The organism is Belliella buryatensis, assembly GCF_900188245.1.
GTDB lineage: Bacteria > Bacteroidota > Bacteroidia > Cytophagales > Cyclobacteriaceae > Belliella > Belliella buryatensis.
Genome location: NZ_FZOK01000004.1, coordinates 1 through 230686 on the forward strand (window position 1 = coordinate 1; position 230686 = coordinate 230686).

Genomic DNA, 230686 nt, shown 5'->3' on the forward strand with positions numbered 1-230686 from the left:
AGATTGATTAAAGAGGTTATTGAAGTGAATTAGGCATTATTAAAGTGACGATAAACTAAACTGATTCTTTTCCCTTTTAAACACAAAGATAGTTTCATAGAATTCAAATTTGATGGCGATAAAGTTAAAGTCTTTTTCCAATTGGAAAGTCCTTCACACAAAGTTGAGCTAAGGAGAATGATGCGGTTGCTTTTTTTTCATGACAGAATTGATCTCTCTTCTACCTACTTAGGATTAAACTTGGAATATGAAGAGATTCAAGAACTCAAAAAAGCCAAAATTAAGTATCTTGAAGGCCAGCAATCAAAGTTTAGCTCATGAAGCAAACAGGAGAAATAGTAATTTATCAGTCGGGTCAAGGCGCTCCTTCTATTCAAGTGCTTCTTGAAAATGACACCATTTGGTTGGATCAATATCAGATTTCTGAATTGTTTGACACTGACAGGACATCAATAGTCAGGCATATCCGAAATATTTACAAAACCTCTGAATTGGATGAAAAGGCAACTTGTGCAAAAATTACACAAGTTCAACAGGAAGGTGAAAGAGCAGTAAAGAGACAGGTTAAAATCTATAATTTGGATCTGATTATTTCTGTGGGTTATAGGGTTAATTCCAAAAAGGGTACAGCCTTTAGAATTTGGGCTAATAAGATCATTAAAGATCATCTGGTAAAAGGTTATACGTTTAACGAAAAGAGGTTACTCGAACTTCAAAAAACAATAAAACTTGTTAATAGAACAATCCAAAGTCTTGGTTCAGACGATCAGACTAAAGGTATATTTGAAGTTTTAGCTGAATTTTCGACTGCTTTGGATATTCTGGATGATTATGACCATCAAAGATTAAGTTTATCCGATACCCCAATCCAAGCTACTTTTAGAATATCCTACGAGGAAGCAAATCATGCAGTAGAAGAATTAAAGAAAAGATTCGGTGGATCAAGTCTTTTTGGAAATGAAAAAGACCAATCTTTTAAGGGTTCAATTTCAGCCATAGACCAAACTTTCGATGGCATAGAATTGTATCGAAGTTTAGAAGAAAAAGCTGCTCACCTTTTATATTTTGTTGTGAAAAACCATTCATTTTCAGATGGAAACAAAAGAATTGCTGCCTGGCTATTCATTTGGTATTTGGAAAAGAACAAAAGTTTGTATTTTCCAGATGGTACTAAAAGAATCAGTGAAAGCGCATTGGTCGCTTTGACTTTGTTAATTGCTGAAAGCAAACCTGAAGAAAAGGAAATGATGATCAATGTAGTCGTAAATCTTATAAACAGAACATAGAAAGAAGGAAAGCCCACAACATCACCTTGGATACAGCGGGCGGTTCAGAGTAAAGAAAGTTCAGTATATTTAAGAAGTTAGGAGTAGACTTGAAGAGAACGGCTCCGAATGCCCGCCGTCTCCAAGCTGAATCCCGTTAGCGAAAATTGAAAAACCATGGAAAGCAATAATCTATATCACTACTTTCTGAAATACCTATTTCTTGGTTTGGGAGTAATATTGTCAATTACGTCCATTTTGTCTTGGTTCTTTCCGGATTTATTCTGGATAAATGGTGAGAAAATGGAACAAAATATCGTTACCACATTATTTTTTGGAATGATAGGAATAATTTGCTTCCCACTATTTATTGCTATTAAGGATAAATTTGTGATAGTAAAATTAGAAGGCCAAAATGTAACCATTAAAAATAGTGAGAACGAAAGAAAAATAAATTGGATGGAGGTGGAATCCCTTTCTCTCATACAATTTGTTTACCCTCCTTTGTATAAATTGAAAATTAAAGGAGATAGTAAAGTTTATTGGTTTAATACGGAAAATGAATTTATAAAAGCATCTGGTTTTGTAAAAGATTTGAGTGACATGGGAGACTTGATTCAGAAAAAGAAAAGAGAATTGGGAATTTAATTATCCAAATCTTTTGACCACCAAACCATTTTCATATTTTATAGGGTGTAAAGTAGCTAAAAACTCAGTAATTCATGAAAACCTGAAATCATTAGAAATCCCTTCTCAAAGATATGTAAAAGTGACAGCGAAAGGTGTAATGACAGGTTGTATTACTGAAGCCTGGGAGAAAATCTGGAATTCTGATCTACAGCGAAAATTTGGTTTTGACTTTGAAATCTATGATGAAAGAAGCCTAGATTGGAATGACTCAGAACTGGATATTTACGTTTCAATATGTAGTTGAAACCTATTTGACAGTCAATAGTAGGAGTCCTAATGAATAAAAACATATAGAAATGGAAAGTATTGAGCAAATCAACTATCTAAAAGTACCTGTTGAATCAGTATATAAAACACTCACTTCAGAAGAAGGTTATGGACAAGTGTGGACAAAGAAATTAAAAGTAAAACCTGAAGTTGGATTTATTAATGAGTTTGACTTTGACGAAGAGTATATTACTAAATATGTATATCCGCTTTCGCACCAGTAACCATATTTTATTACGCACACACCTTTTAATTCAGCTGTTGTCGACCGTCTTCCGGCGACGATTATCCGCTTGATCCCTTCGTTTTATTGAATTACTAGTGTCATTGCGGATAATCATATTACTAAATTTAAAACTGTGGAATTGAAAGAAAATAGCAAAATTGTTTGGGAATGTTTAGCTTCCGATGAAGAGTGGATAAGAACCAAAGTGTCTTTTGAATTAACTAGGAAAGACAAAACACAAACATAGACTTTTCCCATTTACTTCTTCATTAGGGCAAAGTTTATGGAGCAATGAATTCATGTACTTTTTTTTGTACTATTTATGATTTCCAAGAATTCTTTTACCGCTAAGAACCTTGTACTCTATTTTCAATATTTCTAATCAGATTTTCAAACACAATCTCGTAACACTGCTGCCGCTTTTTCGGCAGTAAGGTCTCTTTGTGGATTAGCTAGCATTTCATAACCCACCATGAATTTTTTCACAGTAGCAGAGCGAAGCAAAGGTGGATAAAAGACCATATGGATATCCCATTCTGCATGTTCTAGCCCATCAGTAGGAGCTTGATGGAGACCCGCGGAATAAGGGAAAGAAACATCAAAAAGCCTATCGTATCGCTTGGTTAGCTTGCTGTACGCATCTGCCAAATCTTTGAGCTGATTGTCCGACATAGCTGAAAGGCTTGGTAAATGAACCTTAGGTGCGATCATAGCTTCAAATGGCCAAACAGCCCAAAAGGGTACCAATATCACAAAAGTGTCATTTTGATCAATGATTCTCTCCTGCTTATTTAATTCTGCATGGACATAGTCCACGACCATGCTTGTTTGATGATGGTTTTGATAGTTTTTGAAGTTCAATTGCTTTTTAAATGGTTCATCAGGGATGCTTTCCTGTGCCCAAATCTGCCCATGAGGATGGGGGTTTGAACATCCCATCACTTCTCCTTTATTTTCAAAAATCTGTACATAATTGATAAAATCCTTTGAACCCAATTCCTCATATTCTCTCTTCCAAGTCTTAACTACAGCAGTAACTTGCTCTAAAGATAGATTGGGAATGGTTTTGGAGTGATCAGGTGAAAAACATATCACCTTACAGATGCCACGTTCACTTTTAGCCTTGAAAAACTCACCATCTTCATACGATCCGGTAGGAAAATCGGCTGTTAGCGCTCCAAAATCATTGGTGAAGACGAATGTGTCTTGATAATCTGGATTGAGCTCTCCTCCTACCCTTTTATTGCCAGCACAAAGAAAACATGCTGGATCATAGGAAATCTGTTCTGCGACTATGATATTTTCCTGTTGACCTTGCCAAGGTCTTTTGGATCTATGAGGTGAAACTTGCACAAAAGATCCTGAAAATGGATTATATCTTCTGTGACTATGATCTTCGAAATTGAAAACTTGGGACATGATTTTGGTATTAATAGGATTTGATAGGTGTTTTAAGAACTTATTGAATCGAAAAATCATAAATGATTTCATTGATATAAGTCTCACGAGGCTGCAAGATAACATTTTGAAATTTACTCTGATTGACAGCATTTGGAAAAGCCTGTGGCTCAAAGCAAAAAGATGACCGCTTTTGAAAACTCACTCCATTTTTGCCTTTAAAATTTCCATTGAGAAAATTTCCAGTATAAAATTGAATTCCGGGTTGATTTGTCCATACTTCCATTCGGATTCCTGTTTCTGGAGAATATGCTGATGCTGCTCTAGAGATTCTTTCAAGATCATCATCCTTATCCAGTACCCAATTGTGATCAAAACCTTGAGCATATCTCAACTGCAGATCAGGATTATTAATAGCTGGAAGAATAGATTTTGGCGACCGGAAGTCAAAAACAGTTCCTTCTACCGATTGGATTTCACCAGATGGAATCATCATGCTGTCCACAGGAGTAAAATTTGATGCATAGATAACAAATTCATGATTTTCAATTTGATTAGATTCAAAGCCATTTAGATTGAAAAATGAATGATGGCTCAAATTCACTGGTGTTGCTTGATCTGTGTCAGCTGTATAGGTGATTTTAAATTCATCTTTTTCAGTAATTTCATAAGTCATGATTATAGTAAGATTTCCGGGAAAACTCTCTTCACCATCCTTTGAGATATGCTTTAAAATTATCCGACTTTGTTCTTTTTCCACAACTTCCCAAATCACATTATGAAATCCCTTTTCACCCCCATGAAGGAAGTTAAGGCCATTATTTGGTTTGAGTTGATAGGTAAAATCTCCAATCGAAAAACTTGCTTGAGCGATCCTATTGGCATATCTCCCGATAGCCGCTCCGAAATAGCTGTTTCCAAATATGAAATAATCTTCTGGTTGATTGAATCCCTGTACAACATCAGTCAAGTTACCCTCCTTGTTTTTGACTTTCAACTCCATCACCCTTCCTCCAAAGTTAGTGACTTTTATTTCCATCCCATTTTCATTGATTAATAGGAAAGTTTTGATCTCTTTTTCTGAGGAAACGGAAGTTTTGCAACTCGTAAGAAAAAGTATTAGAACAAATGGAAAATGGATCTTCATGGATTTTTTCAAGTTATTTTAGAACCTTATTAAAATATAAAAGAGGGGGATTCCCCCCTCTTTTATATTTTACTCCACTTTAAGTTTCTTAGTAAACCACTGATTTCCATGTTGAATCAGGACTACATAGATTCCTTTTTGAAGTGAGTTATTGATTGTCACAGTTTGAGACTCTGTATTACTCATTGCATTTGAATAGATTGTCCTTCCAGTCATATCAGTCAAACTCACATATACTGGCACTGCTTCACTACTTGCTCCAGGAACCTGAATAGTCAAAGACTGACCTGCTTTTACAGGGTTTGGAAATACTTTGAACTCACTGTATTCTAGAAGGCTAGATGTATTTACTTCTACTTCTTGTTCGATCAGAGTTCGCATCATTTCTTGACCACCATCGTTACTAGTGATCACTATTTTATCGATTACAGGAGCGGCATTTTCAATAGGTGTAAGTTGAATAACATTTTCTCCAGCCTGCAATTCTAACTCTACGGTTTGAGTACCAGGCGATCCCCCCTCAAAGCAGAAGGCACCTGTTGGCAAAAAGTCAACAGTCTGAGCGGTACCATTGGTAATGATTCTCATTTTTCTTAGAACAGGCGTGAAATAATGAAATTCAACACTATAAATACCAGAATTATTAATATTAATATTTCTGAAATTAATCTGATTACTAATGTTTGAGCCCAAGTTAACAACCTGCCCATTTGAAGCAGTGGCGCAAGTTGGTGTTTGCATAGAACCTATAAGTTCAGCTTCTTCTGCTTCAAGTGAGATCATGGTAGGTGCAATTCTTTTTGATTTTTCAAGTTTAATTTTGTCAATAATCGGACTTGCACCGCTAAAAGGGTTGATATCTATCACATTTAGGCCTTCCTTAAGGATAACTTCAATTTTATGAATAGCAGAATTCCCGCCTTCAAAACACCAAAGTCCAGATGGAGCAGCAGATTGTGGAATAGGATTTTCTCCATTAACTCTCACTGAGAAAGCTCTAGCTACTTTACTGTAATAAACTATATATAATTCATATAGTCCTGATTCAGGTGCAATAACTTCCTCAAATCTAACTCCATTTGAATTATTATTTCCCATATTAACATATTGACCTTCTGATGCTAATTCACAACCTTGAATAACTGCATTACCTAAAATTGTAGCAAACTCAGCTTCAAATTCAAGGCTTTCTTGGATAAGAAGTACATTAGGATCAATTTGCTCTGGTAGTTTACCTTTACTAGCAACTGCTATCCTATCAATAGATACATTTCCACTAGCATAGCCTATCCTTACTTCATGGTTTCCGGCAGTTAGGAAATAGCTAAACTTTCGATCTTCTTCGTTGTAACTATGGTGAAACTTCTTCCAATACCATTCAAAAAGAGGATTTCCTAAATTTTGCCACTTTCTGAAAGGTTCACCATCTACTGAAATCCAAAGACTATACTCTTCCTCATCAAAGGCTTGAATTTTTGCCCAAAATTCATATTCGTCAGCTTCTTCTACAGTTATTTGATAAGTTAGGAAACCATCACTTCCTGGAGGGACAATACTGCTTTGTTGTGCTGAAGTAGAAGTGACATACTTTCCATTAATGGCCCTATCAGCGCTTTTTATTTTCCATGCAGCACCGATATTTCCATTTTCTGCTTCAAAAAAATCAGCGAAATCTGTCTTTACCAATCCCCAAGTAAAAGAATCTGGAATGCAGAAACCTGGTTCATTTAAAAACAAATCAAAATCTGCCGGACCTGAAGTGAATGCAACCTGATCCAACAAAATATTAGAATTAGGGAATTCAATAGTTAACCTGTGCCTTCCTTCTCCCAAATCATAAAACCTTGGAATTTGAAACCAAGTAAATGAAGAGGCTACAAATGGAATTACTTGACTGAGTTCATTTCCATTGACCGCAATTCTGATGGATCCATTTCCACCCATATTTCTAGCTCTTATCCAAACTCGATATTGATCAGCACTTTCAGAGTCTAAATCAAATTCAAAATGAATCTGTTGGGCAATAGGACTTTCACCTTCTTTATTTACATTTCCTCTGATATAATATCCATTGGATGCATTCTCATCTTGGATTACATTCCACTTGCTTCCTAAATAATCTCCACATTCAGCTTCAAAAGCGAACGAATTGACAGGTTTCGGGACAAATGGTAAATCCAAACCCTCCAGATTATTTGGTGAAGCGTAGGTATCCATTGGTATAGATGGATTTGATTCAAGAGCAAGAAATAATTCTCCAATTGAAGTTAAATTTCCATTTTCATCTGTATACTCTGAAGTTTCTGGATTATTTGCAGGATCGGCAAGATCGGGATTAGGTGGGAAATACGCGTATCGCTCAACATAATCGAGACTTTCTAGATAAGGTAAAGCCAACTTCAGGAATTCTTCTTGAATCGCTGTACTTCTATTTTCGTTAGCATTAAACTCAGTAATCCAAATAGGAAGTTGATAAATGTTATAGACATTTGTCAGGTAGTTTTTGAACCTATTAAAAATTGCTTCTGGATTCGCATTAGGTGTGTTATTTGGATTACTACCATAATCATACCAGTGCACAGCCAAGAAATCGAATCTTACATCCCGTTCTTTTGCTATGCGATTAAATTCGAGTAGCCATGTTGTCGGTCCATTTTCCCTTGGTGCTGGTGAACCTAATCGAACCCCTGTACCCATAAGATTTTCAAAATAAGCAACAGCTACCTCAGGATCACACAAATTATTGAATTGCCCTGATTGTCCAAAGCAATTATCTGATTCGTTAAACCCTAAAATATGAGTTGTAGTTTTTAACCCTATCATTTGGTCAATATTTGCAGGAAAGGTACCACTTGCTCCCCAAGCCATCGGAACATAATCATAATTGGGCTTTGCTTTTTCATTCAAATTCCAATTGTAAAACCAACCTGCATCTATTTGTTCATGGATTTTTCCTGTTCCTTTTTTGGTTACCCAATTCCAAGGGACTACTCGAATAAAGCTGACATTCCCTTGTAAAGCAATTGGAAGAGCATCAATCTCCATATCTTTCTCTGAGGCTATATAAACTTTACTTTTGCCTGTTCCATTTGTGTTAATTGCAAAAGTTACCATAAACCCACGTTTGAGAATAAAAGAGTTTACCGAATTATCGCCAAGTGGAATTGCTGATCCACGATAAATTAAATCTTCAGATATTTTAGCAGAAACTCCTTCAAAACTTAAAGAACTAAATACTTCAAGAGGGAAGTAAGACTGATCAATGGGCCTGATCAAAGAACCTTTTTGATAATATTGATTAATTCTATAGCCAGCACCCAACGATGTTTCTAGTCCATTGATTGTTATTTTATTGTCTAACGCATTTCCAAGTTTATCAGGTGTGATCCCATCCCAATAGATCCAGGATGCAGCATCCAAAAAGTCGAACTGAGTCAAGGAAGAAATAGAAGTAGTAGTAATTTTTAAGGTACTTTCATTATCCAAGGTCACTACTCCTCGAGTGATTGCCGAAGAAGATTCCAGTTTGGAAGCATTCAGAGTTAACCCAAAATCCAAACATCCAAAAACGATATCTCCGGAAGCCATTACTTCGGCACCTTCTATATAGAGGTTGAAAGGGATAGGTTGACCCGGATTTAATGTACCTGTTGCTGGTGTTTTATCTTTATCGGGGTCATGATCACTGAGGCAGATAACATTTGGATTTTTATTAGCTCCTGGCAAGCATTCAGGCTTGGCAGACTGTCCGAGTTCTCCAATTTGACCTGGAGGAATAGGTGTCGATGGAGTTTGTACTGCCTCTCTCCAATTCAATTCATTAAAGAAATCATTGTCCACATCCCCTACCCAATAGAGGTATTTGTTGGATGGGCAGGGATTAGAGTTTCCTTGTAATGCGAGTACTTCTGATGGCATCATTAGGGAAAATCCCAAAACCAAAAGGAAGGCTGACATTACCTTTTTGTAAATTTGTTTCATGATATTTTTTGGTTTACTATTAATTGTTTTGATAAAAATCAAGCTCTAAATTACCTTATAAGAGCTTGTTTTAGGGGGCTATATCATTCAAAACAGAGGGGTAAAAAGTCTATTTTTCCGAACCTAAAGAACTCACTACCAAGCTGTCCAATTCTGGGGATTAACTTAGCCATGTACAAGATTTTGACCTTAGCTAAAAATAAACCTTCATCATATACCCTAGGCTATAATGATTGAACTATAAAAAAACACCTGAAGCGAAAGCCTCAGGTGTTAAAAATTAATACTCCCAATTATTTACTTTAATTCCAATTGTTGGATTTTTTCATACTCGCTTCCTCTCAATTCCTCAAACCTTGCAATCAACTTCTTCAAAACCTCAGGCTGAGATTTTGCAAGGTTATTATTTTGACCAGGATCTGATTTAAGATTGTACAGCTGATATTCTGAATCATTTCCCAATTCTATATTAACAAGTTCATTTACTTTAGGCCCATCGTATGGCGGAATCATCATATAATCTCCACTTCTCAAGGCTGTTCTAGACGTTGCTTCCAATATAATTTCAGCTCTACCCTCATTTGATGTTCCTAATAGCACATCCAATAGATCCACGCCATCTTCTGTTTTGATATCACTCCCCACCAAAGTTGATAATGAATTCAACAAATCAAGCTGTGAAACCAAGGCTTCGGACACTCCAGGCTGAATGGTTCCTTTCCAATAGGTCATAAAAGGCATTCTCGTTCCTGCTTCAAATAAGCTATATTTGCCTCCTCTAAAGGGGCCCCATGGTGTATGATTGCCGAGTTTTTCTACTGCATCATCATAATAGCCATCATTCAAAACTGGTCCATTATCAGAAGAAAAAATCACTAAAGTATTTTCCAAAATCCCTTCTTCTTCCAGAATCTTCATAATCTCTCCTACACACCAATCTGCCTCCAAAATCACATCGCCTCTAGGACCCATCCCTGATTTTCCTTCAAATCTTGGATGTGGTGTTCTTGGCACATGAGGTTGCTGCATGGCATAATAAAGAAAAAATGGATTTTCTTCTCGGCTTTTTTCTTTGATAAACTGTTGGGCTTCTAGTAGGAAATGGTCAGCCATATCTTCGTCCACCCATTTGGCACTTTCGCCACCTTTCATGTAACCGATTCTTGGGATTCCATTGACAATGCTGCTGTTATGACCATGATGCCACATCATTTTGAGCAATTCAGGGTTATTTTTTCCTGTTGGTTCACCATCGAAGTTATTATCATAATCAACTAGAATAGGATCTTCTTTATCTAAACCAACAACATTCCCATTCTTGATATACACCGTAGGTACTCTATCTTGAGTAGCAGCCATGATGTAAGCATAATCAAATCCCACTTCATTTGGTCCTGGGCTTATCTTTTTATTCCAATCGACAAAGCCATCTCCAAGACCTAAATGCCACTTACCCACGATTCCAGTATGATAACCTTTGGTTTTGAGCATTTTGGGAATCGTCATTTCATCGGTTTCAATCAATAATGGTGCAGTACCAGGAAGTATTTTGGCATTGTCATTTCTCCAAGGATATGTCCCTGTCAATATTGCGTACCTGCTAGGTGTACATGTAGCAGAGGTGGCATAGGCGTTGGTAAACTTTAGACCTTCATTGGCGAGTCTATCCATGTTTGGCGTATAGATTTCTGTGGCCCCGTAAGCACTCAAGTCTCCATAGCCTAAATCATCTAAATAAATGATCAAGACATTGGGTTTTTTAGCCTCAGTTATTTCTTCACTTTCTTTGGATTGACAAGAGAAAATCATTAATAAACTCAGAAAAAGAAAATTCAATATTTTAGTAAAATGCATAAGTTTATTTTTCTATTAGACTATTACTTATTCTCAGGCTGGCTAATCAGGTAGGTCTTATCATAAAGATCACGTTGTTTGGCTTTCCATTCAGCACCTTCTAGGAATAAAGGATGAGGCAAAGCCAAATCCCAATCGCCTAGTTTACGGAGAAGCCTTTCAGCTACCTCAGGATATTGTAAAACTAAGTTATGCTGTTCTGAAATATCCTTTGAAATATCAAATAATAGAGGTAATCTATCAGGTATTCTTATTAGTTTCCAATTTTCTTCTAGAATACCAGCACTAACAGTAAATTTCCATTTTAAAGTTTGGTGGGGAATTCCTTGTTTTTCTCCATTTAGAAAAGGAATTAGATTTACACCATCCAAACTATCCTGTTCTACTACTTTAATTCCGACCGATTCCAAGAATGTTGGCATCAAGTCTAATGCAGAAACGGCTGGTGTATAAGTAACACCTTGAGGCAAGGTTCCGTCCCATTGGATCATCATCGGAACTCGGATACCACCTTCTAGCAAAATACCTTTCTGACCATTAAAAGGTGCGTTGTTTGAGTGATTTTGATCTACTGGACCACCATTATCACTTAAAAAAACGATCATAGTGTTTTCCATCAACCCTTCTTCTTTCAAAGTTTGGACAATTCTACCCACATTGATATCAAGTCGATGCACCATAGCCAAATAAATCCTTCTATCCTTATCAGAAATGTGAGAAAACAAAGCTAAATCTTCTTCAGTCGCATGCATGGGTGCATGAGGAGCATTGAATGAAGCATACAGAAAAAAAGGACGATCTTTGTGACGTTTGATGAAATTAATACATTCATCACCTTTGTCATCAGTAAGATATGTGATTTCTTGAGGCGTTCTATAATTACTTTCCAAGGGTGCTAAATATCCTTGTCCTTCCTTCTCTGATTTAAAATAATGATGTCCCCCAGCCAAATATCCCCAAAATTCATCAAAGCCTCTATTTATTGGATGAAACTGTGGATTTGAGCCAAGATGCCATTTGCCTATTATCCCAGATACATAACCAGCTTCCTTCAACCGGTCTGCAATGGTTTTTTGTTCAATAGGGAGACCAGCATATTCAGGATCAAATCCCTTTTGATTAATTGCAAGGTTATTATCATAGCCGAAACTAACCTGATTTTTCCCTGTCAACAAGCCTGCTCTAGATGGACTACAAACAGGTGCTGATACATAGGCCTGTGTGAAATTCACACCTCCTTTGGCTATGGCGTCTATATTTGGGGTTTGAATTTGTTTACTGCCATTCAAACTCAGGTCTGCATAACCCAAGTCATCTGCAAGAATCACAATGAAATTAGGCTTGGATGATTGGGCAAAAACCGAAACATCCAAGCAAAAAAATAACCCTATATAAATGAATAATTTGTTCATAAATTTCAATTTTTATCAAAAAAGGTAAGATTCCAATTATCTCTCCACCTCAAAACAGGTTTTTGGTTTTCAAACTCAACGGGAAGAAAAATATAACTTCCGTCGATAGGATTATCAGGTGTCCATCTATCTCCTACGAAAATAAAAGCATCTTTTTTGCCAATAACTGGAATTACGGCTGTACTTTGAGACCAAAAGGTAGTCTTCATTTCATCCTCTGTACCTATACACATATTTCCTAATGCAGTCCATGGGCCCATGGGATGGTCAGCTACCGCAGATTTTCCTGGATTTGGTTTCCAACCTGTTAACCCGGAAGAAAACATATAATACTTTCCGTCCTTTTTAAATATCGCAGGGGCTTCATTTTGCTCTCCATGAAGTACTCGGGTATAATTTCCAGAAAAATCCATATAGTCTTCAGTCAATTCTGCTACATGAAGTGTTTGATTATTTTCTGAAGAATGTACATGATATGCTTTGCCATCCTCGTCTACGAAAAGGGTCATATCTCGTGCCATTTGACCTTTTTCAAAATCTCTTCTCAAATACAACCCTAACCTAACAGCATCTTTCCATTCTGGGGAAGGTCTCACATAACTATCAACATCAGCGGATAATGATTTAAGACTATCTGGGTAATTCGTTGGCCATATTCCAGCATGAGGATTGATACTTTTGATATAAGTATAAGGGCCTGTGATATTGTCGCTTATAGCTAGACCTGTCATAGCAGCTTCATAGCCTCTATCCTTGAGTTCGTGGTGAAACCACATCACAAACTTCTTTGTCTTTTCATTATAAATCACTTTTGGCCTTTCAATGATACAACCCTTTACCAAAAGAGAATTGGGATCATCATGGACTTCCAATGCGATACCTTCATTTTTCCAATTATAAAGGTCTTTAGATGAATAAACTCCCACACCTACTTGGGCTTTATTTCCTTCTTCACCTGCAATCTTATGCTCTCCAAACCAATAATAAGTATCATTATGAATCAAAAAACCTCCGCCATGTGCATTGATATGTGTATTTTGATCATCAAGCCATACTTGACCTGGGGAAAAACTCTGGTATTTCATTTGACAAGCAAGTAGGAAGGTCAATGATAGAATCGTTATTGCAAATATTTTTTTCATTTGTATGCCATTTTTAATTGTTAATAAATTTTATAGCGCCAATACTTGGGTTGGCATCAATTGGGTTTGTTAGAAAATCCTGATTCATTTCTAAGCCAGACATCAAGCCAAAGTCATCGCCTGGGATAAAAGATATCGGAATGCCTTTTGTAACCACATCATCCAAAGGAATATAATCCTGAGGATCCAAACCTCCAGCATTTTTAAATCTAGCGGAGCCAAAAAGAGGCTTTTGATCATTCAACATGCTATTTTTTGGCCAGTTGGTTGAATGGAGAAAAAGGTTATTTTCAAAGAGAACCCTTTGCAAATTCTTATCTCCTTTACTTTCATCCTGTTTGTATTGGTCTCCAGCAACAAACTCAACAGGGCCTTCCAAATGGAAGATATTATTGACAATCAAAAGACCATTAGAACCATTATCAACTGCAATTTTTGAAGTCTGGCCAGGTTTGACATAAATTGTGTTGTTATAGAAATAAGAGTTTATTGGGCCTTTTCTAGGTTTTTGTTCCCCTTGATATCCACTTAGCCAAAATATTTTCCCTTCTTGAAAAGCACCGTTTTCTCCTTTGATTCTGTGGCCATCATTTACACTGATATTGAAGCGGTAGGCGCAATTGTAGTTATTTCCTAAAATCTCACAGAACCCACCTGCATTCTCCGCACTAAAGTTGTATTGAAGAATTACATTATCACAATTGAAATCAATATGAGCACCTGCAGAATCTCCTGGTCCATTGGCATGTGTAAACCTATTATGTTCTATCATGACATAAGAAGCTGACCAAGTCCAAAGTCCTGAGCCCCTACCCCATTTCCTAGAATCGTCTTCACTGCCAGAGTAACTCACATCATTACCTTTCACATGAACAAACTTGACACCTGACATTTGGATTCCCGGACCCCCTGTTCGGGTTACTTCATTATCATAGATCCGAATGTTTCGAATATTCTGCCTTTGCGTTCCTGTTAGTTTGATTCCTGTGTGACTTACATTTTCAATTCGTGTTTTTTTGATTTCAATCTGCTCTATTTCTGAATTATCTTGTGCAACCAATCGGATTCCCCATCCATATTTTTGGGTACCATTAGCAGACCGTACCTCTGTTTGAGACCTACTAACACCCTCTTTTTCATGAAATACATTTTTTATATTCAAGTCTTCCAAATGGATGTTTTGAATCTTATCATTTCCGATTCCTAAAAGCATTACACCTACACGCATTTCTCCATAGCCAATATCATCTAAGGGTCCATTTGCACTAATCTCAAGACTTCTAATGATGATATGACTTGAGTTGGATACAAAGACACCATTCAAAAGACCTCGGGCATTGATGATGGCTTTGCCTATTGAGGTGGTTCCATTATTTTGATAAGAGTCTATGAGGATGGGATGCTCAAAACTTCCATGAACATTGATGATTGATAAAGTTTCGGTAAACTCTTCTCCAGCAGCCAATAGTATCCGATCACCTGGCTCTAGTTTCAATTCGCCTAATTTACCCAAAGATTTAAATGGTGACATTTCAGAAGTACCATTAGCGAGATCGTTACCAGTTTTAGGATGGAAATAATAGTCTATTGCTTCTGCACCGTAGGTGAAGTATAACAGAAGAATTACAATACATACAGAAACTTTTGTCTTCATAGATAATACTGTGATCTGTGGGTTTTTATTCATTGGATTTTTTACCGAAACGATCAGGATTCAATTTTGAGTAGGCCTCATCTTCCATCAAACCCATAAAAAGAGGATCTTTCAAATAGCTTTTCCAACTATTGATTTTTTCTGTCAAATCATTTAGCTGAAATTGATTATCTAAGGCAAGATTTCTTTTTTCAGAAATATCAGACTTGATATCAAATAAGTTTTGTTGTTTTGGATCAGTTATCATTTTAAAGTCAGCAGTTCGGATTGCATAGCGATCAACTTTGTGATTTCTCCAAAATAAAGCTTCATGTGGTGCATTTTTATTTTCACCTCTTAGAAAAGGAATTAAATTCACTCCATCCAAATCATTTTTGGTTCGAGCGCCTAACACACCTGCTATCGTCCCGAAGATATCAAGTGAAATAATGGGATGATCATAGGTGTGACCTGCTGGTATAACACCCTTCCATTGGACAGCAAAAGGCACCCTCACTCCTCCTTCAAAAAAATCTCCCTTTTTACCTCTTAAAGGTTTGTTGTCAGAGGCGTTATCTGCGGTAGGTCCCCCATTGTCTGAAAGAAAAAATACAAGGGTATTTTCTTCTATTCCTAAATCCCTCAACAAATCTAAAATATCACCCACTCCATCATCCACTGCCGAAACCATTGCCGCATAGGTTTTCCTTTTTTCATTTGAAATATTTGGAAATCTTTTCAAATATTTTTCAGTCGCTTGTAAAGGACCGTGTGGAGCATTGTAAGAAAGAAATAAAAAGAATGGATCTTTATGATTCCTTTGAATAAACGAAACAGCTTCTCTGGAAAAAGCGTCTGTCAGATACTCATTTTCTTCTACCCTACTTTGATTTTTTAATAACTTGGTTCTGTATGATCCATATTCAGTTCTAACTTCAAATTCATCAAGTAAAGTCAGATTCTCTGGGAAGTATTGGTGCCCACCACCAAGAAAACCATAAAACTCATTAAATCCTCGATTGTTAGGATGCATTGATTGATGAACTCCTAAATGCCACTTTCCTATAATAGAAGTTTTGTAGTCAGCTGCTTGAAGGTAATCTCCAAGAGTCTGTTCTGTGAGTGGAAGACCCATAGTGGAATCGTTAGGCGCATATAATGGATTATCTCCAAACCCAAATTTATCTTGATATCTGCCAGTAATTAAACCGGCCCTACTTGGCCCACAAACTGCATAAGACACATACCCTGAAGAAAATACAGTTCCATTCGCTGCAATTCTATCAATATTTGGGGTTGGTATTTGGTCACTTCCATTAAAACCCACATCAGCATATCCTTGATCATCGGTTAAGATGATTATCAGATTAGGCTTTTGGATAGATTGACTATTTACCTTCAAGTTGATAGTAAAGAAAATCACCAAAAGCGATATATGGAGTTTAAACAAAGACATCATTAAATTTGGTTAAAATATAAATCAAGTTTATTTAGATTTCTGAAATGCTAGGCAGCTACTTGTTTGATGTAAGAGCGGCTAGAATTTGAAACTTATGCGCATTTTCGTGAGACTTTATTTTTTTTGAAAAACTCGAACATAATCCACTAAATATTCCTTTGGAAATTGAGTAGTAGAGGGATCTCCTCCATTAGAGCCAATGGCTAGGTTTAACAAGATGTAGTGAGGTTGCTGGAAAGGATTAAAGCCATCGGGATTTATAGTGCTTGTAAGATCCACTTCATTGAGCAATTCATCGTCAAGGTATAAGCGAATATAGTCTTGGGTCCAATCCATTTTCCACACATGAAATTTTTCCGTCCATTCTGTATCACGTTCTATAAATTTCCTAATTGGAATCTTAGCTTCATCCCAAGCAGCTCGTTTGTCTGAACTGGCCCAAGCTGCGTTGGCCAAAATGGTACCTTCACCCTTTACTCTATAATATTCCATGACGTCAATCTCACCATTTGCTGGCCACCCCTGGGATTCACCCAAAGTCCAAATTGCTGGCCACATGCCAATAGCCGTATCTATCTTGGCTCTTAGTTCAATAATTCCATACTGAAAGGATTTCTTTCCCTTAGTGTTAATGCTTGCGGAACTATATTTGGCAAACTCTTGGTTTTTTCGCCAGTCATGGCTATTTGGATCATAGGCTTCATTTTTAACTTTTTCCCTTTTACCTTCAAGTATCAAAAGCCCGTCTTTGATATTGGCATTTTCTGGTTGGTAATATTGGAGTTCATTGTTTCTTTTCAGGCCAATTTCGTAAGACCAAAAGTTCTCGTCTGGTTTGCCGTCTAAAGCAAATTCATCATGCCATACAAGTTTGTAGCCTTCAGGTACCACTAATTCGTTTTCAGAAATTGTATCAGATTGATTACATGAAATACCAATAGCAGCCAGTATAGGAAAGATTAAATTCAACTTGTTCATATGGATTTTGATTCAATGCTTAAATTGACTTTCAATGGATTTAGAATTCTAATTTTTAATCAATAGAGTCCAACCGCACAGCCATTCCAAATGGTGGCAGAGCACTCGTGATGCTCTGCCACTTTATGGATCTAATTGCAAAATATTCTGTCAGATCAATTCCATACAGGATTTTGAACTAAATTCCTATTCGCATCTAATTCAGGTTGAGGAATAGGGAATACCTCTGATCTTCTACCTCTATATTGAGGGTTGAAGGGACCTACAGGATCAGCCGCGGCTCTTGCATAAGCTTCTTGCATGGTTCCCCATCTTTTCAGATCAAAGAACCTAAGTGATTCAAAAGCAAGTTCTACTCTTCTTTCATGCCTTACGATATCAATTAAAGCAGCTTGACTCAAACCCGAACCTTCCACATCTTCTACAATAGGCATACCTGCTCGGATTCTTACCTGATTGACTAAGTCATAAACCTCACCTAATTGTCCTAATTCAGCTAAAGCCTCAGCTCGCATCAATAAAACATCAGCATATCTAATAAGATAAAAATCTTGTCCTCCTGGCTCAAAAACTGGTATTCCTTCTGGCGAAGCTTGATTTCTTGTATATTTTCTTCTACCAAATCTAGTTGGAGTATTTCCATTAAAGGGTCTATTCAAATCCACAAGAAAGATATCTCCTTGAAAATATATAGATGCGCTTAATCTCGGGTCTCTATTTGCTCTTCTATTTTGAGGATTATAAAGTGGAGATTCAGATATTGGTAATCCATCTATACAATAATACGCATCTACAAGATTGGGCATTGGAACCTCATCTCCTTTTGGAGCACCTAGAAATGTACCAGAGAAAGTTTCTGAGTTGTTGGATTGATCCTGAATAAATCTAATTGAAAATACAATTTCATTAGACATTTCACCAGCTTCTGTGAACAATTCTCCGTAATTGCTATGTAATCCGTAACCCAATCCCATTGCTTCATTTGTGAAATTCACGACTTTTTGATATTCGCTGTTATACAAAGCCCATCTTGCAGCTAAAGATAGAGCAGCACCCCGAGTAGGATAGCCAAATTGCGAAACTGGATATGAAGGGGGTAGACTAGCTATTGCTTTTGTTAAATCTTCATCAATAGCAAGCTTAATTTCACTGTAGGAATTTTTTGGTACATAAGCAGTTTCAAGTGTTTGAACTTCTAGAATTAATGGTGCTTCTTCAAAATAAATAGCCAGATTCATATAAAATAATGCTCGTAGGAAATATGCTTGACCTAAGAGTGTAGCTTTTGATTCTTCGCTAATGTTATCAGGTGAAATATTACTGATATTAGTAATTGCTGCGTTTGCCCTTCCAATCCCAATATAATTAGCAGTCCAAAAGGTATTGAAGAATGGAGTAGCGGGATCTACATTGGCTTCCATAAATATCCCAGGTCCTTCCCATTTGAAAGCATTGAAAACATTGTCCGACAAGCCATCGTATTGAGGGATTCCAGCATTTCCATTCAAATTTCCACTATATAAGGCTCTACTTTGTAGAGCTGCATAAACGCCATTAATACCTAACTGAGCATCTGCTTCTGTCAGCCAGAAGTTACCTTCTGCTAATTGAGTAAGTGAACCTCTATCAAGGAAATCATCCGAACAAGAAGTAAATGTTAGAATTGCTGAGAGATATATAAATAATTTTTTCATGATAATTAAAATTTAAGGTTAATACCAGCAGTATATACTTTGTACAGAGGAGTAGTTCTTTCAGTATTAAGTCCTCTCTGCCTTTCAGGATCAAAGTTTTTGACTTTGGTAAGGGTCAGTAAGTTCTGACCACCGATAAATACCCTAGCTCTTTGCATTAAAAGCTTCTGCGCTATTGTTTTAGGAAGGTTATAACCTATTTCAATATTTTTCAATCTGAAGAATGACATATCTTCGATGTAGAAAGAAGATATCAATTGGTTATTCACACCTCCTAATCTTGGTAGTTCATCAGAAGGATTCTCTGGTGTCCATCTGTCTTGCCAGTATGATAAAGCATTATTTCTTAGATCAGTCATAGGTAGTTGCCCATTCCCCTGCATCAATCTGTCTACTCTTCCTATTCCTTGGAAGATTGCAGTTATGTCAAAATCTTTATAAGTCAAATTAAGATTAGCACCATAAATCCATCTTGGAAAAGGGTTTCCAATAATTGTCCTATCATTTGCATCAATAATTCCGTCACCATTGATATCGGCATATCTAATATCACCAGGTCTAGTCAGGTTGCTACCAAATTGAACTGGGGCACTATCCACCTCTTCTTGTGATTGAAAAATCCCCACTGCCTGATACCCAAAATACGATTGAAATGGCGCACCTATCCTAATGATGTTATTATTAGTTATTGTTTCCTCACCTCCATCACCTAAGTTAGTCACTCGATTATCAGCCATTCTAGTGACATTCCCTCCGATTTCCATTCTTACAGGTCCAAAGTTTTTTCTGTAATTTACTGCCAATTCGATCCCTTTATTTTCCATACCCGCGGCATTTTGAGCAGCTAGGTTTGTAACACCGATCGAATTTGGAATAGGGAAGTTTGTATAAAGAATGTCGGAGCTAATTCTTCTAAAATAATCAGCGGTAATATTCAATTTGTTTTGGAAAAGTGCCATATCCAAACCGAAGTTATATTGCTCAATTCTTTCCCATCTTATTCCTGGATTAGCCAATGCTGTCAATGCAACTGCTGGAACAATGGTATTTTGCCCAATATGATAATCTAAACCAGTATTGTAAGTTTGCTCAAAGATGTAATTTCCAATTCTATCGTTGCCACTTATCCCCCAGCTACCTCTTACTTTTAAATCTGAAAATACCTGTGAACCAACTAAGAAACTTTCTCTTCCAATATTCCAACCTGCTGAAACAGATGGAAAGGTTCCGTATCTATTTTCTGGACCAAATTTGGATGACCCATCTCTTCTTAAGTTAAATTCAAATAGGTATTTCTCTTGGTAGTTATAATTGACTCTACCAAAAAATGACTGCCATGCTTCTTCAGAAGCACCACCATTTACAGAGGGATTAATAACTCCACCTCCATTAAACTCTTGAATATTATCAGTAGGAAAGCCCTGAAGAGAACCACCAAATCCATCAGTTTTATCATATATCACTGAATGCCCCAACATAAAATTAAAGTTGTGTGCATCATTGAAGGAAGTGTTGTATCTCAGGATATTTTCATTCATTAACCGGTAGTTAAAATTTAAATTGTTATTAAGGGTATTTAATAAGTTTTGATTAACAATATTACCGTCCCAATCTCTTATAACCCTCGTAGGAGCGAAATCAGATATGTTTGCAAAATTCAAAATTAAGCTACCGCTTGTTTCAAAAACTAATCCATCCTTGATTTTAGCTTGTAAGCCTAATCTTTCACTTAAATTGATATTATCGTTTTCATGATCTCCTCTAAAACCTGTTTCCAGAACATGGTTAATCGGAAAGGAGTTATTTGGATTTAAATATGCACCATCAACAAAACCTAACTCACCATTGGGGTAGCGAACTGGAATCGTCGGAGCAGATCTCTGAAATTGGTTGATGATACCAGTTTCTCCAGTAATTGCTCCTGGACCGCCTGTGGGTCCTCTAAATTTCGACCAATAGGCATTGGTTACATTAGATATTGTCAGCCAATCATTTGGGGTAGCAGTAAGATTGATACCCAAAGTATATCTCTCATTTTGAAATTTACCTCGCACCACTGCTTCCTGGTTTAAATAACCAACAGAAACTCTATAGGTTGTTCTTTCTGTTCCTCCTGAAAATCCTAAATAATGATTTTGTATAGGAGCATCTCTCAATGCAACTTGAGCCCAATTCGTATTCGCATACATATTTGGCATAGTTCCATTTCTAATCGCATCAATCGCCTCCTCGGAATATCTAATCTGGGCGCTTGGACCGTCAACATTTAAATCCCTTTCATTTCTCAATTGGGCATATTGTACACCATCGAGGTATTCAGGCACTACTGTTACTCTTTGAAAGCCAATGAAATTGTTATAATCAACTGAAAACTTGCCTTTTTGACCCTTCTTAGTGGTAACTACAATGACACCATTGGCACCTCTGGCACCATAAATAGCAGCAGCCGAGGCATCTTTCAATACCGAAATACTTTCAATATCTGATGGAGCTAAATTGTTGAATTCTCTTAGTCCTTCATACTGAATATTATCAATCACCACAAGAGGGTTTGTCCCTCCAAATGATCCCTGTCCCCTAATAATAATACCAGATTGATCACTGCCAGGAAGACCACTCGCTTGCGTCAGTTGTACTCCAGCAAATCTTCCATACATCAATTGACCAGAATTTGTTACTGGCTGATTGACTGCATCGTCAAATCTAACAGTTTCGACAGAGCCAGTTAGATTAAGCTTCTTTTGCTCTCCATACCCTACCACCACAAACTCTTGCATCAATTCCTCTGATTCAGCAAGAGTGATATTAATAGAAGATTGATTACCTACTGCTTTTTCTTGTGTGGTGTAGCCGATGAAGCTGAACACCAAGATTGATTCCGATGAAGGAACCTCAATAGAAAACCGACCATCGATATCGGTTACGGTACCACGCGCTGTTCCTTTTAATGTTACAGCTACTCCAGGCATTCCATCACTATCTGATTGTGATATTACCTGTCCTGTGACTTGTCTACTTTGTTGAAATGCTTCGGCCTGATAGATCGTAATAAAAAGTACTAGGGTAAGTAAGCTAATGCTTTTACGCCAGCAAGACGAAAGGTACCTATCAAGTCGATTCTTAGTAAATAATGAATCCATAAATAGTGTGTTTTGGTTTATTGTTGTTTTTGAGAAATTAATTATTTCTCTTCCAAAGTTGATTTTAATAATTTATATAATATGGTATCAATCAATCATATCAAGGGGCAAATCAATCAATATAAAAAAAACACCCCAAAGAGGTGTTTTTTCAATCTTTTCAACCCTATAATTTATTTTATGCCTTGTAATATTTTGTTTTTGTATTCAGATGGCAAACAACCAAACTGAGATTCAAATGATTTTTTGAAATACTTATAGTCATTAAAGCCAGATTCATGCGCTACTTGGCTCAACTTCATATCGGTTTGTAAAATCAATTGTGCTGCAGCTTTGAGTTTGATTGAGCGAATGAAACCTGTCAAGGACATTCCAGTCAATGACTTGATTTTTCTAAACAAGGTACTTTGACTCATAAAAAGCTCATTGACCATCATCTCTATTCCAAATGCATTATTTTGAAGATTATCATTGACCAATCGAATTGCTTTTTCTATAAAATCAGTATCGATATTGGATTCATGGACTTCTTGTGTATCTGGCTCAAATCTTACCTTGTTGAAAAAATACTCTCTTAGCTTTTTTCTATTTTCAAGGATATTTGCAATTTTTGTTTTGACAATTCCTGGGTTAAAGGGTTTGGTAATGTAATCCTCGGCACCTGTCTGTAACCCTTCCAATTCATAATCCAAAGAGGTCCTTGCTGTCAAAAGAATTACAGGGATATGAGAAGTACTGATTTGACTTTTTAATTCTTGACATAAAGTAATCCCATCCATATTAGGCATCATTACATCTGAAATCACCAAATCTGGTAACTCTCGGTGAATGAGCTTTAAGGCTTGTGCTCCATCTTCTGATTCCAAGATATGATAGTCCTCTTTAAGAAGTTCTTTAAGGTATGCCCTTATGTCTTCATTGTCATCAGCAACCAAAACAGTGAACAATTTCCCATCTTCCTCTATTGTTTCTTCTTCAAATACTTCAGATGAAAGGTTTTCATGGAGCCCTAGCGATTGTATATTTTTTTCTATCAGATTCATATCCACAAAAAATTCATCCGTTTTATTTAGAGGTAAGCAAATTGTAAAAGTAGTTCCTGAATTGAGTAAGCTATCTACTTTAATTTGTCCCCCATGTAGGTCAACGATATTTTTAGAGAAAGCCAGCCCAATACCACTGCCTGCTATTTTTTCTGAATCTGTTTGATGGACTTGAAAAAATCTATTGAAGATTTTCTCTTTGTTTTCTTCTGACAATCCTATTCCTGTATCCTTGACCATCAATTGAATCTGATTATCAAAAACTTCAATTTCCAATCTCACTATACCCTTGTCTTTGGTATATTTAAAGGCATTAGATAATAAGTTATTGATAACAATCTCCATCTGATCTCGGTCAAAATTCATTTTAAAACTATCGACATTGCTATCAAAATGGTAACTGATTTTCTTTTTGGCTGCAATACTTTTGAAATTCATAAAAACCTCTTTAGAAAATTCTATGAAATCTGAATTTGTGATTTTGAGTTTTAAAAGTCCATGCTCTGATTTTCTGAAATCCAGTAATTGATTGATCAGATTGAGCATTCTCTTAGAGTTATTCTCAACCAATATCAATTTTTCTTTTACAGCTTCATCAAGTTTGTAAGACTCTATTAATTCAATCACCGGGCTTAAAATGAGCGTAAGTGGTGTTCTGAATTCATGAGAAATATTGGTGAAGAAGGTAATTTTAGCTTCATTAAGTTCATGTTCCTTTTCCTTCTCTATTTGAATAATGCGTAATTCAGCTTTAAGTCTAGCTTGTCGACTCGAATAATGTCTCACCAAAATCAAAATACCCACGATAAGAAAAGCATAGATCAAAAAGGCCCACCAAGAATACCAAGGCGGGGTGTCAATAATTATTTCTAATTTTTTTGATTCAGACCAGTCCTGATTGTTTCTACTTGCCCTGACTAACAACTCATATTTACCTGATCTTAAACCTGTGAAGTTGATTTCATTCTTTACGCCCAAATTGATCCAATCATTTTGCAAACCAATCAATTTGTAGGCGTAGGTGATGTTATCCGGGCCAAAAAAATCATTAGCTGTAAAACTCAAAGAAAGGTGGTTTTGCGCATATCCTAGATTGATACGATTTGTTTTTTGAATTACTTGTGAAAGAACTACCTGACCATCTACCTCCTCTCCTACTTCTAGGTGTTTGTTATTAACAATTAGTTTAGTGAATACTATCTCTGGTATATTAAATTCATCTGGTATTTCATATGGGTCGAAAGTGATGATACCATTAGATCCTCCAAAATACATCATCCCATCTGAATCTTGAAGTGAAGAGGAAATATGAAAAGAATTGATCATCACTCCATCTTCTCTGTCATAGTTGATAAAATTCTTTAGGTCTTTTTGATATTTGGTAATTGTAGTGGTCGTACTAAGCCATAGATTTCCATATCTGTCTTCTTCAATGGCACAGATAAAGTCATTGATCAGTCCTTTGTCCTTATCGAAAAAAGCCTCTAACTTCAAGTTATAGTCTTTATAGCTAAGAATACTCAAACCAGTTGGAGTTCCGAGATAAATCTTGTCATCACTTATATGTATATCATTGATTATGATACTAGTTGCTCTTTGACTGATTAGCGATTGTTGATTGTAGAATTTATCATTCTCTTCATCATATAGATTGAGACCTGCATAGGTAGCTAGCCAAATATTTCCTTTGTCATCCTCCTTTACATGGCTAATTCTATTGTTATCTAAAGTTCGTTGATTTTCTGTTTCTGAATAAATTTTCAGATTTTTAAGCTCAGGATCTGCCTGATAATCTGTCATTTTTAAACCCCTCTCTTGAGTTCCGAGCCAAAGTCTGTTTTTAGAATCCAAAAGAATTGATGTCACTTTTTCAATGGGAATATATCTTTTTGCAGAAGAAAAATCATTGTTTTTGATGATATAAAGTCCAAATGCAGTACCAATAAATAATGTGTTTCCATGTTCATAAAATGTATTGATCTTTGCTGAGATGATATTTGAAATTTTTTTGAAATCGCCTGACTTATCTTGAACATATAGACCATCAGTGAGAGAGCCTTTGTACAGTTTCCCTAACCGATCCTTGAACATAGAGACTATATTTTGATCAATTCTATCGTAGTTAGCATTAGCTTTGAGTAACTTAAATCCTTTGTTTGGATATAAAATCAAGACACCTCCATGCGAAGTCCCCATCCAAGCAATACCGTTTTTATCAATATCAATATCCAGAATAATTGAATAATTGATATTATCAAAATTACCTCCTTGAGGATTAGTATTGATTCTATCAAAATGATTTACATCAGAATTACTGATATACAAGCCATCACCCCAGCTCCCAAGCCAAAGTCTGTTTTGATGATCCAAAGCCATTGCTTTTACATAGCGGGCATTGAAGTTGACTGGATGCTGTTCGATTTCCTGGGTTTCATAATCAAAACTTTCTAAAAATACTTGATCACTGCGAGTACCTACCATCCAGATTTTATCCCGCTCTTTGTCCTCAATCAGGTTATACATCAAGTTTTTTGTATTGAAGGTCAAAAGCCGGCCTTCTGATGGATCATATTTATGAAGTCTAGAGTTACCCACATACCACATATTATCATACTGATCTCTAATGATTGAATAGATTGGCAAGGTAGCTGGGTAGTGAGTAATCAATTTCTCTTCAATTGGATCAAAAACGAAGACGCCATTTCCCCAAGTTCCTATCCACATCATACCATCTTTGGCTTGATTGATTGTGATGACGCGTAATCTTTTGTTAGGGATACTTGAAAAAATGTGATTGAGACTTCTGAGTTTATTTGTATTTGCATCTAGCACAGCAACCCCACCTTCTTTGGTTCCAATCCAAATATTATTCTCTGAATCTTTGAAAAGGGTTTCTATATTTTCGTTTTCTAATTCAGGAAAATCATTACCTGGACGAATGCTGGTAAAGTTGTACCCATCATATTTAGAAACTCCCCCTTCAGTTGCAAAATATTTGATATTATCATCATCACTTACTGTCTTGGTAACAAAATTGCTTAACAGCCCTTTTCTTACATCAATAAAGTCAATAGAAAATTCTTCACTTCTAGTTTGTCCGAAAGCAGAAATGCCCCCCAGCAAAACGAGTAACATCAATTGGATAAACTTCTTAATCATTGGTACTTTGGGTCAATTGTATGAAAATATAATAGTTTTTTTCAACAACTAGTCTATTTCCTTGGGCTATCCTTAATTCAACATAAATTAAGAGTATAGCCAATTCAAACTTTACACTGAGCAATTTAATGCTTCTCTAAATGATCCATATGGTGTAATCGGTCAAGCGCAGGGCTTATTCAGGCAATAGGAAAGTATCGAAGGAACATTGGTTGGAATCTACCTTTTTTCAGATTAAACTTGATTAAGAATAATCCTATGTATCATGCTAGCTAAAAAATTATATCTGTCATTAATCACTCTATTTCTTTATAATTCTCATTTCCACCAATGTTTCGCTCAAACAAAAGAAAAGCCTAATGTATTATTCATTTTAGTGGATGATTTGGGCTGGGCTGATCTAGGTGCTTTTGGGAGTGAGTTCTACGAGACCCCAAATATTGATAGACTGGCCAAAAATGGAGTCAAATTCAAAAACGCCTATACAGCTTCTCCAGTCTGCTCACCAACTAGGGCAAGTATCATGACAGGAAAATACCCATCAAAAACTTACCATACCGATTGGTTTGGTGCACCACAACCTTGGAACTACCAAAGGCATTGGACACGAAATAAGCCTCTCGTTCCTGCTGAATACAACCCCAACATGGAGTTAGAAGAATATACCCTAGCAGAAGCCTTTCAAGATGCTGGATATAAAACCTTCTTTGCAGGAAAATGGCATTTGGGTGAAGAGGAAGAATTTTGGCCAGAAGCACAAGGGTTTCACATTAATATTGGAGGCAATAGCAAAGGTGCACCCTCTACCGGGAATAAATATTTTTCACCATATGATAACCCGAAAATGGACAATGGCCCCGAGGGAGAATACCTCCCTCTGAGACTTGCCGAGGAAACAGCTTCATTTATAGATGAAAACAAGGGAGATCCATTTTTCGCCTATTTATCCTTCTATTCAGTACATACTCCATTGATGACTACAGAGGAATTAGAGTTAAAATACCTAAGAAAGCGTGCCAAGATGAACCTCACGGATCAATTTGAGCCTGAGTATGCCAATATGAATAGAACGACACAAGCCCATGCAATCTATGGCGGAATGGTAGAAGCTATGGATTCAGCAGTAGGAATTGTTATTGAGAGTTTGGAGAGGAATAATCTTTTAGATAATACCATTGTAGTTTTTTTCTCTGATAATGGAGGTCTTTCTACGGCTGAGGGAAGTCCAACTTCCAATCTTCCCCTAAGAGCAGGTAAAGGCTGGCTTTATGAAGGTGGAATTAGAGTTCCATTGATTATTTCTTGGAAAGATAAGATTCCTGAAGGAAAAGTAAGTAATACCCCTGTGATCAGCATGGATTTTTACCCAACGTTGATTGAGTTGGCTGGATTGAAACAAAGTTTTAAGGGAAATGGAGAAATTGATGGAGAAAGTCTTATTTCAATTTTGATAGAAAGTAAAAAACAGCTTTCCAGAAACGAACTCTATTGGCATTATCCTCACTACGGAAACCAAGGAGGAAATCCTGGATCTGTGATACAGGAAGACGCCTGGAAGCTGATCTATTTTTACGAGGATGAAAGAATCGAGCTTTATAATTTAGATGCTGACATAGGTGAAAGAAATGATTTGTCCCAAGTAGAATCTGAAAAAGCGAAATACCTCCAAAACAAGCTAAAGAATTGGCTATCTGGTACAAATGCAAGGTTACCAATGAAGAAGGATACAAATTGATATTCAAATCCATCTAACAACCGAACAATCCATTAATACTTAACCACTGAATTAAGAAAAGCGCCAATCAATTGCATTGATTGGCGCTTTTTTTTGTGAATCTTCATGGAACATCGTACTTTGTACTTTTTAAAAAACCTCAAACATCCTTCACACATCTAAAACCTACATTGGAAGTTCCGGAATATACATCTTGTCCTCTTCTGGCGCTTGGACGATAATTGATACAATAATCATCAGCGCAGAGGAAAGAACCACCTTTGATTACTTTTTCTATGGCATAAGGGTTTTCAGGATTGTAGCATTTCGAAATCGTGGTATCTAATGCAGGAGCCATCGCTTTTTCCCGCATAAAAGCAGCAGCATCAAACCAATCCGAGGTCAATTCCCAAACATTGCCAATCATATCGTATAAGCCATAATCATTTGGGGTAAAAGATCGAACAGGGGCTGTTCCATCAAATCCATCAGAGCTTATATTTTGATGAGGGAATGCACCTTGAAATGTATTTGCCTTAAAATTTCCTGCAGGCGTCAATTCATTCCCCCACGGAAACCGACTGTTATTCCCTCCCTTAGCTGCATATTCCCATTCAGCTTCGGTTGGTAGTCTTTTGCCTGCCCATGTTGCATAAGCCTCTGCATCCTCTAAAGCTATATGCACTACGGGGTGATTCTCTTTCCCTCGAATATCTGATCCAGGCCCTTCAGGCTGCTTCCAGTAGGCACCAGGAACCCACTGCCACCATTGACTGATATCATCTAAGCTTACTGCTTGATCAGGAGCCACAAAAACCAATGAACCAGCTACAAGTAAGGATTCATCTGGCTTAGGAGTACCGGGAGGCAAAGTTAGTTTCATATCTTCCCAATCAGGCTTTCTTTCTGCCACCGTCACATATCCAGTGGCTTCCACGAAAGCAGCAAATTGTTTATTTGTCACTTCCGTCTCGTCCATCCAAAAACTTGCTACCTTTCGTAAGACAGCGGGTCTTTCACTTGGATAGGAATTTTGATCATTTGTACCCATGGTAAAATCTCCGCCTTCTATCAACACCATACCTTGGATAGGCTTTTGATCGATACCTGAAGTTTGGTTTGCGCTTATCTGCTCAGGTTTGGAACCACATGCGAAAATGATTAGTAAAGAAATGATGATGGAGAGACAATGATATTTCATTTTATGCTTAATTAATATCCAATATGACGCTCGGAATTGATGAGCGTAATTAAATTTCGGATTTGAGTTGCCAATGGAAATAATACGGTGAATTAGATTTTTTAACAATGGCTAAGTTAGATAATACTCAGAAAAAACAAAGGGTGAAAAAGTTTATAGCGCAGGTCTAATCAAGAATTAATAGACAATGTTACATTCTGCTACCCAATATGAGATAGCAGTAAGGCTTCCATCCCATCAATTTCGCGTTTCGTCACATTTTTTTGCTAGAAGAAATAGCCTACTGTATCCTTGTCTAAGCAAACAGTAAGAAGCCCGTGAAAAAACAGAAAATCGTTTACTACCTTCTGATTATAGCAGGATTGATTTATAATCTAGTGATCAGTATTGGGAAGGTATCTCCCATTATTCTGCAGCAATCACAAAGTAATTCCCCTGAACATATTCAAATTTCAAATACAGCACTTAACTTGAACAGCCATGAAAGAAAAAATTCTACCTTTTAGACAAATTGAATGGTGGGTAGTCACCTTCCTCTTCGTAAGTATCATCCTTTCAAATGTACTTACCTCCCCTACTTTCAATCCAAATTCCCAGCAAAGTGCAATATACTTTGCAAAGATTTTTATTCCCTTGACCTTCTTAGCCTCTTTTTATTTATTTCACATCAAAGTATTTCCAAATTATCTAAAAGATGGTAGAACCGCAAAATTTATAATTTATACCATTTTAATTTTCTTGGGATCATTCATAGGAATTGGAGCTTTTTCAGTGAATGCGAGATTTTCAGATGATTTCTTGATGCCATTTTATTTTAATTCTCTGGCCATATATGCAGGCTATGGAGCTATTATTTACATATTGAATCAGATTATTTTGTCACGTAAACCAATTGATTTTAAAATATATAATGTAACTCGATTTGTTTTGATTTATATTTTTTCAGTGATTTTCCTCTTTCAATTTCAAAGAATTGCAGGAGAGCCGATTGCCATTCTTTTTGTCCTAATTATTCCGTGTATCATTGGCCTGATATTATACAATTACTTTTTAATCTATAGGTTGAATAAACAAGGAAGAAAAAGTGATGCAACCACATTTTATGTATTGATAATAGCACTTATTTCAATTCCATTTATCATTATTAAAATAAATGGTTTTTTTATTCTTCTAGGATTTGTAATAATAATTAGTGTAGTAGTCATCATCTTCCCCATCTCCAACTTCTTCTTCAGAAAGTACGATAAGTACCTAGGCCAATTAGATAGTTTGACTGTCAAAGTAGATCAAGGAACAGCCAACCTGGCATTTCTCCGGTCTCAGATCAATCCACACTTCCTCTTCAATGCACTCAATACCCTCTATGGGACAGCGTTGCAAGAAAAAGGAGAACGTACGGCTGAGGGCATCCAAAAGCTAGGAGATATGATGCGATTCATGCTTCACGAAAATAACCAAGACCGCATTCAAGTTGCACGCGAAAAAGAATACCTAGTGAACTATGTGGACTTGCAAAACCTTCGAATCAAAGACCAAGAAAATATAGAGATCGTTTTCAATAGGTCTGAAGACTCCTGCACGGGTGTAATAGCACCCATGTTGCTGATTCCTTTTGTAGAAAATGCCTTTAAACATGGAATCAGCCTCCAAAAGAAGTCCTGGGTGAAAATCAGTTTGAGATGTTTAGATGGTTCTGTTCACTTAGATGTGAACAACAGCATCCACCGAAGCAATGAAGAGGATCCAGAAAAAAAAGCATCAGGCATAGGATTAGAAAATGTCAAACAAAGACTTCAACTTCTCTACCCCAACAAGCATGAACTGATCATCAGAGAAAATGAATTGGAATACTTTGTACATTTGAGTGTGAAGCTGTGATGGGAGACTCAAGATTTAAGACTTAAGACACAAGAAGAAAGAGATCAGGCAACTATATTCAAGAAACTAATGGGATTAGATAGTGATAAATGCTTTGTAATATTAAAAGATATTAGCCGCCAGCGATATAATTGAGAAGCAAGAGTTGTGACCTTTGAGTGCGCCAATGCGTACTCGAAGGTCTTATCGCAATGATCATAAAGATATAACCAATTTTAAAATCTTATAATTTTGAAATCTTTCAATATCAACCCACTTCAGAGATCTATCGACCTCCCACAATTTTGAAACTTTCTTACATTCAAACCTTAAAACCCTTTCCAAATCCTCCAATTTTACAATCTAAAATCTACCCTCTAAAATCTAAAATCAAATGCTAACAGCAATCGCAATAGACGATGAACCGATGGCCTTGGAGGTAGTGAAGTCACATGCTTCCAAAGTTCCCTTTTTGAAACTTAATGAGACTTTTACCAATGGTATCAAAGCGCTGGAGTTTCTTAAAATGAATCCTGTTAACCTTATCTTTCTGGACATCAAAATGCCAGATATTTCTGGAATGGAGCTGGCTTCTCTGCTACCCAAAGAAACCATGGTTGTATTTACCACGGCTTATTCTGAGCATGCAGTAAGGAGTTTCGAACTGGACGCGATTGACTATTTGCTTAAGCCATTTAACCTAAGTAGATTTTTGAAGTCTTGTCAAAAGGCACAAGAACTCTTTGAATTGAAAAATGGCCAATTGAGTACAGATTCGATCTTTATCAAAACTGGCTATGAACAGGTCAAAATCAATTTCCAAGACTTACTCTTTTGTGAAGCTAATGGCAATTATGTCAACTTTCAGTTATCAGATCAAAAGATACTAAGTAGAATGACCTTGTCAGAAACAGAGAAAATCTTGCCTCATCAATTCATCAAAACGCACCGCTCCTTCATTGTTAATACTCAAAAAATCACTAAAGTTGAAAAACATCAAGTGAGCTTTGATAGGATGAAAGCACCGGTTAGTATGAGTTTTTATGAAACACTTTTAGAAAAAATCAACCCTAAGTAATGCTATTTTGCTTTTCTTTTAAAAAGCATTTTGAAATAGTTTTCATGCTTTTCTATCACAGGATATTCATCTCCAAGTAGGTAACCATAAGGTGCTAAACTTGGAATTCGCTCAAAAATAATTTTCAGTAATCCGGTCATTGGAATAAAAAGAATCATTCCTGAAACACCCCAAATAAACCCTCCTAATAGAATCGCCAAAATCACGGCTAATGCATTAACTCTAACTTTTGCGCCTACTACTACTGGAGTAATGAGGTTATTTTCAATCAATTGGATCAGCCATAATAATAGCAAAGTTGCCAAAGGATAAAAGAGACTATCCGTTGTCAATAACACATATAGCACAAGAAGTAAAGAGCTCAAAATAACGCCTACATAAGGAATCAGATTCATCACAGCAATAAAAACAGCAAAAAGAATAAAGTATTTGATACCTAGGAAATAAAAGACAATTCCAGACATAACACTTACTATTCCAGTCACCATCAACATCCCTAGTAGATATGATTGTATCACAGCGCCTGAATCCTTGATGAAATCTAGGAGTGGTGGCTGGTTATTCCTTGATAGTTTTTTCAAGAACTCCCAAAAAAAATCTTTGTAATAAAGCATCAAGAAGATAAAAAGCGGGATTACTCCTAGTAGTACCAAAGACTTTCCAGTTTCAACCAAAGTAGCCTCAAGATTGCTTTGACTGAAGAAATCAAAATCCGTTGTTAAAGATGCTTCTAGTCCGAAAAGCGCTTCTATTTGTTCAAAATAGCTGCTGACTTTAGCCTCAAATGAAGTTTTGATTTCAGGAATATCTGTAATGAGACCAATCACCTGATCTGTCAATACATATAACACAGAAGCAGCAAGAGAAGTAACCAATGCCAGTGTTAGAGCAATGGCTAAGGCTCTTGGAATTTTCCTTTCTTCGAGCCAATTCGCTAAGGGATAAAGTGCAAAAGCAAAGAAAGCTCCCCAAACTAGTGGAATTAAGATGACCGCACCAGCTTTCATGATCCAGATGATCAGTACCAATGAAGCTAAAGTGAAAAATATCTTTTGTGATTTCGGATATTCTAAGCTGTTCATATTTTCATGTCATAAACAGCTATGAATATACGACCTGATGAGTAATTTAAAAACTACTGATCAATCAATCACATTCTTTCTAGAGCCAAACTTTGAAGTTTTGGGCTGCTCCTGAAATTCTGGACTTTTATCCACTTTGGGATTCTGTCTTGGCTTGAAACCGCTAGGTGTATCAGGGTTTTCAGGATCTCTTACCACAAGAGCTTCCTGTGGGTTTTGACGCGGTTTTCTAGCAGGCTTTTCTGAATGGGTTGACTTGACAAAGTTCCCCTTTGGCTTTTCATTTGACTTACCCCCTTTTTTGGGTGTAGTGCTTTGCTTTTTGTTTGAAGAACTATTAGAATAGCTAGGCCCCTGCGGGTAACCATCTGGAAGGGCTAGCTTTTCAACCTCCATTCCTATCAAGGCTTCAATCCTGTTAAATTTATATCTATCCTTGTCATTGACAAAAGTGATGGCTTCGCCTTTGCTATCTGCTCTTGCTGTCCTACCCACTCTATGCACATAATCTTCAGGGTCATTTGGTGTATCGAAATTGATCACCAACTCAATGCCAACCACATCTATTCCTCTTGAAATGATATCAGTACCAATCAGAATTTTCAAGGATCTATTCTTAAACCTAGACATGATCTGTTCACGCTCAACCTGCTCAAGATCAGAATGAAATGCTTCTACTTCAAAATCCTTTTTCAAGACCTTGTAAAGACTTTTGACTTTATCCTTTGTAGATGCAAAAATGATGACAGCTTCATACTCCTTCTGTCTCAAAATATGTCGAACCAAGTCCTCCTTTTGTGGGTCATGAACTAGATAAGCCCCTTGCGTAACACCTTCAGCAGTCTTTCCAACAGATAAAGTTACTTCTTCAGGATCCTTAAGCAACTTTTTGGAAAATGACCTGATTTTAGGTGGCATGGTAGCCGAAAATAGAATTGTTTGCCTGTCCTTAGGCAGGTAGTTGACTATGGTCAAAAGATCATCAGAAAAACCCATATCTAGCATCCTGTCTGCTTCATCTAGGATCAAGTGTTGTAATGAGTCTAATTTGATTTTACCACCAGCCAATAAAGCAATCAATCTTCCAGGTGTAGCTACCACTATTTCCGCACCTTCTTCAAGAGCTCTTTTTTGTTGTTCCCAAACTAGCCCGTCACCACCACCATAAATTGGGATAGAGCTAATACCTAAGAAATAAGCAAATCCTTGAATCTGTTGATCAATTTGAATGGCCAATTCGCGTGTGGGAGCCAATACCAAAGTATTAAGAGTATTTCCACCTGATTTGGCGATTTTATTCAAAACAGGCAAAATAAATGCGGCTGTTTTTCCTGTACCTGTCTGGGCACATGCGATGATATCTTTACCTTCAAGTATAATCGGAATGGCTTTCTCCTGAACAGGAGTTGGTTTATCAAAACCCATGGCGTCTAAGCCTTCTTGAAGCGATGCTTCAAATTTAAAACTATCGAAATTCAATTTAAATAATGTTTAAGTGTAATAATAGGCCCAAGCGATCAATATAAATTGCAAGGGAAGTCTGAGCAAAAGTGCCCAATTGGGGATTCCTTTGGCTCCTTTTTGATACATATATAGATTAGCAGGAAAAACTGCTATCAAAAGCATAATAATTCCAAAAGCCGCATAGGATCTTAATGACTCAATTAACAAAGCAACACCAAAAATGATTTCAAAAGCACCTGATAACAAATTCATTAATTTGGGATTTGGTATGTATGGTGGAATAATTCTTTCATACATCTTTGGTTTGATAAAATGCATAATGCCAGCAAAAACATAAAAAGCACTCATCAAATAAAGAAAAAATGAATACATATAGAATTGCTAAGGATTTTGGTGATCAATGATTATCTTGACATTAAATGTATTACAATCCCCTCGGATTCACAATAATTACCCAATAAACTCTAATGTTACCTGTATGAAAAAGTCAATTTTACTCTTTTTAACCTTAGTAATCACAATATATACCTCTGCACAGACACAAAAGCCTCCGCTACACGGAAAGCATTGGATGGCCATCACGGGAAAGCCCTTAGGGGCTACTGCTGGCGCAATGACCTTTGCTAAAGGTGGTAATGCAGTGGATGCAGCATGCGCCATGCTTGGTGCCGTATGCACCATGTGGGATGTGCTCAGTTGGGGAGGTGAGACGCAAGCCTTAATTTACAATCCAAATACCGGGAAAGTTATTGCAATCAATGCTTTAGGCTATGCTCCAACGGGTGCTACACCTGAATTTTTCAGAGAAAAAGACATGAACTACCCACCTGAATTCGGCGCATTGGCAGCAACTACTCCAGGTACACCAGGGGGATTGATGACCATGTTGGCAGAGTATGGCACGATGAGCTTAGAAGAAGTTCTTGCTCCTGCGATGCAGATGGCCAAAGGCTATCCAATCGAAGCACAGACAGCCAATAGCATAGAAAGCAGAAAAGATTTGATCAAGGATTGGCCCTATTCCAAAAAAGTATTTTTACCTCACCTAGGTGAAGATCGTGAAGGTCCACATGCAGGAGAAGTGTTTGTGCAAGAAGATCTATATCAGACGCTTTCCAAGCTTGTAGAAGCGGAAAGAAAAGCTTTAGCCGCTGGAAAAAACAGAAAAGAAGCGATTTATGCTGCTTACGAGCGTTTTTACAGGGGAGACATTGCTGAGGAAATCGTCAGGGGAACCCGTGAACAAGGTGGGCTTTTTACACTGCAAGATTTAGCCAATTGGAAAGTGAAAATCGAGGAGCCTTTATCTGTGAATTATAAAGGAATTGATGTTTACAAACTTCAAGAATGGACACAAGGTCCGGCATTACTTCAATCATTAAATATCTTAGAAAACTTTGATTTAAAGTCGATGGGCTATAATTCAGCAAATTATATCAATACAGTTTACCAAGCCATGAGTTTGGCGTTTGCTGACCGAGATTTTTATTATGGTGATCCGGCTTTCGAACCTAAGAGTCCAATGAAAGGACTTTTATCAAAAGCTTATGCAAAAGAAAGGGCTAAATTGATGAAAGAAAAAAATGATCCAAATATAGGCCCTGGTGATCCTTATCCTTTTCAAGGTCAAGTGAACCCTTTCAAAGATTTACTCCATAAGAGAACTGAACTACTTGCTTATGATAGACCTGAGCTTCCTCTAACTGGGACAGATGACCCCTTCTTGGAGCACTTTTTAGCAGGAACTACATCCATTCAAGCGGCAGATGAAGCTGGCTGGGTAGTTTCTATTACCCCATCTGGTGGATGGATACCTGCTGTGATTGCGGGCAATACAGGTGTTGGCCTGAGTCAGCGGATGCAGAGCTTTGTTTTAGATCGCAACATCAACCCTTTCAATGTTCTTGAACCCAATAAACGTCCTAGAGTGACTTTAACTCCAAGTATGGCACTGAAAGATGGCAAGCCATTCCTTTCTTTTGCTGTTCAGGGTGGTGATACGCAAGACCAAGATTTATTGCAGATGTTTCTCAATATCGTAGAGTTTGACATGACCGTACAGCAAGCAGCTGAAGCAGCAAATATCCACAGCTATCAGATGCAATCATCATTCGGAGCACACGAAATCAAGCCTGGTGCAATTACCTTGAATTCAGAAGTACCATCATGGATTAGAGATGACCTCAGAAAAAGAGGCTACAAAATGGATTTCCAATCTAGAACTTCAGGCCCTCTGAATGCGATATGGTTTGACTGGAAACATGGTACCTTCTGGGGTGGATCCAGCAATCACGGGGAGGATTATGGGATTGCCTGGTAGGGAGAGGTATTTAAGATTTAAATGTTTGAAAGTTGAAAAGTTTGGGAGACGCTTGAGGGAAGGCGTTTCCCAATATTTTTTTAAGATTGGTTATTTGGTAATTGTCATATCGAACAGCGTGAGATATCTCCTTTCAGTCGATATGACTTCAAAGTATCAATTATACTCCTCTAAAATCTAAAATCATTCTTAAATCTGCGAAATCCGTGGAATCTGCGTGCCTACCACTTCGGGCTTCCCAAACAATCTTCTATATTTGCAGATTCAAAAATCGAAGAGTAGAAACACATGAATAATTTCATCGAAGAATTGCGCTGGAGAGGAATGCTTCAGGATATGACACCAGAAATCGAAGAGCATTTGAAAAAGGGAATGGCTTCTGCATATCTTGGTTTTGACCCTACCGCGGATTCTTTACATATAGGTCACCTTGTTGGCGTGATGACTTTGCTTCATTTCCAAAGAGCAGGGCACAAACCCTTCGCATTGGTAGGTGGGGCAACTGGAATGATTGGAGACCCTAGCTTCAAATCGGCAGAGAGAAACCTACTTGACAAAGCAACACTTGATCACAATGTAGCCAGCATAAAAAATCAACTTGGTAAATTCCTCAACTTCAATCAAGGGGCAGAGAATAAAGCCGAGCTGGTCAATAATTATGATTGGATGGCTGACTTCTCTTTTCTGGACTTTATCAGAGATGTAGGTAAGCATATCACTGTCAACTATATGATGGCCAAAGATTCTGTCAAAAGAAGACTTGAGGATGGCAACGGGCTTTCCTTTACTGAGTTTACTTATCAGTTGATTCAAGGATATGACTTCTACCATCTTTGGAAAAATGAAAATGTAAGCATCCAACTCGGTGGTTCAGATCAATGGGGAAATATCGTCACTGGAACTGAAATGATCAGAAGAATGGGTGGTGGCTCAGCTTATGCTTTGACTGTACCGCTGATTACAAAGGCGGATGGAACCAAATTCGGAAAGACTGAAGGAGGTTCAGTATGGTTAGATCCTGAAAAGACTTCTCCTTATGCATTCTATCAATTCTGGCTCAATGTATCTGATGAAGATGCTGCAAAGTACATCAGGATATTTACGACACTAGATCAAGTTACAATTGAGACTTTGGAAAAAGAACATCAAGAAGCCCCACACCTGAGAGCTTTACAAAAGGAAATCGCCAAGCAAGTCACCATCATGGTACACAGTGAGGCTGATTATGAAATGGCACTCAAGGCATCTGCTATTCTATTTGGCAAGTCTTCTACAGAAGATCTGGAACTGCTTGACGAGCGTACTTTCTTGCAAGTTTTCGATGGTGTCCCTCAAGTTCAAATCAAAAAGCCAGAATATGAATCTGCATCTTCTGTTTTAGAACTTCTAGCTGACAAATCCGGAACAGCTATATTCCCATCTAAAGGAGAAGCCAGAAAAATGATCCAAGGAGGTGGAGTGAGTATCAACAAAGAAAAACTTGCTGATCCCAACGCAGCGGTGGAAGCCAAATTACTTCAAGACAAATACCTATTGGTTCAAAAAGGAAAGAAGAACTATTATATCATCGAAGTCAAATAATCACTTAGATAATAACAATTTTAAAATGGGATGCCTTCGAAGTGAAGCATCCCATTTTTTGTGCCTCAATGTCATTGCATTATCATTTCATAGATAAAACTTATTGTGTTTATTAACTTTGGTTTAATAACTTTGAACAAGATTCAAAACTTTTCAACACATGGGAGCGCAAGAGAGAACACAGAAAGAAAAACTAATCCTAGATTCAGCTATCAAGCTTTTTATAGAAAAGGGGTATCAAGCTACCAAAATGGATGAGGTAGCTAAGTCAGCTAAAATCTCAAAAGGTTTGACCTACTTCTATTATAAAAACAAAGAAGACCTGTATATGGCTGTTACCCGAAAGGCTTTTGATGGCTTGAAGGATGTGTTCAGAGAGGTCTACCGTACCAAGAATAAAAATGGGATGGAGTTGTTGGTAGATTTGGTTCAGAAGTATGTTGATTTTTCTCATAAAAACCGGATGTTTTACGAAGCCATTTTGAATTTTATGGGAATGCTCAATCTGTACAATGATAAGGAGCTAAGAAAAACCATCGATCCATTGATCTTGGAAAGTGTACATTTCCAGAAACTATTGGACGTACATCATGACTGTGGTAAAATCGGTATCCAAATCGTATCTCAAGGTATCAAGGACGGAAGTATTAGACCTGAGTTGCAACCTGAATTGACTTTTTATACCATTTGGAGCATGTTGATAGGCTACGAAAGGCTATCAGGACCAATTAATTATGAAGGCAAAGAAATTAAAATCCATGTTGACAACTGGAGGCCAGGTTTTATCCGATTGATGCAAGATATGCTCAAAGGAACTATTCAAGCCAGTAGGCCTCAAATCGTCCAAGGAAGTCTATTTTAGAAAACTCATTCATAAATTGGCCTTATTTTAAAGATCAAGGCCAATTTTTTACATCAGCGGTTCAAAGGGGAATTTTTCATTATTTATTTTCACCAATTGAAAATAAATAATTTATGAAGAAACTATACCTCATGTTTGCAATGATCCTTTCAGTAGGATTTTTGCAGGCACAAGACTCCCCTACCAAAGGGAACTATGATCTAGCTTCAAGATTTTCTCCTGAGAAAGTCAGAAAAATGGTCTTCACCACCCGAGTAGATCCACATTGGTTAAAAAATTCAGATAGATTCTGGTATACCTACGAGACTACCAATGGCCGTGAATGGTACATCGTAGATCCAGTAGCTAGAACCAAACGAGCCTTTTTTGACAAAGATAAGCTTGCTGCTGAAATCACAAAAATCGTTCGTGATCCATTTGATGCACAACACTTGCCTATTACAAGTCTAAAATTTTTGGAGGATGAAAACACCATTCAATTTAAAATCCGAAGTACACAAGATGTTGTGAAAAAAGACTGGGTTGAGATCAAAGAGAAAAACAAGAACGCTAAGGATTCATTAGAAAAGAAAACTTTTGTTTTCCGTTACAATCTACAAAATCAGCAGTTAACAGAAATCACTGATCCAGAAGAAGACGCCAAGAGATTAGGTTGGGCGAACATTGCGCCTGATTCTTCTAGGATAGTTTTCGTCAAACACGAAAATCTTTACTGGATGGATAAGGAAAACTTCCTTAAAGCAGTAAAAGATGACAAGGACAGCACTATCGTGGAGCATCAGCTAACTACTGATGGAGTAAAGGATTATGGCTATGGTGGCGGTGGTCGTGGTGAGGACAATGTAGAAGAAGAAAAGAACAAAGACAATAGAAAAAGAGCTGGTGTACTTTGGTCCGAAGATTCAAAGCAGTTTATAATCACAAGATCTGATGTCAGAGAAGTCAAAGACCTTTGGGTTATTCATAATACAAGAAACCCACGACCTACATTGGAGACTTATAAGTATGCCATGCCAGGTGAAAAAGAGCAGCCAATTACGGATTTGATGTATTATTCCTTTGAATCGGGGGAGATGGAAAAATTGAATATTGCTACTTTCAAAGATCAGACAGTAGGTCTTTGGGGAGCTACAAGACCAGTTGTGAATAGAGACGATGACTTCACTCCTTCTGTATGGCATGGAGATAATGACAACTTTTATTTCTCCATCACTTCTAGAGATTTGAAAAAAATCGATATCGTGAGATGGAATATCAAAGAAGGTAAAAAGGAAGTTGTAATCGAAGAGAGAAGCAATACTTATATCGATATCATCAAGCCAGAATTGATCAATAATGGTACTGAGATCGTACATTGGTCTGAGCGTGATGGATGGGGACACTTTTACTTATATGACAGAGCAGGAAATCTAAAAAGGCAATTGACTTCTGGACCATTCCACACAGATAGAATAGGAACAATTGATGAAAGAGGCAGATTCCTTTATTTTATAGCTAATGGAAGAGAAAAAGGAGAAGATCCGTATTACGAGCACATGTATAGAGTGAGTCTCAACGGTGGAGCAATTACATTGCTAAACCCAGGTGACTATAACCATACTTCTTCTATCAATGATAAAGGTACATTCTTTGTCAATAATTACTCAAGGGTAAATACTGTTCCTGCATCTGCATTGCATGATGGTCAAGGTAGAAAAATCATGGATTTGGAAGAGGCTGATTTGTCTTCATTATTTGCAGCTGGATATCAATTCCCAGAGCCATTCAAATTCAAAGCTGATGATGGAATCACCGATCTTTATGGTGTTATGTATAAACCATTTGATTTTGACTCTACCAAAATCTACCCAATTATCGAATATGTCTACCCTGGGCCCCAAACAGAGGCTGTGAACAAGGACTTCTCAGTTGGAATGGATAGAACAGATAGATTGGCTCAATTTGGCTTCGTAGTAGTAACACTTGGTAACAGAGGTGGTCATCCATCTAGATCAAAGTGGTACCACAACTATGGTTATGGAAACCTTAGAGACTATGGATTAGCTGACAAAAAAGCAGCGATTGAGCAACTAGCGGATAGACACGCATTTATCGATAGAAGCAGAGTGGGAATCCATGGTCACTCAGGTGGTGGCTTTATGTCTACTGCTGCCATGTTAGTATATCCCGATATATTCAAAGTAGCCGTATCTTCTGCTGGTAATCATGAAAACAACATTTACAATAGATGGTGGTCAGAAAAACACCATGGCGTAAAAGAGCAAATTTCTCCAAAAGGTGATACGACATTCGTATACAGCATTGAGAAAAATCCAGACTTAGCTAAAAATCTGAAAGGTAGACTCTTGCTCACCACAGGAGATGTAGATAACAATGTACATCCTGCTGGAACCATAAGAATGGCCAATGCATTGATCAAAGCAAATAAAAGATTTGACTTGCTTTTATTACCAGGGCAAAGACATGGCTATGGTGACATGACTGAGTATTTCTTCTGGAAAATGGGAGACTATTTTGTGCAGCATCTTCTAGGTGACAATACACCCCCTCCAGTTGATATGTTGGAGGTCCAACGAGAAAAAGCACTTACTAAATAACAAAAAAATCCCGGCTTGAAGTCGGGATTTTTTTATTTGTGAATGGTGAAAAGAGTTAACTGGTTAAAATTACCTTTCCATTTCTTCCCCCCTTTTCATAGGCTTGTAGTGCTTCTTTGAATTGCTCCAATGGGTAAGTAGCCTGAACATCTACTTTGACTTTCTGGGTTAATAACAGCGTAAAAATCGTTTTGAATGCTTCTTCTCTTTCTTGTTGATTGAGGCTTTCTATCCATGTGGTCAACCAGAAACCTTCTACTTTTAAATTTTTGAATATCAACAAACCAGAATTGAGAGGAATATTTTCCAAACTCAACAAGCCAAACACCATCATCCTACCATTGGTCCTCAAGCAAGACAAAGCCCTAGCTCCTAATACACCACCCACCGCATCAAAAACAACATGAACACCCCCATCAGTTTGCTCCATGATGACTTTTGGAAGTTTTTCCTTTTCCGTGTTGATCACCAAGTCAGCTCCTATATTCGAGAGCATATCTTTCTGTTCATCCCTCCGAACAGTACAAGCCACCTTGATGTCTTTTTGCTTGGCTAGCTGAATCGCGAGTTTCCCAAACGCAGAAGCTCCAGCTGTGATCAATAGCCAATCACCTGCTTCTAAGCCACTCGTCTCCAACATCCCATACGCAGTCAGCGGATTTACAAATGCCTGACAAGCTACCTCGTCAGTCATTTTTGTTGGTACTGGTATCAGAAGGTTAGCTGGTACACTGACATATTCTTTCCAGGTCCCAATTACTGTGAATATTACCTTGGTTCCTTTCTGAACCAATCCTCTTTCATCTGCTTCTTCAACTACCCCTACTGCTTCAAAACCAGCTGAACTTGGTAATTTCGGAGTGATCCCATACATTCCTCTGATAAACATGATATCAGATGGGTTGATATTTCTTGCAGTGACTTTAATAAGGGCTTCATGGGCTTTTTTCATGGGCTTCTCTCCCTCTTCTAATATTAAAACCTCCTCTGGCATACCAGTCTGATGGAAAACTACCTGCTTCATTCTTTGATTATTTATGGTTTAAAGAAAAATTCATTGACCCAAATTACAAAAAATACTCGGTATGCATAACATTTTTCATGGATTGCTTCCTAAAGTAAAGCCAATTCCCTAATTTAATAGGATAATGAAGGCATGGTTATTACATAAACAATAAAAACACATCAATGGACTTATCAAATGTTTTTTCACTAGAGGGTAAAGTGGCCTTAATCACAGGTGCTTCCAAAGGAATTGGTTTGAGCATTGCAGAAGTATTTGCAGCGGCTGGCGCCAAAGTTGTAATTTCAAGCAGAAAGCAGGAGGTTTTGGATGAAGAAGCATCACTTTTAAGCAAACGAGGTTATGAAGTAACGGGCATCGCCTGTAATGTTGGAAAGATAGACGAGCTCAAATACCTAGTTGATGCAACGGTTAGCAAGTATGGGGGTATCGACATCTTGGTCAATAATGCTGCCTCTAATCCTGTTTTTGGACCTGTTCATGAGACAAGTTTAGAAGCTTTTGACAAAATTATGGATGTCAATGTTAAAGCGCCTTTTGAATTGATGAAATTATGTTTTCCTCACCTGAGAAACTCTTCAGGAGCATCAGTGATCAATGTCAGCTCTGTAGGCGGTATTTCCCCAGAACCTGGATTAGGGATTTATTCAGTGAGTAAGGCAGCATTGATTTCTATGTCCAAAGTTTTCGCCAAAGAATGGGGAGACCATCATATTAGAGTCAATATCATCTGTCCTGGATTGATTAAGACAAAGTTTTCAGAAGCCCTATGGTCCAATGAAAAAATCATGGGCATGATGATGAAAGCACTTGCACTCAAGCGTGTGGGTACTTCCGAAGAAATTGCTTCAGTTGCGTTATTTCTAGCTGCTAGCTGCTCCTCTTATACAACGGGAGCTGTAATCACCGCAGATGGTGGCTTTACAATATAAGTAGAGTTTTTAATCTTAAACTTTTGAACCCAAAGTATCCTATGTCATTTATCAATCCAAACCCTGATTTAACATTATCCTACAAAAAATTCATCGACCAGCATATCATTCCAATTGAGTTGGAAGTCTTAAATCATGGTTTTAAAAAATCACTTCCTAAGCTTCAAGCTTTGAGAAACTTGGCAAAGGAACAAGGACTATTTGCACCACACCTTTCGAGAGAAGAAGGAGGTCTAGGCTTGAACTTGTTTGAATTTGCCTTTATTTCAGAAGAGTTAGGTAGAAGCCCTATCGGGCATTATGTATTCAATTGTCAAGCACCTGATATTGGAAACATGGAGTTGATGCATCAATTTGCAAGTGATGAATTAAAATCTACCTACTTGACCCCACTTCAAAAAGGAGAAATCAGAAGTTGCTTTGCGATGACTGAACCAGAAAATCCTGGAAGCAACCCAGTACACCTATCAACTCTTGCCATTAGAAATGGTGACCACTTTGTCATCAATGGACACAAATGGTTCACTTCATCTGCTGATGGGGCACACTTTACTATAGTCATGGCTGTAACTGATCCACACAACTCAAACCCCTATCAAAGAGCCAGTATGATCCTTGTTCCTTTAGATAATCCGGGTTTCGAATTGGTCAGAAATATCCCGATCATGGGTGATGCTGGAGAGGATTATATGTCGCATGGAGAAGTCAAGTTTAATAATTGTATAGTACCTGCGAGCAATCTTATAGGAAATGAAGGTGAAGGATTTGCTTTGGCTCAAGAGCGACTTGGACCAGGTAGAATCCATCACTGTATGCGCTGGATTGGAATTTGTGAAAGGGCACTTCAATTGATGTGTGAGCGAGCTATCTATCGAGAACTGAACCCTGGTAAAGCGCTAGCTGGTCAACAGACGATCCAAAATTGGATAGCAGAAAGCTATGCCTCAATTAAAGCTAGTCGATTGATGGTCTTGGATACTGCGATAAAAATCCAAGAATTCGGAGCCAAATCAGCCAAAGAAGACATCTCTACCATTAAGTTTTTTGTTTCGAATGTATTGATGGAAGTACTGGACAAAGCCATTCAAGTTCATGGTGCCTTAGGCATTACTGATGATACGGTTTTATCATTTTGGTATAGACATGAAAGAGGTGCAAGAATCTATGATGGCCCGGATGAAGTCCACAAGTCCGTTTTAGCCAGAAGAATCCTCAAAATTGTAGGAGAGCAAATGAAATCAAATTGACTTTGAAATTTGACTAAAATATCCATACTAACCCAAATCCATTTTTGAAAATGAATCTTGAAGACCTGAAAATGAAATTATCACCTTATCTCAAGGAGCAATTTGGAAGCGATTTTGAAATAAGAGAAATCATACAATTCAAAGGCGGATATTCTAATCTTACTTATCTCCTCAAAACCAACCAAGGTGAGTTAGTACTCAGAAGGCCACCCTTAGGTAAAAAGATCAGTAAGGCTCATGATATGACGAGAGAGTTTCAAGTTTTAAAATCTCTTGAAAAGGCAGGCTATAAAAAAATCCCTAAAGCCATTCTGAGTAGTGAAGATGAAGCTATCATCGAAGTGCCGTTTTTTATCATGGAGAAAGTTGAAGGCTTAATTCTAAGAAATCGTCTTCCTGATGGTATTGGATTGGATAAAGAATTTTTTAGCCATCTTTCCAAAAACTGCTTAGATTCCTTAATTGAATTACATCAATTAGAGCTAGAGCACTCTGGTCTTTCTGTCCTTGGAAAGCCAGATGGCTATGTAGAAAGGCAGGTTCTCGGGTGGACTGAGCGGTATCAAAGAGCCAAAACAGATGAAATTCTAGCCATGGAAGCAACTTCTGATTGGCTCAAAGAGAATCTTCCAAGTGGATCTTCAGTAGGATTCATTCACAATGATTATAAATATGATAATATCGTTTTGAAAAACACTGATGAACCCAAGATCAAGGCGATTTTAGATTGGGAAATGGCTACAGTGGGTGACCCATTAATGGACTTAGGTACTACCCTAGCCTATTGGACTGAGCCCAATGATCCAGAGATCCTCAAGAATTTCAACCTCACGCATGCTTCTGGTAATTATTCAAGGCAAGATGTGATAAACTATTATAGCAAAGCTACTGGTAGCAATATGGAAGATATACTTTTTTATTATGCCTTTGGGATATTCAAAGTAGGAGTTATCGCTCAGCAAATATATCAACGCTATCAGCAAGGTTTTGGTCAAGATCCAAGATTTGCTGCATTGATTCATGCAGTGAAGGCTTGCGGATTATTAAGTAAAAACGCAATCAAAACTGGAAAAATATGAAAATCCAAAATATATGCATCTTAGGAGCGGGAACATTAGGGAGTAGAGTTGCACTTCAATCAGCCCTATCAGGTTATCAAGTTAGTGTTTATGACATTCATAATAAAGCCCTTGATTCCTCCAAAATAGTGATGCAAGGTATTATCAAACAATTAATTGGAAGTGGTAGCCTAAGTCAGGAAAAAGCAAATGAAGCCATGCACAGGGTGACGTTTACCTCTGATCCATCTATTGCTGTGGCTGATGCAGACCTGATCAATGAAAGCGTAACTGAAGAGGTAGCTATCAAAGAAAAGGTATGGGAACAATTCGGGAAATTGGCGCCTGAAAAAACCTTATTTACAACCAATACCTCCTACCTGCTTCCATCTATGTTTGCTGATATTTCTGGGAGACCAGAAAAGTTTTGTGCCTTGCATTTTCATGATGTATTCTACAGCAAGGTCGTAGATATCATGCCACATCCTGGAACGGACCCTAATTTAATTCCTTTATTAGAAGTTTTTGGAAAAACGTTGAGACAGGTACCTGTGATAGTCAAGAAAGAAAATCATGGCTACCTATTCAATTCCATGTTGATGGCTTTTATCGGTGCTGCTGGGAAACTTCTAACCAAAGAAGTGGCAAGTATTGAGGATATTGATAAGTCATGGATGGTTAATTTTCATATGCCAATGGGGCCATTTGGTATCTTAGATAGCATTGGGCTAGATACAGCTTGGCATGTCACCCACAAAATGCCAGATGCATCATCCCAAGCTTTTGCATCCCTATTGAAAAAATATATCGATTCAGGAAAACTCGGTCAAAAGACCGGTGAGGGCTTTTATACCTATCCAGATCCCGCTTATCAAAAAAATAGTTTTCTTGAATAAATCCAATTAACAAATCTATTCCGTAAGTTGTTGGACTTATCACCACAAGACTAAATAATGAAAAAGAGCCAACTTATTTACATAATAGTACTTCCTATTTACTTTCTTTTGGGAAATATTGAAGTGAAAAGCCAGTTTCTGATCGATCAAGATACTTTTTTGAATCCAAAGTCAATCTACCAAAAGGCACAAATCTCTAATGTTGGCTCTGAGAATTTAAAAATTGAAGATTTTCTAGAAAAACAAGATTCTTTCGATTTCAAAGCTATATCAGGCCCAAATACCAATTTAGGATTTACAAAAGATAATTTTTGGCTAAAATTCAAAATCCAAAATACAGCAAATAAAACTTTGAGTTTGTTCTTTGAAACAGGTAGACCCATCACAGATATCATAGAATTGCATCAGATTGATCAGGCTGGTACAATTATCAGTCAGGTCACAGGTGACTTACTACCCTTCAGTGAAAAGCCATTAAGCCATAGGAAGATGATATTCCCCATAGAACTCGAAGCCAATCAAGAATACGAGTTTTATGTGCAGTATCAAAGTGATGGAGAAGTCATCAACCTTCCGCTTGAACTTCACAGCGCCAATTCATTAATTCTAACCTCTTATAAAGAACAACTAGTCTTTGGTCTTTTCTATGGTATTTTACTGTTAGCAGGTACTATTTATTTGTTTTTTTATTTTGGAATCAAAGAGAAGAGTTTCTTGCTTTATTTCACCTACGTGCTCTCTATAGCACTATTGCATCTATCATTAGACGGCTATTTCTTTCAGTATTTCACTCCAGATGCAGGCTGGATTTCAAGAAATGCTGTACTCTTAGCCGCGGCTTTTTCTACTTTGGCTTTCGGAAGTTATGTACAGGTCTATATGAAAGTTAGCAACTTCAGCCCAGTCCTCAATAAAATTTATAACTCACTACACATATGTGTGATAGCATTGATCACAGCTATTTTTTTTATAAGAAGTGTTGTAGAATTTTATTATCCATTAGTGAATCTGTTTGGTATTCTTTTATTGTTTTTGATCATTGGAACCTTGATCGTATCCATTAGAAAAAACGCTGCCCCAGATATATTCTTTAGTGTAGGTTTATTTTTCTTTTTTGCGGGTTTCTTAGTATTTATCTTGAATAATTTCAGCGTGATTCCCAATTCATTTATAACTGAAAATGCCTCGAAATTCGGTACTGGATTGGAGATTATCTTCCTTTCTTTGTCCATGGCTAATAGAATCAGGATTTTGAAATCAGAAAAGGAAAAAATGCAGGGAATCGCGCTTCAAAGGTCTCAGGAATCAAATGAGATCAAGTCCTTTTTTCTTTCTAATATCAGTCATGAATTGCGGACACCACTAAATGCCGTAATTGGCCTGTCAAAATCCATTCAAGAATCTACAGAAGACCAAAAAATAAAATCTGACTTAGAGGTCATTCAGTACTCTTCTCTAGGCCTTTTATCTGCTATAGATGATATTTTCGACTATTCTAAAATCGAGAAAAAAGAACTCAAACTCGAAGAAAGACAACTTGAAATAAGTAAGGTCATTCAAGAATTGAGAACCATTACAGATAATCAAGTCAAAAATAAAAAGCTCAAATTCATCTATGAGGAAATCAATCAACTTCCAAAATATATCATTGGTGATAAGGCAAGAATAAGACAGATCATCCTCAATGTCCTGAACAACGCCGTGAAATTCACGCAAGATGGAGAAGTGAAGCTTAGCATCAATTCGGTTTTACAAAAAAATGATACAGTCAACCTGAACATCATCGTTCAAGATACTGGTGTTGGAATTGACAAAGAAAAGTTAGATAGGATTTACGAGTCCTTTATCCAAGAGCAGATTGATGATAAAAGAAAGTTTGGAGGTTTTGGACTGGGACTATGCATAGTCAAAGCTCTCGTAGAACTATACGAAGGTAAAATCGAAATATCCAGTGAGCAAGGAAAAGGCACCAAAGTTCAAATAGATTTAAATTTCAAAGTACCTTCTAGGGACCAAAAACTTCCTTCTTCCCCATTAGTGAACGGTGATTATGATTTAGAAGGAAAGCACATCTTAATCGTAGAGGACAATCCTGTCAATCAAATGGTAATGAAATCAATCCTGAGGAAATGGAAAAACACTAGCTTTGATATTGCCAACCATGGGCTTGAAGCTTTAGATAAATTGAAAGCTAGCCATTTTGATCTAATTTTGATGGATTTACAAATGCCTGAAATGGATGGTTACGAAGCGACCGAGGCCATTCGCAAAGGAGAGGCAGGATCCAAATATCAAAATATCCCTATCATCGCTGTGACTGCCGATGCAACAGATAAAGCAAAATCTAAAGTGAAAGCAGTAGGTATGGATGACTACATGACCAAACCTGTAGATAAAGACGAACTTTACACTAAAATCCAACATGCTTTCTATTTAGTAAAAGTAGACCTTTCCGGCGTACTTTGAGGTTTAATCAACCCAGCGTCCAAAAATTTTGATCAGCTCAAGCTTTTAAGCTCTGATCCGTTTATTTTTGATCCAAGAGTTTATAGAAGACCTATACAAACTTAAATTTCAAATACTTGATTTTTTCGCCTTTATCAGAAAAGATTTTCTCGTATCTTGTTTGGATACCATGATGGTCATCTTTATAATCTGATTGATAAAAATCATGGGTATGAGCTAAAATCTCAATATCATTTCGAGATTGAAGCAGTTCAAGCGTGTAATCAAAGAGTCCTGTATTGTCAGTTTTAAAGTGGACTACCCCACTTGACTTCAATAAAGGCTTGTACATCTCCAAAAACTTAGAACTTGTCAATCTTCTCTTTTCATCCCCATCTCGTGGAAATGGATCTGGAAAGGTGATCCAAAGTTCTGATATTTCCTCAACTGAAAAGAAATCACTCAATTGCTGAATTTGGGTCCTTAAAAATGCAACATTTTCTAAACCTTCTTGAATGGCTATAGTGGATCCTTTCCAAATCCTTGAGCCTTTGATATCAACTCCAATGAAATTCTGTTCGGGATACTCTCTTGCTAGTCCTACTGTAAACTCCCCTCTTCCACATGCCAATTCAACAACGAAGGGTTGATTGTTTTCGAATTGTACTTTATTCCAGTTGCCTTTGATGGTTTCAAAAGTTGGCTTTCCAGCCTGTATTACATTTCTATTTACTTCGTTTTCTTTAAATCTCTGGAGTTTATTCCTTCCCATGCTTATAAGTCGTTAATTTCGGCGACCACAAAGGTACTACCCCCAATAAAAATTAAGTCATCTTGAGCAGCATTTTTCTTAGCATATTCCAAGCCCATGTTGACATCAGAGATAACTAAACCTTGCAGCTTATATTTTTTAGCCAGAATAGCCAATTCTTCGGCTGGTAATGCTCTTGGGATTTTAGCTTCAACAAATATGTAATCAGCTTCTTTGGGCAAAATGGCCAAGACTTTATCGAGATCTTTGTCATTTACCATACCAATAACCATCCAAAGTTTATTGAAAGTATATTCATTGATTTGATTCAATATCTGTGAGATGCCATCTTGATTATGGCCAGTATCGCAAATGATCATAGGATTATCTCCCAATTGTTGCCACCTACCCTTTAGCCCAGTATTTTTCACTACTTTATTGAGACCACATTTCAAATGTTCTTGGGTTATTTCATAGCCAAGGTCTCGAAGCACTTGAATTGTCTGAATGATACCAGCAAGATTTTTCTGTTGGTAATTTCCTTTCAAGTCTAATTCTAATTGGAATTGCTTATCAGAAATTCTTATTTGATAACTTCCCGAATTGTGAGTTGCAGCTTTTTCAATTTGAATAAAATCTTCGGCAAAATAAATTGGAGCATTCTTCTCAGCAGCTATTGCCTGAAATACAGGAGTGGTTGCTGCTTGTCTTTGACTAATTACAACTGGGGTATTTTCCTTGATTATACCAGCTTTCTCTCCTGCTATGGCTTCCAAAGTATCACCTAAAAACTGCATGTGATCGTAACCAATATTGGTAATTAAACAAACTTCTGGTTGGATCACATTGGTACTATCCAATCTACCTCCCATTCCGACTTCTATTACAGCGATATCAACTTTTTCTTTAGCAAAATACCAAAAGGCCATGCCGACAGTCATTTCAAAAAAACTAGGCTTTATTTCATCTAAAAATCTCTTATTTTCTGCTACAAAAGCGATCACATCTGCATCAGGAATTTCCTGACCATTGATTTTGATGCGCTCTGTAAAAGTTTTTAAATGCGGGGAAGTATAAAGGCCTACCTTATAGCCAGCCTCTATCAAGACAGAACAAATTGCATGAGAAGAACTTCCCTTCCCATTTGTACCAGCTACATGGATAGATTTAAATTTGTGTTGGGGATTATTTAGGTGATTACAAAGGGCAATGGTATTACTCAGGTCTTTCTTGAATGCTGAAGCCCCCACCCGCTGAAACATAGGAAGCGCATTGAACAAATAGTCCAAAGTATGTTCATAATTCATCATTTGAATCAATCAACTTTGATGATAAAAGTGATTTTGCCAGTGGAATAATCTGCTGTTATATTACCACTTTTTCGTTTGAAGGTAATTTGATTAACCACAGTTCTATAGTACGCGAGCACGTTATTTGGTACATTATACTTATCTGGTGTCGCTTGAACTATTCTTCCCGAATCATCTACAGTAATGTTAAAAGTAATAAAACCATTTCTCGTTGATAATGCATCATTGATATTTGGTCTTGTAGCAAAGTCCCATCCAGCTAAGTCAAGGTTATATCCAGATCCAGGCCCATCTACTCCTTGGCCAGTTCCTGAACCCATTAGTGCTCTTCCGTCCACTGTGCCTGTAGGTTTTCCTTCATCACCTTTTTGCGTAGAAGAGCCTTGAGCACTCCCTGTTGCTGCTTGAGTACCAGTTCCAGTAGTACCACCTGCTCCCATTAGGGCTCTTTGATCCACTTTTGGTTTTTCTTCTACTTTTGGAGTAGTTTTTTCTGCTTCTGCTTTTGCTGGTTCTGTAACTGGAGTAGTGGCTTTCTTTTCAGGCACAGCCTCTTTTACCACAGGCGTAGTTTTCTCTGCTCCTTTCAATGTGCTTTCTGCCTTGGAAACAGCCTCTAAACTAGATTTGGTAGGTGTTGAAGCAGGTCTCGCTTGGGAAGCAGGTTGCGTTGCTGGAGTAGCAGCTTCAGTTGGCTTGGTAGCAATTTCTCCTGGTGCAGCGGGTGTTGTGACCTCAGATTGGATATCATTGGGTGCTGAAAGTGTCTGGGTATTGCCACTTCCAAAATCTGAAAAACCTAGGTTTAATTCCAAACCATACTGTGGTAATGGTGGAATCGGTTGTTTCCAGACTACCATAAAATAGACAAAAAGCAACACCAGCACATTGATGATCAGTGTGATAATTCCTGCTTTTCTTTTGTTAGCAGCTTCTTCTCTATCGCTTTGCCAGATTTCCATTCGCTTATTTGTACGGTTTGGTTGCGATGGATACATTGGCTTCTAAGCCAGCTGCGATTCCACCGATTTCTACCAAATATTCAACAGGTACCTCTTTGTCTATATGTAAAACGACCTGTCCTTTTTTATCTTGTAAAAGAGCTGTTAATTCTCCTTTGATAGCCTCTCTATCTACCACCCTGTCATTTACAGAGAAACGCAGATCCTTAGTCACAGTGACTGTAACTTCTTGCATAACAATATCAGAGGCCTCACTGGAAGGTAAATTCACCGGAAGTCCAGAAGGAGTAATAAAAGAAGAGGTCAACATAAAAAAGATCAACAACAGAAAGATTATATCTGTCATCGATGACATACTGAATGCTGATTCAACTTTATGTTTTGATTGTAATGCCATTCTATTTCTCTTGTAAAATGTCCATAAACTCTATAGAGGTATACTCCATATTGTGTACCAATTTGGATACCTGAGTCACTAAATAGTTGTATCCCAAATAAGCTATGATACCCACCACAAGTCCAGTAGCTGTTGTAATCATGGCTTCATAAATTCCAGTAGATAGCAACTTAGGCGAAACCATACCTTCTTCCTGGGCCACACCAATAAATGCTCTAATCATCCCTGCTACTGTTCCTAAGAAACCAATCATGGGAGCTGCTCCTGATACGGTAGCAAGTAAGTTGAGATTTTTTTCTAGTTTATATATCTCAATTTTACCCACATTTTCTATTGCTACTTCTATATTTTTCAGAGGACTACCTATCCTCTCCAAACCTTTCGAGATCATATTTGCCACCGGTGTAGACTCCTGGGCACATAGGATTTTTGCTTTTTCTACATGTCCACCTTGAACTAGGATTTTTATCTGATCCATAAGATGCTTAGGAGACTTTGAGGCTTTCCTTAGTGTGATGATCCGCTCCACAAAGATAAAAATGGCTAAAACGAATAGCGCATAGAGCGGAATCATCATATAGCCACCTTTGATCATCAAATCGAGAAGACCTATATCTCCTTTGCCTGGCTCCATGATTGCCAAGCTATCTACCATCATATTACCGTCAGTAGAGAGGGTTTGTAATAACATCATATTAATATTTCAAAATCCAAATTTCGTTTCCATAAACTTTTTTGGCTGCCTCCCAATCAGGAGTGGCCGCTTCCAGGCTCTCAAATTGCCCAATGGCTACTCTGAAATTCCTGATATCACCATAAGGAAACACAATCCAAGTATCATAACCATCGTTGAGATACTTTTCTGCTTCTCTTCTGGCAAAATTTTCATTCACAACGCTACCAACGATAATAAAGTATCTAGGATTACCCTCCCTACTCTGAATCAATGTTAATGCTGGAGCTTGATTTTCCACCACCTCTGCTGCTGCTACTTCTGTAGTGCGCTCTTTTAGTATTTCTTCAGAGGCTACAGCGTCGTCGTCAACAGGCTCAATAGCAGAAGGTGTCACAGATTCTTCAATTATGGCTGAGCGAGAACTTTCCTCTGTTAACTGTTCTTTGGGCTCTCCATATTCAGGCAAGTAGTACAAGAAGTAAGCCATAGCCCCAAGTAAGATCAGAACCAAAAGGGTCAATGATAGGAAAATTGGAGTTTTGTTACTGCTCTTTCTTTCTTTAGTTGCAATTGTCCGATCTTGTCTTTTGATTTCAATTGGTTTGGTTGTAGTGATAACTTCCTCAATTTCTTGTGGTTGATCAGATTTACTTGAGTTAGATGCTTTGAATTCTTCTTCAATAGTTGGCTCAACTTCCTCTACAAAGGGAGCTTTTTGCGTCTCTTCTATTTTTTCAGTAATATTTTCATTTACCGCATGCACTTCCAAAGGAACTACGTCCACAAAAGGGAAACCAAAGTCTTTGTCTTGATCTTCTGTCAGCTTTTTATTTTCCTTACTGGCCATTGATATATCTTCTGGATTAACCTACGAAACTAAGACAATTGCATCAAATCGCAAATTATATAGTTTGTGTTGTCGCATTATTATCTTAAAACTTTACTGTCAATCCACCAATCCCTTGAATACCTCTTACAGGGTAGTTTAAGAATCTCTGATTGCGTTGATTGAGCAAGTTATTACCAACAGCAAAGACAGAGAATCGATCAGTGATTTTATAATCCGCTTTGATATGCAAATCTAAGATTGCTGGCAATACCGTAGTCCCTTCAATACCAGGATTAAAAGCTACTATACCTCCCATTAAATTTGCATTTGCATGGATTAGAAGCTTACCTGTTGGTTTAAAAGTATTTCCCAAGGTCAATTCCCATTCAGGTCTATGAAATGCCGCCTGAAGGTCTGAAAGTGTATATTGATAATAGTTGACTGCACCAGTAAGTTTATACCAGTCTTGATATTCCCAATTGACTTTGGCATTGTAATTAATCAATCGAGTATCAGAATCATATACTAAATTAAACTTCAATGTATCTGTAGGATCGCTGGTAAAGAAATGCATATTGGCATACTGTCCGACTGCTACTCCAGCTTCGTAGCTAAACTCCCCATTGATTACACCTTTGATCCCTGCTTTAGCTAGGAAGTTTTGAGTTGTATTGAGCAATTGTTCACTAGGTCCCAAAAATGGATTTTCCATCACAAAATCATAGTACGTTTTCCTCAAAACATCTCCTTCATAGCCTGCATATACACCGAAACCATCTTGAATCATGTAGGAAGCATTGAAAGCTGGATAGACATGAAAATCAGCTTTTTTATTGTCTGTGATATCATTTTCAAATATAATATTAGCACCAGCGCTTAGATTTAAACCTCCTTTTCTATAAACCACATTTGGTTGAATTTTGAAATAATTTCTATTAATGTCTCTATACAATTCATCTGCTGGATTGGTAAGGGAAAGTGTTCCATTAACTTCAGTCTTCATATATTCAGAAAACCAAAAATCAGCTTTCCCATTGATTAAAAATTCATTTTCAACAGCCGAAAAGCTATCATTGAACAACCTTACACCAATATTGGCATCATAATTCAACTCAGACATTTTTTCCAAGTTGCTAATACCTGCCTTGACTTTGATAGTGTTGAAAATATTCTCAGAAGTGATGAAATCGGTTAATAATTCGTTATCAGGATCATATCCGTAAAAATTGAAGGCATCCCGTGCGTAGTCCACTTTTCCATAAAGCTCAAAATAATCTCGAAAGAGCGTTCCATTTAGACCTACACTTGTATGGTTTTCAGCGGAATTAACTCCTCCTATAGGACCTGTATAGAAGCCTTCATGTTTGACTTTAACACCGAAATTATAATCACCTTCTTCCCAATTATTATATCTCAATTCTACAAGTGGTGATTTATAATTCCCAAAACCTAATTTTGCAAAACCGGGATAAAGCTCCTCAAGATTTCTTGGAAAAGATTTTTGAGCAGCCTCAGGTTTGATTTCTAGAGGTGGAAGAGATAGAAAGAAAGGTTCAACTTTATAATTGAAATTCAGATTACTTTTTGGTGTGGGTAGCACTGGAATTCTTTCAAAATTCCTTGGTTGCGTAGGTAGGGTCAGAACCCTATCTTTTCGAATGATAAATTCTTGATCTTGAACCTCTCCCCTCTGCTGCGCCCATGATTGCATGGTCAGCCCTGAGAAGCTTAAAAGCAAGGTGTATTTGATTATCAATTGCTTATTCATATAGGTCTATTCTTCTCAGGTGATTATTTCAATTGACTCAATTTTTGCTGGGCAGTTCTACGAATTTCTTCATCCTTGGATTGTTCTACTACTGATTCCAATGTAGCTTTAGCCTGGAAGGTTTCTCCTAAGGAAAGGAAATTATCAGCGAGTTGGATGAAGCACTTTCCATACCAATATGCATGTGAAGAGAAAGGAGCTGAGAAATCGAAGATAGCATCATTGGACTGATTATAATTACCCCTTTTTGAGTAACTCTCCGCCAAAAGAAATAATCCTTCTGCTCCATGGACAGTTTTGTAATCATTGATTAAGTCTATCAAAGATTCCTCCGCTGCGTTGGAATTTCCTTTTTTGAAGTGAGCTTTGGCTTTTAAAAGCATAGCAGCCGGTATGGCATCAGCCATTACATTACCAAGGTTGATAACCTTATCAGCATAAAATACTGCTGAGTCAAAAGCATTGCTAAAATAGTGTGCATCAATCAACCCCTTGAAAGCTTCATATTCTTCAAGTTTATTCCTAGCATTTTTGCCCGATTCTCTCAAGTATGGCATCGCCTTGGCATAATTTTTATTTTCTAGCTCAATGGAAGCAATTCTCTGTACTGCTCTCAGTCGCTGGGGAGACTCTTTCATCGCATCTATTTGATAGAAGAATTTCAATGCCTCATTTTTATTATTGATTTTATAATGCGACTCGGCCATGAAATTAATTGCCTCTGCCTTATTGCCAGCCTGAGGGTAATTTCTCAAATAATCCTCAAAAGCTTTAATAGCTTGCTGATTAGAGTTTGAAAAGTATAGGCTTTTTGCTGTCTCAAACTCTAGGTTTTGCAGACTTTGATTATCTGGATTAGCATTTCTATACCTCGATAGATATTGTGAAAATTCAGCTGACCTATTTTGCAATGCAAGTGCTTCTTGCAGTCCAACCAAAGCTGCTTCAGCATTAGAGGCATTTGGATGATTTTCTAAAATTCGCTTATAATCCTCAATTGTTTCATTGTATTGCTGTAAAGAATAATTGGCGATAGCTCTTCCTTCTAGCGCAAAAGGAATAAATTGACTATTCGGTCTTGTACTAATTAGTCTTGTAAATCCACTTTTGGCATCAGCATACCTAGTCATTTCCATGTTGATCTCCGCTTTTTTATAGATGGCATCTTCCAAATACAAACTTGAAGTGAAATTATCAATAACTCTATTCAACTGATTGATTGCCTCCGGGTTATTGTTTTGAAAATTATGAACTACACCAGATCTGAAGTGTGCATAATCAGTATAAGCACTACCTTCTCTGACTGCCCTTTGGAAAGTATTCAATGCCTCTGAGAATTTCTTCTGCACATAATACGTATCTCCTAAGCGAACCAAGGCATCGTCATAATATTCCTTGTCCTCAGCGCGCTGAAGTTTTTCTACGTACAGTTTAAATTGTCCTTCTGCTTTTGGATACTGTTGTGTGTTGAAGTAAGCATATCCTAGTCCATAATGAGATTTGATCAAATATGGATCATTGGCTCTTGGTCTAAGGGCTTGTAGCCTTTCATAAGACCTGATGGCCTCATTGATATTGTTATTAGCAGCAAAATTCTCCGCTTTCCAAAAATATGCTTGATTGACCAAGTCCTTATCTACAGGAGTATTGATGGCCTTATCAAAATAAGTGGTGGCCAGATCATATCTTTTATCCCTGTAATAGACAATACCTTGGAAAAAGGATACTTTTTGGTATGCTGCATTGATTCTGGGAGAGCGATTTGGCATCCGCTCAATTTGTTCTATAGCCCTGAGGTAATTGTTGGTATTGATCAAGGCGTCAGCAAGGAGATCTTCAGCTTCTTTTGCATACTTACCTCTTGGATAATTATCCAAATATGTATCCAGACCATTTACGGCATCTTGAAAACTTCCACGCTCCAAACTGACTTTGGCATAGTTGATCAAAGCTTCCTCTTTGATATTAGGATCAGCGTCGCTTTTATACGCTGCATTGAAGCTGGTGGCTGCAAATTGAGGGTTGTTAAGTTTAAGATAAGCGTGTCCCAAATAATAGCTGGAGACTTGTCCAATTTTGTCATTCTCTACAGCTGAGACTTTGAAATAATCTGTAGCTCTTTGATAATTTTGAATTTCATATTGCGCGACGCCCGCTCTGTATATTTGAGGTCTTTCCAATGTCCCCTTTCTGGAATTGATAAACTCATCATAATTCTGAGCAGCTTTTGTAAAATTCCTTTTTTCAAAATATGCTTCTGCTAAGTACAAATGAATTTCTTCTTTCCTGTCAAGGTTTCTTCTTGCACCAATCACAGGCTCAGCATAAGCGATCAATTCATCATAAAGGCCTTGTCTATAATAGATCCCTGCTATCATATAGGGGATTTTACCTGCATAGAAACTGGACTTTTCTGCTTCTTTAAATTCTGTGATGGCCTGATCAAAACGTCGGTTTTCCATATGGATAAAGCCAGCATAATACTGAGCATCTGGTGTATATGCTGTTCTTTCCCTTTTTACTAGATTGAAATTGGCTAAAGCATTGGTAAAATCTTCTAGCTGGAACTGTGCATACCCCATTTTGAACAACACCTCTCCTCGTTGGTCAGGCCAAATCTTATTTACATCTACTTTTTGATAAGCTGGGATAGCCTCTCTATAGTTTCTTCTTTCAAAGAAAAAATTACCCAAAATATGGGCTGCTTCATTGACTTTGGGATGTTCAGGATGATTTCTAATAAACGCATACACTAAGTCAGATGCTGCTGGGTTTTCTATTTTAAGCGCTGATATGGCATGATAAAAGTCTACATAGGCTTCTTCTCCATTGGTGAACTTGATATCTTTCAGGGCTTCAAATTCATACTTTGAAGCACTAAAAAGTTGTTTGTCATAAAGTTCAAAATGATCATCGAGGATTTTTTGAGAACTATTTTGATACAAACTTGACTGCGCATTGGCCAATTGGCTGATAGCCAAAAGCCCAAAAATTGCAAGTGATTTTTTTATCATGTGATATGCTGGATTAATGCATAATTTTAAATATCAACTCTTTAAGAATTTGGGACTCGTCCAATCCATTTGCATTGACGCCTTTAGAACGTAGATCTGCTTCTCTTAGATACGAAAATGAATCAATAACCTTGCCCAAATTATAATTCTTTGCAGCTATACGATACTCTTTTACAAAAAAAAGATTGACGCCGATGGTTCTTGCAAGATCTTGATCGGAAGCTCCTTTAAGTTCATGGGTGATGGCTATTTTTTGAAAGAAACTGAATAGCAGAGCGATCAATGGGATCAAAGGATGTCCCTTGGGGTTTTGTCCAAAATAATGGATGATTTTCTTAGCCTTTATCACATCTTTGACACCAACGGCTTTGGTCAACTCAAAATTATTGTAATCCTTATTAATTCCAATGAATCGGTGAATATGGTTGGCGTCAATTTGAGTCGGCTCGGTGAAGTTGATCAGCATTTTCCCTATTTCATTGGTCATGACCTCCAGATTATTACCAATACTTTCGGCTAAAACAGCAGCTGTTCTATTATCAATTTTATGACCTTTAGCCTGAATATAATGAGTCACCCATTCGGCCATTTTATAGTCAGGGACTTTGTCAGATTTGACCAAGATTGCTTTTTTATCTAGCTCCTTTGCTAAAGCTTTCCTGCCATCTAATACCTTATACTTGTGTGCAAAGACTAGAATTGTACTTGGAAGGGGATTTTGAAGGTAATTGAGTAGTAGCGTATCAACTTCTTCTTTACCAAGACCGGGAATATTTTGAGCCTCCTTAACAATAACCACCTGTCTTTCGGCCATCATCGGGAATCTTCTTGCATTACTCATGATAGCATTCATAGGAGCATCCTTCCCATACATGATAGTTTGATTAAATCCCTTCTCGTGCTCAGGAATGGCATTTTTCTCAACAAAATCGCTAATTACATCGATGAAATAGGGTTCATCCCCTTGTAAAAAATAAACTGGAGCGTACTTCCCAGCATGGAGGTCTTTGATGATGTCTTCCGGTTTACTTGGCATGTTCGAATTTTTCAATTCAAAGATAGAAAGAATTCACTTTTTAAAAAGTGCTTCAATCTTTCAAAACTTAATTTCTTCTAAACTTTATAGGCTTTACTTTTGTATTTATAAGGAACATAAATTAAAAAATTGTGGCAAATTTTGAGCAAAGCGTAGCATACTTTAAAGAAGGTAAATTCGAAGAAGCATTGGTAAGTATTGATACTTGTATCAGTTTAGACAAAAAGAATACGGAATTTTATTTTTTCAGAGCAAGGGTATATACTAGGCTTGGGAAGTTTGATCGTGCTTTAGAAGATTTTGATTACCTCACATCCCTGGAGCCATATAATCCCAGTTATATCAGTGACAGAGCCGTGGTGTTGCATTTGATGAAACGAAACGAGGAAGCAACCGTTGAGTTTGATAGAGCGTTGAACTTAGAACCAAATAACCCTTATAGATATTCAAGTCGAGCCTACTTTAAAGACAGAATTGGTGACTTGAAAGGAGCTATTGAGGACTATACCAAAGCTATAGAATTAGATCCTGAAGACGCTGTAGCATACAATAACAGAGGTTTGGTAGAGGAGAAATTAGGCTACAAAGAAATGGCTCAACGTTCATTCAAAAAAGCTGATGATTTGGTAGGGTATAAACCAAAAGAAAACATAGAACAAAGAGATAATGAACCAACAAAGAAAAAAGCAGCATTCTCAATGCCGAAACAAGAGAATCCTGCCAATTCAATCTCTATTATCTCCTATATGGAGACATTCAAGAAAATATTCACTGATAAATCCACATGGAATGAATTCATAGATTTTATCAGTTCAGGATTGAAATCCAAGAAAGGTTAAACCTTCTTTATCACAAACAAAGGTTTATTTATAAAATAAGACATCTTTCTAGAAAGATTTTGAGCGAAGAGTTGGTCAAACCAGCTCTTCTTTTTACTTAAGGTAACAAGTACGTCCCCTTTTGCTGTAATCAGGTAATTTTCTAGTCCCAAACCAGGTTCGTCTCTATACGATTTCAATACGTAATTAGCTTTCTCGTATTTAATAAATGGTCTTACTTCCTCAACCATCGTCATATGAAGAGATTTATCAATTGATTTGGCTTTGGTACTGACATGAACCAGATCAATTTCAGAATCAAAGAATCCAGCCAATTCCACGATTTTCTGTATTGCAATTTTATCTTCCTCTATATAGTCTGTGGCATAAACAAATTTTCTTGGCGCTTTGAAATATACTTTTCTAGGAATTAAGAGCACATCAGTAGAAGATTTTTCCACAACTTTGGATGATCGTGTTCCAATGAAATTCTTTTTGAAGTCATTGACTCCCTCAGTCCCCATGACAATCAAGTCAGCATTTTGTTCTTGAGCGAAATTCACGATTGTATCTACCGTTTTACCTTCTATGATCTCAGTTGTACATGATTTAAGCCCGTTGCTTAAGCTTTCTTCTTTGACAGCTGTTTGAAGATTGGCTAATTTCTTTTTGATGAATGAATATTGATCACCTGAATGAAAGTCTTTAGCAGATAACTTCTGATAATCATCTTTATCTGGAATGTGGAGCAAACACAAATCAGCACCATACTTCTCTCCTAGTTTGGCTGCGTATTCAATTGCATTCAAAGAACATTCAGAAAAATCAGTTGGGCAAATGATTTTAAAATTCGTCTTCATTTTAGTTTGGGTTTAGTAGCCTCTATTTCTATCAATTACATTGATTAGAGGTTTTTGATTAAGCAAACGATGATAATTGTTGACAATTTGAGGTGCTGCTGCACTTGGATTTGTGACACTTGCAATATGTGGAGTAACCATAATCCTATCATTTCCCCAGAAAGGGTGTTCAATTGGTAATGGTTCTTCAAGAAATACATCAAGCATTGCTCCTGATATTTGATCTTCTTCAATCGCTTCCAATAGGTCAGACTCCACCAAATGCTTTCCTCTCGCTACATTGATGATGTAAGTGCCTGGCTTACATTTATTGAAGAAGTCTTTATTCAAGAAATTCTCAGTTTGTGGAGTTAGTGGCAAAAGACAAATGATCATGTTGACTTGTTTGAGAAAATCATCCAATTGATCCCCATGAAAATATGGATATTTGAGATCCCTTTTTGGTGAATTTCCATAGCCAGCCACATTGAATTTCATCAATCTTAATTTATCTATTACATCACCACCTAATTCTCCAACACCAAGTACTCCTACATTTATTTCAATTTCCGGACTTGACATGTCCCATATTTTTTTGACTTTTTGATTTTGATAGCGAATGAACTGTCTATGATAGTTGAGGACTCCCATGACTACATAATTTGTCATGGAAATAGTCAACTTATCATCAATTATTCTTGTAATTGGCAAATGAGAAGGAATAGAATCATCTGACAAAATATGATCCACACCAGCCCCCATAGAACAGATTAACTTTAGATTTGGAAATTCATTCAATATTCCCTTAGGATGATTCCATAGCATCACAGCTTCCACATCATCTTTTCGATCTATATTGGGATAGACTTGAATATCAATATCAGCATCAAGCATCTTGATATTTTCAATCCAAACCTCTGGATCTCTTCCAGGTGAAATAATCGCTAATCCCATTTTGATTTTATTTTCTAAAATTAAATTTTTCTAAATGCTGATTTTTTAAAAACATTCGTTTGTAGGTATGATAAAGTTTAATCAAATTAGCTACAATCATACATAACTCTATCTTTGTACTGTTTTATTATTATTGTTTTTTTCCTTCTAATAGTAATAATATTCCAATTTAAAGGCACAAAGATGAAGATAAGATGAAGGACAATAGAATGATCACATAAAACCAATATAAAAATGAATTTTACAAGTAAATTATTGATGTTAGCATTAGGTGTGTTTTTAACATTAAACACTCATGCTCAACAAATTGAGATGCCACAAGCAAGTCCCGCAGCGACAATTGCTCAAAAAATTGGATTAACCGATGTTAAAATCGAATATAGCAGACCAAGTACAAAAGGAAGAAAGATATTTGGTGAGTTGGTGCCTTTTGGACAAGTGTGGAGAACAGGTGCAAATGCTGCTACGATCATTACTTTTTCTACAGAAGTAAATATCGAGGGAAATAAAGTACAAGCAGGGAGCTATGCTCTTTACAGTATCCCTGACAGGAATGATTGGACCATCATACTTTCAAACAATACTAAACTTTGGGGAGCAGTCGGCTATAATCAAGAAGATGATGTGATAAGATTCAAAGTCAAGCCTGGAAAACCAGGTCAAAAATATGAAACCATGGAAATTGGTTTTGTAGACATGACTGATACAGGTGCTACAGTGTCAATCAAATGGGAACAAACGCGAGTAAGATTTAGAATAGAAACCGAAGTGGATCCAATTGTAATGGCTCAAATCAAGCAATTAGTGATAGACCAACAGCCAACTAATCCTGGGCTTTATTATCAGGCAGCCAATTACTATTTCACCAACAATAAGGATATGAATCTGGCTCTTGAATGGATCAATAAATCAGTAGAATCAGACCCAAAGTACTGGACAGTACATTTGAAAGCAAAAATTGAACTGGCACTTGGTATGAAGAAAGAAGCCATAGAAAGTGCCAGAGCTTCCATGGAAATGGCTAGAGAAGCAAAAAACCCAGATTATGTAGGTCTAAACGAGCGTCTCATCAAGTCAATTAAATAAAATTGTAGAGCTTGGGATTATTCTCAAGCTCTTTTATTTATCTTCAAGTTCTAATCACCTAATGCTTAACCATGTTAGACACCTATTATCAGCCTCCTGTAACTGAGGGATTCAAAAAAGTAGCTACAATTTGCATCTTGAGAAGTGGGGATTACTTTCTCCTAATCAAAAGAATTAAAGAACCAAACAAAAACTTTTATACTCCTTTAGGTGGCAAGTTGGATCCTTTTGAAACTCCACTCAATGCAGCAATAAGAGAAACTTGGGAAGAGTCTGGTATCAAGGTTCAGCATATGGAGTTCAAAGGAATCCTAACAGAAACTTCACCAAAAAAATATAATTGGATTAGTTATGTTTATTTGGCAGATATAGATAGACACATCACAAAAAAGAGCGAAGAAGGTTTGTTGGAATGGATACATGTAGATAGCTTGCTTGAAATCCCAACATCTCAAACAGATTGGTTTATATACAAGTATATCAAAGAAAACAAGAAATTTATTCTCAATGCCGAGTATAATAATAATATGGAGATACAATGGCTAATCAATGAATTAACAGAAGAAAAATTAATCGGATAATTTTTGCAGCAAAATTCTTGTTCAATTTCAAGTACAATCGATTTCGAAAATTTTGTTTGGGAAATTGAAAAAGTATTTTTTTTAATAAAAGTGTTTCTTTTTTAATAATACCCTAATTTTGAAAGGTGTTCATTAAAAAACCATCATAAAATGCCCGAAAATACAAAATTCATCATTGATTTTGATAGTACTTTTACTCAAGTAGAAGCCTTGGATGTCCTTGGTGAAATTTCCCTAAAAGATGACCCAAAAAAAGTTGAAAAACTCAAAGCGATCAAAGACATCACAGACCTTGGTATGGAAGGTTTGCTCAATTTTCGTGAAAGTCTTGAAAAAAGATTGGAAATCCTAGAAGCCAATCGATCACAAATTGCTTTGTTGATTGAGGCATTGAAACAAAGAGTATCCAAATCTTTTCAAAGAAATAAAGAATTTCTAGAAGAGCATGCAGCAAATATCATTATCATCTCAAATGGCTTCAAAGATTTTATCACACCTATCGTAGGTGAGTATGGAATCAAATCAGAAAATGTTTTTGCCAATGAATTTATCTATGATGAATCAGGTAAGATCATTGATTTCAATAGGGACAATATTCTTTCCAAAAATGGAGGTAAACCAGAAACTATTAAAAATCTCAATTTGGAGGGAGATATTTATGTAATTGGAGATGGATACACTGATTACGAAATCAAAGCATCAGGTATGGCTAACAAATTCTATGCTTTTACAGAAAATGTAACCCGCCCAAAAGTCACTTCGAAAGCAGACCATATTGCACCTAGTTTGGATGAAATCCTTTATGTAAATAAAATGAATAAAAAATTCTCATACCCAAAGAGCCGAATTAATGTACTCTTACTAGAAAATGTCCATCCTATCGGAGTGGAACTGATGCAACAGGAAGGTTACAATATAGAAGTGATCTCTTCTGCCCTATCAGAGGAAGAACTAGCTGAAAAAATCAAAAATGTAAGCATACTAGGCATCAGATCTAAAACTAATGTAACCAAAAAAGTTTTAGAAAATGCGAATAGATTGATCTCAATAGGTGCATTTTGTATAGGAACCAATCAGATTGATCTGGATACCTGTACAAAAAAGGGAATTGCTGTATTCAATGCTCCATTTAGCAATACACGTTCCGTAGTCGAGATGGCAATAGCGGAGATTATTTTTTTGATGAGAAATTTCCATGACAAGTCTCTTGGAATGCATCAAGGCATCTGGGATAAGTCTGCCACAGGAAGTTACGAGATCCGGGGTAAAAAACTTGGGATCATAGGCTATGGAAATATTGGCGCACAGCTTTCAGTTTTAGCTGAAAATATGGGAATGGATGTATACTATTATGATGTCATCGAAAAGCTTGCATTAGGAAATGCCACCAAACTTGATTCATTAGACGAGCTACTTGCACATTGTGACGTAATCTCACTTCATGTAGATGGTAGAAAAGATAATAAAGATATCATAGATCAAGACAAGATCTCAAAAATGAAAAAGGGCTCTTATTTGGTAAACTTGAGCAGAGGTCATGTAGTAGATATCCAAGCTTTGAAAGCCGCCCTTGATGCAGGACATCTTGCTGGAGCTGCTGTTGATGTATTTCCTGAAGAGCCAAAAAACAATGATGAACCATTTACTTCTGAATTGATTGGTTGTAAAAATGTAATTCTAACCCCACATATTGGAGGTTCTACATCTGAAGCTCAAGTAAATATAGCCAGGTTTGTTCCTGGGAAAATTATGGAATACATCAATACTGGGAACACTTATAACTCTGTCAATTTTCCAAATATCCAGCTTCCTTTCCTCAAGGATGCACATAGATTGATTCACATCCATCAAAATGAACCAGGCGTCCTTGCAAAAATCAACAGAGTATTGGCAGATTACGAAATCAATATCGTGGGTCAGTACCTCAAAACTAATGAGAAAATTGGTTATGTGATTACAGATATTGATAAAGCATATTCTCCTGAAGTCATAGATGCCATGAAAGAGATTACTGGAACAATTAGATTTAGAGTATTGTATTAGGATAACAAGATTGAAAAGTAGATTTTAGGTATACGCATTATAATCAAATACGTGTTCAGGTTTATAAAGATAGTGATCGATATTATATACTAAGAGATATTAGTGCAAATCAATATGTAATCCCGAAACATTAGTTTTTGGTATAGAATAGGATGTAATATTAAAAAACATTGTAGAATTTAGTAGGACTTTGACTTCTATGCAATTAATAAAAAAAGGTGGTTCAATAAATTGACCCACCTTTTACATTTAAATCAGATTACACAATTATCTGAGATCAAACCTGTCAAGGTTCATGACTTTGTCCCAAGCTTTGACAAAGTCCTTGACAAATTTTTCTTTTGCATCATCTTGTGCATATACTTCAGAAATAGCTCTAAGTTGTGAATTAGAACCAAAGATTAAATCTACTCTAGATGCAGACCATCTTACTTCTCCAGTCTTTCTATCATGAGCTTTAAAGATATCAACTTCTTCTCTCGATGGTGCCCATCCCACGCTCATATCAGTAATATTGACAAAGAAATCATTGGTGAGTTTTCCAGGAGTTTTGGTTAAAACTCCATGCTTAGATCCTTTGTAGTTTGCATCTAAAACTCTCAAACCTCCAACTAGCACAGTAAGCTCAGGCGCACTCAAAGTCAATAATTGCGCCTTGTCAACCAACATTTCTTCGTCGGATACAGTAAAGGCTGTTCTTCTGTAATTTCTAAAACCATCAGCTTCTGGCTTGAGTGGTTCGAAAGAATCAATATCAGTCAACTCCTGAGTTGTATCTGCTCTACCAGGAGAAAAAGGCACCTTGACATCAAATCCAGCATCTTTGGCTGCTTTTTCTACAGCAGCACAACCGCCAAGTACGATTAAGTCAGCTAATGAAACTTTTTTGCCAAATGAATTTTGGATCCCTTCTAATTTCCCTAAGACTCTTGATAATTGCTCAGGATGATTGACTTCCCAGTCTTTCTGTGGAGCCAATCTAATTCTTGCTCCATTAGCTCCACCTCTGAGATCAGAACCTCTAAAAGTAGAAGCAGATGACCAAGCTGTATAAACTAATTCAGACACAGTTAATCCAGCAGCAAGTATTTGCTCTTTAAGTTTGGCCACATCATCATCATTGATTACCTCATATTCAACAGCTGGAATTGGATCCTGCCAAATTAAATCTTCTGTGGGTACTTCAGGTCCTAAATATCTTGATTTTGGACCCATATCTCTATGAGTCAATTTGAACCAAGCTCTTGCAAAAGCATCTGCAAATTCTTCTGGATTCTTATGGAAGTGTTCAGATATTTTTCTGTAAGCAGGGTCCTCACGCATGGCCATATCTGCGGTAGTCATCATGATGCCAACTTTCATATTGGAATCTTCGGCATCTGGAGCATGATCATTTTCTTTCAAATTTTTAGCTACCCAAATGTAGGCTCCTGCTGGACTTTTACTCAATTCCCAATCATAACCAAACAAAACATCAAAATAAGACATGTCCCATGTCGTAGGCGTAGGAGTCCAAGCACCTTCTAATCCAGACGTAATGGTATCTCTGCCTTTTCCACTTTTGAAGCTACTTTTCCAACCAAAACCCATCTCTTCAATCGGAGCACCTTCTGGTTCAGGGCCTACTAGAGCAGCGTCTCCAGCACCGTGCGCTTTACCAAAAGTATGTCCACCAGCCGTAAGGGCAACGGTTTCATAATCATTCATTGCCATTCTAGCAAAGGTTTCTCTGATATCTTTGGCTGAAGCTAATGGATCAGGGTTACCATCAGGCCCTTCAGGATTTACATAAATCAAACCCATCTGAACTGCTGCCAGAGGATTTTCTAAATCTCTTTCTCCTTTGTATCGCTTATTTCCCAGCCAAGTATCCTCTGCTCCCCAGTAAATATCTTCCTCAGGAGCAAAAATATCTTCTCTACCACCTGCAAATCCAAAAGTCTTAAAGCCCATAGATTCCATGGACACATTGCCAGCTAGGATAAACAAATCAGCCCAAGAAATTTTGTTCCCATATTTCTGCTTGATAGGCCATAATAATCGTCTAGCCTTATCCAAGTTTCCATTATCAGGCCAGCTATTGATTGGGGCAAAACGTTGATTACCTGTAGCCGCCCCCCCTCTTCCGTCACCAGTTCTATAGGTACCAGCACTATGCCAAGCCATTCTGATCATCAATGGACCGTAATGTCCATAATCAGCAGGCCACCAATCAACAGAGGTTGTCAAAACCTCGACTAGATCCTTTTTTACAGCAGCCAAATCAAGTTTGTTAAATTCTTCTGCATAATTAAAATCTTCACCTAGCGGATTAGATTTAGGTGCATGTTGGTGAAGAATACTGAGATTCAGTTGGTTTGGCCACCAATCTTTATTCATAGTTCCCGTGCCACCCATTTTGGTGTTAGCACCATGCATTACTGGACATTTGCCACCACTGCCATTGACATTGTAGCTTACATCACTTTTAATATCTGCCATAGTTAAATATGTTGTTAAGGGTTTATAAAATGATTAAAAGATTACTTTGCTAATATATCCATAATTAATTTTATATAATTATTATTTCGATTGATAAAATCTATCGATCTTATGTATTCCCTATTTGTTTTTAAGATACAAAAAAATGATCAGTCCTATTACAACAAACAATTAAAATTCAATACCAAAAACAAAGAGTTTGAATTATAAAAACTTTCTAACTTTAGATCAATATACATAACAACCAAACCCATGAAGAAAATCCTCTTTGTCTTATTAGCACTATTTTTTTTAATTATTGCTAGCTATCAAATAATTAGACACCAGTATGCTCCTATTTATCATGGAACTGTGAATATATCGGGACTAGAAAGTGAAGTAGAAGTTTATTTTGATGATTTCGGTATTCCTCATATTTATGCTGCAAATCCAACTGATGCCTATCTAGCCTTAGGGTTCGTGCATGCTCAAGATAGACTTTTCCAGATGGAAATGATGCGACGGGTAGGTTCTGGAACCTTAGCAGAGTTGTTAGGAGAGGATTTATTGGATGTAGATAAGTTTTTCAGAACACTTGGCATCCCAAAACATGCTGCTTGGAGTACTGAACTTTGGCTAAACGAAGGAGATTCACCTTGGAAAGACGCTGCCAATGCCTATATCGCAGGTGTGAATCAATTTATCCATGAAGGAAAACTACCGATAGAATATACGCTATTAGGCACTAAACCGAGAGAATTTACAATTCAAGATGTACACAGTATCATTGGCTATATGTCATTTACATTTGCAATGGCGATGAAAACGGACCCATTGATCACAAAAATGCACAGAACGCTAGATCCTGCTTATTTGGAAGTCTTGTCTATTCATACCTTGCCTGAACATCATGTCATTCCAAATCATTATCCTGATAGAAATTCCGAAACTAATGAATTAAATATTAAAGAGACACTTACAGCTCTATTGGAGAAGCTTCCGGTACCATTATTGGAAGGAAGCAACTCTTGGGTAGTTGCGCCAAGTAGAACTGCATCTGGTGAAGTTTTATTTTTAAATGATACGCATATTGGATTTGCACAGCCTTCAGTTTGGTATGAAGCACATATTGAATACCCCGGATTCAGTTTCTATGGAAATCATTTAGCAGGTGTTCCTTTCGGATTGGTTGGACATACTAGGACCCATAGTGTGGGCTTGACCATGTTTGAAAATGACGATCAGGATTTTTTCGAAGAGCATCTGAACCCAACTAATACAAATCAAACTATCTATAATGAAGGGTATGCAGAAATCAATAGCAGAACTGAACAAATACCTGTAAAGGGTTCAGAACCTATCTCCTTCAAAATCAGAGAAAGTATTCATGGACCTATCATGAATGAGGTCATTCCAGAAATAGGAAGGCTAACAAGCAATCCTGTGGCTAGTTGGTGGGTTTATATACTTGAGCCGACAAAAGCTCTTGAAGCTACCTACAAACTGTCTCACTCTAGCTCAATTCAAGAAGTAGAAGAGGCTGTCAAATTGATCCACGCACCAGGCTTAAATGTCATGTATGGAGATAAATCTGGAAATATAGCTTGGTGGGCAGCAGCTAAGCTTCCTATCAGACCCGAACATGTCAATAGTAAAGTGTTTTTGGATGGTAGGTCATCTAGAGATGAGCCAAAAGGTTGGATGCCTTTTGAGGAAAATCCCATGTCCATCAATCCTCCTTCAGGCTTTGTTGCATCTGCCAATAATCAACCCGATACATTAGCTAATGGGGTGTTTTTTCCAGGTTACTATTACCCAGGAGATCGCTGGGATAGAATAGCTAAAACAATCAGCTCCCGAACTGACTGGAATCTAGAGAACATCAAATCACTCCAATTAGAAGCCATCAATGAGAATCATCCTATCAATGCAAAATCCATGATTGATGTAGTAGACCCTTTACTTTTTGAGGGGTTTGAGGCGATATATGGTGCTTTGAAATCTTGGGATGGAAGCCATGATTTGGAAAGCATCGCCCCTACCCTCTATTATAAATGGCTTTACCATACACTCCACGGAATGATGGTTGACGAGATAGGACAAGAGGATTTTGAAAATTTTCTTCGCACATTTTTGTATATCCGAAGTGTACCTAACTTGATCAGGTCAACTGATTCTCCATGGTGGGATAATCAAGGTACTGAAACCATAGAAACTAGAACAGAAATAATTGAAGAAGCGCTCAAAAAGAGTCTGAACGAGTTGAAAGCTCAATTGGGAAGTAATAGTAGTAAGTGGCATTGGGAAAAAGTAGTGATTTTAGAACATCCCCATCCACTTGGAGCCAAAAAACCTTTGGATAAGATATTCAATGTAAAAGCTCCTGCGGTAAAGGCCAATGAAGAATCAGTCAACAAGTTAGCTTTTGACCTTAATGGCTCTGGAGTTTATCACGTGAAATCTGGCCCAGCTATGCGTATCATTATTGATTTTGCCAATGTAGAAGCCTCTGAATCCGTTTTACCTACTGGGCAGAGTGGCAATTTATTCAGTCCTTTTTATTCAGATCAAACAGAAATGTTTGCCCTAGGGCAATATAGGCCTCAATTGATGAATGAAAGTATGATCAGAAATTCTTCAAAAAGAAAGCTTGTTTTGAAACAAATAAATGTCAATTGATCTTTTAATATCATATATGAAAAAGTACTATCCACTACAGAAAAGCGAAGAAGAATGGAAAGCTGAACTCGATGAGATCAGCTACCATGTGCTCCGAGAAAAAGGCACTGAAAGACCCAACTCAGGTCAATACTATCTTAACAAGGATACTGGAATCTATGAATGTAAAGGTTGTGGCAATCCAATCTTCCACTCTAAGGCAAAATACGATTCAGGATGTGGCTGGCCGGCATTCACTGAGCCAGTATCAGCAGATGCCATAGAAGTAAAGATGGACTATTCTCATTTTATGATCAGGGAAGAAATCCTCTGTGCAAAATGCGGAGGTCATCTCGGTCACCGCTTCCCCGATGGCCCAAAAGACAGGGGTGGAATACGATACTGTATCAATTCCGTGTCAATGGATTTCAAAAAAGAGAAATAGCCCTAAATCAATTTGTGATCTTTATACTTCCACTACTAGATTTGCCTCTGATGGTATGAGCACTTCCGTTATCTATCTCTAATTTCTTAGTAGACTTCTCCTCTCCTACGGTTACTGAACCACTATTTGCGGACAATTCATAATTGAATACTGTCAGATCAGTATTTGTCTGAATCTTGATACTACCAGAGTTAGATTGAAGTTTGGTGAATTCACTCAACCCAGATTGATTGGCTGTGATTCCGCCAGAACTTACCGATAGCTCACCTAAGTATTTTACTTGCTCTAGTTTGATAGATCCAGAGTTGACTTTAGCATGTACCGTACCATCTACATCCTCTGCCCTAAAACTCCCTGATGATGCTTTCCCTGTAACATCACCCTTTACTTCTTGCAATCGGATACTACCTGAATTGACCTGAGCATCTACGTTTCCTACCAATCCTTCACCTCGTATACTTCCAGAGGATGCTCTAAGATTAATTTGATTCACATCAATTGCCAATGCTTTGATAGAACCAGAATTGACTTTCAAGTCAATTATATCATGCTTCACGTATTTGACATCGACAGATCCTGAGCTATTACTTAGGTTCAATTTAATATCTTCCGGACCTGTAAGGCTGATGAATCCTGAATTAGATCCTCCAAAATTGAAAAAATTGACAGCTGTAGTCTCCCCTGTCACTTCCACGATCAATTTGGAGCCTGATTTTCGATACTTGATGTCCAAGCTACTTCTTTCAGGAACTTCTAGGTATCCATTGAGAAATACCTCTTTTGTACTATTGTTTCCTTCATAAGAAACTTCCAGAAAGCGACCATTAACTTCTATTTCCTTGATGTCATCAAATTGCTCTTCGTAAGACCTCACTGAAGAAGGTTCTTTTACTTCGCAGGCAAAGAGCAAGATTGCCAATCCTAAGATTGGCAAAGCTTGAATAGTTCGTTTACGAGTTTTCATTTCCATTACCATTTTGAGCAGTAGGAAAATTACCATTTGACATCATAGAAAGAGTCTCGTGAGCTATTTTCATATTATACTCATAAGCAAGACTTTTGTAATTGATCAAATCGACAATAGTACCAATGAAACATAGACCTGCAGTCAATAGGTATAAGATACCAAGTCCAATTTGACCGATAATAAATCTATGTAATCCAGCAAATCCGAAGAATCCAAGTAAACACAGAATCAAAATCATCTGATTATCTTTTCTTCTTGCTCTATAGACTTGGGCAAAAAGGTTTGCTTGCTCGTCATCCATATTTTTGAGAATTCCTTGGATATAACCCAATTCCATTCCTTCTAATTCAGGTAGGTGTTTCAATACATTAGCCATAGTGTTTTGTTGTTTTAAGGTTTCTAATCAGTTCAAAAATGCGAAAGATGATCACAGCGAACGCAAACATAGCTAGTGGATGCATAGACCAAGACTCTTGAAAATCTCCTCTTGTCAATAAGCTCATCGCTCTTCCCAAACCACAACCTGGACACCAAGTAAATCCTAGGTTATCCAATGGGCACAGACTGAAATGATGGGGACTATAAGGATCAATTCTCAAAATCCCGATCAATGCACCAATCCAAAAGATCAGTTCTAGCGGTAACTTTCGAAAATATGTGATTGCCTTTTTCATTTGACCAGAAAAGTACGAAAAGAATGCCAAGAGATAAAAAAGTCCTAAAAGAGCTATTTTAACAGTTTTTAAGATTAGCTGATCACAATAGCGGACAAAAGGTGTTCGTTTATGAACGATTTAGATCAGGAATGGACAGCTTTACTTTTTTTCCAAGATTTGCTTCTGTTTGAGAAAGAAATTGAGAACGCAATTGTGCATAGGAAGGTCTTCTTCCTGATTGCTTTAAGAAACTTAATTCCAACATCAATCCATAGAATGATTTAGGAATAGCGACTCTCTCCCTTATTGCTAGAGCATCTGAGGCTTCTTTTCCAATAAAATATGAAATCAAGGTCTCTGATAATGTTGAAATGTTTTGATCAGGAATCGTGTCTTCATAGAATTGAATTAAAGCCTTGACGAGGTTTTGCCCTGCTTCAGAGGATCTCAAATGTCTTTTTCTAATTAATTTTTCTAGTTCGAAGGCCTCCTTTGAGGTATTTGGCCAATAGTCAATATTGATTCCCATAAAATATCCTACAATCTTCCAATAATGTAAGACTGCCTCTAAGGTGTCTTTTCCTGGAAACTTATTGATCTTCTCTAATCCTCTGATGACCATTAAGCTGAATGCAAGATTCGTCCCAATCATGTCCTCTTGATTGATTGGTAAACCCCAAGCTGTATTCCAGTCTTTTGAATGTAATTTGACAAAACACCTACTAAACGCATGGATCAATCTTACTTTAGCAATAGACAGCTGAGCATCTTGATGCAAGTGAAAATTATCTGGACTGAATAAGTCCATCACAAACAAGGTGGTTTCAGCCAATCTCATTCCAATTTCTTCAGTAATTCTCATGGACCTTATCAAAACTTGTGCACCGTCTGCAAATGCGTAACAATAAGGCAAGGAATAAAATCCAAGCATGCTTAAATAAAAATTACCTTCTTTCGCAAAGAAATCATGTACTTTGAGAACTTCTACTTGATCTATCCAGTCAATAGGAGTTAGGAAAAATTCAAAATAGCTTTTTAAAGGCTTGGGAAAACCTTCTAATTGCTCAATTTTAGGAAAAGATACCCAATTGTTGATTGTAGCAGAAAATCCTGGGTTTTCCAATATAGATATTACAGCAGCATCAGCAAGCTCATCCCCACCTAGTCTAAGTTTACCAAGATTTTCTTCTGTATATAGTTTGATTTTGTCCACATCTTTATAACCTTCGTTTTGTATTTTAGTTTCTGAAACAGTATCTATTATGAATAAACAATTATTTTCTTCTTTCTTAATCTTCTTTATTTCCTCACTACTCTGTTTTGGGCAAGGGAATACGGATCTGATTGCTATTGATGTCAAGAAATCAGGAAAAAAAATTTCACTTGGCCATATCACGAAACTGACCAATAGGGATGGCTATGATAATCAACCAAGCTTCATCAATGATAAGCAACTTGCTTTTTCATCTTCGGATCAAGAAGGAAATTTTGATATTATCATCTATAATTTTGAGACAGAAAAATTCACTAACCTTACCAAAACCAAGGATCAAAATGAATATTCACCGCGATTGACTGACTGCGGACTTTATGTTTCTGCAGTTACGGTTGAGGAAAGCGGTAAGCAAAGACTCTGGCTATACCCAACTAACTTTGGAGAACCTGAGTTGCTCTATGATGATATCGAACCTGTTGGCTATTATGATTGGTATGATAATAAGGCCGCGATGTTTGTTCTTGGAAGGCCTAATTCCTTGATCTATCCTTATAGCAAGGAAGATAAGCTCACCATCAGTCAAAACATCGGAAGAACAGTGCGTCGACAACCCAAAACAAGTATCATTAGCTTCATAGACAAAAATACAGTAATTGAAAATGATGGAGAGCAATCGTATTCTATTAAAGGCTTTGATATTGAAAAAAGAAAAATGATTGATCTGGGTCCAACCAAAGCTACCATAGAAGATTTCATTTGGCTAGACAAAAATCATCTTTTGAGCTCTGATGGTTATAGCCTCTATGTTAGGAAGTATAATGAAAATCAGTGGAGTAAATTAGGTGATTTAAGCATAGATGGCTATAAAAACATCAGTAGGTTAGCCTATTCCAAAAAGCTCAGGAAGATAATCATAGTGATGGATAGAGTCACTGATTAGTTGATTGAATTTTGGTTGATTGGGCTATTCTGTTGACCATCAGTTAGATTGATATCTTTTTCTCTTGAACGCATTATTAAGGTTATATAAAATCACCAACCCAAATTAATATTCATATTATTGACTTGATAAATTCCAATCCCTGTAAGAACCACAGCCCCTACTCCTATTGTGATCAAAGGTCTAAATTTATACTTTTTGACCATAAACATGTTTTCATATGGTATAAAAAAAGGAGGCCGATTGGGGTCCTTTAGACCTGAACCTTGTTGAAACAAATGACCACCAATTCTTGCTTCATCTAATGTTGTTACCTTTAATTTCAGTTCTATATCTCTATCGGTTCGAATAAGGTACTTCTTGTCTATTTCAAACAAATCTGACCGATAGTTTCTTTCTTCTGGCTCTAGTTTACTTTCTGGAATTTTGACATAAGTAAAGCAGGAGTTCAAGAATAGTAAAAGACACAAGGTCAATACATTTTTTAAGTGAAGGCTATCCATAGTTCTATTGATCTGATTCATAGAAATTTACGGATATTTTTCTACATAATTATGCATAGAATTAAAAAAATCCAGCCTATAAATTGACTGGATTTTTTTAATTTAAAAGACTAGATATTTTAATTCTTTTTTTCGGGTCTAAAGTACCTAACTGGAGCTTTTGGCTCAGGTTTGAGCTCTATAGATTCGGTCTCCATCAGCTTCAAAGCTTCTTGAACAGCTCTTTCTAATTGCGGATCACGACCTTCGATTACATCCTTTGGTGTCTGTTCGACTTGGATATCTGGCGCTACACCTACAGCTTCCACCGCCCACTCTCCATCCACGTCGAAGAATCCTCCTCTTGGAGCAACCATACGGCCACCATCAATAAATGGAGGAGTATCCCAAGTTCCTACTAATCCACCCCAAGTTTGAGTACCTATCAGTGGACCAATTTCCATTTTACTAAAAAGATAAGGTAACAAATCGCCACCTGATCCTGCTCTTTCATTGATCAACATGACCTTAGGCCCCCAGATACCTGCCATTGGTGTTGTAAAAGGTTTTCTATCATTGGCTCGGCTATTGAAATAGCCATGAAGCTGTCTGGCCATGATGTCCACCATGTAATCAGCTGCAGATCCACCACCATTATTTCGTTCGTCGATCACAGCACCCTTCTTATCTTGTTGGGCAAAGTAATACCTGTTGAAGGAGGTGTAGCCTGGTTGACCAGTATTTGGAACATAGACATAGGCCAATTGCCCATTGGACAGCTCGTCCACCTTTCTTCTATTACCCTCTACCCAGTCTATATTTCTAAGTCCACTTTCATTCGCAATGGCTACCACGATGATTGATCGAGCACCTTCAGTATTTGGCTTATCATTTACTTTAAGTTTTACTTGCTTATTGGCCAATCCTTCAAAATAGCTGTAGAAGTTAACTTTTGGATCAATAGTAACTCCATTTACTTCAAGAATATAATCTCCTTCCGAAATTTTCAAACCAGGATGTGCCAATGGAGCAGTTAGATTAGGGTTCCAATTTTCACCAGTATAAATCTTTTTGATCCTGACCTTTCCCTGATGAATTTCATAATCAGCTCCTAGCAGACCAATAGAGACACTTTTTACTGAAGGAAAATCACCTCCTGAGGTGTAGCTATGTCCCACTGCAACTTCACCTCCAAGGATATCGATCACATAATTCATATCAGATCTGTGCCTTACATGATCCACCCATGGCTTGTACCATTCGTAGATTTCATCCCAAGGAGCTCCATGCACATTATCAACATAAAGAAAGTCCCTTTGATATCTCCAACCTTCACGATAGATTTGCTCCCATTCTTCTCTTGGGTTGATCTTAACCTGTAAAGGCGCAAGTGCTTTCAGAGCCCCGTCTCCTGGCTTCTTGCCATTACCATTGGTGTCTACAATGCCCCAATTTCCATTGGCCTGATAAAGCATAGACTTTCTATTCAATGAAACCACTGCATTGCTTACACCAGACATAAATACATCAGACTTTTTATCCTTGAAATTGTATTTATGCAAAGTTAGACCTCTTTGATTGGGAATATTTTCCATGTAGAAAACAGTTTGTTCTGGACCCATCACCAGTGCAGGATAATCTCTAATTGGAATATCCACGGCAACGATTCTATCCCAAAGTCCCTCTTCATCTATGATCACTGTTTTTGTTCCGTTCTTTTTCTCTTCAGTTTTAGCTTCAGATTTTGGTTTCTCTTCATCACTCTCTGGTAGAAATGGAGTGAGGCCATTTTTACTTAAGACAGTCACATACAAGCCTCTTGTCGTAGGCCTATCGTAAGAACTCATGTCTAACCAGCCAGTATTCAATCCAAAATTGGTACTGGCCAAATAATATAGATACTCGCCATTAGCATCCCAAATAGGAGAAATTGCATCTGCCATTCCATCTGTAACTTGAATTTTCTTGCCAGTTTCTATATTATAGACAAAAATTGCCTTGAATTGACTGTCAAGTAATCTTGCATAAGCCACCCATTTGCTATCAGGAGACCATACTGGATTCAAAGACCTATTTGGATGTGCAAATCTATCTGTATCCGCAATCTTAGCAACCCCACTTGCTACATTGACAAACCAAAGATTGTAATCTGTATCCGTATATGCGATGTGCTTACCATCTGGGGACCATTCTGGTTTGAAATAAAAGGTCTTGGTAGGTAGTTCGATTTTCTTTGGTTGGGCCAAACCTTCCTGATCACCAATCATCAAATGATACTCTCCTGACTGATCAGAAAACCAAGCGATCTGCTGACCATCTGGTGACCAAACTGGTGAGCGCTCCGCTATTCGAGAACTTTGAGTTAGATTTCTTGCATCTCCTTTTTCTTTTGGTACGGTGATGATTTCACCTCTATACTCAAATAATGCACGCTGACCAGAAGGCGAAATTGCAGGATTACTTAATCTAGCAGCTGAGACAGACTCCCAGCGCTCTCTCGCCCAGTGGAAATCTCCTCTGACATTGACCTCCAACTGTTTGGTTTGACCATTGGATGGAGTGAGAATGTGCAAATATCCACCTTGTTCGTAAACCACCTCTGATCCATTGGAATCTAGGTTTTTAATGTCAAAATCTGCATGATAAGTTTCTTGCTTTAGTTCCTTTGACTTAGGGTCATAAGACCAGATGTTATTGGCATAGTCTAGTTCAGACAAGAAAAAAACTTTATTACCATGCCAAACAGGCATAGTATGCCTTTCATTATCTGTTTGCGGAGTCATCTCCAAGGAATAATCCTCCATGTTGACTATCCAGATGGGCTTAGCTTGGCCTCCACGATAATTTCTCCATTCAGGATCCCAAAATGCTATTTGCTGATAAGCAATATGCTTAGCATCTGAGGAAAGTCTGCCATTGACAGCACGTGGGATAGGCAGTTCCTTCTCCATACCACCTTCAAAAGGTATCGTATAGAATTTAGATTCCATTGTTGGTACATTGGCTCTTGATGAATTGAAGAGCACTTCTTTACCATCTGGAGTCCAACCTGCTGCAATATCAGGGCCTGGATGCCAGGTCAATCTTTTTGGTTCCCCACCTTCAACAGGCATCACATAGACATCGGTATTACCATCATATTGGGCTGTAAACGCAATATATTTTCCATCAGGGGAAAAATGAGGTCTGTTTTCAGCCCCTTCATTGCTCGTCAGCCTGACGGCATCACCACCAGATTTACCAACTCTCCAAAGATCATTGGCATAGACAAAGACGATATAATCTTTGCTGATAGTAGGCTCCCTAAGTAGCCTAGTTCCTTGAGCTATTGCTAACTCTGATAACAGAATAAGCAAGAGCAAGGGCATGTATTTTTTGATCATATGTATTTTGTTTTTAAGTCTATTTTAAAAATAAGGATATGATTTGGTTCAGAAAAACCTTTAATGGAAAAATAGAATATGATTATCCGCAATGACACCAGAAATTCAATAAAACGAAAGAATCAAGCGGATAATCGTCGACTGATGACGGTCGACCGTCGACAACAGCTGAGTTTTAGGTATGAGTCTAATAAAATATGGTTACTGGTGTGAAAGCGGATATACATAAAATAGAATTATTGAACTATCAAAAAAAATCCTCCAGAAACGAGTCACGCTTCTGGAGGACCAATCAATTTTATAATCTTAAATCTATTTTCTAGCTATAGCCTTTTTCGCTGCCTTTACTATATTCTCAGCATTCAAACCATATTTTTCTAGCAATTCAGTAGGAGTACCTGACTCACCAAAGCTATCATTAACACCCACATACTCCAAAGGAGCTGGATTGTTTCTGATCAATGTTTGTGCGATGCTATCACCAAGTCCACCATTCAACTGATGCTCTTCAGCAGACACCGCACAGCCTGTCTTCTTTACGGAGGCGATGATCGCTGCTTCGTCTAGTGGCTTGATAGTATGGATATTGATCACCTCTGCAGAGATGCCTTCAGCTCTTAGCATGGCTTCAGCGACTACAGCTTCCCATACCAAATGCCCAGTGGCGAATATCGTCACGTCTGTTCCATCGATCATGTGCCAAGCCTTACCGATTTCGAATTTCTGATCAGCAGGTGTGAAGATCGGCCAAGAAGGTCGACCAAATCTCAAGTAAACTGGTCCTTCATGCTCCGCTATCGCCATAGTGGCTGCTTTGGTCTGATTATAATCACAAGGGTTGATCACCGTCATGTGTGGGAGCATTTTCATCATTCCTACATCTTCTAGGATCTGATGCGTTGCCCCATCTTCTCCCAAAGTTAAACCTGCGTGAGAAGCACATATCTTAACATTTTTGTCAGAATAAGCTACTGATTGTCTGATTTGGTCATACACACGTCCCGTGGAGAAATTGGCAAAAGTACCCGTAAAAGGAATCTTACCACCAATCGTCATCCCTGCTGCTAAACCAATCATATTGGCTTCTGCTATTCCTACTTGAAAGAATCTATCAGGAAATTCCTTTTGGAATGCACCCATCTTCAGGGAACCAATCAAATCTGCGCAAAGACCTACTACGTTTGGGTTTTTTCTTCCTGCCTCTAGGAGACCATCACCAAAACCTGAACGTGTATCTTTTTTCTCTGTATATGTATATTTTAAATCTAATGTCTTGTCCATTGTATTCCTCGATTAATAGTCCCCTAAAGTTTCTTCTAATTGACCCAAAGCATTGGCTAACTGCTCGTCACTCGGGGCGATACCATGCCACTTGTGCGTACCGACCATAAAGTCCACACCATAGCCCATCTCGGTATGCAATAGATTCAAGACTGGCTTACCTTTTCCGGCAAGCGATTTTGCTTTTTCCAAACCTGCTAACACCGCTTCCATGTCATTGCCTTCGACTGTCTCGATCACTTCCCAGCCAAATGCTTCCCACTTGGCTTTGAGGTCTTTGAGATCCATCACATCTTTGGTAGGTCCATCGATCTGCTGTCTATTGAAGTCAATGGTTGCGATCAAATTGTCTACACCGTAGTGAGCGCCATACATGGCTGCTTCCCATACCTGACCTTCTTGCTGCTCTCCATCCCCCATCAATACATAGACAAAGCTGTCGTCTTGATTGAGTTTTTTGACTTGTGCAGCACCAAGGGCAGCAGATAAGCCTTGTCCTAGTGATCCTGATGCGATTCTGACGCCTGGAAGATGCTCTTCCGTCGCAGGGTGACCTTGAAGACGGCTATTCAGTTTCCTGAAAGTCTTCAATTCTTCAACAGAGAAATAGCCACTTCTCGCCAATACGGAATACCATACTGGTGAAATGTGTCCATTGGAAAGGAAGAATAGATCCTCTCCTATTCCATCCATGTTGAAGCTGCTGTCATGCTTCATCTGATTGAAATAAAGTGCAACAAAGAACTCCGTACAGCCTAAAGAGGCTCCCGGGTGACCTGACTGCACCGCATGCACCATACGGAGGATGTCACGTCTGACTTGGCTTGAGATTTTTGTAAGTTGTGCTAAAGGTTGTTTTTCCATTGGTTTGGAATATTGTTATTTGAGAATTTGATTCGTGTGTTCTTTGGTTTTCACTTTGTCGATGATTTCAGCGATTTTACCTTGTTCGTCAATGATGAAGGTAGTACGTGCTGTTCCCATGTACTTTTTACCATACATGGATTTCTCTACCCAGGTGCCATAGGCTTCATGGACAGATTTGTCTTCATCCGCGATCAGGGAAAATGGCAATTCTTGTTTTTCAATAAATTTCTGGTGAGACTTCGCAGAATCTGAGCTGATGCCCAAAATGACAAAACCTGCTTTTTGTAAGGCTTCGTAATTATCTCTCAAGTTGCAGGCTTGTGCAGTACAGCCTGGCGTATTATCTTTGGGATAAAAATACAGGACAACCTTTTTCCCTTTGAAATCAGAAAGTTTAATAGGGTTGCCATTTTGGTCGATAGATTCAAAATCTGGAGCTACATTTCCTACTTCTAGTGACATAGTTTTTGTTTTTTAAGGTTAAGTTTATTGGATTATACCGGTCCAGGTGGCTTCATTGCCTGCCATGTCCCTTACCCTCAATAAAACCTCTCCTTTGAAAGGTTGTTTATCTAATTTTTCAGACCAGATGACAGCCTGCTTGTGTTCGTAGCGCATCATCACCCAATCTCCATTGATAAATGCCTCAAAATCCCGAATTCCTGACTTTTCATCACTGATTCGAAATCTGATTTCGCTGGCATTCACACGTATGGGGAGGATTCTTGGAGGTATTTCATCGCTATCCAGGACAAAAGTACCAAAATTTCTGGTTTTAAACTGAATATCATCGCCTTCCCAAGTACCACCCACAAAATTTTTCCTTCCATTACCCGCAACAGCATAGACATGAAGTCGACTCTTGTCTGGCTTGGATGCTGCCTGATGGATTTTAATGTCCAAATTTTGCTGAAGATAATCTCCTGAGGGGTTGATACTTAGTGAGAAATCATTTTCCCTTCGCTGCAACTTGTACCTCAAAAACAAGTCATCCAACAGGGTATCGTCCGAAAAACCTAAAGTAACATCGCCATCTGTGAAAATCAACTCCTCGGCAAAGGGAATCTTGCTGATTATCTCAGGATTGACTAGCTCTGTACACAGATCTATTGAATCGGGAATGGCAAAATCCATATTCCAGAGGTATATCCTTCTTCCATTCTCTTCATAAGCTGGGGCGATTTCCATAATGCGCTCACCTGCATATACCTTGGCCAAACTACCCACTTGGGACAATTTGGTATCAATCACCATCACTTCTCTTTGATAAGTAATCTTAGTGGACGCATTGTTTGAAGTAGCTGTATAATACTGATTATCTTTTACTTCACCAACAACATTTAAAGTTAAAATTCGGGTGTTACCAAAGAAATCCTTCATGTTGACTTGCAACTTTTTAGCCTGTCCATCCATAGCGCTGATTAGGCCTTTGCTGACGGTATCTACTTCATAGAGTTGCATTGGATTGTTCGGGTATGGATAAAGTCTGACAAAGCGATTTTGATGCGTATGGGTCAAAAAGAACCTACCTTTATTGAAGTCAATATGATCTACATCGATTCTGAAAATAGGTTTATCCTCTTCTAGCAATTCATAGATTGGTATACCAAAAATATTACTCACACCATCTTGCCTATCTATCGCATAGACCTCTAGACCTACTTTCCCTGTGATTTTAATCTCATTGGGCAGCACATAGCGTCCTCCTTCCAATATGGGCGTAAATTCCTGACGCTCAAATTTGCCATTGACCCGCGATTCAAAATCCATTGGGCGAAGCGCTATACGGTATAAGATAGGAGGTGTATTATCCAGCACCTCTTTGTTAAATCCGAACTTCAAGGGTTCAATGGCTCTATCCAAACTATCGCGAATTTCAAAGTGTAGATGTGGACCTCCCGAACTTCCTGTGTTACCACCATATCCTATAACTTCACCTCTTTTTACACTCAAGGTATTTTCATCAAGATATACCTCAAGCTCATTTTTCTGCACAGCATACATTTCCTGCTTCATGCGCTCCATGATTTTGGGAGAGAATTTTTGCAAATGTGCATAGACAGAAGACTGCCCATTTGGATGCTTCACATACAGCACATTCCCATATCCGAAAGAAGAAATCTTTACTCTGTAAACATAACCGTCTGCAATGGATAAAATAGGTTCTCCATCTACTCCACCAATCTTAATATCTATACCACTGTGAAAATGATTGGGCCTGATTTCGCTAAAATTACCCGAAAGGAAGTTTCTTTGTCCAGGTTTGACCGGAAAGAGATAACCCTGAGCGAATAAAGAACCGCTGAGAAGACAAAAAAGAAGAAGAAATAGCTTATTTAACTTCAAAGTCCAGTAGTTTTTGTCCTTCTATAAATGCTTCTAATCGATCTCCAATATTGACTTTCCCTACTCCTGCGGGTGTACCTGTGAAGATCAGATCTCCTTTTTTCAGTGTAAAAAACTGCGAGACATATTCTATAATTACTGCGAAGTCAAATAGCATCATGGAAGTATTACCTTTTTGACGCAGCTCTCCATTGATCAGCAGGTGGAAATTGAGATCATTGAAGTCTTTGATTTCAGAAGTGGATAAAAATTCTCCAACGGGAGCAGAACCATTAAATGCTTTGGCGATTTCCCAAGGTAGTCCTTTGGCCTTGCATTGATCCTGTAGGTCTCTTGCGGTGAAATCGATACCGATACCGATTTCTTCAAAATACCTATGAGCAAACTCCCTTTTGATGTATTTGCCTTCCTTATTGATTTTCAAAACCAATTCCACTTCATGGTGGATATTTTCCGAAAAGTCAGGGTGGAAAAAAGGCATGTTATTTTTCAATAACGCCGTGTCAGGCTTCAAAAATACGACGGGAGCTGTTGGTCTTTCGTTTTTGAGCTCTTCAATATGCTCTGCATAATTTCTGCCAATTGCAATGATCTTCATGGGTATAGTTTACTTTATTGATGTCTTATTCCCTGAATGAATTCTAAAGATAATCAGAGATTTTTAATATTAAGTGTATTATTTACATTTATTTATTTTATTGATCATAAATACATATCAATGTAAATTATTCCTTACATACATTTCAATCAGATGTTCTGCACATCTTTCTCCATCCATAGCCGCCGATACAATTCCTCCTGCATATCCAGCCCCTTCTGCGCATGGATAGAGCCTTTTGATGATAGGATGCTCAAAAGTCTCCTTGATTCTTGGAATTCTCACTGGAGAAGAAGTTCTACTTTCTACCCCTATCAACTGAGATTCATTGGTGCAATAACCTTTCATTTTTTTTCCAAAAGCCTGAAATGCATCTACTAAGCGATTAGAAATGAAGTCTGGAAGCACTTCATGCATATCCGCTGACAGCAGACCTGGCTGGTAAGAAGTATCCAAAAGCGAACTGCTAGATTTTCTATTGACAAAGTCCAACATGCGTTGTGCTGGAGCTACTTGTGTTTTACCGCCTATTTCCCAAGCCTTCTTTTCCACGTCAGCTTGGAACATCATAGCTGCCAATGGGCCATATTTAACATATTGAGGTAAGTCTTCTAGTTCTACAGCAGCCACAATTCCCGAATTAGCGAATTTACTATCTCTTCTGCTTGGACTCATACCATTGACTACCAATTCACCCGGTGAGGTAGCGGCAGGTACGATAAAACCTCCAGGGCACATGCAAAAAGAGAAAACCCCTCTTTGCTTTCCTTTATAATAAGTTTGCTGTACTAAGGCATAGCTAGAAGCTGGAAGATAAGGTCCTCGATCCAGCTCACAATGATATTGAATCTGATCAATCAGGTTTTGGCTGTGTTCTATCCTTACACCAAGGGCAAAAGGTTTGGCTTCTATCAGTATATTTTTAGCATGCAAAAGGTGAAAAATATCTCTAGCTGAATGACCTGTAGCTAAAATAACACCCAGTCCTTTGATTTGCTCTCCATCCTGCGTAATTACACCAACCATTTCATTGTCCTTCAGGATAAAGTCAACTACTTTGGTATTGAAAAGGACTTCCCCTCCTGCTTGGATGATAGATTCTCGGAGTTCGGTGACAATTTTAGGAAGTTTATTGGTACCAATGTGCGGGTGTGCATCCACCAAGATCTCTTCTGTAGCACCATGAGAGACAAAAATCTCCATGATTCTCCTGATATCTCCTCTTTTCTTGGAGCGGGTATAGAGCTTTCCATCTGAATAGGTTCCCGCACCTCCTTCACCAAAACAATAGTTGGATTCCGGATTGACAATATGGTCTTTATTGATTGCAGCAAGATCTCTTCTCCTTGCTCTAACATCTTTACCTCTTTCTATTAGGATTGGTTTTACGCCAAGTTCAATAGCTCTTAATGCTGCAAATAATCCAGCAGGACCTGCACCTACGATTATGATTTGATCAGCGTTTTTGACATTTTGGTAAGCTTTTGGAGTAGACAAAAGCGGAGTCGAAGGCTCGTCAATAAATGCCTCTGCGGTCACATTTACTTTAACTTGCCTGCCACGTGCATCTATCGATCGCTTGACTTGCCTAGCTTTAAATTGATGTTGCTCGGTTTTAATTCCGAGTCTTTTGGCAACTACCTCCTGAAAGACCTGCTCGTCATAAGCCTCCTTCGGGCTGAGTTGTAAGTTTAATTCTTTTTTCATTGTAAGGTATTTATCCTTAAAAGGTGAATTGGTTATAGGTTGATTGAGTTCTCCGAGGCCTCTCAAGGTGGATTATAAGATTGGAAGATTGTGGGCTTTTTATGGAATTGTTGGGTTAATTGTTAAGGTAAAGGCTGATTCTTCCTCCTTTCCTCTTTTTCCTTTAACCTCTTCCCTCTTCTCCAAAGATCTCTTTCACAACCCAGCCTTTACCCCATTCTTCTTTTTCTTGATCTGTCCAAAGTTCGGGATAGAAGATTACTTTTTGAAATCGTGGGGGTAAATACTTTTGCCAGTTGGTGCCTCCAGTAGCTGCAATATCTACAGGATCTCTTTGCAAATACCTCACTGCAGATTTGTAATGTGCCAATGGCCAGAAGACATTAGCTTTGAGGTCTAGACTTTTCATTAATTCTAACAAAGCCTTATCTTTTCCTTCACATTGCTGATACTTCTGCCAAATATTTTTTTGCTTATAATTATGAATCAATTCCTTCAACTCTTTCCCATATTTGGACTCAAAAGTCTTGAGGGTAAGTGTTTTCTCACCAGTAGCCAACTCAATGGCACCTTGTTGCCAATACAAATGATCAAATAAAACTTCAACATCTGCGTTTGAACTGGTAGTAGCCCTCTTTTCTACATGGAGGAGATTGACCACATCAGCAGACATGATTTCAATAACACGGTATTGCGCACTTTGGAAACCTGATGAAGGCAGTAAAGACATTCTAAATCTGAGAAATTGCTCTCTTTCCATTCCCTTCCACATCACTGCAAAAGAGGAGATCAAATGATCAAAATACATGATCACCCTTTCTAACCTTTCTTTAAAAAATTCGGCTGAGATCTTTTCCTGATCTGCGATTTGTTCAAGTTCCCAGATGATCAATTTGAAATATAATTCTGTGATTTGATGGTAAATGATAAAAATCTTTTCGTCCTTAAATGAAGTCTTGGGTTGTTGCAAAGAGAGTAAGACATCCAAATTGATATAATCCCAATAAGTCAAATAATCTGAGTAAAGTAATCCTTCCAAATAAGAAGACAAATCTTGGCCTGATGCTTTGAATTTCTCTTGAAGTAGCTCTATTTTCTCTAAAATGTCTTTTTGGCTTGAGGCTGGGTTCATGTGCTAAAATTTTATCGAATAAGGTAGTTTTTTAACCTGCTTCTTATTTATTTCAAGGCAGGAATTGATCATCATAGTACAACAAAATTCCACTTTAATTGGCAATAAACCAAAACAGATATGAATCCAAATCAAACGAGTATTAAATCCGGTAAACAAGACATGTTTGAAGGAGTAGATTTTTACGGAGTAGATGACCTTCTGTCAGAGGAGCATCTACTGATTCGCACATCTATTAGAGATTTCGTAAAAAAAGAAATCAGCCCATTCATTGAAGATTGGGCACAAAATGCACATTTTCCATACGAAATAGTTAAGAAATTTGGTGATGTTGGAGCCTTTGGTCCACAGATTCCCTCCGAGTATGGAGGAGGTGGATTGGATTACATTGCTTATGGCTTGATCATGCAAGAGATCGAAAGAGGTGATTCTGGCATGCGAAGCACAGCCTCTGTTCAGGGTTCTTTGGTGATGTACCCAATCTATAAATTTGGCTCAGAAGCGCAGAAACAAAAATACCTACCAAAATTAGCCTCTGGTGAAATGTTGGGTTGCTTTGGGCTAACAGAACCTGACCACGGTTCAAATCCAAGTGGGATGACTACCAACTTCAAGGATATGGGAGATCATTATCTATTGAATGGTGCCAAGATGTGGATTTCCAACTCACCCAAAGCTGATATTGCAGTCGTTTGGGCAAAAAATGAAGAAGGAAGAATTCACGGATTGATCGTAGAAAGAGGTATGGAGGGTTTCTCAACCCCTGAGACACACAACAAATGGTCCCTTAGGGCATCTTGTACCGGAGAACTGGTATTTGACAATGTGAAAGTTCCAAAGGAAAATCTGCTTCCTGGTAAATCTGGCCTGGGTGCACCGATGATGTGTTTAGATTCTGCTAGATATGGCATCGCATGGGGAGCCGTGGGTGCAGCAATGGATTGTTATGATTCAGCTAGAAGATATGCTCTGGAAAGGATACAGTTTGATAAACCAATAGGTTCTTTTCAATTAATACAAAAAAAATTGGCAGAAATGCTTTCTGAAATCACCAAAGCACAATTACTTAATTGGAAATTGGGCAAAATGATGAATGAAGGAAAGGCTACAACTGCCCAGATTTCATTGGCTAAGCGCAACAATGTGGCCATGGCTTTGGACATCGCTCGAGAAGCAAGGCAAATTCATGGTGGCATGGGTATCACTGGAGAGTATCCAATGATGCGTCACATGATGAACTTGGAGTCTGTTGTTACTTATGAAGGCACGCATGATATTCACTTACTGATTCTCGGGCATGCGATTACGGGGATAGCGGCTTTTAAGTAGGAGACAACTTAAGATAAAAGACGTTAGACATAAGACGTAAGATTTAAGACAGAGTCTTTGCAAATAATAAAAAGAATCTTAATAAGAAGAATCTTATTTACCTTTGAGGTTTTTGAAACCTCAAAGGTCTTTATAGTTTAAGAGAAATACATACAAAAAAAGGTGTCTTTTTTAAAAGACACCTCCATAAAAACTTTTTAATTCGATTTTACTTTGTCAATTTCTCAGCTTCGGCTTTCGCCTTCTTAGCCAACTTATCAACTTCCTTACCAGCTTCTGATACTTTGCTATTAAGACTATCGATAAACTCATTGACTTTACCATTCACATCATCAAGATAAGCACTTCCTTTCTTGCCTAATTTTTTTCTTGTATTGACACCCTTATCAGGAGCAATCAAAATACCAACCTGTACACCGACTGCAGCACCAAGTAGTGCTCCTAAAAGAAATTTTGTAGAACTCATATCATTATTTGTTTTGAGTGAAAAGAAAATTAAAAGCGGTCTGCAAGATCTTTTTCCTGCTAAATGACCATATTAAAACAAACGAAAACTATGCCACAAAGTTCCTTGTCTAGCATTTCTTTATTTGATGGTACTTTTCACTACGATAGTTCTCACAGGGTTGACGGGGTCATTGGAAAAAATCGTAATATGCTTATGATCTATCCCTCTCCTACCATTAGGATCGAAAGTAAATTCTAAGTCTGTTGATTCATTGGGTTGAATAAGTAAAGACTCCAAATTGATCAATACACAATCACAATTACCCACTACCTTCCTGATTTGTAATGGTTCGGCTCCTTGATTGGTTAGTTTGATCTTCCTTTTGATGATTTGATTGGCTCGGATATCCTTGAGATCAATGTCTACTTCTTGAATCCCCAATCGCGGAACTACTTGCACCATACTCTTTGGAATGGGTTCAAAATACTCAAAAATATTTGCCAGCAATTTAATTGAAATTGGTTCATCCTTCCCTTCAAAATTCAAAATCAAGTCATCTGATACAAAACCAAAATCAGCCCTAACAGCTCCATCATAAAAAATTTCAATTAAGCCTCTTTGATCTGGGCCTATTACTTCTGGGAATAAGCTCAAATCAGTAAAATCACTGTTTTCAGCATTTGATACCAGTCTGAGACTATCGACTCCGAAATTATAAATCTCCACCAATTTTTTCTTTGGTTCATTGGTGTAAACATTCCCCATATTGATAGCTGGGAGTCTAAAGCCAACATTGTTTACTTGGTGTGCATAAGCAGCTATCAAATCATCTGGAAAGGGAATATTATTCCCTTGAAGGTAAAGCGTATCTCCATAGATGTCTTGGTTAGCTCTGACCACAATCAACTTCGTAAAGGGACCTCCCCTATGGTCAGGCTCATAACTGATCTTTATACTTCCTACTTTACTCTGAAGAATAGTATCCTGAGAAAACTCCACTGTGGCACAACCACAATCTGTGATCACATCAGAAATCAGGATCAGTGAATCTGTTTGATTCAACCCCAAAAACTCCACTTCGATTTTCCCATTTTCCTCGAAAACTGTTCCTATATCTATTGTTCTATTTTCCCAAAACAAAAGCTGACGCTCAATCACCTGTGCTTCAATGGGCAATCCATTGATCAGTAAGAAGAAAGCGAAAAGCAGATAAAACTTATGTGTATTCATGGAGGCAAATAACGGCAAAATTCACACGAATTGTACCCATATTTATTTAATTTGCGCCAAAATTCTTAGAAATGGCTAGAGTATTGACAGGTATACAAAGTTCGGGCAGGCCTCACCTAGGCAATATACTCGGGGCAATCGTCCCTGCTATCGAACTCACAAAAAAAGAAAAAGGAGAGTCTTTTATATTTATTGCTGATTTTCATTCTCTCACTACCATCAAAGATGGAGCGCTGAGAAAGGAAAACACCTTGGCAGTAGCAGCAGCTTGGTTAGCTTTTGGCTTGGATATTTCCAAAACAGTTTTTTATAGACAGTCACAAATTCCCGAAGTTGCTGAGTTGACCTGGTATTTGAGCTGCTTCACTCCTTTTCCTATGTTGGCTAATGCTCATAGCTTCAAAGATAAGTCTGATAGGCTAGCGGATGTAAATGCTGGACTTTTTACTTATCCAGTATTGATGGCTGCGGATATTTTGCTCTACAGTGCCAATTTGGTCCCTGTCGGAAAAGATCAATTGCAACATTTGGAAATTACCAGAGACATTGCGAGCACGGTAAATAGGCAATTAGAAGCAGAAATATTTACCATTCCAGAAGCTAGAATTAGTGAATCTGTGATGATCATTCCTGGGACCGATGGCCAAAAGATGAGCAAGTCTTATAATAATTACATAGATATCTTTCTTCCAGAAAAGCAATTGAAGAAAAATATCAATAGCATCGTCACAGACAGCACACCTCTAGAGGAGCCAAAAGACCCTGATACATGTAATGTCTATAAGTTGTATAGCTTGATAACAGATGAAAAGGCTACTTTGGCATTAAGAGAAAAATACCTTGCTGGTAATTTTGGTTATGGTCATGCTAAGAAGGAGTTTCTAGACCTAATCCTCAGCAAATATCAAAAAGAAAGAGAAGCTTTCGATTATTACATGTCCAATCCAAAAGAATTGGAAGCGAAATTGGCAGCAGGTGAAGCTAAGGCTAGAACTGAAGCCCAAAAAATCTTAAGGCAAATTAGGGAGAAATTAGGTTTCTAATCAATAATGCCTGAAGTAAATCGCTTCAGGCATTATTTATTTGGTGAAGGTTTACAATTGATTAACTATTGAATGACCCTTCACTAATCACAAATTAACTCAATTACTGTTATCCAAATAACCTAATAACTAAACCTATCTAGCTCTCCAAAGATCTTTAAGAGAAACACCATTGATCTGCATAACAAATCTCGTAGGGTTAGGAATGATTACGATTCTTACATCTTGGTTTTCAAATTGATCGGACTCTACGGGAACTCCTTGAGGACCCTTTACCTCGTAAGAGATCACACCATTTGCATCTGGTAACATAGGCACGTAAGCGTTAGCCAAATAAGCAGATGGTAACAACACATCATTGTCAGACTGAAGCAATTTGTATATTTTCTCTAATTCGGCTTCTAATTCATCTCCATACTCTTCATTGAAATCGTCTTCCAAATCATGAAGTTCTTCTTCAATATCATCGTAGCGCTCATCTGCATAAGTGATTTTACTCAACTCAATTCTTTTCTCCACTATGGCGGTGAGGTCTTGGTCTAATTTCTTTAAATCCATTGATAATTCTTGTTTTCCAATTAAAATACGAAGGTATTGATTCTGATTAGCGTTTCCAAAGATTGAGCGGATTAAGGATAATCTTGTGACTGAAACACATTGAAGTTATCAAATTATTTACTTTTTTAAGTAAATCTCCCTAAAAACAAAGGATAATTTGGTGTTTTCACAAAATATTTTGATGAAATATTTTTTGAAATGCATTTTTGTATTATCTTTCATCAGTTTTATTACTATCAAATCCATTTGAATAATGCACAACACCCTAACCAAAAGACTCAGAGCCGGGATGGCTTTGGTCTTTGCCGCTGTGATTGCGGTCACGTTCTCCTGTACATCAGTTGAAGAACAACCTACACTAGATGAAAATGCACTTTTTAAGAAGGCATTTTTGGAAGAACTAGAAAACCTCCAATTCCCAACTGATCCAAATGCCAGGGCCGGAAATGCTATGCCTTCCTTGCAGGTGACATTGGCAGCTCTAAGAGCGACTGATAATTGGGTTCCCGCCGTAAAAGACAGAGCAACGGTATTTATAGCAACTGATGAGGCCTATAAATCTTTAGAGATAACCCCAAGAAATGTAAACCAAAACCTTGATTTGGTAATGGCCGCCATTGGTAATCAAGTGATCTCTGGAAAGAAATTTTCGGGTAATCAATTACTCGAAATTCAAGGTGAAGCAAATTTACTTTCAATGATCCCAATTAATCCAGAAGATCTTAATCCGATTTATTTAGATACAAAACTCTTCGTATTAGAAGGAGGTGAAGGTAAATATATCCTGAAAGATTCTTTTGGTCAAACTGCTAACATCATCAGAACAGATTTCAAAGCAACAAAAAGTGTGACTCACTTCATTGACAAGGTATTATTTCCTTTTCCTGAAAGTTCCGAAGAGTAAACTTGAATAAATTTGCAAAAAGCCCAGTGGATATTTCCAACTGGGCTTTTTTATTTTCAAGAATACGCATATCCGATGTCCAATCGAACAATAATATTAATATGTATAACAACTTTTATACTGATATCCCCTTAAACTTAGTTTAAGTGTTGCTGTTGACCGTTGACCGTTGACTGTTGGCAGCTTACATCAAAGTCTTCTCGTGATTTTCTTTGATCTTTCTTCTTAATATCTTCCCTACATTGGTCTTGGGTAGCTCGTCAGCAAAATAGACTTCACGAGGTACTTTATAATTGGTCAGGTTTTCCTTGGTATAAGTGATGATTTCTTCTTCTGTGATGGATTTATCTTTAGGTACCACATAGGCCACCACTTTTTCTGTAGACTTATCATCTGGCATGCCTATTACTCCTACTTCCAATACTTTTGGATGCGAAGCGATTACATTTTCTACTTCATTCGGATAGACATTGAATCCAGAGACAAGGATCATTTCCTTCTTCCGATCTACGATTTTCACAAATCCATCTTCGTCAATAACTGCAATATCACCAGTCTTGAACCAATCTCCATCCATGACTTTCTCGGTCTCGTCAGGTCTATTCCAATAGCCCTTCATGACTTGAGGTCCTTGAATACACAATTCCCCCTTTTCACCAACTCCCAAGACTTTTCCATCATCATCTATGACCTTGACATTGGTGTGTGGAAGAGGAACACCAATGGTTCCAATTCTCTCTGTACCATCTATCGCATTGCAAGTCGCTACAGGAGAGGTCTCCGTTAACCCATAACCCTCTGCAAGTGGAGTGCCAGTCACTTTTTGCCATTTTTCTGCTGTAGCTTTTTGTACAGCCATTCCTCCTCCTACAGCGATCTTCAGAGAAGAAAAATCAAGCTTAGTGAATGCATCTTGATTTAATAATCCATTGAAAAGTGTATTTACGCCAGTGAATACAGTGAATTTATGCTTGGACAATTCTTTGATGAATCCAGGCATATCTCTTGGATTGGTGATCAATACATTGTGAGCGCCAATCTTCATCATTGCAAGACAATTTACAGTCAAAGCAAAAATATGATACAGTGGCAGAGCTGTGATGACTATTTCCTCTCTTTCTTTTAGCTTAGGTTTCATCCATGCCGAGATCTGTTGCATATTGGCTACGATATTACCGTGAGTCAATTCTGCACCTTTGGATACGCCTGTGGTACCACCTGTATACTGTAAATAAGCTGCATCTCCCAAGGTCATTTCTTCTCTTTTGAAACTTGCAGGATTGGCTGCTGACATGACTTGCTTCCATTTGATTGCTTTTGGCAAGTTAAAGGCAGGCACCATTTTTTTGATGTACTTTACTACAAAATTCACAATACCACCTTTTAAGCCTCCAAGCATATCTCCTAGTTCTGTAACTATGACATGTTTTGCAGAGATGTCCTTTTGAATTTTTTCTAAATTAAAAGCAAAATTGGCCAGTATCACAATTGCATCAGCGCCAGCATCATTGAACTGATGCTTCATTTCGCTGGCTGTATACAGTGGATTGGTATTCACCACCACCATACCCGCTCTCAATATACCAAACATGGCTACAGGATATTGTAGACAATTTGGCATTTGAATGGCCACGCGATCACCTTTTTTCATCTTCAGATTGTTCTGAAGATAAGCTGCAAAGGTTTTTGAAAGTTGGTCAACTTCATTGAATGTAATGGTCTTGCCCATGCATTCATAAGCAATTGAATTACCATATTTTTTGACACTTTCTTCAAAGAGATCTACAACTGAGGAATAGGCTTTGACATCAATATCCTTATCAACTGCTGAAGGATAAAATTTGTACCAAGGAAAATCTTGCATAAGTTATCTTATATTTTGGGTCAATGAATGATTAAAACATTTCAACCTAGATTATGCATCAGGGTTCGAAATAGAAACTCAAATGCATATTTTGGGTTTAACTACTAAATATAAAAGAATTATGCTTCTCAGAAAAAATTAAAGCCACTTTGCAACAAACAAAGTGGCTTTTTCATAGCTAAATCTATATTGATCAACTCAAGATCTTTCTAGCGATTAATTCTTTCATAATTTCATTGGTGCCAGCATAGATACGCTGCACACGAGCATCAGCGTAAGCCCTAGCTACTGGATATTCCCACATATACCCATACCCACCATGCAGTTGTACACATTCGTCCGCTACTTCACATTGTAATTCTGTCATTGTGTATTTGGCAGCAGAGGCCATTGCAGAATCTACTTTTTTATCATTGTGCAAGAGCACCAATTGATCCATGTAGATCCTGGCCATTTCTAATTTGGCAGACATTTCTGCCAATTTGAATCTGGTATTTTGAAAGTCCGCAACCGTCTTACCGAATGCAGGTCTTTGCTTCACATAATCAATCGTCGCTTGATAGGTACTCTCTGCCAATGCCAAGGCTGCAAGGGCTACCACCAACCGTTCTTGCGCAAGTTCTGTCATCAAGTATTTGAAACCCTCTCCAACTTTACCAAGAAGATTTTCCTTAGGGACTTTCACATCTTCGAAAAACAATTCACAGGTATCTTGAGCATGCAAACCAACTTTTTCGAAAGGAACCCCCTTACTGAATCCCTCCATGGTAGTATCTACCAAAAACAAACTGATACCTTTTGCACCTAAGCTCGAGTCTGTCTTGGCTGCAACCACGACCAAATCACAAAGATAGCCGTTGGTGATAAAAGTTTTGGAACCATTGATCAAGTAATGATCTCCCATATCTTGTGCAGTGGCCTTGATATTTTGTAAATCACTTCCGGCACCAGGCTCGGTCATGGCGACAGCCGAGATTATCTCTCCAGAAATCATCTCAGGAATGTATTTGCTTTTAGCAGTCTCTGTTCCATAGTGATGAACGTACGGGAATACAATCTCGCTATGCAAAGGATAACCGATCGCAGGCCCAGAACATCCACTTAATCCAAGTTCTTCAATAAATAAGGCAGCATACCTGAAATCTTCAATACCCATACCTCCAAACTCTTCTGGAGCAGAGAGACATAAAAAACCGTTTTCACCTAATCCTTTCCAAGACTCTTTGGATACCATTTTATTTTTTTCCCACTCTGCATTACGGGGAGTGATTTCTTTGGCTATGTAATCTCTTACAGACTGTCTGAACATTTCATGTTCTTCAGTAAATATCGTTCTTGGCAATCCTTGCATGTTATTATTGGGTTAATTCTGATTCAATTCAAAAGCGAGTTCGAATATACCAATATTCTAAGCTCCTACAAATAGTAATCACTTTTAGAATATTTTGTTTCATCAATAAAAATAACTCCAAACCAAATTTTCAACCATTGCAAAAGATTTCTCCTAATTAACATGAAGTGAAATTTGAATTTGCAATTATGGAATTTGAAAAAAATTGAGTTTTGAAAAACCCTACAAATACAAAAGCGGGAGATTTTTCAACCTCCCGCTTTTGTTTTTTAATTCCAAGGCTTCCTTGGTAATTTTTGGTCTCTTTGTGCTGTATTGTAGACCATTGCTGCTACTATAATTGCAGCCTGAGTCATATCACCTTGTTGCATTCTTTCATATAGATCCATATTGGTATGGTATCCTCTACCATAGTCGATTGGATCTTGTATAAACTGAAAGCCAGGTACCCCCACAGCATCAAATGCTACGTGATCTGTAGAGCCGGTATTTCTTCTAGTAATGGTTTTTGCTCCCATTTCATGAAAGGGCTCAAACCATTTTTCAAATACGGGAACCAATTGATCATTTCCTTCCAAATAAATGCCTCTGATTTTTCCAGAACCATTATCTACATTGTAATAAGCAGAAATTTTATCCCACTCACCTTTTTTATCTTTGGTCTGTCTATCTGCTACGTACTTCTGTACATATCCTCTAGAACCATAAAGCCCTTGCTCTTCCTCACCCCAAAGCGCAATTCTAATAGTTCTTTTTGGCTGCACGCCAAGAGTTTTTAATATTCTGATAGCTTCCATCATCACAGCTACACCAGCAGCGTTATCATTAGCACCAGTCCCTGCGTGCCAGCTATCCAAATGTGCACCAAGCATCACTAATTCAGGCTTAAGCGTTTTATCGGTACCTGGGATTTCGGCCAATACATTATAACCTTTGTAATCATCATCTAGCCATTCCACTTCAATTTCAGCATCGATGGTAACTTTATGACCATTCTTGATCAATCTCTCAATTCTTCCAAAATGCTCCAATGCGATCTCCATTTCTGGCATCGTTTTTCTCTTGTCTGTACTGTAAGAACCTGCTCTAGTATGGAATACAGTTCCGAAGTTACCTCTAGTACCCGTAAGTCTAAGGGCAATTCCTTCTTCCATCAAAAACTCATTTACTTTTGCATCCAAGGCTCTTGCTACTCTCATTTGCTCCAATTGCTGTGGAGTCCATCTTGCTCCACCGCCACCACCAATAGAAATTACTTTTCTAGCTTCAAGTTCTTCATCAGTAAGCCTTCTCGCTTCTGCTTCAAAAGCTGGGGAAGTAGATAATGTAGTTGGTACAATGATCACTTTACCTGCTAGCTTACCTTTGTATTTTTCAAGATCAGCTTCCGACTGAATATCTACCAAAACTACTTCTGAAGATACCAGCCCATTTGTTCCGTCTGTCCAAGCCTTTGGATGGCCAATGATAGATGCATAGTAAGGGTCTTTCATGGCTATGTAAGATTTCTTCACGTCCCATCCTCTACCAAAATCTCCGTAAGAGTCAATGCGTACATTTTCTAATCCCCACTCTTTAAATTTGTCTGCTGTCCACTGACGTGCTCTTCTTAGGTTAGTTGAGCCAGAAAGTCTAGGGCCCATTAAGTCAGTAAGATGAAAAGAAAGGTCTTGAATTTGAGAATTTCTCAAACCTTCATTTTTGATTTTGTACATCATTTCTAGGTCTATTTGCTCCTGTGCTATAGAAGTAGATGACCATACAAATAATGCTAATACAAGTAATGAAAATTGGTGTTTTAGCCTCATTGCTGATTAATTTTTGATTTATACTGGGATTGTTTTTGAATAATTGAATTTCAAAAATGTAAAAAAAATCACCATCAAAATAACCGTCAGTGTAAAAAAATTAAACAAAAAAGGTCTCGGATGACTCCAAGACCTTATTTTGGGTGGCAGTTAAAAATACAGATTCTTTTGTCTTCCCTTGATGTCAGTAACTTCCATTACGATAGCCTTAGGGTTGATGTCTTTGAGGTGATAAACCTTTTGAAAACCTTCGTTTTCATTGATTCTCTCTTGGAATAGCGTCCTTCCAAATTGATTCTTTATTTTCACATCAACTCCTGGCTCTTCTAATCCGAATACGGTCAATTTCACCCTATTTCCTTCTACCATTTTACCTGATGCCATCAATGGTAAGGCAATAGGCTGATCTGCTTCTTTGGTTGCGACTTTGTAGACAGCCTTTCCAACAACACTTTTCTTTTCCAAACTTGCAACTTCAACTGTGTAATTACCAGCAGGCAAGTTAGAAAGGTCGAAGGGAACTCGAGTGGAAGTTTTCAGGAAGAGTGTCTGAGCATGAAGTCTTTTGCCTTTTTCATCTTCAATGACTAAGCGAACTTTCCCAAGAGACTCGTCAAGTGAAACCATAATTGATTTCTCAGTAACTTTTACATGTGAAGCAGCTTTTACATTCATGGTACCTTCTTTTGCAAAGCCACTTGTTACTAAACTAAGGGCTAGTGCGAGTGTGAATAGTGTTTTCATAATAGTTATCATTTATTGGTTTTGTTTGTCGGTAAAGCATAGCCATGTTCTGTACCAATAAATTTTCAAACATTGCAATGAAGGGAGGATTCGAGTAAGCAAGCAATAAAAAATTGGATTCAAAAATAAAATTCCGAGCTATCAAATAACCATAAAACTGTTTCATTTTCTAGTCAATTTGTTGTCCAACTGTACACATTTGATACAAAAAATCACAACCAAGCTTAATTTTTAACTTTTTAAAAGGTTGCATTCAAAAGTTTAAAAATTTGAAAATAATTATTTAAAAAAATTTTATTTGCTATGACCTAAATCTAACATGAAAAAAACCTGTCCATAATTGAACAGGTTTTTTCTCAAAATGATCAATTCCGAATAAACTTTACACACCTTGTAATCTGATTTTCAGTTGCTTTACTCTTTCAGAAATACTCAAATTAGCAATGTCAAAATTCTCGGAGGTAGCTTTGAGGAATTCTAAGACTGCACCACTATGGTCGGTAGATTTCCCTTCTTTGACTGTCACGTAGCGCATGGTAGTCCACAATAAAGTCTTCAACTCCTTTTGAGTATCATCTGTCATGTAATACTCTACCACTACAGTATTGTGATTGTGCCAAAGGATACGGCTTCTAATTCTTACCCATTCACCTACTTTTGCCGGTCTTACATAGGAGATGTTATGATTGTAAACTACCCAAGCTGCTTTGTATTTTTGGATAAAATCTATCATTTCAACTCCATACAATTTTGGAACTTGATCTTCTCTGGCATTGAAGAAATAATCAAAATACTTCGCATTATTCAAATGCTGCAAAGGATCACAATCTTGAAAGCGGATTACTACCCTACTTTCTGTTTCTTTTGGGTAATGCTTTTCTGGATTATACTCAAACATTTCTTTCTAGTTTAATCTATCTATAATCATCTCTACTCTTCTATTTTTGGCTTTACCATCATCTGATGCATTATCAGCTAACGGTCTACTCCCACCCCAGCCAGCTATTCGAATCCGTTCGAAGTCTATTCCTTTTAAAGTAAGGTAGCCTCTAATCTTAGAAGCCCTTTGCATAGAAAGTTCTTTATTCAATTGAGGGTCACCTACATTGTCTGTATGTCCCTCCAGTCTGATTCTGACATTTGCATTTGCTCTCAGAAATTCTACTAATTGATCAAGTTGGTTAATTGAATTAGCGTCAGCAAAATCGGAAGTTCCTCTATTAAATTGAATATTATCTAAAATGATGGTAGCACCTGTAGAAATTGGTTGAAGTGCAATAACGATTTCATTGGCAACTTTTTTAGTCTCTGCTACAAAGACTGGTATATAACTTTCACTACTTATAGTGAAAGATTTGATTTGATCAGCGTCTAAAGCTAACCAAAACTCTTCTTGATTAGCAGCAGTTTTTTTGAATCCTTGTGCATTGGTGTAAACTAGGATGTAAGGTAAAGCATCTTTGGTTTGCTGATCAATTACTCTAAGGCTTCTATTAATTTTTATCCTTTCTTCTTCTACGATCAGAGTTTTGATGCTGTCCTCTACAATTAACGCTTGTGTATTTCCAACTACAACTGTACTTGCCTTTGAGAGTCCTTCTTTATTGGAAACAGTGTCTTGTTTAATTGCCAGTTGATTGATTTTCAAATCCTCTTTTTTATCTACTTGATCTAATACTTCAGCTACAGATTCCCACTGTTCTTGCTGATGGGTAATCATGAGGATATCTCCAAAACCTTCTGAATTTTGAGTACTTGTATAAAAAGCCAGGCTTTTATCTTGGTCAAATAGCACATAACTCAATTCTGCACCTTCGGTATTGATTTGTTCTAAAGGTTCGGGTTCAGACCAAGAAGTCCATGAATCTAAATCCAGTCTTTGTGAAGTGTAAATATCCCTACCCCTACCTGAGACATTCGAGTTAGAAGCAAAATAGATCCTCTTCAAATCTGAGGAAATGGAAGGTGTCAATTCTTGGGAAAATGTATTGACATCCGTACCTAAATTGACCGGAGAAGACCAAACGCCCTCTCTAATTTCTTCGGAAATATAAATGTCTTCATTGCCATATGAACCAAATGAATTCATGGCCATGATGATCACTTTTTTGTCTTGGCTCAGTCTACCACTGAAATGAGTACCTTGATTTCTAAAATTCCCCATTTCTAAAGGTCGTACATAATTCCATTCAGAACCGAATCTAGCATATTGATGGATGCCTTGTCTAATCTTAACCCCATCTCCACTATGGTAAACATAAGCGGTCAATGCATCTGGAAATCCCACAAGCACATCATTACCCGAAGTAGATAAGCTTTTGACGTGCATCGGATTTTCCCACTCTCCCGAAGTGCCTTGCTTAGTCATCCATATATCTCCAAAGTCTGTAGCGCCCCCCAAATTCTCGGGATGGAAGCCAACTGAATAGAACAGTTCTCCATTTGGAGAAATTACTGGGTGTTGCTCGTCATAAGGTGTATTGATTGCTACCAAAGAAGAAATTTCTTGTGCTATCAAGGTAGTACTAAATGAAAAAGCAAGCAGTAAAAAACTGCTTGCTCCAAAAATGTATTTATTCCTCATTATAATCATAATTGATCAACATCAATTATTGATCCAAAACAATAGCAAAAACCAATGGCGCAACGATTGTTGCATCTGATTCTATGATATATTTTGGCGTATCAATCCCTAGCTTACCCCAGGTAATTTTTTCATTAGGAACTGCACCTGAGTAAGATCCATAAGAAGTGGTAGAATCAGAAATCTGGCAAAAATATCCCCACAATGGCACATTATCTTTTTGCAAATCTTGATGAAGCATAGGAACCACACAAATAGGGAAATCACCTGCAATACCACCTCCAATTTGAAAGAAACCTACGGTACTTTGCTCTGTAGCATTTTTTTGATACCAATCAGCCAAGAACATCATGTATTGAATTCCTCCTTTGACTGTATGAACATCTTTGATATCACCTGAGATGACATGACCAGCATACATATTTCCCAAAGTAGAATCTTCCCATCCAGGAACAATGATTGGGAGATTTTTCTTAGCGGCTTCAAGCAGCCAGCTGTTTTTTGGGTCAATTTGGAATGACTTATCCAATTTTCCAGAAAGTAATATTTTATAGAAAAATTCATATGGGAAATAAGCTTCACCTGCTTGGTCTGCTTTCATCCACTCTTCTAAGATCACATTTTCAATCCTTCTCATTGCTTCCATTTCTGGAATACAGGTATCTGTCACCCTATTCATATGGCGCTCAAGCAAGTCATTCTCTTGCTCCGGCGAAAGGTCTCTATAATTGGGAATTCGCTCATAATAATCGTGAGCAACTAAGTTGAAGACATCTTCCTCAAGGTTTGCACCTGTACAAGTAATAATTTGTACTTTATCCTGACGAATCATTTCTGCAAGAGAAATTCCAAGCTCAGCAGTAGACATAGCGCCTGCAAGCGTTACCATCATTTTACCACCTTTGTCAATATGTGCTTTGTAACCTTCTGCTGCATCTATGAGTGCTGCTGCATTGAAATGTCTGTAGTTATGTTTTAAAAATTCAGTAATTTTCATTTATTGCTTGTTTTATATTAAAGGAGTACAAAAGTATCAATTTATATAACATGAAAAAAGCCCAGCATCAACTGGGCTTTTTTAAATCTAGCAAGCTTTCAGCGCTTATTTATTTCCAGCTGATTTTGTAGCAGCATATTTTGCATTCAAGCCGGCAGTTACTTTATCAGTTATATCTAATGATTTTTTAGAATACCAAACAGCACCTCCTCTGGTGTAAGAAAGGATCATTTCTAGATCATTCTCTTCTGCATATTCAGTCAAATACTCTTGAATTCTGTCGATCACATCACTGTAAAGTTGAGATTCGTCAGATTGTAATTCCTGCATCAAATTATCTCTGTAGGTCACCAAGTTTCTTTCTTTCTTCATCAAGTCTTCTTGCTTGGCTCTAGCTTGGTTTGGAGTCATGGTACCTGCGGTTTGTTCAAAATTTTGAACCTCTTGTTCAAAACCTCTTGCTCTGCTACCTAACTCAGACTCAAATTTTCTTCCTTTTTCAGTGATTTCACCTGACTTTTCCTTGAATAGATCAAAATTAGCTATCACACTATCTGTTAGAATATAAGCAATCTTAAGATCTGAAATACTAACTTCTGATGTGGCATCGGCCTCAGAACTACTTGGAGTGGTGGTACCTGAATTGTTACAGGCGGAAAATACAATTGTAGCAAATCCCAATACGCCTAATACTTTTGATAATTTCTTCACGTTGATTATTTGTTGTTTTAGATTGGCGCAAATATAAACAAAGAATTCTTTGTTCAAATCAATCTCCAAATTGAGTTTGTTAATTTCAGTTAAAACTACTTCTTACTTCTTTTGCTTTTCTTTTTACCTTTTAAAGAAAGTTTGCTTTTGTATACTGAAGCTTGACCAAATATTGAAAGGCCTGCAAAAAAACAAATTAGAGCGAATGTACCCATCAAAAACCATGGTAACCAATTATCATTTGCTGCCTTCAAAATTATTGAGTCTCCAAGTAAACTCAGCCCAAAGCCCATCAGTAATATACCAAATACAGCATAATAGATCCATTTTTTTTTAAGTTCTTTTTTCTTTGCCATTTTCTAGAAATATATTTCTTGTGCTAATCGGTAGGTATTGGCATGAGCTTCTATGATATCGGAAATTTTTGGGGAATAGCCCCCTCCCATACAACACATAATGGGTATTTGGTGACGCTTAGCGGATTCTAGTACGATTCGATCTCTTTCTTTGCAACCAAGGATGCTCATTCCCAATCTCCCTAATTTATCTGAATCTAAAACATCCACTCCACACTGATAAATAATAAAATCAGGTTGTTCATTATCAATCAACGGTTCAAGGTTTTTAATCAATATTTGGAGATAGGCTTTATCGCCAATTTTGTCTGGCAACCCAATATCAAGGTCAGATTGCTCTTTATGCATGGGATAGTTTGATGCTCCATGCATACTAAATGTAAATACATTGGATTGATTTTCAAAGATCTGTGCAGTTCCATTTCCTTGATGAACATCCAAATCCACAACCAGAATTCTCTCAGCTAACTTATTATCCAAAAGATAATTTGCAGAAATGGCTATATCATTCAACAAACAAAACCCCTCTCCCCTATCAGTAAAAGCATGGTGTGTACCACCGGCAATATTCATGGCTACACCGAATTTTAAAGCAAAAAGACTTGCTTGAACTGAGCCATGCATGATGTGAATCTCTCGATTTATAAGTTGTTGACTTAGTGGGAAGCCTGTTTTTCTAATTTCGGATCTACTGAGCTCAAGGTTTCGTAGTTTTTCAAAATATTTTGAATCATGGGTATTTACAATCCACTTATCATCCAGAACATTTGGTTCAAAGAAATTTTCAGTATCAACAGTTCCTTCATAAAGCAATTGCTCCGGTAATAGGTCATACTTTTCCATAGGGAATCTATGCCCCTCAGGAAGTGGATGGGTATATATAGGAGAGTAGGCTATTTTTAACATCACAAAAAAACGCTTGTTATTTAACAAGCGAATTTGATTATTTGTTGGTTGATGTTTGGGAATTATTCTTCAAGGTCCTCTTCCTCTTCGGATTGAAAAGCATAAAATGTTTCATCTAACTTAATGGTATCTTCATTGAATTCTTTGATGAATTTTTCAATGACCTTATCGTCAATGAATTCTACATTCAAAGAAGCATCAAGTCCAATTCCATAATCATGATGGGTATCAATATCTATGAACTCTTGAACTTTGACAGTCTCCTCTTCTTCTATTTCCATAATGATCTCGGTGATAAACCAACCAATCTCTTCATCTTCACTACTGAGCGGTTTTAAATTACCATTTTCATCTTCTTCGTACTTAATCCCATTAAAATTAGGAAATTTCTTGGCTGCTTCATGCTCTGCAAGTTCATAGACTTCAGACGAATGATGTAACCTCAAAGTATATAGAGCTGCATCATAAATGACTTCTTTACCTTCATACATGCCAATGAATAGGAAATTTACAAACTCGTCAGAGTTTTCTTCATCTCCTTCGATTACTTTAAACGACTTGCCTGAAGACGCCAATTCTTTTTTTAGTGCTTCGATGATTTCTGGGTCAAATCCTTCATTACGGTATTTCATATTTAAAAATTTTAGGTTTCAGTGGACAACTTAATACGGAACTCGTTAATATAAAAGCAATATTTTCATATCATTGGACTAATATAAAATTAAGTAATTAATATACAATATTTTAGACTGAAAAAAATGTTTCTACCTATAAAAAACGATGACTTTATCAAAGATCTTTTAAAAAAGAAGGAGGGCCAAACACTAGATTTCAAAAAAACTATTTCTGATTCTTACAAAATTGCTAAGACATTAATTGCTTTTGCTAATACTACAGGTGGTACAATAGCTATTGGTATTAGTGATCATAAAAAAATAATAGGTGTAGATCCTGAGGAGGAAATTTTTATGATAGAAAAAGCTTCAAAAGAGTTTTGTCACCCCCAAATACATTTTACGATTGAAGTCTATGAAATTGATTATCTTGAAGAGGAGCAATTGGAGGAAGAAATTTATATCGTTTTAATAAAAATCCCTAAAACTCAGATCAAACATTATTTGAAAGAAAAATCAGGTAAACTTATTGCTTATATCAGAGATAAAGATGAAAGCTTACCTGAAATCGAATTATAATTATCAATTCGAAGGAGAATTTCCACCGAGAGAAACACCGAGAAGTGAATTGATCAAACCTAAGATCAGACCAAATAAAACTGCCCACCAAAAACCATCTACTGAAAAACCATGTACAATGTAAGCTGCTAATAGAATTAAGAGTGCATTGATGACTATCAAAAACAATCCTAATGTCACAACAGTAATAGGAATCGTTAATAAAATCAGGATGGGTTTGATTGTAATATTGAGTAGTGCAATCAAAGCTGCTATTACCACTCCAGTTAAGAAATCTTCAACGCTTACACCCGGAAGTAGGTAACTTGTAATCAATACAGCGATACCACCTAAAATCAATTGGACAATGATGCCCCATGTGTCTTTTGCTTTGCTCATAGTTTTGGGATTAAGTTATTGCTAAAAACATTTTAGTGACAATTTAAGAAAAATTGATTTTTATCATTCATTCATCAAAAAAAAATAAAGTTTAAACCATTTCCGAGGGATAGCTATTATCTTTGTGATATTATCAAATTAAGTAACTAGAGTGATTTTAATTGTATTCTTCCTTTTGCATTGGTACTTCTCTTTATTCTGCCAAAGCTTCTTCTTGCATCGTTATGCAGCTCATCAAATGTTCTACATGTCTAAATTCTGGGAAAGATTTTTCTACATCTTTACATGGATAACTCAAGGTAGTAGTTACTTATCCCCGAGAGCCTACGCTATATTGCACAGAATGCACCATGCATACAGCGATACGCCCAAGGATCCACATAGCCCACATCATACAGAAAATCTATTTACCATGATGTGGAAGACGAAAAACATTTATAATGATTATTTCAGCTTTAAACTTAAGCCAGAAGAACGCTTCTCTAAAGATGTGCCAGATTGGAATAAATTTGATTTGTTTGCAGACTCAATGATGGCTAGACTAGGTTGGGGATTGTTTTATGCAGCTATCTACATCTTGTCAATTTCTGTATTTGAGTTAGCTGGGACACATTGGTGGATGTATTTTTTACTCCCAATTCATTTCTTGATGGGGCCAGTTCACGGCGCTATTGTCAATTGGAGTGGTCATAAGTATGGCTATGCTAATTTTGATAATAATGACAAATCGAAGAATAGCCTTCTTTTAGATGTCTTAATGTTGGGTGAATTGTTCCAAAATAATCATCACAAACTTCCAAATAGACCAAATTTCGCCGTCAAATGGTATGAATTTGACCCAACCTACCCTATTGTGAAATTGCTTCACGCCACAGGAATCATTAAATTAAGAGCTGTATAAGTACTCTTTTGGTTTCAAAACTTTGAGAACTCCGTACTTGGAGTTCTTTTTTTTTAAAAAAAAACTAAATATTTCTTTTAGAACTAAATTTTAATTACTAACTTTATAGACAGCAATAGAAAAGATTCGTTCCGATTATTTGTTTTTTTAAAACTAACTGAATAATTTGAGGCATCATTTAAAACTTAACACAATTATGAGAAATTTAACGAGAGCAGAAGAGCAAGTAATGCAAATCCTATGGGAAGCAGAAAAAGGCTTTGTAAAAGACCTTTTGGAAAAGATGGAAGAGCCAAAGCCGGCTTACAACACAGTTTCTACAATTATCAGAATTCTTGAAAGAAAAGGTTTTGTACAGCACAAAGCTTATGGGAAATCACACGAATACTACCCTATCGTATCCAAAGATGCCTACAGAAGCCATTCTATCAAAAACCTACTATCAGGTTATTTCAATGGATCATTTACAAAACTAGCTTCATTCTTTGCAAAAGATGAAAACCTAGATGTAAAAGAGGTTGAAAAAATCTTGAACGAAGTGAAAGACGAGGTGAAATAATGACCTCCTATGGCTGTTCTAATTGATTATATCTGGCAAAGTACATTCTGCCTGTTTTTCTTCTTTGGTATCTATTGGGTATTCCTTAGAAACGAAAAAGCATTCGTCTTCACAAGAGTTTATATTTTAATCACTCCAATCCTGGCGTTGCTCTTTCCATTGATGCAAATACCGGTAGAGTTTTACAAGCCTGATATATCATTAGAACAATCACAACTATTTCGGGCATTGACTATAGAGTCAATGCCTGAGGAAGTTGCAGGGACTTATGGATTACCTGAATTCACGGTTCAGAGCACCAAACTTCCTGTATTACTTGAATTGAAAGATTACTTTTTAATCGGTTACTTAATCATTATCTCACTTTTAGCAATCAGGCTTTTTTGGCAAATGATTCAATTGAGACTTCTACAAGAAAAAGGTTGGTATCAAACAAGCTTTAAATTGAAAGGCAACTATTTCCTTATCCCTACTTTCGGCCTTGCTCCCATTTTTTCTTATTTCAACAAGCTTTTTTGGGATGAAACACAGAATCTGAGTCACGACGAAAAAGATCAGATTATCAAACACGAAATTGAACACATCAGGCAGCATCACTCTTGGGATGTGCTATATTATCAAGTATTGAGTATTATATTCTGGTTTAATCCAGCTATTCACTTGATGCGATCAGCATTGGTGGATGTGCATGAATACCTTGCTGACGAAAATGTCCTCAAACAAACTGAAAATAAAGAAAGCTATCCGAAGTTAATCGCGAAAATTGCATTTAAGGGAATGGATCTTCCTATTGGTAACTATTTCATCAGATCGACAACCCTTAAAAGAATTCTAATGATTAAGAAAACAGCAAAACCAAATTGGTTTAAATTGACCATGGTAATACCGTTGACTATAATGTTGATGGCATTGATATCCATGAAGACAAAATTAGGTGTGGGATTCCTTCTCAGTAGCAATACTGAAAAGATCGAATTCATCAAAGAGCAATTGATTGCTTCTCAAGATTCTATTGAAATAGCAATCAAGGTTAAAAAAATCAACAATCCAAAACATTACGAGCTGATAGGTTCACTCAAGGGTGATCAACTCACTGCTCAGCTAGGTGAGTTGGTATATGACTTTGCTGATATTTCCTCAGATGAAGAGTATCTAAAAGTCAGAAGTCTCATCAATACCTTGAGAAGGAACTCTTCTATCAGCAAAAGCTACGGTGAAATCCCCTATTCATACGTTGCGAAAAAACGGCCAGCGCCAGAAGATGCTACTTCTTGGTCCAAATTCGTTCTAGATGTCATCAGCAAAGAAATGTCTGAAAAGGATAGGGAACTGAATATTAGGTCATCAATTCAATTGGAATTTATCCTTTCAAAAGATGGTAAAATCACCAATCCTGTCATCAAGCAAAGTTTTGGTGGAGGTGTTGATGAAAAATTACTAGAAGCTATTCAATCTGAAAACGCACCAAAATGGATAGCAGGAGAAATCGACGGTAAAAAAGTAGATCTTGTGCATTCTGCTAGTTTTGCGATTACGTATTCAGCAGATAATCAAATTCAAGAATCGCTTCACTATTTCCCTCAGGTCATAGAAGTTCCAATTGGACAAAGTGCAAGAACTTACAATGGAGATGAAATCTTTGATGTAGTAGAAAATGCACCTGTCCCTCCAGGAGGAATGGAAGGATGGAATGAATACCTGAGAACTAATCTCGAATATCCAGAAGATGCAAAAAGGGCTGGTATAGAAGGTACTGCTTATGTGGTATTTGTTATTACCAAAGATGGGAAAATCGAACAACCAGAGATAATTAGAGGTGTATCTCCTAGTATAGACCAAGAAGCTTTGAGAGTAGTTGCCAACGGCCCTGACTGGACACCGGGTAAACAGAGAGGAAGAGAGGTCAATGTGAGAATGCGCTTGCCAATCAGATTCAAGCAAAATTCCAGTAACGATAACAAACCAAGTACAATCCCTGCCGATATGGTAGATCAACAAGCAGAACCTCAAGGTGGTATGGATGCTTGGAATACCTATATCAAAAATAACCTCAAATATCCCCAAGAGGCAAAAATCAGAGGGGTTGAAGGTGTTGTTTACCTTACATTTATTGTAGACAAGGATGGTGACATCAAAGAGCCGGAAATTCTTAGAGGCATAGGAGCATTTTGTGATGAAGAGGCACTTAGACTCGTAGAAAATTCACCAAAATGGAAGCCTGGTAAAAAAGATGGTGAAGCAGTTGAAAGCAGATTGAGATTGCCGATTCGTTTTGATTTAGAAAAAAGCACCAATGATATTGTCCCAAAGCCAACCGCTCAGTTCAATGAATATTTGAGAAAAAATATCAAATATCCAACTGAAGCTCGAGGAAATAATGAATCGGGTTCGGTGATTGCCAGACTTACTTTGGATAAAGATGGAAATATCATCAAATCAGCCATTTCTAAAGGAATTTCCAAAGAATTGAACGAGGAAGTTCTTAGGGTTCTTGAAAAAGCACCCAATTGGAATGTTTATGTAGCAGGAGAATATGATGTCTTACTTCCAATTACTTTCAGAATAGATAATGTCAAAAACCCTCCTACTCACAACCTTCCACATGAAGTAGTGGTAGTTGGTTACTCTGGAAATGCCAGTAAGGAAAAAACTTTCGAATATACTACTGAACTCACTAAAGCAAAGCTGATCACTCAAACAAATGATAAACCAATCTTAGTTTTAAATGGTGAGATCACCAATTATTCATCCATCAATGAAATAGGTGTAAAAGACATTGATAAATTTGTTGTAGGAAAACCAAGTCCCGAAGAAATATCTAAATCTGGTCGAAGCGCTGACAAAGTTATATACATCTATACCAAAGAAAAAAAATAATCAATAGCCAATAGCTATAAACCAAAAAAGCACCTATCTAATAAGATTGGTGCTTTTTTAATCTATAATAAATTCAATTTTAAAGTATTTATAGGTCTATAATAAGAGACGATTCAAAATTATTTGAGGTTAAGTCTACCTTGCGAGGCGCCATAGAGGTTAGCCATTCTGTAAAGAACTCTAGCTCCTACATTGCCATCCCACTCGTCACCTTCAGCACCTGGGGCTACTTCTACCAAGTCAAAGCCGATCAGCTTTCTTCCTGACTTCACAACCTCTTTCATCAAATACATGATCTGTTCCAATTCAAACCCACCTGCGACAGGTGTGCCAGTATTTGGACATAACTTAGGGTCAAACCCATCTATATCAATAGTCACGTAGACTTCTTGTGGTAATTGGTCTACGATTTCGTCACAGATGATTTTCCATGCCTTCCCTTCGTAGCCTTCTTTTTTGATATCCTTATCATAAAAAGTGGTAATTCTGTTATTTTCTTTTGCCATGATTGCTTCAGCTTCACAGTAATCTCTAATCCCTACCTGAACTAACTTACTGACTTGTGGAAGCTTCAAAGCATTGTAGGCTATAGAGGCATGTGAATAATCAAAGTTTTCATAAGAGACCCTTAAGTCCGCGTGCGCATCTATCTGAAGAATACCAAAGTTGTCATGCTCATCAGCCAATGCTTTGATCAGACCTAGCGGGGTACTGTGGTCACCTCCTAGCAGAGCTACTAATTTTCCTTGCTCTCTGTATTTTTTTGCTTGTTCATAGACCCATTCATTCATTTCTTCACAAGCTTTATTAATAAGTCCAGGAACAGCTGCAAATCGTTCTAACTCTACATTTGGAGACCCTTGACTAAGCCAATCGATATAGTTAGCTGCTAAAATTCTAAAATTATCACTTTTCTCCTTAATTTCTTCTGGAATTGGAAGCATGTGTATTCCCATTTTCCAAGCGTCCTTGATATCATCTTGAAATAAATCTACTTGTAAAGAGGCATTCATAATAGCCTTTGGCCCTATTGCAGTGCCTGGAGAATAAGAAACAGTAACTTCCCATGGTACAGGAATGATAATCAGATCTGCAGTACTTTCATCAAAAGGTAATCCAAAAAGACTCTCATTTGTACTGATCCCATTAGGATCAAATTTTTCAATAATCTGATGTTTTAATGACATGTATTATCAATTTTAGTTTATAAAATAATTTGTGGTGATATGGATTTGTTACGTAAAAAAACAAAATCCTGACGATAGATAAACAGAAAATTAAATAGAATAATTTCCCACCAAAAGCTAACTCTTTAAATAACTGCTATTGAAGCACTTCGCGAACAATACCTGTACCCATTCCTAAATGCTTCCAATCATTTACATGTACTTCAAGTATGACCAACATGCCAGGTTGCATACTGAGATAACCTTGATCAGCAATGGAAGAAACCAGCGCACTCACACCGGGATTATGCCCTACTAAAAGCAAGGTATTCACCAAGGGGTCTGTATCTGCAATGGAGTTTAGTATCACTCCTGGCTCAGCTTCATAAATTGTTCGATCAAACTCAACAGTCACATCATCAAAAATCTCTGCTATAATTTCAGCCGTTTGTGTTGTTCGCACTGCAGCGCTTGAGAGAATTTTTTCAGGTCTAAGGTTAGACCTTTTTAATAGCTCTCTCAATTTTATAAGTTGAGATTTTCCATTGGAGTTAAGTTGCCTTTCAAAGTCATTAGAAAAATTAAAATCTGCCTCCCCATGTCTCAACACCGCCAAAATTTTATTGCTTTGCATTCTTATATTGTATTAATAGGACATTTATAAATCTGAAATAATCATGCCAAAAATAAGATGATATCTTGGATAATTTGGAATACATGATAATCAAATCTATTTTTAGGTTTTAAATGATTCTAGAAATATAGAATCCATTGTTTTAATGCAAAAGAAATTATGTCAAAAAATCTAGTTATTGTAGAGTCACCTGCCAAGGCAAAAACCATTGAGGGGTACTTAGGAAAAGATTTCAAAGTAGCTTCAAGCTATGGTCATGTGCGGGATTTGCCTAAAGGAGACAAAGCAATAGACATTCAAAATAGATTCAAACCTACATACGAAGTCACTCCTGATAAGAAAGAAGTCATCAAGCAACTCAAAAGTCTAGTCAAAAATGCTGAAACAGTATATTTAGCAAGTGATGATGACCGTGAAGGAGAAGCGATCAGCTGGCACTTGAAGGAAGTCTTGAATCTCAAAGATGAAAATACCAAAAGAATAGTCTTTAGAGAAATCACCAAAAACGCCATTACCAAAGCCATAGATAATCCAAGAACTATCGACTATGACCTTGTCAATGCCCAACAGGCAAGACGCATTTTAGATCGTCTGGTTGGATTTGAATTATCACCAATTCTTTGGAAAAAAATAAAGGCAGGACTATCCGCTGGAAGAGTTCAATCCGTAGCCGTCAGATTAATTGTAGAACGCGAGCGTGAAATAGAGAAATTCAAATCTAAGTCTGCTTATAAAATCACAGCAATTTTTGATGTAGAAGGGAAATCTTTATCTGCTGAACTACCTAAAAAATTTGATACTCAGCAGGAAGCTGAAGAATTTCTAAAACAATGCTTAGGCGCTGAGTTCAATATTCAAAACCTGGAAAAAAAACCTGGAAAAAAAACACCAGCAGCTCCATTTACAACTTCCACGCTACAACAAGAGGCAAGTAGGAAGCTCAGCTTTTCAGTAGCACAAACAATGTCTGTAGCCCAGAAATTGTATGAAGCTGGGAAAATCACCTACATGAGAACAGATAGTACAAATCTCTCAGAAGATGCCATGGCTGCTGCAAAAAATGAAATCTCTTCAGCATATGGTCCTGAGTACCATAAAGCGAGAAAATACACTACCAAAAGTGAAGGTGCCCAGGAAGCTCACGAAGCTATCAGACCAACGGACTTTTCAAAGCATGATACCAGCGGTGACAGAAACGAACAAAGACTTTACGAACTCATCTGGAAAAGAGCCATCGCCTCTCAAATGGCCGATGCTGAGCTAGAAAAAACCAATGTAACGATAGGTATTTCCACACTTCCACAGACACTTACAGCCACAGGTGAAGTGATCAAATTTGAGGGTTTTCTTAAAGTTTATCTAGAAAGTACAGACGAGGAACCTGAAGATGAAGAAGCTACCGAAAAAGGTTTGCTTCCTCCTTTGAAAATTGGTCAAGTATTAGACCTAATTGAAATGAAAGGAAGAGAAACCTTTAGCAGACCAGTACCGAGATATACCGAGGCCTCTTTGGTGAAGAAGTTAGAAGAAATGGGTATAGGAAGGCCTTCTACTTACGCACCCACAATATCGACAATTCAAAAGCGAAATTATGTAATCAAAGAGTCTCGCGATGGAACTGAGCGGAAATATACAGAAATGAAAATCTCCCAAGGTGCTTTTAAAAAAGAAAATAAAACAGAAATTGCTGGAGCAGATAAGAACAAGCTTTTCCCTACCAATATCGCAATGGTAGTGAATGACTTTCTAGTAGAACATTTCCCTAATGTCATAGACTTCACCTTTACGGCAAGGGTAGAAAAGGAATTTGATGACATTGCACAGGGAGGCCAAAACTGGGAAGATATGATCCAAAATTTCTATGGAGCTTTCCACACTAGAGTAGAGGAAACAGCAAATGTTGCAAGAGCAGATGTAAATAGTGCACGTGAACTTGGGGTAGACCCAAAAACTGGAAAAAAAGTTATTGTAAGACTAGGTAAATTTGGTCCTCTTGCTCAAATTGGTGAACAAGAAGACGAGGAAAAACAATTTGCTAGCCTTAAGAGAGGTCAGTTTATTGAAAATATTACACTTGAGGATGCTTTGGAGCTTTTCAAACTTCCTAGAGATGTGGGGCAATTTGAGGATAAGAAAATTGTTGCAGCTATTGGCAGATTCGGTCCATATCTACGTCATGACAGTAAGTTTGTATCTTTAGGAAAAGAACATGACCCACTTAGCATTACAGAAGAAGAGGCCATTGAGTTGATTAAAGCAAAGCGTAAAGCAGATGCTGAAAAGCATATCAAAACCTTTGAAGAAAATGAAGATATCCAAATTCTTAATGGAAGATGGGGCCCATATATCAAATTCGGCAAAAACAACTTTAAAATCCCAAAAGAAAAAGAAGCTGCGGATCTGTCCTATGCTGAAACAATAGAAATCATTGAAAATCAACCTGAAAAGAAAAAAGGTAGATTCACCAAGAAAAAGTAATGAAATGGCAGGAAGAAATTCCTGCTTTTTTTATGCATTTAATTAATTTAGCCAGATGCAAAAAAAGAAACTCGTTGTCCTTACAGGAGCTGGTATATCAGCTGAAAGTGGTATTGCTACTTTTAGAGACAGCAATGGCTTATGGGAAGGACATGATGTGATGGAAGTGGCATCCCCTGAGGGTTGGCGTAGAAACAAAGCTTTGGTTCTTGACTTTTACAATCAACGCAGAAGACAAGCAAAAACAGTCAATCCTAACAAGGCGCATCTAACCTTAGCAAAGCTTGAGCAGGATTTTGATGTTACAATCATCACTCAGAATGTAGATAACCTACACGAGCGTGCTGGTTCGTCCAAAATTATTCACCTCCATGGTGAGTTATTTAAGAGTCAAAGTACGCTAGATCCCGCACTTGTTTATGAAATGAAGGGCACTGAAATCAACGTCGGTGATAAGTGTGAAAAAGGAAGTCAACTTAGACCTTTTATTGTATGGTTTGGAGAAATGGTACCCATGATGGAGCCCGCTATAGAGCTCGCATTACAAGCTGATATTTTTGCTGTGATTGGTACTTCCCTACAAGTATATCCAGCGGCAAGTCTCATTCAATATGCTCCTGAAAACGCAGTCAAATATATCATCGATGTAAAAATTCCCATGACCAGCTTTATACCAAACCTTAAATCAATAAGTGCTAGTGCTACAGAAGGCACACAAATCATGGCTAAGGAAATTTTGACTTTAAAATAGTTTATAAGTTCATATAAATTCAAAAAACTGAATCCCCCCTTACCCTATGAAGCTTTCTTTTCCACACCCCATGATCATCATGCTGGCTTTTGTAGCCCTAGCAGCATTACTGACCTATTTGATCCCAGCTGGTTCCTATGATCGAGTTTTAGACGAGCAAACTCAAAGAGAAGTCGTAGTGGAGGGCAGCTATCAACAAAAGGAAAATACACCTGTCAATTTGGGAAAGACATTTTTAAGCGTACCAGAGGGAATCATAGAAGGAGCTGAAGTCGTCGTCTTGATATTAATAATAGGTGGTGCATTTTATGTTGTAGATAAGACAGGTGCTTTTCAGTCAGGTCTTGAGACGTTGATTTTTAAATTCGACAAGGCTAAAGCTTGGCTCTTGACACTGGTAGGGGTTCTTTTTGCAACTGCGGGCGCTCTTAATGGCCTTCAAGAAGAAATTATAGCCATGGTACCGGTTTTGATGATTTTAACACAAAGGATAGGTTATACCAAGATAGCTGGGGTAGCGATTAGTCTTGGAGCCGCCTTAATTGGTGGATCTTTTGGTCCTACAAACCCTTTTTCTGTGATCATCGCTCAAAACATTGCAGAGGTCCCTATGTTCTCAGGAGGTTTATATAGGATGATTTTCTTAGTAATGGCATTAGGATTTTGGATCATTTATGTGATTAAAACTGGCAAGGATCAAGAAAATATGGAGCCTATCAAAGGTGATAAACCTGCCAAAATATCAAATACTCATATTACCATTTTGCTTTTGGTGGCTCTTACATTTGCAGTGATGATTTATGGTCTGACGAATTGGGAATGGGATTATAATGAAATGTCAGCTATTTTCTTTGCCATGGGCTTAGCGGTAGGAATTATTGGGAAGCTTGGCATCAATGGTACAGCAAAAGCATATTCCGAAGGCTTCGCTGAACTTGTTTTCGCTGGAATTATCGTTGGGTTGGCTAGAAGTATTTACCTAGTTCTTCAAGAGGGTCAGATCATTGATACCATTATTTATGCCTTATTCACTCCCCTCGAAGGACTTCCTTTAGGTTTGGCGGCTTTTGGGATGATGCTCGCTCAAGCAATTTTACACATACCAGTTCCTAGCACTTCTGGGCAGGCTGTTTTGACAATGCCGCTACTCACTCCACTTGCAGATTTAATTGGTATGTCGCGACAGGTTGTCGTTTTAGCCTACCAGTACGGCGCTGGCATCATGGACATGGTCACACCAAGCAATGGAGGGCTAATGGCCATATTAGCAGCCGCAAGAATTTCCTATAAAGAATGGATTCAGTATGCTTGGAAGCCAATTTTGATTATTTTTATCATTGCATCCATATCGGTTGTTTTAGGGATCTACTTTTTATAGCAGGACTTATGTTTCGGATTTATCTCTGATTTCCTTAACTTTAGAATGATTTGAGTCCAATTTTCTAATCTTTAAATTTTTAATAAATGAAACAAGTAGCAATACTTTCTATTGATGGTGGTGGGATCAGAGGAGTAATCCCAGGAACAATCCTTCAATTAATTGAGGAAAAAATTCAAGAAAAAACTCAAAATCCTCAAGCTAGACTTGTTGATTATTTTGATTTTGTAGCAGGTACAAGCACTGGAGGCATCTTGGGGTGTGGTATGTTGATGCCTGATCATATAGATCCTACAAGACCAAAATTCCGTATGGAAGAGGTAGTCAATCTCTACATGGAAAATGGAGGCGAGATATTTAAAAAACCATTTGGACATAAATTAAGGACAGTTTTTGGGATTAAGGAAGCTAAATATCCCAATAAGGCTTTAATCCAAGCTTTAGAAAAATATTTTGGCAACATTTATTTAAGTGAATTGATGAAGCCTTGTCTTTTTGCTTCCTATGATATTGAGAGTAGAAGTGCCAAATTTTTCAAACATGGCTATGCTTGCAAAGACGAATCCCATGATTTTTTTGTAAAAGATATAGCACAAGCTACTGCTGCTGCCCCCACCTATTTTGAAGCTGCACTGATCAAGTCTAGGTTTGGCTCCGCTTACCCATTGATAGACGGAGGAGTTTTTGCCAATAACCCTGCCATGTGTGCCTATGCTGAGGCAAGGAAATGTACATTTGAAAATATCGAGAATCCTACTTCTAAGGATATGCTGATGATTTCTTTCGGCACAGGGTCTGTAAAAGAACCATTTCCATACGAAAGAGCGAGAAGATTTGGTCTTGTTCAATGGATCAAGCCCCTGATAGATATTATGATGTCTGGAAATTCTGAAACAGTTTCTCATCAGTTAAAATGGCTCTTTGATGCCGGGAATAATCAGGATGGGTTTATTAGGGTAGAGCCAGACCTCCATGAAGCTAGTCCAGATATGGATGATGCCAGCCCAAAAAACTTAAAAGCTTTAAAAAATGCAGCAATCAAATATGTCAAGGACAATCCAGAACAAATCAATGAAATAGTTACCAAACTAATCAATAATAAAAAAGAAGCTTAAAAAATGGGGTTGCATTTAAAAACAACCCCATTTTTTATTAATATATCATTCCAGATCATCTCACAGTCCCTTCTAGTGTAGCTAAATAAACCCATTTTTGATCTCTTGATTTCAAGCCTTGTTCAATTTTGACTCGTTGATCTGCTGTAGAATCCATATCTTCATATTCTTGAGCATTGAAAAATTGAACATAATCTTTATACATATTCATTGTAAGGTGAGTTGATTTGGCTTCACTTCCAAAAGGTAAGGCTGTTCTAAGCAGGACCCAACTTCCCATCAATCCTTTTTCAATCCTACTTTGGTGAATAGGTAGAAAAACCTCTTTTTCGGCCCTTTCATATTCTTGAAATTGACCTTCCGCAGCTTTCATCAAATCAAAAGATGCTAAAACACCCCGTTTCATTTTAAAACTATCTTTGCTATTGGCTATTTGTTGCATGTAAGACCTTTGCTTAAGATCAAACGCCCGGTTAGCAAGTAAAAACTTATCCTTAACCGCTTTAGCATTTAAATGTGGGTATGCAATCATGGCGTACTTTACCAAATCTTCTTCATTTAAGCCACTCATCATGGCAACTGGGTTATCATAATAAGTAATAGTAATGTATTGAAATTCACCTGAATCTGCTCCTGACTGTAATGACCAAAAGTCCCAGCCAGAGATTTTTTTGTCATTGATTGCAGATTGATATACTTTTTCCATAAAGTCTTTATGTTCTATGAAATCATACATTTCCGAAGATTCTACTTTGAAAAATTCAAAGACTAAATATCTGGTTTCTTGAGCCCATATTGATCCAGACAATAGGGCCAAAAGCAAGAGCATTAAGATTGATCTTTTCATTGCTTAAGGGGTTAGATTTCTAATTCATTGTTCTTTCTTTAAAATTTAGGAATTTTATTTTGCTTTTAATAATTTACACCAACTTTTTTGTCTATTGAACAAGACTATAGTAAAATATTCCTGATCATAAGTTTAATTTACTTTAATATGAAAAGTATAAAAAGTGTATTAGGAATAAGTTTCCGATATTAGTACCTTTTAGCATTGAATTAAAGTCACAACTTATGAATGTATCTAGAAGAGATTGGTTAAAAAAATCCTCCTTGACCGCAGGTCTAGCATTTTTGGGGGGATTTGGCACATACAATTCTTTGACAGCTGAGGAGGAAACCAAGTTCAACCCAAGACCCTTAGAACCTCTCATCCGTCTAGGTTCAAACGAGAACCCTTATGGCCCATCTCAATCGATGCGAGAGGCAATGCAAAAAGGTTTTGATCTTTCATGCAGATATCCTTGGGCATATAATCAACCTTTGATTGATATGATTGCTGCCAAAGAGGGGGTGCCATCTGATCATATCGTACTTACGGCTGGATCTACAGAAGGATTGAAAATCGCCGGACTTACCTATGCTAATAATGGAGGTGAGATCATTTCTGGTCTTCCTACATTTCTATCACTGATGACATATGCGGAGATTTGGGGAGGCAGAGTCAATTGGGTACCTCTGGATCAAGAGATGAACTTTGACCTTCCTGAAATGGAAAATCGAATCAGTAGCAATACCAAATTAGTCTTTCTATGCAATCCCAATAATCCAACTGGCAAACTGCTTCCTGCTCAGCAAGTCATGGATTTTTGCGAATCTGTGAGTAACAAGACCATGGTGTTCAGCGATGAAGCATACTATGACTACATAGAAGACACTAATTATCCTTCAATGGTAGAATTGGTCAAAAAGGGGAAAAATGTCATTGTATCAAAAACCTTATCTAAAATTTATGGTCTTGCTGGAATCAGAATTGGATACCTAATTGCCAAGCCTGAAATTGCTGCGGATTTATCTGGACGAGTTGTAGCCAATCTCAATATAATGGCCATAGAGGCAGCTAAAGCAGCACTAAGTGATGACGAGTTTTATCAGTTCAGCTTGCAAAAAAATATTGAAGCTAGAAAGTCAATTGAAATGACACTTGATCGTTTAGGACTACAGTATTTACATTCGCAAGCAAATTTTGTGTTTTTTGATGCCAAACAAGATGTAGTACAACTTGCAGAGAAAATGCGAGAAAAAGGTGTAATAATTGGCAGACCTTTCCCCCCATTCAATGAATGGTGTAGAATCAGCACAGGAACTATGGAAGAAGTATCTGTTTTTAATCAAGCAATCACGGCACTTTATACCTAATAAAACAACATGCAAATTGACTTTAATTTGAAACTTGAAAGTGAGAAGTTGTTATTAAGGCCACTTTTGGAGAGTGACTTGGCTCAGCTTTTTGAATTTACACAAGAATCAGAAATGTGGAAGTTTTATACTCATGACCTTTCTAATAAAGATGGATTAATTGATTGGGCTAGACCTGCTTTGAAAAAAGACAGGTTGCAATTTGTGATTATAGATAAAGCCGAGAATATCATTTTGGGTTCTACTGCTTTTGGAAACTACGCTCTGAGAGATAGAAGAATTGAGATCGGGTGGACATGGTTGGCTAAACCACATCAGGGAAGTGGAATCAATGCACAAGTCAAACAGATCATGCTAACTTATGCATTTGAAAAACTTTACATGGAAAGGGTAGAATTCAAAACTGACGTGCTCAATACGCAAGCAAGAAAAGCTCTTAGAAACATTGGAGCGATTGAAGAGGGCGTACTCAGAAGTCATACATTGATGACTAAGGAAAGAAGGAGGGACACCATTTACTATAGTATTCTGAAGTCAGAATGGAATCATATCAAAAGAGAAAATGACTGGTAAACCCCAAAAGCTATGATAGATAATATTCTCAGTATTGAAAGAAAAGCTAAATTGATTTTAAGATATGGAATAGCCTTCTATTTCATTTATTTCGGTATTATAAACCTGTGGGGAGCATTAAGTTCAAACGGGAATATACTAACGGGAGGCATTGTCATGCTACTAGGTTTGTGTATTGGTGGACTGATTTTGTCCCACTTCAAACAACCAAAGCTAAGTGCGATTGGAGCTGGTATAGCAGCTGTCTTTTTTTTAATTGTAGTAGCCATATTAGCATTTATGGAAATCAGAGATGGTTTTTCTATGCAAATGATACTCTTAAGAGTAATTAAAGATTTACTGCTTGCTATCGCTTGTGTGGTGCTCTGTGGAGAATCACTAAAGGAAGTGATTAGGGAAAAAATCACAAAGCCATTTCCTGTGAGGTAGGAAATGGCTTTGTATTTATTTTTTATATTCGAATCTGATTATACACTTAACCTCCTGTAAATCAATGCATAGGGCTAATTGGTTACTATTTGTCAATATCAATTAGTCTCTATTATCTATCAGTACCAAGGTTAAGCTAATTGGATTTTTTTATGTAGCTACTGGAAAAATTTTGTGTATCGACATATCCAAATTAGCTAATTATAGCTACTCTGCTCTATTTTTACCTCCAAAACTCCTCAAGTTGTAGGTTACACTCAACATGACGAATCTGGTTAGCACATTAGTTCTCTGATCTTGGATAAATACATCTGTCACGTCTCTTGAGATCGCTGTGTTTTGATTGAGTAGATCAAATATAGTCAATTTGGCTTCAAGTTGCTCTTTTGCTCCAAACCTATAACCGATATCAGCATTCATCAGCATGATTGTTCTATCAAAGCCATCTCCTAGCCCTTGAAACACCATATGATTCATATTTGAACTGATGAATAAGCCTCCTAAAAATTGCCAATACAAATCTAATCTGGTATTTTGTGTATAAAAATTATTATTCAAAGATGTCTGAATACTGCTTCGAATTGTATTGAAGCTACCTTCCGTCGATAGGTTGAAATCTACCCTTTCACTGATGTTACTACTAATTCCAACACCTGGACCTACAGCGAAATTTTTATTAATATTTAACTGATCATTGATCAAACCGGGCCTATTGGAGTAATTTACTCTTGTGCTAATATTAATGTTACTTTTTAATGCAGACAATGGAAAACCAAATGACATGTAAGTTCTTGCATCCCAATATCCATCTAAATTGACGGGTTTATTGAATTGTCCACCTTGCCTCAAAAGTACTTCTCCATCTATTAAAGTATCCCTAGCAGCTACAAGCGTGGAGTTGCCGAGATAATTATTCCTCGTTGAGCCTGATACAAACATAAAGAATGACCTTGAAGACTCAGTGTCTATTTTTCTTAACCTCGCGAATAATCTGTGCTCATACTCTTGAACTAGATCTGCATTTCCTGAAAAGATTTGAATTGGATTTCTATTATCAATTACTTCTTGCAACTGTCTTATGGAAGGGGCATCCGTTCTTGTTCTGTAATCTAGTCTGATATTCGTTTTTTCAGAGGCATTGAAATTGATCACAGCTCTTGGTATGATATTTTTGAAAGTCCTCTGTGTATTTTCAAAACCTGGGAAAATCCTATCACTATCCAAATTTGAAACTTCATAATCTACAGAAGTGAAGATCCTGAACTTTTCATTGTTGAACCTGTATCCAATTCCACTTCGCTGCTGCAAATAGGTGTTTTCAAAGGTGTTTGATAATGTGGAGTCTAGTTGGAAGTTCATAGACTCGGCTTCTCTTTGTCTCACATCTTGTTCTGTTCGACCGATATCATTGCCAATACTGTATTGTAATCTCAACTGAGACTTTTCAGATATTGGTTCATTATAATCAAACCTTACCCTGTAATTGAAATTATTGGAATTAAAAATGGTGTTTTGAATCAAGCTGTCAATCTGATTGGTACTGAAATCTCTATTGACAGAGGTTAGTCTACTTTCTCTGTCACTGCTATTCAGTCTAGTAGTTGCACTGGTGGAAAGCACTCTTCCTGGTTTGGCAAACTTATATCTGTAAGTGAAATCATTGTCAAAACTGAACCAATTGCTAGAACCTGAAGTCGTATTTACAATTTCGTTGATTGGATTTTGTCTATCAAATAAGTTCTGCGCTACAGTAGTATTGATATAATCTCTTTCTTGATAATTAAATCTTGGTCGCCAAATGATCGCATGTCTATCTGTAATGTCATAATCTAACCTCATATCTAATCTATGACGTCTACTATTACTGATATTATTCGTCTCCTGGTCATACAGTTGTAAACTATCGCTAGGTAGTATGTACGTTCTAGAAGATATTCTATTTAATGTATTTCTATTATCATTAAAGAAATAAGAACCAGTAAATTTGGCCTTGCCCTCGTCAAATTTATCAGAGAAATTCACCCCTAAAGCATTGGTAACTGTGATACCTGGCCTCTCCCAAGTTTGAAGAGGATTGCCACCTCTTCCTCCTCCGCCAGCTTGACCACCTTCTTCGCCAAAGGCACCCGAAAGATCGTCAGAAGAGAAGTTTTGCTGATTGATATTATTTGTCAAGCCCAAAACTGTTGTTCGCCTTGTCCCATTGAAGAAATTCAACGCGCCACTGCCAATGTAATTATTATCAGTACCATATCCTCCCGAAAGCCTACCAAACATGCCCGACTTCACTTCCTTTTTGGTGATGATATTGATAGTTTTTATCGTATTCCCATCATCAAAACCAGTCAAAACGGCTTGGTCACTTCTTTGATCCAAAAATTCGATTTTATCGATAATTTCCACAGGTAAGTTAGCCATAGCCATAGCTGGATTATCTCCGAAGAAAGGCTCTCCATCTACCAATACCCTTCCAACTACCTCACCTTGAACCTCAATAGTACCTCCCCGCATCACTACGCCGGGCATTTTTCTAATTAATTCATCAGCATTGGCTTGTGGACGAGTTTTGAATGCATTGGCATTGAAAGCCACCGTATCACCTTTGACTTCACCAGTCAGAATCTGTGCCTTGATTTCAAAAGTTTCTAACAATTCCCCATCTTCAGATATTTCAATATCACCAAGGTTATTATTTTCTAACCTTTCTATCTTTTTTGTGAATTTAGTATAACCAACAAAAGTCACTTCTATGTTGAAAGTATTGATTGTGGGCTTCTTGAAAGAAAATACACCATTTCCATCCGTGAATGTAGATGCGATCGTCTCGTTAAACTCGGATTTGATAAACACATAAGCACCCGGAAGGGTCTCTTTGGTGTTTTTATCCACTACTCTACCACTGATAGATTGAGCAATACTATTTGACGAGAGAATCAGAAGAAATCCAAGAAGAAGAAAAGTATTTTTAAGCATTTTGTTAATTGAATGAATGATAAACTCTAGGTTTTGAATTAGGTTTGAATCAATTACAAAATTAGATTTTCCACCATCCTAACTCAAACCATTAGTCAAATAGAAAGTCCACTTACTTTACCTTTATGTTATTGGTTTAAAACAAATGCTGAAAGGTTTAAAAATCCGATTAATAATAACAAACTGATCAAAAACAGCGAAATTGAGCATTTACATTTTCCAAAGAAAATTGATTAAATTACCGACTATAACAAACAACCTTTTTACGCAGCAAAAAAACTATGAAAAAGCAACTCTTAAATTTCGGTTTTGTCTTGGCAATGGCTTCAATGATGATCTCTTGCCAAAAGTCTAAAGAGACTGAAAATCTAGTGATAGATGACGAAATGTTTGAAACAGGTGAGATTCCTGATGATTTTATCGATCATCATACTGCTATGACTTCATTAGATTATATGGGCATTTACAAAGGCGTGCTCCCATGTGCAGATTGTGAAGGTATTGAAACAATTATCGAATTGGGAAGTGGAAATTCTTATGTTAAAAAAGTTATATATCTCGGAAAAGGAGATCAAAAAGTTATAGAAAGCGGTGGCACCTTTACTTGGAATGATGACGGTAATACTATTACGCTTAATGAAGAGGATGCCCCAAATATGTACTTCGTTGGTGAAAATGTACTCTTTCATCTTGACCTAGATGGTAATAGAATTGAGGGAGAATTGGCTTCTAAATATAGACTTGAGAAAACTTCTTGAGGCACTTCTTTTTCACTTTTAAGAAACAATAAAAAAAGCCTGGTCTAACGATCAGGCTTTTTTTATTGTTAATTTAATTATTGAACAAAGTACACATAATAAATTGATTACAAATACTTTAATTTACATCTTTTAATAGCTCTACAACTGCTTTCTCCAATTGTTGATCAACACCTTTATCTATTTTACCCGGCATATTTTTTACTTGGAATTGAGGAGCAGTTTCATTGTTTTCCATCCACTCCCCAGCTTTGTTTTTTGCTGAAATTGGAACCACACCCCATCTAGTTCCATCGGGCAAAGATTCCCAACCAGCAAAAGAACAAGTACCCGGAGTCGGCATGCCAACCGTTTTCCCAATATTCAAATCAGTATAACCACAAGCAAAACAATGTCCGTCTGAATAGTTAGCCTCATTGAACATAGCCAAAGTTGGTTTGGTCCATCTGAAAGTAGGCTCATAACCTACATCTCTATCTTCTGTAGCATAAGTGATGAATTTTTCTCCTGTAAAAAACATGGCTAAATCAGCAACCAAATCACCACCACCATTGAATCTGGTATCTACGATGACACCTTCTTTGTCATGGAATTTACCCATCATTTCTTCATAAGTATTTCTATAAGGTCCATCAGACATACCAGGAATATGCACATAGCCTAACTTACCTTCTGAAAGCTTCTCTACCTCTTCTTGATTCTTCTTAACCCAGCGGGTGTAGAGCAACCTATTTTCTTCACCCAAAGAAATAGGCTTCACAGTTATTTGCTGGCGACTATTATTACTTGGATCTACTATTTCTAGTAAAGTAAACTTATTAGCCTTTCTATTGAAATATTGGGCTACATCCTTATCAGAAGATATGGTTTCTCCATCAATTTTTTCGATGACCATGCCAGCCTTGATATTTAGGTCTGATTTATCAAGTGGTGAGCCTTTGATGATTTCAGTTATCTTAATTCCGTCACCTTGGTGGGAATAATCCATGAATATCCCCAATGAAGCAGTGGCATCAGATTGAGGAACACTTCTATTGTATCTCGCACCAGCATGGGATACGTTCAACTCTCCTATCAGTTCTGAAAGCATCTCTGCAAACTCATAGCCATTTCCAATGTGAGGAAGGTATTTTTCATATGATGCTGCTAGCGCGTCCCAGTCTACTCCATGCATATCAGGAGTATAGAACACACCTTTGGTTCTGATCTTAATATGTTCAAAAAGATGTGCTCTTTCTGCTTCCGTGTCCATGCTCATTTCACCTGCAATTCTGATCGCCTCTCTTTTGGTACCATTGCTGGTGATTTTAGCTATGGTTCCTCCACTAAGTAAATAAAGGTTTTTCATCTCCTTATCCCATTCCAAACTTCCTCCTCCTGCATCAAGCTTCAATTCCATTTTTGTCTCCTTGGTACGCAGGTCTGTACTCCATAGGTTCATGCCTTTTTCAAACCTCGCCAAATAATATAACTTCTCACCATCTTTATCCAAAACTGCATCTCCTAATGAAGATGAATGTATGGTAAGTCTAGCCTTACGGTCTACGAGGTCTTCCCAATCGAATTTCAGATCCTCAACTTTCTTGTCGTCTTTCTTTTCATCTTTTTTATCATCACCTTTTTTATTGGCTTTCTCCACTTCCTTCATCAGGTCATAATCTTCTTTGCTCAGGCTGAACTTCTCAAATGCATCTTTGGTGAAAAACAAGGTATAAACATCATTTTGTGCACCTCCACTTGTAGCGAAACCTTTCAAACCATCTCTATTGGAAAACCAAAGCATTTGCTTGCCACCATTTACCCATTTGGCACTTCTATCTCCATATCCACTCTTGGTCAGGTTTTCCATTGGTTTCTTACCTGTGGCATCTAACAACACGATCTCTCCATTGGCCATGGTTGGTCTATAAGATGCTAGCAACCACTTACTATCTGGACTCCAATTGAAATACTGATCACCATCTCTCATGTGCATTAAATGCTCAGGTCCCATCAAGGTTACAGTAGATTTATCTCCCAAATCCATTACTTTCAAGCTTCTTCTTCCTTCGATATAAGCCAACTTTTTCCCATCAGGGGATATCTGAGGCTGATAATTATCATATTCATTTGAAACTAGCACTTCTTCTTTTATCAATGTACTAGCAAAGAAAAATGGCTCTTCTTTTTCTCTAACTTTCTTAGCTTGATAAATCGTCCACTTCCCATCACGCTCGCTTGCATAAACCAATGACTTACCATCTGGAGCAAACTGTACAAATTGTTCCTGCTCTGGTGTACTTGTAATTCGCTTGGTCAATGCACCATCTACTGAGGTTACAAAAACTTCACCTCGAGCAATAAAGGCAATTTCCTTTCCATCTGGAGAAATAGACATCTCTCTTACACCCCCATTGATGGAGATAAAGCTGTCTGAATTACTGATTGGTTGTGTTTTGATCGCTACATCAACTTTTTTAGGACTTTCACCCTCCTTCATCGTGTATAATTCTCCATCATAGGAGAATGATAGCAATCCATTGTCTGCAATTGATAAAAATCTCACTGGAAAATCCTTTAATTCAGTCAACGCCTTTTTCTGAGTTGGATTCTCCAAGTTCATTTTGAAAACATTGAAACTTCCTTTTTCCTCAGAGAGGTAATAAATATCCTTATCTCCTGGAGCAAAAACTGGATTTCTGTCTTCACCACCAAAACTTGTCAACATTTTATGGGTATTGCTTTCACTATCATAAACCCAGATATCTCTTGTAATTGCAGACTGATGTTTTTTTCTCCATTCATTTTCTCCACCTTTCTTGTCTTGATAGATCATCTTTTTACCATCAGCACTTACTTTAACATATTCTGCTGGTAGCGTCCAAACTTGATCTACCCGACCACCTTTGGTGGGTACTTGGTACAATTCAGGCTGCGAGCCCGTTGGATATTGTCTATGCTCAGCTAAATCTTGTCTAACTCCCCCAAAAATCACATGATTGCCATCTGCTGAAAAAGTGTAAGGCATCTCGTCATTAGAATGATAAGTCAACCTACTTGCAGCTCCTCCTTCTGCATCCATGATGAAAACATCAAAATTGCCATATCGGTCTGATGCAAATGCAATCTTTTGACTATCCTTACTCCAAACTGGCATAAAGTCATGTGCTTCGTGGAAAGTCAATTGTATGGCTTTCCCCCCAATGGTTGGAACAGTATAAAGATCTCCTTTGTAAGTAAAGGCAATCTTGGAACCATCAGGAGAAATTGCCGAATACCTCAGCCAATTAGGTGCATCTTGTGCAGATGCAATCCCCATGATTCCGCTCAAGAGCAAACTCAAATAAATTTTTATGAATTTCATAGTTAACGTTTAAGATTAGGTTTTAAAAATAAAGAATAAAAGCCCATTCAAAAGGGATTTTTACATTAATGGACAAAAGAAGATAAATTCAGAAAGGAGATTCCACTTGGAAACTCACTCGCTCTTTGGAATTGGGGTGCGTGAACTCTAGGTAAGCTGCATGAAGATGAAGCCTATTGCTTTTTTGCCCATACAAATCATCACCAACGATCGGTGTTCCCAATCCACTTGGATGTGCTGCGTGGACTCGGAGCTGGTGCGTCCGACCTGTGATTGGAAAAAAGGAAATCCTTGTTTGACCGTTTATAATCTCTATTACTTCAAATTTTGTTTTTGCTGGTTTTCCATATTGATAACAAACCATTTGTCTGGGTCTATTGTCTAAATCTACCCTAATTGGTAAATCAATCAATCCCTGCTTAGATGAAACAATGCCATTCAGCAAAGCGATGTAACGTTTTGTGACTGTCCTTTTGATAAATTGTGCTTGGAGTTGTGTATGAGCTACTTTTGTTTTAGCTACCAAAATAATCCCAGAAGTACTCTGATCCAGCCTATGCACCAGTACAGCATCTGGATGAAGCGCAGTAATTCTTTTTTGAACAGAGTCACTGATATGCTTACCTGGTACAGATAGAAATTCCGCCGGCTTATTGATGACCATCAAAGCATCATCTTCATAGATGATGTCCAATTGCTTACCTTCAGCAGGATTTTTAAGCATGGGGTTTTCTTCTACTTGCAAGCCTTGCAGCATATGCCCCAAAATAGGCTCACACTTAGACCTACAAGCAGGGTAAAATTCACCATGTCTTCTAACCTCTGACTTAGGCGGTCTCCCCCACCAAAATTCAGCCAAGGCTATCGGATGCAAACCATATTTGAAAGCATAATGGAGCAACTTAGGTGCAGCACATTCACCTGCCGCGGCAGGTATAGGAAGCTTTAATTCTTCTTTAAATATTTGCTTCAAGCTTTTCCATTTTTGATTCGCATTCAAAAACTTATACTGATCAAAAAGCTGATCTTGTAATTGCTGTGACCTTTCTTTCCTCTCTGATTTCAATCTTGCGATCAATTCTTGACGAGGTTCTAGTTCCTTTTCCTTAACAGTGATCTTGTCCAACCATTCTTTTTCCAAAACCCTTTGAAAATACTGCATACGTAGACTTTCTTCTCGCTGTCCTTCCATCAAGGTTTCGTATTCTTCGGATAATAGAATTTTTGAAGCTTCTGTACGGATGGCCTTTCTTCTCTTTTGTGCCTGCTTCACTTGATCTCTACCAGCGAAGATTTCATCATTTGCCTGCATTTTCAGCTGCTTCAATTCATCCAGAGCATCTAAAAAGTCATTGTCAAGCTCAATTTCCTTAATTTTTGTATTAAGAGCATTCAAGACTGCTTCCTCTTGTTTGAAAAAGCCGTCTTCTGCTAACATATCGAAAACGGGAGGAACAAAATATTGATGGTGATTGCTATCTGCTAACTTTCCTGAAAACGCAGCTAGAAAACCAATTTCCTCATTTGGCTTTTTGACCACCAATACGCCAAACATCTTACCAATTGCTAAGCTTTCGTCATCTGGATCAAATCCAAAATTATGTTTCCAGTCTTGTTGATGCGTCAGATAATCTTGCAGTTGAAACGCTGCTATTTTGGCTATAGGTGAGGGTTCATAATAAAACGGGAAGTTAAAAATCTCCGGAATTTCGTAACTCTCGATGGCATGTTGAAAAGCTATAAATTTATCTGGCACGATGCTGATTAAGTTGATCTTGGCTCAAAATTATAGGTTCTCAGGCAAATGTCAGCTAATTGTTTATAAAAAGAATGACTTAACCCCTAGACAACTTTGAACGTATTTTTCAGTATATTTAATAGAACCAACTACATTCCTATGCTACATTCAGATTTTCTTCAGGAAAACCCAAAACTTTTAATTTTCCTCCCAATATACTACACCTTATGGGCTGATAGTGTACTTACACCGACTGAGATCAAAGAAATGGAAACCTTAGTCAACAAGCAAAATTGGCTAAAGAAAAAAGAGAAGACTTGGTTGCTTCAGCAATTAGATCCACAGAATCCTCCAAAGCCTAAAGAACTGAAAGCATGGAGAAAAGAAATCAAATCTCTTAAGCTCAATTCTGAAACAAGTTTAACAGAAATTGGGGTATCTTTAGCAACAAAATATGCTAGTGATATCTCCTTCATCCCGAAGACAATTCAAAGTTTTGAGAAAACGGAAGAGTTACTAGGTCTCTTGGGTAAAGAAGCCAGGTACAGTTTCCAAGCTGGCCATCAAACTATCACCACTTCACATCATGCAGAGCAAAATTTTGAGGTCAAGGAAATGACCAAGATTTTGGATGGAAGACAGGTAGATTTAATCAAAAGGGTCAAGACTGTCATTTCGGATCCTTCATTTGCTTTCCAAGAATTTGAAAGTTTGACAGCGCAACGAGAGCAAACTTTATTGTGGTGTCAGGAATTGGCGAAACAGGGGTTTGGCGCATGGGCTTTCCCCAAATTTGCTAATGGAAAGGATGATATGGAAGGATATTTCACCATAATGGAAACGCTTTCCTACCACGATTTGAGTATGGTCATCAAATTTGGAGTCCAATTTGGGCTTTGGGGTATGAGTGTTTATTTTTTGGGAACAGACAAGCATCATCAAAAGTACCTGAAGGACATCGGAAGTCTAAAGCTTCCTGGTTGTTTTGCGATGACAGAGACTGGTCATGGTTCAAATGTCAGAGGCTTAGAAACAACTGCAACTTACGATCATCAAAATAAAACCTTTACCATCCATACACCCAATCCAGATGCAAGGAAAGAATACATTGGTAATGCCGCACTTCATGGACAAAAAGCCACTGTATTCGCCAAACTGATCATCAATGGTGAAGATTTTGGTGTTAATGCTTTTATTGTTCCTTTGAGAACAGTTAATGGTGATATGATTGAAGGAGTGAAAATTGAAGATTGTGGCAGAAAGATGGGCTTAAATGGAGTCGATAACGGTGTAATCTATTTCAATCAAGTGGTCATCCCAAAAGAAAACATGCTGGATAAATTCTCCACTGTCAATGAAGCTGGTGAATTTGAAAGTCCAATCAGTTCTGATAATAGGAGGTTTTTTACCATGCTAGGCACTTTGGTTGGTGGTAGAATTGGGATACCAAGATCTGCCCTATCTGCCACTAAGGTTGGTTTAACAATTGCAATCCGTCATGCAGAGAAAAGAAAACAATTTGGGCCAGAAGGTGGTGAGGAAGTTCCAATTTTGAACTACAGGATGCATCAACGTCGATTGATGCCACCTTTGGCCACAAGCTATGCACTTCATTTTGCACTTAGGTATTTAACAAAACGGTTTTTAGATCGAAGTGAAGACGATGCTCAGGAAATCGAAGCATTAGCAGCAGGTCTGAAAGCATACAGCACATGGTTTACGACGGCTACTTTGCAAGAATGCAGGGAAGCTTGTGGTGGTAAAGGGTACTTGTCAGAAAATAGGATTGATGCATTAAAAAATGATACTGATGTGTACACCACTTTTGAAGGTGACAATGTAGTCTTGATGCAACTAGTCGCAAAAAACAGGCTTACAGAATTCAGACAAGAATTTGGGGATATGAATATGTTCACAATTTTCAATTACGTCGCCAATCAAGCAAAAACGACCATTACTGAAAAAAACCCACTGATTGTCAGAAGTACTGATCAAACTCACTTACTGGACATGGATTTCCACTTAAGCGCCTTTAAATACAGGGAAAGAGCCATACTTTCAAGTGCAGCACAGCGAATCAAAAGACATATAGACCAAGGCATGGATTCATTTGATGCCTTCAATGTAGTTCAGCATCATTTGATCAATGTAGGTCAAGCCTATATTGAAAGGGTAATCTTGGAAGAATTTCAAAAAGTAGTCATGGAAACAAAAGATCAAGGCACACAAGAAGCTTTGGAACAACTTTGTCAATTATTTGCTCTTCATACCATAGAGAAAAATAGAGGATGGTATCTCGAGCAAGGTTATATGGAAGGTGTGAAAACAAAAGCAATAAGAAAAGAAGTCAACCAGCTATGTTGGGAAATCAGAAAAAATGCCTTAGCGCTTACCGATGCCTTTGATATCCCAGAAAGCTGTATTGCAGCACCAATTGCGAGAAGATAATCATTCAGAAGAATAATATCTTGCTTTTATAAATTTAGTACCTGATGGGACTTTTTGAACAATAAAAGTTGATTCATTGGATTTTAAGAATACACAAGATCCACAGTCAGAGAGGGTATCCATTTTGTAACTAACAGTGTCAACTTTTATTATTTCTTTTTTATCACCCAGATAATCAATTATAATTGCAATTTTCTCATAATCAATTTCAGTTTCATTTTTAATAATGATTCTAACAATATCATCTTTAATTTCTTCTACCTTTATTTTGATAGGTTGATTACTACATCCTACTAAAAAGAATGTGGAAAATAGGAGGATTAATATTTTTTTCATAGCGTAGAAATTTATATCAAATATTTCAATAATCCACATATGAAAGAAATAAAAATCCTCCTATTCAATTTGTTTTCAACAGCTTACCTAATCTTTTTCAGCCTTTTCACTATCTTTTTTATTGAAATGCCTTTCATAAAACTCAAAAATCCTATTCCAATGATCGTGAAAATCGCTTTCATCTGAAGCAGCACCAGCACCATGACCACCATTGAGATAATTAACCCAAACTACATCTTTACCAAGTCTTCGCATGGCATAGTATAACTCACGAGAATTGGTGCCAGGTACATTCCAATCACCTTCACCAGTCATGATCATGTGAGGGGTTTTGATCCTATCAGCATAAAGCACTGCTGTAGTAGCAAGGTACTTCAAAGGTTCATCCCAGAGGGTACCTCCTATCCTATCTTGTCCATATTCAGCAGCCGTATAGTTTCTCGTTCCGATCTTCGGACTGTCACCTAAAAAGCTGATGATATTGACTTTTCCAGAAATATTGATAGCTGCTGCAAACCTATCCGTCTGTGTGATCAGTAATGATGTTGCATACCCACCATAACTTCCCCCTTGTACACCCACTTTGTCATTATCTACCTTGCCTTCATCCACAAGTTTATTGATCGCAGCCGTGATCCCTTTTACCCAAGCCTCCCCTGGATAACCCATTTCCAAATCCACAGAAGGACGAAGTGCAAAGTATCCTTGGTTTGCGAAAAGATTCATATTTCTATTGTAGCCATTAGCAAAGAACGTTTCATAAACCTCACATACAAGCGGATATTTTATCCCTTCTTCATAATCTACAGGGTAATATAAGATCCCTTTCATTTCTTTACCATCTACATTTCTGTAAGAGATCAATTCTGATCGAGTCATCTTTTTATCAGCAAGCCATGGATTGAGATTGGTCAGGGGTTTCATTTCTTTAAATGTCCAATCTGTCACAACCAAATCACCTGGCATGTCTCCATCGGACAGATTGAGAATGATTTTATCTGATTTTTTAGGCCTTTGGAGTCCGCTATACAGTCTATGGTCAATAATCAAATCCTCCATTTTCTTTTCTCGTAAGTCGTAGCGTACAAACCCTCTTCTCCACACATCCTTTTCGCTATATGAAAAATAGAGATACCTCTCATCATCCGACCAATTGGCTAAACTTAAACTAGGAGCCTTTTCCTTATCCTCAGGAAATTCATAGACCAATTCTAAATTTTCGCCCTGAGCATCTACCAACCAGTATCCTTTATCCGAACTTAGTAGCAATTTCCCTTCAGAAGGTGACCAAGAATTAACCGAAAACTTCACTTCCTTTTTCTTTTCCTCATCTGTATAAGCTTTGCCTTTGGTAAGATTCTTTGCATCATCTTGACCAAGCGTCTGAACATATACATAGCCTGAATCCACCCAAGCAAATTTTGCTTTGCTATCAGACCAGTTGAAATTTCTTCTTTGCTTGTTCTTCTTATATAGGATAAGCGTAGAGTCCAGGTCACTCAATTGCTTATACGCCACCTGATATTCTGTGCCTTCATTTCTTACATAGGAAGTTTTCAAGGGAAAAGTCTCATTAAAAATTAAAAACTGATTATCATCAGAAAGATAAACTCCTCCATAATTGGATTCTGGAAGTAACTCTTGTGGAATTCCCGTTACTAAATCAACACGCAATACTCTAGTTAGGGAATTGGTATTTCTAATTTCATCCCATTTCAGAAAAGGTTTATTGCTATCATAAACTACTACCGGGCCTTTGGTAGCTTCATTGTATAGTTCCATGGCTCTATCTAGCCAATCACTTGCGCGAGCATGGACCATCAAGGCTTTACCGTCGGGAGTCCAAGTCAAATTAGAATTGGCAAGCAATGGATTCCCACCAATTTTCACTTCTTTGATTCGCTTTTTAGCCACTTCATAAATCATCAAATGAAGTTTCTCTCCCTTTTGCTCTAAAAAAGCCAATTCTTTTGAATCAGGAGACCATGCAAAAGATGTTACCTGAGATTGAGCTCGATAAGAATACATCATCGTTCCCGAATTGACATCCATGATGACAAAGTCTCCCGGGAAAACATTGATGTATGATGGGTCTTGAAATCTAAAGTGATCTACACCAAATCTTGATCTTCCATCTGCAATGATGCCAGCGAGATATCTTCCGTCATCCGATAATGTAGTATTACTAATTGATTTAACATTGATTGCATCTGATACTGTGAAGTTGGATTTCTGTGCTAGTGTAATGCTTGCAAAGCATAATAAAATCACAAGAAAAGGTAATTTTAAGTAAGTGTTTTTCATAGGACGATTATTGATTGAACACTTAAATTAAAAATCTTAAGATAAATAATAGCATAAACCTGCATTCAAAACTGTTTTGAGAAAAAATAAAAAACTTCCAATCGATTAATTAGTGATTATAACTAAATGATATTATGTTAGATGCTCCAAATGTTCAAATTTATTCTTCCAATCTTGATATTTTTGAATATTCTTAGTCGTAACTTTAATCAAGCAATCTAACAGTCCTAAGATTTATGAAATCTCTTTTAAGTTTTAAAATTCTTTCTATTTCGCTATTATTTATAATGCTATTCAATAGTCCTGTATCGGCTCAAGGTGTCTACACTGCAAGGGGGTACTGGGAAGAGTCAAATAAAAGTACCTACAAACAAATCAAGCTAAAGCAGGTGGTAGGAGATGCCTTGACAGCAGATGAAGAAACCTATCTCAACGATTTTGAAGTATTTTTAGCTAACTATTATGAAAAAATGTCCTCAGATGAAAGGGCTAAATACGAAAGAATGCGATTTCAGTGGGATAGAGAAATTTCTGAGCAAAAAAAAGAAGTCAAGTCTCAATCAGATGATTTTGAATGGAGAGGTGTAGACAGGGCATTGAATATAGGATATGGACTTTATTACGGGGCAAGTATGGTGTCCCTTTTGGAAATTGATAACGCAGGTGTAGTCGGTATTCCATTGGTTATGGGAGGACTATGGGCCATGGGGCCAATCATCAATCCCAAGAAGTACGAGAACATTGATAGATCGGTAGTTAGAGCAAGTAATGCAGGGAAATTTCTAGGTCTGATATATGGTGGATCATTGGGTCTAATAGCTGCCGGAGGTAGTAATTCTTCAAATGAAGGAAAAGCAGCTTTTATCATGTCATCCGTTGGAAGTATTACGCTAGGAGAAGTTGCCTTCCAAATGCAGAAAAAAAGAAATTATTCCGATGGCCACATTGAAATCATGAGGCATCATGGTGTACTGGGAGCTTATACTGGTATTTCTATCATAGCTGCTGCTCAAGCAGAAACAGGAAGACCTTATGGTATTGGAGCATTATTAGGTAGTGGTGCAGGCTTAGCAATTGGAAACATCGCCTCAAGAAATTATGCATACACAAGAGGTGATGGCAGGTATGCGACGAATATGAGTAGTGTTGGAATTGGAATTGGATTCGCGATTTCTAGCCAAATAGCAATGAACAATGATGCAGAAGCAGGATTATTCCTCATACCTGCTGGACTCGGAATTATAGGTACGATAGTCGGTCAAAGAAATACGCAAGGTGTAAATCTGACCAACAGGCAAGGTAGCACCATTAATTATGCATCGGGGGGTGCTGCTTTATTAGGCTTAGGGATTTCAGCAATTTTCCAAACAGAATCTCCAGCTGTAATTTTTGGTTTAGCATCGGGTTTTGCTTTAGCTACACAAGAAATACTTTTTGCTAAATATAAAAACGAGAACATGAACCTAGAACTATCTAGGACAAACAAAGAAAAAGGTATTAATTATTCACTTAATTTTCGTCCAGAAAACTATATCCTAAATCAAAAACTACAAGCAGGTGCAACAATATTTAGCAATTACGCTTTACTTTCTAATCCAATAGTAAATTTTAATCTAAAGTTTTAAAAAGCTTTTGTAAGCATCTGAATTAATTTATCCCTATCCATCGGAGCTGGATTGGGATAAGTCATAGCCATCAGATAATCTACAGCTTTTGTAATGTCTTCTTGCTTTAATCCAAGACCTTGTAGGTCATATGCTACTCCAAGGTTCTCTTGCAAATCCCTAATTATGGATGGTGGATGTCCGAAACCAAATGCTTCATTATACAGGTTCTGCTGCAAGTCATCTAAGTATTCCCATTGGTATTCAAGCACATAAGGTAATAGCAAGGTGTGAATATGTGAATGTTCTAATCCAAAATTCCCTCCCAATACATGCGCCGCTTTATGATGTAATCCCATACTTACTTCACAAAGCACCTTACCTCCAATGTAAGCTCCAAACAACAATTCTTGATTGATCTCTGGTGTCAGAACTCCTTTCTTTTTCAACTCTTTCAAGCCACTATAAAGTTTGGATAATCCAAGAGACGTCAAGTTGTCAGTAATAGGATTACCTTCTATTGAATATACGGCTTCCACCAAGTGCGCCATGGCATTGAAGGCAGAAGGGATAGCCAATTCCAAAGGCATCCCTAGAGAAAGATATGGATCAAATATGACGAACTTGGGGTGCACCCGATCGTCTCTTTTGACTGTCTTAACACCATCATGACTGATTCCATAGATATTAGTCATCTCTGATCCAGAATATGTACTTGGAGCAGCCCATAGCTCCGTCTCTATTTCTAAAACCAATGCCTTTCCTAATCCAATCGCTGATCCACCACCCAAGCAAAAAATGATATCAGGTTTTTTATCTACGAAAAAGCTTTTTGCCTCATCTACCAAAGACATCGGTACATGCTGAGCAACCTTATCGAAATGAAAAACGGCCTCAACCCTATCCAGTTTGGCTATTTCATTTACCAATTCGGCATTTCTCTTGCTGGCAATTACGCCTAGTTTAATAGACTTCCCCTCTGGAAAATTATCCTGAATTGCTTCCAAGGTGCGCTTACCAAAGACGACTTTAACTGCATGTGTCTTATAACTAAATGGATTCATAGATTTGGTTTTGGTGATTAACTAAATTCATTCTAGAAAATTCTTCATGTAAAAGAATTTTCTAGAATGATGATGAGGAGGACATCAAACCTGTAAATACTTAGGAAGAACAATTTCTTCTAAAGGCTTCACAATCTCCTCTCTTCTGTGTTCAAATACAGGAGGTAGTAGCAATTGGTGTCCAAGCAAGTTCTCTTCTTCATCTATGGCAAATCCAATATCTGAAGTAGCAAACTCAAACAAAGCTCCGGAAGGAGTCCTATTGTAAATTGAGTGGAAATAATTTCTATCCTTAAGCTCAGTCACATCTGTGTAGCCAAATCCCTCAATATAAGCTTTCAACTCAAGGTTGTGCTCGTCTTTGGCTGTAGCGAAAGCAATGTGATGTGGAATTCCAACAGCAAAGGTCCAAGAGCCTTGCTCCATATCAGGCACATGATGCAATTCTATAGTTCTCTGAGCACCACCATCTTTGATGTGGTATCTATGGAAGTCCCCGTCTTGACCTACTTTGCTAAAGTTGAGCACTTTGGTTAGATAAAAGTCCATTTCGATGATATCTCTTGAGCGGATGGTCGCGCCAAATAGCCCTCTAATGCCATTCTCTTTAGAAATCTCCTCAGTTTCCCATGCATTTCTATTGTCATTATCGCAACCTACCACAGCCATCCCAATCCCTGATCTATCTTCAAAAGTGATCATTTTATCTCCGAATCTTTCGATGATTCCAGAGTGAGGGACATTGTGCTTATTGAGGTGCTTTACCCAGAACTCTAGTGAAGCAGTGGGTACAGAGAAGGAAGATGTCTCGATTTGGCCAGAACCTTTTCTGCCGTAGACACCGGCTTTTTTGAACGGAAAAGTAGTCCATACAGAACCAACTTCGGCATCTGCATTGGCATAGTACAAGTGATAAATACTGGCTGCTCCGTCAAACAGTACCGTTTGCTTGATCATGCGCATGCCCAATACTTGGGTCACAAAGTCAATATCTTCTTGGGCAGAGCCCACACTCACAGTCAAGTGGTGCAGCCCTGTAATGTAATCAGCAGGATTATTCATGGATTTATGGGTTTTGTTATTAACTAAAATACTTAACACAGAAACCCTCCAAATTTTTTCAATGTTTCAAATTCCAGATGATTTATTGAGGTTAATCTGCTTTTATTAATCTAGATTAACAATTCATCACTTTCCTGATAGCTTTTTTCTTAGGTTACTCAAAAATACTGGCGTAATTCCAAGATAAGAAGCAATGCATTTTTGAGGAACTATCAATTCTAGCTTTGGATAATTTTTCAGAAAGGTTAGGTACTTTTGTTCAGCTGAAAAAGAAATATTCCTTATGATTCTTTTCTGATGGCTGATCAGAGAGTTTTGAAAAAGGATTCTAAAATACCGCTCAAAATTGGGACTAAATGCACATAGCAGATCAAAATTCTCCTTGTTCCAAGTCAATACTTCCACATCAGTCATTGCTTTAATTGAATATATGGATGGTTCATTATTCATAAAGCTATTCAAATCACCAGTCCACCAATTATCTATGCCAAATTGGATCACATGTCTGAAATCTCCTTCATCAATGTAGGAAGTCATCAAACAACCTTGCTTGATCAAAATAAAAGGGCTGCTCTCTTTTCCTTTATGAACCAACGTTTGATTCTTCTTGAAAGTAGCTAATTCACCCAATTCAAAAAAATTATCCAACTCTTCATCAGAAAAAGTCACATATTTGGTTAGATTGTTGATTATAGAGGTGTTTTGGACGCTGTCTTTATTGATCATATGATTTTGAAGATAGGTTTTTTGAAGGACTAAAAAAACTTCTATTTTGTTTCTGGAATTACCCATAGGAAAAGCTTGTGCACCTTACCATCATCTCCCATAACCTCAAGGTGCTGATCTGGCTTCCAATCTCCCATATCATAATTATGCGTTATGATTTTGGTACCTGGAGAAAGTTTTTGAAGTTTCGGCCTCAATTTTAAATTGATATCTGGAAAAAGATAGATTACTAGCACTGTAGCTTCACTTAGTTCCAACTCAAATAAATCACCTTGAATAAAGGAAACCAAATGCGATACACCAGCCTCTTTGGCAAGTGCTTTTGATTCAGCAACCAGCTCAGCATCTATTTCAATCCCAAAACCTTTTGTTCCAAATCTCCTTGCCGCTTCAATTGGTATCCTTCCATCACCCGAACCTAGGTCATAAACTACATCATTTTGACTTACATCACCAAGTTTCATTATTGCATCCACCACATCTTTAGGAGTTGTTACATAAGGGACCAAATCAAAAAAATCACTCTTAATCTCTTGTCCATATGTGACAGTAGCCAAAATGCCTATCATTAAAACACTTAACAATCGTTTCATATTTATCTGAGAGATTTTACAGAACTACCTTTAAATAGATTTAAATTTATACTTATTTGAATATTTTTGCCTAAACATTGACATTCAGATGACTAATTCTATTTTCGTTTACTTCTCACTACTTCTGATCGCATCATTCAATTTTGAGAGCGCTTATGCTCAAAATTCTAAAACTGAAGATATCCAACTGGCCATATCAAAATTAATTGATAGTGGGAAAACAAACGATTACGAGCTAGCAATTCAATATAAGGATTTAGCTTTTGATTATTATCAAAATAACGAATACAATGACGCACTTTCTAATTATTTAAAAGCGATTGCAATTTTAAAAAATCAAGACCAACCTAAAATGCTATCTGAATGTCTCCATAATGTTGGCAATCTTAGATTTTTTCTTGGGGAGTATTTATCTGCTATAGACTATTACTCCCAAGCCTTGGAAATCAGGAAAGTTCTTAATGATGAAAAAGGTATGGCCTCTGGTTACAATAACATCGCTAATGTTTATAGCAGGTTAGGCAACTATTCTCAAGCAATTGATTATTATAACCAATCCATTGAAATCAAGGAGCAGCTCAATGATCAAAAAGGAATTACCTCAAGTTTGAAAAATATTGCCACCATCTATTACTTTCAATCTAACTATATCAATGCCTTAGAGACAAACCTGAAAGCTCTCAAAATATCAGAAGCTATACAAGATTCCCTAGGAGTTGCTTTTGTATATAACAATATGGCTTTGATCTACGAGAAGCAAGAGAAATATACTGAAGCCTTAGAATTTTATCATAAATCTTTGAGCATCAAAGAAGCCATGAATGACCTCAGAGGAATTGCAGTCACCTTACATAATATTGGTAAAATTTACGAAGTGAGGTCAGCTTTTGACTCCGCATTGTTGGTGTTAGAAAGGTCTTTAGATATTTCAAGAAAAATAGAAGATAAGGAAGGTATATCGTCCACACTTAATAGTTTGGGAATGATATATCAAAGCATAGGTGATTACAAAAATGCAGAAGAAAATTTTCTTGCTTCACTTAAAATTGACGAGGAACTCAATGACAAAAGAGGTATTCTAAGGAGTAAAAACAACCTTGGCCAATTTTATTTCAACCAAGGAAATCTTCAACTAGCTAGAAGTATGAGCGAGGCAGCCATTATACTAGGTAAAGAATTAGGGACCAAAGAAGATTTGAAAGATTCCTATTTTACACTTAGTAAAATCGACGAGAAAGAAGGGAAATTTCAAAGTGCATTACAAAACTATCAAACATTTACTGCATACCGTGACAGCTTAGACCTTTTAAATCTAGAGAACAAAACTGCCCAATTACAAGCAGAATATGAATATGACAAGCAACTTGCCATAATCAAAGCAGAACAAAAGGCAATAGATCTAGAAAATGAAAAAGAACTTCAGGCTCAAAAGTTTCAAAGAAACATTCTTTTAGTGTATACTATGTTCATCCTTTTCGTCGCTTTTATCCTTTACAAAAATTATCAAAAACAAAGAAGAGAAAAAGAGAGGTCTGAAAAACGGTCTTTAGAACTCGAAAAAGCTAACCAAATAAAAGCAAAGATTTTTAGTATCATCGGGCATGATTTAAGAAGTCCTATCAATAGCTTACATCAATTGCTGGAACTTTATCAAAATGATCTAATGGACGAGGATGAGTTTAGAGAAGTTCTCCCTCAACTCTATAAAAATGTAGGAGGAATCATGCTTGTTTTAGATAACCTTTTGAAATGGTCCTTGGTAGAAATGAAAATGATGCAAACCAATCCAAAGAAAATTTCGCTTACCAAAAGCATCAATACTCTAAAAGATTTCTTTTCTACACTTACGGAGCAAAAAGGGATAGTTATCAAAGCTGAGATCGGAAATGACTCAGAAGTATTGGCAGACAACGACCAAGTACAAGTCATTTTGAGAAATCTAATCGGAAATGCGATAAAATACTCTGTAGAAGGAGGTGAAATCTTGATTAAGACAACCTCAACTCAAGAAGAAGTGATTATCAGTGTACGGGATTGTGGTACTGGAATGAAACCCGAGTTAGTAAAAAAGCTATTCCAAAACACATTGGTTGAAAGTAAAACTGGGACGACTGGGGAAAAGGGAACTGGACTTGGTTTGAGTCTATGTAAATATTACACTGAAGTCAATGGAGGTAGCATATGGGTAGAAAGTGAAGATGGTGTTGGAAGTACATTTTATTTTTCACTTCCTAAGGCACAAGTAACAGAAGCTATACTAGAAAAATAAAAAACTCATAAGAAAGTATGTAATTTCATATTGGTGACTGACTTTGATCATAATTTTTAGATTTGGGAATACTTAGCTTAGCTATTGGTAAAACAAATCGCTAAAGAGATGAAAAAGAAGGAGAAAGTATCCACAATTATGACTACCCATGTTCACACTATTCAGCATAATGCACATTTGGGTGAAGTCATCAATATGTTTCGAAAACACAAAATCAGGCATTTACCTGTACTGAATGACAAAAAAGTTATTGGAATGATAAGCAGAACTGATATTAATCGGCTTACTTTTGGTGCTTTATTTGAAAATCAGGATAATGCTGATGAAGCCATCTTAGAAATTCTCAGCATTCCTCAGGTAATGTCTGCTAATCTTAAATCTGTCTCGGACGAAATGTCCATCAGAGAAGTGGCAACCATATTTGCAATTGAGGAATTTCATGCACTGCCAGTAATTAAGGACGAAAAGCTAGTTGGCATAGTGACTACCACTGACATTATAAATTATATCCTAAAACAGTACTGAAGTTGCCATAATATTTATGGTTCCTTTTTAGTACTTGCATATGCACCTATTCGTATTTGGCAACATGACTTACATTTTATGGATTTAGGATTCATAGTAAGTGCCTTTCTTAAAGCTTCATCACCATTGTTAAAAGGGCCTAAATAGTCCCTATCTACCGGATCAGAAATATATTCACAAGCTCTTTCATGAACAAGATAAAAGCCATCGTCATTACTCTTGGTACTGAGGTAAAAGAATTTCATTCCATAAAGTTTAAATTGCTACCAAAAGTATAGATAACTTAACTACTAAAAAATACCTACTAGTAGGTATTTTTTCATAAAATTATTACATAATTCAATTTATTATGTAAATATTAATATTTAAAAGTCATCTATTTTTCTACCTTCTGATCTTCGCATTGGCATAGAGTCGATAGTCTTAAAAATTAAAGTCCAATCTAAAATAGTGTCTTTTCTTATTTTAATACCTCCATCTAACCCTATTAAGACCCAACAATCATTTTTGGACCCCATCTTATACCTTGAATACAATTGACTGATATAGCTATCTGAGAAATTTGTCTCCAAGTTGGATATTACTTTTTGTCCATCAATCAAGAAATACGCAACCTTTCTTTCTTGAATCATACTTTGTAGTGAATCATCTTCTAGTTGATAAACATTCTCGGTATTCTGAAAACCAAGCACGATTCTTTTCTTCCATTTCAACTCTTCTAGAGATTGGATGGAATCTTGTGAAAAATTAAATAGCATAGAAAAAACGAACATAAAAGATATCATAAGTAAAAAACCAAGAATAGTAATAAATGGTTTCTATCTTTATTTCTTCCTTAATTCAATAACCGTAATTTCGGGCCATATCCCTACCCTACCTGAGAATGCATGAAAACCAAAACCTCTATTCACATAAAGGTACTTATCTTCAAATGAAGTCAATCCTGCCCAATTGGGATATCGATACTGCACTGGACTCCACCTAATCAATGGCGTTTCTATTCCGAATTGCATGCCATGCGTATGACCTGAAAGCGTCAGATGGATAGTGTTGGGATTCTTTTTTACTTCTTGATCCCAATGCGATGGATCATGGGAAAGCAATATTTTAAAATCTTCCGATTCAGTATTCTCCAGAGCCTTATCCAAATCTCCTTTAGATTGGAAGCCCACACCCCAATTCTGAACCCCTACCAGAGTGATGGATTGTCCGTCTCTTACAATTTTCACATGCTCGTCTATCAGTAATTGATAACCTAGACGCTCGTGCTGCTCCTTGAACTTCTCGAAATTATCCTGCTTGGCAGTTGCTGATTCCCAGCTCACATAATCTCCATAGTCATGGTTTCCAATGATAGAAAATTGCCCATAAGGAGCCCTAATCTGAGCAAAAATTGGAATCATGGGCTCAATTTCTTCCGCATGGTGATTGACCAAATCACCTGTAAAAACAAATAAATCAGAACCTTGTGCCTTGGCCAAGTCGACACCTTTCTGCACTGCTTTAAAATCCTTGAAACTACCTGCGTGAATATCTGATAGCTGTGTTATCGTAAATCCATCAAAAGCCTCTGGCAAATCTTCAAAATAAATGACTTCACGATGAACAGTAAAATTATATTTGCCTTTAGCAATGCCATAAACAAAACTGCCGAAAGGTATCATCGAAACTGTCAATGACAATACACTTAGCCATTTGACCCTAGTCGGAAATTCAGTGGCAGATTTCCCATTGAAAACCAAGGAAATACCTGCTTGTATATTTCTAATAATATCTTCTCCAAACAGAAATATCGTACATACCAATTGGGTCACGGCTACAGTCAAAAACACATTCAACACTTGCTGATGTTCTGAGGAAATTTCTCCTGCTTGAAAAATTCTTACAAAAGTGAAAATCACCCAAAGTGTAATCCCACCGAAAACTATCCAATATCCTAGAAAGCTAAATTGCCTGATTTTTTCTGACTCCAAACTAGAAAGAATTGTTCTGAATGCTTGATATACATACCAATTTAGAAAAGTGGAAAATAAGAAAACTGCTGCGAGAAAAATGATTCCTCCTAATTGATTCATTTTTAAATTGATTTAAATTCTCCATGATATACTACAAGAAGCTCAAAATAGTTCTCTCAGAACAAAAAAATAAAGCCTGATTTTTTGGTCAGGCTTTATTTTTATAAAGTATTGAATATAGACTAAGTGTCCTTATTCCATCAACTAATTGTACTACCGGCAGCGGTTGAGTTGCCCGGATGTAGCAGTCTTAAGCTTCCATCCATATCTTCAGCCATCAATATCATCCCTTCTGAATCTATTCCCATCATCTTTCTTGGGGCAAGATTAATCAGCATAGTAACCTGCTTGCCAATCAAATCCTCTGGCTTAAAATATTCCGCTACACCGCTGAGAACAGTCTTTTTACCAAGTCCAGTATCGACAGTTAGTTTTAATAGTTTCTTAGATTTGGGCATAGGCTCGGCGGTAAGAACAGTTACCACGCGCATATCTAGCTTGGCAAAATCATCATAAGTAATAATATCCTTCATGGGAGTTGCTACCGCATTAGCCAATTCGTTTTTCTTCTTGGCTTCTAGTAGTTTATTTACCTGTGCTTCTACTACTTGATCTTCAATTTTATCAAAAAGCAAAGCAGCGGCATTGATGGAATCTCCAGCCTTGAGCGTATCAATGTCTCCTGCATCTGACCATTTCAATCCATCCAAATTGAACATTTTGAAAATCTTATCAGCTGTAAAAGGTAAAAATGGCTCAGCCACAACCGCAAGATTTGCAGCAATATTTAATGCAATATTCAAAATAGTACCTGTACGTATCTTATCCTCCTTGATTGTTTTCCAAGGCTCTGTGTCTGCAAGGTATTTATTCCCCAATCGAGCAAAATCCATCACAAAAGAAAGTGCTTCCCTAAACCTATATCGCTCGATAGATGCGGATATTTTCTCTGGGAACTCCTTCAATGCATCCAAGACTTCCTTATCATAAACATTCAACTCAGCTTTACTAGGAACAACCCCATCAAAAAACTTATGAGTCAGTACAACTGCACGATTCACAAAATTACCAAATACGGCAACGAGTTCAGAGTTATTTCTAGATTGAAAATCCTTCCAAGTGAAATCATTGTCTTTGGTCTCAGGAGCATTGGCTGTCAACACATAGCGCAATACATCCTGCTTGCCTGGAAACTCTTCCAGATATTCATGTAACCATACCGCCCAATTTCTTGAAGTAGAAATCTTATCTCCTTCCAAATTCAAGAATTCATTGGCAGGTACATTGTCCGGTAGCACATATCCCCCATGTGTCTTCAGAATAGCAGGGAAAATGATGCAGTGAAATACGATATTATCTTTGCCAATAAAATGAACCAACTTGGTGTCCTCGTCCTTCCAATAAGGCTCCCAATCTTTTCCCTTTTCAGCTGCCCATTCTTTAGTGGATGATATGTACCCAATTGGCGCGTCAAACCATACATAAAGTACCTTGCCCTCTCCACCTTCTACAGGCACTGGAATTCCCCACTCCAAATCTCTAGTCATAGATCTTGCTTGTAATCCATCACCAGCTTCTAGCCATGATCTACATTGACCAAGAACATTATTTTTCCAATCATCCTGATGCTCTTCGAGAATCCATTTTTTTAAAAATTCAGTATATCTAGCCAAATCCAAAAACCAATGCTTAGTTTCTTTTAGCACAGGCGTATTTCCGCTTAATTTAGATTTAGGGTTGATGAGGTCGGTTGGGCTAAGAGAGCTTCCACACTTTTCACACTGATCACCATATGCACCATCATGTCCACATTTAGGACATGTTCCTTCTATATAGCGATCTGCCAAAAACTGCCCCGCTTCTTCGTCAAAATATTGTTCAGTAGATTGTTCTAGAAACTCTCCCTTCTCGTAAAGGTCCTTAAAAAAACCTGAGGCTGTTTCATGGTGAATTTTTGCAGATGTTCTTGAATAATGGTCAAAACTGATTCCGAATTCTTGAAAGCTACTTTTCATCATTTCATGATAGCGATCTACTACCTCTTGCGGGCTGATTCCTTCCTTCTGTGCTTTGATGGTGATAGCTACCCCATGTTCATCCGAACCACATACATAAGCTACATCCCGACCTTTGGAACGCAAGTATCTGACATAAATATCTGATGGGATGTAACAACCCGCCAAATGCCCAATGTGTAATGGACCATTGGCATATGGAAGTGCTGAAGTGACGGTATATCTTTTGAAATCTTTCTTGTTCATAGCGTGCAAAGATAGCATATTTAACGAGCAATAAGGGCTCTGAATGGTGTAATTAAGCTTTTTGGAACTCTACCCTGGCTTCATCTGTCAAGATCCCTTGATAGATAATCTGAATGGCTTGATCAAAAAGCTCTGATGTCTTCAAGTTCATATTTTCATGCATTTCTCTTGGAAACTGAGCTAAAAATTTGGGATCAATCAAGTTCTGAATAGCTGATGCATATACCAATACAATCAGGGTCTTGTTCATCCCTGAAATGACAAATCCTTTATCGATGCCTTCCTGTATCAATTTCTGAAACCTCAGATAAGCTGAATCTCTCACATAATCCTGAAGCTCTCCCCAAATTTCTGGCGCATGTTCTCTTAGATCTTCTAAAAGTTCGGGGTTAATCGGTGCAAGATCGTTGGCTACTACGGTAAGAAATGACTTCAGTTTTGCTGTGAAAGAAATGTACTGATTCTCCAAAAGCGTTTCGACCTTTGTGGTCAATCTATTTTTTAATAACTCAAAAGCAGCAGCGAGTAACTCTAACTTACCGGGGAAATATTTATAAAGTGTCTTCTTGCTCATTCCCAATTCCTGAGCAATATCATCCATGGTTGTATTTTTATAGCCTTGCTTGATAAAAAGCTTGTAGGCTACATCCAAAATCTTCGCTTCTATTTCAGTTTTTTTACTCATTATCTTAGAATTGAAGACAAATATAGGCAATCAAATCAAATTACTTTACCTAAGGATTGCTATTGATACTTTACAAAAGCTTTGTGCTTTCAGGGGCAAAGCTTAATTTTGATTCTCGAGAAAAGTACAGACCCTAAGTATTTGACATATGACGCCAGACCAGGCTAAGGCAAGAATTCAAACTCTCTCCCAAGAGATTAATTATCATAATCAGCTTTATTATCAAGAAGACCGAACCGAAATCTCTGATTTTGAATTTGATCAACTATTAGCAGAACTGATTCAGTTGGAAACGGAGTTCCCTCAATTTTTAAAAGAAGATAGTCCATCTCAGCGTGTTGGCGGTACGATCACCAAAGAATTCGAAACAGCAGTTCACGAATCGCGCATGCTGTCATTGGGGAACACCTATTCTGAGGCAGAACTTTTGGCTTTTGATGAGAGAGTAGCTAAAGGGCTTGGTCATAGGGATTTTGAATATTTCTGTGAATTGAAGTTTGATGGGGTTGCGATCAGCTTAGTCTATGAAAATGGCAAACTCAATCGGGCAGTCACTAGAGGAGATGGTACAAGAGGAGACGTGGTAACTGAGAATATCAAGACGATTAGAAATATTCCTATTGTGATCAAAGGTGATCACGTGCCTGAGAAGTTTGAAGTAAGGGGCGAAATATTTCTTCCAAGAAAGGAATTTGATAAAATCAATGCAGAGCGTGAAGCACAAGGTGAAGCACTACTAGCCAATCCAAGGAATGCTGCTTCGGGTACTGTGAAAATGCAAGATAGCAGCATCGTAGCCAAGAGGAGATTGAACTGCTACTTCTATCAACTGATAACTGATGAAGGAGATATCATGCAACACGATCAGGCCATGCTTTTACTTGAAAATTGGGGATTTAATGTCTCTCCCACCTATCAAAAATGTAAAGGGATCAAGGAAGCCTTGGCCTTTATTGAATCTTGGAGAGATAAAAGACACGAGCTACCCTTGGATACAGATGGGGTGGTACTCAAAGTCAATGACTATGACCAAAGAGAAGAGTTAGGTTTTACTGCAAAAATCCCAAGATGGGCCATTGCATACAAATATCAAGCAGAAAGCGCAGAAAGTGAACTGCTATCTATCACGTATCAAGTTGGAAGAACAGGTGCTATCACACCAGTAGCCAACCTTTCCCCTGTTCAACTAGCTGGCACGACTGTCAAAAGAGCCTCTTTGCATAATGCCAATGAAATAGAAAGACTTGGTCTGTATGAAGGAGATCTTGTACACGTAGAAAAAGGTGGAGAAATCATCCCCAAAATCACGGCGGTAGCAATTGAGAAAAGAAAAACAAATACGAAGCCCATTCAATATATCACCCACTGTCCAGAGTGCGGCACAGCATTGGTGAGAAAAGAATCAGAAGCTAAGCACTATTGTCCCAATACACAAAGCTGCCCACCACAATTACTTGGCAGGATTGAACATTTTGTCCACAAGAGAGCCATGGATATTGATTCAATGGGGACTGAGCGTATCAGGGCATTGATTGATCAGGGCTATATCACTGATTTTGCAGATATCTATGATTTGGAGCAGAAGGCAGAGCAGCTGCTGGGTCTAGAAATGAACCAAGATCAATACCAAAAGACAGACGAGGGGATGCTTTACATCTCTTTGAACAAATGCCTTTTTGCATTAACAGAAGGAATTTCTTTGAGTGCTATCAATCAATTTTTGGATACTGAAATAGAAAATTCCCTAGCACAAACCCTCAAAAATTTCCAGCATTTCATACGAGAGAGCAAAAAGAAAATAGCTCAAAATATAGTCACAATCCAAATGCTTGAAAGCCTTCTTGAAGCCTATCCATTTCCTAAGCTAGAGGACTTTCTCCCTGTACCCATTGTACTCAACTTAATAGTAGGCAAGCAAGTTGGGATAAGCAGACTCAAGGAACTGGCGAGTACAGAGAATACTATCCATGGAATCATTTTGGAATCAGGCATATCACTTAGCCCAGATCAAGATGATCGTATCAAGAAACTCAAAGCCAACACATTCCAAGAAGGCGTCATCAGCAATATGATGGAAGGAATTAAGGCTTCAAAAGCACAGCCATTTGAAAGGGTACTTTTCGCCTTGGGAATCAGAAATATTGGTGAAAACACCGCGCAAATTCTTGCAAGAGCATTCAAAAGCCTCTATGCACTACAAACTGCTAGTGTGGATTCCTTATTAGAAATCAACGGTGTGGGCGAAACCTTGGCCTTGAGTATTCAAGATTATTTCTCAGAAAAACAAAATCTTGAAGTCATTGAACGTCTCAAAGTACAAGGACTAAAATTTGAAATTGAAGAAGCAGAAAAAACCGTATTGGGCAATGCCCTAGCTGGTAAGAAAATACTTGCTTCTGGCAAATTGAACCATTTCAAGAGAGACGAGATTATAGACTTCATAGAAAGTCACGGTGGTCAGTATGTCAAATCTGTGTCCAAATCTCTCGATTTTATCATTGAAGGGGAAGACATGGGGCCAAGTAAAAAGGAAAAAGCAGAAAAGCTAGGAGTCAAGCTTATTTCAGAAGCTGATTTTCTCAATATGGTAGAAAGCTAAAATGTAAATGAATTTTATAAAAAAATATTTTATCCAGAGGCAGAACAAAGCTAAACTGAGGGATACAGTAACCGATAAGCCTTTTCCTAAAAAGGTAGCTTCTATCGGAATCCTTGCGGAAAACTTAGATGATGTAGAAATTATTAAAGAGCAGGTCAAAAATATTTTTGGCAAACAAATAGAAATTTACAGTCTATTTTATAGCAAATCAGAAGTTGAAAACGGAATTTCTGAAAAGGACTTTAGCTTATTTGGAAAGCCAAATGATAAAATCAACGGATTTTTATCCAAAAATCTTGATTTTATTTTGACTCCCTCTTTAAACCTTGACCCTTATTTACTTTATTTGCTCCTTCATGCTTCAGCCAAATTCAAAATCGGCTTTTTTTCACCCGAAAATAAAGATTTGTTGGATTTGATGCTGAGCAAAGATGACAAGAACATAGAAGCCAATAGTCAGAAATTACTAGAATACTTTATTAAAATTAAAGCAGCATGTTAAACCTAGTAGGTACAGGTGTGGCGTTGATTACGCCATTGAATGAAGATAACTCCATCGATTTTGACGGATTAGAAACATTGATCAATCATGTGATCGAAGGTGGAGCAGATTACTTAGTAGTTCAAGGAACTACAGGGGAATCAGCCACCATGACAAAGGATGAAAAAAGAAAAATTCTAGCTTCATCCTTGAAAATCAATGCTGGAAGACTTCCCGTTGTATATGGTTTAGGAGGCAATAATACGGCTGCTGTATTAGAAGAAATTAAGATGACAGATTTTGATGGTATAGATGCTATCTTATCTGTTTGTCCTTATTACAACAAACCCTCTCAAAGAGGTATTATTGCGCATTATCATGCGATTGCAGATGCATGTCCTGTACCAGTGATTCTTTACAATGTACCAGGCAGAACAGTTACAAATATGACTGCTTCCACTACGTTAGAGTTGGCGAAGCATCCCAATATCATTGCCATGAAGGAAGCTAGTGGCAACTTAGAGCAATGTATGACTATTGCATCAGCGAAGCCAAGTGATTTTTTATTGATCTCAGGAGATGATATGTTGACAGTAGCCTTGCGAGCTATTGGAGGTGCTGGAGTGATTTCTGTGCTAGCCAATGCATATCCAGCTACTTTCAAGACCATTTGTCACGGTGATCTTGAGTCCGCAAAAAGAGCTACTTTCAGCTTATTAGATATCAACCCTTTGATGTATGAAGAAAGCAATCCCGTAGGTCTAAAATTTTTGATGAAAGAACTTGGTATTTGTGGAGACAAAGTAAGATTACCCTTGGTAAAAGCTACAGAATCACTCCAATCAAGGATTAAAAAGGCCATGATTTAAATTTAATTAAGAAAAAAAGCAAGGCTAAACCTTTCATAAATGAAGGCAAATTTTAAAGTTAAACTCCATTTCATTGATGGAGTTTTTCTTTTTTTAGCTAATTTAACATCATGCAACAAGCCATTTCACTTTTAGAACTCAATCAAATCATCAAGGATACATTAGAGCAGCAATTAGCTCCTAACTACTGGGTCGTAGCAGAGATTGGTGAGCTCAAAATGGCGGCTCAAGGGCATGCTTACTTGGAATTGGTAGAGAAAAGTGGCAATCAGGTACGTGCAAAAGTAAGGGCAAATATTTGGCAATATTCTTTTAGAACAATTGCAGGAAGATTCCAAACTACAACAGGACAACAGCTCAAAGCTGGCATGAAAATACTCGCTTTGGCGACTGTTACTTTTCACGAGCTTTATGGCTTGAGCCTCAATATTAAAGACATTGACCCTAACTTCACTTTAGGAGAGAGGGCTAGAATAAGGCAAGAGATCATCGAAAGACTGACGCATCAAGGCATGATGGAAATAAATAAGCGCTTTGAATTGCCAATAGTCCCTCAAAAAATAGCGGTCATTAGTAGCCAGACAGCAGCAGGGTATGGAGATTTTATACAGCAGCTACAAACCAACAGGTATGGTTACAGCGTGCATCATCGACTCTTTCAGGCTACACTTCAAGGAGAAGGCGCCGCTAAGACAATCATTTATGCTCTGGATCAAATTGAAGAGATCAGTCAGGAGTACGGCTTCGATTTGGTTGTGATCATACGTGGTGGTGGAGCGCAAATGGACTTAGACTGCTTTGATGATTACGATTTAGCCGTGGCTATTGCCAAATTTCCAATTCCAATCATCACTGGCATAGGACATGAAAGAGATGAAACTATCGCTGATTTGGTTGCGCATACTAAAGTGAAGACACCTACTGCAGCCGCTGAATTCGTTCTATCAGGTTTTTTGGACTTTGAAGAGCAATTAGTTTCCTCAATTAAGCAAATTGAGCGCTATACCAAACAAGCTCTTCAATGGGAAGATAGAAAACTTATTGAATTAGAATCCAAGTTGAAAAATCTCAGTAGGCAGCAGTTACTTAGAACAAGTGAAATGCTATCAGTGAAAATTTCTCAAATCAAAAGTACAGGATCCAATCAACTGAACTTCAATAGCTATCAATTAGAAAAACTTGCATTGAATATAAAAAAAGAAAGCAACAGTGTAATCAATACTCAACTCAAAAACGTAGATAACCTAGAGCGAAGTATCAATAACTTAGACCCTGCAACATATTTCAAAAAGGGCTATACTCGCTCAGAAGTGCGTGGTAGACCTGTTCACCAACAAGAAATTCAAATAGGTGATGAAATGATCACCTATACCCATAAGCAACAAATCAAAAGTACCATTAATCAGATATCATCCCATGGAGAATAAGCAAATAAGCTATGATAAAGCTGTCAAGCGCATCGAAGAGATTGTCGGCATTTTAGAATCTGGCGAAGAAGGTATTGACCAACTTTCAGAACTTGTCAAAGAAGCTGCTAACCTTGTCAAGCAATGTAAAAACAAACTCAGAATGACTGAGGAAGAGATCAATAAGGCTTTTGAAGAATAACAAAGTCTCAATATTGAATTATATGTATAACCGCTATCGCAACAGTAACCATATTTTATTACGTACACACCTTAAATTCAGCTGTTGTCAACTGTAGTCCGTAGACGATTATCCGCTTGATCCTTTCATTTTATTGAATTACTGGTGTCATTGCGGATAATTATATTGAATTAAATTACCTCCAAAAACTTCCTTGGAATATTGACCACGAGGTTTTGATTGATACCTGGAATCCGGATAATAAAATAGTCTTTATTTCCTTTGTTAATACATTCTCCAGACATGCCTTCTAGTGCTCCACCGATGATTTTAACTTTTTCTCCGGGCTCAATCTCAGAATTGTCAGTTTCAACTGCAACACCAGTCTCTAAAATACGCTTGATCATCTTGATCTCTTCCTCTCTCACAGTGGCATGTTCGCCATTAAAATGGACAAATTTCACCGCTCCAGGAGTCTGAAGACATTGCCATAGGTTTGGTTTGGAGGTTTTCACAAAAAGGTATCCATTGAAAAGTGCCTTTTGTACTTTCTTTTTTCGATCACTCCATTGTCTCAACTCCTCAACAATGGGTAAAAAGACTTCTAAACCTTGATCCTGTAATCTTTGAGCTACTTTCTTCTCTGCTCTTGAGGTTGTATAAAGTACAAACCAGTTTAAATCCATTTGTTTCTTTTTAAAAATTTATCAAAAGCAAAATTAAAAACCCTTGAGATAATATCCCAAGGGTTTAATCATTTAAAACCACCAACCTTTATTAAATCATGCTATTTGAATCTACGAATCAACATGTTTAACTTATCTGCCAGTAAGTACATGACAGGTACGATTACTAACGTCAAAAAGGTAGCAAAGGTTAACCCAAAAATCACTGTCCAAGCCATGGGTCCCCAAAAACTCGCATTATCACCACCAATATAAAATTGAGGATCAAATTGAGATAGCATGGTAGCAAAATTGATGTTCATTCCTATAGCTAATGGAATCAAGCCTAAAACTGTAGTAATAGCTGTCAATAATACTGGTCTTAATCTAGTTTTACCCCCTTGAATTATACTATTCAGTAATTCATCATATGGAAGATATTCTCCATCTTTCAGACCTAACTCTTCTCTTCTCCTTGACCTTACCAGGTTTGTATAATCGATCAATACAATGGCATTGTTTACCACAACCCCTGCAAGTGAGATAATTCCAATACCTGTCATGATGACCACAAAATCCATATTGAAGATTACCAAACCTAGAAATACCCCAATAGTACTCAAAATCACAGATGCCATGATAATAAATGGCGTGGTTACGGAATTAAACTGGGCTACAATGATTAAAAAAATCACTGAAACAGCAATAAACAAAGCACGCATTAAGAAAGCTTGAGACTTCGCCTGTTCTTCTTGTTCTCCTGTAAACTTAACTGTAATACCTTCTGGGCGGACATGGCGTGCAGCCAAATCCTTTAATTGATCGTTGATTTCTGTTGGATTATATCCATCAGTCACGTTAGAAAATATAGAAATCACTTTTTCCAAATCCTTCCTTTTAACTGAACCATAAGTTGAGCCATATTCTAAAGTTGCTACGGCGGAAATTGGAACCTCTTTTTGATTTCCAAATTTGTCCCTAAAGGTAATCTTCTTATTGATCAATGAATTCAAGTCATACCTGTATTCATCCTTCAATCTCAATTGAATTGGATAGTCATCTTCTCCATCTTTAAATTTTGATACTTCGAGTCCGAAAAGAGCTGTTCTCAATTCATTGGCAATCGTAGAAGTCGACAAGCCAAATCTTCTAGCATTTTCTCTGTCAATATTTAAGACCACCTCAGGACTTCCAAGCTCTAAATCTGTTTTGAGTTCTTCAATCCCTGGGATATTTGCAGAAACCAAAAATTCCCTAAAATCACCAACATATGCGATTAATTCTTCAAAATTCTCCCCTGCTACTTCTATATTGATTGCTTTCCCAACTGGTGGGCCATCTCTCTGTTTATCCACAGTAAACAAGACACCAGGGTATTTCTCAACCAAATCACGAATATCCTCCATCACTAGGTTGGTATTTACTCCTTTTCTAAATTGAGTTTCTACGAAGCTGATTGTGATTTTTGCTTTATGTGGCGTATTTGCGATACTTGGCCCTTCTGACTGATCTCCAGTACCTTCCCCAACTTGTGTGATCACTGACTCAATGATATCTGAATAAGGAGCAAGCACTTCCATCAACTCATCCTCCATAGAAAGCACAAAATTATTTGTTGCTTCTGTATCCGTACCTATTGGTTTTTCTATGAAAACATTAACGAGTGCAGGTTCATTGTCAGGGAAAAACAAAACCTTTGGAGATCTTACTACTAGCAAAGCAAGAGATAAAACCAAAAGCAAATTGATCCCTGCAAAGAATAAGTAAGGTTTTTTACCTTCAAGTGCAAAAGACAAAGTTGCTTCATAAATGTTCTCTAATTTTACTAAAAACACATTTTGAAACCACCTGATCGCTCTTCTAAGTAGCAATACATTGAAAACTGTAAGCAATGCACCTATCATCGCTAGATTACCCATTGCTATCCAACCAAAGATATAAAATATGATTCCTAATATTGAAAGCACCAATGCAACAACAAGTGGTTTTTTCTTTGGCTTAATCAAATCCACATCTTGTACTTTCATCAGCAATGATGTCAATACAGGGTTAACTACCAAAGCTACGAAGAGAGATGAGGACAAAACTATAATCAAGGTAATTGGGAGGTATTTCATAAACTCCCCAATCAAATCATCCCAAAATGCCAAAGGTAAGAAAGCTGCTAATGTGGTAGCCGTAGATGTAATAATTGGCCAAGCAACTTCACCTACTCCTTCTTTTGCCGCTTGGATGGCTGGCTTACCCTCTTGCATCAAGCGGTAGATATTTTCCACCACTACGATACCATTATCTACCAACATCCCCAAGGCTAGAATCAGTGCAAAAAGCACCATTAGGTTCAGCGTAATTCCAAAAGCATTTAATATCAAGAATGAAATAAACATGGAAAGTGGAATCGCAATCCCTACAAAAAGGGCATTTCTGAAACCTAGAAAAAACATCAAAACCAAAATCACCAAGATCACACCGAAGATGATGCTATTCTCAAGATCATTGACTTGAGAACGTGTCTGCTTGGATTGATCATTAGTAATACTGATTTCCAAATCTTCAGGGAAGCGATTTGTTTGGGCTCGATCAATGATTTCTTTAATCTTATCAGAAGCATCCAGTAAGTTCTCTCCACTTCTTTTGATCACATTGACAGTCACTACTGGAAGCTTATTGCTTCGAGCATAAGAGGTCCTTTCTTTGTATGTATCGCTTACTTCTGCGACATCACGAAGATAGACAATGCTATTATTTTCAGTTTTGACAATGATATCTAGGAGTTCCATAGGATCTTTGAATTCTCCAGCTATCCTCAATGCTCTTCTAAAATCACCAGCAAGTAAGTTGCCCCCAGAGATAGTTAAATTCTCTTGACCCACTGCTTCGGAAATATCAGAGAAAGCAACACCAAGTGCTTCCATTTTGAAAATATCAGCATCAATTCTGATTTCTCTTTCTATAGTACCCCTTAATTCAGCTTTGGATATTTCGGGAAGTTTTTCGATTTCATCTTCTAGGTATTCCCCGAATTTTTTCAATTCCTCTTCTGTATAATTTCCCGAAATATTCACATTCATAATCGGGAAATCTGAGGTATTGATCTCAATCACATCTGGATCTTGATCCAAATCGTTTGGCAATTCACTTTTAGATTTATCAACCGCATCTTTGACATCCTGTATCGCTTTGGAAATCTCTACACCAGGATTGAATTCGATTACAATAGATGAAAAATCCTGCACAGAAGTGGACTTAATGTCTTTGACATTATTCAAACCTTTTAATTCCTTTTCAATTGGCCTAGTGATCAGATTTTCCATATCTACAGGTGAGTTACCAGGATATGCAGTACCCACATAGACAGTGGGAATAACAATCTCAGGGAAACTCTCCTTGGGCATGGTTTTATAAGCCATGATCCCTAATACGGTGATGATAAATACCAATATGACCACAGAGGTCTGATTGTCCACAGAATGTGAACTCAAACCAAACTGTCGTATGACTCCTTTTTTCTTTTCTTCTTGATTAGACATGAGAAAAATTATTGAGTAATGTTTACACTGAAATTATCTCCAACCTCTCTGAAACCTTTATCTACCAAAACTTCCGAACCATCAAGGCCTTCTTTTATTTCGGTAATTTCCTTGTAGGTCATTCCTCTTTTGATGTATCTTTTCTTTGCAGTATCATTTTCAACTACGAATACATAATCACCTTTACTATCTTGAAGAACGAGATAATTAGGAACAGTGATAGCATCTGTGCTTTCATAATCATTGATTTTCACTATCGAAATCATATTAGGCTTCACATGATCCATTTTTGGTAAAAACACTTCTACCTTGAAAGTCCTGTTATTGGGATTGATTATTGCACCTACAGCAGATACCTTAGTCTTCATACTTTGATTGATAGAAGGAAAAGCAATCTCTACCGAATCCCCCTTACTGACGATCCCAACATATCTTTCAGAAATATCAGCTTCTATAAAAAGATCACTCTCTCCCACAAACTGAAACATCGGCGTACCTGGCTGCACTAATTCTCCTAGTCTAACATTCACTGTTTCCACTGTTCCTGTAAATGGAGCTCTTACCTGAGATCTATCTAATTGAGTTTTCAGCCCAGCAAGACTTTTCTCCAATGATTCTTTCCTATTTTTAGCTTCCAGAAACTGAATTTCTGTTCCTATCTCCTGATTCCATAATCGCTCCTGCTTTTCATAAATAGTGGTTGCGAGTTCAAGTTGCTTTTCAAGCTCATCCATATTGCGAACAATTGATTCAGAATCAATAATGGCAAGCACATCACCTTTGTTAACGCGCATTCCTTCGATGGCTTTGACCTCTTGAATTCTACCCGCTACCTCCCCAGAAATACTGACATTCTTTTTGGACAGAACAGCACCTGTTACTTCCAAAAAATGTTTGAAGTTTCCTTTTTCAGGAGCCGTAGTTGTAATCAATACTGACTTTCTTAGCGTCTTACCAAAGTCAGGGTCTATTTGTGATATCTCCTTTTCCAAAGCTTCAATGGCACTGTTCAAGGCTGATAACTCCTTTCGTTTTTTTTCAAGATCGGCTTTTTTATTGGCCAATTCGTCATTGCCTCCGCAAGCCAATACAAGCATGATTAGGGGCAAAATCAAAAGTTTTGATACTAATTTCATATAGTTTTTTCTTCGTAGTATTTCTTAAATATTTATAATATCCCAAGTGCCTTTTCTAAATCCACTTTTGCAATCAAGGCATCATATAATGCAGAGAAGTAATTGGCTTCGGCTTCCTTCAAAGCAGAATCTGCATCTATGACTTCTAAGTTTGAGCCTACCCCTTCTTGGTACTTGATTTTAGTCATCTCAAAGACTTCTAAAGCCAAAATCCTATTCTCTGATTGTACCTCTAGAGCATACAAACTATTTTTTAGATTTTTCTTAGCTTGAAAAATCTCAACATCGATACTTTGATCAAAATAATATGCTTGATTTTCAAGTTGCTTAATTTGAACTCTATTTTTTTGAATTTTTGATCTTTTGGAAAATCCATCAAAAATAGGAATCGCCATATTGACACCGACAAAAGCTGCTGTAAACCAATTGCTACTGTTGAATGTATTAGAAAAATCTAATGCAGCACCTGATCTTTGATAGGTTAGAAACCCATTGATCGTTGGCATATATTGTACTTGATTATTTTTCAAGTCCAAATTAGCCAACTCAATATTGGTTTTAATCTGATCCATTTCTACTCTTCTATAGCCATTGTTAGACAATAGTTCTTCTATAAGTACAGGATTATTATGATCCTTCAATGACTCTGTCAGTCTGACCTCGAATTCAAAAGGTATCCCCATTTGTAACTTCAAAAGCTCTACGCTGATTGCTGTAGCTGTTACTACCTTATCATACTCAGATTGAAGATTATTTCTTTGAACTCTTATTCTAGAAACTTCCAATTTTTCAGCAAAACCTTCCTCGTACAATATTTGAGTTTCTTTCCATAATTGATCAATTCTACTCAAGTTTGCTTCTACAATTTGAAGTCTCTCGTCGTTGACCAATACTGTAAAATATGCTTTTTTGATATTTTCAATGACATCAATCTCCGCTTTCTCAAGATCAAAGTCGGTCAACCTTTTGAGTGTTTTTGCCGCCTTGAGTCCAACGAAATAAGACCCATCAAAAATCATCTGATCCATTCTTACACCTAATGAAGACTGAAAATCAACACCAAACCTGGCTGCAATTACATCTGATTCTGACTCAGGATTTGCAAATGGTCCTTCATTAGGAAGAAAAACTAATGGAATAGCAAAGTTATGTGTAAAATCAAAAGTACCATTGATCTGAGGAAGACCTCTTGCTAAATTTTCGTTAATCGTAGCCTGCGAAGCCATGACTTCTAGTTTTGCATTCTTGGCTTCCACGTTGTTCTCCAATGCGAACTTGATGCTTTCCTCCAAAGTGAGCGGAATCACTTGTTGCTGCGCTTGAGTTAGTGCTGGGATGAATAACATCAATGCCAAGGTATAAAATCCAATATGGATTTTTCTTTTCATCCTTTTCATTGTTAGTTAGTTTTCTTTTTTTGGTAAGCTTCTTTTCCTTTTTCTGTAAAAATCCCATGTAGGAAGTGTTCAAAAACTTCCACATGCAACTCCCCAAGATTGAACTTAGATGGGGGAAACTTGATAGGATCGAATAAACTTGTCATTTGTTCGACTCTCATCGATGCAATAATTTCGGGATTGATTTCAGATCTGAAATACCCTTCTTCAATCCCCTTTTTAATCACATCAATAATCTCTTGATGTACATGCTTTTGCTTAAATTCTTCAAATATCTGCCAGCACTGAGGATAGTAGCGCTGAAGTTCATTCATCACGAAGGGATTCATTTCAGCAAACCTCTTTCTCACATAAGCAGATAAACCTAATAGATGCTCTATCACTCCATCCTTTAAACTCGGAAGTGATTTCATCTTGCATTCATCCTGTTCCAAGGCGGTCTGAAATGTTTCCAACACCAATTGGTTTTTGTCTGCAAACTCTTGGTAAATGGTTTTTTTAGATATCCCAGCTAGCCGCGCGATGTCATCCATGGTCACAGCTCTAATCCCATATTGCATAAATTGCTCTATCGCTGTGACGATAATTTTTTCTTTCGTGTCCAAACTGATTTAATTTTGATGCAAAACTCTAGAAACTTTCGGAAAGTTCAAAGTTTCCAACGTTTTTATTTGAAATTATGTTTGGAAAATTGATTTAAATCAAATCATAAAAGAAGATTATTTTATAAAAATTACATTTTTATTTTTATAAAACAGAATATTTAAAAAGATTAAAAAGGATGTTTTGCAAAAAAAATAAATTATGAACTTAATATAAATCCACTTTTCTATTTTAGAAGCAAAATAGAGCGCAGCATCATGATAGAAAAAGTACTTGAAACCTCCTTTGGTAATCTAGCTTATGAAAAGCATGGAGGTGGACCTGAGGTCTATTTACTTTTCCATGGATTTGGTCAAAATAGAAAAGCCTTCAAGGAATTTTTAAAAATTAGAAAACAAAAACATACCTTTTATTTGATAGATATTTATTACCATGGACAATGTAGCTGGGTAAGTAGTAAGAACACACTTACCAAAGTCAAATGGGAAGAAATCATCAATCAATTTTTAGATCAAGAGCAGGTTGCCACCTTTCATCTTGTTGGCTATAGTATGGGAGGAAAATTTTCTTTAGTGACCTACGAGCTATTTCCTACTCGAATTCTATCCTTATTATTGATGGCTCCTGATGGAATCAAAACTGGATTTTGGTATAATATGGCCACTTTCCCTGGTGGTCTCAACAATATTTTCAAACATGTAGTCTTCCACCCTGAGCGCTTTTTTAAAACAATGGATTTGCTCAACAAATTAGGATTATTAGAAAAAAGCATCATGAAATTTGTAGAGTCCCAAATGAAAACTAGGACAATGCGGGCTCAAGTTTACTTTACTTGGATCGTATTCAAACCAATAAAACCTAACCTTGGTAAAATCATCCAATTTGCTAGGGAACAAAAAACGCCAATCACATTGGTGACTGGCGAATTTGATATGATGGTTACCTCAAATAACCTAAGTAAATTCAGTTCAAAGATTCCTCACTTGATAAGCATTGAGTTACCATGTGGGCACAATACACTCATTGAAGCAACGAGTCATTACTTAAAAAATAAAAAAAACTCTAAAATTGAATAGAAAATCCCTCTGATTTTCTATTCAATTTTAATATTAATACACTGGAAATTCCTTCCACAGTCCATGGAAATCATCAATCATGTTCCATTGGTCTTTTTGAGATGTTATGGCTAATCTCGCACCTACATTTCCTGTTCTGATATATTCCATAGCTGCTCTAAATCTAGCCTCATTGGGATCTCCCCAATTTCTAGCAGGATCATCCTGAACTGTAAAATTAGCAGGGAATCCATCAAAATAATCAGCTCTCCCATTGGCATTATCTATGGCAAATGTAATCGGAACTACCTCGACATTATTCTCTACCAGTGTCCTACTATCGAATGAAAGTGGAAATGAACCTACAGGTTTACCATAGGTATTATCACCAATCAAAACAACCTCCATGTATGGATCTAAACAATTGATCACCAATTCTGAAGCGGAGGCCGATCCTCTAGAAGTAATAAAAATAACTCTAGAGAGCTCCAAATTCCCCGTTTTACTAAAGTTGACTGATCTGTTATTGTTTGATCTTGGTTGGTTATGTCTATTGGTGTACATCACTCTTCCAGACCCAGCAGATGGAACCAAATAATTCAATAATTGAGCTGTCACAGCCACAGAACCTCCGCCATTGTATCTCAGGTCAATAATCAATTCATCAATTCCTTGGTCCATAAAGTAATTGAAGGAATCCTCTACCTCTTGGCTTCTTGTTGGGTTTGAAAGTCCTGGTGTTTGACGAAAACTTTGATACACCCAGTATCCTACTTTTTTACCTTGATCTTCGATGACATTTCTATGCAAAACAGAATTGGATTGAAATGAAGATTTGGTGATGGTAGTAGTTCTTTCAGATCCATCAGGTAATCTGTGTTTGAAAGTGTTATTGATCCCTACTTCATTTGGTCCCAATTGAAAATTATAACCCGTCGCGGTTCGGTATTCAGCAATAGGCCTTCCATTAATTTCAAGTACTTCCCAGCCTCGCTGCCATCCATCCTGCCCTGCTGGTGCGGCATCATATACAAAAGAAATGAACATCCTGTCGTCAACAAGTGAAAAACCGAATCCATGTGCTCCAGTAACTGTTCCCTGAAAAGCAGCAGTGAATGCCTCTTGCGTGGTAATATAAGACCATCTATCTAAATCTTTGTAAAGTAGTGCATTTAGCAATTCCTGATTAGTACTATATCTACTCACGTCCACATTTGTAGGTAATCTATCATTCCAAAAGTACCAGCGATTCATAGTTTCCACGATGGCATTTTTCACTGCATTCTCTACTCTTGCTGGATCTGGATTTTCATCCTCAGGATTACAGGCAAATCCTACAAAGATCACTAAAATTAAGAAGGGGATTTTTAAATATTGGGTAAATCTCATAGGGTAATTATATTATTGTACTTATAAACGAGCTTGTTATGTGTTTTGGTTCATACGTAGAAGTCATAAATCTTGACATCAGTCCATTTAGCACTATGATCTTCTATGAATTGTAAATGAATAGGATCTATTTGATAGCTGTCATGAGCTTCAATAGAATCAAAAATCACCAAACAGGCAACCGAATAGCTATCGTCAATGACTGGTCTCTTTGTAGTATCTGCTGGTGTTCCTACTTTAAAATCTAAAACAGATTTACACTTGGCAAGCATTTTTGACGCTACAATAAACTCCTTAACATCTACTTCTGGCTTAAGCCAGAAAAAGACCTGATGATAAAGTTGCTGATTCATTTTTGATTGAGCCATCAAAGTCCCTGATAGCGTGGCGGTCGCCCCAGCAAAAGCCACCTTCTTTATAAAATTTCTTCTTGATTTCATTTCTGATCTTTTGAGAGTTCTAAATATAAAAATTTAAATTGCTCTTCTAAACGAACCTATTAAATAAAAAATAGAAGAGATGAAATATAGAAAACTAGGGAAAACCAATTTTGAAGTTTCTGAAATTAGCTTAGGAACTTGGCAAGTCGGCGGTGGCTGGGGAGGTACTTTTGATCATGCTACAGCTAGTCAAATTATTCATACAGCACTAGATCAAGGCATCAACTTCATCGATACGGCAGATGTCTATGACAATGGACTCAGCGAAGCTGCTGTAGGTAAAGCCATAAAAAAAAGAAGCGAACGCATCTACGTCGCAACCAAATGCGGCAAACACATCAATCCCCATATAAATGAAAACTACCATCCCGAAGCACTAAGAAAATATGTGGAAGCTTCATTGAAAAATATGGGACTAGAGACCTTAGATTTGATTCAATTGCACTGCCCTCCTACTGAGGTTTATAGGAGAGACGAGATATTTGAATTGTTTGATCGACTCAAGGAAGAGGGGAAAATCCAAAACCTCGGTGTGAGTGTAGAGCAAATCTCGGAAGCTTTAGCAGCTATGGATTATGACAACGTCACTACTGTACAGTTGATATTTAATATGTTCAGGTTAAAGCCTTCTGAGTCGTTTTTCAAAGCAGCTGCTGAAAAGAATATTGGAATTATTGTAAGGGTCCCCCTCGCTAGTGGACTGCTAGCTGGTAAACTCACGAAAGACTCAAGCTTCGATCCAGAAGACCACAGAACTTTTAATCGGGATGGTGCGGCATTTGACAAGGGGGAAACCTTTTCAGGTGTTCCGTTTGAGTTAGGATTGGAAGCAGTGGAATTATTAAAAAAAGTATTTGACGGCTCTGAAAACCTTGCAGCTTGGGCTTTGAGATGGATATTGATGTTTCCAGAAGTTAGTACCATTATTCCAGGAGCATCAAAAGTATCACAAGTACTTGGTAATGTAAATGCTTCAAGCCTGCCAGCAATCACCCCAGAAAAAATGAATGAAGTCAAAAGGATCTATGACCAGTACATTAGACAATACGTCCATCATCAATGGTAATGGCTACCAACATACCCTATGCCTGACAATCCCCTCAAAAAAGTACTGATCATTACTTACTATTGGCCTCCGAGCGCAGGTTCTGGGGTTCAAAGATGGTTGAAATTTGCCAAATACTTACCTGAATTTGGATGGGAACCAGTGATATTCACACCTGAAAATCCAGACTTTGAATTGAAGGACGAGGGTTTGCAGAAGGAAATCAATCCTAGCCTCGAAGTCATAAAGTTTCCCATTTGGGAACCTTATGCCCTATTCAGAAAGCTCAAAAATGAGCCACTAAAGGATACTTCCAAAGTTTTGGAGAAATCAAAAAAATCACTACTTGACAAATTGGGAATTTGGATCAGAGCCAATCTGATTATTCCCGACCCAAGAGTATATTGGGTAAAACCATCTGTTGAATACCTTGAAAGTTTCCTTCATCGCAATCAGATTGATGCCATCATCACGACTGGACCACCACATAGCCTGCATTTGATTGGGAAATCCTTGAAGAAAAAAACAGGAATTGCTTGGTTTGCGGACTTCAGAGACCCTTGGTCACAATGGGAGTTTCTGGATACTTTACCTATGACTGATTTGGTCAGAAGAAGGCATCAAAGGTTAGAGAATGAGGTACTAAACGAGGCTGATGCTGTAGCGACCATCAGCCCAACTTTTCAGCAAGATTTGGAAAAGTTAGCAGGTAAACCCATTCATCTGTTGACCAATGGATTTGACCCTGATGACTTGCCTAAAGAATACAAGAATGTGGGTAGTGATCAGAATCACTTGGAAATACTCTATACAGGAGTGATCGATGCAATCAGAAACCCAATTCCTTTCTTGAGCGCATTTCAAGAAGCTTTTGAACATGATTCAAGAGAGGTGAAATTAAGATTCGTTGGAAAGGTTTCTGAAAATGTCAGATCATACCTTGGCTCCAATACTTGGCTGAAGGAACACGTCATACTAGAAGGTTACGTCAACCATTCAAAAGTATTTTCATTTTATGAAAAAGCTCATTTGCTTCTACTGATCTTGACAGATACCAAAAACGCTCAAGGTAATATACCTGGGAAGTTATTCGAGTATATGGCTACTGGAAGAAGCATCATTGCCCTTGGTGATCCTCGAGGAGATTCTGCCCAAATTATTCAAAAAGCTATGGCGGGATATGTATTCAAACATGAAGATCATAGGAGCATCACATCTTTCTTACAAAACTTTAAAGTAAGCATAGATACTGTTCAGCATCAAAATCTGAATGAATATTCTCGTAAATCACTCACTCAAAAACTCGCTCAAATCTTAGATGAAATTCAAAATCCCCTTTCTTGATTTAGCTAGATTTCCAGAAGAACTCAAAAACTCACTTCGGGAAAAATTCTCAGAAATGCTGGATAAGGGTTTGTTTTCAGGTGGGAATGAAGTATTCAAATTTGAAAATAAGCTTGCTTTATATCAAAAAACACCTTTTGCAGTTGCTTGCGCCAATGGTACTGATGCACTTGAAATTGCATTGAGAGTATTGAAAATCGGACAAGGTGATGAAGTTATTGTTCCAGCTATCAGCTGGGTCTCCACTGCTGAGGCTGTGTGCCTAGTTGGAGCCAAACCTATTTTTATTGATGTAGATCTTTCAGGACTGATGGACATCTCAAAATTAGATTTAGTCATTACTTCTCGAACAAAAGCTATTATCCCTGTTCACTTATATGGTCAAATGGTAGATATGCCAAGCATAATGCAGTTTGTCAAAAATAAACCCATCAAGGTGATTGAAGACGCTGCACAAGCTTTTGGTTCTCATCTTAAAGGAAGACCAGCCGGAACATGGGGGGATATTGGGTGCTTGAGTTTCTACCCCAGTAAAAATCTTGGTGCTTTAGGGGAAGCAGGAGCCCTAATTAGTCAAAATCCTACATTCGAAACAGAATTAAGAGCTTATATCAATCATGGGCAATTGCTTAGAGATGAGCATTTCCTAGTAGGAAAAAATGCTAGAATGGACAGTTTACAGGCAAGTTTTCTGAATGTTCTTTTCGAGTGTTTTGAGGAATGGCAACAAAATAGAAGCTATTTGGCTGAGGTTTACTGGGAAAGTTTAAAAGATATGGCATGGCTTAACTTGCCACGCAAGACTTTGAATGGAACCTATAATTTTCATCTTTTCACTATTCAAACAGCATTTAGAAATCAACTCAAAGATTTTCTTAACAATGCAGGAATTCAATCTATAATCCATTATCCCACTCCTATTCCAAAAATGAAACCTTACTTTGATAGTATAACCTATCCAAATGCAGAAAGGATATGCAATGAAATACTTTCTTTGCCACTGAATCCATGGCTTACAGAAAATGAAGTGAACTATATTTGTGAGGTCATCAAAAAATTCAACCCTAATTTAAGTTCTTAACATTCACACAACCAAATCCTAGGGAGTTTTGAGCGCCAAATCCTGCATAATAACCAAATTCCTGTAAAAGTGGAGAAGCTTTAAGTTTGAAATCATATTTGTAGCCTTTGAGGTGTACCAATTCTAACTGATACATATTGAATACAATTTCTTCTTCCTCAACCTTAGAAATGGGATGGAACTCAATCTCAGGACAAAATTTATCTAAATTTTTCAATTCCTTTAACTCAGGAATAACTTTTGAAAACCTTTTTAACAAATCGTTTTTAAACAATTCACAATACCTAGCATCAGCTGGCTCTATAAATTCCGAGCCTCCTGTGCTAAGATTATCTATCAAAAAAACAGGCGTGACAGCACTATAGGTCATCACCCCTTTGAAAACAGGAGGTGGAACCACTTCTACACCCAGGATCCTATATTCAACAGCTTCTTGAGCATATATAAAATTAATCCTTTGTCCAAGAATCAATTTCTGAAGATAATCAACGTCACTTTGGTCAACCAATATTCTCAAATCAAGCAGAGCTTCATTACCTAAATGCAAAAAAGACCCTGTCTCATCTCGAGATTCTACCAAATCAAATTGAAGTTGAGAAAAAGTAAAAGGGATATACCTAACACCAAGAGATTCATCACCTAAAAAACTATGTAAAATAGAAAAATCAGCTTGCTCAAAAATTCCTTCAATACCAGCAGATAATTCATACTGATAGTTAAGTGCAAACTGATTTGCCTTACTCACTCTTTCTAATTTTATCAAAAATTGCATAAGTTTTTCTTTAAATAATACTGCAAGTTAGGCAATTGACAAGCCTCATGAAATACCATGTTCAGGGTATTTTTGAGTAATAAACACCAATAGACAGTAGTTGTCTCAAAATATCAATTTGATGGGATTGATAGTAAAAGACCTGTCAGGTTTTGAAAACCTGACAGGTCTAATTCAAAACTGAAAATTGCTTCAGATAGATCAAAGGGAGATTTATGATCTCACTGAAAGCCATTAATAAAGAGAAGAAATAAAAATCTTTCTAAAAGTGTCAAAATAGAAGCTTTTCTAAAATAGCGGGAAGACCTACCAGGTTTTTGAAACCAAGTAGGTCTAGTTAATATATATTGTTTCAAATAATCCAAATTGAGGTTCATGAACACCATTGAAAATTAATTATCAGAGTGAATAGATTGACATCTACAAAACAGGTTCAATAGTGATTGTAGTTATCGCCAAGACCTGTCAAATTTCAAAAACCTTGATAATCTGAATAAAAGTTATGAATCACTTCAAATCTACTCATTCGAGATCTATAAACACCATTGAAAATCAAGCAATAAAGTGAATAGATTGATATCTGCAAAATAGGTTCAATAGTGATTGTAGTTATCGCCAAGACCTGTCAGGTTTCAAAAACCTGACAGGTCTCTATTCAAGCTTTGTATTGCTTCAAATCGACGATAGGGAGATTCATGAACTCCATTGAAAAAAACAAATTGTGAATAAATTGATATCTTCCCAAGGGAATCACAGCCCTATATGCTTACTCATAACAGCAATACTCGTTGTGAATTGCTTTCCAAATCGACCATAGGGAGATTCATGAACTCCATTGAAAAAAAACAAATTGTGAATAAATTGATATCTTCCCAAGGGAATCACAGCGTTATTGTTACAGATGCACATGAATTCTTAGTTGTGAATTGCTTTCAAATTGATATCTTCCCAAGGGAATCACAGCTGTCGTCCTAAAGTGAAAGTTGTGTCGTTAGTTGTGAATTGCTTTCAAATTGATATCTTCCCAAGGGAATCACAGCTTCTTCGCGATCTCTGACATCGTCCATTCTGTTGTGAATTGCTTTCAAATTGATATCTTCCCAAGGGAATCACAGCAATCTAGCTTATCAAGGTTGCATACTTTACGTTGTGAATTGCTTTCAAATTGATATCTTCCCAAGGGAATCACAGCCATTTGGTTGGGTAGAGTTTAGAGATACGGTTGTGAATTGCTTTCAAATTGATATCTTCCCAAGGGAATCACAGCTTAGATTGTAATTGTCATTGATTGCTCTTTGTTGTGAATTGCTTTCAAATTGATATCTTCCCAAGGGAATCACAGCTTGTTTTGATACCATTGAATGATCTCTCTGTTGTGAATTGCTTTCAAATTGATATCTTCCCAAGGGAATCACAGCGGTATCTCCAGCAGTCACACACAACGAGCCGTTGTGAATTGCTTTCAAATTGATATCTTCCCAAGGGAATCACAGCCTTTTTTTAGTACATCGACAATAGCAGCCTGTTGTGAATTGCTTTCAAATTGATATCTTCCCAAGGGAATCACAGCCAAAATGAAATGATTATTTCCCAAGCTAGGTTGTGAATTGCTTTCAAATTGATATCTTCCCAAGGGAATCACAGCTATGATAATTTAATAAATAAAGCTCTTACTGTTGTGAATTGCTTTCAAATTGATATCTTCCCAAGGGAATCACAGCGAATATCAAACTACTCGCCTTTATTGGGAGGTTGTGAATTGCTTTCAAATTGATATCTTCCCAAGGGAATCACAGCTTTCTACCTGATAATGGATATATATTATCTGTTGTGAATTGCTTTCAAATTGATATCTTCCCAAGGGAATCACAGCACAGATATTGAAGGCTATTACCTATAACTCGTTGTGAATTGCTTTCAAATTGATATCTTCCCAAGGGAATCACAGCATCACAATTAGAAGCAACAAGAAATAATGCGTTGTGAATTGCTTTCAAATTGATATCTTCCCAAGGGAATCACAGCCTTGGGGGGCGTGGCCGAGTCGGGGCATGTGTTGTGAATTGCTTTCAAATTGATATCTTCCCAAGGGAATCACAGCATACCCCACGTTAAGTGGCTGGTATGCTGTTTTTTATGATTTAAATTAGAAAATAAAAATATTGCTCTTTAAAAGCTCGTGTAGGTTAGACCTGCCAGGTTTTAAAAACCTGGCAGGTCTTCTATCAAAACAACTCCAACTGCTGGGAAGGTGGCTCAGTCTCTTGCTTACTGGTTCCAAAAAACACCTCCATCATCCCAAACTGCTTATCTGTTATCGACATGATTCCAACTTTCCCCTTAGGAGGAAGGTTCTTTTTGGTACGCTTAATATGAACATCTGCGTTTTCCCTGCTAGCACAAAAACGCATATAGATGGAAAACTGAAACATGGCAAAACCATCATCCAGCAGCTTTTTACGGAAAGAAGTGGCTACTTTTCTATCCTTGCGGGTTTCCGTGGGCAGGTCAAAAAAGACTAGCACCCACAAACTCCTATATTGATTAAGTCTTGAAAAATATTTTTCATCCATATTCAGGGTAAATGATTTTTCGACTGATTCCGGCAAAACACTCAAACAAGGAGGAAGTCGTCCGGGAAGCTGCTACCATCAGCGGACTTTTTTGACCATCTATCTTAACATCCAAAGCAGGGATACTTAACAATTCCTTCTTCAATTCAGTAGTCAACTCTGAATAATCATCCTGGGTCTCTACGATATGGGATACCACCAAATCCACATAAGGCCTATATGGCTCCATGATGTCATCTGCCAAGCAGTAAGCATTGTATTTGTTTCGGTGCCAAATCCCCACTCCAGGAAGCATCCCGGAAGAAACCAAGGCCCTTGCAATCACCGCCCTTAAGATGGCATAGCCATAATTCAATAAATTATTGGGGGGAATACCCAGCTGTCCCCTATTAAAATCAGGAATTTCAAACAATTTCTGCCAATAAATTGCCGCCGCCTGAGCTTCATGATTGGCAGTATCTCCAGAACTTACATTTTTGTACAGGTATTCCATTCTTTTGGACTCCTTCCCTTTTTCCTGTAAAAGCGCATATTGGTTTTTGATTTTTGCGGATACGGTCTGTTGCCAAAGGTTCTTTTTCAAAGGTTGAGAAGCCTCTAATTGATAACGAACCCGCTCCGTTTGTTCTGAATGCCCCTGCATTGGTAGCAATAGTCCTTCAGGCAGGTGTTGGGCATTGCAAGAGACAACTGCTACTTTTCTATCGGTCAGTTTGGCCAATAAGCCATTCGTGATTGTAATTTGTTGATTTTCCAAGACGACCATTCCCAAGTCTTCAATAGGAACTGTCCTATCCGCCTTATCCGCTTCAGGAAAACTGATATGCAACTGCTCGTTTTTGGTACTGAGGTAGGCAGGGTTGCCGAAAAAGAGGGTTCTTTTGATCATATTGTCTTTAGTTTAAAGACCTGGCAGGTTTTTGAAACCTGCCAGGTCTTAAGCTTGGTTTTATTCCAATTTTTTATTCATCAACCATTCTTTTTTCACTTCCATCATATTTCTCACATGCTCCCAACCGTCAAAGAAATTGGTAAAATAGTCTCTGTTTAAATCTGAAGGCTTGTTGAGATTTTGATATGCATACCAACTTGACCACTTCCAGACTTGATGATCATTGACAAAGCCATGCTTCACGGGGTTGAGGTGGATATATAGGAAAGTTTCTTGCCATTGGCGTTCGTCTAGGATAGGGGTTCTTTTGAAATGTTCAACAAAGAGGCTTCCTCTTCTTTCAAACCTCTTATTAAAGGACTTAGAATATGAATTAAAGAAATTACTGAAGGCTTTTGTCACCGGATTTTTGGAGGCGTGGCCTAGCTGAGTAGAAGAAAGACCTGTCAGGTTTTGAAAACCTGACAGGTCTGAAGTCTGCTTCACCCCCACCAATAAATGGAAATGATTCGGCATCAGGCAATAGGCATAAGTATCTACCATGCCAGCCAAATACTTCGCATACTGTTGCAAAAAGAACCTATAATTCTCTTCTTCACGAAAGATATTCTCCATTCCGTTGGCGTGGTTGTAGATATGGTAGGATTGGCCTGGTTCCATAAGTTTAATTTTAGAACGACTAGCTAATAGGTTAACTCTTCCAAAGTTTCAGAACTTTGGAAGAGTTGAATAAAGAATCTATAAATCTCCTCTTCCTGAAAACCATTCTCCGTACCAATAGCGTCATTATAGTTGTCTCAGTATTGGGTTGGTTCCATTTATGTTTTTCCTATTTACTTATCTTTCCTAATCTATTTACTTTAATTTTTATGCAGGTATCTTTTATCATTGTTCCATCAATAGCTCTCTCTGACTTATTTAAAGTGGAGAACTCAGCTTTATTTACAATACTAGAGGAAACATCTTGTCGAATAAAAAAACACTGAGTTCCTGATGAACTCACCATTTTATAAATTTTTTCAACCTGATTTTTAGTAAGATTATTAATATCTACGTTATCTATACTTTCTTCAAAATCAGGAACATATACCAATTCATTTGGTGACAAATAAAACAGAAGTCTATCTTCTTTTTGATTCACTGGAGGAACTGGTTCCTCTCCCTGCTTAAGCCTTTCCATTACAATATTGAAAGGAATTGTTTCATAACTTCTTTTCCCTTCATCATTCACATAAATCCCAAAGAAAAGGTTGGTGCCTTTAGCAGCTTCTACAAATTTTGACTTTTTGTTGCCCTTATACCCTACTGGAAATTTATTCCCTTTTGGTTCATAAGTCCGTACTTTATAAATTGGTTTGTGGAATTTTCCACTATTAAGGCTTATTATATTTTTATTCATTTCCTCAATTCCTTCGGGAGTAAATGCCAATGTTTCGGGATCTATTGCCTGTCCTTTATCATTCTTAATCCCTTTATAATTCTCTAAATGATTAAGTAGAATTTTCTGAATCCCTGTATCGGTAACTGAATGAATCTTTTTCTCTGAGAATGAAGTATCTATGCTAACTCTAGATGCCGCTAAATCTTTTTCGAAATAATAAACATTCACCTTTGAAATATCTCTTTCTTCAAACTTAAACCCTCTGTCTTTAAAGTACTTTAAAAGCAATTTATTATCATAGTTTAGATTTTTTAGCTCTACGATTTTCTTCTTGAGCTTTTTGTCTAATAAATCCGAATGAAGATCTAAAGCTAACCTCAATGGGACTGTTTTCACCTTTCTTAATTCTACCAGACCCGAAACAGTATCCTTATGTATTGCCTTTCTAATAGCCCATGCATCACCTTTTATCTGGGCGTTTAGTCCTTTTATCGGATTTCCACTTTTATCTTTTCTAATATTCCCTACCTCGTCATAATAGCTCTGATATTTATTTGTAGCCCTGTTGATAACTCTTAAATTTTGTTTGAAGCTCACAATAATTTTTTCCAAATTTTCTTTTGCTTCGAGCGTAAATGATTCCCAAGGTTTATGAAAAACCCAATCAAAATCCTTGGCATTGTTGGAATTAGTCTTTTTGTAGCAAAGCTTGTGTTTTAGGTCAAATCTTCTTTGTTGTTTTTCCTCCTTCCCTTTATACTTCTTACCTAAAGCATGTTCATTGTTTAAATAATTCACGTGATCTCTAGTAGCACAGGCAATGACTAAAGCATCCAAGGCATGATGCCTGTGGTCTATTCTCTTCTTTTGAAAACCTTTAGAATACTCTATTGGAACAGTAGGTAAAAATTTCTGATGATTCTTATTCCATGATGTAAAACTATTACTCGCTGTGATCTGATTCATTCTTTCAAATCTTGGAAGTATTAATTCGTTCCATATATCATTAAGTCCCCAATCATTTTTTAATTCGTTAGTAATTTTTCCATTACCAGGAATTACATTTTTTGAATTGAATCCAGAATCATCTTGATTTGACCTCACAATATTTGACAAAATGGAGATAACATACTTGCTTATATACTTAGTATCATTCATTTGTCTTTCTACCATTTTCTCTGGTAATTCATCCATCAATAGCTTTCGTTTTTTAGCTGGATTTTTTGAATAATTGTCTTGAACAAATGACTTAAAAGCACTTTCTGAAAAAATCTCAACTACTTCACCCATTCCCAAAGAAACCCGTTGTCCATGAAAATTTTTAATGAATTCTAAACCCATCATTTTGTCTTTCAATTTGTTCACAGCGGCTTCGCAAATTACTTTATTGCTTAGGCTGTCATCAAAAAACCGTGATTGTGGAATCACATGCTCAATTTCATAAGCTGAGGTAAAAAGTTTATTTAAAGGGATTACTTTACCTGTGTAAGGTGACATGTATTTTTGTTCCAGCCATAATTTATATCTCTGCAAATCCGATCTTGATGGTTGGGCAGTTTTACTGATTTTCAAAATTTCATCTGGAACATCAATACTTGATTTTAAAACCCCTTCCTCGTAGATTTTAAGAATTTCCTGCTGCATGGGTGAAAAAGGCCTAACATTGTCAACATCAGGATCTTCTAAAAGCTCAACTAACAATGCTTTTATTCTAAGGTTTGTGCTTTCATTTTCTGAAATGACTTTTGAAAGTCTCTCCCTTTCAGCAGCTGGGTTTTTCATATCCCTACCTAATTCTACATGGATTTCATCAAAAAAGTCTTTATTTCCATTCCCATACTGAACCCATATATCTTTTACCACTCTTAGGGTTTCAACAATTACTTGCTCTACTATAGGATTTCTTAATGAATGTTGTTTGAATTCATTGATAAAAAACTCCATATCCTTACTTGAATTCCATTTGGTGATTTCCGAAGCCTCAGAATGTCTACCATAAACTAAATAATTTACAAGCCAGACAGGTAATCCCTGAAAATCTTCAACAGAAGTGAATTCTTTTGAAAGCTCTCTGACTTTGTCTTTGATTTCTGGATCATACTCTCCACTGAGTATTTTATCAATTCTTTCTAATGTAGATAGCTCAATTTTATCTGCGCTCCAATTAGAACCAAACCTCATCAATGGAATCAACCTTTTAATTGCTTTGAGAGAGTAGGCACCATAATCACTCTTGTAAGGGGGGATTTTTTTAAACGAATCAAGAAAAGATTGAACATCAAGATCCTTCTTTCTGGCAAATGATTTTAATGCTTTCTCAAATTCAACTTTATCAGTTACAGAATAAATTATATGCCATAAAGCTTCTTCAAATTCGTTTGTAAAGTTCTTGAAATCAAAACCTTCAACTTTCTCAAGCCTCTTCAAAATCTCGTACCTTGTCGGGTTACAAGGGTATACTTTTGACTCGCCTTTCTCTACATCATAAACATAGTTCCATTTGTAATTTTGGATTTCTGAATTTAGCTCTTTTCCTTTCAGCCCTTCCTTAGAAAGAAAGAACTTCATTAAATTTTTGCAATCAATTTCTTTCTGATTCATTAAAAAATCAAAGAGTTCCTGAGACTGGTCTATATTTCCAAGAAATTTTTCGGTCACATATTTTTCATCTTTAATTCTAATAATCCTAAGATTATTAACCCATTGTAACAACCTAAACTCTTGGTATAATGGATGGGACTTCGAAACAACTTTTATTGGTGAAACATTTTCTATTCCATCCTCTTTAAAAATTCTTTTCTCCAATGGACAGTTAGAAATCGTAGATTTTTGGCTTCTTAAGGGTCTTTGGTAAAATATAATATCCTCAACTAAGAGATGAATCAAATCCTGGTTTTGAAGAAGGCTTTGATGGGAATAATTGTTTTTATACAATTCCCTGATACAATCTGACAAAATCCCCTCATCATTCAGATCAGAATGAAATCGTTTCTGAGAAATTAATATCGACTTTAATTCTTCTTTGTAAAACTTCCTTTCAATTGTCCTGATTAAGTATCCTTTAATTTTCTGTGAGGGATTTGAAAGAAGGTTATCATAGATAAACTCTCCAACCGTCATGTTTGAGTCTTTTATTTCCCTTTCGGTTTTTTTCTTTCTTAGCCCCCAGTCATCTTCGCTAGGAGCTCTAAAACTCCTTTTTTCATTTCCTTCTTTATCAAGTTTGATGTTTCCTTCTTCATCAATATCCGTAGTTACAATGAAATCTTTTGTTTTACCAAGCCAATCATCCATTGGGACTTTGCTTGACCTTCGATAAACCCATCCATTTTCTAATTTCAAAGAATACCAAGTTTCTCCTTTTTTATTAGGATTTTCGTCTGCTGTAATTTCAATTACTTTCAAAGAATAAAATTCTTCGAGTTTATTTGCCTTCTCATCATCTTCCTCACCTCTCAATTGATAATATCCTCTCTTTTGATTAAAGTTCAGAATTAACCAAGCCAATTCATCTTTTTCAATTTTTTCTGTAAGAGCCTTTTTCCTTAAAAAATATATCGTCCAATCATAAGGAATTTTTCTTCCACCCTCAACTAACTCTGGATGACTTGACTTAAATTCATTAAGCATTTCTTCGAAGGAATTCTTAAAAATAAATCCTTCATTATTATAGGCAATTTTGGGTTCTGCGTCTTCAATAAATTTCCCCAAATTCTTCTCGAAATCAATTTGATCTGAAAAATGTTTAGGCAGAAAGTTTAAAACATTTAAAACCCTTAACAACCTTTCCCTTCTAAGCAAATGTCTTTCTCTTAGCCTTCTGACTCCTCTTAACCGTGTCCTTTCAGCAGTTTGTGAAATAGAATTTCCTTTTTCAAATTCACCTAAAATATCTTGGCTCATCGGGATAATTCTAGATCCCATCCCCAGAATTCTACCTTTCTTTTCTTCAAAACCTTGTTCTACCAAAGCCCAACCTATTGAGTTAGTCCCCAAATCCAATCCCAAAATCTTTTTCATATTTTTATAAAAGTTTAAAGTTTAAAATCTATATTAGCATTATCAATTTGAAGCAATTCACAATAAGGATTATTCCGTTGTGAAAACATTTAAGTAGGGCCCCGATAGATTTGATCTTTCGGGGTCGTCTTTTTTATTGTCGGTTCAAAATACCAATATTCTTTAGGTAATAAAACCCAATCTTAAAAATTTAGATGATTTGACACCACTTGTCTCATTTAATTTTCAAAAAGTTATTTTTCGCCTATTCTCTGACTCTAGGCAGAAATTACAATACGTTTATTATGATTATCCGCAATGACACCAGTAATTCAATAAAACGAAAGAATCAAGCGGATAATCGTCGACTGATGACGGTCGACCGTCGACAACAGCTGAGTTTTAGGTATGAGTCTAATAAAATATGGTTACTGGTGTGAAAGCGGATATACATAACGTTTATTTATCCTAATCACTGATTTTCAATATAAATTTTATTTCTAATGAATATCTACTAGTAACTAGTACCAATGAATATCTGACAGAAAATAGAGATTACTTCAATTAATAATTCTCATAAAGTTCCTTCTTTTACTATATTTATCGCCATGAAATTCAAACTAGCAATCACCCTGGCCTGTTGGATAATTTCGTTTTCTCTTTTGGCTCAGAAAAAAGAACCTATTGGTCTGATCAAAACTTCGGAGGGAGAAATCTATATCCAACTTTTCGAAGAAACTCCCAATTACCGTAAAAGCTTTATTCAGTTGGCAGAAGCTAATTATTGGGATGCTTTCACTTTCAATCGAGTCATTCCTAACTTTGTCGCTCAAGCAGGCTGTCCTGATACAGCTGAAGGCTTCAATGACCCTGAATACCTGCTTGATCCAGAGTTTGTCAAGGGCATCACACATGTATATGGAGCAGTGGGTGCTGGTAGAGATGATAACCCTGAGAAGCGCTCAGCTACATGTCAGTTTTATATTGTTCATAATCAGTCAGGATTGCATAGACTGGACAACAACTACACAGTTTTTGGACAAGTGATCAAGGGTATGGACGTAGTAGATCGTATCGTATTCAAAAAACGAGACGAAAAAGACGAACCACTACAACCTGTCACCATGGATGTAAGTATTGTTTATTTGACTAATTCTGAAATCAAAAAATTAATCGGAGGGTAAATTCGTTTATATTTTATAATTTCATGGCATGATTTGGGCATATCCTGACGGAAAATTAATCTTTTGGCTAGCAATCATTTTTGCATTGCTCTATGCCGTATACTTATACCGATTTTATCTGATCAACAAGAGACTGAAAGTCAAGAAGACACGACTTTTCCTCAAGATGACACTTAGAATCAGCTACTTTATTTTATTTCTGATTGCACTTTCAGGGCCATCTGTGGGTACTTCCTTGAAAGAAGTTAAGGAGGAAGGAAAGGACATTTTTTTTGTAGTAGACCTCAGTCAATCCATGAATGCAACAGACATCGGTCCTACTAGGTTACAGAGGGTTAAGTTTGAATTGAAAAACATGGCCAAGCAATTCGCTGGAGATCGATTAGGCTTGATTATTTTCAGTTCTGAAGCCTTTATTCAATGTCCTTTGACTTTTGACCAAAATGTCATCAACCTGCATATAGACGGCCTCAATACAAGTTTGGTCCCAAATCAAGGAACTGATTTGCTGGCACCATTACAACTCGCTAAAGACAAATTTACTTCAGACGAAAGGCCTGAGATAAATAGTAAATCCATTATTTTGATTTCGGATGGAGAAGATTTCGGGGAAAATTTCAGAAGCATCATAGGAGAACTCAATGACAAAGGGATCAAAATTTTCAGTTTAGGAATCGGCACTACACAGGGCAGTACCATTCCAAGAGGAAACAGTCTGATTATAGACCCTAAAACCAACCAGCCTGCGATTACTAGACTAGAGGCTTCAAATCTCAAATACTTAGCAGCACAGACAGAAGGAGGGTATTTTGAACTCAGTGATGAAAATCAAGAAATCCCAGACTTGATTGCTGCGATCGAAAGACAAGAAGGAGCTGTCACGGGCAGCAGGATGGTAGAAGCTTCAGCCAACAAGTATTTCTACTTCTTACTAGTCGCTCTAGGACTGGCCATGATTGATATGATTTTACCATTGCGAACTATTAATTTGTAAGCTGACGTTAAGATAACAATATGCTCACATCCATCAGAACCATATTTCTTATACTGCTTTTCATTCCAAGCTCTTGGTTGCTTATTTCTAAAAAGAACAAAGCGATCAAAGAAGCAGCAGAAAGTTACGCTACTGCTAACTATGAAAAATCAGTGGCAGACCATTTACTCCTTACATCTGATTTCGATATCAATGACCCGGGTTTAACCTATAATTTGGGGTTGAGCTATCAATACAATGATCAAAAAGAAGAGGCACAGAGAGCTTTTATGTCTTTGATCACCTCAGAGAATAAACAATTGGTCTCTTTTGCCTATAATCATAATGGAATCCTGCTCGCTCAAGATCAGGATTATGAAGAAGCATTGAATGCATTCAAATATGCCTTAATCAATGACTCAAAAAACGAAGCTGCTAGATACAATTATGAACTTTTAGCCCGATGGATGGAAGAAAATCCTGACCAACAGGATCAAAACCAAGAAGGAGAAGATGATGAAAACAAGGATGATCAAGAAGATCAAGACCAAGAGCAGCAAGAACAAGATAAAAAAGACGAAAATAAAAAAGATGGCGAGGGTGACGAGCAGACAGATGACGATGAAGCTTCCAAATCTGAGCAAAAAGAAGACAAGGATGGGCAGAAATCTCAAGAAGAGTCTGAAAACAAAGAAAGTGAACTAGAAAGTGACCTCAGTGATCGGGAAAAGGCAATGGAGCAACTCAAAGAAAGGCTCAAAGAAATGAACTTGACACCTGAACAAGCAGCTCAAATACTAGAGGCCATGAATGCTGCAGAACTCCGCTATATTCAACAAAATCGCAAAAAACCAACCAAAAGACCGGAAAGAGGTTTGCCAGATTGGTAGGCTATTGAGTATTGAGATTGGAGATGTAAGATTTGAGACTTGAGATTTAAGACAAAAGATTTATTAGCATTATTCTATCTTCTGAAACTTCTTAAATACCTCAAAAACAACAAGTATTCACTTGATTTGATAAATCAAAAAATACAATCAACACTCCAACCTTACAAAGTTCAAACCTTCAAACCTTAATTTTATAATTTGGAATCTTCTAATTTTAATACATAAAATATAAACCCAATGAAAGAAGTATTTATCATAGCAGCAGTGAGAACACCGCTGGGGAGTTTTGGAGGTAAGTTATCAGGACTGTCAGCGACGGAATTAGGTAGCATCGCCATCAAAGGCGCTTTAAATAAAGCTGGAGTAGATCCAAAAGAAGTAGAAGAAGTAATGATGGGTAATGTCCTATCAGCAAATCTAGGTCAAGCACCAGCTAGACAGGCAGCTATCGGAGCAGGGATAGGCTACAATGTGCCATGTACTACTATTAACAAAGTTTGTTCATCGGGTATGAAAGCAGTTATGTTTGCAGCCCAATCTATCATGACTGGTCAAAATGATGTAGTCGTAGCAGGAGGAATGGAAAGCATGTCAAATGTACCATATTATGTCCCTAAAGCTAGATTTGGATACAAATATGGGAATGCAGAGTTTGTAGATGGACTTGCTAAAGACGGCCTTTTTGAGGTCTATTACAAGTTCCCGATGGGTAATTGCGCGGATAATACTGCAAAGGAAATGAACATCACCAGAGAAGATCAGGATAATTATGCTATTCAATCTTACACCAGATCAGCAGAAGCATGGAAAAGTGGCGCTTTCAAAGACGAGGTAATCCCTGTGGAATTAACAGGTAGAAAAGGAGAGAAAATCATCATCGACGAGGATGAAGAATTCAAAAACGTCATGTTTGACAAAATCCCTTCTTTGAGACCTGTTTTTGATAAAGAAGGAACAGTCACAGCAGCCAATGCTTCTACCATGAATGATGGCGCATCTGCCTTAATCTTGATGTCTAAGGAAAAAGTACAAGAACTTGGTGTAACTCCAATTGCCAAAATCCGTGGATTCGCTGATGCAGCCCAAGATCCAATTTGGTTTACTACAGCTCCTGCCCTAGCAATTCCTAAAGCCATAAAAAATGCTGGATTAACAGAAAATGATGTGGATTTTTATGAAATCAATGAGGCTTTCTCAGCAGTAGCAATCGCTAACCAAAAGCAACTCAACTTGGATGTTGATAAGCTCAATGTATTCGGTGGAGCGGTATCACTTGGTCACCCGCTTGGTGCATCAGGAGCAAGAATCATCGCTACTTTAAATTCTGTTTTAGGACAGAAAAAAGGCAAAATCGGAGTGGCAGGAATCTGTAATGGTGGCGGTGGAGCTTCTGCCATTGTCATTGAAAAACTCTGATCTGAAAATTTAATTCTATAAAAATGTAAAAAGACAAAGAGCCATAATTTTAAACTCTTTGTCTTTTTTTTTATTATTACAGTCTATTGACAATGAACAAGATGATACGCCTGAATCTATTGATATTAACTCTAATTTTCACCTTAGGTAAAACCCATTTAATAGCTCAAAATCAGGAGATTAAAACTTTTTATGACGATCAAAAATCAAAAGTCAAAGAAGTCTTTCAACAAGCAAATGGAGTTAAAAATGGGGTATATACCTTATATTACGAAAGCGGAAGTTTGGCGGCACTTGGGCAATATATTAACGGAAAACGAGAAGGTGTATTTGTAGATTATTACCCAGAAACAGGTGATACCTTAAGAGTAAGCACTTTCAGGAATGGTAAAAAGGAAGGACCTTCAGTTTCCTATTTTGAAAATGGAAATATTTCGCAAAAGGTCTCTTATGTGGAAAACCAAATTCAAGGTGAATTAATCAGTTTTTTTGAATCGGGTGAAGTCAGGCAGAGAGCTTCATTCAATGCAGACAGACCTAATGGTACTACGTTGATTTATAGGGAATCAGGACAAGTACTGGAAGAAAAAAACTATAGCAATGGAGTATTAGAAGGAGAGCAATTATCTTTTTATGATGATGGAACTGTAAGTGCTAAATCAAATTTTAAGAAAGGACAAATCCACGGAGAACAAATTAGCTTTCATGAAGATGGAAGTATCCGTTCAAAGGCGAATTTCAAAAAAGGTTATCAGCATGGAGAATTTTTACAATTTCACTCTGATGGTAGCTTATCAAAGAAAGGAAAATATAAAAACGGAGATCCTGATGGAGAGTTTAAAAGCTATCATCCAAATGGTCAATTAGATGAAGTGTCAAAGTATAAAAAAGGTTTTCCAGTAGGAACATTCACTTCTTATTATGAAAACGGAGCCAATAGGGAAAAAACCTACCACGACCGATACAACCAGCTATCACAAATCATCAGTTATTATGAAACTGGTCAGGTGATGAAAGTAGTTAATTTTGAAGGAGGAAGACAGCATGGTATGACCATAGTCTATCATGAAAACGGGAATGTACGAGAAGAACTCCCCTATCGAAGAGGAAAAATCCATGGTATTCAAAAAATATATACAGAATCAGGCGAATTGGTAGCAGAACGGTTTTTTGAAGAAGGAAAGTTGACTCGCCAAACAGATCTGCGCAAAAAGGAGCAATAGAGAAATTGACCTAATAACTTGTAATTAATTCTAAAAAACAAGTTTCAATCCGAATAGCTTTTTCTATTTTTGTTCAAAGATTTTCAAGATGACAGGTGCTATAAAAGAAACCCATTTTCAATTCCCAGGACAAGTCGGCTTTTATAAAGGAAAAGTAAGAGACGTCTACATGTTTGACAAAAAAATCGCTGTAGTAGCCACCGATAGGATCTCTGCTTTTGATGTAGTGCTTCCCAAGCCAATTCCTTTCAAAGGGCAAGTTTTAAATCAAATCGCAGCAAAATTTCTTCACGCTACTTCGGACATAGTTCCTAATTGGGTTTCTTCCAATCCCGATCCAAATGTCACAATCGGGAAGAAATGTGACCCCTTCAAAGTGGAAATGGTCATCAGGGGCTATCTGGCAGGCCATGCAGCAAGAGAATATGCCGCTGGAAAAAGGATCATCTGTGGGGTTCCACTTCCAGATGGATTGAAAGAAAATGATAAATTACCAAAACCCATCATTACCCCTACGACCAAAGCAGATGAAGGACATGACGAAGATATTTCAAGGGAAGATATTCTAAGAAAAGGCATCGTTGCAGAGGAAGATTATTTGGTTTTAGAAAAATACACGCACGCACTCTTTGAAAGGGGTTCACAAATGGCTGCTGCAAAGGGCCTTATTCTAGTAGATACCAAGTATGAATTTGGGAAATATGAGGGAGAAATCTATTTGATAGACGAAATCCATACACCGGATTCTTCTAGGTACTTCTATGCAGAAGGATACGAGGCCAATCAAAAAGCAGGATTGCCACAGAAACAACTTTCAAAGGAATTTGTAAGACAATGGTTAATCAGTCATGGTTTCCAAGGAAAAACAGGACAAGAAATTCCAGATATGCCTTTTTCGTTTGTAGAAGAGATTTCGGATAGGTATATTGAACTTTATGAAAAAATCACCGGCGAAAAATTCATCAAAGCAAATACCCAAAACCTAGAACAAAGAATCGAAGAGGCTGTTTTAAAAGAATTAAAGAGATAGAGGGAAAGGATGAAGAAGGAAAAAGGGGAAAGGTCAAAGGGAAAAGGAGGCTCGCTTAGGGCAGCAGAGCTGCAAAGGCCGCTAGGAGAAAGTATGAAGGGGGAATTAGGTAGGAGGAGAAAAGGGAAAGGTCAAAGGAAAAAAGAATAAGGAGCGTTTGATCATAAATTAATAGTCCCAAAAGGGTTAATCCTCAAATAGCCCAGCATAAAATGCGGAGGTTATTGAATAAACAGAAATTTCCATATAACTCCGTAGGAGTTAAATTTATACACTTAACAAGTCAAAACTCCTTCTCATCAACAAGTAATGAAGATAAAAAGTAGCCAAATTTCTTATGACTGATAACCAATAACCAATCCCTGATAACTAACCTCAATCTTTCAATTTCCCAATAACGGATAACCAGTAACTAATATTAAAATAGAAATATGAAATACTCAGTAGATAAAAAAGAACAATACGTGGTTTTTACACCACAAGAGGAAAAATTAGATTCTGCACTTTCTCCAAAATTAAAATCAGAGCTTTTGACTGTTCATGCGGAAGGTTATCATAACCTGATCCTAGACATGAGTCATGTAAAATATGCTGATTCCAGTGGATTGAGTGCCCTTTTAGTAGGGAATAGAGAATTCAATAGAGAAGGTGGGATATTTGTTATATCTGGTCTTCAAGAGCATGTGATGAAATTGATCAAAATATCCATGTTAGACAAAGTCTTCAATATCGTAGAAAATTTGGAAGAAGCTGCTGAGGCAGTTTTCATGCATACCATCAAAACAGGAGATACAGAAGAGGAAGAAGGTTAAATTTTGGAATTCAGCGTCACCATCTTAGGTTCCAACTCTGCGATTCCTGCACATGGCAGAAATCAAACTGCGCAGCTGGTCAATATTGGTCTTTCTTCCATCCTATTGGATTGTGGGGAAGGTACACAGATTCAGCTGCGCAAATTCAAACTCAAATACGGAAGAATCGACTATATTTTTATTTCTCACCTTCACGGAGATCATTACTTTGGATTGATGGGAATGATCGCCACTTTTCATCTTCAAAAAAGAATAAAGGTGCTTACCATCTTTGGACCAAATGGTCTTGATGAAATCATCACAACTCAACTCAAGTACTCCAATACTAGATTAAACTTTCCCATCAGGTTTATTAAAACTAATCCAGATGAAAAAGAATTGATCCTAGAAGAAAAAAAATATAAGGTTTATAGCTTTCCTTTGAAACATAGATTGCCTTGCACTGGTTTTCTGATTCAAGAAAAACAGGGGCTACTCAATATGAATAAAGCCAGGCTTTTGGAAAATAAAATCAGTGTAGAAGCAATCAATGTGCTACGATCAGGCAAAGACTTTCTAGATGAAACAGGCAACTTACTAAAAGTTGAAGATTTCACCTTAGCTCCAAAGCCATTGAGATCCTACGCTTTCTGCTCAGATACGATCTACGATCCTATCGATTTAGTCCCAAATATTCAAGGCACTACCACGATCTATCACGAATCAACATTTGGAGATGACGAAGAAAATAGAGCGACTGAAACTTTCCACAGTACTGCCCGACAAGCGGGAGATATTGCCTCCAAGATTGGAGCAAAAAAATTAATCATCGGGCATTATTCCACAAGATATCTGGATACAACACCACTTTTGGAACAAGCTAAAATTACCTTTGAAAACAGTTATGCCAGCGAAGAAGGCGTCAATTACCTTATAGAATAGCTCTCTTTCCCAAGCGATTATTATATGGAAATCTCCACCAAGGACAAGGCTTTTCAGTCAAAGAAGACCAATTTGTTTATCATCCTCTCTGGAATATTTTTGACCAATGCTATCTTAGCTGAAATCATCGGGGTAAAAATCTTTTCTGGAGAATTGACCTTGGGTTTTGAACCAGTAGGATGGACATTCTTTGGAGATTACGTATTGGATTTCAATTTGACGGCTGGGGCTGTGATCTGGCCCATTGTCTTCATCACTACTGATATTATCAATGAATATTACGGCAAAAAAGGTGTTCGTAAAATCAGCTTCATCACCGCTTTTTTCATTGCCTACATTTTCATCATCATATCTATAGTAACCCAACTGGAACCTGCACCTTTTTGGCTAGATGTAAATACCCCAGACCCAGATGGTAATTCCTTTAATATCCATTATGCTTTCAATACAATATTTAGGCAAGGTCTAGGAATTATCATTGGATCATTGGTGGCTTTTTTATTAGGCCAGTTGATAGATGTATTTGTTTTTCAGAAGCTACGGGCCATCACAGGAGCCAAAATGATCTGGCTTCGGGCCACAGGATCCACTTTGGTTTCTCAGTTTATCGATTCGTTCGTTGTGCTAGGTATTGCCTTCTACATTTTTGGCAATTGGAGTTGGGAACAAGTGGTATCTGTGGGAATCATTAATTATATATACAAATTTTCCGTAGCGATTCTTTTGACACCCCTACTCTATCTGGGACATCATTTGATTGATAATTACCTAGGCAAAGAAGTGGCAGAAAGGATGACAGAGGAAGCTATGGAAGATACTTCCTTTTTGTGATGCAAAACCTATAAATACAAACCTGATGAATCATGTTTGAGTAATTAATGCTTAATCTTTATGAATTAGCCTATTGCCGAGAATTATAATCAGCACTGCTCCAAACATCGTAACCAATAGACCAACCCCTTGCCCCAAATTAGGCATATCAAGCAAGACTCCTGCAAGATGTCCTAATATGGTCAATACACCCATCAAAATAAACATCCAGCTAATATAAACGGGCGCACCATTTTTAACAGCCTTTTCCTTTTCACGCTGAGACAAACTACCGTAGCCCGCTAGCAAATTCGGGAATTTCCTTACCAATGCACCGAGGCCAAGAAATAATAAAGCGATATAAACTCCTTCCATATTTTAATCCTGATCTATAATTTCTTCGTGATCCACATGTTTCTTGATGTATTCAGTTGGACTCATGTTAAACTAAAAATATACAGAAAGTTACCAAAAGACAATAAAAGAAGCCGATCAATTTTTACAATCCTTCGGTTGGTTGTCATAGAAATAGGGTAAAAAAACCAGCTGATAGTTAAAATCAAAAGCCTGATCATTTTGAAGATCAGGCTTTTGATTTTTACGCTTAAGCACCAGGAGGCATTGTCGGTCTAACTTCAATTTTACTTGGAAGTGTACGAGGATGCATTTGCATCAGATCTACCACCATCTGCCCTAGATCTTCGATCTGGATTTTCCAAGCATCCGCATCATTAGGCTGATGGTTGTTGAAATAGGTAGCCACAGACCCAGGCATGACCGTGGTCACTCGAATATTATGCTTTCTCAGATCCAGCATAGCGGCTTGAGAGAAACCTGTCACCCCAAACTTGCTGGCATTATACGCAGATCCGTTAGCAAAGAAGTTGGTACCTGCTAAGCTTGAAATTGTAATAAAGTAACCCTTAGATTGCTTCAACCCATCCAATCCAGCCTTGATACTATAAAACACCCCAGTAAGATTGGTATCAATAGTCTCATGCCACTGCTCCATGGTCATGTCTTCCACAGAAGCAAAGTGGCCAATTCCAGCATTTGCCACCAGTAGATCCAATTGACCCCACTTATCAAGCACTTGGTTTACTGCATTTTGCTGAGAGTCAAAGTTCCTCACGTCTGCTGCAATACCTATAATTTCTCCTTTTCCTATTTTGGCCAGTTCAGAGGCAGCTTCATCCGCCGCTTTTTGAGATCGACTAGTGATTGCCACCTTCATTCCTTCAGCAAGCAAAGCGGCTGCTATCCCATAGCCTATCCCCTTACTTCCCCCTGTGATTAATGCTGTTTTGTTGGTTAAGTTTTGCATGATTTAGATTTAAAATTGAAAAGAATTAAAGGCACCTATCAATTTGCAATAATTACTTCAACATTGTTTCTTTCAAGCATTTTGACATATTCTTGTTCAATATCATTATCGGTAATTACTTTATGAATTTTATTAAAACCAGCTATAAAAGCAAAACCGATTTTTTTGAACTTTGAAGAATCTGCTACTACAATTACCTCTTCTGCAATGTCAATCATCAATTGGTTAAGATAGGCTTCCTCCATGTGGTAGGTATACACTCCCACATCTGACTTAAAACCATCCACTCCTAAAAAAAGTTTGTTGCAATGCAATTGTTTGAAGTTTCTTTCCGCCATAGGACCTACAAGTGACATTGAAAATTCCTTCAAAAACCCACCAGGAACCATGACATCAAGATTATCGAAGTTTGCCAAATTATTAATGATATCTAAGGCATTACTGATAACAGAAAGTCTTTCGAATTTCCCAAGATTATTGGAGATTTCGAAAGTTGTGGTACCAGAATCTAAAATAATAGAATCATTCTCTTGGATCATTTTCGCTGCAGCTTTCCCAATAGCTTTCTTTGCATCCAAATTAATCTTCTTCTTTTCTGTGACTGGAATTGCATGCGTATTTGTTTTGAATGCACCACCATGCGCTCTGATTAGAAGCTTGTTTTTTTCTAAGTTGGCTAGATCATTTCTTATTGTTACTTCACTAACATCAAACTCTTTACTTAATTCACTAACATTAACTTGTCCAAAATTATCAAGAGCTTCCAGTATCCTAGAACGTCTTAAGGCTGTTTTTTTCATATCTGAAGATGAATTTACTTTTGAAGGTACATTTGTGTGATTTTAGGCTTGAATATAAGAATAAATCTTTCAAATCAGTAATAATCGAAAGGAGATATAAATATTATCTTGGCAGTTTTTTATATTTCTATACATTCTTATTTCATTCAATAGCGACATTTAAGAAAAATTTAAAGATTGATATCAATAAAATTATTTCATTTCATTATTTTTCTATTATATAAATATTTCATTAAGTTTGTTTTGCATAAAATTATGCAGCCTCAAATTTTGATTATTGGGTTATTGATTCGAAAAACCGATTGGAATTATTCCTCTCGGTTTTTTTATTGACCGATTACAGTTTTTAAAAATACATTTACTCACATTTAATGTTTCGTATTATTCTTTTTTAAATAGATTAAATTCATGTAAAATATAATTTACAGCAAAATAATATTTTATCTTCAGAAAAATTTCCACAAAACTTTCATATACTTTTTATTTTATTTTTGTTTTGTAATTCTAATTAATATATTTAAAAAATTATTTCCACTTCCTTATATATCTTAGATATATAGAAAAGTCAATTTAAAACCAAAACCTTAATAACTATGAGAAAATGTTTATTATGTTTAATGGCTTTTGTTCTTTCAAGTATTCCTTGGGGAGTAATGGCACAAACACAAGATTTGAAAGGAATTGTAAAAGATTCGAAAACATCTGAAACAATCCCAGGAGTCAATGTTCTTGTAAAGGGAACACGAAATGGTACCATTACAGATTTTGATGGTGAGTTTACAATTCCTGTTGAAAGAGGCAATACATTAGTATTTTCCTTTATTGGATTCACTACACAAGAAATTGTGTATACAGGACAATCTTCACTTGAGGTTTCCTTGAATGCCGATACAAAAGACCTTCAAGAAGTAATTGTTACTGGATATGGAACGCAAAAAAGAGAGAATCTAACAGGATCAATTGCTACAGTTAGTGGAGATAAATTGACTGATATCACTTCACCAAATATCGGAAATATGCTACAAGGTAAAGTAGCTGGTGTGGATGTAATCGCTTCTACGGGTGCACCTGGTGCTATGCCTACCATAAGAATTAGAGGAAGAAGCTCCATTAGATCTTCTGTAACACCAATTTGGGTGGTAGATGGAGTAATATGGCATGATACCCCAATATTGAATCCTAATGATGTAGAGTCAATCTCAGTTCTTAAAGATGCTGCTGCAGCAGCCCTTTATGGATCAAGAGGTGCTAATGGTGTTATTGTCGTGACGACTAAGGGAGCAAAAGCAGGAGTAAATAAGCTTTCGCTAAATGTAAAAACTGGTGTCAGCGTGTTTAATCGAAGGGATTTCCAGGTAATGAATTCAGAAGAATTACATGATCTTTGGACTCAATTTCCAAATGCAAACAGCATTCCTGGGTGGTTTGATGAATCTTTGAAGCAAAGAGACACAGATTGGCTAGATATAGGAACCCAAACAGGACAAGTAAGAGATTACAACTTATCATATACAGGAACTTCAGAAAGAGCTAGGGTATTCACTGCGTTCAACTATTTTAATGAAACAGGAACTGTTAGAGGTGATTCTTTTGAAAGACTTTCTGCTAGAATCAATTATGACTATGACATTAACTCTAAGTTGACTTTCAAACCAAAATTAGCTGCAACATACACATCTAATGAAAATGCAAGACACAGCATATACGATATGTATAGAAACCTTCCTTGGGACAATCCATTTGCTGCTGATGGATCACCAATAAACACCCTTACACCTGGGGCAAATTGGAGAGGTCGTGACAATAGAAACTACTTATACGATTTACAGTGGAATTTTGGTAATTCATCTGTATTCAATGTATTAAGTAATATTGATTTCCAATATGACTTTAACGAGTATTTATCTTTTATATCCACAAATAGCTTAACATTCTATACTGGGGATTCATTTAACTATACTGATCCAAGATCTAATTCTGGCTTAGCCGACAATGGGAGAATCTCTGCAGGACAAAACAAGCGAATTACAAGATTTACTAATCAAATGCTATCTTATACAAGAACATTTGACAAGCATTTTGTCAATATCTTAGCTGGCTATGAATTCAATGATTATGTATTTAGTAATGTATCTGCACAAGGAAAAGGTATCCCTGCAGGAGCTCAAGTCATAAGCAATGCCTCCGAGCCCCAAGCTATTGGTGGTACTAAAAATGACTATGCATTTCAATCTTACTTGTTGAATGCAAACTACAGCTATGAAAACAGATATAGTGCACAAGCTTCTTTTAGAAGAGATGGTGCATCAAGATTCGGTGCAAACAATAAGTATGGAAACTTCTTCTCTCTAAGTGGTGCTTGGAACATTCACAATGAATCTTTCTTTAACGTATCCTCTATTGATTACTTAAGAACAAAAGTGGCCTATGGACAAGTAGGAAATACACCTTCAAGCTTATATCCACATCTTGAATTGTTCTCACTAAATGCACAATACGATGGTAATCCTGCCGCGGTCGCAGCCTCTCTAGGCAACCCTAACCTTACTTGGGAAAAAACAGCTGCAAGCAACTTTGGAATAGAAATCGGCCTTTTCAATAGAATTGACTTAGCCGCTGAGTATTATATAAAAAATACGACAGACTTACTTCATTTTGTTCCATTACCAAATATCTCTGGTTTTGATGGATATTTTGATAATATAGGAAGTGTATTGAACAAAGGGGTAGAAGTAACTTTAGGTTTAGATGTGTTAAAAGCCAATGACTTAAACTGGAGATTGGACTTTAATATTGGATTAAACAGAAATGAAATCACTGAGCTATACGAAAATAGAAGACAAATCTCTGGGAACAGAATTGTTGAAGTAGGTGAAGATATTGATACTTGGTTTATGCGTAAATGGGCTGGTGTAAATCCTGAAGATGGAACTCCCCTCTGGGAAAGAGTAGACCCAAATACAGGTGAAATAACACTAACGGGAAGTTATGCTCAAGCATCTTTACAAAAAGTTGGCACTTCTACACCTCAGTTCTTTGGAGGTCTTACTTCTTCCTTTGATTTCAAAGGGTTTTACTTAAATGCAAATATGGCATTTTCTAAAGGTGCTTTGGTCTACCATAGCGCAAGAGAAACTTTTGATAGTGATGGCGCTTATCCTACTTATAACTACATGAGATTGAGACCTGAATGGTCTAGATGGAGTCCAGAAAACCCTAATGCAACACATCCTCAACCTTTCTTTGGTGGTAATAATGATGCACATAGACCTTCCTCTAGATTCCTTGAAGATGTGAGTTTCTTAAGAGTAAGGAACATTACAGCTGGATACAGGCTACCAGTGAGTTTTATACAAAAACTAAAGCTAACTGGCCTTGACGTTTTCGTATCAGCAGATAATTTGATCACTTTCACTTCATTTTCTGGACTTGATCCTGAAGCTGCTATTTTCGGAGATACCGGATCGCAATATCCACTTCCTAAGAGAATTAGCTTTGGCCTAAATGTGAACTTCTAATCTGACTTTATCATGAAAAAATTATCATTTATAATTACATTATCATTGGGAGTTATGACATTCTTCTCCTGTGATATAGACAGGACTCCTTTTGATTCCATTACATCAGAGGATTTAGCAAATTCCGAAACGAGTGCTTTCAATGTGACACTTGGGACATATAGCAGAATGCGTGCTTGGACTGAAAATTGGCATAGGTTATTTGAATATCCAGGTGATAATGTCGCTTTAAGTGGCACTACTTCTGACCCTTTATTCTTCACTTACAATTTCAATCGAATTCCAAATTCAAGTAGAACAGCAGGGTTCTGGAGAAGTAGTTACCAAATTGTAGTAGCTACCAATCAGGTGATTGGAAATGTTCCAGAAGGAAGTTCTCCTAGTAACAACCAAATCTTAGCGGAAAACTACTACATTAGAGCATTGATGCACTTCAGTCTTGTTAACATTTTTGGCAAGCCTTACAATCAAGGTGTTAATAATCCTGGTATTCCACTCAAACTCGATGCAGAGCCCCTCAACCATCCAATCAGATCTTCTGTAGGAGATGTATACGGTCAAGTTGAAGCAGATTTATTAAAGGCCGTTTCATTGTTTTCTGAAAATAAGACGAATGTATATGCTTCTAAAGAAGCTGCTTGGGCATTGCTTTCGAGACTCTACTTATACAAAGAAGATAATCAAAAATCAGCTGAATATGCTGACCTTGTGATCAATTCAGGAAGATTCTCACTTTTACAGACAAACAGACTTGCTGATTATCCTAAATTGGCTCCTGAAAGTAATTCTGAGACTATTTTTGCTATTAAATTTGTAAAAGATGTAGATTATGAATCAAATGGTTGGTTTACCATTGGATCATTATATGCAAATGTACAAGGCTCAGGTTGGGGAGAAATGTATGCCTCAAGACCGTATCTGGAACTAGTAAGAGAGTTCCCCGAAGATCAGAGAAATAAATTCATTCAACCAGTAGTTGTAGACCAAAATGTGACTTGGGGATTATTTGTAAGAAACAACCTAACTTATGGTTGGACTGTATTGACCCCTCAAGGAGAAGACTTTGCATATACTCACGGTGGAACCACCAAATTGGTGGAAAAGGAATTTAATGAAAGAGGCGGCATAAGCTACCATATTGACACAGATGAGGGTAAAAAGCAAATCTTAATCGACAAGAGACTTGACCTGAGAAATAACTTCCCTAAATACTTCATCTTGAAATGTTCTGGCCAAGAAGATCAAGCTCACTTATGGTCTCCTGTGGTATCGAGACTAGCAGAAATGTACCTCAATAAAGCAGAAGCACTTGCAAAACAAGGACAAAATGCTGAAGCTCTAGAACTTGTTAATGTGATTAGATCTAGAGCAGGTATTCCTCAAAATGGACTTTACAACCTAGGAAATCTAGGTGGGAAAACTGTTCTTGACGTCGTATTGGAAGAAAGACAACTAGAGCTTTCTTGGGAAGGCCATAGAAAAATGGATGTTTTCAGAAATGGTAGAATGATGGATAGACGCTATCCTGGAACCCATTTGGCTGGAAACAACCCAAGACAAACAATTCTTGCGAATGAGAATGCTATCATAGAGTTTATACCAGAAGCTCAACTCCTTGTTCATGAAGGATTGACGCAAAATCCTGAGTAATTTAACAGTTAACAATGCCTGATTATATCAGGCATTGTTTTTTTATCTTTAAATACTTCATCAAATGAAACAAATGATAAAACTATTGATTTTAGGATTACTATCCTTTATTGGGTGCGCTGAACCTGAGACACCTCTTGATAATGATCAAACATCTTATGCTGAAGCTTTCATAATTCCACTGGGCGGAAACACTTATCAAATAGCTGGTGAAGAGAATACAGAAATAACTCAAGATGGAATCAGGTCTTGGACCTCCCCTGCTACTGTATTTGGTGTGTTCTTTAAATCATCTGGTTCCCCTGAAGTAAGGCTCAATATTGACATAGAATCTCAGGAGGGTGAATCGGAAATTGAAATTAAAATCAATGATACTTCAAAAAAAATAACACTACAAAATGGCAAATCAGGTATAGTTAAAGTCGGTGATTTCAAGTTGGAAGCTGGATATACTAAAATTGAGATCCAAGGTATTTCAAAAGGAGGAAGTAACTTCTCCAAAATTAAAGCAATCAAAATTGAGCATAATAACGACCTCTCCCCTTCCTTTGTAAAAGATAATCAAGACAATAATTTTTATTGGGGAAGACGTGGACCATCAGTTCATTTAGGGTATCAGGTTCCTGATGGCATCAATTACAAATGGTTTTATAATGAAATGACTATCCCAGAAGGACAAGATCCAATTGGTTCATATTTCATGGCCAATGGATTTGCAGAAGGTTACTTTGGAATCCAAGTCAACTCACCCAACGAAAGAAGAGTACTCTTTTCGGTGTGGAGTCCGTTTGTTACAGATAATCCTAATGAAATACCCGAAGACGAAAGGATTATAGTGCTCAAAAAAGGTCAAGACGTGTATACAGGTGAATTTGGTAATGAAGGCTCTGGTGGACAAAGTTACCTCAGATTCAATTGGGTAGCTGGAAATACTTACAAATTCATCAACTCCGTAGAGCCTGATGGAAACGGTAATACCATTTATACAGGATATTTCTTTGCTCCTGAAGTTGGAGAATGGCAAATCATTGCAAGCTTCAAGAGACCAAAAACCAATACTTGGTACAAAAGACCACATTCGTTTTTAGAGAATTTCAATCCAAACTATGGTCATCAAGGGAGAAAAGTGCATTATGATAATCAATGGATTAGATCTACTTCTGGAAATTGGACTGAGCTCACCGAAGCTAGATTCACTGGGGACGCCATTGCTACCCTTGGCTTTAGAATGGACTATGCCGGTGGTTTTGATAATGGAAAATTCTACCTTCAAAACTGTGGGTTCTTTGACCAAAATACTACATTGAACAGTATGCACAGCAGGTCTTCAAACAATCAGACACCACAGATTGATTTTGAATTTTTGGAAACATTAGGAGTAGCAATCACTACTCCTGAACAAGTTCAAGAAATGGATAAATCCGAATGGGAAATCATATCTTTCAGTTCAGAAGAGACTTCTGGTGAGGGAGCTACTGGACGTGCAAAAGATGTGATTGACGGTGATGTAAATACCTATTGGCATAGCAGGTGGTCATCTGATGTAGCATCATATCCGCATCATTTTACAGTGGATATGTCAGAAAGCAGGGAAGTTGAAGGATTTTTGATCTCTCAAAGAAATGGATCCAGGAAAATCAAAGATTTCAAAATCTATGTAAGCCAAGACAATGAAGATTGGACTGTTTTAAAAGAGGGAAATCTTCAAAATAATGCTTCCAAACAAAATATAGTACTGACTGAAAAAACAACTTTTAGATACTTCAAATTTGAAGGTTTAAATGCACATGATGGACAGCAATTTGGCGCTCTTGCAGAGATAGGTGTATATTAATTTTACCTAATTGCTATAAAACAAGGCCGTCAAGTTAATTTTGACAGCCTTGTTTATTTTTCAATACCCAAGATCTTAAGGGGACCATTGTTCTGGATAATTAGAAACATTTCGTTTCCATCCTTTCTTTTCAACCTTTTGATATCTCTTACATCACCACGTATATCAAGGTTACAAATAGGTGTAGGCACATGTGACAATTTTCCCTTTTCTTGTCTTAAAAGCAATCCAGTACCACTATTCATCGCGCCCAAATCCACCATAAAAGGATACAAATTCCCTACAAGCAAAAACTCAGGATTATCAGTTCCAATTTGTAGTCCCCCTGTAATTGGCGCAATTTGAGCTTCAAGCGGCAATATTATTTCTTGATAACCTTGGACAGAGCTTATCAAAGAAGTAGACTTCAATGATTCTAGGATTTTAAATTCCGCATGATCTATTTGAGGCCCCAAAATATCGCATATTCCGGCTTCTGCATAATCCACATATTTGACGAATTTTTTCTTTAAATTATTAATTTGACTAAGCATTATATCTCTAGAGTAAATTGGAAATAGCTCTCCTTGAATATTATTTGTCATCAAGGAAAGTATATTGCCTGAATTATTAAAGTCACCAATAAATAACTTTATAGGCTTATCCACGTCAGCTTTTAGTTGACTATTTTCCCCAAGATTCCCCAATAATAAATCAGGCTTACCGTCTTGATTGATATCTGAAATCATCAAACTTTGCCAAAAACCTTTTTTTACGTTTAAACCCAGGTCATTACTGATTTCCCTTGACTGATCAAGACTAATCTTCCATACCTGTACCCCCATAAACTCTCCAGTCAAAACCAGTTCTTTGCGACCATCACCATCCATGTCATGCCACTCCCCTGATGTAATCATTCCTGCATTTCTAAGTTTACTGGGGGTTACATCCCTAAATATTAAATCATTTTGAGTACTCTCGTTTCTCAATAAAAAACTCCAGGGACTTACTCCGTATTGATCTGGAACAGACCTCCCTGCAATGAATAAATCAACTTTCCCATCTCCATCGAAATCATGTGCCAATACCAACCCATTATTCCCTGTCAAATCAGGTAAAACATTTTCAGCTTTTTCAAAATTTCCATTCCCTTTGTTAATATATAGCCTATCCTGAAGGGTAGGAAAATACAAGCTAAACTCTGTTCCTCCACTGCTTACATATAAATCAAGAAGTCCATTCCCATTAGCATCGAAAAATACAGCTCCAGCATCCTTAAAATCAGCATCTAAAGTCCATGGCCCATGCTTGATTTCATCAAATCTCCCATCAGTATTACTTAAATATAAAGCTCCTGATTGTCCTATGGCACCCCCGATAAAAAAATCATCATTCCCATCTCCATTTACATCACCAACAGCAGCTGCAGGGCTGACTTTGGAATGTTGGAAAAATGATAAAGGGTTGACTTTAAAATCTGTAAAACTATTTTCCTGATGATAAAAAGACACACCTAAAGAAGTGGTATAGTCTTTAAAATTAAAATCTTGATTTTGAATCTTACTTTCTATCAAGAAATCTTTATCAGAATCCGACTGATCTAAAACGTGAGTCTGATTAATGTGAATATTGAAAATCTCTGTTGTCTGTCGATCAGGCCAAATGATTTCGGCTTTTATTACTTCTTTATTTTTTCCAATCCCAAAATGAAGTACTGGATCTACTGAAGATTGATAACCTCTTACGGGATACAACTCCTTCACTTGAATAGATTTATCAGATAAAGTTATTTTGATCTTAGTTCCAATTGCTTGGCTATTTAAACCTACTCCTGAAAGTTTAAACATTACAAAGTTATTTCCAGTTTTTTCCTTTGCTTTATTACGGAAAACTGTTGCAGGCTCATTGATGTTATTGATCACTAAATCCATACTCCCATCCCCATCTAAATCGGCATAAACCATCCCATTAGAAATTCTTGGAGTATCGAAACCAAACTTCTTGGACTCGTTTGAAAATGTCAAATCACCTTTATTCATAAAAAGATAATTCCCAACTTTAGTACTAGGAATTCTCTTCACTAACGCTAATAAATCGGGTTCCTGACCTTTTAATCTAGCTTCTTTTGCTGCATCCGCATAGGTATAATTCAAAAAATCCTTGTTGGTAAAGTCTCTTAAAAAGCCATTGGTGATGACCAAATCCTTTAAACCATCATTATCCATATCTACAAACAGTCCAGACCAACTCCAGTCAGTATTGGAAACGCCTGATAGCTGACCTATTTCTTGGAATACCAAATCTCCGTTTTGATCAAGTCCTCTATTCAACTGAAGCATATTCCTCATGTATTGGTGATGGTAACCACTATCAACTAGTGCTTGATAAAAATCAAATTCATCTCCTCCTTTTAGCAATTTTTGCCTTCTGTTATCTTCAGGAAGCATGTCTAGAGTAAATAGGTCTATTAGGCCATCATTATTGAAATCTGCTAGATCTCCACCCATAGAAAACTTGGATTGATGAGTCATAGCTGTTTTTGAAACTTCCTTAAATGTACCATCTGCATTATTGAGGTATAAAAAATCTTGTTCATTGTAATCATTGGTAACAAAAATGTCAGGCCAGCCATCATTATTGATATCAGAAACCAAAACAGCAAGCCCGAAATTTAACCCATTGCCAATAATCCCCGCTTCTTCACTGACATCAACAAACTTTCCATTATCATTTCTGAATAATTGATTCCCATAATATGGGTGTCTAAAAGCTCTGAGTTTTGATGTTTGACTTAATGGATTGTAAAAAGTCTTACCATGATTTAACAAAAACATATCAAGATCCCCGTCTCCGTCATAATCAAAAAATGCAGCCATAGTGCTATATGTTCCTATAGCATCAAGTCCGTATTCCTTAGCGCTCTCGGTAAAAGTCAAGTCTCCATTATTGATATAAAGCTCATTTCTTCTGGAATATTCATCTCCTGGACCTGAATAACACAGATAAATGTCCAAAAACCCATCTCCATTTATATCTACCAAACTCACACCTGTAGCAAAATCTCTTCTGCCTTGAAGTCCAGATTGATTTGTTATGTCCTCAAACTTGAAATCCCCTTTATTAAGGTAAACCTTATTTTCTACCAAGTTCCCTATGAAAATCAAATCTGGTAAACCATTATTATTGAGGTCACCTGCTGCAACTCCACCTCCATTATATAAGTACTCATATGAAAGAATATTCAAACTATCATTTTCTATTATAGTGTTTTGAAAATGAATTCCTGAAAATTTCGGCTCAACAATTTCCAAATATTCATTGGAAACATCATCCTGCAAAGTGCAGGAGTTAAGCAAAAAAAGAAAAATCAATAGAGTGGGTACCTTTTTTGTATTCATTTGTTTTGATCATTATTGTTCAAACACATCATTCAAGTTCTGAGAAATTAATAGATAGTTATCTGAGATATTTAAAAAATGAATAGCAGGAAGGGGAAGCATTTCTAATTGAAAGATTCTTCAAAAGAGAGGCAAAAACTATATAAAAACACCGAAGATACCTTCGGTGCCTTTATCAACTAAACTAATTAACCCTATAAATAAATTTTCTGTTAAATAACAACCTTTGTATTCCCTCCACCATTTAAGGTAATGTCTACTGGCTTATTGGTTTTCCAAGAGCCACCTGTAAAGTCAGGCACATCAATAGAATTAGACCTATGAGCCACCGACCATTCACTCAGTGGTGAAATGGCTGACCAGAGTGCCGCATCATAGACGTCTTGATCCAATGGAAGACCGTTTCTCAAACAATCTACCAATCTCCACTCCATCATAAAATCCATTCCTCCATGACCTCCAATAGTCTTGGCCAACTCACCTACTTTTTTCACGATTTCTGGCGTATATTTTTCCTGAAGAACTTTCATTTCATCATCCTTGATCCATCCATGACCACTAGATACACGCTGCACTGGGTATTTTTGAGCAAATGCTTTGGTACCACTTAGGGCATGTAGCCTAGAATACGGTCTTGGAGATGTCACGTCATGCTGAACCATCATCGACTTGCCACGCTTAGTCCTGATAATCGTTGTGTTCATATTACCTCCATACTGCTTTTCTACAAATGATGCGTAGAAATTATCCTGCTCTGCCAATTCTCTAGCCTTGTTCGCCATATGGAAATCTGCAGAAGATAAAGAGGTCAAGTAATCCATTTGATCTCCTCTATTGATATCCATCAACTGTGCAATAGGCCCTAATCCATGTGTAGCATAGAGGTTGCCATCTCTGTAGTTTTCTTTCAGCCTCCACATATCTTCATAGGCATTTTTGGCAAAGTTCAAATCCAAAAGATCATGAATATAAGCCCCTTCGGCATGTAGAATATCTCCAAAAAACCCATCTCTTGCCATATTGAGGGTCATCAATTCAAAAAAGTCATAACAACAGTTCTCAAGCATCATGCAATGCTTCTGAGTGCGTTCAGAGGTCTCTACCAATTGCCAGCACTCTTCAAGGGTCTTCGCAGCTGGCACCTCTACTGCTGCATGTTTTCCTGCTTCCATGGCATAGACAGCCATTGGGACATGCCAATCCCAAGGTGTTGCAATATAGATCAAGTCTATATCATCTCTATCCACCATCTTCTTCCAAGCATAAGCATTGCCAGAGTATTTTGAAGGTTTATGCTTTGTCTTTTCCAGAGATTTAGTGACTTTATCTACTTTCTCCGATACAAGGTCACAAATTGCCACAATCTCCACCCCTTCTATTTTACTCATTCTACTCACAGCTCCTGGCCCCCTCATACCCAATCCTATAAAACCAACTCTAACCTTATCTAGCTTGGGTGCAGCAAAACCAGACATGTTAAAATGTTGAAGTCTTTTTCTCTTAATCAATTCAGGTATGCGTTCCATCTCTTCAGCAGAACTGAAATTACTCATACCTGTACCAAATAGTCCAAGTCCTGCCAGACCCGAAATCTTTAGAAACTCTCTTCTTTTGTTGCTCATGGTTATTATGTTAATTATTAATTTTTAAATCCGTAAATCTTTGCTGCATTAATCACAAATAGCTTTTCTAATACTTCAGTTGGTAGTCCTAGACCTTGAAACTCTCCTTCAAACTCCTCAGCTTCCATAAAATCTTCTGAAGAAAAATACTGCCAATGATAGGTCCATAATGCATCAAACCTAGCCGCTGCTTGATCCTCATGATCAAAGAATGAATCGATCACATCAGAGCCATATATGATCCGATCTTGATATCTAATAAAAAAGTCTCTAACCAATTCCCTATGCTCAATTCCCTGCAATTGAACATGACAGATTCTCTCTGCCATATCTACATGGAAGTTTGGATAAAGGTCAAGTCGCTTTCCTATTTCTGTAAGATCCCATTCCATACTCCCAAAATGCGCCCCAATAAATACTAAATCCGGATGCTTCTCAAGCACTTTGTCCCTTGCTGCTATTTGAGCCAAATAATCTGGGAACTCCTTATGCAAATACATGTGATATTCTGGATGCTTGGCAAAGTAGTTTCTATCTGAATCTACTGTCATTTGCTCCAATGGAAGCCAACAATTCCTAGGTTCACCAATATGAGCGATCAAAGGAATTTTGTTCATAGAAAGAAAGTCAAATACAGGGTCCAACCTATCGTCACTGACCATTACAAATTGTCCCGACTTATCTCTTAATTCCATTCCGAAGTTTTTCCAAATCTTGATCCCCGATGCACCATTATCTACTGTCTTTTTGATTTGATCAATAGTGTTGGGTAACCAAGAGCTGTTTCCAAAACCTGCTGATGAAAATGTTCCCATATACCTTACCTGTTCTGGGAAATCCCGCTTCAAGTCTAGGACTACAGCCTCTTGTTCTCCAATAGGATCAAAAAATGGAATATCTGTATTGATAGACAAAAATGAAGCACCACGCTCCAAAGCAAGTTTCATCTTTGCTTTGGAACGGGTATTCAAATGGCAATGAGCATCGATCAAATTCATTTTATCTATTGTTTACAATATCTAACTTTCCTTTGACTAGCTCAGTGACTGCATTTGTTGCTTTAGGAAATACTTTTCTCAAATCTATCTCCTCGTTTTGGGTCAATATATCCTGAAGGGTCTTCATAAAGATATTCTTAATCTCCGTAGCCAAATTGACTTTGCAGATTCCATTTTGAATTGCAGCCCGAAGCTGAGATTCAGGCACACCCGAACTGCCATGCAGTACAAATGTGGCATCCTGTACCTCTGCTACAATCGCTTGAAGTAAATCTATCTGTAATTTTGGTTCTTCTTTATAAAACCCATGAGCTGTGCCTATGGATATAGCCAATGCATCTACACCTGTCTCCTCTACAAACTGTCTAGCTTCATGTGGCTGGGTAAATCCACTATGTGCGTGAGATTGACCCAATTTTGCAACAAAACCTAGCTCTGCCTCTACATGCGCTCCATAAGATGCTGCCCTTTTGACTACTTCTTGAGTGAGTTTCATATTCTCTCCAAATGGTAACTCAGAGCCATCTATCATCACAGAATCAAAACCTGCATCTAAACAGCGCTGTGCTAATTCTACCGAACTTCCATGATCTAAATGTATCCATCCTTCCACACCAAATTGCTTGAGACCTTCCCTACCCAATGCCACAGCAGAATCCAACCCCATATAGTCGATTGAGCTTTGTGTCAATTGCAAAATTATTGGATCTCCCGAATGCTGCGCTGCGCCAAGCACACCATGTAGAGTTTCTAAGTTATAGTAGTTCGTAGCCAATAATCCGATTTTCTTATCTGTAAGGCTGCTTAATTTTTCTTTTAACTTCATAAGTTGGCTGTATTTACATTGAATAGCTTTTTTGTTGTTTCCTGAAAAGCCGCTAGACTTTCAAATGCTGTCGTCCCTCCAGCTGCTGTAGTATTGACAGCACCTGTAAGGTTTGCAAATCGTAAACAAGTGCTCCAAGGTTTGCCTGCAAGGAAATGGTGAATAAAACCTGCATTGAAACTATCACCAGCACCAATAGCATCTACAAAATGGTCATGAACAAATCCTTCTTCATGAATTATTGTTCCTTGATGGAATAGCATACTTCCTTTTTGCCCCATCTTTACTGCGACTACATTGGCAAAAGGACTCAATTCCTCTAGCGCATCCTCCACACTGCTCTTTCCTGTAAGCCCTTTAATTTCTGCTTCATTGGGCAAAAAAACATCTACATAAGGCAGGCAGGCTCGATAATCAAAGTCAAAATCACCGTCAGGGTCAGTCTGCAAATCTAAAGAAGTCGTCAAACCTGCAGCTTTGGCCTTTTGAAATAGTTGCTTAATCTCTTTTCTGATTTTTGGTTGAAGAAAAAGGTTTGAAAAATGCAGATGATCAAACTGACTTATATTGCCCCATGGGATATCATCTATTCCGAGATGTTCCATCGCACCGCAATAGGTCACATTTGCTCTGTCTTGATCGTAATTAAGCACAATGGTCAACCCAGTTTGGTAAATTTCATCTTGGATCAAATAATCAGTATGCACACCCTTCTCTTTAAACTTTTCCTTAACGAAATCACCAAAATCATCCTTCCCAATTTTGCCACAGAAACTAGTTGGCACTCCCAATGCAGCTATATTAGAAGCAAAGATCGCAGAACTACTTCCTAAAGTAAGATTCATCTGAGACGCTATGATTTCAGTACCTACTTTGGGGAAACCTTTGATGTCATTAAGAATCAAATCTACATTCAACTCACCAACTACTAGCAATTTTTTATTGTGCATACTTCTTCTCCTTTATTTCAATAATAGGCAACAATCTTTCTACATCCTCCCTGTAAAGCATCCCAAGCTCTGCTCTAAGACAATTTGCTGCTCCAAAAGCAACAGCATATCTTGCATGATCTTGCAATGCTTTATTATGGATTAAACTAAAACCTAACCCTGCTGTCAGACAGTCCCCACTGCCCACTGTACTGATTACTTTGCTTAGCACAACTTTACCCTCAATTATACCTTCATTGGAAATCAAATTCAAGCCATCTTTTCCCTTGGTCAAGGCTAGCATGGACACTGACTTCAGTTCATTAGGCATCATATTATTAGTCTCTTTATATTCAATTTCATTGAGATGCAATGCTGTAATGTTCTCTTGTAAAGCATTCTGAAGCTGAACTCCCGTACAATCCAAGATTACATCAACTTGATTTTGATTACAAAGCTTGACCAACTCTTGGCAAGAAATCTCTGCACTATCCATAGGCCAAGAACCAGAGATGATCACAAGCTGTGCCTGCTTAACCCTTTTAGCAAATAGCTTCTTAAAGGACTCAAAACTTTGAATATCCATCTGTGGACCTGGCTCTAAGAGTTCAGTATGATCCAATCGCTTATCAGCAGATTGAATAGTATAGCATTTCCTAGTATTTCCTGATAAGCTAATTCCTCCAACATCAATCCCATGATCCCTACACTGAGATTTGACCCACTCCCCATTTGGTCCAGCCCAAAAGCCTAATAAGGACACTTTAGAACCCATCTCTTGTAGGGCCAATGCCACATGAACTCCCTTTCCACCAGGAAACTCTTGGATATTGGTAAGTCTATTGGGCTCACCAAATTTCAAGCATTCCAACTGAGCGTAAGTATCAATAGAAGGGTTGGGACAGACTACAAGTATCATTTTTCTTTGCGATAAATATTTACACCTTGTACAACCCTAGATATTGCACCACTTATTGAAGGATTGTCAGGTTTCAATCCCAAATTGAGACACTTATAAAACCCTAACAACTGTCCAATGAGTGTAGCTGATAGAATTCTAAAATCCCCTGCTGTGCAGCTACTACTTCTTGGCGCTAAATTTATGATTGACTTGAAGTCATCTGAATACCAAGCACCATAGGTGATGATTGGTAGGCTTCTTGAGTCTTGAGCTAAACTAGCCGCCAGGTCTCTTTCATATTGATAAACATGTGGATCATTTGAAAAAAGAAAAACAAGCAAGGATTTTTCATTGACAACAGCCCTAGGACCATGTCTAAATCCAAGGAATGAATCATGCTTACAAACTACCTGACCGTCCGTCAATTCTTGAAGTTTCAAATGACACTCTCTTGCCACTCCCAACATGGGGCCAGACCCTAAAAAAACCACTCTATCAAATTGACTACTAGCGATTTCCATAAAATCCCCTAAATGTTCTGCAAATATTTCATCCGCATGCTCTGATACAGCTATCACTTTTTCACCGACATTGCCTAGATTTTTTAATTGTGCAATCACCAAGATTGACAGCAACATAGATGTAAAGCTACCTGTCATCGCTAAACTTTTGTCATTAGCCTCCTCAGGAAGTAATAGACAATAACTATTGCCTTTATGATTTTTGACATACTCAGCCAACTCCCCCTCACGATTGCAGGTGATAACTAGGTGATAGATATGATCTACATATTCATCTGCCAAATGAACCGTTTCAACACTTTCTGGACTATTGCCAGACCGAGCAAAAGAAACCAAAAGTGTCGGTATTTCCTTGTTAAAAGCTAATTCAGGATGCGTAACAATATCTGTAGTCGGTATAGCTTGAGTAATCACTCCTGTATTGGATTGAACCAAACCAGCCGCTGCCTCTCCAATAAAAGCAGAAGAACCGGCACCTGTAAGTATGATTCTTAAATTAGGAAGACTATAAAGTGGGCTCAAAAACGATTCTAATTCGATTTTTTGAGAAGCAATCAGTGCCAACACATCCAGCCACAACTGAGGTTGCTGCATGATTTCTCTTGCGGTATGCTCTGCGCCGATTTTGACAGCAGACTGCTTCTCTAGGTTCAAATAGGTTGTTGATATCATATTTTCTTATTCTTTTTTATCTATCAATCTATATACAAGCGCAAACGCAACAATAGCTAGCATAAATAGCCCTGCGCCAGACGTATAACTTTTCAATACTACTTTCCCAATAGCTATAAGTAATGCATAAATAGCAATCACTCCGATGGCAAAAGAGAACAAGGCTTTTTGAAATCCAAACAAGGTTGGATCTGCATCAGCGGCTTCTTGTGAAGTCATTTGAGACCTAATCTTCGCCCATCCCCTTCCAGGCACTTTAGTGATTTTCAAAAAATTAATCAATACTGATTTACTTGTAGGAGAACTCAAGTAAGCCACCATTACCCATGAAAATGTAGTAATTGCAACCCCAACTATCAACTCAATATGGGTTTCTACAGACTCAAAATAATACTGATGAACAAATGCAAAATATAAAGCTACCATAAATGACACTACCATGGCTGTCAGCTCACTAGCTGCATTGATTCTCCACCAATACCATCTGAGGATATAAAGCAATCCTGTACCTGCTCCGATCTGTAAGAGAATACTGAAGCTTTGAAGTGCATTCTCCAACTGCAGAGCCATATACCCACCGAGTAACATGATCAGAACTGTTGCAATTCTTCCAACATTGACCAATGTCTTTTGAGAACTTTTAGGGTTGATAAATCTTTTATAGAAATCATTTACCACATAGGAAGCTCCCCAGTTCAGATGCGTAGAAAGTGTAGACATATATGCCGCTACCAATGAGGTAACCACCAAGCCCATCAAACCCACAGGTAAAAAAGATAACATAGCTGGATAAGCGATGTCGTCTTTGATGATCTGAGCAGAAGCGTTTGGAAATGCCGTCTGAATATCGTCCAAAGAAGGGAAAACGATGATGGAAGCTAATGCCACAATGATCCATGGCCAAGGTCTAATGGCATAATGAACAATATTGAAAAGCAAAACTGATGAAAAGGCATGCTTTTCATTTTTGGCGGCTAGCATCCTTTGGACAACATACCCCCCTCCTCCCGGCTCTGCACCAGGGTACCATACAGACCACCATTGGACAAAAAGCGGGATAAAAAATATCACAACCGCTATTTCCATATTTCCAAAATCAGGAAGTATATGAAGCTTACTACTTACATCAGGGTGATTGATCAAATTATCCATACCACCTACCGCTGGATGAGAAACTGCAATGTAAGCAGCAGCTATTGCTCCGCCTAAGGAGAGCCCAAACTGTAAGAAATCTGTCAAGACCACACCCCGCAAGCCTCCAAGGGAACTATAAATCACGGTGACGATGCCAGCTATCAACAATGTCTGCAACGGACTAATTCCTAGCAAAATTCCTCCAATTTTGATAGCTGCAAGTGAGACAGAGGCAATAATCACCACATTAAAAAATATCCCCAAATAAATGGCTCTAAATCCTCTCAAAAATGCTGCAAGCTTACCACTATACCTCAATTCATAGAATTCTATATCAGTCAAAACTCCCGATCGCTTCCAAAGCTTAGCAAAGAAAAAGACTGTTAGCATACCAGTAAGTAAAAAACTCCACCATACCCAATTACCAGCCACTCCATTTGTCCTGACTATATCTGTTACTAAGTTGGGGGTATCTGTAGAGAAAGTCGTAGCAACCATGGATATCCCAAGTAACCACCAGGACATGTTACCTCCAGCATTAAAATATTCTTCTTGACTCTTAGATGCCTTTTTAGCTGTATATAACCCTATCCCTAGTGATACTGCAAAAAAGCCAATAAGTATGATCCAGTCAATCCCTTGTAACAGCATGCTATATAGAAAATTTTACTTCAAATACTTTGTTCATAATTTCTCAAACTCAATTGATAAATCATTAAAATCTAATTTTTCGTTTTCTTGACTTCTTAATCACTATCTTAAATCACCTTAATCCCAACCTATAATTAATAAGCTATCGGAATATTTCGAAATATAAAAACTTTCATTATTATATAAAACGAAAATAAATTAATTTTCATTTTATTTTCACATTTCAAATGAAATCAAAATGTTATCTTTCGAGTTACCAGATAAAAAAATACCATGAAAAACATTGGTTTTCCATGGTATTCATAGTCAATACATATTCATGCTATTCAATCTCTACGGTGTATATACCACTTTCTCTGTTAGATGGAGTTACAATGATATATTTCAATTTCAATGGCTCTTGCCCTTCCCCATGAACAGGCATCAAGAAAGGACCTCTATATAGATGAGCTGTTCTATCTGCCTTGTGACCATCAAACGAATAATATATTTTGCTACCGGCTACACTACTTGTCAATATCACTTCCTTTTTACCATCTTTTTGACTAACAGCTACTACCGCTTCAGGTATTCTGAAATTAACTTTTTGATAATCAAGTTCAGCCAAGTGTTTAGGCATTCGAACCTTTGCAAAGGAGTTATAATCCTTTTTATCTTTCGCCATCCAAGCCACTTCTGACAGCGCTAGCAATCTTGGGAAAACCATATATTGCATCTTTTCAAACGACGGAACATATTCCGTCCACATGTTAGCCTGTACTCCTAGGATATGCTTTTGTTGCTCAGAAGTAAGATCTTCTGGCCTTGGATGATAGCTGTAGACCTTCTCCAACGGCAAGTAGCAACAAATAAAGAGTGGCTCATCAGCCTGCTTGCCTTGACCATGATCTATATACATATGACTATTAGGTGTCATGATGACATCATGCCCCATCTTGGCAGCTGCAATTCCCCCGGCCTCACCCCTCCAACTCATCACTGTTGCATTGGGAGCCAAGCCTCCTTCGAGGATTTCATCCCAACCAATCAAGTTTCTACCGTTTTTATTTAGAAACTTTTCAATTCTCTTGATAAAATAACTTTGAAGTTCATGTTCATCTTTGAGCTTATTTTTTTTGATAACCTTTTGAGCAATCTCAGAAGTTTTCCAGTGATCCTTAGGCACCTCATCACCTCCTATATGAATATATTTACTTGGAAAAATAGCCATCACCTCTGTCAAGACATCTTCTAGGAACTTAAAGGTCTCTTCTTTTGGACCGAAAATATTATAATGAATCCCCCAATATCCTGGTACATAGGGTAAAATTTCATTGTTATAAGACTGACCATTCTCTCGCTTAGCAGCAATATTTCCTTTTGAAACTACACCATTGACCACATCAAAACTTCCAAATTCAGGGTAAGCAGCAAGTACAGCAGAACTATGTCCTGGAAGTTCGATCTCAGGAATAACAGTTATTTTTCTTTCAGTAGCATAGCGTACCAATTCTCTTGCTTCATCTTGGGTATAAAAGCCACCATGTCTTACCCCATCATATATAAATGGCTTGAAATTGCCGTATTGCCCAATAATCGTTGAGTCTCTCCAAGCCGCTATTTGTGTTAGCTTGGGGTATTTTTTGATTTCCAACCTCCAGCCTTGATCATCAGTCAAGTGCCAATGCAGCCTATTCAATTTAAAATGGGACATCAAATCCACAATTTGTTTCATCTCATCTAAGGTTCTAAAATGACGACTCACATCGATCATCAATCCCCTATAACCATACTCAGGCTGATCCTTGATCTGGACTAATGGAATATGTAATTCATTGCCTCTTTGTTCAATCAATTGAATGAGCGTTTGAAATGCATAAAAAATACCCGCATCACCTCCTTTAACCTCAATCTCATTAGCTTTAACTAAGAGGCTGTAAGCTTCATTCTCCATGTTTGAATCATGACTCACTTTGATTTTGGTGTGAACCTGTGCTTGAGAAGATATACTCGTACTTACCCCAAACCTTTTATTGATATAAGTGTTGAATAGCATCGCTGAACCTCTCTGAGCATCATTTTCAGCATACAATTGAGTTTTGTCTTTTAATACAAATGTCCCTTCTCCAATTGTCACCTCCGAAGGATAAGGAACTAAAGCCAATTCATGCTTACTTTGAGCATTTATCAATTGACTGAAAATGAGACCAAAGGTAAGGAAGCAAAGTTTTTTAAAATTTATTAGATTCATAGTTTTTTGGGATTATTAATTAAATTTATCTGAGTCCTTATAAGCTTGAATAAGCTTTTTTTCTCCTGCTTCTCCATCTACCGAAAGCCCATGCTCCATACCGATAATTCCACGGTAGCCTTTGCTATATAGATGTTTGAATAAATTTAGGTAATTGATTTCTCCAGTGCCTGGCTCTTTTCTACCCGGGTTATCCCCTACTTGTATATAAGCAATTTCAGTCCAGCATTTGTCTATGTTTGCTAATAAATCACCTTCATTTCTTTGCATGTGGTACGCATCGTACAGGATTTTACAAGCAGGACTTCCCACTGCCTTACATATCGAATAAGTCTGATCCGAATATCTTAAAAATAATTCTGGAGTATCACTCAATGGCTCTAATACCATAGTAAGACCATGGGGTTCAAATATATCAGAAGCCTTTTTGAGAACTTCAATCACATGAGCAGTTTGAATACCGATTGGAAGATTCCTTTCGTAAAACCCAGGAACCACCGTCATCCATTTAGCTCCAGTTCTTTTGGCAACCTCTACAGCTTTTTTACAAGTAGCTAAAAAATTATCCGAAAACTCCTGCTTCCCTGTTGTCAATGATTTCTTCCAATTGTCCCCTCCATCGATCACAAAAACCCCCATCTTCATATCTCGTCGCTCTAAGGCTTTGGCAATTTTGTTTTGATCTTCTATTGATCTTCCCATCATGCCATTATCTTCTAGAGCCCTGAAACCATGCTCAGCCATGAAATCAATCTGAGCTATCAGATCACCGCCCGCAGTATGACGGAACATCCCAAAATGTGGCGCATAAATATGATTAAATTTATGCTCTGAATTAGCTCCATACACATTGCTTCCAAAAGGATATATGGCTGTGAGAGCAGTCGCTAAACTCGCCCTTTCAATAAACTTTCTTCTTTCCATAGTTTATATCACTTTGGTTTTCCCTGGTAAAGCAAATGGATAATATCCTGCATCATCTGGCAGAACTTGAGGATTGGATTTCCAATCAAGCCTTGCTGGCATAAGGCTTATCTCTGACTGCAAAGCCTCATCCCATTGTACTACCTTACCAGAATATGTAGCATTCCTCCCCAATATTGCTGTCATAGTACTCTTAGCTGCATGTTCTGCATCTTGGTATTTAAACTCCCCATCCACAATGGCTTTGAATAACATATCATGCTCTTTTTGGTAAGGATTTTTATTACCTTTCCCGTCATGATTGTAAAGCACATTTCCATTTCTATCCCATAGCTGACCCTTATTTCCAGCATTTAAATAAGCCCTACCATTAGTTCCTTGAAAAGTTTCGTCTACTCTATTGTGGGCACCTGGAAAATGTCTACACTCACCCAAAATAACTGTTCCGTCCTCGTAAGTATAAGTCACTGAATGGTGATCAAATATTTCTCCGTGCTCCTTCCCATTCCTAATAAATCGACCTCCAGTACCTTCAGCTTTAATGGGATAAGCACCTTTTATCCAGTTGACCACATCTAAATTATGGACATGCTGCTCTACAATATGATCTCCACAAAGCCAATTGAAATAGTACCAATTTCTCATTTGGTACTCCATTTCTGTCATCCCAGCTTCTCTTTGCTTGACCCAAACACCCGCATCATTCCAATAAACTTGCCCTGAAACGATATCACCAATGGCTCCATCGTGAATTCGCTTGATGGTTTCTACATAGCTATCTTGATATCTTCTTTGGAGCCCTACGACTACATTTAGCTTTTTCTCACTTGCTTCTTTTGCTGCATCTAGGACTTTCCTGATTCCCACTGCATCCGTGGCTACAGGCTTTTCCATAAATACTTGTTTATTTTGCCGAATAGCTTCCTGAAAATGATCAGGTCTAAAGCCAGGAGGCGCTGCCAAGATGACCACATCTGCTTCTTTAATGGCATCTTTGTAGGCATCGAAGCCTACGAATTTTTTATCCTCAGGAACTTCAACTTTATCCTTCCCATATTTATCAAATATAGGTTTGTAGCTTCCTTCCAACCTGTCACGAAAAGCATCTGCCATTGCTACTAATTTGATATTGTAGCCAGTCTCGAATGCTTGAAAAACAGCTCCTGTTCCCCTGCCCCCGCAACCTATCAATGCTATTTTAATCGCATCATCTCCTGATGCAAAAGCTTTTGGTAAGGAAAAAGGACTAATCATGGCGCCTCCTGCAATCAATGCAGAGGTCTTGATAAAGTTTCTTCTATGGTTCATTATTAGTGTATTATTGGCTTATAAATATTTTTTAATAATCTGCGATTGGCTCTTGGTTGTAATAGGTATGTATTTCTTCTTCAGTGGGAGGTATTAGTGGTCTTACTACTCGCATCCCTACGAATGGAGCTTCTGGAAACCACCATTGACTTTTAGGAATTTGAGGATCTAATTGCTTCCATACAGGATCTGAAGCAAAGCGCTTTCCTGATCTCAGTTCACTGGCATCACTTTCATAATGACCACCCCTCAATACTTGTGGGTATAGTTCCTGCGACCTTTCAACTGGATTTTTTAATATTCTTTGAGATTCCTTATAGGGGGCATAATGATCATATGTCCACTCCATGACATTACCGAGCATGTCATAAAGCCCCCATGGGTTTGGTTTTTTTGAGCCAACTGGCTTTGTTTCTTCTTGGCTATTTGATTCATACACTGCATACTCGGTAAGCTCTTCTGGGTCATTTCCGAAAAAGTAAGCACTCTGCGAGCCAGCACGTGCCGCATATTCCCACTCTGCTTCAGTAGGTAGTCTGTAGAAAATTCCTGTTTTCAGATATAGCCACTTACAAAACTGAATCGCTCCATATTGGGTCATGGCTAAAGCAGGCTTATTTTCTTTTCCCATCCCGAATGTCATGTCCAAATAAGGCATACTTGGTCTACTGAGTCCATCTACTTGTTGGGCTATTGCTTTGGTACTGACAGCTTTTTCATAATCCTTATCTAAAAAAAGCTCAAAAAGATCCCAAGTTACTTCATGCGCACCCATCCAAAAAGCATCTATTGAAACCCTTCTTTGTGGAGATTCATCTTCCACGTGACCAGATTCATCAGCTGATGTCCCCATCAAAAACTCTCCAGCAGGAATTGGTACCATTTCAAAAGACAAGCTTGTATGTGGTATTTCTTGTTGATAAGGTTCAAAGGATTGATTTTGAGTTTTTGAATCAATCTGAACGATCAAAAAAAGAACAAGTATTGTTAATGCAATCTTATATTTATTTAATATTTTCATATTTTCTCTGATTGGAGATTTATAATTTGAGCTTAATTTATAAATCAATTATCCCTTAGCCCAATTTTTTTGTAAACTTCCCCAAATAAACAATGAATAAGGTAGTTTATAGTCCATAAAAAGGGGTAAGATCATCCGTAATAATGAAAACATACTTCTTTTTTCATATATCCACTTTGATACTGATAGCCAATCAAAATACTGTTGTTTGAATCAATAATAGCACGGATAACTACTCGACTAATAACAAATAGTGACTATCCGCAAGAATATATGTGCTAAATATGCATACTGTTTTCACTTCGGATATACATTTTATTTATTACCAAAATTGAATAAGCTACTAGAAGTTCTTACTTTATCCATCAATCTAGTTAAACCTGCCGCTTTTTTTGTGAATTTATCAGCTAGATCAATTTGCTCAGAAGGGTCATTTTTCACATTGTATAATTCGACTTTATTAGTAGGGTTTTTACCAACTTCTAATCTTACGACCTTCCAGTCACCTTTTAATAAAGCTTGTTTGCCACCAAATTCATGAAACTCCCAATACAAATATTTATGTTTCCTTTGCTTACTTTTCCCAAGCAAAGTTGGCAAGAAAGAAATACCATCTCTTGTATCATCTTTATTTCCAACCACATCTCCTAGCGTATTATAAACATCCCAAAATGAAGCTCTATGATCCGTAGTACTATTTTGCTCTATTTTATTAGGCCATCTCATGATTAAGGGGACTTTGATTCCTCCATCATAAAGATCGCGTTTCACCCCCCGATATTGACCACTACTCTGAAAATAATCCACATCCTCCATTCTTCTTCCACCTTCTATATGTGTTCCGTTATCAGAAGTGAATATCAAAATAGTGTTATCAGCTATTCCTTTACTTTCTAGTGCCCCCATAACTTGACCTACATAATCATCTAGACTTTTAACCAAAGCTGCATATGCAGCTTTGGGGTATTCTTGCTGACCATAATGTTTACCATCAGGCCAGGCTATTTCATTTGGGAAAACACTTTGACCATTTTCATTCACAAAATCTTTAAAATAACGATCAGGAACCAAAAGCTCTGCATGCGGAATTGTATAAGACAAATAAATAAAAAATGGCTCTTCATTACTTGATGTTTCAATGTAATTGATTGCTCCTTCTGTAAACCAATCATTTGCATAAATACCTTCAGGAACTTTCACCCTATCCAAAGTATTATTTAAAAAGAGGTCAAGAGAATCGGGCTTTTGAAAATGAGCAGAAATATGATGCAAATGACCTAAAAAATAATCCCAGCCTCTTTTTTCTGGACTACCTTCTGTTCCTTTCAAGCCTAAACCCCACTTCCCAAACATTAAATTCCTATATCCATTTTCTTTAAGCATTTCAGGAAGAATCTTCAAGTCAGATTCTAAAGGAAACTCACCATTTCCTCTAACCCTAGTATTTCCAGTGTGTTGACCTGTCATTAAGCTAGCTCTTGAAGGAGCACAAACTGTACTACCGGCATAAAAATCATTAAATACCATGCCTTGCTTAGCTAGATTAGACAAGTTTGGAGTTTGAATAATGGCCTGACCATACGGCCCTATATCACCAATTCCCAGATCATCAGCCATAATCAGGATAATATTAGGCTTTTCATTCTGTCCATAGACTTTGGGTTCTTGAAATACTAGAACCAAAACAAAAAAGATAAATGTGAAATGAATTGTTATTATTTCTCTCTTCATAATTAATATTCTACTAAAATTAGATAGCAATATAAAAAACCTCATCACTATTATGAAACGAAATGAAATTATTTTTAATATTTTAAAAAGAAATCGAAATTATTAAAACTAAAATTATTGAAAAATCTAATCAACTCTTAATCTCTATAAAAACCACAATCACTCAATCGGCACTGTCTTTGAATAAATCATCTAAAAAACTACCATGCAGAAATTTTTCATTTCAACTCTATTTTCATTAATAATTTTTGTAGTAAGCTGTAGCCCAAAAGTCACCCAGACTGGCAAAGCCTCCTACTACCATGACAAATTTCATGGCAGGACTACAGCAAATGGGGAAATTTACAGAAAAGGCAAACTGACAGCAGCACATAGAACACTACCATTTGGCACCAAAGTAAAAGTGATCAATCAAACTAATGGAAAAAGGGTAAAGGTTAGAATCAATGATCGAGGCCCATTCGCGGGAGGAAGAATCATCGACCTATCTAAGAAGGCCGCAAAGAGGATAAATATGATGGATGCAGGAGTCACAGATGTGAAAATCAAATACAAAAAATAAAGCTGAAAGAATCCTTTAACTTTGTAAAATGAACGATAGCAAAAAAATCATCAAAACTGTTTTAGAGCAATTGGGCTTCGATGCACTCAAGGAAATCCAGACGCAAACCATCAGTACTTTTCAAAATCACAAAGACCTCCTGCTACTCGCACCAACAGGCTCAGGGAAAACACTCGCATTTTTGATCCCTTTTCTTCAAATAATAGACACACAAAAAGAAGGTATACAAGGCCTTATCATTGTCCCGACTAGAGAACTCGCTTTGCAAATCGAGCAGGTGTTCAAATCCCTTAAGAGCCCATTCAAAGTAACTACTTGCTACGGAGGACATGAAATGCGCATAGAACGCAACTCCCTCAAAACTACGCCTAGCTTGGTGATCGGAACACCCGGAAGATTGATAGATCATATCGCACAAGGAAATATGGATTTGAAAGGTTGTGAGTTGGTCATCCTCGACGAGTTTGACAAATCTCTAGAACTAGGTTTTGAAGATCAGATCAGAAAAATCTTCTATGCCTTATCCAAGCATCAAAGACATATCTTGACCTCTGCCACCAACTTGGACAGACTTCCTGACTTCCTCCCTTTTGAGCAGCCAGTATCATTGAATTATATAGGCGAAACTGAAAAGAACCTTCTGAAACAAAAGGTGGTCAAAACAACCACTAAAGAAAAAACAGAGACACTGTTAAGCTTGGTGTCTACATTTGAAGGAGAGCCTTGTATTGTTTTTTGCAATCACCGTGAGGCTGTCAATAGGCTGAGTATCTTTTTCAAGGATTTTGATTTTCCACATGCTATCCTTCATGGTGGCATAGATCAAATCGACAGAGAAATCAATCTGATCAAATTCAGAACAGGTTCTGCTAATATTCTTCTAGCCACAGACCTCGCTTCACGAGGCTTAGACATTCCTGAGATCAAACATGTCATCCATTATCAATTGCCACAGCAAGAGGATGCCTATATTCATCGAAATGGCAGAACTGCTCGAATGAATGCTTCTGGAGTAAGTTACCTCATGATGACAGATGATGAATATCTACCAAAATACATCTCAGAAAAGGTAGAAGAGGTCATTCCACCACTTGAAGCTTTGCCTCCGGTTCAGCCTGTTTATGAATGCCTTTTTATCAGTGCAGGAAAAAGAGAGAAAATCAGCAAGGGGGATATCGTAGGGCTCTTGACCAAAAAAGGAAAAATCAAAGGTGATGATATCGGCCAAATATTCGTGCTAGACAAAGCCTCCTATGTGGCCGTCAAAAGACCATGCATCAAATCATTACTTTCTAAAGTAAGCCAAGAAAAGCTCAAAAAAGTTAAGGTTCGGATAGCAGTGGCAAATTAGTATGCCTCTATGTAACCTTTCTCACAGGCTATTGACTGATGATTATTTAAATTACCACTATTAAAATAAACCATGAAACCATGAAATACTATAATTCAAAATCAGTCAATGCATCCAATATTATAGAAGTTAGAACCCAAGTAGAGTCTGCTTTAAAAGAGGAAGGTTTCGGTATTCTTACTGAAATTGACATTCAAGCCACCATGAAGAAAAAGCTAGATAAAGCTTACCCTCCATATTTGATTCTTGGTGCATGCAATCCAGTTTTTGCAGATAAGGTGCTACAAGCTGAGCCACACATTGGGGTTTTATTACCCTGTAATGTAATCATTCGGGAAGTAGGTGCCCAAAAATTCGAAGTATCAGCCATGGACCCTGCTGCTGCTATGGTAGCTGTTGAAAATGCAGCCATCGAACCATTGGCTTCAGAGGTTAGACAGAGGTTAGAAAATGTCCTGAATAGTCTCTAGGGCAAAGTCTTAATCGTTCAAGTAAAATAATAAAAGCTAGATGATTTTTCATCTAGCTTTTATTATAATATGATTGTTATCCACTTTCATACCAGTGGAACATTCAGTGTGGTTTAAAACCTATGTTTTCAAGCCAATCCCAATAAACCGGGGCAAGTTATTCATTGATATCCTAATATTCACAGGCTAAGATTGAAAATTATCACGTTCAATTTGCTGGCAATACTTTTGCACTGACTTCGCCAAAACCTACACGAATACCATCTTTCTCACTGTAGCCCTTCATGATGACAGTATCTCCATCTTCAATAAACTTCCGCTCCTCTCCTCCTGCAAGCTGAACAGGTTTGGTACCTTTCCAGGCAAGTTCCAACATAGAGCCATAGCTATCTTCTGTAGGACCTGAGATAGTTCCAGAAGCATACATATCCCCTACATTGATATTACATCCATTCACTGTATGATGTGCCAATTGCTGAGCAATATTCCAATACATGTGTTTGTAATTGGAAGTACATACCTTCGTAGCCTCTTTTTCTTCTGGCTGTATATATACTTCCAAGTTGATATCAAAAGCATGTTCCTTTTCACATTTCAAATAAGGAAGTACTTCGGGATCTTGTTTGGGACCAGCCAATCTCACAAAGTCTAATGCCTCTAATGTCACTATCCACGGAGAAATGCTTGAAGCAAAGTTTTTACCCAAAAATGGTCCCAAAGGAACATATTCCCATGCCTGGATATCACGAGCTGACCAATCATTGAATAAAACAAAACCAAAAATATAATCTTCCGCTTCTTCGGTATTGATATTTTCTCCCATCTTGGTTGGCTTTCCTGTGATGAAGGCCAACTCCAATTCAAAGTCTAGTCTTCTTGTGGGGCCAAATGCTGGGCTTTCCATATCTGGATCTTTGAATTGACCTTTAGGTCTTGTAATAGGGATACCTGAGGGAATGATTGAAGATGCCCTTCCATGATAGCCAACTGGCAAATGCTTCCAATTTGGGAGAAGTGCATTGTTAGGATCTCTAAACATGGTTCCCACGTTGGTCGCATGCTCCATGCTACTATAAAAATCTGTATAATCTCCAATTTTCACAGGAAGAAGCATTGTGGCTTCTTTTCTGCTTACCATAGCTTTTCCTCTACATTGATGCTCTCGGAGATCTTCTTTTTCTTCTAGCAACAACTCTTGAACTCTTTCTCTAACCTTTCTTGTGACTGGTTTTCCCAAAGCAATGAAATCATTAAGAGAGTTCCTAAGAAAGATATCATTAGGTAATTGTGTGATGTCAGAGAAAAATCCTTCATCATGTAAAACTGAAAGATCAACGATCTTATCACCAATAGCAATACCTGCTCTAGCTGAGATTCTCTTGGTTTCAAAAACTCCAAAAGGAAGGTTGTAAATTGTAAAATCTGAATTTTTGGGTACTTGAACCCAGGTAGTCATGGGTTTATGATTCTGATTACTCATCTTCAAAAGTTTATTGATGCGCAAAGTTAAGATTTAATACCATAAGTTAAAAAGCTGTTCTCCTTCTTATTCCACTTTGTCAGAAAATGACTAAAAAAAACCTCTATCTGACTTCATCAATAGAACATGTCAACTAATTTTTGATCTGTTTCCTTGACAGCGTTTTGAGCAGTACTTCACCTCATCCCAATTTTTTTCCCACTTTTTCCTCCATGTAAAAGGACGCTGACACACTGGGCAGGTTTTTGTAGGTAAATGACTCTTTTTCATGTAATTTCAACTATGTAAATAAAAAAGAGTTTTATGAATTTATTCTATATGGTTATCTAGTTTCACACAAGTACTATAAAAAATACTATATAAAGTTTATTTTAATCATCTGTGCTGTGATTACTGTTAACGATCATCCGCCTAGTAATACTAAAGATATTCACGTATAAGTATAAATACGGACTATTATATTTACTTAAGCTTCTCGTTATTTTTGTGTCGATCTTTATCTCTAATGTTCTTTTTCTCAAAGTTTTTTTCCAAAGCCTTTGTCAAATCAATTCCTGTTTGATTGGCTAAGCAGATCAAAACCCATAGGACATCAGCCATCTCATCTGCCAAATCCTTCCCTTCATCAGAGTCTTTAAATGATTGTTCCCCATATTTTCTAGCCATGATTCTAGCTAACTCTCCTACCTCTTCCATCAATATGGCCGTATTGGTCAATTCATTAAAATACCTCACACCAACAGTCTTGATCCACTGATCCACTGCTTCTTGTGCCTCTGCAATAGTAATTTGATTTTCCATCATACTCTGTTCTTAGTATCTATTTGTATCGTCACTGGCCCATCATTGATCAGCGATACTTTCATATCCGCTCCAAACTCACCTGTTTGAATGGGTTTGCCAAGCAGAGATGTTAAAGCTGCAATAACCTTTTCATAAAGTGGAATAGCGATATCAGGCTTAGCAGCTTTGATATAAGAAGGTCTATTTCCTTTTTTAGTACTGGCATGGAGGGTAAATTGAGAAATCAATAAAATATCTCCCTCACAATCTAGCAGACTTTTATTCATTACTCCATCTTCATCTGGAAATATTCTGAGATTGACAATCTTATGACTTAACCATTCGATATCTTCTTGGCCATCTGCATCTTCTATACCCAGCAAAACCATAAGGCCTTGTCCAATTTCACTTTTTATCTTACCATTTATCTTAACTGATGATTCTGAAACTCTCTGAATAACTGCAATCATAATATAGCTTTAAAAGTCTTGTATTTCTGAAGATGGGACAACTTGAACTTTAACTTGCTTTGGTTCATTAGCATGATGAATCATTGCTTTTGCTACCTGATAGTCACGTATAGGTCGATACTTCTTGAGTAACTTGAACCAAACCAATGGCTTCATTAGTATTTTAGCAACTTCCTCTCCAAACCTAAATTCCGACCTTGTTCCAAGCAAAATGGAAGGTTGAATAATCCCTAAATAATCAAACGAAAATACCTTTAAATCTTCCTCTGTCTCACCTTTGACTTTGCTATAGAAAACATTTGACATAGGATCTGCTCCCAAAGAACTGACATAAATCAATTTAGTTGCTCCTAGCTTTTTTACCCAGTTAGCAAAACTAATAACTAAATCATGGTCAACTTGATAAAATTTCTCTTTAGAGCCGGCAGCCTTAATAGTTGTGCCTAGGGAGCAAAAAGCATGAATCTCTACGACTCTTTCATTGATTGCTGCTACTAGAGGGAAATAAATACCTCCAATATCCTCCTCCCTTAATTTGTCCTCAATGACCCAGTTTTTCAAACCTGCTAAATCTCCAGAAATCTGAACCAATTTTTCATGTTTCAATGCCAACTTTCGTCTCGCTACTGAAATAATGTAATCGTATTGATCTCCTTTAATCAATTGATGCAGAAGTTGCATCCCGATCAAGCCTGATGTTCCTGAAATAATGGCTATTTTTTTCATTTATCTTGAAATTCAAATTCCTCTCTTTTGCGAGCTCTCCCACTCCAAAAACTCTTCAATTTCTGTCTTTAGTGTATTGAAGATAGCAATCACAACAGAAACATCATCCGCATATCCTATCAATGGAAGAAAATCAGGGATAATATCAAGAGGAGTAACAAAGTAAAGAATTCCTAAGACTAACAAACCAAGTGTTTTCATTGATAATTTATGTGCACCTGACTTATGTGCATAGATCATTCTTTTGAAAATCATAATGGGTTCGACCGCTTGTTTTACTCTAGGATGTGTCTTGAAAGTCTGAATCCTCTGATTTGCTTTTTGAAGTAGATTTTTAATTCTCCCTTTATCACCTGCAATGGCATTGGCCTTTTCAAAGTAAAGCTGTTTGGCTCTCTCATAATAAAACTGTGACCTATCGCGGAGTACTCCCATAGTTTAGAAATAAATTCTGATTTCAGACTTTACTTGAGTTAACGCATTCTGTATACTATCGTTCTTTTGATCTAAAGATTTTTGGAAGATTCGTTTAGCTAGGTCAATTCCTCTAGCTTCTTCATTCATGTCTTGGAGCGCAGAGTTGATCATTGTAACTACCGATTCCACAGCTCTTTTAATAGCCTCCCAAGTTTCATCAGAAAAATAAACTTGCTGAGATAGGTTATGATTGAATTCTTCCCTCACCTCATGTAAAAGTTGAGCATGTAGGTCTTTGGCGGAAAACTCAGGTTGATTGACTCTTCTAACAAGGTTGTTTGGAGTGATTCTCTCTAGAAGAAGACAAAGCCGCTCTCCAGCCTGTAATCTGATTGGTAGAATGGTTTGATTATTTTGTGTTTTAATTTCCACAAGCAATTTTTCCCTTTCCTTATTGAGAAAGGAGACAATTGTCAAGTACATTCCGTAAATGACTAAACCAGCAGGTAGGATGATCTTTAAGATATCAGCTATAAAATCCATAATAGAAAATATGATTGAAGTGTGAAGATGCTAAATATTTGGAGATTAAAAATAAAAAAAGACCATGAATAGAACCATGGTCTTTTGAATTAAAATATGAGGATAGCGCTTAAGCGAAGATTCTATCTGAAGATAAATCTATTTCTGAGAGATACTTATCAAAATCCGCATAATTAATTTCCTTGATAAGCATAATCATGGTGTGTGCAAACTCTTGTTTACACATTTTCACATGATACTCAAACCCATCTGCGCTACTTTTAAGAATTCTCTTTTCATCGAAAATTCGCATGAGTTCTTCTTTTTTCTTTGCCCTAACCAAAAGTTGGTCTTGGTCTTTTTCATTGATCACGATAGAAAAAATACCGTGCAGAGAAGTAATTACCATAAGTGTAAAGTTGTTCCAGTCAGATTCCCTAGTTTTTAATTTTCAATTTCATATGCTTTCAATCACTTGGGAACGACCTATGACAACTGGCAACTCCCATGTGCACCCTATTACCTGCATTACTTCTGGTAAAAGTAGGAACCATATCCTCTATAAAAAATACCCTGTTCAGGGTATTTTTTAGAAACCAAATCCCTAAAAACTACCTATCGTAATGACTCAAAAGGAATCAAATATAAAAACATCTTATTAAAAACCAGCTCATTAAAAAAATATTTCATCAGTAATTAATACTATTTTATGGTTTTTATAGCCCATAATTTTGATAATTGAGAAGGATAAATTTAGAAAATTGTAGCTCATCACAGAGAGAGGCATGTTCATAACAAATTCAGAAAATTAAAAAATGATCAAAATTTTTTTCCTTTGATAAACAGTGAATTACTTCTCAACTATTAAAATTTATATTTTCAAACTGTTTTAATCGCTCTTTGATTTTGCTTATATGGAGATTATTCTTTTATATTTGCATCGCTTTAGGAATAAAGATTTCTATTGCTTTTAGAGAGTTGGGTGAGTGGCTTAAACCAGCAGTTTGCTAAACTGTCGTACGGGTAATTCCGTACCGGGGGTTCGAATCCCCCACTCTCTGCAAAAATTGTTCGGGGTGTAGCGTAGCCCGGTATCGCGCCACATTTGGGATGTGGAGGTCGTAGGTTCGAATCCTGCCACCCCGACTTTTATGCCTATTAAGTATCTGAAAACCAACATTTTATATGTTGGTTTTCTTTTTAGTCCCCATATAAGTCCCCAAATTTAAAGATTCAACCTATCTATTTTTTCAGGTTTTCATTTTATATTGGGGTATGAATCTTTCTTTCAAACTCAAAACACAGGATAAAAATAGTAAAGGGGAATCTCCAATTTATCTCCGTATGAGATATTCGGATTCCAATGGAAGAACTACGGAATCTTCTATCTTTTCCGGAGTTGATGTCCTACCTCAACATTTTAAGAATGGAGATATAATCGTTAAAACTCCAAACTATTCCTCCAAAAGAATAAAACTGGATTCAATCATATCCGATGTTGAGAAAATCATTTCTGAACTTTATAGTGATGGTCTAATCCCTTATCCAAAAGTGGTGAAGGAGAGATATACCGATATGAAAAAGGTGAAGGAAATGAGTTCTCCTAAATCAATCACCTTTTGGGGAGGATATAAAGAGTTTTTTGAAACAAAAAAACATAAATCCAGAGGTTATACCAAAACTTTTATCTCCCTCAAAAACCGTTTGGAGGATTTTGAAAAGTATAAAAGGATAAAGTTGAGTTTTGATTATGTGGTTGGAAATTCATTTCAATTTCAAAATCAATTCCAAAACTTCTTATGGGAAGAAAAGAAACTCTCCAATGGTTATATCAATAAACTTTTTGAGAACCTTTCCAACTACTTATTCTTTTGTTTCAATTCTAATTATATCTCCAAAAAACCTTCCTTTAAGAAGAATGATACGGTAGAGAATTTGGAGAAAATCTATCTGTATGAAGATGAGGTATTGAAACTTTCCCAATCCAAACTATGGGATTATGTGGAGGGTAAGGATTATTCAAAAAATCCACATATCTATTTTATTGAGGATGAGTTGTTGGGGACGAAGGGTGAGAAGTATGGAGAGGTAAGGAAAATAACCAATTGGGAGTTGGTGAAAGATGTTTTCCTCTTTCAGTGTTCCATTGGGTGTAGGTATAGTGATATATTGGAGTTTAAGGTCAATCATTTTGATTTTGGAGGAGATAAGGGAACATTCAGTTGGGTTCAACAAAAAACGGATAAAAGGGTAAGTGTTCCCATCAATCCCATCAGTAGTGAGATATATAAGAAGTATTCTCGGGGTAAATCTCTCTCCCAAAACCTATTTCCAAAACTCTCCAATCAAAAATTCAATAAATCCCTCAAACTCCTTTTGAAGGATTTGAAGTTTAATAGGTTGGTTTCCAAACCCAAAAAAATTGGTTCGAAGGTGGTTGATGAAGATAATAAGTTTCTTTGGGAGATGATTTCCTCCCATAGTGGTAGAAAAACCTTCATCAAAAATATGATAGATTTGGGGAGTATGGATTATATGACGATAATGTCAATGACTGGACACAAAACTATCAGAGAGTTCCAAAAGTATGTTTCCGTTTCTCCTCACGATTTGGATAAAGGAAGGAAACTCTACAAAAAACTTCAATCCGAAGGGGGTGATGAGAATGAAGAACTTATTAAACTCTTTGAATCTTTGGAGGATGATAAAAAAAGTTTGGTCTTTTCTCTGATTCGTTCTTTTGTAAAATAAAACTTCCTGTTGGGGTAAAATTTATCTCCGGTATAAAAACCACCCCCTCTCAAATATCCTAAATTCAGATTCTTTCAATTACAAAAAACCAAAAAAGGGAAGAAGGAAAAATCACCCACTTTTCCTTCTTTCAAAAATCCCGTGAGATAGATAAAATTATCTATATCCAAAAGTCAATTATTTTTGAAATAGTTGAAATAAGAATCGTGTTTATCGTGTATTATCGGAATGATACATATTGACACATATTTTTTGTTATCATTTAATTTACAAATTAAATCATTACAGCTAACCTGAGAATATAGTTGGAAATACCATAGATTTATTCTATTTTTAATCTGAAAGAAAAACAGAAACACTATGGGTATGAAAATAAAGTATAACAGAACCTCCACCATCAACCAAACTGGTGAAAGATATAAGTTGGATAAAGAGGTTTATGATTTAACACTTTTTGATAAAGGGGTGAGTGGTAAAATTCCATTTAAGGAAAGAGAGAAGGGGAAGGTATTGGTGGAACTCATCCAAAAAGGTGAAGTAGAAACTTTGGTAGTGGAAGAATTATCCCGTTTGGGTAGGAATACCGTTGATGTTCTCACCACTCTCCAATGGTTGGAAGAAAAGGGAGTGAATGTGGTTGTGAGAGGTATGGGTAATCTTCAATCCCATATTGATGGAAAAAAGAATCCAATTTGGAATTTGATTACTTCTGTGATGAGTAGTATTTACCAACTCGAACGGGAACAGATTTTGGAACGGACTGAAAGTGGAAGAAGGATGTATGTAATCAATGGGGGTAAATTGGGTAGAAAAGTTGGGAGTAATGAGAACCTCCAAACCTTCCTTCAAAAACCGAAAGTTAAACAAATCCAATCCCTTTTGGAAAAGGGTAAATCGGTGAGGGATATTTGTGGTAGGTTGGAAGTCTCCCCCACCACCGTAATAAAAGTGAAAAAATCCCTCTCCCTTACTGTTTGATTTTTACAGAGGGTAGGGATTTCCAATATCCATTTGATTCTGGGGAAGTGAGACCACCGATGAGGTGGTAATCCCCCAAATGGAGGTTGGGTTCAACCAAACCCTTTTCCTCCAACTCTTTGAGGGTGATTCCCCCCAATGATTTTTTGAGAGTTTTATTTTCCTTATTCATATACTCCTAATTTACGGAGAATTTTGGAATGATGGTGGGATAGCAGAAGTAATTAGTTTATACTATATTGATAGTCAATCTATTCTTCAAACAATGGGTATAAGTATAACCTATCAATATGTGTTCTGAAAAGTATATTTGATATACTTTGGTTTTTTATACCCCTAACTCTCTGAATATTCTTTGATGAATCAATCCTTCCTCCCAATCAATCAAATCACTCTTTCTTACATATTTGGAATGGGTGGATATTTCTATCACGGGTAATCCCCTTTCTTTTACCCATAGTTCAAAAGTTGTTCTATCAATTCCATACATTTTCAGTATTTCTTTTTTTGGTATTCTTTCATCTACTTCTTTCATAAATTATAGTCTTAGTCAATTTCTTATTTTAATCGTTTTTAAGGAGTTCTATTTATTGGGTATGGATTTGTATTCCCAACAAAAGGTCTCTTCTCTATGGGGTTATTTTACCCCTCCTTTTTGATTTTTAATCCTTATCTGGTTCAGTATTTCCATCACCTTTATTATTCTATCTTCTTTGGTGGGTAGTGAATCCAATTCATCTTTTCTTCTATTGATTTGGTAATCCAATTCCAGTAGTTCATCGGTTAAACTTCTAATGAATTTTTCCGGATTATCTTTAATCAATTTATTAAACTCTCTTTTCTTCATTTGGAGTGATTTTCTATTCATCTGATGTAATTGTATGGTTTCTGTATTTTCTCTTTATTATGGGGTTGTTTTCTACCTCCTTTCTGATTTTACATATCTTCAAATCAGTGTAGTGGATTGTTCCTTTTTATTGATGTATCCTCTGTATTTCCATTCATCTTCTATGGGTTCTGTATGAATGAGACCGTATTTACCATTACATTCATCAAATACATTCAATCCCATTTCCCTTTTCTTCCATTCTCCGTTTCCAATGAATCGGGATAGGTGTTGGTATAGGTTCTCTTTATCTGTGTAGTGAAGTAGAAGATGGATGTGGTTTTTGTTTCCGTCTCTGTCTTTTTCAATTGAGTATTCTGTCCATATCTTATCTTTCTTTTTCAGTTTTCTGTGAAGTGTCAGTATCTGTCTTTTCAGATTCTTCTTTGATGGGTTGATGTGTTTTCCATTCTCTGTGTAATCCCATTTTCTAATCATTATTCCAATCTTTTCCATAGGTGTAGATAATAGATAGGTATTATGGGGTGAATCAACCTCTCCCCATTCCTATAATTTTCATAAACTCTCCGATTCATACCCTATAATAGTTCTCACTATACCGAATGAAGGATTTTTCATTTCTTACATCAAATCGGATTCTCTTTGGATATAAGTATGGTGTAATGAGGGAAAACGATAAAAAAATAGGTGAATATTGAGGTGTTAAAATTTATCTCATTGATTATCAGTTTAGAAATTTTCAATACGATTAAAATTTCTAACAACTTTTGTCTGTAAAATAAATTTGACTAAATTTGCACTTCCAAATCATCAAAGGATGTTTGATTAAAGGGTAAAACCTTTGGGGACTAACAGTCCCCAAATTCAGGATTTAGTCCCCAAAAAATCTCAAAAACCCTTTAAAACACGAAATTTGAGGGGTAGTTATAATACTGCCACCCCGACTTTAGAGCTTCTTCTTTACTGAATGAGCTCTTTTTGTTTTGTAGCCCGCGAGATAGAATTAAAAGGTTTTAGACCACTTTTTGAATAGTGCGTTTCACATCATCACACTTCAATTTTAGAGTTTCTTCTTTCTTGAAAGAGCTTTTTTATAAAAAAAAGACCAGCCAAAATTGACTGGTCTTTTCAAAAATTAATCCCAAGAAATATTAGAACCCTAACCCAACTGCCATTGCAGTAGCATTAATATTAAAATCTGCAACTTTGGTGGCAGCACCACTCTCAAGATTGATACTATACACACCAGTCATTCCTGCTACTTCTAGTAGTGCAAATGCCATATTGGATTTTCCTCCAATATCAAAGCCATTATCAGAAGTGAAATCCACTCCTAAACTTCCGATCGATACCAGACCTCCATCATTTGGCGGATCCTGTCTGTAAAGCATGTTTGTTTCGCTATCTATTACAAAAAGCACAGTACTCGTGGCTGTTGCGGTATTGTTAGTATAGGCAGCTCCATTGATGAAAGGAGTACCTGGGTTCAATTCACCATCTACTGCCACTACTGTTCCAAGATCTGGATGAAGCCTTAGATTTTGACCTAAATTACTTACCAGCCTAATTCTATCCACAGTAGGATTAAAATCAAAACCAAAACTACCGCCAAGCAAAAGGGGATTCAAAGGAGAACCTACCACTGTCAATTGACCATTTGCAGTATTTACTGTCATAATTCTACTCAAGTTTGTAATAGCATACAGCTGACCATTAGCAGGTCTAAAATCCAAACCAACTACAGTCTCTGTAGCTAACAAACCTTGGAATGCAACGCCATTCATTTCGGGGTTCATAGGATTGAATCTGTATAGCATATTATCCTCTGATGCAGCATAAGCAACTGCCTCTGTCTTGAAAGAAATGCCAATCACTGGTAAGTTGAAAGTGCCCACCCATTGGGCACGTCCGTTAGAAAGGTTTATCGTGAAAAGTCTAGATTCATTTTCGCTTCTGGTCACCGCCAATGCAATACTATTGTCTGGTGTAATGTCGAAATTACCCATACCCCTAAAATCCACACCTAAGTCACCTATTTCTCTCAATCCTCCATCATTTGGCGGATCTTGCACAAACAGTTTATTTGCTTCAAAATCAATATCAAAAAGCTCTGTAGAACTGGCTCCAGCCCTACTATTGGTATAGGCTACAGCACCAATTCTAGGATTCATACCTCCAGATATATTTCCATCAGTTGCCACCACTGTTCCTAATTCAGGATGTAACCTCAAGTTCTGTCCTGATTCTGTGACCAATCTGATTCTATCCACTGTAGGGTTGAAATCTATAGAAGCATTGGCACCTGAAATTGCTGGCGAGAAAGATGCTTCGCCAAGTGCTGTAGCTTCTCCTGTATTTTCATTGATGATGTAAAGCCTACTGCTAGTACCCAAGGCATACAATTGACCTGTTGCTGGTCTGTAGTCTATACTGATCAAATTATCACCAGAAACAAGCCCCGTAATTTCTTTGATGTCCATTCCCGCGTTCAATTCTCTAGCTTCAAATTGTGCAATCCTATTTCCTTCAATCAAAGCAGTAAAGGAAACCTCAGGGGCAAGGCCTGGTAAATCTACACCTGGCAATTGTTCTTCATCATTACAGCTAAATACAAACAAGGCTGCTGTCAAAATCATCAGGGTACGTAACCCATAGGTAAAACTGTTTTTGTTCATGATACGATATAAGTTGGTTTAATGGCAGCATATACGAAGTAGAAAAAGGGATTGGATTTATGGGGAAAGAAAAAAAATCATCAAACACAATCTCAAAGCTTTAATACATCAAAAGAATCTTTCCTTCTAAAATCCCTTAACTTTGCTGAACCATTCGCAACATGGGTAATGTTGTGCATGCAAATAAATCCTCATGGACCTTGAACCCATGAAAATTTAGAAAAATGAACCAAAGAAAAAGAGTAGTAGTCGGTCTATCCGGCGGAGTAGATAGCTCAGTAGCGGCTTATTTACTTAAAGAACAAGGTTACGAAGTGATCGGCATGTTCATGAAAAACTGGCATGATGAATCTGTAACCATCTCCAACGAGTGCCCCTGGATGGAAGACAGTACCGATGCCATGCTGGTTGCAGAAAAATTGGGCATCCCTTTTCAAGCTATTGACTTAAGTGAAGAATATAGAGAACGAATTGTAGACTACATGTTTGCAGAATATGAAGCTGGAAGAACACCAAATCCAGATATTCTTTGCAATAGAGAAATTAAGTTTGACATATTTCTTAAAGCAGCTCAGAAGCTAAAAGCAGATTATGTAGCAACTGGACATTATTGTCAGAAGGCTGAGGTTGAAATCGATGGCAAGCCAGTTTACCAACTATTAGCAGGGGCTGATCCAAACAAAGATCAAAGTTACTTTCTATGTCAGTTGAATCAGGATCAGTTATCAAAAGCCTTGTTCCCGATCGGGCACCTTCAAAAGCCAGAAGTAAGAAAAATAGCCAAAGAACAGGATCTGATCACCGCAGACAAAAAAGATAGCCAAGGACTTTGTTTCATAGGTAAAGTACGACTGCCTGATTTCCTCCAGCAACAGCTAAAACCCAAAAAAGGAGATATTCTAGTAATTCCTGATGATTTGGCAATTTATGATAAAAAGAAAATTCCAGCAGGAATACCTTTGGAAGATTTAGAAGAAGACGTTTTGGATGGAATTTGTTTACCTGAGCAGTATATTGCTACTCAAGGACAAAAACTAGGCGAGCACAATGGCGCCCATTATTTTACAGTGGGACAAAGAAAAGGTTTACAGGTTGGTGGCACAGGCAAACCGCTTTTTGTCATTGCAACAGACACAAAGGAAAACATTATTTATACCGGATTGGGGGAGACTCATCCAGGATTATTGAGAAATGGGCTTTTCGTTCCTAAAAAGGATATTCATTGGATTCGAGAAGATCTCAGACTGAATATGGGAAAGTCCGCCAGGTATTTAGCTAGAATCAGGTACCGACAAGCGTTGAGTCCTGCTACTTTGATCATGAAAGCACATGGACTCTATGTAATCTTTGATACTCCTCAAAAAGGCATTGCATCAGGTCAATTTGTAGCCTGGTATGATGGAAATGAAAGCATAGGCTCAGGAACAATTTTCTGATATGCTATTAGAAATAATCTTTGAAGATGCTGACTACATAGCTATCAATAAGCCTGCAGGTCTCTTGGTCCATAAAACCAAACTAGCAAAAGATGAAGAACCAATTTTTGCCATGCAGCTTTTGCGTGATCAGATTGGTCAGTGGGTCTATCCATTACATAGAATAGATAGACCCACTTCAGGGGTCTTACTTTTTTCCAAATCACCTGAAGCAGCGGCACTTTTACAACCCAAATTCGCTACAACTGAAATCAGGAAGGCATACCTGACCATAGTACGTGGTATTCCTAAAGAAGATCATTTTCTAATTGATCATCCATTAAAAAAGGAATTGGATGGTGAATTGCAGGAGTGTAAGACTGAGTTTTGGAAATTGTCAGAAACTGAAATCCCATTTGCTTCTACGCCACGCTATCCTACAAGTCGCTATGCTCTGCTCAAAGCCTACCCACATACTGGTCGGATGCATCAGATCAGGCGACACCTAGCACATGCTAGACACTACATCATTGGAGACAGCACGCATGGGGAAAATAAGCAGAACAGATTTTTTAGAGAAACTTTCGGGTCATACAATCTCCTGCTCCATGCAGCGAGTTTAGAGTTTGATCACCCTATAACAAACGAGGTGGTTTCTATCAAAGCAGAATTGCCAGAACATTTTAAGAAAATTATTGAATATCTGAAGTTAGATTATTTTAATTGATATTGATCCCAATCACTAAACCTAGCCAAGGTTTTCTTTGGTAAATCCAAACACTAGAATTTTTATCAAGTAGTCTATCCCATCCTACAGCAAGGCCAAGGTTGAGGTAATCTATGCCCAAACTTACAGCTAAACCATTTGACCAGACCAATCCGTCATACTCCTCGGTAATTTGATCATTTGTAAACCAGGGCGTCACAGGTGAAGATCCAAAACCTGAAAATGCCCCAA

185 protein-coding genes, 2 tRNA genes and 1 CRISPR repeat array (1 of these 188 cut by a window edge) are annotated in these 230686 nt (G+C 37.3%); of the genes, 72 read left to right on the plus strand and 115 right to left on the minus strand.

Going from position 1 to position 230686, the window contains the following annotated elements; genetic code table 11:
- Positions 1-317 precede the first annotated feature (317 nt).
- From rhuM to CHB66_RS04995, 4 genes are all read left to right on the plus strand, one after another.
- A complete protein-coding gene (gene rhuM, locus CHB66_RS04980; RefSeq protein WP_089238626.1) occupies positions 318-1286 on the plus strand; it encodes a virulence protein RhuM/Fic/DOC family protein in 969 nt (322 codons plus the stop codon).
- Between the two features lie 282 nt (positions 1287-1568).
- Positions 1569-1913: a hypothetical protein gene (locus CHB66_RS04985; RefSeq protein WP_141107371.1), complete on the plus strand. Its 345-nt coding sequence runs from the start codon at positions 1569-1571 to the stop codon at positions 1911-1913.
- A gap of 13 nt (positions 1914-1926) precedes the next feature.
- Positions 1927-2199 carry a GyrI-like domain-containing protein gene (locus CHB66_RS04990; protein ID WP_089238630.1) on the plus strand — a complete coding sequence of 91 codons (273 nt, stop codon included), beginning with the start codon at positions 1927-1929 and terminating at the stop codon, positions 2197-2199.
- Between the two features lie 52 nt (positions 2200-2251).
- Positions 2252-2446, plus strand: a complete 195-nt coding sequence (locus CHB66_RS04995) for a hypothetical protein (RefSeq protein ID WP_212668439.1) — start codon at positions 2252-2254, stop codon at positions 2444-2446.
- Between the two features lie 392 nt (positions 2447-2838).
- Here CHB66_RS04995 and CHB66_RS05005 read toward each other — a convergent pair whose 3' ends face one another.
- From CHB66_RS05005 to CHB66_RS05060, 12 genes are all read right to left on the minus strand, one after another.
- Positions 2839-3867 (minus strand): UDP-glucose--hexose-1-phosphate uridylyltransferase, encoded by a 1029-nt coding sequence (locus tag CHB66_RS05005; RefSeq protein WP_089238994.1) that lies wholly within the window; start codon positions 3865-3867, stop codon positions 2839-2841.
- A gap of 40 nt (positions 3868-3907) precedes the next feature.
- A complete protein-coding gene (locus CHB66_RS05010; protein WP_089238632.1) occupies positions 3908-4993 on the minus strand; it encodes an aldose epimerase family protein in 1086 nt (361 codons plus the stop codon).
- Positions 4994-5062: 69 nt separating this feature from the next.
- Positions 5063-8974, minus strand: a complete 3912-nt coding sequence (locus CHB66_RS05015) for a glycosyl hydrolase (protein ID WP_089238634.1) — start codon at positions 8972-8974, stop codon at positions 5063-5065.
- Between the two features lie 297 nt (positions 8975-9271).
- Positions 9272-10828, minus strand: a complete 1557-nt coding sequence (locus CHB66_RS05020) for a sulfatase family protein (protein WP_089238636.1) — start codon at positions 10826-10828, stop codon at positions 9272-9274.
- A 23-nt stretch (positions 10829-10851) separates the two neighbouring features.
- On the minus strand, positions 10852-12240 hold the full coding sequence (locus CHB66_RS05025) for a sulfatase-like hydrolase/transferase (protein ID WP_089238638.1): 1389 nt from the start codon (positions 12238-12240) through the stop codon (positions 10852-10854).
- A 5-nt stretch (positions 12241-12245) separates the two neighbouring features.
- A complete protein-coding gene (locus tag CHB66_RS05030) occupies positions 12246-13382 on the minus strand; it encodes a glycoside hydrolase family 43 protein (protein WP_089238640.1) in 1137 nt (378 codons plus the stop codon).
- Positions 13383-13395: 13 nt separating this feature from the next.
- Positions 13396-15069, minus strand: a complete 1674-nt coding sequence (locus CHB66_RS05035) for a right-handed parallel beta-helix repeat-containing protein (RefSeq protein ID WP_089238642.1) — start codon at positions 15067-15069, stop codon at positions 13396-13398.
- Positions 15062-16474 carry a sulfatase family protein gene (locus CHB66_RS05040; RefSeq protein WP_212668440.1) on the minus strand — a complete coding sequence of 471 codons (1413 nt, stop codon included), beginning with the start codon at positions 16472-16474 and terminating at the stop codon, positions 15062-15064. The genes CHB66_RS05035 and CHB66_RS05040 overlap by 8 nt, the downstream gene beginning before the upstream one ends.
- Before the next feature lie 114 nt (positions 16475-16588).
- On the minus strand, positions 16589-17452 hold the full coding sequence (locus CHB66_RS05045; RefSeq protein ID WP_089238646.1) for a glycoside hydrolase family 16 protein: 864 nt from the start codon (positions 17450-17452) through the stop codon (positions 16589-16591).
- Positions 17453-17607: 155 nt separating this feature from the next.
- Positions 17608-19146, minus strand: coding sequence for a RagB/SusD family nutrient uptake outer membrane protein (locus CHB66_RS05050; RefSeq protein WP_089238648.1), 1539 nt, complete (start codon positions 19144-19146; stop codon positions 17608-17610).
- Between the two features lie 5 nt (positions 19147-19151).
- A complete protein-coding gene (locus CHB66_RS05055) occupies positions 19152-22286 on the minus strand; it encodes a SusC/RagA family TonB-linked outer membrane protein (RefSeq protein WP_089238650.1) in 3135 nt (1044 codons plus the stop codon).
- A gap of 173 nt (positions 22287-22459) precedes the next feature.
- Positions 22460-26488: a hybrid sensor histidine kinase/response regulator transcription factor gene (locus CHB66_RS05060; RefSeq protein WP_089238652.1), complete on the minus strand. Its 4029-nt coding sequence runs from the start codon at positions 26486-26488 to the stop codon at positions 22460-22462.
- A 265-nt stretch (positions 26489-26753) separates the two neighbouring features.
- Here CHB66_RS05060 and CHB66_RS05065 point away from each other — a divergent pair, with 265 nt between their 5' ends.
- Positions 26754-28223, plus strand: a complete 1470-nt coding sequence (locus CHB66_RS05065) for a sulfatase (RefSeq protein WP_089238654.1) — start codon at positions 26754-26756, stop codon at positions 28221-28223.
- 139 nt (positions 28224-28362) lie between these two features.
- Here CHB66_RS05065 and CHB66_RS05070 read toward each other — a convergent pair whose 3' ends face one another.
- A complete protein-coding gene (locus CHB66_RS05070) occupies positions 28363-29403 on the minus strand; it encodes a formylglycine-generating enzyme family protein (protein ID WP_170932434.1) in 1041 nt (346 codons plus the stop codon).
- A 480-nt stretch (positions 29404-29883) separates the two neighbouring features.
- Here CHB66_RS05070 and CHB66_RS05075 point away from each other — a divergent pair, with 480 nt between their 5' ends.
- Positions 29884-31281: a sensor histidine kinase gene (locus tag CHB66_RS05075; protein WP_089238656.1), complete on the plus strand. Its 1398-nt coding sequence runs from the start codon at positions 29884-29886 to the stop codon at positions 31279-31281.
- A 373-nt stretch (positions 31282-31654) separates the two neighbouring features.
- The gene (locus tag CHB66_RS05080; RefSeq protein ID WP_089238658.1) at positions 31655-32338 is read left to right on the plus strand and encodes a LytR/AlgR family response regulator transcription factor; all 684 of its coding nucleotides are present in this window, start codon (positions 31655-31657) and stop codon (positions 32336-32338) included.
- A gap of 2 nt (positions 32339-32340) precedes the next feature.
- Here the strand turns inward: CHB66_RS05080 and CHB66_RS05085 are convergent, their stop codons facing one another.
- The 3 genes from CHB66_RS05085 to CHB66_RS05095 are packed head-to-tail and all read right to left on the minus strand — an operon-like array spanning position 32341 to position 35136.
- Positions 32341-33420: an AI-2E family transporter gene (locus tag CHB66_RS05085; protein WP_089238660.1), complete on the minus strand. Its 1080-nt coding sequence runs from the start codon at positions 33418-33420 to the stop codon at positions 32341-32343.
- A 60-nt stretch (positions 33421-33480) separates the two neighbouring features.
- Positions 33481-34899 carry a DEAD/DEAH box helicase gene (locus tag CHB66_RS05090; protein WP_089238662.1) on the minus strand — a complete coding sequence of 473 codons (1419 nt, stop codon included), beginning with the start codon at positions 34897-34899 and terminating at the stop codon, positions 33481-33483.
- A 12-nt stretch (positions 34900-34911) separates the two neighbouring features.
- Positions 34912-35136: a DoxX family protein gene (locus CHB66_RS05095; RefSeq protein ID WP_317045582.1), complete on the minus strand. Its 225-nt coding sequence runs from the start codon at positions 35134-35136 to the stop codon at positions 34912-34914.
- Positions 35137-35362: 226 nt separating this feature from the next.
- Between CHB66_RS05095 and CHB66_RS05100 the strand changes: the two genes are divergently transcribed.
- From CHB66_RS05100 to CHB66_RS05115, 4 genes are all read left to right on the plus strand, one after another.
- Complete coding sequence (locus CHB66_RS05100) at positions 35363-37204, plus strand: gamma-glutamyltransferase family protein (RefSeq protein WP_089238666.1); 1842 nt, start codon at positions 35363-35365, stop codon at positions 37202-37204.
- Positions 37205-37492: 288 nt separating this feature from the next.
- A complete protein-coding gene (tyrS, locus tag CHB66_RS05105) occupies positions 37493-38785 on the plus strand; it encodes a tyrosine--tRNA ligase (RefSeq protein ID WP_089238668.1) in 1293 nt (430 codons plus the stop codon).
- A gap of 160 nt (positions 38786-38945) precedes the next feature.
- Positions 38946-39647: a TetR/AcrR family transcriptional regulator gene (locus tag CHB66_RS05110; RefSeq protein WP_089238670.1), complete on the plus strand. Its 702-nt coding sequence runs from the start codon at positions 38946-38948 to the stop codon at positions 39645-39647.
- Positions 39648-39760: 113 nt separating this feature from the next.
- On the plus strand, positions 39761-42244 hold the full coding sequence (locus CHB66_RS05115) for a S9 family peptidase (protein ID WP_089238672.1): 2484 nt from the start codon (positions 39761-39763) through the stop codon (positions 42242-42244).
- Positions 42245-42299: 55 nt separating this feature from the next.
- Here the strand turns inward: CHB66_RS05115 and CHB66_RS05120 are convergent, their stop codons facing one another.
- Positions 42300-43268 carry a zinc-dependent alcohol dehydrogenase family protein gene (locus CHB66_RS05120; RefSeq protein WP_089238674.1) on the minus strand — a complete coding sequence of 323 codons (969 nt, stop codon included), beginning with the start codon at positions 43266-43268 and terminating at the stop codon, positions 42300-42302.
- Positions 43269-43432: 164 nt separating this feature from the next.
- Here CHB66_RS05120 and CHB66_RS05125 point away from each other — a divergent pair, with 164 nt between their 5' ends.
- The 5 genes from CHB66_RS05125 to CHB66_RS05145 are packed head-to-tail and all read left to right on the plus strand — an operon-like array spanning position 43433 to position 49867.
- Positions 43433-44200 carry an SDR family NAD(P)-dependent oxidoreductase gene (locus CHB66_RS05125; RefSeq protein ID WP_089238676.1) on the plus strand — a complete coding sequence of 256 codons (768 nt, stop codon included), beginning with the start codon at positions 43433-43435 and terminating at the stop codon, positions 44198-44200.
- A 41-nt stretch (positions 44201-44241) separates the two neighbouring features.
- On the plus strand, positions 44242-45447 hold the full coding sequence (locus CHB66_RS05130) for an acyl-CoA dehydrogenase family protein (protein WP_089238678.1): 1206 nt from the start codon (positions 44242-44244) through the stop codon (positions 45445-45447).
- A gap of 50 nt (positions 45448-45497) precedes the next feature.
- The gene (locus tag CHB66_RS05135; protein ID WP_089238680.1) at positions 45498-46526 is read left to right on the plus strand and encodes a phosphotransferase family protein; all 1029 of its coding nucleotides are present in this window, start codon (positions 45498-45500) and stop codon (positions 46524-46526) included.
- Entirely contained in the window at positions 46523-47401 is an 879-nt protein-coding gene (locus CHB66_RS05140; RefSeq protein WP_089238682.1) for a 3-hydroxyacyl-CoA dehydrogenase, read from the plus strand. The genes CHB66_RS05135 and CHB66_RS05140 overlap by 4 nt, the downstream gene beginning before the upstream one ends.
- Before the next feature lie 57 nt (positions 47402-47458).
- Positions 47459-49867 (plus strand): hybrid sensor histidine kinase/response regulator, encoded by a 2409-nt coding sequence (locus CHB66_RS05145; protein ID WP_089238684.1) that lies wholly within the window; start codon positions 47459-47461, stop codon positions 49865-49867.
- Positions 49868-49958: 91 nt separating this feature from the next.
- Here CHB66_RS05145 and trmB read toward each other — a convergent pair whose 3' ends face one another.
- The 9 genes from trmB to holA form a co-directional block, all read right to left on the minus strand.
- Positions 49959-50618, minus strand: a complete 660-nt coding sequence (gene trmB / locus CHB66_RS05150) for a tRNA (guanosine(46)-N7)-methyltransferase TrmB (RefSeq protein WP_089238686.1) — start codon at positions 50616-50618, stop codon at positions 49959-49961.
- 2 nt (positions 50619-50620) lie between these two features.
- Positions 50621-51904 (minus strand): bifunctional folylpolyglutamate synthase/dihydrofolate synthase, encoded by a 1284-nt coding sequence (locus CHB66_RS05155; protein ID WP_089238998.1) that lies wholly within the window; start codon positions 51902-51904, stop codon positions 50621-50623.
- A gap of 8 nt (positions 51905-51912) precedes the next feature.
- A complete protein-coding gene (locus CHB66_RS05160) occupies positions 51913-52869 on the minus strand; it encodes an energy transducer TonB (protein ID WP_089239000.1) in 957 nt (318 codons plus the stop codon).
- Positions 52870-52873: 4 nt separating this feature from the next.
- Positions 52874-53266, minus strand: a complete 393-nt coding sequence (locus CHB66_RS05165) for an ExbD/TolR family protein (RefSeq protein ID WP_089238688.1) — start codon at positions 53264-53266, stop codon at positions 52874-52876.
- A gap of 1 nt (position 53267) precedes the next feature.
- Positions 53268-53960, minus strand: a complete 693-nt coding sequence (locus CHB66_RS05170; protein WP_089238690.1) for a MotA/TolQ/ExbB proton channel family protein — start codon at positions 53958-53960, stop codon at positions 53268-53270.
- 1 nt (position 53961) lies between these two features.
- Positions 53962-54789, minus strand: coding sequence for an SPOR domain-containing protein (locus CHB66_RS05175; protein ID WP_089238692.1), 828 nt, complete (start codon positions 54787-54789; stop codon positions 53962-53964).
- An 85-nt stretch (positions 54790-54874) separates the two neighbouring features.
- Complete coding sequence (locus tag CHB66_RS05180) at positions 54875-56539, minus strand: TonB-dependent receptor (RefSeq protein WP_089238694.1); 1665 nt, start codon at positions 56537-56539, stop codon at positions 54875-54877.
- A gap of 23 nt (positions 56540-56562) precedes the next feature.
- Positions 56563-59553, minus strand: coding sequence for a tetratricopeptide repeat protein (locus tag CHB66_RS05185; protein WP_089238696.1), 2991 nt, complete (start codon positions 59551-59553; stop codon positions 56563-56565).
- A gap of 13 nt (positions 59554-59566) precedes the next feature.
- Positions 59567-60589: a DNA polymerase III subunit delta gene (holA, locus tag CHB66_RS05190; protein WP_089238698.1), complete on the minus strand. Its 1023-nt coding sequence runs from the start codon at positions 60587-60589 to the stop codon at positions 59567-59569.
- A 131-nt stretch (positions 60590-60720) separates the two neighbouring features.
- Here holA and CHB66_RS05195 point away from each other — a divergent pair, with 131 nt between their 5' ends.
- A complete protein-coding gene (locus CHB66_RS05195) occupies positions 60721-61428 on the plus strand; it encodes a tetratricopeptide repeat protein (protein WP_089238700.1) in 708 nt (235 codons plus the stop codon).
- Here the strand turns inward: CHB66_RS05195 and CHB66_RS05200 are convergent.
- Positions 61425-62267: a universal stress protein gene (locus tag CHB66_RS05200; RefSeq protein ID WP_089238702.1), complete on the minus strand. Its 843-nt coding sequence runs from the start codon at positions 62265-62267 to the stop codon at positions 61425-61427. The genes CHB66_RS05195 and CHB66_RS05200 overlap by 4 nt on opposite strands.
- Before the next feature lie 12 nt (positions 62268-62279).
- Positions 62280-63200 (minus strand): 2-hydroxyacid dehydrogenase, encoded by a 921-nt coding sequence (locus CHB66_RS05205; RefSeq protein ID WP_089238704.1) that lies wholly within the window; start codon positions 63198-63200, stop codon positions 62280-62282.
- Positions 63201-63434: 234 nt separating this feature from the next.
- Here CHB66_RS05205 and CHB66_RS05210 point away from each other — a divergent pair, with 234 nt between their 5' ends.
- The 3 genes from CHB66_RS05210 (at position 63435) to serA (ending at position 66910) form a co-directional block, all read left to right on the plus strand.
- A complete protein-coding gene (locus CHB66_RS05210) occupies positions 63435-64286 on the plus strand; it encodes a DUF2911 domain-containing protein (RefSeq protein ID WP_089238706.1) in 852 nt (283 codons plus the stop codon).
- A gap of 71 nt (positions 64287-64357) precedes the next feature.
- Positions 64358-64867, plus strand: coding sequence for an NUDIX hydrolase (locus tag CHB66_RS05215; protein WP_089238708.1), 510 nt, complete (start codon positions 64358-64360; stop codon positions 64865-64867).
- A gap of 150 nt (positions 64868-65017) precedes the next feature.
- Positions 65018-66910, plus strand: coding sequence for a phosphoglycerate dehydrogenase (gene serA / locus CHB66_RS05220; RefSeq protein ID WP_089238710.1), 1893 nt, complete (start codon positions 65018-65020; stop codon positions 66908-66910).
- Between the two features lie 267 nt (positions 66911-67177).
- Here the strand turns inward: serA and katG are convergent, their stop codons facing one another.
- Entirely contained in the window at positions 67178-69391 is a 2214-nt protein-coding gene (katG, locus tag CHB66_RS05225) for a catalase/peroxidase HPI (RefSeq protein ID WP_262484460.1), read from the minus strand.
- A gap of 252 nt (positions 69392-69643) precedes the next feature.
- On the opposite strand from katG, the gene CHB66_RS05230 reads away from it, so the two are divergent.
- Together CHB66_RS05230 and msrB are read left to right on the plus strand one after the other, a co-directional pair.
- Entirely contained in the window at positions 69644-72049 is a 2406-nt protein-coding gene (locus CHB66_RS05230) for a penicillin acylase family protein (protein WP_089238712.1), read from the plus strand.
- A gap of 16 nt (positions 72050-72065) precedes the next feature.
- Positions 72066-72473: a peptide-methionine (R)-S-oxide reductase MsrB gene (msrB, locus tag CHB66_RS05235; RefSeq protein ID WP_089239004.1), complete on the plus strand. Its 408-nt coding sequence runs from the start codon at positions 72066-72068 to the stop codon at positions 72471-72473.
- A 7-nt stretch (positions 72474-72480) separates the two neighbouring features.
- Here the strand turns inward: msrB and CHB66_RS05240 are convergent, their stop codons facing one another.
- The 4 genes from CHB66_RS05240 to CHB66_RS05255 form a co-directional block, all read right to left on the minus strand.
- Entirely contained in the window at positions 72481-73437 is a 957-nt protein-coding gene (locus CHB66_RS05240; RefSeq protein WP_089239006.1) for a DUF4097 family beta strand repeat-containing protein, read from the minus strand.
- On the minus strand, positions 73424-73816 hold the full coding sequence (locus CHB66_RS05245) for a TM2 domain-containing protein (RefSeq protein ID WP_089238714.1): 393 nt from the start codon (positions 73814-73816) through the stop codon (positions 73424-73426). The genes CHB66_RS05240 and CHB66_RS05245 overlap by 14 nt, the downstream gene beginning before the upstream one ends.
- Positions 73809-74114 (minus strand): DUF2752 domain-containing protein, encoded by a 306-nt coding sequence (locus CHB66_RS05250; protein ID WP_089238716.1) that lies wholly within the window; start codon positions 74112-74114, stop codon positions 73809-73811. Before CHB66_RS05250 ends, CHB66_RS05245 begins: the two co-directional genes overlap by 8 nt.
- A 109-nt stretch (positions 74115-74223) precedes the next feature.
- On the minus strand, positions 74224-75309 hold the full coding sequence (locus CHB66_RS05255; protein ID WP_089238718.1) for an oxygenase MpaB family protein: 1086 nt from the start codon (positions 75307-75309) through the stop codon (positions 74224-74226).
- Between the two features lie 49 nt (positions 75310-75358).
- Between CHB66_RS05255 and CHB66_RS05260 the strand changes: the two genes are divergently transcribed.
- Positions 75359-76252, plus strand: coding sequence for a TolB family protein (locus CHB66_RS05260; RefSeq protein ID WP_089238720.1), 894 nt, complete (start codon positions 75359-75361; stop codon positions 76250-76252).
- Positions 76253-76344: 92 nt separating this feature from the next.
- Here CHB66_RS05260 and CHB66_RS05265 read toward each other — a convergent pair whose 3' ends face one another.
- The 9 genes from CHB66_RS05265 to CHB66_RS05305 all read right to left on the minus strand — a co-directional run bounded on the left by CHB66_RS05265 (position 76345) and on the right by CHB66_RS05305 (position 88048).
- Complete coding sequence (locus CHB66_RS05265; protein ID WP_089238722.1) at positions 76345-76776, minus strand: hypothetical protein; 432 nt, start codon at positions 76774-76776, stop codon at positions 76345-76347.
- A 98-nt stretch (positions 76777-76874) separates the two neighbouring features.
- Complete coding sequence (locus CHB66_RS05270; RefSeq protein ID WP_170932435.1) at positions 76875-80117, minus strand: S41 family peptidase; 3243 nt, start codon at positions 80115-80117, stop codon at positions 76875-76877.
- A 312-nt stretch (positions 80118-80429) separates the two neighbouring features.
- The gene (locus tag CHB66_RS05275; protein ID WP_089238724.1) at positions 80430-81398 is read right to left on the minus strand and encodes a transketolase family protein; all 969 of its coding nucleotides are present in this window, start codon (positions 81396-81398) and stop codon (positions 80430-80432) included.
- Between the two features lie 12 nt (positions 81399-81410).
- Positions 81411-82262 carry a transketolase gene (locus CHB66_RS05280; protein WP_089238726.1) on the minus strand — a complete coding sequence of 284 codons (852 nt, stop codon included), beginning with the start codon at positions 82260-82262 and terminating at the stop codon, positions 81411-81413.
- 15 nt (positions 82263-82277) lie between these two features.
- Positions 82278-82727, minus strand: a complete 450-nt coding sequence (gene bcp, locus CHB66_RS05285) for a thioredoxin-dependent thiol peroxidase (RefSeq protein ID WP_089238728.1) — start codon at positions 82725-82727, stop codon at positions 82278-82280.
- A 24-nt stretch (positions 82728-82751) separates the two neighbouring features.
- Positions 82752-84611 carry a M23 family metallopeptidase gene (locus CHB66_RS05290; RefSeq protein WP_089238730.1) on the minus strand — a complete coding sequence of 620 codons (1860 nt, stop codon included), beginning with the start codon at positions 84609-84611 and terminating at the stop codon, positions 82752-82754.
- Positions 84598-85209 (minus strand): fumarylacetoacetate hydrolase family protein, encoded by a 612-nt coding sequence (locus CHB66_RS05295; RefSeq protein ID WP_089238732.1) that lies wholly within the window; start codon positions 85207-85209, stop codon positions 84598-84600. The genes CHB66_RS05290 and CHB66_RS05295 overlap by 14 nt, the downstream gene beginning before the upstream one ends.
- A 117-nt stretch (positions 85210-85326) precedes the next feature.
- The gene (locus CHB66_RS05300; RefSeq protein ID WP_089238734.1) at positions 85327-86916 is read right to left on the minus strand and encodes an NAD(P)/FAD-dependent oxidoreductase; all 1590 of its coding nucleotides are present in this window, start codon (positions 86914-86916) and stop codon (positions 85327-85329) included.
- A gap of 163 nt (positions 86917-87079) precedes the next feature.
- Entirely contained in the window at positions 87080-88048 is a 969-nt protein-coding gene (locus CHB66_RS05305) for a tryptophan 2,3-dioxygenase family protein (RefSeq protein WP_089238736.1), read from the minus strand.
- 120 nt (positions 88049-88168) lie between these two features.
- On the opposite strand from CHB66_RS05305, the gene CHB66_RS05310 reads away from it, so the two are divergent.
- Positions 88169-89377, plus strand: coding sequence for an acyl-CoA dehydrogenase family protein (locus CHB66_RS05310; protein WP_089238738.1), 1209 nt, complete (start codon positions 88169-88171; stop codon positions 89375-89377).
- 208 nt (positions 89378-89585) lie between these two features.
- Here CHB66_RS05310 and CHB66_RS05315 read toward each other — a convergent pair whose 3' ends face one another.
- Positions 89586-89843 carry a YtxH domain-containing protein gene (locus tag CHB66_RS05315; protein ID WP_089238740.1) on the minus strand — a complete coding sequence of 86 codons (258 nt, stop codon included), beginning with the start codon at positions 89841-89843 and terminating at the stop codon, positions 89586-89588.
- A gap of 120 nt (positions 89844-89963) precedes the next feature.
- Positions 89964-91055, minus strand: a complete 1092-nt coding sequence (locus tag CHB66_RS05320; RefSeq protein WP_089238742.1) for a DUF1573 domain-containing protein — start codon at positions 91053-91055, stop codon at positions 89964-89966.
- A gap of 71 nt (positions 91056-91126) precedes the next feature.
- Here CHB66_RS05320 and trpS point away from each other — a divergent pair, with 71 nt between their 5' ends.
- Entirely contained in the window at positions 91127-92098 is a 972-nt protein-coding gene (gene trpS, locus CHB66_RS05325; protein ID WP_089238744.1) for a tryptophan--tRNA ligase, read from the plus strand.
- Between the two features lie 135 nt (positions 92099-92233).
- Here trpS and CHB66_RS05330 read toward each other — a convergent pair whose 3' ends face one another.
- Positions 92234-92656, minus strand: coding sequence for a hypothetical protein (locus CHB66_RS05330; protein ID WP_089238746.1), 423 nt, complete (start codon positions 92654-92656; stop codon positions 92234-92236).
- A 253-nt stretch (positions 92657-92909) separates the two neighbouring features.
- On the opposite strand from CHB66_RS05330, the gene CHB66_RS05335 reads away from it, so the two are divergent.
- Positions 92910-93560 carry a fasciclin domain-containing protein gene (locus tag CHB66_RS05335; protein WP_089238748.1) on the plus strand — a complete coding sequence of 217 codons (651 nt, stop codon included), beginning with the start codon at positions 92910-92912 and terminating at the stop codon, positions 93558-93560.
- 184 nt (positions 93561-93744) lie between these two features.
- Here the strand turns inward: CHB66_RS05335 and CHB66_RS05340 are convergent, their stop codons facing one another.
- The 11 genes from CHB66_RS05340 to CHB66_RS05390 form a co-directional block, all read right to left on the minus strand.
- Positions 93745-95424, minus strand: coding sequence for an AMP-binding protein (locus CHB66_RS05340; RefSeq protein ID WP_089238750.1), 1680 nt, complete (start codon positions 95422-95424; stop codon positions 93745-93747).
- 193 nt (positions 95425-95617) lie between these two features.
- Positions 95618-96775, minus strand: a complete 1158-nt coding sequence (locus CHB66_RS05345; RefSeq protein WP_089238752.1) for an acyl-CoA dehydrogenase family protein — start codon at positions 96773-96775, stop codon at positions 95618-95620.
- Between the two features lie 269 nt (positions 96776-97044).
- Complete coding sequence (locus CHB66_RS05350) at positions 97045-98583, minus strand: M20/M25/M40 family metallo-hydrolase (RefSeq protein ID WP_089238754.1); 1539 nt, start codon at positions 98581-98583, stop codon at positions 97045-97047.
- Positions 98584-98733: 150 nt separating this feature from the next.
- Entirely contained in the window at positions 98734-99327 is a 594-nt protein-coding gene (locus CHB66_RS05355; protein WP_170932436.1) for a DUF3244 domain-containing protein, read from the minus strand.
- A 382-nt stretch (positions 99328-99709) separates the two neighbouring features.
- Entirely contained in the window at positions 99710-100225 is a 516-nt protein-coding gene (locus CHB66_RS05360) for an acyl-CoA thioesterase (protein WP_089238758.1), read from the minus strand.
- A 6-nt stretch (positions 100226-100231) separates the two neighbouring features.
- Complete coding sequence (locus tag CHB66_RS05365) at positions 100232-101911, minus strand: OmpA family protein (RefSeq protein ID WP_245812671.1); 1680 nt, start codon at positions 101909-101911, stop codon at positions 100232-100234.
- Between the two features lie 25 nt (positions 101912-101936).
- Positions 101937-102908: a deoxyhypusine synthase family protein gene (locus CHB66_RS05370; RefSeq protein WP_089238762.1), complete on the minus strand. Its 972-nt coding sequence runs from the start codon at positions 102906-102908 to the stop codon at positions 101937-101939.
- A gap of 105 nt (positions 102909-103013) precedes the next feature.
- Positions 103014-103619: an OmpH family outer membrane protein gene (locus CHB66_RS05375; protein WP_089239010.1), complete on the minus strand. Its 606-nt coding sequence runs from the start codon at positions 103617-103619 to the stop codon at positions 103014-103016.
- A gap of 95 nt (positions 103620-103714) precedes the next feature.
- A complete protein-coding gene (locus CHB66_RS05380; RefSeq protein WP_089238764.1) occupies positions 103715-103975 on the minus strand; it encodes a hypothetical protein in 261 nt (86 codons plus the stop codon).
- Between the two features lie 3 nt (positions 103976-103978).
- Complete coding sequence (locus tag CHB66_RS05385; protein WP_089238766.1) at positions 103979-104881, minus strand: histone deacetylase family protein; 903 nt, start codon at positions 104879-104881, stop codon at positions 103979-103981.
- Between the two features lie 62 nt (positions 104882-104943).
- Positions 104944-105513, minus strand: coding sequence for a hypothetical protein (locus CHB66_RS05390; protein ID WP_089238768.1), 570 nt, complete (start codon positions 105511-105513; stop codon positions 104944-104946).
- A gap of 126 nt (positions 105514-105639) precedes the next feature.
- Between CHB66_RS05390 and CHB66_RS05395 the strand changes: the two genes are divergently transcribed.
- Positions 105640-106074, plus strand: coding sequence for an AlbA family DNA-binding domain-containing protein (locus CHB66_RS05395; protein WP_089238770.1), 435 nt, complete (start codon positions 105640-105642; stop codon positions 106072-106074).
- Between the two features lie 3 nt (positions 106075-106077).
- Here the strand turns inward: CHB66_RS05395 and CHB66_RS05400 are convergent, their stop codons facing one another.
- The gene (locus CHB66_RS05400) at positions 106078-106452 is read right to left on the minus strand and encodes a phage holin family protein (RefSeq protein ID WP_089238772.1); all 375 of its coding nucleotides are present in this window, start codon (positions 106450-106452) and stop codon (positions 106078-106080) included.
- A 151-nt stretch (positions 106453-106603) separates the two neighbouring features.
- On the opposite strand from CHB66_RS05400, the gene CHB66_RS05405 reads away from it, so the two are divergent.
- From CHB66_RS05405 to CHB66_RS05415, 3 genes are all read left to right on the plus strand, one after another.
- Entirely contained in the window at positions 106604-107353 is a 750-nt protein-coding gene (locus CHB66_RS05405) for an acyl-CoA desaturase (protein WP_089238774.1), read from the plus strand.
- Between the two features lie 196 nt (positions 107354-107549).
- Positions 107550-107912, plus strand: a complete 363-nt coding sequence (locus CHB66_RS05410; protein WP_076503036.1) for a BlaI/MecI/CopY family transcriptional regulator — start codon at positions 107550-107552, stop codon at positions 107910-107912.
- Positions 107913-107921: 9 nt separating this feature from the next.
- On the plus strand, positions 107922-110789 hold the full coding sequence (locus CHB66_RS05415) for a TonB family protein (RefSeq protein WP_089238776.1): 2868 nt from the start codon (positions 107922-107924) through the stop codon (positions 110787-110789).
- A 119-nt stretch (positions 110790-110908) separates the two neighbouring features.
- Here the strand turns inward: CHB66_RS05415 and CHB66_RS05420 are convergent, their stop codons facing one another.
- Together CHB66_RS05420 and CHB66_RS05425 are read right to left on the minus strand one after the other, a co-directional pair.
- Complete coding sequence (locus CHB66_RS05420; RefSeq protein WP_089238778.1) at positions 110909-111976, minus strand: agmatinase family protein; 1068 nt, start codon at positions 111974-111976, stop codon at positions 110909-110911.
- Positions 111977-112112: 136 nt separating this feature from the next.
- Positions 112113-112589, minus strand: coding sequence for a SixA phosphatase family protein (locus CHB66_RS05425; protein WP_089238780.1), 477 nt, complete (start codon positions 112587-112589; stop codon positions 112113-112115).
- A gap of 159 nt (positions 112590-112748) precedes the next feature.
- On the opposite strand from CHB66_RS05425, the gene topA reads away from it, so the two are divergent.
- The 4 genes from topA (at position 112749) to CHB66_RS05445 (ending at position 118311) form a co-directional block, all read left to right on the plus strand.
- A complete protein-coding gene (gene topA, locus CHB66_RS05430) occupies positions 112749-115067 on the plus strand; it encodes a type I DNA topoisomerase (protein WP_089238782.1) in 2319 nt (772 codons plus the stop codon).
- 55 nt (positions 115068-115122) lie between these two features.
- Complete coding sequence (locus CHB66_RS05435; protein ID WP_089238784.1) at positions 115123-115818, plus strand: SIR2 family NAD-dependent protein deacylase; 696 nt, start codon at positions 115123-115125, stop codon at positions 115816-115818.
- A 46-nt stretch (positions 115819-115864) separates the two neighbouring features.
- A complete protein-coding gene (locus tag CHB66_RS05440) occupies positions 115865-117196 on the plus strand; it encodes a YfcC family protein (protein ID WP_089238786.1) in 1332 nt (443 codons plus the stop codon).
- An 86-nt stretch (positions 117197-117282) separates the two neighbouring features.
- Entirely contained in the window at positions 117283-118311 is a 1029-nt protein-coding gene (locus CHB66_RS05445; protein ID WP_089238788.1) for a patatin-like phospholipase family protein, read from the plus strand.
- Positions 118312-118366: 55 nt separating this feature from the next.
- On the opposite strand, the gene CHB66_RS05450 is transcribed toward CHB66_RS05445, so the two are convergent.
- Positions 118367-119158, minus strand: coding sequence for a hypothetical protein (locus CHB66_RS05450; RefSeq protein ID WP_089238790.1), 792 nt, complete (start codon positions 119156-119158; stop codon positions 118367-118369).
- A 224-nt stretch (positions 119159-119382) separates the two neighbouring features.
- Between CHB66_RS05450 and CHB66_RS05455 the strand changes: the two genes are divergently transcribed.
- From CHB66_RS05455 to CHB66_RS05465, 3 genes are read left to right on the plus strand one after another with little or no spacing between them, the layout of a single operon-like run.
- Positions 119383-120507, plus strand: a complete 1125-nt coding sequence (locus CHB66_RS05455; RefSeq protein WP_089238792.1) for a pyridoxal phosphate-dependent aminotransferase — start codon at positions 119383-119385, stop codon at positions 120505-120507.
- Positions 120508-120516: 9 nt separating this feature from the next.
- Positions 120517-121080, plus strand: a complete 564-nt coding sequence (locus tag CHB66_RS05460) for a GNAT family N-acetyltransferase (protein ID WP_089238794.1) — start codon at positions 120517-120519, stop codon at positions 121078-121080.
- A gap of 12 nt (positions 121081-121092) precedes the next feature.
- The gene (locus CHB66_RS05465; RefSeq protein ID WP_089238796.1) at positions 121093-121509 is read left to right on the plus strand and encodes a hypothetical protein; all 417 of its coding nucleotides are present in this window, start codon (positions 121093-121095) and stop codon (positions 121507-121509) included.
- A gap of 207 nt (positions 121510-121716) precedes the next feature.
- On the opposite strand, the gene CHB66_RS05470 is transcribed toward CHB66_RS05465, so the two are convergent.
- A complete protein-coding gene (locus CHB66_RS05470; RefSeq protein WP_089238798.1) occupies positions 121717-124482 on the minus strand; it encodes a TonB-dependent receptor in 2766 nt (921 codons plus the stop codon).
- A gap of 281 nt (positions 124483-124763) precedes the next feature.
- Between CHB66_RS05470 and CHB66_RS05475 the strand changes: the two genes are divergently transcribed.
- On the plus strand, positions 124764-125240 hold the full coding sequence (locus tag CHB66_RS05475; RefSeq protein ID WP_089238800.1) for a copper resistance protein NlpE: 477 nt from the start codon (positions 124764-124766) through the stop codon (positions 125238-125240).
- 118 nt (positions 125241-125358) lie between these two features.
- Here the strand turns inward: CHB66_RS05475 and CHB66_RS05480 are convergent, their stop codons facing one another.
- Positions 125359-128583, minus strand: coding sequence for a S41 family peptidase (locus CHB66_RS05480; protein ID WP_089238802.1), 3225 nt, complete (start codon positions 128581-128583; stop codon positions 125359-125361).
- Positions 128584-128671: 88 nt separating this feature from the next.
- Positions 128672-130339, minus strand: coding sequence for an RluA family pseudouridine synthase (locus tag CHB66_RS05485; RefSeq protein ID WP_089238804.1), 1668 nt, complete (start codon positions 130337-130339; stop codon positions 128672-128674).
- Between the two features lie 141 nt (positions 130340-130480).
- Between CHB66_RS05485 and CHB66_RS05490 the strand changes: the two genes are divergently transcribed.
- Entirely contained in the window at positions 130481-132769 is a 2289-nt protein-coding gene (locus CHB66_RS05490; RefSeq protein ID WP_089238806.1) for an acyl-CoA dehydrogenase family protein, read from the plus strand.
- On the opposite strand, the gene CHB66_RS05495 is transcribed toward CHB66_RS05490, so the two are convergent.
- Positions 132770-133105, minus strand: a complete 336-nt coding sequence (locus CHB66_RS05495; protein WP_141107372.1) for a hypothetical protein — start codon at positions 133103-133105, stop codon at positions 132770-132772.
- 87 nt (positions 133106-133192) lie between these two features.
- Complete coding sequence (locus tag CHB66_RS05500; protein ID WP_089238810.1) at positions 133193-135409, minus strand: alpha/beta hydrolase family protein; 2217 nt, start codon at positions 135407-135409, stop codon at positions 133193-133195.
- A gap of 236 nt (positions 135410-135645) precedes the next feature.
- Between CHB66_RS05500 and CHB66_RS05505 the strand changes: the two genes are divergently transcribed.
- Positions 135646-137034 carry a hypothetical protein gene (locus CHB66_RS05505; protein ID WP_089238812.1) on the plus strand — a complete coding sequence of 463 codons (1389 nt, stop codon included), beginning with the start codon at positions 135646-135648 and terminating at the stop codon, positions 137032-137034.
- Here CHB66_RS05505 and CHB66_RS05510 read toward each other — a convergent pair.
- The 4 genes from CHB66_RS05510 to CHB66_RS05525 all read right to left on the minus strand — a co-directional run bounded on the left by CHB66_RS05510 (position 137031) and on the right by CHB66_RS05525 (position 140458).
- Positions 137031-138077, minus strand: a complete 1047-nt coding sequence (locus CHB66_RS05510; RefSeq protein ID WP_089238814.1) for a maleylacetate reductase — start codon at positions 138075-138077, stop codon at positions 137031-137033. The two genes, CHB66_RS05505 and CHB66_RS05510, sit on opposite strands and share 4 nt — an antisense overlap.
- Positions 138078-138161: 84 nt before the next feature.
- Entirely contained in the window at positions 138162-139139 is a 978-nt protein-coding gene (locus CHB66_RS05515) for a VOC family protein (protein ID WP_089238816.1), read from the minus strand.
- Positions 139140-139265: 126 nt separating this feature from the next.
- Complete coding sequence (locus tag CHB66_RS05520) at positions 139266-139865, minus strand: Crp/Fnr family transcriptional regulator (protein ID WP_170932437.1); 600 nt, start codon at positions 139863-139865, stop codon at positions 139266-139268.
- A 41-nt stretch (positions 139866-139906) separates the two neighbouring features.
- Entirely contained in the window at positions 139907-140458 is a 552-nt protein-coding gene (locus CHB66_RS05525) for a methyltransferase domain-containing protein (protein WP_170932438.1), read from the minus strand.
- An 88-nt stretch (positions 140459-140546) separates the two neighbouring features.
- Here CHB66_RS05525 and CHB66_RS05530 point away from each other — a divergent pair, with 88 nt between their 5' ends.
- Complete coding sequence (locus CHB66_RS05530) at positions 140547-142727, plus strand: ATP-binding protein (protein WP_089238822.1); 2181 nt, start codon at positions 140547-140549, stop codon at positions 142725-142727.
- A gap of 108 nt (positions 142728-142835) precedes the next feature.
- Positions 142836-143252 (plus strand): CBS domain-containing protein, encoded by a 417-nt coding sequence (locus tag CHB66_RS05535; protein ID WP_089239012.1) that lies wholly within the window; start codon positions 142836-142838, stop codon positions 143250-143252.
- 365 nt (positions 143253-143617) lie between these two features.
- Here the strand turns inward: CHB66_RS05535 and CHB66_RS05545 are convergent, their stop codons facing one another.
- The 4 genes from CHB66_RS05545 to CHB66_RS05560 all read right to left on the minus strand — a co-directional run bounded on the left by CHB66_RS05545 (position 143618) and on the right by CHB66_RS05560 (position 148213).
- Positions 143618-144010, minus strand: a complete 393-nt coding sequence (locus tag CHB66_RS05545; RefSeq protein ID WP_170932439.1) for a DUF4174 domain-containing protein — start codon at positions 144008-144010, stop codon at positions 143618-143620.
- A gap of 66 nt (positions 144011-144076) precedes the next feature.
- Positions 144077-145327 (minus strand): metallophosphoesterase, encoded by a 1251-nt coding sequence (locus tag CHB66_RS05550; RefSeq protein WP_089238828.1) that lies wholly within the window; start codon positions 145325-145327, stop codon positions 144077-144079.
- A 140-nt stretch (positions 145328-145467) separates the two neighbouring features.
- Positions 145468-147528, minus strand: coding sequence for a methionine--tRNA ligase (gene metG / locus CHB66_RS05555; RefSeq protein ID WP_089238830.1), 2061 nt, complete (start codon positions 147526-147528; stop codon positions 145468-145470).
- Positions 147529-147580: 52 nt separating this feature from the next.
- On the minus strand, positions 147581-148213 hold the full coding sequence (locus CHB66_RS05560; RefSeq protein ID WP_089238832.1) for a TetR/AcrR family transcriptional regulator: 633 nt from the start codon (positions 148211-148213) through the stop codon (positions 147581-147583).
- Positions 148214-148361: 148 nt separating this feature from the next.
- Here CHB66_RS05560 and ligA point away from each other — a divergent pair, with 148 nt between their 5' ends.
- The 5 genes from ligA (at position 148362) to xseB (ending at position 153770) form a co-directional block, all read left to right on the plus strand.
- On the plus strand, positions 148362-150812 hold the full coding sequence (ligA, locus tag CHB66_RS05565) for an NAD-dependent DNA ligase LigA (RefSeq protein WP_089238834.1): 2451 nt from the start codon (positions 148362-148364) through the stop codon (positions 150810-150812).
- A 7-nt stretch (positions 150813-150819) separates the two neighbouring features.
- A complete protein-coding gene (locus tag CHB66_RS05570; protein ID WP_089238836.1) occupies positions 150820-151314 on the plus strand; it encodes a DUF6913 domain-containing protein in 495 nt (164 codons plus the stop codon).
- Entirely contained in the window at positions 151308-152162 is an 855-nt protein-coding gene (gene dapA, locus CHB66_RS05575; protein WP_089238838.1) for a 4-hydroxy-tetrahydrodipicolinate synthase, read from the plus strand. Before CHB66_RS05570 ends, dapA begins: the two co-directional genes overlap by 7 nt.
- 110 nt (positions 152163-152272) lie before the next feature.
- Positions 152273-153589 (plus strand): exodeoxyribonuclease VII large subunit, encoded by a 1317-nt coding sequence (xseA, locus tag CHB66_RS05580; RefSeq protein WP_089238840.1) that lies wholly within the window; start codon positions 152273-152275, stop codon positions 153587-153589.
- A complete protein-coding gene (gene xseB, locus CHB66_RS05585) occupies positions 153579-153770 on the plus strand; it encodes an exodeoxyribonuclease VII small subunit (RefSeq protein ID WP_089238842.1) in 192 nt (63 codons plus the stop codon). The genes xseA and xseB overlap by 11 nt, the downstream gene beginning before the upstream one ends.
- Positions 153771-153940: 170 nt before the next feature.
- Here the strand turns inward: xseB and CHB66_RS05590 are convergent, their stop codons facing one another.
- The 5 genes from CHB66_RS05590 to CHB66_RS05610 form a co-directional block, all read right to left on the minus strand.
- Positions 153941-154435, minus strand: coding sequence for a UpxY family transcription antiterminator (locus tag CHB66_RS05590; RefSeq protein WP_089238844.1), 495 nt, complete (start codon positions 154433-154435; stop codon positions 153941-153943).
- Between the two features lie 101 nt (positions 154436-154536).
- A complete protein-coding gene (locus tag CHB66_RS05595; protein WP_089238846.1) occupies positions 154537-157944 on the minus strand; it encodes an efflux RND transporter permease subunit in 3408 nt (1135 codons plus the stop codon).
- An 8-nt stretch (positions 157945-157952) separates the two neighbouring features.
- Positions 157953-159080: an efflux RND transporter periplasmic adaptor subunit gene (locus tag CHB66_RS05600; protein WP_089238848.1), complete on the minus strand. Its 1128-nt coding sequence runs from the start codon at positions 159078-159080 to the stop codon at positions 157953-157955.
- Positions 159081-159112: 32 nt separating this feature from the next.
- Entirely contained in the window at positions 159113-160468 is a 1356-nt protein-coding gene (locus CHB66_RS05605) for a TolC family protein (protein ID WP_317045584.1), read from the minus strand.
- Positions 160469-160479: 11 nt separating this feature from the next.
- Positions 160480-161082 (minus strand): TetR/AcrR family transcriptional regulator, encoded by a 603-nt coding sequence (locus CHB66_RS05610; protein ID WP_089238851.1) that lies wholly within the window; start codon positions 161080-161082, stop codon positions 160480-160482.
- Between the two features lie 255 nt (positions 161083-161337).
- Here CHB66_RS05610 and CHB66_RS05615 point away from each other — a divergent pair, with 255 nt between their 5' ends.
- Positions 161338-162156, plus strand: coding sequence for an alpha/beta fold hydrolase (locus CHB66_RS05615; RefSeq protein WP_089238852.1), 819 nt, complete (start codon positions 161338-161340; stop codon positions 162154-162156).
- A gap of 33 nt (positions 162157-162189) precedes the next feature.
- Here CHB66_RS05615 and CHB66_RS05620 read toward each other — a convergent pair whose 3' ends face one another.
- Complete coding sequence (locus tag CHB66_RS05620; RefSeq protein ID WP_089238854.1) at positions 162190-163524, minus strand: S41 family peptidase; 1335 nt, start codon at positions 163522-163524, stop codon at positions 162190-162192.
- A 50-nt stretch (positions 163525-163574) separates the two neighbouring features.
- The gene (locus CHB66_RS05625; protein WP_089238856.1) at positions 163575-163964 is read right to left on the minus strand and encodes a Dabb family protein; all 390 of its coding nucleotides are present in this window, start codon (positions 163962-163964) and stop codon (positions 163575-163577) included.
- A 79-nt stretch (positions 163965-164043) separates the two neighbouring features.
- Between CHB66_RS05625 and CHB66_RS05630 the strand changes: the two genes are divergently transcribed.
- Genes CHB66_RS05630 through CHB66_RS05640 form a run of 3 tightly spaced genes read left to right on the plus strand, consistent with a single transcriptional unit; the run spans position 164044 to position 167434 of the window.
- A complete protein-coding gene (locus CHB66_RS05630) occupies positions 164044-165030 on the plus strand; it encodes an aldo/keto reductase (RefSeq protein WP_089238858.1) in 987 nt (328 codons plus the stop codon).
- A gap of 18 nt (positions 165031-165048) precedes the next feature.
- Positions 165049-166353, plus strand: coding sequence for a glycosyltransferase family 4 protein (locus tag CHB66_RS05635; RefSeq protein WP_089238860.1), 1305 nt, complete (start codon positions 165049-165051; stop codon positions 166351-166353).
- Positions 166328-167434, plus strand: a complete 1107-nt coding sequence (locus CHB66_RS05640) for a DegT/DnrJ/EryC1/StrS family aminotransferase (RefSeq protein ID WP_089238862.1) — start codon at positions 166328-166330, stop codon at positions 167432-167434. The genes CHB66_RS05635 and CHB66_RS05640 overlap by 26 nt, the downstream gene beginning before the upstream one ends.
- On the opposite strand, the gene CHB66_RS05645 is transcribed toward CHB66_RS05640, so the two are convergent.
- The 5 genes from CHB66_RS05645 to cas9 form a co-directional block, all read right to left on the minus strand.
- Positions 167418-168206, minus strand: coding sequence for a CRISPR-associated endoribonuclease Cas6 (locus CHB66_RS05645; protein WP_089238864.1), 789 nt, complete (start codon positions 168204-168206; stop codon positions 167418-167420). The genes CHB66_RS05640 and CHB66_RS05645 overlap by 17 nt on opposite strands.
- Before the next feature lie 918 nt (positions 168207-169124).
- Positions 169125-170307: a CRISPR direct-repeat array (repeat unit 46 nt; unit sequence GTTGTGAATTGCTTTCAAATTGATATCTTCCCAAGGGAATCACAGC).
- A 124-nt stretch (positions 170308-170431) separates the two neighbouring features.
- Positions 170432-170779 carry a CRISPR-associated endonuclease Cas2 gene (cas2, locus tag CHB66_RS05650; protein WP_014773650.1) on the minus strand — a complete coding sequence of 116 codons (348 nt, stop codon included), beginning with the start codon at positions 170777-170779 and terminating at the stop codon, positions 170432-170434.
- Positions 170772-171668 (minus strand): type II CRISPR-associated endonuclease Cas1, encoded by an 897-nt coding sequence (cas1, locus tag CHB66_RS05655; protein WP_089238866.1) that lies wholly within the window; start codon positions 171666-171668, stop codon positions 170772-170774. The genes cas2 and cas1 overlap by 8 nt, the downstream gene beginning before the upstream one ends.
- 60 nt (positions 171669-171728) lie before the next feature.
- A complete protein-coding gene (locus CHB66_RS05660; RefSeq protein ID WP_089238868.1) occupies positions 171729-172331 on the minus strand; it encodes a transposase in 603 nt (200 codons plus the stop codon).
- Positions 172332-172500: 169 nt separating this feature from the next.
- Positions 172501-177072, minus strand: coding sequence for a type II CRISPR RNA-guided endonuclease Cas9 (cas9, locus tag CHB66_RS05665; RefSeq protein ID WP_089238870.1), 4572 nt, complete (start codon positions 177070-177072; stop codon positions 172501-172503).
- A 587-nt stretch (positions 177073-177659) separates the two neighbouring features.
- Here cas9 and CHB66_RS05670 point away from each other — a divergent pair.
- The 9 genes from CHB66_RS05670 (at position 177660) to CHB66_RS05710 (ending at position 186331) form a co-directional block, all read left to right on the plus strand.
- Positions 177660-178235 carry a peptidylprolyl isomerase gene (locus tag CHB66_RS05670; RefSeq protein WP_089238872.1) on the plus strand — a complete coding sequence of 192 codons (576 nt, stop codon included), beginning with the start codon at positions 177660-177662 and terminating at the stop codon, positions 178233-178235.
- 28 nt (positions 178236-178263) lie between these two features.
- On the plus strand, positions 178264-179229 hold the full coding sequence (locus CHB66_RS05675; RefSeq protein ID WP_089238874.1) for a vWA domain-containing protein: 966 nt from the start codon (positions 178264-178266) through the stop codon (positions 179227-179229).
- Positions 179230-179249: 20 nt separating this feature from the next.
- Positions 179250-180098: a hypothetical protein gene (locus CHB66_RS05680; protein ID WP_089238876.1), complete on the plus strand. Its 849-nt coding sequence runs from the start codon at positions 179250-179252 to the stop codon at positions 180096-180098.
- A 237-nt stretch (positions 180099-180335) separates the two neighbouring features.
- The gene (locus CHB66_RS05685) at positions 180336-181514 is read left to right on the plus strand and encodes an acetyl-CoA C-acyltransferase (RefSeq protein ID WP_089238878.1); all 1179 of its coding nucleotides are present in this window, start codon (positions 180336-180338) and stop codon (positions 181512-181514) included.
- Positions 181515-181606: 92 nt separating this feature from the next.
- On the plus strand, positions 181607-182737 hold the full coding sequence (locus CHB66_RS05690; RefSeq protein ID WP_089238880.1) for a toxin-antitoxin system YwqK family antitoxin: 1131 nt from the start codon (positions 181607-181609) through the stop codon (positions 182735-182737).
- Positions 182738-182825: 88 nt separating this feature from the next.
- Positions 182826-183767: a phosphoribosylaminoimidazolesuccinocarboxamide synthase gene (locus CHB66_RS05695; protein ID WP_089238882.1), complete on the plus strand. Its 942-nt coding sequence runs from the start codon at positions 182826-182828 to the stop codon at positions 183765-183767.
- A gap of 431 nt (positions 183768-184198) precedes the next feature.
- Complete coding sequence (locus CHB66_RS05700; RefSeq protein WP_089238884.1) at positions 184199-184579, plus strand: STAS domain-containing protein; 381 nt, start codon at positions 184199-184201, stop codon at positions 184577-184579.
- Positions 184580-184582: 3 nt separating this feature from the next.
- Entirely contained in the window at positions 184583-185500 is a 918-nt protein-coding gene (locus CHB66_RS05705) for a ribonuclease Z (protein ID WP_089238886.1), read from the plus strand.
- A 24-nt stretch (positions 185501-185524) separates the two neighbouring features.
- Positions 185525-186331: a queuosine precursor transporter gene (locus CHB66_RS05710; RefSeq protein ID WP_089238888.1), complete on the plus strand. Its 807-nt coding sequence runs from the start codon at positions 185525-185527 to the stop codon at positions 186329-186331.
- 51 nt (positions 186332-186382) lie between these two features.
- On the opposite strand, the gene CHB66_RS05715 is transcribed toward CHB66_RS05710, so the two are convergent.
- The 3 genes from CHB66_RS05715 to agaR all read right to left on the minus strand — a co-directional run bounded on the left by CHB66_RS05715 (position 186383) and on the right by agaR (position 188434).
- Positions 186383-186685: a DUF3784 domain-containing protein gene (locus tag CHB66_RS05715; RefSeq protein WP_089238890.1), complete on the minus strand. Its 303-nt coding sequence runs from the start codon at positions 186683-186685 to the stop codon at positions 186383-186385.
- A 229-nt stretch (positions 186686-186914) separates the two neighbouring features.
- Positions 186915-187634 (minus strand): SDR family oxidoreductase, encoded by a 720-nt coding sequence (locus CHB66_RS05720; protein WP_089238892.1) that lies wholly within the window; start codon positions 187632-187634, stop codon positions 186915-186917.
- Positions 187635-187672: 38 nt separating this feature from the next.
- On the minus strand, positions 187673-188434 hold the full coding sequence (gene agaR, locus CHB66_RS05725) for a transcriptional repressor AgaR (RefSeq protein ID WP_089238894.1): 762 nt from the start codon (positions 188432-188434) through the stop codon (positions 187673-187675).
- A 593-nt stretch (positions 188435-189027) separates the two neighbouring features.
- Here agaR and CHB66_RS05730 point away from each other — a divergent pair.
- The 3 genes from CHB66_RS05730 to CHB66_RS05740 all read left to right on the plus strand — a co-directional run bounded on the left by CHB66_RS05730 (position 189028) and on the right by CHB66_RS05740 (position 195436).
- Entirely contained in the window at positions 189028-191952 is a 2925-nt protein-coding gene (locus CHB66_RS05730) for a SusC/RagA family TonB-linked outer membrane protein (protein ID WP_089238896.1), read from the plus strand.
- A 12-nt stretch (positions 191953-191964) separates the two neighbouring features.
- Entirely contained in the window at positions 191965-193602 is a 1638-nt protein-coding gene (locus tag CHB66_RS05735) for a RagB/SusD family nutrient uptake outer membrane protein (RefSeq protein ID WP_089238898.1), read from the plus strand.
- Positions 193603-193666: 64 nt separating this feature from the next.
- Positions 193667-195436 (plus strand): DUF3472 domain-containing protein, encoded by a 1770-nt coding sequence (locus tag CHB66_RS05740; RefSeq protein WP_170932440.1) that lies wholly within the window; start codon positions 193667-193669, stop codon positions 195434-195436.
- 53 nt (positions 195437-195489) lie between these two features.
- Here CHB66_RS05740 and CHB66_RS05745 read toward each other — a convergent pair whose 3' ends face one another.
- The 13 genes from CHB66_RS05745 to CHB66_RS05805 all read right to left on the minus strand — a co-directional run bounded on the left by CHB66_RS05745 (position 195490) and on the right by CHB66_RS05805 (position 214281).
- A complete protein-coding gene (locus tag CHB66_RS05745) occupies positions 195490-198813 on the minus strand; it encodes a VCBS repeat-containing protein (RefSeq protein ID WP_089238900.1) in 3324 nt (1107 codons plus the stop codon).
- Positions 198814-199025: 212 nt separating this feature from the next.
- Positions 199026-200435 (minus strand): Gfo/Idh/MocA family protein, encoded by a 1410-nt coding sequence (locus tag CHB66_RS05750; protein WP_089238902.1) that lies wholly within the window; start codon positions 200433-200435, stop codon positions 199026-199028.
- Between the two features lie 17 nt (positions 200436-200452).
- Positions 200453-201433 carry an amidohydrolase family protein gene (locus tag CHB66_RS05755; protein WP_089238904.1) on the minus strand — a complete coding sequence of 327 codons (981 nt, stop codon included), beginning with the start codon at positions 201431-201433 and terminating at the stop codon, positions 200453-200455.
- A 1-nt stretch (position 201434) separates the two neighbouring features.
- Positions 201435-202259, minus strand: a complete 825-nt coding sequence (locus CHB66_RS05760; protein WP_089238906.1) for a class II fructose-bisphosphate aldolase — start codon at positions 202257-202259, stop codon at positions 201435-201437.
- A complete protein-coding gene (locus CHB66_RS05765) occupies positions 202256-203209 on the minus strand; it encodes a carbohydrate kinase family protein (RefSeq protein WP_089238908.1) in 954 nt (317 codons plus the stop codon). Before CHB66_RS05765 ends, CHB66_RS05760 begins: the two co-directional genes overlap by 4 nt.
- On the minus strand, positions 203199-204107 hold the full coding sequence (locus tag CHB66_RS05770; protein WP_089238910.1) for a 1-phosphofructokinase family hexose kinase: 909 nt from the start codon (positions 204105-204107) through the stop codon (positions 203199-203201). The genes CHB66_RS05765 and CHB66_RS05770 overlap by 11 nt, the downstream gene beginning before the upstream one ends.
- Positions 204104-205282, minus strand: coding sequence for an SIS domain-containing protein (locus tag CHB66_RS05775; RefSeq protein WP_089238912.1), 1179 nt, complete (start codon positions 205280-205282; stop codon positions 204104-204106). Before CHB66_RS05775 ends, CHB66_RS05770 begins: the two co-directional genes overlap by 4 nt.
- Before the next feature lie 6 nt (positions 205283-205288).
- On the minus strand, positions 205289-207067 hold the full coding sequence (locus CHB66_RS05780; RefSeq protein WP_089238914.1) for a sodium:solute symporter family protein: 1779 nt from the start codon (positions 207065-207067) through the stop codon (positions 205289-205291).
- A gap of 322 nt (positions 207068-207389) precedes the next feature.
- Complete coding sequence (locus CHB66_RS05785) at positions 207390-209297, minus strand: beta-N-acetylhexosaminidase (RefSeq protein ID WP_089238916.1); 1908 nt, start codon at positions 209295-209297, stop codon at positions 207390-207392.
- Between the two features lie 15 nt (positions 209298-209312).
- Entirely contained in the window at positions 209313-210221 is a 909-nt protein-coding gene (locus CHB66_RS05790) for a hydroxypyruvate isomerase family protein (protein ID WP_089238918.1), read from the minus strand.
- Between the two features lie 3 nt (positions 210222-210224).
- Entirely contained in the window at positions 210225-211529 is a 1305-nt protein-coding gene (locus tag CHB66_RS05795; RefSeq protein ID WP_089238920.1) for a Gfo/Idh/MocA family protein, read from the minus strand.
- Between the two features lie 31 nt (positions 211530-211560).
- A complete protein-coding gene (locus tag CHB66_RS05800) occupies positions 211561-212550 on the minus strand; it encodes a formylglycine-generating enzyme family protein (protein ID WP_089239014.1) in 990 nt (329 codons plus the stop codon).
- A gap of 315 nt (positions 212551-212865) precedes the next feature.
- Positions 212866-214281, minus strand: coding sequence for an arylsulfatase (locus tag CHB66_RS05805; protein WP_089238922.1), 1416 nt, complete (start codon positions 214279-214281; stop codon positions 212866-212868).
- 205 nt (positions 214282-214486) lie between these two features.
- On the opposite strand from CHB66_RS05805, the gene CHB66_RS05810 reads away from it, so the two are divergent.
- From CHB66_RS05810 to CHB66_RS05820, 3 genes are all read left to right on the plus strand, one after another.
- Entirely contained in the window at positions 214487-214843 is a 357-nt protein-coding gene (locus tag CHB66_RS05810) for a septal ring lytic transglycosylase RlpA family protein (protein ID WP_089238924.1), read from the plus strand.
- Positions 214844-214871: 28 nt separating this feature from the next.
- Positions 214872-216194 carry a DEAD/DEAH box helicase gene (locus CHB66_RS05815; RefSeq protein WP_089238926.1) on the plus strand — a complete coding sequence of 441 codons (1323 nt, stop codon included), beginning with the start codon at positions 214872-214874 and terminating at the stop codon, positions 216192-216194.
- 80 nt (positions 216195-216274) lie between these two features.
- A complete protein-coding gene (locus tag CHB66_RS05820) occupies positions 216275-216664 on the plus strand; it encodes a DUF302 domain-containing protein (protein WP_089238928.1) in 390 nt (129 codons plus the stop codon).
- Positions 216665-216872: 208 nt separating this feature from the next.
- Here CHB66_RS05820 and fahA read toward each other — a convergent pair whose 3' ends face one another.
- The 8 genes from fahA to CHB66_RS05860 form a co-directional block, all read right to left on the minus strand.
- Positions 216873-218120, minus strand: a complete 1248-nt coding sequence (gene fahA, locus CHB66_RS05825; protein ID WP_089238930.1) for a fumarylacetoacetase — start codon at positions 218118-218120, stop codon at positions 216873-216875.
- A gap of 153 nt (positions 218121-218273) precedes the next feature.
- Positions 218274-218414 (minus strand): DUF2256 domain-containing protein, encoded by a 141-nt coding sequence (locus tag CHB66_RS05830; RefSeq protein ID WP_089238932.1) that lies wholly within the window; start codon positions 218412-218414, stop codon positions 218274-218276.
- 192 nt (positions 218415-218606) lie between these two features.
- The gene (locus tag CHB66_RS05835) at positions 218607-218945 is read right to left on the minus strand and encodes a nucleotide pyrophosphohydrolase (RefSeq protein ID WP_170932445.1); all 339 of its coding nucleotides are present in this window, start codon (positions 218943-218945) and stop codon (positions 218607-218609) included.
- Positions 218945-219397 (minus strand): D-aminoacyl-tRNA deacylase, encoded by a 453-nt coding sequence (dtd, locus tag CHB66_RS05840; protein WP_089238934.1) that lies wholly within the window; start codon positions 219395-219397, stop codon positions 218945-218947. Before dtd ends, CHB66_RS05835 begins: the two co-directional genes overlap by 1 nt.
- A 9-nt stretch (positions 219398-219406) precedes the next feature.
- The gene (locus tag CHB66_RS05845; RefSeq protein ID WP_089238936.1) at positions 219407-220123 is read right to left on the minus strand and encodes a Rossmann-fold NAD(P)-binding domain-containing protein; all 717 of its coding nucleotides are present in this window, start codon (positions 220121-220123) and stop codon (positions 219407-219409) included.
- Positions 220124-220135: 12 nt separating this feature from the next.
- Entirely contained in the window at positions 220136-220558 is a 423-nt protein-coding gene (locus tag CHB66_RS05850; RefSeq protein ID WP_089238938.1) for a YkvA family protein, read from the minus strand.
- A gap of 3 nt (positions 220559-220561) precedes the next feature.
- Entirely contained in the window at positions 220562-221083 is a 522-nt protein-coding gene (locus CHB66_RS05855) for a DUF7935 family protein (protein WP_089238940.1), read from the minus strand.
- A 109-nt stretch (positions 221084-221192) separates the two neighbouring features.
- Positions 221193-221471 carry a hypothetical protein gene (locus CHB66_RS05860; RefSeq protein WP_089238942.1) on the minus strand — a complete coding sequence of 93 codons (279 nt, stop codon included), beginning with the start codon at positions 221469-221471 and terminating at the stop codon, positions 221193-221195.
- A 563-nt stretch (positions 221472-222034) separates the two neighbouring features.
- Here CHB66_RS05860 and CHB66_RS05865 point away from each other — a divergent pair.
- The 4 genes from CHB66_RS05865 (at position 222035) to CHB66_RS05880 (ending at position 224791) form a co-directional block, all read left to right on the plus strand.
- Positions 222035-222123 (plus strand) — tRNA-Ser (locus tag CHB66_RS05865).
- Between the two features lie 11 nt (positions 222124-222134).
- Positions 222135-222208: transfer RNA gene (locus CHB66_RS05870), tRNA-Pro, on the plus strand.
- Positions 222209-222337: 129 nt separating this feature from the next.
- Positions 222338-223813 carry a tyrosine-type recombinase/integrase gene (locus tag CHB66_RS05875; RefSeq protein ID WP_089238944.1) on the plus strand — a complete coding sequence of 492 codons (1476 nt, stop codon included), beginning with the start codon at positions 222338-222340 and terminating at the stop codon, positions 223811-223813.
- Between the two features lie 366 nt (positions 223814-224179).
- Positions 224180-224791: a recombinase family protein gene (locus CHB66_RS05880; RefSeq protein WP_170932441.1), complete on the plus strand. Its 612-nt coding sequence runs from the start codon at positions 224180-224182 to the stop codon at positions 224789-224791.
- Here the strand turns inward: CHB66_RS05880 and CHB66_RS05885 are convergent.
- The 5 genes from CHB66_RS05885 to CHB66_RS05905 form a co-directional block, all read right to left on the minus strand.
- Positions 224781-224963, minus strand: a complete 183-nt coding sequence (locus CHB66_RS05885) for a hypothetical protein (RefSeq protein ID WP_089238948.1) — start codon at positions 224961-224963, stop codon at positions 224781-224783. The genes CHB66_RS05880 and CHB66_RS05885 overlap by 11 nt on opposite strands.
- A gap of 156 nt (positions 224964-225119) precedes the next feature.
- The gene (locus CHB66_RS05890; protein WP_089238950.1) at positions 225120-225326 is read right to left on the minus strand and encodes a helix-turn-helix transcriptional regulator; all 207 of its coding nucleotides are present in this window, start codon (positions 225324-225326) and stop codon (positions 225120-225122) included.
- A gap of 102 nt (positions 225327-225428) precedes the next feature.
- Positions 225429-225638, minus strand: coding sequence for a hypothetical protein (locus CHB66_RS05895; protein WP_141107374.1), 210 nt, complete (start codon positions 225636-225638; stop codon positions 225429-225431).
- Positions 225639-225737: 99 nt separating this feature from the next.
- Complete coding sequence (locus CHB66_RS05900; RefSeq protein WP_212668441.1) at positions 225738-226115, minus strand: hypothetical protein; 378 nt, start codon at positions 226113-226115, stop codon at positions 225738-225740.
- 674 nt (positions 226116-226789) lie between these two features.
- Entirely contained in the window at positions 226790-228313 is a 1524-nt protein-coding gene (locus CHB66_RS05905; protein ID WP_089238956.1) for a DUF4394 domain-containing protein, read from the minus strand.
- 224 nt (positions 228314-228537) lie between these two features.
- Here CHB66_RS05905 and mnmA point away from each other — a divergent pair, with 224 nt between their 5' ends.
- Complete coding sequence (gene mnmA, locus CHB66_RS05910; RefSeq protein ID WP_089238958.1) at positions 228538-229749, plus strand: tRNA 2-thiouridine(34) synthase MnmA; 1212 nt, start codon at positions 228538-228540, stop codon at positions 229747-229749.
- 1 nt (position 229750) lies between these two features.
- Complete coding sequence (locus CHB66_RS05915) at positions 229751-230455, plus strand: pseudouridine synthase (protein WP_089238960.1); 705 nt, start codon at positions 229751-229753, stop codon at positions 230453-230455.
- Here CHB66_RS05915 and CHB66_RS05920 read toward each other — a convergent pair.
- Positions 230448-230686, minus strand: the 3' portion of a protein-coding gene (locus CHB66_RS05920; protein WP_089238962.1) for a hypothetical protein. Its footprint extends 472 nt past the window's final position; 239 of the gene's 711 nt are visible here — the last part of the coding sequence; its start codon lies off the right edge, out of view; its stop codon occupies positions 230448-230450. The genes CHB66_RS05915 and CHB66_RS05920 overlap by 8 nt on opposite strands.

Coding starts and splice junctions, on each gene's coding strand:
- CHB66_RS05525 (WP_170932438.1), bottom strand. CDS start 140,458: ATGAAACGATTGTTAAGTGTTTTAATGATAGGCATTTTGGCTACTGTC.
- CHB66_RS05770 (WP_089238910.1), bottom strand. CDS start 204,107: ATGATACTTGTAGTCTGTCCCAACCCTTCTATTGATACTTACGCTCAG.
- CHB66_RS05450 (WP_089238790.1), bottom strand. CDS start 119,158: ATGAAAAGATCAATCTTAATGCTCTTGCTTTTGGCCCTATTGTCTGGA.
- CHB66_RS05380 (WP_089238764.1), bottom strand. CDS start 103,975: ATGGCAAAGAAAAAAGAACTTAAAAAAAAATGGATCTATTATGCTGTA.
- CHB66_RS05160 (WP_089239000.1), bottom strand. CDS start 52,869: ATGGAAATCTGGCAAAGCGATAGAGAAGAAGCTGCTAACAAAAGAAAA.
- CHB66_RS05515 (WP_089238816.1), bottom strand. CDS start 139,139: ATGAATAATCCTGCTGATTACATTACAGGGCTGCACCACTTGACTGTG.
- CHB66_RS05265 (WP_089238722.1), bottom strand. CDS start 76,776: ATGAATCAGATCAATAGAACTATGGATAGCCTTCACTTAAAAAATGTA.
- CHB66_RS05500 (WP_089238810.1), bottom strand. CDS start 135,409: ATGAAAAACACTTACTTAAAATTACCTTTTCTTGTGATTTTATTATGC.
- CHB66_RS05040 (WP_212668440.1), bottom strand. CDS start 16,474: ATGATGTCTTTGTTTAAACTCCATATATCGCTTTTGGTGATTTTCTTT.
- CHB66_RS05165 (WP_089238688.1), bottom strand. CDS start 53,266: ATGGCATTACAATCAAAACATAAAGTTGAATCAGCATTCAGTATGTCA.
- CHB66_RS05260 (WP_089238720.1), top strand. CDS start 75,359: ATGAATAAACAATTATTTTCTTCTTTCTTAATCTTCTTTATTTCCTCA.
- CHB66_RS05810 (WP_089238924.1), top strand. CDS start 214,487: ATGCAGAAATTTTTCATTTCAACTCTATTTTCATTAATAATTTTTGTA.
- CHB66_RS05645 (WP_089238864.1), bottom strand. CDS start 168,206: ATGCAATTTTTGATAAAATTAGAAAGAGTGAGTAAGGCAAATCAGTTT.
- CHB66_RS05050 (WP_089238648.1), bottom strand. CDS start 19,146: ATGAAAAAATTATTTATATATCTCTCAGCAATTCTAACATTTACTTCT.
- CHB66_RS05900 (WP_212668441.1), bottom strand. CDS start 226,115: ATGATTAGAAAATGGGATTACACAGAGAATGGAAAACACATCAACCCA.
- CHB66_RS05025 (WP_089238638.1), bottom strand. CDS start 12,240: ATGAACAAATTATTCATTTATATAGGGTTATTTTTTTGCTTGGATGTT.
- CHB66_RS05015 (WP_089238634.1), bottom strand. CDS start 8,974: ATGAAACAAATTTACAAAAAGGTAATGTCAGCCTTCCTTTTGGTTTTG.
- CHB66_RS05640 (WP_089238862.1), top strand. CDS start 166,328: ATGAAATTCAAAATCCCCTTTCTTGATTTAGCTAGATTTCCAGAAGAA.
- CHB66_RS05020 (WP_089238636.1), bottom strand. CDS start 10,828: ATGCATTTTACTAAAATATTGAATTTTCTTTTTCTGAGTTTATTAATG.
- CHB66_RS05470 (WP_089238798.1), bottom strand. CDS start 124,482: ATGCTTAAAAATACTTTTCTTCTTCTTGGATTTCTTCTGATTCTCTCG.
- CHB66_RS05140 (WP_089238682.1), top strand. CDS start 46,523: ATGAAAATCCAAAATATATGCATCTTAGGAGCGGGAACATTAGGGAGT.
- CHB66_RS05495 (WP_141107372.1), bottom strand. CDS start 133,105: ATGAAAAAAATATTAATCCTCCTATTTTCCACATTCTTTTTAGTAGGA.
- CHB66_RS05420 (WP_089238778.1), bottom strand. CDS start 111,976: ATGTCATTAAAACATCAGATTATTGAAAAATTTGATCCTAATGGGATC.
- CHB66_RS05330 (WP_089238746.1), bottom strand. CDS start 92,656: ATGGATTTAAAGAAATTAGACCAAGACCTCACCGCCATAGTGGAGAAA.
- CHB66_RS05400 (WP_089238772.1), bottom strand. CDS start 106,452: ATGAGCAAAGCAAAAGACACATGGGGCATCATTGTCCAATTGATTTTA.
- CHB66_RS05710 (WP_089238888.1), top strand. CDS start 185,525: ATGGAAATCTCCACCAAGGACAAGGCTTTTCAGTCAAAGAAGACCAAT.
- msrB (WP_089239004.1), top strand. CDS start 72,066: ATGAAAAAGTACTATCCACTACAGAAAAGCGAAGAAGAATGGAAAGCT.
- CHB66_RS05595 (WP_089238846.1), bottom strand. CDS start 157,944: ATGTCTAATCAAGAAGAAAAGAAAAAAGGAGTCATACGACAGTTTGGT.
- CHB66_RS05305 (WP_089238736.1), bottom strand. CDS start 88,048: ATGAACCCAGCCTCAAGCCAAAAAGACATTTTAGAGAAAATAGAGCTA.
- xseA (WP_089238840.1), top strand. CDS start 152,273: ATGCAACAAGCCATTTCACTTTTAGAACTCAATCAAATCATCAAGGAT.
- CHB66_RS05425 (WP_089238780.1), bottom strand. CDS start 112,589: ATGCAAAGCAATAAAATTTTGGCGGTGTTGAGACATGGGGAGGCAGAT.
- CHB66_RS05765 (WP_089238908.1), bottom strand. CDS start 203,209: ATGCACAATAAAAAATTGCTAGTAGTTGGTGAGTTGAATGTAGATTTG.
- CHB66_RS05460 (WP_089238794.1), top strand. CDS start 120,517: ATGCAAATTGACTTTAATTTGAAACTTGAAAGTGAGAAGTTGTTATTA.
- holA (WP_089238698.1), bottom strand. CDS start 60,589: ATGCCAAGTAAACCGGAAGACATCATCAAAGACCTCCATGCTGGGAAG.
- CHB66_RS05440 (WP_089238786.1), top strand. CDS start 115,865: ATGAAGCTTTCTTTTCCACACCCCATGATCATCATGCTGGCTTTTGTA.
- CHB66_RS05100 (WP_089238666.1), top strand. CDS start 35,363: ATGAAAAAGTCAATTTTACTCTTTTTAACCTTAGTAATCACAATATAT.
- CHB66_RS05465 (WP_089238796.1), top strand. CDS start 121,093: ATGATAGATAATATTCTCAGTATTGAAAGAAAAGCTAAATTGATTTTA.
- CHB66_RS05080 (WP_089238658.1), top strand. CDS start 31,655: ATGCTAACAGCAATCGCAATAGACGATGAACCGATGGCCTTGGAGGTA.
- CHB66_RS04995 (WP_212668439.1), top strand. CDS start 2,252: ATGGAAAGTATTGAGCAAATCAACTATCTAAAAGTACCTGTTGAATCA.
- CHB66_RS05730 (WP_089238896.1), top strand. CDS start 189,028: ATGAGAAAATGTTTATTATGTTTAATGGCTTTTGTTCTTTCAAGTATT.
- CHB66_RS05490 (WP_089238806.1), top strand. CDS start 130,481: ATGCTACATTCAGATTTTCTTCAGGAAAACCCAAAACTTTTAATTTTC.
- CHB66_RS05545 (WP_170932439.1), bottom strand. CDS start 144,010: ATGCTATTTAATTTTTCACAAGATTCCATCCAATCTCTAGAAGAGTTG.
- CHB66_RS05795 (WP_089238920.1), bottom strand. CDS start 211,529: ATGAACCATAGAAGAAACTTTATCAAGACCTCTGCATTGATTGCAGGA.
- CHB66_RS05880 (WP_170932441.1), top strand. CDS start 224,180: ATGAAAATAAAGTATAACAGAACCTCCACCATCAACCAAACTGGTGAA.
- CHB66_RS05850 (WP_089238938.1), bottom strand. CDS start 220,558: ATGGGAGTACTCCGCGATAGGTCACAGTTTTATTATGAGAGAGCCAAA.
- CHB66_RS05905 (WP_089238956.1), bottom strand. CDS start 228,313: ATGAACAAAAACAGTTTTACCTATGGGTTACGTACCCTGATGATTTTG.
- CHB66_RS05780 (WP_089238914.1), bottom strand. CDS start 207,067: ATGCTGTTACAAGGGATTGACTGGATCATACTTATTGGCTTTTTTGCA.
- cas2 (WP_014773650.1), bottom strand. CDS start 170,779: ATGGATGAAAAATATTTTTCAAGACTTAATCAATATAGGAGTTTGTGG.
- cas1 (WP_089238866.1), bottom strand. CDS start 171,668: ATGATCAAAAGAACCCTCTTTTTCGGCAACCCTGCCTACCTCAGTACC.
- CHB66_RS05005 (WP_089238994.1), bottom strand. CDS start 3,867: ATGTCCCAAGTTTTCAATTTCGAAGATCATAGTCACAGAAGATATAAT.
- CHB66_RS05475 (WP_089238800.1), top strand. CDS start 124,764: ATGAAAAAGCAACTCTTAAATTTCGGTTTTGTCTTGGCAATGGCTTCA.
- CHB66_RS05125 (WP_089238676.1), top strand. CDS start 43,433: ATGGACTTATCAAATGTTTTTTCACTAGAGGGTAAAGTGGCCTTAATC.
- CHB66_RS05885 (WP_089238948.1), bottom strand. CDS start 224,963: ATGAATAAGGAAAATAAAACTCTCAAAAAATCATTGGGGGGAATCACC.
- CHB66_RS05030 (WP_089238640.1), bottom strand. CDS start 13,382: ATGAAAAAAATATTTGCAATAACGATTCTATCATTGACCTTCCTACTT.
- CHB66_RS05720 (WP_089238892.1), bottom strand. CDS start 187,634: ATGCAAAACTTAACCAACAAAACAGCATTAATCACAGGGGGAAGTAAG.
- CHB66_RS05435 (WP_089238784.1), top strand. CDS start 115,123: ATGCAAAAAAAGAAACTCGTTGTCCTTACAGGAGCTGGTATATCAGCT.
- CHB66_RS05510 (WP_089238814.1), bottom strand. CDS start 138,077: ATGAATCCATTTAGTTATAAGACACATGCAGTTAAAGTCGTCTTTGGT.
- CHB66_RS05820 (WP_089238928.1), top strand. CDS start 216,275: ATGAAATACTATAATTCAAAATCAGTCAATGCATCCAATATTATAGAA.
- CHB66_RS04985 (WP_141107371.1), top strand. CDS start 1,569: ATGGAACAAAATATCGTTACCACATTATTTTTTGGAATGATAGGAATA.
- agaR (WP_089238894.1), bottom strand. CDS start 188,434: ATGAAAAAAACAGCCTTAAGACGTTCTAGGATACTGGAAGCTCTTGAT.
- CHB66_RS05530 (WP_089238822.1), top strand. CDS start 140,547: ATGACTAATTCTATTTTCGTTTACTTCTCACTACTTCTGATCGCATCA.
- CHB66_RS05205 (WP_089238704.1), bottom strand. CDS start 63,200: ATGGGATTAGCGATTATTTCACCTGGAAGAGATCCAGAGGTTTGGATT.
- CHB66_RS05060 (WP_089238652.1), bottom strand. CDS start 26,488: ATGATTAAGAAGTTTATCCAATTGATGTTACTCGTTTTGCTGGGGGGC.
- fahA (WP_089238930.1), bottom strand. CDS start 218,120: ATGACTACCTGGGTTCAAGTACCCAAAAATTCAGATTTTACAATTTAC.
- CHB66_RS05835 (WP_170932445.1), bottom strand. CDS start 218,945: ATGGAAAATCAAATTACTATTGCAGAGGCACAAGAAGCAGTGGATCAG.
- CHB66_RS05520 (WP_170932437.1), bottom strand. CDS start 139,865: ATGATCAATAAAGACAGCGTCCAAAACACCTCTATAATCAACAATCTA.
- CHB66_RS05670 (WP_089238872.1), top strand. CDS start 177,660: ATGAAATTCAAACTAGCAATCACCCTGGCCTGTTGGATAATTTCGTTT.
- CHB66_RS05755 (WP_089238904.1), bottom strand. CDS start 201,433: ATGAATTTGATCGATGCTCATTGCCATTTGAATACCCGTTCCAAAGCA.
- rhuM (WP_089238626.1), top strand. CDS start 318: ATGAAGCAAACAGGAGAAATAGTAATTTATCAGTCGGGTCAAGGCGCT.
- CHB66_RS05535 (WP_089239012.1), top strand. CDS start 142,836: ATGAAAAAGAAGGAGAAAGTATCCACAATTATGACTACCCATGTTCAC.
- CHB66_RS05715 (WP_089238890.1), bottom strand. CDS start 186,685: ATGGAAGGAGTTTATATCGCTTTATTATTTCTTGGCCTCGGTGCATTG.
- CHB66_RS05695 (WP_089238882.1), top strand. CDS start 182,826: ATGACAGGTGCTATAAAAGAAACCCATTTTCAATTCCCAGGACAAGTC.
- CHB66_RS05135 (WP_089238680.1), top strand. CDS start 45,498: ATGAATCTTGAAGACCTGAAAATGAAATTATCACCTTATCTCAAGGAG.
- CHB66_RS05830 (WP_089238932.1), bottom strand. CDS start 218,414: ATGAAAAAGAGTCATTTACCTACAAAAACCTGCCCAGTGTGTCAGCGT.
- CHB66_RS05760 (WP_089238906.1), bottom strand. CDS start 202,259: ATGAAGTTAAAAGAAAAATTAAGCAGCCTTACAGATAAGAAAATCGGA.
- CHB66_RS05065 (WP_089238654.1), top strand. CDS start 26,754: ATGCTAGCTAAAAAATTATATCTGTCATTAATCACTCTATTTCTTTAT.
- tyrS (WP_089238668.1), top strand. CDS start 37,493: ATGAATAATTTCATCGAAGAATTGCGCTGGAGAGGAATGCTTCAGGAT.
- CHB66_RS05600 (WP_089238848.1), bottom strand. CDS start 159,080: ATGAAATTAGTATCAAAACTTTTGATTTTGCCCCTAATCATGCTTGTA.
- CHB66_RS05200 (WP_089238702.1), bottom strand. CDS start 62,267: ATGAAGACGAATTTTAAAATCATTTGCCCAACTGATTTTTCTGAATGT.
- CHB66_RS05785 (WP_089238916.1), bottom strand. CDS start 209,297: ATGAATCTAATAAATTTTAAAAAACTTTGCTTCCTTACCTTTGGTCTC.
- CHB66_RS05180 (WP_089238694.1), bottom strand. CDS start 56,539: ATGAATAAGCAATTGATAATCAAATACACCTTGCTTTTAAGCTTCTCA.
- CHB66_RS05175 (WP_089238692.1), bottom strand. CDS start 54,789: ATGGCCAGTAAGGAAAATAAAAAGCTGACAGAAGATCAAGACAAAGAC.
- CHB66_RS05320 (WP_089238742.1), bottom strand. CDS start 91,055: ATGAATACACATAAGTTTTATCTGCTTTTCGCTTTCTTCTTACTGATC.
- CHB66_RS05410 (WP_076503036.1), top strand. CDS start 107,550: ATGAGAAATTTAACGAGAGCAGAAGAGCAAGTAATGCAAATCCTATGG.
- CHB66_RS05115 (WP_089238672.1), top strand. CDS start 39,761: ATGAAGAAACTATACCTCATGTTTGCAATGATCCTTTCAGTAGGATTT.
- CHB66_RS05550 (WP_089238828.1), bottom strand. CDS start 145,327: ATGAATCAATTAGGAGGAATCATTTTTCTCGCAGCAGTTTTCTTATTT.
- CHB66_RS05130 (WP_089238678.1), top strand. CDS start 44,242: ATGTCATTTATCAATCCAAACCCTGATTTAACATTATCCTACAAAAAA.
- CHB66_RS05010 (WP_089238632.1), bottom strand. CDS start 4,993: ATGAAGATCCATTTTCCATTTGTTCTAATACTTTTTCTTACGAGTTGC.
- CHB66_RS05390 (WP_089238768.1), bottom strand. CDS start 105,513: ATGAAATACCGTAATGAAGGATTTGACCCAGAAATCATCGAAGCACTA.
- CHB66_RS05315 (WP_089238740.1), bottom strand. CDS start 89,843: ATGAGTTCTACAAAATTTCTTTTAGGAGCACTACTTGGTGCTGCAGTC.
- CHB66_RS05310 (WP_089238738.1), top strand. CDS start 88,169: ATGAATCCAAATCAAACGAGTATTAAATCCGGTAAACAAGACATGTTT.
- CHB66_RS05895 (WP_141107374.1), bottom strand. CDS start 225,638: ATGAAGAAAAGAGAGTTTAATAAATTGATTAAAGATAATCCGGAAAAA.
- CHB66_RS05085 (WP_089238660.1), bottom strand. CDS start 33,420: ATGAACAGCTTAGAATATCCGAAATCACAAAAGATATTTTTCACTTTA.
- mnmA (WP_089238958.1), top strand. CDS start 228,538: ATGAACCAAAGAAAAAGAGTAGTAGTCGGTCTATCCGGCGGAGTAGAT.
- CHB66_RS05185 (WP_089238696.1), bottom strand. CDS start 59,553: ATGATAAAAAAATCACTTGCAATTTTTGGGCTTTTGGCTATCAGCCAA.
- CHB66_RS05815 (WP_089238926.1), top strand. CDS start 214,872: ATGAACGATAGCAAAAAAATCATCAAAACTGTTTTAGAGCAATTGGGC.
- katG (WP_262484460.1), bottom strand. CDS start 69,391: ATGGCAGATATTAAAAGTGATGTAAGCTACAATGTCAATGGCAGTGGT.
- CHB66_RS05120 (WP_089238674.1), bottom strand. CDS start 43,268: ATGAAGCAGGTAGTTTTCCATCAGACTGGTATGCCAGAGGAGGTTTTA.
- CHB66_RS05070 (WP_170932434.1), bottom strand. CDS start 29,403: ATGAAATATCATTGTCTCTCCATCATCATTTCTTTACTAATCATTTTC.
- CHB66_RS05455 (WP_089238792.1), top strand. CDS start 119,383: ATGAATGTATCTAGAAGAGATTGGTTAAAAAAATCCTCCTTGACCGCA.
- trpS (WP_089238744.1), top strand. CDS start 91,127: ATGGCTAGAGTATTGACAGGTATACAAAGTTCGGGCAGGCCTCACCTA.
- CHB66_RS05845 (WP_089238936.1), bottom strand. CDS start 220,123: ATGAAAAAAATAGCCATTATTTCAGGAACATCAGGCTTGATCGGGATG.
- CHB66_RS05750 (WP_089238902.1), bottom strand. CDS start 200,435: ATGAGCAACAAAAGAAGAGAGTTTCTAAAGATTTCGGGTCTGGCAGGA.
- xseB (WP_089238842.1), top strand. CDS start 153,579: ATGGAGAATAAGCAAATAAGCTATGATAAAGCTGTCAAGCGCATCGAA.
- CHB66_RS05335 (WP_089238748.1), top strand. CDS start 92,910: ATGCACAACACCCTAACCAAAAGACTCAGAGCCGGGATGGCTTTGGTC.
- CHB66_RS05350 (WP_089238754.1), bottom strand. CDS start 98,583: ATGAGGCTAAAACACCAATTTTCATTACTTGTATTAGCATTATTTGTA.
- CHB66_RS05875 (WP_089238944.1), top strand. CDS start 222,338: ATGAATCTTTCTTTCAAACTCAAAACACAGGATAAAAATAGTAAAGGG.
- trmB (WP_089238686.1), bottom strand. CDS start 50,618: ATGGGAAGGAATAAACTCCAGAGATTTAAAGAAAACGAAGTAAATAGA.
- CHB66_RS05280 (WP_089238726.1), bottom strand. CDS start 82,262: ATGGAAAAACAACCTTTAGCACAACTTACAAAAATCTCAAGCCAAGTC.
- cas9 (WP_089238870.1), bottom strand. CDS start 177,072: ATGAAAAAGATTTTGGGATTGGATTTGGGGACTAACTCAATAGGTTGG.
- CHB66_RS05505 (WP_089238812.1), top strand. CDS start 135,646: ATGAAATCTCTTTTAAGTTTTAAAATTCTTTCTATTTCGCTATTATTT.
- CHB66_RS05110 (WP_089238670.1), top strand. CDS start 38,946: ATGGGAGCGCAAGAGAGAACACAGAAAGAAAAACTAATCCTAGATTCA.
- ligA (WP_089238834.1), top strand. CDS start 148,362: ATGACGCCAGACCAGGCTAAGGCAAGAATTCAAACTCTCTCCCAAGAG.
- CHB66_RS05660 (WP_089238868.1), bottom strand. CDS start 172,331: ATGGAACCAGGCCAATCCTACCATATCTACAACCACGCCAACGGAATG.
- CHB66_RS05360 (WP_089238758.1), bottom strand. CDS start 100,225: ATGTTTGAGTATAATCCAGAAAAGCATTACCCAAAAGAAACAGAAAGT.
- CHB66_RS05095 (WP_317045582.1), bottom strand. CDS start 35,136: ATGAATTTGTTATCAGGTGCTTTTGAAATCATTTTTGGTGTTGCTTTG.
- CHB66_RS05270 (WP_170932435.1), bottom strand. CDS start 80,117: ATGATCAAAAAATACATGCCCTTGCTCTTGCTTATTCTGTTATCAGAG.
- CHB66_RS05605 (WP_317045584.1), bottom strand. CDS start 160,468: ATGAAAAGAAAAATCCATATTGGATTTTATACCTTGGCATTGATGTTA.
- CHB66_RS05340 (WP_089238750.1), bottom strand. CDS start 95,424: ATGCAAGATTTTCCTTGGTACAAATTTTATCCTTCAGCAGTTGATAAG.
- CHB66_RS05860 (WP_089238942.1), bottom strand. CDS start 221,471: ATGGTAATTACTTCTCTGCACGGTATTTTTTCTATCGTGATCAATGAA.
- CHB66_RS05370 (WP_089238762.1), bottom strand. CDS start 102,908: ATGAAAATTACTGAATTTTTAAAACATAACTACAGACATTTCAATGCA.
- CHB66_RS05615 (WP_089238852.1), top strand. CDS start 161,338: ATGATAGAAAAAGTACTTGAAACCTCCTTTGGTAATCTAGCTTATGAA.
- CHB66_RS05155 (WP_089238998.1), bottom strand. CDS start 51,904: ATGAATTATGAACATACTTTGGACTATTTGTTCAATGCGCTTCCTATG.
- CHB66_RS05480 (WP_089238802.1), bottom strand. CDS start 128,583: ATGAAATTCATAAAAATTTATTTGAGTTTGCTCTTGAGCGGAATCATG.
- CHB66_RS05620 (WP_089238854.1), bottom strand. CDS start 163,524: ATGAGATTTACCCAATATTTAAAAATCCCCTTCTTAATTTTAGTGATC.
- CHB66_RS05800 (WP_089239014.1), bottom strand. CDS start 212,550: ATGAAAATATTAAATAAATATAAGATTGCATTAACAATACTTGTTCTT.
- dtd (WP_089238934.1), bottom strand. CDS start 219,397: ATGATTGCAGTTATTCAGAGAGTTTCAGAATCATCAGTTAAGATAAAT.
- CHB66_RS05045 (WP_089238646.1), bottom strand. CDS start 17,452: ATGAACAAGTTGAATTTAATCTTTCCTATACTGGCTGCTATTGGTATT.
- CHB66_RS05275 (WP_089238724.1), bottom strand. CDS start 81,398: ATGGACAAGACATTAGATTTAAAATATACATATACAGAGAAAAAAGAT.
- CHB66_RS05775 (WP_089238912.1), bottom strand. CDS start 205,282: ATGATATCAACAACCTATTTGAACCTAGAGAAGCAGTCTGCTGTCAAA.
- CHB66_RS05625 (WP_089238856.1), bottom strand. CDS start 163,964: ATGAAATCAAGAAGAAATTTTATAAAGAAGGTGGCTTTTGCTGGGGCG.
- CHB66_RS05590 (WP_089238844.1), bottom strand. CDS start 154,435: ATGGATTTAAACTGGTTTGTACTTTATACAACCTCAAGAGCAGAGAAG.
- CHB66_RS05395 (WP_089238770.1), top strand. CDS start 105,640: ATGTTTCTACCTATAAAAAACGATGACTTTATCAAAGATCTTTTAAAA.
- CHB66_RS05075 (WP_089238656.1), top strand. CDS start 29,884: ATGAAAGAAAAAATTCTACCTTTTAGACAAATTGAATGGTGGGTAGTC.
- CHB66_RS05685 (WP_089238878.1), top strand. CDS start 180,336: ATGAAAGAAGTATTTATCATAGCAGCAGTGAGAACACCGCTGGGGAGT.
- CHB66_RS05445 (WP_089238788.1), top strand. CDS start 117,283: ATGAAACAAGTAGCAATACTTTCTATTGATGGTGGTGGGATCAGAGGA.
- CHB66_RS05245 (WP_089238714.1), bottom strand. CDS start 73,816: ATGGCTAATGTATTGAAACACCTACCTGAATTAGAAGGAATGGAATTG.
- CHB66_RS05345 (WP_089238752.1), bottom strand. CDS start 96,775: ATGCAAGGATTGCCAAGAACGATATTTACTGAAGAACATGAAATGTTC.
- CHB66_RS05385 (WP_089238766.1), bottom strand. CDS start 104,881: ATGTTAAAAATAGCCTACTCTCCTATATATACCCATCCACTTCCTGAG.
- CHB66_RS05250 (WP_089238716.1), bottom strand. CDS start 74,114: ATGAAAAAGGCAATCACATATTTTCGAAAGTTACCGCTAGAACTGATC.
- topA (WP_089238782.1), top strand. CDS start 112,749: ATGTCAAAAAATCTAGTTATTGTAGAGTCACCTGCCAAGGCAAAAACC.
- CHB66_RS05855 (WP_089238940.1), bottom strand. CDS start 221,083: ATGGATTTTATAGCTGATATCTTAAAGATCATCCTACCTGCTGGTTTA.
- serA (WP_089238710.1), top strand. CDS start 65,018: ATGCCCGAAAATACAAAATTCATCATTGATTTTGATAGTACTTTTACT.
- CHB66_RS05915 (WP_089238960.1), top strand. CDS start 229,751: ATGCTATTAGAAATAATCTTTGAAGATGCTGACTACATAGCTATCAAT.
- CHB66_RS05790 (WP_089238918.1), bottom strand. CDS start 210,221: ATGGAAAGAAGAAAGTTTATTGAAAGGGCGAGTTTAGCGACTGCTCTC.
- CHB66_RS05890 (WP_089238950.1), bottom strand. CDS start 225,326: ATGAAAGAAGTAGATGAAAGAATACCAAAAAAAGAAATACTGAAAATG.
- CHB66_RS05745 (WP_089238900.1), bottom strand. CDS start 198,813: ATGAATACAAAAAAGGTACCCACTCTATTGATTTTTCTTTTTTTGCTT.
- CHB66_RS05690 (WP_089238880.1), top strand. CDS start 181,607: ATGAACAAGATGATACGCCTGAATCTATTGATATTAACTCTAATTTTC.
- CHB66_RS05365 (WP_245812671.1), bottom strand. CDS start 101,911: ATGAGGAATAAATACATTTTTGGAGCAAGCAGTTTTTTACTGCTTGCT.
- CHB66_RS05240 (WP_089239006.1), bottom strand. CDS start 73,437: ATGAAAACTCGTAAACGAACTATTCAAGCTTTGCCAATCTTAGGATTG.
- CHB66_RS05145 (WP_089238684.1), top strand. CDS start 47,459: ATGAAAAAGAGCCAACTTATTTACATAATAGTACTTCCTATTTACTTT.
- metG (WP_089238830.1), bottom strand. CDS start 147,528: ATGAACAAGAAAGATTTCAAAAGATATACCGTCACTTCAGCACTTCCA.
- CHB66_RS05570 (WP_089238836.1), top strand. CDS start 150,820: ATGAATTTTATAAAAAAATATTTTATCCAGAGGCAGAACAAAGCTAAA.
- CHB66_RS05740 (WP_170932440.1), top strand. CDS start 193,667: ATGAAACAAATGATAAAACTATTGATTTTAGGATTACTATCCTTTATT.
- CHB66_RS05635 (WP_089238860.1), top strand. CDS start 165,049: ATGCCTGACAATCCCCTCAAAAAAGTACTGATCATTACTTACTATTGG.
- dapA (WP_089238838.1), top strand. CDS start 151,308: ATGTTAAACCTAGTAGGTACAGGTGTGGCGTTGATTACGCCATTGAAT.
- CHB66_RS05700 (WP_089238884.1), top strand. CDS start 184,199: ATGAAATACTCAGTAGATAAAAAAGAACAATACGTGGTTTTTACACCA.
- CHB66_RS05680 (WP_089238876.1), top strand. CDS start 179,250: ATGCTCACATCCATCAGAACCATATTTCTTATACTGCTTTTCATTCCA.
- CHB66_RS05295 (WP_089238732.1), bottom strand. CDS start 85,209: ATGAAGATCATTGCAATTGGCAGAAATTATGCAGAGCATATTGAAGAG.
- CHB66_RS05415 (WP_089238776.1), top strand. CDS start 107,922: ATGGCTGTTCTAATTGATTATATCTGGCAAAGTACATTCTGCCTGTTT.
- CHB66_RS05675 (WP_089238874.1), top strand. CDS start 178,264: ATGATTTGGGCATATCCTGACGGAAAATTAATCTTTTGGCTAGCAATC.
- CHB66_RS05355 (WP_170932436.1), bottom strand. CDS start 99,327: ATGAAAACACTATTCACACTCGCACTAGCCCTTAGTTTAGTAACAAGT.
- CHB66_RS05735 (WP_089238898.1), top strand. CDS start 191,965: ATGAAAAAATTATCATTTATAATTACATTATCATTGGGAGTTATGACA.
- CHB66_RS05300 (WP_089238734.1), bottom strand. CDS start 86,916: ATGAAAAAAGAATTAAACTTACAACTCAGCCCGAAGGAGGCTTATGAC.
- CHB66_RS05805 (WP_089238922.1), bottom strand. CDS start 214,281: ATGAAGAGAGAAATAATAACAATTCATTTCACATTTATCTTTTTTGTT.
- CHB66_RS05560 (WP_089238832.1), bottom strand. CDS start 148,213: ATGAGTAAAAAAACTGAAATAGAAGCGAAGATTTTGGATGTAGCCTAC.
- CHB66_RS05210 (WP_089238706.1), top strand. CDS start 63,435: ATGAATTTTACAAGTAAATTATTGATGTTAGCATTAGGTGTGTTTTTA.
- CHB66_RS05215 (WP_089238708.1), top strand. CDS start 64,358: ATGTTAGACACCTATTATCAGCCTCCTGTAACTGAGGGATTCAAAAAA.
- CHB66_RS05630 (WP_089238858.1), top strand. CDS start 164,044: ATGAAATATAGAAAACTAGGGAAAACCAATTTTGAAGTTTCTGAAATT.
- CHB66_RS05230 (WP_089238712.1), top strand. CDS start 69,644: ATGAAGAAAATCCTCTTTGTCTTATTAGCACTATTTTTTTTAATTATT.
- CHB66_RS05170 (WP_089238690.1), bottom strand. CDS start 53,960: ATGATGTTATTACAAACCCTCTCTACTGACGGTAATATGATGGTAGAT.
- bcp (WP_089238728.1), bottom strand. CDS start 82,727: ATGTCACTAGAAGTAGGAAATGTAGCTCCAGATTTTGAATCTATCGAC.
- CHB66_RS05055 (WP_089238650.1), bottom strand. CDS start 22,286: ATGGATTCATTATTTACTAAGAATCGACTTGATAGGTACCTTTCGTCT.
- CHB66_RS05035 (WP_089238642.1), bottom strand. CDS start 15,069: ATGAATAAAAACCCACAGATCACAGTATTATCTATGAAGACAAAAGTT.